General features: G+C 42.8%; 229 protein-coding genes, 1 tRNA gene, 2 riboswitches and 1 other annotated feature (2 of these 233 running past the window's edge). Of the genes, 61 read left to right on the top strand and 169 right to left on the bottom strand.

Translation table 11 applies throughout. The features are described 5' to 3' along the window. The 21 genes from PGH26_RS09600 to citZ form a co-directional block, all read right to left on the bottom strand. Positions 1 to 783, bottom strand: partial view of a zinc-binding dehydrogenase gene (locus PGH26_RS09600; protein WP_323690858.1) — the 5' portion only. The gene continues 195 nt to the left of window position 1, outside the view; the window shows 783 of its 978 coding nt (coding positions 1-783); the start codon lies at positions 781 to 783; its stop codon lies beyond the left edge, outside the window. Positions 784 to 910: 127 nt separating this feature from the next. Next, the gene (locus PGH26_RS09605) at positions 911 to 1423 is read right to left on the bottom strand and encodes a helix-turn-helix domain-containing protein (RefSeq protein ID WP_323690860.1); all 513 of its coding nucleotides are present in this window, start codon (positions 1421 to 1423) and stop codon (positions 911 to 913) included. A gap of 119 nt (positions 1424 to 1542) precedes the next feature. Then, complete coding sequence (locus tag PGH26_RS09610) at positions 1543 to 2025, bottom strand: dUTP diphosphatase (RefSeq protein ID WP_323693507.1); 483 nt, start codon at positions 2023 to 2025, stop codon at positions 1543 to 1545. A 41-nt stretch (positions 2026 to 2066) separates the two neighbouring features. Continuing rightward, positions 2067 to 2360, bottom strand: a complete 294-nt coding sequence (locus tag PGH26_RS09615; protein WP_323690861.1) for a DUF1294 domain-containing protein — start codon at positions 2358 to 2360, stop codon at positions 2067 to 2069. 129 nt (positions 2361 to 2489) lie between these two features. Further along, the gene (gene rplT / locus PGH26_RS09620; protein WP_025783744.1) at positions 2490 to 2849 is read right to left on the bottom strand and encodes a 50S ribosomal protein L20; all 360 of its coding nucleotides are present in this window, start codon (positions 2847 to 2849) and stop codon (positions 2490 to 2492) included. A gap of 94 nt (positions 2850 to 2943) precedes the next feature. After that, on the bottom strand, positions 2944 to 3144 hold the full coding sequence (rpmI, locus tag PGH26_RS09625) for a 50S ribosomal protein L35 (protein ID WP_039043978.1): 201 nt from the start codon (positions 3142 to 3144) through the stop codon (positions 2944 to 2946). 30 nt (positions 3145 to 3174) lie between these two features. After that, on the bottom strand, positions 3175 to 3681 hold the full coding sequence (infC, locus tag PGH26_RS09630) for a translation initiation factor IF-3 (RefSeq protein WP_323693508.1): 507 nt from the start codon (positions 3679 to 3681) through the stop codon (positions 3175 to 3177). Positions 3682 to 4215: 534 nt separating this feature from the next. Next, positions 4216 to 6147, bottom strand: a complete 1932-nt coding sequence (gene thrS / locus PGH26_RS09635; RefSeq protein ID WP_323690863.1) for a threonine--tRNA ligase — start codon at positions 6145 to 6147, stop codon at positions 4216 to 4218. Between the two features lie 366 nt (positions 6148 to 6513). Beyond that, the gene (gene dnaI, locus PGH26_RS09640; RefSeq protein ID WP_323690864.1) at positions 6514 to 7467 is read right to left on the bottom strand and encodes a primosomal protein DnaI; all 954 of its coding nucleotides are present in this window, start codon (positions 7465 to 7467) and stop codon (positions 6514 to 6516) included. Further along, positions 7468 to 8850, bottom strand: a complete 1383-nt coding sequence (locus PGH26_RS09645) for a replication initiation and membrane attachment family protein (protein WP_323690865.1) — start codon at positions 8848 to 8850, stop codon at positions 7468 to 7470. Positions 8851 to 8865: 15 nt separating this feature from the next. Then, a complete protein-coding gene (nrdR, locus tag PGH26_RS09650; protein WP_323690866.1) occupies positions 8866 to 9354 on the bottom strand; it encodes a transcriptional regulator NrdR in 489 nt (162 codons plus the stop codon). A 175-nt stretch (positions 9355 to 9529) separates the two neighbouring features. After that, positions 9530 to 10552: a glyceraldehyde-3-phosphate dehydrogenase gene (locus PGH26_RS09655; protein ID WP_323690868.1), complete on the bottom strand. Its 1023-nt coding sequence runs from the start codon at positions 10550 to 10552 to the stop codon at positions 9530 to 9532. 126 nt (positions 10553 to 10678) lie between these two features. Then, positions 10679 to 11269, bottom strand: a complete 591-nt coding sequence (gene coaE, locus PGH26_RS09660; RefSeq protein WP_323690869.1) for a dephospho-CoA kinase — start codon at positions 11267 to 11269, stop codon at positions 10679 to 10681. A 13-nt stretch (positions 11270 to 11282) separates the two neighbouring features. After that, positions 11283 to 12155, bottom strand: coding sequence for a bifunctional DNA-formamidopyrimidine glycosylase/DNA-(apurinic or apyrimidinic site) lyase (gene mutM, locus PGH26_RS09665; protein ID WP_323693509.1), 873 nt, complete (start codon positions 12153 to 12155; stop codon positions 11283 to 11285). A 10-nt stretch (positions 12156 to 12165) separates the two neighbouring features. Continuing rightward, a complete protein-coding gene (polA, locus tag PGH26_RS09670; RefSeq protein WP_323690870.1) occupies positions 12166 to 14793 on the bottom strand; it encodes a DNA polymerase I in 2628 nt (875 codons plus the stop codon). Between the two features lie 88 nt (positions 14794 to 14881). Then, complete coding sequence (gene pnpS, locus PGH26_RS09675; RefSeq protein WP_323690871.1) at positions 14882 to 16315, bottom strand: two-component system histidine kinase PnpS; 1434 nt, start codon at positions 16313 to 16315, stop codon at positions 14882 to 14884. After that, positions 16312 to 17022, bottom strand: coding sequence for a response regulator transcription factor (locus PGH26_RS09680; RefSeq protein WP_323690872.1), 711 nt, complete (start codon positions 17020 to 17022; stop codon positions 16312 to 16314). Before PGH26_RS09680 ends, pnpS begins: the two co-directional genes overlap by 4 nt. A gap of 1 nt (position 17023) precedes the next feature. Beyond that, on the bottom strand, positions 17024 to 17503 hold the full coding sequence (locus tag PGH26_RS09685) for a MaoC/PaaZ C-terminal domain-containing protein (protein WP_323690873.1): 480 nt from the start codon (positions 17501 to 17503) through the stop codon (positions 17024 to 17026). Positions 17504 to 17606: 103 nt separating this feature from the next. Further along, positions 17607 to 18545, bottom strand: coding sequence for a malate dehydrogenase (gene mdh, locus PGH26_RS09690; protein WP_323690874.1), 939 nt, complete (start codon positions 18543 to 18545; stop codon positions 17607 to 17609). Between the two features lie 310 nt (positions 18546 to 18855). Continuing rightward, entirely contained in the window at positions 18856 to 20124 is a 1269-nt protein-coding gene (gene icd, locus PGH26_RS09695) for an NADP-dependent isocitrate dehydrogenase (RefSeq protein ID WP_323690875.1), read from the bottom strand. A gap of 69 nt (positions 20125 to 20193) precedes the next feature. Continuing rightward, on the bottom strand, positions 20194 to 21309 hold the full coding sequence (citZ, locus tag PGH26_RS09700; protein ID WP_323690877.1) for a citrate synthase: 1116 nt from the start codon (positions 21307 to 21309) through the stop codon (positions 20194 to 20196). A 204-nt stretch (positions 21310 to 21513) separates the two neighbouring features. Between citZ and PGH26_RS09705 the strand changes: the two genes are divergently transcribed. Beyond that, positions 21514 to 22476, top strand: a complete 963-nt coding sequence (locus PGH26_RS09705) for an AI-2E family transporter (protein ID WP_323690879.1) — start codon at positions 21514 to 21516, stop codon at positions 22474 to 22476. Here PGH26_RS09705 and PGH26_RS09710 read toward each other — a convergent pair. From PGH26_RS09710 to PGH26_RS09745, 8 genes are all read right to left on the bottom strand, one after another. Then, positions 22466 to 22849: an FxsA family protein gene (locus PGH26_RS09710; RefSeq protein WP_323690880.1), complete on the bottom strand. Its 384-nt coding sequence runs from the start codon at positions 22847 to 22849 to the stop codon at positions 22466 to 22468. The genes PGH26_RS09705 and PGH26_RS09710 overlap by 11 nt on opposite strands. Before the next feature lie 57 nt (positions 22850 to 22906). After that, entirely contained in the window at positions 22907 to 24667 is a 1761-nt protein-coding gene (gene pyk / locus PGH26_RS09715) for a pyruvate kinase (RefSeq protein WP_323690881.1), read from the bottom strand. Between the two features lie 33 nt (positions 24668 to 24700). Then, complete coding sequence (gene pfkA, locus PGH26_RS09720; RefSeq protein WP_323690882.1) at positions 24701 to 25660, bottom strand: 6-phosphofructokinase; 960 nt, start codon at positions 25658 to 25660, stop codon at positions 24701 to 24703. 38 nt (positions 25661 to 25698) lie between these two features. Further along, positions 25699 to 26652, bottom strand: coding sequence for an acetyl-CoA carboxylase carboxyltransferase subunit alpha (locus PGH26_RS09725; RefSeq protein ID WP_323690883.1), 954 nt, complete (start codon positions 26650 to 26652; stop codon positions 25699 to 25701). After that, a complete protein-coding gene (gene accD, locus PGH26_RS09730) occupies positions 26649 to 27512 on the bottom strand; it encodes an acetyl-CoA carboxylase, carboxyltransferase subunit beta (protein ID WP_323690884.1) in 864 nt (287 codons plus the stop codon). The genes PGH26_RS09725 and accD overlap by 4 nt, the downstream gene beginning before the upstream one ends. Beyond that, complete coding sequence (locus PGH26_RS09735; RefSeq protein ID WP_323690885.1) at positions 27506 to 28168, bottom strand: FadR/GntR family transcriptional regulator; 663 nt, start codon at positions 28166 to 28168, stop codon at positions 27506 to 27508. The genes accD and PGH26_RS09735 overlap by 7 nt, the downstream gene beginning before the upstream one ends. A gap of 153 nt (positions 28169 to 28321) precedes the next feature. Next, on the bottom strand, positions 28322 to 31402 hold the full coding sequence (locus PGH26_RS09740) for a DNA polymerase III subunit alpha (protein ID WP_323690886.1): 3081 nt from the start codon (positions 31400 to 31402) through the stop codon (positions 28322 to 28324). A gap of 18 nt (positions 31403 to 31420) precedes the next feature. Next, positions 31421 to 32362, bottom strand: a complete 942-nt coding sequence (locus PGH26_RS09745; RefSeq protein WP_323690887.1) for a DHH family phosphoesterase — start codon at positions 32360 to 32362, stop codon at positions 31421 to 31423. Positions 32363 to 32459: 97 nt separating this feature from the next. Between PGH26_RS09745 and PGH26_RS09750 the strand changes: the two genes are divergently transcribed. After that, positions 32460 to 32780: a YtpI family protein gene (locus tag PGH26_RS09750; protein ID WP_323690888.1), complete on the top strand. Its 321-nt coding sequence runs from the start codon at positions 32460 to 32462 to the stop codon at positions 32778 to 32780. 22 nt (positions 32781 to 32802) lie between these two features. Here PGH26_RS09750 and PGH26_RS09755 read toward each other — a convergent pair whose 3' ends face one another. Continuing rightward, complete coding sequence (locus tag PGH26_RS09755) at positions 32803 to 34110, bottom strand: DRTGG domain-containing protein (protein WP_323690889.1); 1308 nt, start codon at positions 34108 to 34110, stop codon at positions 32803 to 32805. Positions 34111 to 34209: 99 nt separating this feature from the next. Beyond that, positions 34210 to 34890 carry a metal-dependent hydrolase gene (locus tag PGH26_RS09760; RefSeq protein WP_323690890.1) on the bottom strand — a complete coding sequence of 227 codons (681 nt, stop codon included), beginning with the start codon at positions 34888 to 34890 and terminating at the stop codon, positions 34210 to 34212. A gap of 107 nt (positions 34891 to 34997) precedes the next feature. Between PGH26_RS09760 and PGH26_RS09765 the strand changes: the two genes are divergently transcribed. Continuing rightward, positions 34998 to 36092, top strand: a complete 1095-nt coding sequence (locus PGH26_RS09765) for a M24 family metallopeptidase (protein ID WP_323690891.1) — start codon at positions 34998 to 35000, stop codon at positions 36090 to 36092. 52 nt (positions 36093 to 36144) lie between these two features. Here the strand turns inward: PGH26_RS09765 and ald are convergent, their stop codons facing one another. Next, on the bottom strand, positions 36145 to 37263 hold the full coding sequence (gene ald / locus PGH26_RS09770) for an alanine dehydrogenase (protein WP_323690892.1): 1119 nt from the start codon (positions 37261 to 37263) through the stop codon (positions 36145 to 36147). A 220-nt stretch (positions 37264 to 37483) separates the two neighbouring features. Here ald and PGH26_RS09775 point away from each other — a divergent pair, with 220 nt between their 5' ends. Continuing rightward, a complete protein-coding gene (locus tag PGH26_RS09775) occupies positions 37484 to 37933 on the top strand; it encodes a universal stress protein (RefSeq protein WP_323690893.1) in 450 nt (149 codons plus the stop codon). Between the two features lie 49 nt (positions 37934 to 37982). On the opposite strand, the gene PGH26_RS09780 is transcribed toward PGH26_RS09775, so the two are convergent. The 10 genes from PGH26_RS09780 to ezrA all read right to left on the bottom strand — a co-directional run bounded on the left by PGH26_RS09780 (position 37983) and on the right by ezrA (position 48592). Continuing rightward, positions 37983 to 38903 carry a class I SAM-dependent methyltransferase gene (locus PGH26_RS09780; protein ID WP_323690894.1) on the bottom strand — a complete coding sequence of 307 codons (921 nt, stop codon included), beginning with the start codon at positions 38901 to 38903 and terminating at the stop codon, positions 37983 to 37985. 110 nt (positions 38904 to 39013) lie between these two features. Next, positions 39014 to 39520 carry a thiol peroxidase gene (gene tpx / locus PGH26_RS09785; RefSeq protein ID WP_323690895.1) on the bottom strand — a complete coding sequence of 169 codons (507 nt, stop codon included), beginning with the start codon at positions 39518 to 39520 and terminating at the stop codon, positions 39014 to 39016. Between the two features lie 32 nt (positions 39521 to 39552). Continuing rightward, a complete protein-coding gene (locus tag PGH26_RS09790; protein ID WP_323690896.1) occupies positions 39553 to 40149 on the bottom strand; it encodes an RDD family protein in 597 nt (198 codons plus the stop codon). A 17-nt stretch (positions 40150 to 40166) separates the two neighbouring features. Then, positions 40167 to 41177: a signal peptide peptidase SppA gene (gene sppA, locus PGH26_RS09795; RefSeq protein WP_323690898.1), complete on the bottom strand. Its 1011-nt coding sequence runs from the start codon at positions 41175 to 41177 to the stop codon at positions 40167 to 40169. A gap of 64 nt (positions 41178 to 41241) precedes the next feature. Continuing rightward, positions 41242 to 42180, bottom strand: a complete 939-nt coding sequence (gene rarD, locus PGH26_RS09800; protein WP_323690899.1) for an EamA family transporter RarD — start codon at positions 42178 to 42180, stop codon at positions 41242 to 41244. Positions 42181 to 42306: 126 nt separating this feature from the next. Continuing rightward, positions 42307 to 43878 (bottom strand): acyl-CoA synthetase MbcS, encoded by a 1572-nt coding sequence (gene mbcS, locus PGH26_RS09805; protein ID WP_323690900.1) that lies wholly within the window; start codon positions 43876 to 43878, stop codon positions 42307 to 42309. Between the two features lie 139 nt (positions 43879 to 44017). Beyond that, positions 44018 to 44227: an alpha/beta-type small acid-soluble spore protein gene (locus PGH26_RS09810; protein ID WP_323690901.1), complete on the bottom strand. Its 210-nt coding sequence runs from the start codon at positions 44225 to 44227 to the stop codon at positions 44018 to 44020. Between the two features lie 255 nt (positions 44228 to 44482). Then, positions 44483 to 45685 carry a tRNA uracil 4-sulfurtransferase ThiI gene (gene thiI / locus PGH26_RS09815; protein WP_323690902.1) on the bottom strand — a complete coding sequence of 401 codons (1203 nt, stop codon included), beginning with the start codon at positions 45683 to 45685 and terminating at the stop codon, positions 44483 to 44485. Continuing rightward, complete coding sequence (locus tag PGH26_RS09820; protein WP_323690903.1) at positions 45672 to 46820, bottom strand: cysteine desulfurase family protein; 1149 nt, start codon at positions 46818 to 46820, stop codon at positions 45672 to 45674. Before PGH26_RS09820 ends, thiI begins: the two co-directional genes overlap by 14 nt. 74 nt (positions 46821 to 46894) lie before the next feature. After that, positions 46895 to 48592 (bottom strand): septation ring formation regulator EzrA, encoded by a 1698-nt coding sequence (gene ezrA / locus PGH26_RS09825; protein ID WP_323690904.1) that lies wholly within the window; start codon positions 48590 to 48592, stop codon positions 46895 to 46897. A gap of 203 nt (positions 48593 to 48795) precedes the next feature. Here ezrA and PGH26_RS09830 point away from each other — a divergent pair, with 203 nt between their 5' ends. Further along, entirely contained in the window at positions 48796 to 49275 is a 480-nt protein-coding gene (locus PGH26_RS09830; RefSeq protein ID WP_323690905.1) for a GAF domain-containing protein, read from the top strand. Between the two features lie 71 nt (positions 49276 to 49346). On the opposite strand, the gene PGH26_RS09835 is transcribed toward PGH26_RS09830, so the two are convergent. Then, complete coding sequence (locus tag PGH26_RS09835; RefSeq protein ID WP_323693510.1) at positions 49347 to 50546, bottom strand: aminotransferase class I/II-fold pyridoxal phosphate-dependent enzyme; 1200 nt, start codon at positions 50544 to 50546, stop codon at positions 49347 to 49349. Positions 50547 to 50651: 105 nt separating this feature from the next. Further along, positions 50652 to 52508, bottom strand: a complete 1857-nt coding sequence (locus tag PGH26_RS09840) for a sensor domain-containing diguanylate cyclase (protein WP_323690906.1) — start codon at positions 52506 to 52508, stop codon at positions 50652 to 50654. 363 nt (positions 52509 to 52871) lie between these two features. Here PGH26_RS09840 and rpsD point away from each other — a divergent pair, with 363 nt between their 5' ends. After that, positions 52872 to 53474, top strand: coding sequence for a 30S ribosomal protein S4 (gene rpsD / locus PGH26_RS09845; protein WP_323690907.1), 603 nt, complete (start codon positions 52872 to 52874; stop codon positions 53472 to 53474). Positions 53475 to 54312: 838 nt separating this feature from the next. On the opposite strand, the gene tyrS is transcribed toward rpsD, so the two are convergent. Continuing rightward, positions 54313 to 55578 carry a tyrosine--tRNA ligase gene (tyrS, locus tag PGH26_RS09850; RefSeq protein WP_323690908.1) on the bottom strand — a complete coding sequence of 422 codons (1266 nt, stop codon included), beginning with the start codon at positions 55576 to 55578 and terminating at the stop codon, positions 54313 to 54315. A 366-nt stretch (positions 55579 to 55944) separates the two neighbouring features. Between tyrS and PGH26_RS09855 the strand changes: the two genes are divergently transcribed. After that, a complete protein-coding gene (locus tag PGH26_RS09855) occupies positions 55945 to 58992 on the top strand; it encodes a transglycosylase domain-containing protein (RefSeq protein ID WP_323690909.1) in 3048 nt (1015 codons plus the stop codon). An 89-nt stretch (positions 58993 to 59081) separates the two neighbouring features. On the opposite strand, the gene acsA is transcribed toward PGH26_RS09855, so the two are convergent. Then, on the bottom strand, positions 59082 to 60800 hold the full coding sequence (gene acsA / locus PGH26_RS09860; protein WP_323690910.1) for an acetate--CoA ligase: 1719 nt from the start codon (positions 60798 to 60800) through the stop codon (positions 59082 to 59084). 180 nt (positions 60801 to 60980) lie between these two features. On the opposite strand from acsA, the gene PGH26_RS09865 reads away from it, so the two are divergent. The 3 genes from PGH26_RS09865 to PGH26_RS09875 are packed head-to-tail and all read left to right on the top strand — an operon-like array spanning position 60981 to position 63442. Further along, a complete protein-coding gene (locus PGH26_RS09865) occupies positions 60981 to 61613 on the top strand; it encodes a GNAT family N-acetyltransferase (protein WP_323690911.1) in 633 nt (210 codons plus the stop codon). A gap of 15 nt (positions 61614 to 61628) precedes the next feature. Beyond that, entirely contained in the window at positions 61629 to 62279 is a 651-nt protein-coding gene (locus PGH26_RS09870; RefSeq protein ID WP_323690912.1) for an acetoin utilization AcuB family protein, read from the top strand. Then, positions 62276 to 63442, top strand: a complete 1167-nt coding sequence (locus PGH26_RS09875; protein ID WP_323690913.1) for an acetoin utilization protein AcuC — start codon at positions 62276 to 62278, stop codon at positions 63440 to 63442. Before PGH26_RS09870 ends, PGH26_RS09875 begins: the two co-directional genes overlap by 4 nt. Positions 63443 to 63508: 66 nt before the next feature. Here the strand turns inward: PGH26_RS09875 and ccpA are convergent, their stop codons facing one another. Together ccpA and PGH26_RS09885 are read right to left on the bottom strand one after the other, a co-directional pair. After that, the gene (ccpA, locus tag PGH26_RS09880; protein ID WP_323690914.1) at positions 63509 to 64513 is read right to left on the bottom strand and encodes a catabolite control protein A; all 1005 of its coding nucleotides are present in this window, start codon (positions 64511 to 64513) and stop codon (positions 63509 to 63511) included. Between the two features lie 84 nt (positions 64514 to 64597). Then, positions 64598 to 65680 carry a bifunctional 3-deoxy-7-phosphoheptulonate synthase/chorismate mutase gene (locus PGH26_RS09885; protein ID WP_323690915.1) on the bottom strand — a complete coding sequence of 361 codons (1083 nt, stop codon included), beginning with the start codon at positions 65678 to 65680 and terminating at the stop codon, positions 64598 to 64600. Positions 65681 to 65841: 161 nt separating this feature from the next. On the opposite strand from PGH26_RS09885, the gene PGH26_RS09890 reads away from it, so the two are divergent. Further along, positions 65842 to 67974 (top strand): cell division protein FtsA, encoded by a 2133-nt coding sequence (locus PGH26_RS09890; protein WP_323690917.1) that lies wholly within the window; start codon positions 65842 to 65844, stop codon positions 67972 to 67974. Positions 67975 to 68015: 41 nt separating this feature from the next. Here PGH26_RS09890 and PGH26_RS09895 read toward each other — a convergent pair whose 3' ends face one another. The 7 genes from PGH26_RS09895 to PGH26_RS09925 form a co-directional block, all read right to left on the bottom strand. Beyond that, positions 68016 to 68735 (bottom strand): YtxH domain-containing protein, encoded by a 720-nt coding sequence (locus PGH26_RS09895; protein ID WP_323690918.1) that lies wholly within the window; start codon positions 68733 to 68735, stop codon positions 68016 to 68018. A 289-nt stretch (positions 68736 to 69024) separates the two neighbouring features. After that, complete coding sequence (gene murC / locus PGH26_RS09900; protein ID WP_323690919.1) at positions 69025 to 70338, bottom strand: UDP-N-acetylmuramate--L-alanine ligase; 1314 nt, start codon at positions 70336 to 70338, stop codon at positions 69025 to 69027. 77 nt (positions 70339 to 70415) lie between these two features. Then, the gene (locus PGH26_RS09905) at positions 70416 to 73181 is read right to left on the bottom strand and encodes a DNA translocase FtsK (RefSeq protein WP_323690920.1); all 2766 of its coding nucleotides are present in this window, start codon (positions 73179 to 73181) and stop codon (positions 70416 to 70418) included. 199 nt (positions 73182 to 73380) lie between these two features. Beyond that, positions 73381 to 73986: a YtpR family tRNA-binding protein gene (gene ytpR, locus PGH26_RS09910; RefSeq protein ID WP_323690921.1), complete on the bottom strand. Its 606-nt coding sequence runs from the start codon at positions 73984 to 73986 to the stop codon at positions 73381 to 73383. Beyond that, positions 73983 to 74801 carry a DUF1444 domain-containing protein gene (locus PGH26_RS09915; protein ID WP_323690922.1) on the bottom strand — a complete coding sequence of 273 codons (819 nt, stop codon included), beginning with the start codon at positions 74799 to 74801 and terminating at the stop codon, positions 73983 to 73985. The genes ytpR and PGH26_RS09915 overlap by 4 nt, the downstream gene beginning before the upstream one ends. Before the next feature lie 30 nt (positions 74802 to 74831). Next, the gene (locus PGH26_RS09920) at positions 74832 to 75350 is read right to left on the bottom strand and encodes a hypothetical protein (RefSeq protein WP_323690923.1); all 519 of its coding nucleotides are present in this window, start codon (positions 75348 to 75350) and stop codon (positions 74832 to 74834) included. A gap of 172 nt (positions 75351 to 75522) precedes the next feature. After that, positions 75523 to 76596 carry a M42 family metallopeptidase gene (locus tag PGH26_RS09925; protein ID WP_323690924.1) on the bottom strand — a complete coding sequence of 358 codons (1074 nt, stop codon included), beginning with the start codon at positions 76594 to 76596 and terminating at the stop codon, positions 75523 to 75525. 173 nt (positions 76597 to 76769) lie between these two features. On the opposite strand from PGH26_RS09925, the gene PGH26_RS09930 reads away from it, so the two are divergent. Continuing rightward, entirely contained in the window at positions 76770 to 77084 is a 315-nt protein-coding gene (locus tag PGH26_RS09930) for a PepSY domain-containing protein (RefSeq protein ID WP_323690925.1), read from the top strand. A gap of 151 nt (positions 77085 to 77235) precedes the next feature. On the opposite strand, the gene PGH26_RS09935 is transcribed toward PGH26_RS09930, so the two are convergent. From PGH26_RS09935 to dat, 4 genes are read right to left on the bottom strand one after another with little or no spacing between them, the layout of a single operon-like run. After that, on the bottom strand, positions 77236 to 78081 hold the full coding sequence (locus PGH26_RS09935) for a YtnP family quorum-quenching lactonase (protein ID WP_323690926.1): 846 nt from the start codon (positions 78079 to 78081) through the stop codon (positions 77236 to 77238). Between the two features lie 23 nt (positions 78082 to 78104). Then, a complete protein-coding gene (gene trmB, locus PGH26_RS09940) occupies positions 78105 to 78755 on the bottom strand; it encodes a tRNA (guanosine(46)-N7)-methyltransferase TrmB (RefSeq protein ID WP_323690927.1) in 651 nt (216 codons plus the stop codon). A gap of 32 nt (positions 78756 to 78787) precedes the next feature. Then, positions 78788 to 79795 carry an NERD domain-containing protein gene (locus tag PGH26_RS09945; protein ID WP_323690928.1) on the bottom strand — a complete coding sequence of 336 codons (1008 nt, stop codon included), beginning with the start codon at positions 79793 to 79795 and terminating at the stop codon, positions 78788 to 78790. A gap of 26 nt (positions 79796 to 79821) precedes the next feature. Then, entirely contained in the window at positions 79822 to 80679 is an 858-nt protein-coding gene (dat, locus tag PGH26_RS09950) for a D-amino-acid transaminase (protein WP_323690929.1), read from the bottom strand. Positions 80680 to 81030: 351 nt separating this feature from the next. Here dat and PGH26_RS09955 point away from each other — a divergent pair, with 351 nt between their 5' ends. Continuing rightward, positions 81031 to 81252 carry a DeoR family transcriptional regulator gene (locus tag PGH26_RS09955; protein WP_025786120.1) on the top strand — a complete coding sequence of 74 codons (222 nt, stop codon included), beginning with the start codon at positions 81031 to 81033 and terminating at the stop codon, positions 81250 to 81252. 54 nt (positions 81253 to 81306) lie between these two features. Here PGH26_RS09955 and PGH26_RS09960 read toward each other — a convergent pair whose 3' ends face one another. Next, positions 81307 to 82026, bottom strand: a complete 720-nt coding sequence (locus tag PGH26_RS09960; RefSeq protein ID WP_323690931.1) for a pseudouridine synthase — start codon at positions 82024 to 82026, stop codon at positions 81307 to 81309. Further along, positions 82027 to 83646, bottom strand: a complete 1620-nt coding sequence (locus tag PGH26_RS09965) for a putative polysaccharide biosynthesis protein (protein ID WP_323690932.1) — start codon at positions 83644 to 83646, stop codon at positions 82027 to 82029. It abuts the gene before it with no gap. A gap of 195 nt (positions 83647 to 83841) precedes the next feature. Here PGH26_RS09965 and PGH26_RS09970 point away from each other — a divergent pair, with 195 nt between their 5' ends. Continuing rightward, positions 83842 to 85116 (top strand): BaiN/RdsA family NAD(P)/FAD-dependent oxidoreductase, encoded by a 1275-nt coding sequence (locus PGH26_RS09970; RefSeq protein ID WP_323690933.1) that lies wholly within the window; start codon positions 83842 to 83844, stop codon positions 85114 to 85116. A gap of 87 nt (positions 85117 to 85203) precedes the next feature. Beyond that, positions 85204 to 85782: a hypothetical protein gene (locus tag PGH26_RS09975; RefSeq protein ID WP_323690934.1), complete on the top strand. Its 579-nt coding sequence runs from the start codon at positions 85204 to 85206 to the stop codon at positions 85780 to 85782. Here the strand turns inward: PGH26_RS09975 and leuS are convergent. The 4 genes from leuS to PGH26_RS09995 form a co-directional block, all read right to left on the bottom strand. Further along, the gene (gene leuS / locus PGH26_RS09980; RefSeq protein WP_323690936.1) at positions 85701 to 88118 is read right to left on the bottom strand and encodes a leucine--tRNA ligase; all 2418 of its coding nucleotides are present in this window, start codon (positions 88116 to 88118) and stop codon (positions 85701 to 85703) included. The genes PGH26_RS09975 and leuS overlap by 82 nt on opposite strands. Before the next feature lie 46 nt (positions 88119 to 88164). Further along, positions 88165 to 88381 (bottom strand) — a binding site (T-box leader). Positions 88382 to 88438: 57 nt separating this feature from the next. Continuing rightward, positions 88439 to 89086, bottom strand: a complete 648-nt coding sequence (locus PGH26_RS09985; RefSeq protein WP_323690937.1) for a 3-oxoacid CoA-transferase subunit B — start codon at positions 89084 to 89086, stop codon at positions 88439 to 88441. Between the two features lie 18 nt (positions 89087 to 89104). After that, on the bottom strand, positions 89105 to 89791 hold the full coding sequence (locus tag PGH26_RS09990) for a CoA transferase subunit A (RefSeq protein ID WP_323690938.1): 687 nt from the start codon (positions 89789 to 89791) through the stop codon (positions 89105 to 89107). A gap of 106 nt (positions 89792 to 89897) precedes the next feature. Then, the gene (locus PGH26_RS09995) at positions 89898 to 91082 is read right to left on the bottom strand and encodes an MDR family MFS transporter (protein ID WP_323690939.1); all 1185 of its coding nucleotides are present in this window, start codon (positions 91080 to 91082) and stop codon (positions 89898 to 89900) included. A gap of 144 nt (positions 91083 to 91226) precedes the next feature. Between PGH26_RS09995 and mnmL the strand changes: the two genes are divergently transcribed. Together mnmL and mnmM are read left to right on the top strand one after the other, a co-directional pair. Beyond that, positions 91227 to 92186 (top strand): tRNA modification radical SAM protein MnmL/YtqA, encoded by a 960-nt coding sequence (gene mnmL / locus PGH26_RS10000; RefSeq protein ID WP_025786128.1) that lies wholly within the window; start codon positions 91227 to 91229, stop codon positions 92184 to 92186. 17 nt (positions 92187 to 92203) lie between these two features. Then, positions 92204 to 92767, top strand: coding sequence for a tRNA 5-(aminomethyl)-2-thiouridylate-methyltransferase MnmM (gene mnmM, locus PGH26_RS10005; RefSeq protein ID WP_323690940.1), 564 nt, complete (start codon positions 92204 to 92206; stop codon positions 92765 to 92767). A 726-nt stretch (positions 92768 to 93493) separates the two neighbouring features. On the opposite strand, the gene PGH26_RS10010 is transcribed toward mnmM, so the two are convergent. Then, on the bottom strand, positions 93494 to 93652 hold the full coding sequence (locus PGH26_RS10010; protein WP_039043911.1) for a hypothetical protein: 159 nt from the start codon (positions 93650 to 93652) through the stop codon (positions 93494 to 93496). 372 nt (positions 93653 to 94024) lie between these two features. On the opposite strand from PGH26_RS10010, the gene PGH26_RS10015 reads away from it, so the two are divergent. Further along, positions 94025 to 94453, top strand: coding sequence for a HEAT repeat domain-containing protein (locus PGH26_RS10015; RefSeq protein WP_323690941.1), 429 nt, complete (start codon positions 94025 to 94027; stop codon positions 94451 to 94453). Between the two features lie 480 nt (positions 94454 to 94933). Here the strand turns inward: PGH26_RS10015 and PGH26_RS10020 are convergent, their stop codons facing one another. From PGH26_RS10020 to PGH26_RS10105, 18 genes are all read right to left on the bottom strand, one after another. After that, on the bottom strand, positions 94934 to 95722 hold the full coding sequence (locus tag PGH26_RS10020; RefSeq protein WP_323690942.1) for a hypothetical protein: 789 nt from the start codon (positions 95720 to 95722) through the stop codon (positions 94934 to 94936). Between the two features lie 370 nt (positions 95723 to 96092). Next, complete coding sequence (locus PGH26_RS10025) at positions 96093 to 96311, bottom strand: TIGR04104 family putative zinc finger protein (protein ID WP_323690943.1); 219 nt, start codon at positions 96309 to 96311, stop codon at positions 96093 to 96095. A 371-nt stretch (positions 96312 to 96682) separates the two neighbouring features. Then, complete coding sequence (locus PGH26_RS10030) at positions 96683 to 97135, bottom strand: hypothetical protein (protein ID WP_125102440.1); 453 nt, start codon at positions 97133 to 97135, stop codon at positions 96683 to 96685. A 738-nt stretch (positions 97136 to 97873) separates the two neighbouring features. Beyond that, positions 97874 to 98275, bottom strand: a complete 402-nt coding sequence (locus tag PGH26_RS10035; protein ID WP_323690944.1) for a hypothetical protein — start codon at positions 98273 to 98275, stop codon at positions 97874 to 97876. Between the two features lie 41 nt (positions 98276 to 98316). Next, positions 98317 to 98541 carry a molybdate metabolism regulator gene (locus PGH26_RS10040; RefSeq protein WP_323690946.1) on the bottom strand — a complete coding sequence of 75 codons (225 nt, stop codon included), beginning with the start codon at positions 98539 to 98541 and terminating at the stop codon, positions 98317 to 98319. 183 nt (positions 98542 to 98724) lie between these two features. Next, a complete protein-coding gene (locus PGH26_RS10045; protein WP_323690947.1) occupies positions 98725 to 98982 on the bottom strand; it encodes a DUF5348 domain-containing protein in 258 nt (85 codons plus the stop codon). Next, complete coding sequence (locus PGH26_RS10050) at positions 98979 to 99782, bottom strand: ExeA family protein (RefSeq protein ID WP_323690948.1); 804 nt, start codon at positions 99780 to 99782, stop codon at positions 98979 to 98981. The genes PGH26_RS10045 and PGH26_RS10050 overlap by 4 nt, the downstream gene beginning before the upstream one ends. Continuing rightward, on the bottom strand, positions 99775 to 101037 hold the full coding sequence (locus PGH26_RS10055; protein ID WP_323690949.1) for a DDE-type integrase/transposase/recombinase: 1263 nt from the start codon (positions 101035 to 101037) through the stop codon (positions 99775 to 99777). The genes PGH26_RS10050 and PGH26_RS10055 overlap by 8 nt, the downstream gene beginning before the upstream one ends. A 134-nt stretch (positions 101038 to 101171) precedes the next feature. Further along, entirely contained in the window at positions 101172 to 101702 is a 531-nt protein-coding gene (locus PGH26_RS10060; protein WP_323690950.1) for a DUF6431 domain-containing protein, read from the bottom strand. Positions 101703 to 101808: 106 nt separating this feature from the next. Then, positions 101809 to 102117 carry a DUF4240 domain-containing protein gene (locus tag PGH26_RS10065; protein ID WP_323690951.1) on the bottom strand — a complete coding sequence of 103 codons (309 nt, stop codon included), beginning with the start codon at positions 102115 to 102117 and terminating at the stop codon, positions 101809 to 101811. 109 nt (positions 102118 to 102226) lie between these two features. Beyond that, complete coding sequence (locus PGH26_RS10070; RefSeq protein WP_323690952.1) at positions 102227 to 102577, bottom strand: hypothetical protein; 351 nt, start codon at positions 102575 to 102577, stop codon at positions 102227 to 102229. 136 nt (positions 102578 to 102713) lie between these two features. Beyond that, positions 102714 to 103181, bottom strand: coding sequence for an NUDIX hydrolase (locus PGH26_RS10075; protein ID WP_323690953.1), 468 nt, complete (start codon positions 103179 to 103181; stop codon positions 102714 to 102716). Between the two features lie 168 nt (positions 103182 to 103349). After that, complete coding sequence (locus PGH26_RS10080; RefSeq protein WP_323690955.1) at positions 103350 to 103571, bottom strand: hypothetical protein; 222 nt, start codon at positions 103569 to 103571, stop codon at positions 103350 to 103352. A 151-nt stretch (positions 103572 to 103722) separates the two neighbouring features. After that, positions 103723 to 104016: a hypothetical protein gene (locus PGH26_RS10085; protein ID WP_323690956.1), complete on the bottom strand. Its 294-nt coding sequence runs from the start codon at positions 104014 to 104016 to the stop codon at positions 103723 to 103725. A 102-nt stretch (positions 104017 to 104118) separates the two neighbouring features. Beyond that, complete coding sequence (locus PGH26_RS10090; RefSeq protein WP_323690957.1) at positions 104119 to 104520, bottom strand: hypothetical protein; 402 nt, start codon at positions 104518 to 104520, stop codon at positions 104119 to 104121. Positions 104521 to 104600: 80 nt separating this feature from the next. Continuing rightward, on the bottom strand, positions 104601 to 104816 hold the full coding sequence (locus tag PGH26_RS10095; RefSeq protein ID WP_323690958.1) for a DUF3953 domain-containing protein: 216 nt from the start codon (positions 104814 to 104816) through the stop codon (positions 104601 to 104603). A 1471-nt stretch (positions 104817 to 106287) separates the two neighbouring features. After that, positions 106288 to 107004, bottom strand: coding sequence for an SDR family NAD(P)-dependent oxidoreductase (locus tag PGH26_RS10100; RefSeq protein ID WP_323690959.1), 717 nt, complete (start codon positions 107002 to 107004; stop codon positions 106288 to 106290). An 85-nt stretch (positions 107005 to 107089) separates the two neighbouring features. Continuing rightward, positions 107090 to 107662, bottom strand: coding sequence for a 3D domain-containing protein (locus PGH26_RS10105; protein ID WP_323690960.1), 573 nt, complete (start codon positions 107660 to 107662; stop codon positions 107090 to 107092). A gap of 198 nt (positions 107663 to 107860) precedes the next feature. Here PGH26_RS10105 and PGH26_RS10110 point away from each other — a divergent pair, with 198 nt between their 5' ends. From PGH26_RS10110 to PGH26_RS10120, 3 genes are all read left to right on the top strand, one after another. After that, positions 107861 to 108520: a GntR family transcriptional regulator gene (locus tag PGH26_RS10110; RefSeq protein WP_323690962.1), complete on the top strand. Its 660-nt coding sequence runs from the start codon at positions 107861 to 107863 to the stop codon at positions 108518 to 108520. A gap of 141 nt (positions 108521 to 108661) precedes the next feature. Then, positions 108662 to 108994, top strand: coding sequence for an ArsR/SmtB family transcription factor (locus PGH26_RS10115; RefSeq protein ID WP_323693511.1), 333 nt, complete (start codon positions 108662 to 108664; stop codon positions 108992 to 108994). A gap of 67 nt (positions 108995 to 109061) precedes the next feature. Further along, positions 109062 to 110819, top strand: coding sequence for a SulP family inorganic anion transporter (locus PGH26_RS10120; RefSeq protein WP_323690963.1), 1758 nt, complete (start codon positions 109062 to 109064; stop codon positions 110817 to 110819). A 57-nt stretch (positions 110820 to 110876) separates the two neighbouring features. On the opposite strand, the gene brnQ (PGH26_RS10125) is transcribed toward PGH26_RS10120, so the two are convergent. The 3 genes from brnQ (PGH26_RS10125) to PGH26_RS10135 all read right to left on the bottom strand — a co-directional run bounded on the left by brnQ (PGH26_RS10125) (position 110877) and on the right by PGH26_RS10135 (position 116611). Continuing rightward, complete coding sequence (brnQ, locus tag PGH26_RS10125) at positions 110877 to 112253, bottom strand: branched-chain amino acid transport system II carrier protein (RefSeq protein ID WP_323690964.1); 1377 nt, start codon at positions 112251 to 112253, stop codon at positions 110877 to 110879. Positions 112254 to 112376: 123 nt separating this feature from the next. Further along, the gene (locus tag PGH26_RS10130) at positions 112377 to 115454 is read right to left on the bottom strand and encodes an SMC family ATPase (RefSeq protein WP_323690965.1); all 3078 of its coding nucleotides are present in this window, start codon (positions 115452 to 115454) and stop codon (positions 112377 to 112379) included. After that, positions 115451 to 116611, bottom strand: coding sequence for an exonuclease SbcCD subunit D (locus tag PGH26_RS10135; RefSeq protein ID WP_323690966.1), 1161 nt, complete (start codon positions 116609 to 116611; stop codon positions 115451 to 115453). The genes PGH26_RS10130 and PGH26_RS10135 overlap by 4 nt, the downstream gene beginning before the upstream one ends. A gap of 424 nt (positions 116612 to 117035) precedes the next feature. On the opposite strand from PGH26_RS10135, the gene PGH26_RS10140 reads away from it, so the two are divergent. The 4 genes from PGH26_RS10140 (at position 117036) to PGH26_RS10155 (ending at position 120502) form a co-directional block, all read left to right on the top strand. After that, a complete protein-coding gene (locus PGH26_RS10140) occupies positions 117036 to 117779 on the top strand; it encodes a metal ABC transporter ATP-binding protein (protein ID WP_323690968.1) in 744 nt (247 codons plus the stop codon). Continuing rightward, entirely contained in the window at positions 117779 to 118636 is an 858-nt protein-coding gene (locus PGH26_RS10145; RefSeq protein ID WP_323690969.1) for a metal ABC transporter permease, read from the top strand. The genes PGH26_RS10140 and PGH26_RS10145 overlap by 1 nt, the downstream gene beginning before the upstream one ends. A gap of 180 nt (positions 118637 to 118816) precedes the next feature. Next, positions 118817 to 119767 carry a metal ABC transporter solute-binding protein, Zn/Mn family gene (locus PGH26_RS10150; protein ID WP_323690970.1) on the top strand — a complete coding sequence of 317 codons (951 nt, stop codon included), beginning with the start codon at positions 118817 to 118819 and terminating at the stop codon, positions 119765 to 119767. 120 nt (positions 119768 to 119887) lie between these two features. Next, complete coding sequence (locus PGH26_RS10155) at positions 119888 to 120502, top strand: DUF3298 and DUF4163 domain-containing protein (RefSeq protein ID WP_323690972.1); 615 nt, start codon at positions 119888 to 119890, stop codon at positions 120500 to 120502. A gap of 6 nt (positions 120503 to 120508) precedes the next feature. On the opposite strand, the gene PGH26_RS10160 is transcribed toward PGH26_RS10155, so the two are convergent. Beyond that, positions 120509 to 121054, bottom strand: coding sequence for a hypothetical protein (locus PGH26_RS10160; RefSeq protein WP_323690973.1), 546 nt, complete (start codon positions 121052 to 121054; stop codon positions 120509 to 120511). Between the two features lie 129 nt (positions 121055 to 121183). On the opposite strand from PGH26_RS10160, the gene PGH26_RS10165 reads away from it, so the two are divergent. Further along, a complete protein-coding gene (locus PGH26_RS10165) occupies positions 121184 to 121918 on the top strand; it encodes a metallophosphoesterase family protein (RefSeq protein ID WP_323690974.1) in 735 nt (244 codons plus the stop codon). 33 nt (positions 121919 to 121951) lie between these two features. Here PGH26_RS10165 and PGH26_RS10170 read toward each other — a convergent pair whose 3' ends face one another. Then, positions 121952 to 123538, bottom strand: a complete 1587-nt coding sequence (locus PGH26_RS10170) for a BCCT family transporter (RefSeq protein ID WP_323690975.1) — start codon at positions 123536 to 123538, stop codon at positions 121952 to 121954. 148 nt (positions 123539 to 123686) lie between these two features. Here PGH26_RS10170 and PGH26_RS10175 point away from each other — a divergent pair, with 148 nt between their 5' ends. Continuing rightward, positions 123687 to 124061 (top strand): hypothetical protein, encoded by a 375-nt coding sequence (locus PGH26_RS10175; protein WP_323690976.1) that lies wholly within the window; start codon positions 123687 to 123689, stop codon positions 124059 to 124061. On the opposite strand, the gene PGH26_RS10180 is transcribed toward PGH26_RS10175, so the two are convergent. The 4 genes from PGH26_RS10180 to PGH26_RS10195 form a co-directional block, all read right to left on the bottom strand. Continuing rightward, on the bottom strand, positions 124056 to 124673 hold the full coding sequence (locus PGH26_RS10180) for a YitT family protein (RefSeq protein ID WP_323690977.1): 618 nt from the start codon (positions 124671 to 124673) through the stop codon (positions 124056 to 124058). The genes PGH26_RS10175 and PGH26_RS10180 overlap by 6 nt on opposite strands. A 120-nt stretch (positions 124674 to 124793) precedes the next feature. Beyond that, positions 124794 to 126023 (bottom strand): dicarboxylate/amino acid:cation symporter, encoded by a 1230-nt coding sequence (locus tag PGH26_RS10185; protein ID WP_323690978.1) that lies wholly within the window; start codon positions 126021 to 126023, stop codon positions 124794 to 124796. Positions 126024 to 126249: 226 nt separating this feature from the next. Continuing rightward, positions 126250 to 126537: a magnetosome magnetite crystal formation protein family gene (locus PGH26_RS10190; RefSeq protein WP_323690979.1), complete on the bottom strand. Its 288-nt coding sequence runs from the start codon at positions 126535 to 126537 to the stop codon at positions 126250 to 126252. A 93-nt stretch (positions 126538 to 126630) separates the two neighbouring features. Then, positions 126631 to 127113 carry a PaaI family thioesterase gene (locus PGH26_RS10195; protein ID WP_323690980.1) on the bottom strand — a complete coding sequence of 161 codons (483 nt, stop codon included), beginning with the start codon at positions 127111 to 127113 and terminating at the stop codon, positions 126631 to 126633. A gap of 155 nt (positions 127114 to 127268) precedes the next feature. On the opposite strand from PGH26_RS10195, the gene PGH26_RS10200 reads away from it, so the two are divergent. Together PGH26_RS10200 and pepF are read left to right on the top strand one after the other, a co-directional pair. Further along, a complete protein-coding gene (locus tag PGH26_RS10200; RefSeq protein ID WP_323690982.1) occupies positions 127269 to 127718 on the top strand; it encodes a hypothetical protein in 450 nt (149 codons plus the stop codon). Positions 127719 to 127806: 88 nt separating this feature from the next. Next, positions 127807 to 129633, top strand: a complete 1827-nt coding sequence (gene pepF, locus PGH26_RS10205; RefSeq protein ID WP_323690984.1) for an oligoendopeptidase F — start codon at positions 127807 to 127809, stop codon at positions 129631 to 129633. Between the two features lie 519 nt (positions 129634 to 130152). On the opposite strand, the gene PGH26_RS10210 is transcribed toward pepF, so the two are convergent. From PGH26_RS10210 to PGH26_RS10235, 6 genes are all read right to left on the bottom strand, one after another. Continuing rightward, positions 130153 to 130419: a hypothetical protein gene (locus tag PGH26_RS10210; protein WP_323690985.1), complete on the bottom strand. Its 267-nt coding sequence runs from the start codon at positions 130417 to 130419 to the stop codon at positions 130153 to 130155. A gap of 235 nt (positions 130420 to 130654) precedes the next feature. Next, on the bottom strand, positions 130655 to 130831 hold the full coding sequence (locus tag PGH26_RS10215; RefSeq protein WP_323690986.1) for a hypothetical protein: 177 nt from the start codon (positions 130829 to 130831) through the stop codon (positions 130655 to 130657). Between the two features lie 328 nt (positions 130832 to 131159). Beyond that, complete coding sequence (locus PGH26_RS10220) at positions 131160 to 131621, bottom strand: VanZ family protein (RefSeq protein WP_323690988.1); 462 nt, start codon at positions 131619 to 131621, stop codon at positions 131160 to 131162. A 536-nt stretch (positions 131622 to 132157) separates the two neighbouring features. After that, entirely contained in the window at positions 132158 to 132598 is a 441-nt protein-coding gene (locus PGH26_RS10225; RefSeq protein WP_323690989.1) for a hypothetical protein, read from the bottom strand. Between the two features lie 10 nt (positions 132599 to 132608). Then, positions 132609 to 132938: an ASCH domain-containing protein gene (locus PGH26_RS10230; RefSeq protein ID WP_323690991.1), complete on the bottom strand. Its 330-nt coding sequence runs from the start codon at positions 132936 to 132938 to the stop codon at positions 132609 to 132611. 73 nt (positions 132939 to 133011) lie between these two features. Next, positions 133012 to 133785: a FixH family protein gene (locus tag PGH26_RS10235; protein WP_323690992.1), complete on the bottom strand. Its 774-nt coding sequence runs from the start codon at positions 133783 to 133785 to the stop codon at positions 133012 to 133014. Positions 133786 to 133959: 174 nt separating this feature from the next. Between PGH26_RS10235 and PGH26_RS10240 the strand changes: the two genes are divergently transcribed. The 6 genes from PGH26_RS10240 to PGH26_RS10265 all read left to right on the top strand — a co-directional run bounded on the left by PGH26_RS10240 (position 133960) and on the right by PGH26_RS10265 (position 137887). Beyond that, positions 133960 to 134631: a response regulator transcription factor gene (locus PGH26_RS10240; protein ID WP_323690993.1), complete on the top strand. Its 672-nt coding sequence runs from the start codon at positions 133960 to 133962 to the stop codon at positions 134629 to 134631. A gap of 4 nt (positions 134632 to 134635) precedes the next feature. Then, positions 134636 to 136051, top strand: a complete 1416-nt coding sequence (locus PGH26_RS10245; RefSeq protein ID WP_323690994.1) for a sensor histidine kinase — start codon at positions 134636 to 134638, stop codon at positions 136049 to 136051. Beyond that, positions 136048 to 136617: an SCO family protein gene (locus PGH26_RS10250; RefSeq protein ID WP_323690995.1), complete on the top strand. Its 570-nt coding sequence runs from the start codon at positions 136048 to 136050 to the stop codon at positions 136615 to 136617. Before PGH26_RS10245 ends, PGH26_RS10250 begins: the two co-directional genes overlap by 4 nt. A gap of 19 nt (positions 136618 to 136636) precedes the next feature. Next, the gene (locus tag PGH26_RS10255; protein ID WP_323690996.1) at positions 136637 to 136936 is read left to right on the top strand and encodes a hypothetical protein; all 300 of its coding nucleotides are present in this window, start codon (positions 136637 to 136639) and stop codon (positions 136934 to 136936) included. A gap of 152 nt (positions 136937 to 137088) precedes the next feature. Further along, positions 137089 to 137409 (top strand): YflT domain-containing protein, encoded by a 321-nt coding sequence (locus tag PGH26_RS10260; protein ID WP_323690997.1) that lies wholly within the window; start codon positions 137089 to 137091, stop codon positions 137407 to 137409. 109 nt (positions 137410 to 137518) lie between these two features. Further along, the gene (locus PGH26_RS10265; protein WP_323690998.1) at positions 137519 to 137887 is read left to right on the top strand and encodes a hypothetical protein; all 369 of its coding nucleotides are present in this window, start codon (positions 137519 to 137521) and stop codon (positions 137885 to 137887) included. 69 nt (positions 137888 to 137956) lie between these two features. Here the strand turns inward: PGH26_RS10265 and rlmN are convergent, their stop codons facing one another. The 11 genes from rlmN to PGH26_RS10320 all read right to left on the bottom strand — a co-directional run bounded on the left by rlmN (position 137957) and on the right by PGH26_RS10320 (position 146392). Next, positions 137957 to 139021, bottom strand: a complete 1065-nt coding sequence (gene rlmN / locus PGH26_RS10270) for a dual-specificity RNA methyltransferase RlmN (protein ID WP_323690999.1) — start codon at positions 139019 to 139021, stop codon at positions 137957 to 137959. 114 nt (positions 139022 to 139135) lie between these two features. Further along, positions 139136 to 139324, bottom strand: a complete 189-nt coding sequence (locus PGH26_RS10275; protein ID WP_323691000.1) for a hypothetical protein — start codon at positions 139322 to 139324, stop codon at positions 139136 to 139138. A 4-nt stretch (positions 139325 to 139328) separates the two neighbouring features. Then, on the bottom strand, positions 139329 to 139670 hold the full coding sequence (locus PGH26_RS10280) for a zinc ribbon domain-containing protein YjdM (protein ID WP_323691001.1): 342 nt from the start codon (positions 139668 to 139670) through the stop codon (positions 139329 to 139331). Between the two features lie 86 nt (positions 139671 to 139756). Further along, positions 139757 to 140827: a histidinol-phosphate transaminase gene (hisC, locus tag PGH26_RS10285; RefSeq protein ID WP_323691002.1), complete on the bottom strand. Its 1071-nt coding sequence runs from the start codon at positions 140825 to 140827 to the stop codon at positions 139757 to 139759. Then, positions 140824 to 141477: a bifunctional phosphoribosyl-AMP cyclohydrolase/phosphoribosyl-ATP diphosphatase HisIE gene (gene hisIE / locus PGH26_RS10290; protein WP_323691003.1), complete on the bottom strand. Its 654-nt coding sequence runs from the start codon at positions 141475 to 141477 to the stop codon at positions 140824 to 140826. Before hisIE ends, hisC begins: the two co-directional genes overlap by 4 nt. Beyond that, positions 141446 to 142198 (bottom strand): imidazole glycerol phosphate synthase subunit HisF, encoded by a 753-nt coding sequence (hisF, locus tag PGH26_RS10295; RefSeq protein WP_323691004.1) that lies wholly within the window; start codon positions 142196 to 142198, stop codon positions 141446 to 141448. The genes hisIE and hisF overlap by 32 nt, the downstream gene beginning before the upstream one ends. Next, positions 142199 to 142909 (bottom strand): 1-(5-phosphoribosyl)-5-[(5-phosphoribosylamino)methylideneamino]imidazole-4-carboxamide isomerase, encoded by a 711-nt coding sequence (gene hisA, locus PGH26_RS10300; RefSeq protein ID WP_323691005.1) that lies wholly within the window; start codon positions 142907 to 142909, stop codon positions 142199 to 142201. Positions 142910 to 142936: 27 nt separating this feature from the next. Continuing rightward, complete coding sequence (gene hisB, locus PGH26_RS10305; protein ID WP_323691006.1) at positions 142937 to 143518, bottom strand: imidazoleglycerol-phosphate dehydratase HisB; 582 nt, start codon at positions 143516 to 143518, stop codon at positions 142937 to 142939. A gap of 11 nt (positions 143519 to 143529) precedes the next feature. Continuing rightward, a complete protein-coding gene (gene hisD, locus PGH26_RS10310) occupies positions 143530 to 144792 on the bottom strand; it encodes a histidinol dehydrogenase (RefSeq protein WP_323691007.1) in 1263 nt (420 codons plus the stop codon). Further along, positions 144770 to 145423: an ATP phosphoribosyltransferase gene (hisG, locus tag PGH26_RS10315; protein WP_323691008.1), complete on the bottom strand. Its 654-nt coding sequence runs from the start codon at positions 145421 to 145423 to the stop codon at positions 144770 to 144772. Before hisG ends, hisD begins: the two co-directional genes overlap by 23 nt. A 27-nt stretch (positions 145424 to 145450) precedes the next feature. After that, entirely contained in the window at positions 145451 to 146392 is a 942-nt protein-coding gene (locus PGH26_RS10320; protein WP_323691009.1) for an ATP phosphoribosyltransferase regulatory subunit, read from the bottom strand. A 100-nt stretch (positions 146393 to 146492) separates the two neighbouring features. Here PGH26_RS10320 and PGH26_RS10325 point away from each other — a divergent pair, with 100 nt between their 5' ends. Next, on the top strand, positions 146493 to 147293 hold the full coding sequence (locus tag PGH26_RS10325) for a histidinol-phosphatase HisJ family protein (protein ID WP_323691010.1): 801 nt from the start codon (positions 146493 to 146495) through the stop codon (positions 147291 to 147293). Between the two features lie 41 nt (positions 147294 to 147334). Here the strand turns inward: PGH26_RS10325 and PGH26_RS10330 are convergent, their stop codons facing one another. The 3 genes from PGH26_RS10330 to PGH26_RS10340 all read right to left on the bottom strand — a co-directional run bounded on the left by PGH26_RS10330 (position 147335) and on the right by PGH26_RS10340 (position 151555). After that, positions 147335 to 148549: an argininosuccinate synthase gene (locus PGH26_RS10330; RefSeq protein ID WP_323693512.1), complete on the bottom strand. Its 1215-nt coding sequence runs from the start codon at positions 148547 to 148549 to the stop codon at positions 147335 to 147337. A 194-nt stretch (positions 148550 to 148743) separates the two neighbouring features. Beyond that, positions 148744 to 150126 (bottom strand): NADP-specific glutamate dehydrogenase, encoded by a 1383-nt coding sequence (gdhA, locus tag PGH26_RS10335; protein WP_323691011.1) that lies wholly within the window; start codon positions 150124 to 150126, stop codon positions 148744 to 148746. A 145-nt stretch (positions 150127 to 150271) separates the two neighbouring features. Next, a complete protein-coding gene (locus tag PGH26_RS10340) occupies positions 150272 to 151555 on the bottom strand; it encodes a glycoside hydrolase family 18 protein (RefSeq protein WP_323691012.1) in 1284 nt (427 codons plus the stop codon). Between the two features lie 149 nt (positions 151556 to 151704). Between PGH26_RS10340 and PGH26_RS10345 the strand changes: the two genes are divergently transcribed. After that, the gene (locus PGH26_RS10345) at positions 151705 to 152334 is read left to right on the top strand and encodes a spore coat protein (RefSeq protein WP_323691013.1); all 630 of its coding nucleotides are present in this window, start codon (positions 151705 to 151707) and stop codon (positions 152332 to 152334) included. Between the two features lie 74 nt (positions 152335 to 152408). Here the strand turns inward: PGH26_RS10345 and PGH26_RS10350 are convergent, their stop codons facing one another. The 6 genes from PGH26_RS10350 to PGH26_RS10375 all read right to left on the bottom strand — a co-directional run bounded on the left by PGH26_RS10350 (position 152409) and on the right by PGH26_RS10375 (position 156886). Next, complete coding sequence (locus tag PGH26_RS10350; protein WP_323691014.1) at positions 152409 to 153305, bottom strand: RluA family pseudouridine synthase; 897 nt, start codon at positions 153303 to 153305, stop codon at positions 152409 to 152411. Between the two features lie 58 nt (positions 153306 to 153363). Beyond that, positions 153364 to 153678 (bottom strand): DMT family transporter, encoded by a 315-nt coding sequence (locus tag PGH26_RS10355; protein WP_323691015.1) that lies wholly within the window; start codon positions 153676 to 153678, stop codon positions 153364 to 153366. 1 nt (position 153679) lies between these two features. Continuing rightward, positions 153680 to 154027, bottom strand: a complete 348-nt coding sequence (locus PGH26_RS10360; RefSeq protein WP_323691016.1) for a DMT family transporter — start codon at positions 154025 to 154027, stop codon at positions 153680 to 153682. Positions 154028 to 154156: 129 nt separating this feature from the next. After that, a complete protein-coding gene (locus PGH26_RS10365; RefSeq protein ID WP_431312491.1) occupies positions 154157 to 154777 on the bottom strand; it encodes a TetR/AcrR family transcriptional regulator in 621 nt (206 codons plus the stop codon). A gap of 68 nt (positions 154778 to 154845) precedes the next feature. Beyond that, positions 154846 to 155754 (bottom strand): homoserine O-acetyltransferase MetA, encoded by a 909-nt coding sequence (metA, locus tag PGH26_RS10370; RefSeq protein ID WP_323691019.1) that lies wholly within the window; start codon positions 155752 to 155754, stop codon positions 154846 to 154848. A gap of 75 nt (positions 155755 to 155829) precedes the next feature. After that, positions 155830 to 155935: riboswitch (SAM riboswitch) on the bottom strand. Positions 155936 to 156025: 90 nt separating this feature from the next. Then, the gene (locus PGH26_RS10375; RefSeq protein WP_323691021.1) at positions 156026 to 156886 is read right to left on the bottom strand and encodes a YitT family protein; all 861 of its coding nucleotides are present in this window, start codon (positions 156884 to 156886) and stop codon (positions 156026 to 156028) included. A gap of 207 nt (positions 156887 to 157093) precedes the next feature. Between PGH26_RS10375 and PGH26_RS10380 the strand changes: the two genes are divergently transcribed. Then, positions 157094 to 157363, top strand: coding sequence for an AbrB/MazE/SpoVT family DNA-binding domain-containing protein (locus PGH26_RS10380; RefSeq protein ID WP_323691022.1), 270 nt, complete (start codon positions 157094 to 157096; stop codon positions 157361 to 157363). Positions 157364 to 157433: 70 nt separating this feature from the next. Here the strand turns inward: PGH26_RS10380 and PGH26_RS10385 are convergent, their stop codons facing one another. The 3 genes from PGH26_RS10385 to PGH26_RS10395 form a co-directional block, all read right to left on the bottom strand. Continuing rightward, a complete protein-coding gene (locus tag PGH26_RS10385; protein ID WP_323691023.1) occupies positions 157434 to 157751 on the bottom strand; it encodes a thioredoxin family protein in 318 nt (105 codons plus the stop codon). 144 nt (positions 157752 to 157895) lie between these two features. Further along, a complete protein-coding gene (locus tag PGH26_RS10390) occupies positions 157896 to 158411 on the bottom strand; it encodes a DUF3231 family protein (protein ID WP_323691024.1) in 516 nt (171 codons plus the stop codon). Positions 158412 to 158498: 87 nt separating this feature from the next. After that, entirely contained in the window at positions 158499 to 160568 is a 2070-nt protein-coding gene (locus PGH26_RS10395; protein WP_323691025.1) for a catalase, read from the bottom strand. Positions 160569 to 160693: 125 nt separating this feature from the next. On the opposite strand from PGH26_RS10395, the gene thpR reads away from it, so the two are divergent. Together thpR and PGH26_RS10405 are read left to right on the top strand one after the other, a co-directional pair. Then, positions 160694 to 161257 (top strand): RNA 2',3'-cyclic phosphodiesterase, encoded by a 564-nt coding sequence (thpR, locus tag PGH26_RS10400; RefSeq protein ID WP_323691026.1) that lies wholly within the window; start codon positions 160694 to 160696, stop codon positions 161255 to 161257. A gap of 48 nt (positions 161258 to 161305) precedes the next feature. Then, positions 161306 to 161473, top strand: a complete 168-nt coding sequence (locus PGH26_RS10405) for a YfhD family protein (RefSeq protein ID WP_323691028.1) — start codon at positions 161306 to 161308, stop codon at positions 161471 to 161473. Positions 161474 to 161515: 42 nt separating this feature from the next. Here the strand turns inward: PGH26_RS10405 and PGH26_RS10410 are convergent, their stop codons facing one another. The 3 genes from PGH26_RS10410 to PGH26_RS10420 all read right to left on the bottom strand — a co-directional run bounded on the left by PGH26_RS10410 (position 161516) and on the right by PGH26_RS10420 (position 165105). After that, positions 161516 to 163198: a methyl-accepting chemotaxis protein gene (locus PGH26_RS10410; RefSeq protein WP_323693513.1), complete on the bottom strand. Its 1683-nt coding sequence runs from the start codon at positions 163196 to 163198 to the stop codon at positions 161516 to 161518. A gap of 111 nt (positions 163199 to 163309) precedes the next feature. Continuing rightward, a complete protein-coding gene (locus PGH26_RS10415; protein ID WP_323691029.1) occupies positions 163310 to 163993 on the bottom strand; it encodes a GNAT family N-acetyltransferase in 684 nt (227 codons plus the stop codon). Next, complete coding sequence (locus PGH26_RS10420; RefSeq protein WP_323691030.1) at positions 163990 to 165105, bottom strand: mandelate racemase/muconate lactonizing enzyme family protein; 1116 nt, start codon at positions 165103 to 165105, stop codon at positions 163990 to 163992. Before PGH26_RS10420 ends, PGH26_RS10415 begins: the two co-directional genes overlap by 4 nt. A gap of 86 nt (positions 165106 to 165191) precedes the next feature. Here PGH26_RS10420 and PGH26_RS10425 point away from each other — a divergent pair, with 86 nt between their 5' ends. Beyond that, positions 165192 to 166433, top strand: a complete 1242-nt coding sequence (locus PGH26_RS10425; protein WP_323691031.1) for an HTH domain-containing protein — start codon at positions 165192 to 165194, stop codon at positions 166431 to 166433. 57 nt (positions 166434 to 166490) lie between these two features. On the opposite strand, the gene nhaC (PGH26_RS10430) is transcribed toward PGH26_RS10425, so the two are convergent. Further along, positions 166491 to 167921: a Na+/H+ antiporter NhaC gene (gene nhaC / locus PGH26_RS10430; RefSeq protein WP_323693514.1), complete on the bottom strand. Its 1431-nt coding sequence runs from the start codon at positions 167919 to 167921 to the stop codon at positions 166491 to 166493. A gap of 268 nt (positions 167922 to 168189) precedes the next feature. Between nhaC (PGH26_RS10430) and PGH26_RS10435 the strand changes: the two genes are divergently transcribed. The 4 genes from PGH26_RS10435 (at position 168190) to PGH26_RS10450 (ending at position 172201) form a co-directional block, all read left to right on the top strand. Continuing rightward, on the top strand, positions 168190 to 169053 hold the full coding sequence (locus tag PGH26_RS10435) for a YitT family protein (protein WP_323691032.1): 864 nt from the start codon (positions 168190 to 168192) through the stop codon (positions 169051 to 169053). 193 nt (positions 169054 to 169246) lie between these two features. Then, positions 169247 to 169582: a DUF5658 family protein gene (locus PGH26_RS10440; RefSeq protein ID WP_323691033.1), complete on the top strand. Its 336-nt coding sequence runs from the start codon at positions 169247 to 169249 to the stop codon at positions 169580 to 169582. A gap of 80 nt (positions 169583 to 169662) precedes the next feature. After that, the gene (locus PGH26_RS10445; protein ID WP_323691035.1) at positions 169663 to 171615 is read left to right on the top strand and encodes a translation factor GTPase family protein; all 1953 of its coding nucleotides are present in this window, start codon (positions 169663 to 169665) and stop codon (positions 171613 to 171615) included. A 16-nt stretch (positions 171616 to 171631) separates the two neighbouring features. Next, on the top strand, positions 171632 to 172201 hold the full coding sequence (locus tag PGH26_RS10450) for an SLOG family protein (RefSeq protein WP_323691036.1): 570 nt from the start codon (positions 171632 to 171634) through the stop codon (positions 172199 to 172201). 70 nt (positions 172202 to 172271) lie between these two features. On the opposite strand, the gene cyoE is transcribed toward PGH26_RS10450, so the two are convergent. Both cyoE and PGH26_RS10460 read right to left on the bottom strand, forming a co-directional pair. Beyond that, on the bottom strand, positions 172272 to 173186 hold the full coding sequence (gene cyoE, locus PGH26_RS10455) for a heme o synthase (protein ID WP_323691037.1): 915 nt from the start codon (positions 173184 to 173186) through the stop codon (positions 172272 to 172274). A gap of 162 nt (positions 173187 to 173348) precedes the next feature. Further along, positions 173349 to 173972 carry an SIMPL domain-containing protein gene (locus PGH26_RS10460; protein WP_323691038.1) on the bottom strand — a complete coding sequence of 208 codons (624 nt, stop codon included), beginning with the start codon at positions 173970 to 173972 and terminating at the stop codon, positions 173349 to 173351. A gap of 230 nt (positions 173973 to 174202) precedes the next feature. Between PGH26_RS10460 and ypfJ the strand changes: the two genes are divergently transcribed. After that, a complete protein-coding gene (gene ypfJ / locus PGH26_RS10465; protein ID WP_323691039.1) occupies positions 174203 to 175045 on the top strand; it encodes a KPN_02809 family neutral zinc metallopeptidase in 843 nt (280 codons plus the stop codon). Between the two features lie 58 nt (positions 175046 to 175103). Here the strand turns inward: ypfJ and PGH26_RS10470 are convergent, their stop codons facing one another. Together PGH26_RS10470 and PGH26_RS10475 are read right to left on the bottom strand one after the other, a co-directional pair. Continuing rightward, positions 175104 to 176297: an NAD(P)/FAD-dependent oxidoreductase gene (locus tag PGH26_RS10470; RefSeq protein ID WP_323691040.1), complete on the bottom strand. Its 1194-nt coding sequence runs from the start codon at positions 176295 to 176297 to the stop codon at positions 175104 to 175106. 82 nt (positions 176298 to 176379) lie between these two features. Continuing rightward, a complete protein-coding gene (locus tag PGH26_RS10475; protein ID WP_323691041.1) occupies positions 176380 to 177666 on the bottom strand; it encodes a purine/pyrimidine permease in 1287 nt (428 codons plus the stop codon). Positions 177667 to 177832: 166 nt separating this feature from the next. On the opposite strand from PGH26_RS10475, the gene PGH26_RS10480 reads away from it, so the two are divergent. Then, positions 177833 to 179116: a GTPase gene (locus PGH26_RS10480; protein WP_323691042.1), complete on the top strand. Its 1284-nt coding sequence runs from the start codon at positions 177833 to 177835 to the stop codon at positions 179114 to 179116. A gap of 65 nt (positions 179117 to 179181) precedes the next feature. Here PGH26_RS10480 and ltrA read toward each other — a convergent pair whose 3' ends face one another. From ltrA to brnQ (PGH26_RS10495), 3 genes are all read right to left on the bottom strand, one after another. Beyond that, a complete protein-coding gene (ltrA, locus tag PGH26_RS10485; protein WP_323691043.1) occupies positions 179182 to 180444 on the bottom strand; it encodes a group II intron reverse transcriptase/maturase in 1263 nt (420 codons plus the stop codon). Positions 180445 to 181032: 588 nt separating this feature from the next. Further along, positions 181033 to 181446: a pyridoxamine 5'-phosphate oxidase family protein gene (locus tag PGH26_RS10490; protein ID WP_323691044.1), complete on the bottom strand. Its 414-nt coding sequence runs from the start codon at positions 181444 to 181446 to the stop codon at positions 181033 to 181035. A 77-nt stretch (positions 181447 to 181523) separates the two neighbouring features. Next, entirely contained in the window at positions 181524 to 182843 is a 1320-nt protein-coding gene (brnQ, locus tag PGH26_RS10495) for a branched-chain amino acid transport system II carrier protein (protein WP_323691045.1), read from the bottom strand. A gap of 203 nt (positions 182844 to 183046) precedes the next feature. Here brnQ (PGH26_RS10495) and PGH26_RS10500 point away from each other — a divergent pair, with 203 nt between their 5' ends. Next, positions 183047 to 183391 carry a hypothetical protein gene (locus PGH26_RS10500; protein ID WP_323691046.1) on the top strand — a complete coding sequence of 115 codons (345 nt, stop codon included), beginning with the start codon at positions 183047 to 183049 and terminating at the stop codon, positions 183389 to 183391. Positions 183392 to 183526: 135 nt separating this feature from the next. On the opposite strand, the gene PGH26_RS10505 is transcribed toward PGH26_RS10500, so the two are convergent. Beyond that, positions 183527 to 185080 (bottom strand): NlpC/P60 family protein, encoded by a 1554-nt coding sequence (locus PGH26_RS10505; protein WP_323691047.1) that lies wholly within the window; start codon positions 185078 to 185080, stop codon positions 183527 to 183529. 90 nt (positions 185081 to 185170) lie between these two features. After that, positions 185171 to 185578: a YugN family protein gene (locus PGH26_RS10510; protein WP_323691048.1), complete on the bottom strand. Its 408-nt coding sequence runs from the start codon at positions 185576 to 185578 to the stop codon at positions 185171 to 185173. Between the two features lie 173 nt (positions 185579 to 185751). Between PGH26_RS10510 and fabI the strand changes: the two genes are divergently transcribed. After that, the gene (fabI, locus tag PGH26_RS10515) at positions 185752 to 186531 is read left to right on the top strand and encodes an enoyl-ACP reductase FabI (RefSeq protein ID WP_323691049.1); all 780 of its coding nucleotides are present in this window, start codon (positions 185752 to 185754) and stop codon (positions 186529 to 186531) included. Positions 186532 to 186817: 286 nt separating this feature from the next. On the opposite strand, the gene argH is transcribed toward fabI, so the two are convergent. After that, on the bottom strand, positions 186818 to 188143 hold the full coding sequence (argH, locus tag PGH26_RS10520; RefSeq protein WP_323691050.1) for an argininosuccinate lyase: 1326 nt from the start codon (positions 188141 to 188143) through the stop codon (positions 186818 to 186820). A gap of 279 nt (positions 188144 to 188422) precedes the next feature. Between argH and PGH26_RS10525 the strand changes: the two genes are divergently transcribed. The 3 genes from PGH26_RS10525 to PGH26_RS10535 are packed head-to-tail and all read left to right on the top strand — an operon-like array spanning position 188423 to position 190900. Next, positions 188423 to 189325 carry a cation diffusion facilitator family transporter gene (locus PGH26_RS10525; protein WP_323691051.1) on the top strand — a complete coding sequence of 301 codons (903 nt, stop codon included), beginning with the start codon at positions 188423 to 188425 and terminating at the stop codon, positions 189323 to 189325. A gap of 52 nt (positions 189326 to 189377) precedes the next feature. Further along, positions 189378 to 189956, top strand: coding sequence for a hypothetical protein (locus PGH26_RS10530; RefSeq protein ID WP_323691052.1), 579 nt, complete (start codon positions 189378 to 189380; stop codon positions 189954 to 189956). Positions 189957 to 189958: 2 nt separating this feature from the next. Continuing rightward, the gene (locus PGH26_RS10535) at positions 189959 to 190900 is read left to right on the top strand and encodes a TRM11 family SAM-dependent methyltransferase (protein ID WP_323691053.1); all 942 of its coding nucleotides are present in this window, start codon (positions 189959 to 189961) and stop codon (positions 190898 to 190900) included. Positions 190901 to 190977: 77 nt separating this feature from the next. Here PGH26_RS10535 and PGH26_RS10540 read toward each other — a convergent pair whose 3' ends face one another. From PGH26_RS10540 to PGH26_RS10585, 10 genes are all read right to left on the bottom strand, one after another. Then, entirely contained in the window at positions 190978 to 191157 is a 180-nt protein-coding gene (locus PGH26_RS10540) for a DUF6440 family protein (RefSeq protein ID WP_323691054.1), read from the bottom strand. 69 nt (positions 191158 to 191226) lie between these two features. After that, on the bottom strand, positions 191227 to 193515 hold the full coding sequence (locus tag PGH26_RS10545) for an ATP-binding cassette domain-containing protein (RefSeq protein WP_323691055.1): 2289 nt from the start codon (positions 193513 to 193515) through the stop codon (positions 191227 to 191229). A 242-nt stretch (positions 193516 to 193757) separates the two neighbouring features. Further along, positions 193758 to 194108, bottom strand: coding sequence for a DUF2200 domain-containing protein (locus tag PGH26_RS10550; RefSeq protein ID WP_323691056.1), 351 nt, complete (start codon positions 194106 to 194108; stop codon positions 193758 to 193760). Positions 194109 to 194146: 38 nt separating this feature from the next. After that, positions 194147 to 194677 carry a hypothetical protein gene (locus PGH26_RS10555; protein ID WP_323691057.1) on the bottom strand — a complete coding sequence of 177 codons (531 nt, stop codon included), beginning with the start codon at positions 194675 to 194677 and terminating at the stop codon, positions 194147 to 194149. An 11-nt stretch (positions 194678 to 194688) separates the two neighbouring features. Further along, complete coding sequence (locus PGH26_RS10560) at positions 194689 to 196158, bottom strand: FAD-binding oxidoreductase (protein ID WP_323691058.1); 1470 nt, start codon at positions 196156 to 196158, stop codon at positions 194689 to 194691. Positions 196159 to 196339: 181 nt separating this feature from the next. Then, on the bottom strand, positions 196340 to 196822 hold the full coding sequence (locus PGH26_RS10565) for a hypothetical protein (RefSeq protein WP_323691059.1): 483 nt from the start codon (positions 196820 to 196822) through the stop codon (positions 196340 to 196342). A gap of 688 nt (positions 196823 to 197510) precedes the next feature. Beyond that, positions 197511 to 198077, bottom strand: coding sequence for a GrpB family protein (locus PGH26_RS10570; RefSeq protein ID WP_323691060.1), 567 nt, complete (start codon positions 198075 to 198077; stop codon positions 197511 to 197513). A 384-nt stretch (positions 198078 to 198461) separates the two neighbouring features. Further along, the gene (locus PGH26_RS10575) at positions 198462 to 198959 is read right to left on the bottom strand and encodes a DinB family protein (RefSeq protein WP_323691061.1); all 498 of its coding nucleotides are present in this window, start codon (positions 198957 to 198959) and stop codon (positions 198462 to 198464) included. A gap of 278 nt (positions 198960 to 199237) precedes the next feature. Next, a complete protein-coding gene (locus PGH26_RS10580; protein WP_323691062.1) occupies positions 199238 to 200620 on the bottom strand; it encodes a leucyl aminopeptidase family protein in 1383 nt (460 codons plus the stop codon). A 127-nt stretch (positions 200621 to 200747) separates the two neighbouring features. Beyond that, positions 200748 to 200978: a hypothetical protein gene (locus PGH26_RS10585; protein WP_323691063.1), complete on the bottom strand. Its 231-nt coding sequence runs from the start codon at positions 200976 to 200978 to the stop codon at positions 200748 to 200750. Between the two features lie 135 nt (positions 200979 to 201113). Here PGH26_RS10585 and PGH26_RS10590 point away from each other — a divergent pair, with 135 nt between their 5' ends. Then, on the top strand, positions 201114 to 201548 hold the full coding sequence (locus tag PGH26_RS10590) for a YaiI/YqxD family protein (protein WP_323691064.1): 435 nt from the start codon (positions 201114 to 201116) through the stop codon (positions 201546 to 201548). A gap of 65 nt (positions 201549 to 201613) precedes the next feature. On the opposite strand, the gene PGH26_RS10595 is transcribed toward PGH26_RS10590, so the two are convergent. Then, positions 201614 to 201913: an AraC family ligand binding domain-containing protein gene (locus tag PGH26_RS10595; RefSeq protein ID WP_323691065.1), complete on the bottom strand. Its 300-nt coding sequence runs from the start codon at positions 201911 to 201913 to the stop codon at positions 201614 to 201616. 181 nt (positions 201914 to 202094) lie between these two features. On the opposite strand from PGH26_RS10595, the gene PGH26_RS10600 reads away from it, so the two are divergent. Then, a complete protein-coding gene (locus PGH26_RS10600; RefSeq protein WP_323691066.1) occupies positions 202095 to 203171 on the top strand; it encodes a type III polyketide synthase in 1077 nt (358 codons plus the stop codon). 10 nt (positions 203172 to 203181) lie between these two features. Further along, a complete protein-coding gene (locus tag PGH26_RS10605) occupies positions 203182 to 203712 on the top strand; it encodes an isoprenylcysteine carboxyl methyltransferase family protein (protein WP_323691067.1) in 531 nt (176 codons plus the stop codon). Positions 203713 to 203756: 44 nt separating this feature from the next. Here the strand turns inward: PGH26_RS10605 and nhaC (PGH26_RS10610) are convergent, their stop codons facing one another. The 9 genes from nhaC (PGH26_RS10610) to PGH26_RS10650 form a co-directional block, all read right to left on the bottom strand. Next, positions 203757 to 205157 carry a Na+/H+ antiporter NhaC gene (gene nhaC, locus PGH26_RS10610; RefSeq protein WP_323691068.1) on the bottom strand — a complete coding sequence of 467 codons (1401 nt, stop codon included), beginning with the start codon at positions 205155 to 205157 and terminating at the stop codon, positions 203757 to 203759. A 312-nt stretch (positions 205158 to 205469) separates the two neighbouring features. Then, complete coding sequence (locus tag PGH26_RS10615) at positions 205470 to 206222, bottom strand: thermonuclease family protein (protein ID WP_323691069.1); 753 nt, start codon at positions 206220 to 206222, stop codon at positions 205470 to 205472. 99 nt (positions 206223 to 206321) lie between these two features. Next, the gene (locus PGH26_RS10620; protein WP_323691070.1) at positions 206322 to 208361 is read right to left on the bottom strand and encodes a catalase; all 2040 of its coding nucleotides are present in this window, start codon (positions 208359 to 208361) and stop codon (positions 206322 to 206324) included. Between the two features lie 71 nt (positions 208362 to 208432). Continuing rightward, a complete protein-coding gene (locus PGH26_RS10625) occupies positions 208433 to 208792 on the bottom strand; it encodes a fluoride efflux transporter FluC (RefSeq protein ID WP_323691071.1) in 360 nt (119 codons plus the stop codon). Continuing rightward, entirely contained in the window at positions 208789 to 209163 is a 375-nt protein-coding gene (locus tag PGH26_RS10630; RefSeq protein WP_323691072.1) for a fluoride efflux transporter FluC, read from the bottom strand. The genes PGH26_RS10625 and PGH26_RS10630 overlap by 4 nt, the downstream gene beginning before the upstream one ends. Further along, complete coding sequence (locus PGH26_RS10635) at positions 209160 to 211301, bottom strand: ATP-dependent helicase (RefSeq protein WP_323691073.1); 2142 nt, start codon at positions 211299 to 211301, stop codon at positions 209160 to 209162. The genes PGH26_RS10630 and PGH26_RS10635 overlap by 4 nt, the downstream gene beginning before the upstream one ends. A 130-nt stretch (positions 211302 to 211431) precedes the next feature. Continuing rightward, positions 211432 to 211611: a hypothetical protein gene (locus PGH26_RS10640; RefSeq protein WP_323691074.1), complete on the bottom strand. Its 180-nt coding sequence runs from the start codon at positions 211609 to 211611 to the stop codon at positions 211432 to 211434. 91 nt (positions 211612 to 211702) lie between these two features. Continuing rightward, a complete protein-coding gene (gene lepB, locus PGH26_RS10645; protein WP_323691075.1) occupies positions 211703 to 212230 on the bottom strand; it encodes a signal peptidase I in 528 nt (175 codons plus the stop codon). Between the two features lie 17 nt (positions 212231 to 212247). Next, the gene (locus tag PGH26_RS10650) at positions 212248 to 213042 is read right to left on the bottom strand and encodes an alpha/beta hydrolase (protein ID WP_323691076.1); all 795 of its coding nucleotides are present in this window, start codon (positions 213040 to 213042) and stop codon (positions 212248 to 212250) included. Positions 213043 to 213147: 105 nt separating this feature from the next. Here PGH26_RS10650 and PGH26_RS10655 point away from each other — a divergent pair, with 105 nt between their 5' ends. Beyond that, positions 213148 to 213660 (top strand): gamma carbonic anhydrase, encoded by a 513-nt coding sequence (locus PGH26_RS10655; RefSeq protein WP_323691077.1) that lies wholly within the window; start codon positions 213148 to 213150, stop codon positions 213658 to 213660. A 52-nt stretch (positions 213661 to 213712) separates the two neighbouring features. On the opposite strand, the gene metK is transcribed toward PGH26_RS10655, so the two are convergent. After that, complete coding sequence (metK, locus tag PGH26_RS10660; RefSeq protein WP_323691078.1) at positions 213713 to 214918, bottom strand: methionine adenosyltransferase; 1206 nt, start codon at positions 214916 to 214918, stop codon at positions 213713 to 213715. Between the two features lie 195 nt (positions 214919 to 215113). Further along, positions 215114 to 215230, bottom strand: a riboswitch (SAM riboswitch). A 166-nt stretch (positions 215231 to 215396) separates the two neighbouring features. On the opposite strand from metK, the gene pckA reads away from it, so the two are divergent. Further along, a complete protein-coding gene (gene pckA, locus PGH26_RS10665) occupies positions 215397 to 216983 on the top strand; it encodes a phosphoenolpyruvate carboxykinase (ATP) (RefSeq protein WP_323691079.1) in 1587 nt (528 codons plus the stop codon). 42 nt (positions 216984 to 217025) lie between these two features. Here pckA and PGH26_RS10670 read toward each other — a convergent pair whose 3' ends face one another. From PGH26_RS10670 to PGH26_RS10695, 6 genes are all read right to left on the bottom strand, one after another. Next, on the bottom strand, positions 217026 to 217814 hold the full coding sequence (locus tag PGH26_RS10670; protein WP_323691081.1) for an alpha/beta hydrolase family protein: 789 nt from the start codon (positions 217812 to 217814) through the stop codon (positions 217026 to 217028). After that, positions 217807 to 218259: an NUDIX domain-containing protein gene (locus tag PGH26_RS10675; protein WP_323691082.1), complete on the bottom strand. Its 453-nt coding sequence runs from the start codon at positions 218257 to 218259 to the stop codon at positions 217807 to 217809. Before PGH26_RS10675 ends, PGH26_RS10670 begins: the two co-directional genes overlap by 8 nt. A 33-nt stretch (positions 218260 to 218292) precedes the next feature. Beyond that, a complete protein-coding gene (locus tag PGH26_RS10680) occupies positions 218293 to 218643 on the bottom strand; it encodes a transposase (protein ID WP_323691083.1) in 351 nt (116 codons plus the stop codon). Between the two features lie 62 nt (positions 218644 to 218705). Next, a complete protein-coding gene (locus PGH26_RS10685) occupies positions 218706 to 220025 on the bottom strand; it encodes an NAD-dependent malic enzyme (protein WP_323691084.1) in 1320 nt (439 codons plus the stop codon). Between the two features lie 130 nt (positions 220026 to 220155). Continuing rightward, positions 220156 to 220329 (bottom strand): putative motility protein, encoded by a 174-nt coding sequence (locus PGH26_RS10690; RefSeq protein WP_323691085.1) that lies wholly within the window; start codon positions 220327 to 220329, stop codon positions 220156 to 220158. Positions 220330 to 220390: 61 nt separating this feature from the next. Beyond that, a complete protein-coding gene (locus PGH26_RS10695; protein WP_323691087.1) occupies positions 220391 to 220840 on the bottom strand; it encodes a Dps family protein in 450 nt (149 codons plus the stop codon). A gap of 103 nt (positions 220841 to 220943) precedes the next feature. On the opposite strand from PGH26_RS10695, the gene yidD reads away from it, so the two are divergent. Beyond that, positions 220944 to 221174, top strand: coding sequence for a membrane protein insertion efficiency factor YidD (yidD, locus tag PGH26_RS10700; protein WP_323691088.1), 231 nt, complete (start codon positions 220944 to 220946; stop codon positions 221172 to 221174). Positions 221175 to 221263: 89 nt separating this feature from the next. Further along, complete coding sequence (locus PGH26_RS10705) at positions 221264 to 222235, top strand: metal ABC transporter solute-binding protein, Zn/Mn family (RefSeq protein WP_323691090.1); 972 nt, start codon at positions 221264 to 221266, stop codon at positions 222233 to 222235. A gap of 54 nt (positions 222236 to 222289) precedes the next feature. Here the strand turns inward: PGH26_RS10705 and PGH26_RS10710 are convergent, their stop codons facing one another. The 5 genes from PGH26_RS10710 to PGH26_RS10730 form a co-directional block, all read right to left on the bottom strand. Next, positions 222290 to 223738 carry an o-succinylbenzoate--CoA ligase gene (locus PGH26_RS10710; protein WP_323691091.1) on the bottom strand — a complete coding sequence of 483 codons (1449 nt, stop codon included), beginning with the start codon at positions 223736 to 223738 and terminating at the stop codon, positions 222290 to 222292. 63 nt (positions 223739 to 223801) lie between these two features. After that, on the bottom strand, positions 223802 to 224620 hold the full coding sequence (menB, locus tag PGH26_RS10715; RefSeq protein WP_323691092.1) for a 1,4-dihydroxy-2-naphthoyl-CoA synthase: 819 nt from the start codon (positions 224618 to 224620) through the stop codon (positions 223802 to 223804). Positions 224621 to 224637: 17 nt separating this feature from the next. Then, positions 224638 to 225462 carry a 2-succinyl-6-hydroxy-2,4-cyclohexadiene-1-carboxylate synthase gene (gene menH, locus PGH26_RS10720; RefSeq protein WP_323691093.1) on the bottom strand — a complete coding sequence of 275 codons (825 nt, stop codon included), beginning with the start codon at positions 225460 to 225462 and terminating at the stop codon, positions 224638 to 224640. Further along, a complete protein-coding gene (gene menD, locus PGH26_RS10725) occupies positions 225452 to 227170 on the bottom strand; it encodes a 2-succinyl-5-enolpyruvyl-6-hydroxy-3-cyclohexene-1-carboxylic-acid synthase (RefSeq protein WP_323691094.1) in 1719 nt (572 codons plus the stop codon). Before menD ends, menH begins: the two co-directional genes overlap by 11 nt. Further along, on the bottom strand, positions 227163 to 228551 hold the full coding sequence (locus PGH26_RS10730) for an isochorismate synthase (protein ID WP_323691095.1): 1389 nt from the start codon (positions 228549 to 228551) through the stop codon (positions 227163 to 227165). Before PGH26_RS10730 ends, menD begins: the two co-directional genes overlap by 8 nt. A gap of 158 nt (positions 228552 to 228709) precedes the next feature. Here PGH26_RS10730 and PGH26_RS10735 point away from each other — a divergent pair, with 158 nt between their 5' ends. Then, positions 228710 to 229627, top strand: coding sequence for a 1,4-dihydroxy-2-naphthoate polyprenyltransferase (locus PGH26_RS10735; protein ID WP_323691096.1), 918 nt, complete (start codon positions 228710 to 228712; stop codon positions 229625 to 229627). A gap of 209 nt (positions 229628 to 229836) precedes the next feature. Then, positions 229837 to 230568, top strand: a complete 732-nt coding sequence (locus tag PGH26_RS10740; protein WP_323691097.1) for a TraR/DksA C4-type zinc finger protein — start codon at positions 229837 to 229839, stop codon at positions 230566 to 230568. A 47-nt stretch (positions 230569 to 230615) separates the two neighbouring features. On the opposite strand, the gene PGH26_RS10745 is transcribed toward PGH26_RS10740, so the two are convergent. Then, positions 230616 to 230686: transfer RNA gene (locus PGH26_RS10745), tRNA-Glu, on the bottom strand; it runs 1 nt beyond the window's last position.

The raw sequence follows: 230686 nt of genomic DNA on the forward strand, positions 1-230686 counted from the left end.
TTCACGTAAATCTAAATCGATGACATCTTCAGTCGTCGCACCGAACACTACTAACCGGCCCCCTTTTTTCAAACACTCAAGAGAACGATTAAAGGTTGCTTTCCCGACGCTCTCAATAACAAGGTCAATGGTTTCATCTTTTAACTCTTCGTTCCAGTCCGCGTTCGTATCAATCGCACGGTCTGCACCTAATTTCAACGCATGTTCCCTTTTTTCTGCACTTCTTGAAGTGACAATGACACGTGCACCGATAGCTTCGGCAAATTGGATAATGAATGTGACGACGCCGCTTCCCGCTCCTGGGACGAATACCGTGTCCCCTTTTTTCACATTGCCGCGTGTTACGAGTGCCCGGTAACCTGTTAGTCCAGCCAATGCGATAGTTGCAGATTCCTCCCACGTCAAGTACCCAGGACGCTTTTCCAGCTGCTCTTCAGAAAGGACGATCTTTTCAGCGAATGTCCCGTCATCAGGCATCCCAAGCGGTCCAAATCCGTCTGGTGATCCGTCACTCTTTTCAAACCAATTCAGAGAAGGATTGACCAGCACTTCGTCTCCAACAGACCATTTGGTTACGCCTTCCCCAATGGATTCGATGACTCCCGCACCATCTGAACCGAGCACCAAATCATGTCCTTTGTGTCCTCTTCTTTCTGGTATGTACAAGTCTCTTCGGTTCAGTCCAGCCGTTTTAATAGCGACTACCACTTCTCCGCTTTTTGCAGCCGGTTCCGGCATTTCTCCTAATCTTAGTCCTTGATCACCATGAATAATTGCTTTCACTGTCAACTTCCTCTCTATTTTAGGATTATTTGAATCTTCCGGTTACTCACTCTATCATATCGTATTTGAGGAATTATCCAAAATAAAAAACACAACGGAGAGACATATCCATTGTGTTGAGTTACCATTATTTTGTTTCAGGTGTTTTTTGAAGACGGCACTTCAACTTAGCGAGTTCTAATAATTCCAGAACATCTTTTTTAGGAAGATCCGTTAACAAGTTAAGCAATTCACGCTCAGCAAGACGGCGTCCTTTCCCGCTGCGATATCTCGCTTTGTTGCCTGTATCCAATTGGGCGTAAAGAATCTCCGTGTCTTCGTCCCGTTCATCCGAAAACCCGTCAACTGTAATTGTTTCGCGCAAACGTTCATATAGTGACTCCGCACTTGCAGAATTCACTTGTTTGAAAGCAGAAGACTTTTTTGAGTCTCCCAGAATGAGCTCGTCCGTAGATATATTGAAACGCTCCGAAATTTTAGCAACCCAAGCTGCCGATGGAGCGTTTTTGCCTTTTTCCCAGTCCTTAATGCGGCTAGCGGAAGTTCCGATCGCAGCTCCAAAAGCCATCATCGATAGACCTCTTTGCTCTCTTAGTTCCTTTAACCTAATACCAAATGCCTCTTTACTCCAGTCGTTCACAAAAAATCCTCCTCTAGTGTCTAGTAATTCTATTATTTTTCATTTCTATGGATTTGTCAATCTTTTATTTTTTAATAAAAAGATAGTTGCACAAAGCTTTCCCTAGGGAAACTTTTCATTCAATACCCAGTTTTTTGTCGTTCATAATTCTTCTCATTTTTTTCAATGTACGCATTATAGATTTCCTGCAATGAAAAACCAAGTTTTTCAGCGAGTGTTCCATACTGATTCCAAAGGCCTATGTATGTAGACATTTCTGGACGTTGACCGAATTCCAGAACCGCTTGATTTGTTTTAAGGAAAGTTGTGGTGAGAGAGTCTGATGATGTTTTAAAATTCCATTCATTGAAATCCGTCAAATTCTTAACAATTCCGAGAGATAGAAGAAAATGGATGGAGTCTACATATTCCTCTAATACAACCGATCGTTCAGAAAATCCTTTGATGCTCCAGAATTTAAAACATCTCGTTTCGTTTGCCAACTCGGAAAGTTCGACCAGCAATGCGAGGACTTTGTCTTCAAAAAGATTTCTTCCTGAAAGATCGTGCTGTGCCTGTATGTATGAATCAAGTTCTTGCTGCATGTGAAATAATTTGTTCATATCCAATGTGATTGCCCCCTATTGCATCATGTATTCCGCTGTTAAAAAAGTTGCGGGAGTGCCGGCATTTTCAGTCCTGCGAGGTAAAGTATGAGTACTGCATCAATTAAAGCCAGCATCAGAAACCCTACACGAAATGAGGTATGAAGCGTTTTGTGCCGAAAAACCTGCATGCCGAAATAAGCGCCGATTCCACCGCCGAATATCGCAAGGAGCCAGAGACTTTTTTCAGAAACACGACTCTTCTTGCGTTTCGCTTGCCGTTTATCATAGCCCATCGCTGCAAATGCCCATATGGACAAAAAAGCAATCCATTCGATTCCTAAGGTACTCAATAAAATCTCTCCTTACTCTTACTGTCGGTTATATCCGCAGAACCTTTACACCTATCTATGAAAGATTTTATACAAAGAAAAAACGTCACGTTCCGAATCAATTCGGAACCGTGACGTTGAGGAAATCAATTATTTAGAAAGTGATTTCTTTGCTGTCTCAGCAAACTGAGCAAATGCAGCTGCATCTGTTACTGCAAGATCAGCAAGCATTTTACGGTTTACGTCGATACCAGCAACTTTAAGTCCGTGCATAAGTGTGCTGTAAGACATACCGTTTACACGAGCTGCCGCGTTGATACGTGTGATCCAAAGTCTGCGGAAATCCCGTTTCTTCTGGCGACGGTCACGGTAAGCATAGTTTAATGACTTCATGACTTGTTGGTTTGCTACTCGGTAGAGACGGTGTTTAGAACCAAAATACCCTTTTGCTAATTTCAATACTCGATTACGACGCTTGCGCGTCACTGTTCCACCTTTTACGCGTGGCATAGTTCATTACCTCCTGCTATTCCTGTAAGAATAATTTAGATTTGAATTCAATGGGTTCGCTATCAATAGTGATCAGCTAACCGGGATGAAGCTATTACTTCATGTAAGTAAGCATCTGACGAATACGCTTGAAATCGCCAGAAGAAACTAGTGAAGATTTGCGCAAGTGACGTTTTGCTTTAGTCGACTTGTTAGCAAAAAGGTGGCTTGTTTTAGCGCGTCCGCGCTTTAACTTACCGCTTCCTGTTTTTTTGAAACGCTTCGCGGAACCGCGGTGTGTTTTCATTTTTGGCATGATCTGTTCCTCCTAAATCGTTTGTTCAGCTTACTTTTTTTCAGCTATTGGTGCAAGCATCAAGAACATGCTGCGTCCTTCCATCTTAGGGCGGACCTCAACTGTTCCAACTTCTTTACAAGCTTCTGCAAACTTGTCAAGAACACGCTGTCCAATTTCTTTGTGAGTAATCGCACGTCCGCGGAAACGGATGGATGCTTTTACTTTATCGCCTGCTTCAAGGAATTTGATTCCGTTACGAAGCTTTGTTTGAAAATCGTGCTCATCGATCGTCGGGCTGAGCCGAACTTCTTTGACCTGGATAATCTTTTGGTTCTTTCGGACTTCCCGCTCTTTTTTCTGCTGCTCGAACTTAAACTTTCCATAGTCCATAACGCGGGCTACAGGCGGTTTAGCTGTTGGTGCTACGAGGACAACGTCCAAGTTGGCACGTGCAGCAATTTCAAGTGCTTCGTTGCGGGACTTAATGCCGAGCTGATCACCATTGTGGTCGATAAGTCGTAATTCACGGGCACGAATTCCTTCGTTCACATACATATCTTTGCTAATCGTAATCCACCTCCGAATAATATCTCGCGAATACACTGTTTGAGCAGTCTGCACCGTTTCTGGCACAGCTTGCAAAACCATTCAGCATTCTGAGCCTTCAGGTAATGAGGCAATAAAAAAAGCAGACAAATGGATGATTTGTCTACCCGCAATCGCACACGCATTTACATACGCGGCTTCACTACTGTGCTAACCTCAACAACTGCCAATTCAGCGTCGATCAGGTGAGAAGCGGGCAGCTCCTTCTTGTATCACAAACTGTATTCTTTAACCTTATCTACTTTATCATCCTTTAGAGAAAGTGTCAAGGGTTTTTATTAGGAATAAAATAGACAGATTGATTTCCGCTACAGGCGGACGCGGGCCTGCAGGATGCAGGTCATGCAACCGTTGCGGCAGGACGCCGCGAACTTAGGTTGTTTCCATGACCCTGATCCCTCCGGAGTCGCCGCCCTGCGCTTCAATCAACGGTGTGATGTTAAAATTCGATATTCCTTAAGGACAATTAAAAAACAAAAGATCTTAGTGAGCTACGTCACTTTTCAAGAGTTCCAGGAATGCTTCGAAGCTCATGGATTCGGAGTTTTGTTCTCCGTATTTACGGACGTTGACGTTGCCTGATTCGATCTCTTTGTCTCCTAGTACGAGCATGTAGGGTACTTTTTGGACTTGGGCTTCGCGGATTTTGTACCCGATTTTTTCTTCGCGGCTGTCAAGGTCTACTCGGTATCCGGCAGCGACGAGTTGTTCACGGATTTTGTCTGCGTAGTCAAAGTGTGCTTCAGGTGAGACTGGGATAACTTCGACTTGGATTGGTGCGAGCCAAGTTGGGAATGCGCCTTTGTATTCTTCGATTAAGAAGGCTACGAAGCGTTCCATTGTGGATACGACACCTCTATGGATAACGACTGGACGGTGCTGCTTTCCGTCTTCTCCAACGTATGTGAGGTCGAAGCGTTCAGGCAGTAAGAAGTCTAGCTGCACTGTAGATAGAGTTTCTTCCATACCAATCGCAGTTTTCACTTGGACGTCGAGTTTCGGACCATAGAATGCCGCTTCTCCGTCTGCTTCTGTATAGTCGAGGCCCATGTCGTCCATTGCGTCTTTCAACATATGTTGTGCACGTTCCCACATCGCGTCGTCATCGAAATACTTTTCAGTATCCGCAGGGTCCCGATAAGAGAGACGGAATGAGTAGTCTGTAATGTTGAAGTCTTTATAAACGTCGATAATGAGCTGCACTGTACGCTGGAATTCATCTTTAATCTGATCTGGGCGAACAAAGATGTGCGCATCGTTCAAAGTCATCCCGCGAACCCGCTGAAGTCCTGAAAGTGCTCCAGACATTTCATAACGGTGCATTGTGCCGAGCTCGGCGATGCGAATAGGCAGGTTTCGGTAGGAATGAATGCCATTCTTATAAATCATCATGTGGTGCGGGCAGTTCATTGGACGAAGGACCAGGTCTTCGTTGTCCATGCTCATCACAGGGAACATGCCGTCTTGATAGTGATCCCAGTGTCCGGATGTTTTGTACAGCTCCACGCTGCCCAGAACTGGTGTATAGACGTGATCATAGCCGAGACGTTCTTCTTTGTCGACGATGTATCGTTCGATAACTCGGCGGATGGTTGCACCTTTTGGAAGCCAAAGCGGCAGTCCTTGACCAACTTTTTGCGAGTTCATGAACAAGTCCAGTTCTTTACCTATTTTGCGGTGGTCGCGTTCTTTTGCTTCTTCAAGCATTTTCAAGTGGGCTTGAAGTTCGTCCTTCTTGAAGAATGCTGTTCCGTATATACGCTGCAGCATTTTGTTGTCTGAGTTACCGCGCCAGTAAGCGCCTGCGATACTAAGTAATTTGAATTCCTTCAACTTTCCTGTATAAGGCACATGGACTCCGCGGCATAAGTCGAAGAATTCACCTTGTTCATAGATGGAAACTTGCTCGTCTTCAGGAATTGCCTGGAGCAATTCCAATTTGTATTCATCATCGATTTCTTTAAAGCGGCGCTCTGCTTCAGCGCGTGACACATCATAACGTATGATTTCCAAGTTCTCACCGATGATGCGCTTCATTTCTTTTTCAAGTTCTGGAAGGTCATCAGCAGTAATTGGTGTCGGTGAATCGATATCATAGTAGAACCCATTATCGATGGCCGGTCCGATACCGAGTTTTGCATCCGGGAATTTGCGCTTTACTGCTTGAGCAAGCAAGTGTGCCGTACTGTGACGCAAAATTTCAAGTGCTTCAGGAGATTGCTGTGTAATGATGGCAATTTCTCCATCCTGATCAATCGGTGTTTTCAAATCGATGAGCTGGTCATCCAACTTACCTGCCAGTGCACTTTTACGAAGTCCCGGACTAATAGACGCTGCTACATCTTCAGTTGTTGTGCCGGCAGGAAACTCCTTAACCGCACCATCAGGAAATTTTAAATGAATTGAATTTGACATGTCAATGCACTCCTTTTATCTATTTTTGAACACAAAAAAGCCCCATCCCATAAAGGGACGAGACGTGTACTCGCGGTTCCACCCTTCTTCCTCCAATCCGGAATAAACCGGAAAGATGAAGCTTCAAGCGGCTAACGGGCCGGGGCCGTCAACAGGTACAAAATCCGTACGTAAAGGTACGAAAGGGTTCCCTGCTGCTGCTCAAAGGCGGTAGATTGGTGTCGTGTCCTGCAAGGTTCTCAGCAAATCCCCTGCTCTCTGTAGGCCGTTCCAGCAATCGTTGTCCTTATCAAAGCATTTTATCGTTTGTGTTGTGATTATTATAGTGAATATAGTCAGAAATTGCAAGGAAATCACCGAAAACAATCAGTCTTTTCCAGGATTCCGGCGATTGCTCCCCGATAATAGCACAGAATCGCTCATAATCTTGATCCGTTCCATAATGCGTGCTGCTTTAATGGGTTCTTTTTCGCCGCGCTGAGAATAGGTAAGATGATGCTCCAGCTCTTTCAGCGTAAAGTTTGATGTGAAGAATGTAGGAAGCTGATCTGCCATGCGATATTGCAAGATTGTTCCTAACACTTCGTCACGCGCCCATGCTGTCATCGACTCCGCGCCGATGTCGTCAATCATGAGAACAGCTGCTTTTTTAACGAACTCAATTTTTTCGTTAAGTGAGTTATCTTGTATGGATTGTTTTATTTCACGTAAAAACTCAGGTAAATAAACTACGACGGTCCGGATTTGACGACTCGCCAATTCGTTCGCAAGCGCACCCAAAATAAAGGATTTCCCAGTTCCGAATTCACCATGGATATATAAACCTTTTTCAGGGGGCTTCCCTGTCTTTTCATATTCTGCTATGAATTCACTGGCTTTCTCCACGATATCCAAACGGCTGTCGTCATGATAAGTGTCAACGTCAAGGAGTTTTGCAGCCATAACATCTTTTGGCATGTACAGGCTGTTCAGCATCTTATTGACAGCTCGCTTTTCATCGTCCAATTCTTTCCGCGGACATCGGATATATGTGACATCGATGAGCCCCTGATTAAAGGTGAGTTTCGGCTCATACCCTTTCATGACATTAATGCATCCATCGAGGTTTGGGCACTTGTCACATTGGTGGGATGCAGCTGTGAATTCGTAGAGCTTGTTCAAACTCTTTTCAACGACTTGTTTGTCAATTTCATCTGCATGTTCTTCTATAAATTGCTGAACTTTCTCATTCGCAAGCACTTCATTTCTTAATTCTTCATATCGTGCTGCTAGCGCAGGTGCGTTAATTACTCGTTTCATCGCTTCCCCAACTCGCTCCATTTAATTCACCCCGTTTCGCATTGATTCTAATTTGGCGAGTAACGCTTGACGTTTTTCATCCGTTTTTCGTTTCTCATTAATGGTATCTTTATTTTCTGTTTGAGCAGGTTTTGGTGCTTCTTTCTTATTGTCTTTTTTATAGAACCACTCAGGCAGCGGTTCCTCACGCGTCGGTTTTCTTGTACCTTTGTTGGATTTGCCGCCTTCACTCATCCACTTCGTATATTGGTCATGCTCTTGTCTAGCAATCTCCATAGCTTTCTCGGCTGTATCAATGTCTTTCAATGCCCAGTGCGAAGCAATTCGCTGTGCAAAACTAGTTGTGATTTTCATATCATTTCGCAACAAAATGTATTGCAATAATACGTTCACAACACTCATTTTCAATCCATGACCGTTGACTAGACTTTCAGCAAGCTGGACATCGACTGGCATAGGTTCTTTTCCCGTCAAATGCAACAGCATCTCCCTAGGGGATGTACTTTCGAAATAGGCAATGAGCTCACGGTCTTTCGTTTTGGGCCCGTCATATTCTTGAGGCGGGACATCTGCATTATAAATCTTCTCGAGTTTCGGAGGGTTTTTCGAGATATTCATTTTATAGAAATCTTTAGCCGCTTTACGCAGACGGTCTTCCGGTACTTCCAAGTTCTCGTCCAATGCCATCATAATGACTTTCTGCATATCCAAAGGATTAAGAGCGTACATAAAAGCTAATTTTGCAATGAGTTCATGTGATATACCTGAGAGTGCAGCACGCGGAACCATCTGCTCGGATAGACCGCTCAACAGCAAATTGAAGTCGAAAACAGATTGTTCAAATGGGACACCCGCTGACCTGGTACGCACTGATAGTTCCTGATCGTTTTGCAGCTCGTAGGCATGACTATTCACCGGCGTATAGACATCCATGAAAGTTCTTGAAATCTCTGTAAATCCTGAAGTTTCAGGGTGACCTGTTGCAAACCGCGCACGTAAATCACGATACGGCTGTTCTCCAATTTTACTGAATAAGAAGGTTGCGAGTAACGGATCCTGGAAAAAGTCCGTTGCGTCCAGCGGGGCCATTAGTTCGTATATAAAAGAACGATGATCCCCTTCCGTTTTAGTGAATGTGCGCAGCAGCCCAATCGCTTCAAGCGAGATCCGTGCTTTAAACACCGTTTTCAAGGGCATTGTTAAAATGTTCATCAAATGGTAATGGGTGAACTCACGGGTTTCTCGTATATCTGCATCTGCAAGCATTGTTGAAAATAGCCCCATAGCTTCAGGTCCGGTTAACGGCTGGTATAACAGAGTAAGAAGTTGCCGATCATAGTCTGAAAACGGCGTAGATAATTTGAGAGAATACGTATCAACTGGTTGCAGTTCATGGTAAAGCATGCTCATTTCCTCTCCTTACTCTTCTCCTTCAGAACCGCTTTTTTCACGAAGTGGTCCTTTTTGCAAATTTTTCAGTTCATCGATGAACATCGTAATGTTCTGATAGTCGCGATAGACTGATGAAAATCGTACGTATGCGACTTCATCGACATCCGCTAAACGTTCCATTACCATTTCTCCGACATCGTGAGAGGCGATTTCTGAAACGCCTCTGCTTTTTAATTCTTTTTCGATGGAGGCTACGATATTTTGCAGCTCTTCCAGAGGAACAGGCCGCTTTTCACAAGCTCGTATTAATCCCCTTAATAATTTTTCACCCATGAACTCTTCACGAGTACCTTCTTTTTTCACAATGATAAGCGGAGCTTCTTCTACTTTTTCAAAAGTTGTAAACCGGTAGTTGCATTGCTCACATTCTCTGCGTCTGCGGATAGAGCTGTTCTCTTCGGCTGGTCTCGAGTCGACAACACGCGTTCCGTTATAACGGCAAGCTGGACATTTCATGATTCGTTCCTCCGGTTTTCTGTAGTTCATCTAGTATAACAGAGAGAGCGTTTACACAACACCCGGGATTACTCGGGCATCGTTTGAAGAAGTACTAGCGCAGCCGGCTGCGGCAAAAAAACTGCCCTTCTTTCGCTCTTTCAAGCAGCAAGAAGGACAGTTTTCCGGTGAGATATTACGCTTTTACGCTAGCGCGAAGTTCTTTAGCTACTTTTTTAGTCAAATCCACAACGCGTGCTGAATAGCCCCACTCGTTATCATACCAAGCTAAAACTTTCACTTTACGATCTCCGATGACCATTGTTGACAATCCGTCAATAATTGCTGAGTCAGATGTGTTATTGAAGTCAATCGAAACGAGCGGCTCCATCGTTAAGCTTAGGACGCCTTTCATAGAACCTTCCATCGCTTTCTTGAACACTTCGTTTACTTGCTCTGCGGTAACATCTTTCTTCACGTCTACCACAAGATCCACTAGAGATACATTCGGAGTTGGAACACGAAGCGCCATTCCATGTATTTTCCCTTCAAGTTCAGGAAGTACAAGTGATAATGCTTTCGCAGCTCCAGTTGAAGTCGGAATGATCGACTGGCCGCATGAACGTGCGCGACGAAGGTCTTTGTGCGGATTATCCAAGTTCTTCTGATCATTTGTATAAGCGTGTACTGTCGTCATCAAACCGTTTTCGATTCCAAATTCATCATTCAGAATCTTAGCGACTGGCGCGAGACAGTTTGTTGTACAGCTTGCATTCGAAATGACGTCGTGCTTTTCAATGTCTAATTTTTCATCGTTGACACCCATGACAATCGTGATGTCTTCATTTTTACCCGGCGCAGATAAGATTACTTTTTTTGCACCGGCATCTAAATGAAGTGCCGCTTTGTCACGCGCATTAAACACACCCGTTGCTTCAATGACGATATCTACGCCAAGCTGTTTCCAAGGGAGTTTGGATGGATCCCGTTCTGCGACAAGTTCTACACGCTTGCCATTAACAAGCAATGCATTCTCTTCAATTACTACATCGCCAGCGAACGTTCCGTGGGTTGTGTCATACTTAATCAAGTGTGCTAATGTTTCTGGCGGATAAAGGGCGTTAATCGCAATAGCTGTGACCTCATCCTCTACTATCAACTGCCGGAATACCATGCGGCCGATTCGACCAAAACCATTAATCGCTACTGATGTTGTCATGAAAAGTCCTCCCAATATGTATGATGTTATACTGTTTACTCAAATATCGTAATTAGTATAACACATTTTTACCACGTGGAAAGAGTTTGTGCAACATTGAACATTGTTTGATTTTTCAGAACACCTTTAAACTTGCCATTTCTTTAATACATCCACTACCTGTTGTTCAGTTTCAGCCAGTTCCCCATTGTTATCAATTACGGCATCTGCGCCCTGCTCCTTAATCTCAATCGGAAGCTGTGAGGCGATTCTTGACTCTGCTTCCTGTTCTGAGAACTGATTTCGACTCATCAGACGTTCTTTTTGAACTTCAGGAGTAACAGAAACGACAAGGATTTTTTCTACATACTCATGCAGATTATTTTCAAATAGTAATGGGATATCCAAAATCACGGTTTCCGCTCCTGCAGCTATTTGTGCTTCTTTTTGTGCAATGAGTTCTTTTCGGATGGCGGGGTGGATGATAGTGTTCAGCTGCTCACGCTTCCTGTTATCATCAAAAATCAGTTTCCCCATCTTGGCACGATCCATCGATCCATCTTCTTTAATGACATCTGCTCCAAATACGGATTCAATTTCCTTGAGCACAGGACTGCCCGGCTCTACTACCAGACGGGCTATCTCATCTGCATCCACAATGGGGTATCCCCGTTTCTTTAAGAAATTCGCGACTGTACTTTTACCACTTGCAATACTTCCTGTAAGCCCAATAATCATACGAGTGCTCCTTTTAATGCTGACATTTTTTGCAGTAGGTGGATGTTCGATTCGCAATTTGAATAGATGCAGTCTTGGTTCCGCATTTCGGACATTCTTTACGGCCGTACATTTGAAGACGTTCCTGCATGGAACCCGCTTCACCATTTATATTCCGATAGTCGGAGATCGAGCTCCCGCCCGCTTGAATACTTTCATCCAATACAGTTACAATTTCACGGAATAACTGCTGCTTCCTAACGTGACTAATTTTGCCTGCTGCCCGCTTTGGGTGGATCCCCATTCTGAACAGAGCTTCTGTAGCGTAAATATTGCCACAGCCAGAGATGATTTGACCGTCCATAATCACTTCTTTAATTGGCTTCTTCGCGTATTTATCTAGCTTCGTTTTATCGATAAAAAACAGTTCAGCACCAGCATCGAATGGTTCAGGAGCCATTAACGTCAACGGCAGATGATCCTGTTCACACGTCAGCAGCCGGAGTTCACCGAAACGCCGGATATCCGAATATACGAGAAGCCCGCCATCCTCCAACTGAAAAATGGCGTGCACATGATTTCTGAACTTTTGCTCCCGGATTTCATCAATCGTATTCACAACGAACCATGCTCCAGTCATTCCTAAGTGACTGACAAGCAAGCGGCATGTCTCATCCTTTTTAAGATGAAAATAGATGTATTTACTGCGTCTTGTTACAGCTTCAATCATAAAACCAGCAAGTTCCGCGGAAAATCGTTCCACGGAATGACCTTTCACGATAGCCTCTTTTCCTGCAGCTTTAGACTTAACTACCGTTTCAGAAACTTTCACACCGCGAATTTTACGGCCTCTTGCAACAGGCGCTAATGAGCGCACAACTCCTTCTACTTCTGGTAATTCAGGCATCGTACTTCCCTCACTTCGTGTCGTACCAACTTGCGCCATACGCTGAATCTACTTTTAGAGGAACATCCAGTTCCAGCGCCGATTCCATCACTTCAGGTACGATTCTCTTCAATTGCTCCAGTTCATCCTCAGGAGCCTCAAAGATTAGTTCGTCATGCACTTGCAGCAGCATCCGGGCTTGCAGTCCTTCCGTTTCCAGACGCGTGTCCATATCGATCATCGCCTTTTTAATGATGTCTGCTGCCGTCCCTTGAATTGGTGTATTCATCGCAGTACGCTCTGCAAACCCTCTTAAATTGAAATTCGAACTTGAAATGTCAGGTAAATAGCGGCGGCGATTCATCATCGTAGTAACGAATCCGCGTTGTTTCGCATCGATGATAATATCATCCATGTACTTCTTAACTCCAGGGAAGCTGGCTAAATAGGTGTCGATGAATTCAGCGGCTTCTTTACGCGGGATATCCAAACTCTGAGATAATCCGTAGTCACTGATTCCATAGACGATTCCAAAGTTAACCGCTTTTGCTGCCCGTCTCATATTCGATGTCACTTCTTCTTTTGGTACACCAAACACATCCATGGCAGTTTGCGTATGAATGTCTTCTCCTGCGCGGAATGCCGCAATCAGTTTTTCATCCTGTGAAATATGCGCAAGCACACGCAGTTCGATTTGTGAGTAATCCGCTGCAAACATAATCCAATTTGGTTCTGAAGGTACGAATGCCGCACGGATCTTACGCCCTTCTTCCAAACGGATCGGGATGTTCTGTAAGTTCGGGTTGATTGAGCTTAATCGTCCTGTTTGTGTCAAAGCCTGCTGGAAACGTGTATGGATTTTACCGTCTTCGTGGATTTCTTTAGACAATCCATCAATATATGTGGATTTCAATTTTCCAAGCTGACGGAACAGCAGAATATGTTCAATAATTTCATGCTCCGGTGCTAACTTTTCCAACACATCCGCAGCTGTGGAATAGCCAGTTTTCGTTTTCTTGATTGGCGTAAGCCCAATCTTTTCAAACAGAATCACACCTAGCTGTTTCGGGGAATTAATGTTAAATGGTTGTCCAGCTAACTCATAAATCGTTGTTTCCAGCTGTTCCAGACGGCTAGTCAATTCCGTACCGATTGTTTGCAGCGTGTTCAAATCCGTTTTTACGCCCATCGATTCCATCTTCCCTAGAATTTTCGCAAGCGGCAATTCCAAATTATGATACAGCTCGTATTGCTCGTTCTGCTTCAGTTTCTCAGATACAGGTTCAAACAGATTCCATACCGCAGCGGCTTTAGTACCCGCATGCTGTGCAATTTCCTCAAGTGCCGGGACTGCTTTTTTCGCACCTTTGCCATAAATTTTCTCGTCTTTCTGAACTCCATTCCAGCCAACCGATGCAGCGGCTTCCGATACATCGTCAATTGACAAGGATGGGTTCACAATATAAGCAGCAAGCGTTAAATCGAAATCGATTCCTGCTACAGGAATGCCGATCGCGGCCAGCGCTGCAAAAAGAGCTTTCGCATCTGTCGTGTACTTTTTCGTCTCCGAATCAGCTAGCCACGCTTTCAAGACCTCATCTTGCTTTAAATCATCCATAGATACATAAAACACGGTCTCCCCATGGGTCATCGCAAGTCCGAATAACTCCGATGTTAAATAGTTCTCATCCATCATTTCCAAGTGAACAGCCATTTGATCGGAAAGATCCGCTTTAGTCACTTTGTGCTTTATTTCTACTTCAATGGCTTCAACGGGCTCAGTTTCAACACCTTCTGCACCCATTTTTTCAAGTAACGTTGTAAATTTCAATTCTTTATAAAGCGAAGTAAGTGATTCTTCGTCCGGTCCGTTATACGACAAATCCTGAAGTCCGATTGTAATCGGGGCATTCACTTCAATCGTCGCCAGCTGCTTACTCATATACGCTTGTTCTTCGTTATTCGTTAAGTTTTCTTTCAATTTCTTACCGCTAATTGCTTCAAGGGACTCATATACATGCTCAACAGACCCATATTCCTTCAATAGCTTCAATGCGGTCTTTTCACCGACGCCCGGCACACCAGGGATATTATCTGATGCGTCTCCCATCAAACCTTTCATGTCTATGATTTGAAGCGGTTTGATTCCGTACTTTTCTTCAATATGTGCAGGCGTATAGATTTCCATATCGGTAATCCCTTTACGCGTGATGCACACAGTCGTTGAATCCGTCGCAAGTTGTGTCAAATCCTTATCTCCAGAAATCACAACTGTATTCGCTGCTTCTTCGCTCGCAGTACGGCTTAACGTCCCGATAATATCGTCTGCTTCAAAGTTTTCCAATTCATACTGCGGGATATTATATGCCGTCAATAACTTGCGCAAATACGGAAATTGTTCCGACAGCTCAGGCGGAGTCTTTTGACGGCCTCCTTTATATTCGCTGAACGTACTATGCCTGAATGTGGTTTTCCCGGCATCCCAAGCAACAAGCACATGTGTCGGCTGTTCTTCTTTTAAAATATTTTGCAGCATCATCGTGAATCCATAAACTGCATTTGTATGGATTCCACTATCATTTGTTAATAATGGCAATGCAAAAAATGCACGATAAGCCAAGCTGTTTCCGTCAAGTAATACAATTTTTTTAGTCGTCACGTAGCTCGTCCACTCCTTCATAAAAAAACGTCGTCTCCTTCCATCTTACCACGCGGGCAGGATGAAATGAAAACGACGAGGTCCTTTTCTATTCCGTGGATTGCGGGTGTTGCTGGATAGGGAGCTTTACAAAAAACTCTGATCCTTCACCCAGCTCACTGTCCACCCAAATACTTCCGTGATGCGCTTCAAGCAAATGCTTCACAATGGCAAGTCCAAGACCAGTACCGCCGGATTCACGACTTCTGGCTAAGTCCGCACGGTAAAACCGTTCGAATACTCTTTGCAGCTTTTCTTTCTCAATTCCAATGCCTTCGTCTGCAATTGAAATGATAATGGAATCATGATCTTTCTTTCCTGATATCCGGATTGTCGTACCTTGCTTTGAATACGTAATCGCATTGATCAGCAAGTTAACAAGCACTTGCATAAGACGGCCGCTATCTGCTTCAATCACCAGGTCACTCATCTCGTCAATCTCGATTGTCATTTGTTTTTCTGCAAGTTTGCCTGATACTAGCTGGGCAGCTTCATGGATTGTAGTTGCAGCATCCACTTCCGATAAGTTAAGCGTAAACCCATGCTGTTCAATTCCCGACAATTCCAGCAGATCCGACACAAGAGAGTGCAGACGGCCGCTCTCTTTTTCGATAATGGTGATGAAGTCCCGCGAAATATCAGGATCCGAAAGCGCTCCATCCAGCAGTGTTTCAGCAAACCCTTTTATGGATGTAACAGGTGTGCGTAATTCATGGGAAACGTTGGCAACGAAATCTTTTCGGATTTCTTCCAGTTTAATGATCTTTGAAATATCATGAAATACTACAATGATTCCTAACCAATTACCATGCCGTCCAATAACCGGCGCTCCATAAACCGTCAAGTCAAGAGGACCATATTCTTGCTGAATTCGAATTTGCCGCTCATGAACTTGTTCCGATAGAAAAACATCCTCGATCAATTTCTCAGCAGCTGACGGCAGACCAATTTCTTTATACGATTTTCCGATGGCATCTGAAGAAGACGCATGAAAGGTTTGCGCGAAAACCCCGTTCATCAGATTTACAGATCCCCCTCTTCCAAGCATCAGTAAGCTGCTGCCGATACTTTCAATAAGAGTTTTCAGCCGTTCTTTCTCCATCGATCTGACAATTTGGGTTTCCTGGCCGTTTCTTGCAATCTGATTAATAGAAACGGCTAAATCCCCAAGATCTTTGAACTCACTGACACTTGTCCGTGCTTTGTAATCTCCACTTGCTAACTTCCTTGCGACAAGTGTCAATTCGTCCACGGGTTTCGTGAAATGGTAAATGATTCGCGACACCGTGAACAAAGTTAAGATGAGGAACAGTAAGATAACGACCGTTAAATAGAGTATGAATTTCTTTTCCAGCGCTGGATCTGTATTAGAATCCGTTATATTGAAAAATTGGCTGATGACAATCCATAACACAACTGAAAAGACAACTAGTGCAGCACTAGTTGTGAGTAGGATTCTTTGGGAGTGACCTTCTTTTTTCATGAATATTCCTCGAATTTATAGCCGATCCCCCGCACGGTTTTAATGGAACGCGGTTTTTTCGTATCTTCTTCGATTTTATCCCGAAGATGACTAATGTGAACATCTACAATACGAGTATCCCCGCTAAAATCGTAGTTCCAAACTGCGGATAACAGCTGATCACGGGATAAAACGCGATTTTTATGTTTCATAAGATGAACAAGAAGTTCGAATTCCTTTGGCGTAAACTCAAGCAGTTCCCCGTTCAGCTCTGTTTGATACCGCTCAAGATACACCGTTAATCCATTGATGCTTATACTATCGCTCGGCTGTTTCGGTCCATTCGCACGGCGCAGCACCGCTTTCACACGGGCCGTCAGCTCACGCGGGCTGAAAGGCTTGGTCATGTAGTCGTCTGCACCTATCTCCAATCCTAAAACCTTATCGGTCTCATCCCCTCGAGCAGTCAGCATGATGATAGGGGTTTCCATATTGCGCTGCCTTAAGTTACGGCAAACATCGATGCCGTCCATACCAGGGAGCATAATATCGAGCACAATCAAATCCGGCTTGCTCTTCGTCGCTACTTCCAAAGCATCCAACCCGTTTGTCGCTACTAGCGTCAGGTACCCGTTTTGTTTCAGGTTGTAGTCGAGAAGTGTGCAAATCGAAGGGTCGTCTTCTACGATTAATATCGTTTTCGTTGAAATTGCCTCTGCAGTATTCATATTAAAAATTATCCAATGACTGTGATGTCAGTTGTTTTTCTTTTAATTCAGGGGCAGCAACGGTCACAGAGCCGATAATCGTCTGATCTCCGGATTCGTTTACGGCATTTACAACTATATCGATACGATTCTCATCAGTATGAACCGCTTGTACTTCTAATGTAATCGCGACTGTTTCGTAATGGTACACAGGAACAGGAAACTCCAGATGCTGAGCAAGAATATACGAGCCCGGGCCCGGTAAGTATTTAGAAACAGCCGACGTAATGATACCGGTCAGCATAAGTGTCGGTACAATCGGTTTTTTAACGGCTGTTTGTGAAGCGAAATCATGTTGAATATAGATCGGATTCGGATCGTTCGTTAATCCAAGATAGAGCAGAAGATCTCTATCTTCTATTTTTTCAGTCAATTTAAGTTTCTCTCCAACCTTAATATCGTTAATCCCTCTTCCGACTCTTCTTTTTTTACCAAGTATCAAAAAAAGTCCCCCTTATTAGGTACTGTCCATCTACTTTAAAGTCTATCATAAAACGAAAATAAATCGAGTGGTGTCTATAGACACCACTCGATTTATTAGAATATCAGGCGAGCACTTCCATGACAGCTTTCACGGAGTCTGCTGATTTACGCAGCGCCTGTTTCTCTTCGTCTGTTAAATCAAGTTCAATAATCTTTTCAATTCCGTTTTTCCCCAGGACCGTCGGAACCCCCAAGTAAATCCCATCCATCCCGAATTCGCCTTCCAGATAAGCGATCGCAGGAATAATCCGCTTCTGATCTTTCAAAATGGATTCGGCCATTTCCACGAGAGCAGCAGCCGGAGCATAATATGCGGATCCATTGCCGAGAAGGTTTACGATCTCTGCACCGCCTTTACGCGTCCGCTGCACAATTTCTTCAATCCGCTCGGCGGAGATTAACGTATCTAGCGGCACCCCTCCGGCAGCAGAATATCGGACGAGCGGCACCATATCGTCCCCATGTCCGCCTAACACGAATCCAGACACGTCTTTCACTGAAACATTCAGCTCTTGCGCAACGAATGTGCGGAAGCGCGCCGTATCCAAGACTCCTGATTGACCAATCACTCGCTCTTTTGGCAATCCTGATTCTTTATAGACCGTATATGTCATCGCATCGACTGGATTCGTTAAGACAAGAATCGTCGTATGAGGTGAATGCTTGATGATTTCAGCTGTCACCGACTTCATGACTTTCTGATTCGTCTGGACAAGGTCATCCCGGCTCATTCCAGGCTTGCGTGCAATCCCTGCGGTTATGATGACAATGTCTGAATCCTTCGTGTCTGCATAGTCAGCCGTTCCCGTGATTGAAGCATCGAACCCTTGCACAGGACTCGCCTCCAGCATATCCAGCGCCTTCCCCTTAGTCGAGCTCTCCATATTCGGGATGTCCACCAGCACCACGTCACACAATTCTTTCTGAGCAAGCAAAAACGCAGTCGTAGCCCCCGTAAATCCAGAACCAATAACAGAAACCTTTTTACGAATCATAGACATACTAAAACTTCCTTTCAGAAATAAAATTTGCGAATCACTAATTTTCAATGAAGTAACTTTCATCTAAACACACCGTTGATTGAAGCGGCAGGCGGCGACTCCTGCGGAATAAGCGAAGATCGAAGACCCCGCAGAAGCGAAGCGCCGAGGAGGCTGAGATCGAGCCCGCGGAAAGCGTCCGCCTAGAGCGTAAATCAACACCGTCTAATTTCCGAACCTATTTTTATATAAACAAAAAGCAGAGGCTACATTTAAAGCTCTGCTTTTTGTCTCTTACTTATTGTGTACCTGTCGAATACGAATCGTAAACTTATAGGTTTTTGATTAACTCGTCAGCGAACTCAGAAGTCTTCACTTCAGTTGCGCCGTCCATCAAGCGTGCGAAGTCATACGTAACCACTTTAGAAGCGATTGTCTTTTCGATTGACTTCGTGATCATGTCTGCAGCTTCGTTCCAGCCAAGGTGCTCAAGCATCATAACGCCAGAAAGAATAACAGATGATGGGTTCACTTTGTCAAGACCCGCATACTTCGGTGCAGTACCGTGAGTAGCTTCGAAGATTGCGTGTCCTGTAAGGTAGTTAATGTTTGCGCCTGGTGCGATTCCGATTCCGCCGACTTGTGCAGCAAGAGCATCAGAAACGTAGTCACCATTCAAGTTCATTGTTGCAACAACGTCGAATTCTTTCGGACGTGTCAAGATCTGCTGAAGGAAGATATCAGCGATAGAATCTTTAACGATGATTTTGCCTGCAGCTTCAGCGTCAGATTGCGCTTTGTTTGCAGCATCTGTACCTTTTTCATCTTTAATGCGGTCGTATTCGTTCCATGTGAATACTTTGTCGCCGAATTCTTGCTCAGCTACTTCATATCCCCAGTTTTTGAATGCGCCTTCTGTGAATTTCATAATGTTTCCTTTGTGTACAAGTGTCAATGATTTACGGCCTTCTTTGATTGCATAGTTCAAAGCACCGCGGACCAGACGTTTTGTACCTTCTTCAGAAATCGGCTTAATGCCAAGTCCAGAAGTTTCAGGGAAACGAATATTTTTAACGTTGAGCTCATCTTGCAGGAACTTGATAAGTTTTTTAACTTCGTCAGAACCTTCTTTGTACTCAATTCCTGCGTAAATATCTTCTGTGTTTTCACGGAAGATGACCATGTCACAGTCTTCAGGACGTTTTACCGGTGAAGGAACACCTTCGAAGTAACGCACTGGACGCAAGCATGTGTAAAGATCAAGTTCTTGACGAAGAGCAACGTTCAATGAACGGAATCCGCCGCCGATTGGAGTCGTCAAAGGACCTTTAATCGCAATCAGGTATTCGTCAATCGTATCAAGTGTAGCTTGTGGAAGCCATTCTCCAGTTTCGTTGAACGCTTTCTCTCCAGCTAATACTTCTTTCCAAACTAGTTTACGTTTGCCGTTGTACGCTTTATCTACAGCACCTTCAAGTACGCGTGAAGCTGCATGCCAGATATCAGGACCTGTACCGTCACCAATGATGAATGGAACTGTTGCGTGATCGGGAACGTTTAATACACCGTCTGTTACTGTAATTTTACCTTCGTTAGTCATTATAATTCCTCCCAAAGTCATAAGTATAGGGCCGGTATAATTATATACCGCCCCAAAGATTTTTGCTAATTAGCGCTGATCGATTGGCACATATTTTTGCATATCTGGTCCGATGTACTCGGCACGAGGACGGATCAGGCGGTTGTTATCATACTGCTCTAGAATGTGTGCAATCCATCCGGAAATGCGTGAAACTGCAAAAATCGGAGTAAATAAATCATGATCAATCCCAAGTGAATGATAAACCGAAGCTGAGTAAAAATCAACGTTTGGCGGTAATTTTTTCTCGCCCGTAACGATTTTCTCAATTTGCTCGGACATACGGAAGTATTTACCTTCTCCTCGAAGTTCCGTTAGCTTTTCAGACATCTCGCGAAGGTGCTTAGCGCGTGGATCTCCTTTACGGTATACACGGTGGCCAAAGCCCATGATCTTTTCTTTGTTCGCAAGCTTATTGTGGATGTACTCGTCCACTTTGTCTTCGTCGCCAATTTCCATTAGCATTTTCATAACTTGCTCGTTTGCACCGCCGTGCAATGGACCTTTAAGAGCTCCGATTGCTGCTGTAACGCCTGAATACATATCAGACAGTGTTGCAACACAAACACGTGCTGTAAACGTCGACGCGTTTAACTCGTGGTCTGCATGCAGGACCAGTGCTTTGTTGAACGCTTCTTCTTCAATCGGCTCCGGCTTTTTGCCGTTCAGCATGTAAAGGAAGTTTGCAGCGTAACCTAGTGTTGTGTCAGGAGCTACCGGCTCGAGTCCTTTGCGAATACGTGCAAATGCAGTGACAACCGTCGCAATTTTCGCTTGAAGTTTAATTGCTTTCAGATAGTTCTCTTCTTTGGACATATCTTCAGCTTTCGCGTCATATAACCCTAACAAGGAGATTGCTGTGCGCAATGCCGCCATAGGGTGGACGTCTTTGATTGGATACGTTTTGAAATGAGCGAGCACTTCTTCTGGAACGGACATGTTATCTGCCAATTGCTGCTTCAATTCAGCTAGCTCATCTTCTTTTGGTAGACGCAGGTGCCAGAGAAGATAGACGACTTCCTCGAAACTTGCATTATTTGCAAGATCGTCAATGTCGTACCCGACGTATGTAAGGGTATCATCGATGATTGAACTGATCGCGGATTGTGTCGCTACAATTCCTTCTAAACCTTTAGTAGATGTCATGAAACTCTCTCCTTCAGTCAGCAGCCTTCTAACCACCCGTTGATTTTTTGTCTACCGGTTGGGGCAGTCGGCTGATCTGCTAATATTATTTCCGCCTAAAAACGCTTACAAAATTCATTATAATCAACTTTGTCTGTTTTGTGAATGAAAATGCACGAGATTTACAGGAAATCTATTAAATCGGAGTGAATTTCTATTAAAAAATTGACTGCAGCATCCTTTTTTAAACAATACATGGCCCCATTCCTGCCCGGACTCATCGGTGGAATCTTTATATTTTTAGTTCCTCCAGCTGGAATCGCCATCATTCTGGCCTATTTCGCAGCACCTGTTGTGAATTTCACGTACCGCATTCTTCGTCTGCCTAGAACAATTTCAACACTAGTCGCCATGTTAGTAATAATTAGTGCAGCTGCAGGTATTTCAATGATGGCTGTGCATGGGCTGATGGACACATTGCCCATTGCGGAACGGCATTTGGAACCTTATACAGGGAACCAGGACTGGTCAGGTGTTGCCATTACCTTTTTGAAAGAAAATGTACTAACTGCAGGCCATACGCTTGTTGAACATACGCTCACATTTACAGGCGTCCTCTTCCAACAAGTATTCACTCTCTTTATTTTTCTGGTCGCCTTTTTCTTTGCTCTCCGAGAAACAGGAAAAGACCGATTTTGGTTCCTCGTCTACTTTCCATCTTCGATGCGCCGTCAGGCACATCGTTTATTTAAAAAGTCAGGGGAACTTATCGGTCATTTCATTTCCATAGAGGCCCGTCTTGTTTGTTTAACATTTCTTCTGCTGTGCATTGGATTCTTTTTACTCGGATTCTCTTCACCTATCGGTACTGCGTTTCTCATATCACTTGCAGACAGTTTGCCATTCTTAGGTATTGGATTGTTCTTATTTCCGATGATACTTTTCTATTTCTATACAGGAAATTACATATTCGGTTCAGCGCTTCTGCTGCTTTACATCTTGACGCTCGTCACCCGGCAAATCGCAGAGTCCTATTTATGGGCCTCCACATTCCGGGTTAAGCCTGTCCATGCCTTCCTCATAACCGCGAGTTCTTTTTATCTATTCGGGCTGCCGGGAATTCTTCTGACGCCATTCCTTTTGTTTACAGCTATGAAAATTCGAAATCACCCTAAGTTCATCGAATGATAAGTGTCCCTTTTTTCATTTTCTTATAAATTTGCTGAATGATAAATGGACGAATTATTTTTCGCGGCCAGCTGAAGAGTAAAAGAAAACCAATCACATCTGTGATAAAACCAGGAACGAGTAACAGCAGACCTCCCGCAAAAATACACAATCCGTCTATGATTGGCGGTCCGGGGGGATCACCCGCAGCCATCCGTTCCCTGAATTCGCCTATTGCTTTAAAGCCTTGTCTTTTTGCCATGTAGGCTCCGCCGATTCCAGTGAGCAGAATAATGGCGAGCGTAGGCATTACACCGACTTGGTTTCCCGCAACGAGCAATAATGTCAATTCACTTGCTGGGACAGCCAAAAATAGAAGCAGTAGCCATTTCATTTTCAGGTCTCCTCTTTGAGAAAAACCGCTATCCTAAAATCAGGCAGCGGTTTTTGTTTATAGAACTTTAGCATGACCTTTATAGATGACGCCCGTTTCAGCATCCATCGTAATTTCTTTATCATGCTTTATGATATCTGTTGCATTCTTCACTCCGACAATCACAGGAATGCCTAAATTCAGTCCGACGATTGCTCCGTGGCTAGTAAGTCCGCCTTCTTCAGTAATCAGGCCGGCACACTTTTCAAGTACTGGCAGCATATCACGGTCTGTCGAATGTGTCACGAGGATTGCACCTTCAGCATTGAACGCTTCAGCTTCAGCTGCGCTGCGGGCAACAATCGCCCGGCCATACGCTACAGACTTTCCGATACCTTGTCCTTTAGCAAGAAGGTCACCGATCACATGGATCTTCATCAGATTCGTTGTGCCTGCTTCACCAACCGGTACACCTGCCGTAATAATCACGACATCACCGTGTGTCACATACTTATGCTTAACACTTTCTTCAACGGATTCATCAAGAATCGAGTCAATTGAGCTGACACGTCTTCCAACGATTGGATACGCCCCCCATACGAGTGTAAGACGGCGAGCGACTTGCTCTGAAGAAGTAACAGCGATAATCGGGCACCCAGGACGGTATTTGGAAATCATCCGAGCTGTCGTTCCGCTTTCAGTTGGAGCGATCACTGCTTTTACATTTAAGTTAATGGCTGTGTAAGCAGCAGCTTGTCCGATTGCATCCGTCAAGTTGCCATGCTTTTCTCTGCGACGCGTAGAGATGAATGAACGGTAGTCAAAAGACTCTTCAATCTTATTCGCGATGCGTACCATCGTTTCCACAGATTCTACAGGATATAATCCGGCTGCTGTTTCACCTGATAGCATGATTGCATCAGTACCGTCAAAGATTGCGTTCGCCACATCACTCGCTTCTGCACGGGTCGGACGCGGGTTGCGCTGCATTGAATCCAACATTTGTGTCGCTGTGATAACAGGTTTGCCTGCCTGGTTGCATTTTTGTATAAGCTGCTTTTGAATGACTGGAACTTCTTCAGGAGGAATTTCCACGCCAAGATCTCCACGAGCAACCATTAAGCCATCAGACACCTTGATAATATCGTCAATATTGTCGACACCTTCTTGGTTTTCAATTTTAGGAATGATATGGATATTTGAGCCATTATTTTTTTCTAACAGTTCGCGGATCTCCAATACATCCTCGGCACGGCGGACGAAAGAAGCAGCGACAAAGTCGATCTCTTGCTCAATACCGAACAGAATATCTTCTTTATCTTTTTCCGTGATTCCCGGAAGCTGTACGGAAACGCCGGGAACGTTGACGCCTTTTTTGTTCTTCAGCTCACCGGAGTTCATCACTTCAGTGTGGATGACACCTTCAGATTTATCTTTACCCAGGACTTTCAACATGACAAGACCGTCATCCAAAAGGATGGTATCGTCTTTATCCACATCGTCAATCAGCTGATCATACGTAATTGAGAAACGTTCTTTTGTCCCAACGACTTCCTGCATGGATACATCAATCTTTTGACCCGCCACGAGTTCAATCAATCCGTTTTCCATCGAATGCGTACGGATTTCAGGTCCTTTTGTATCGAGTAAAATTCCGACAGTTTTTTGTTTAGCAGCAGCTACTTTACGGATTGCCAGAATGCGCTGCAGATGTTCGTCATGGTCTCCATGGGAGAAATTCAAACGCGCTACATTCATACCCGCGTCGATTAGTTGTTCTAGACGTTCTGGTGATTCACTTGCAGGTCCGATTGTACAGACGATTTTAGTTTTCCTCATTGGTTCAGAACACTTCCTTTTCAGTGAGTTCCATCAAATTGATAATTCTTTGGATAATGTGTACATCTCTTTTTCAAATTCAGAATCCCCATCAAATACACGTGCTAAATCGTATTCGGCAACTTGATGATTTTTCATGCCAATCGCGACTGTTTTACCGCCGTTCTTCAAAGCTTCGACAGCACGCGCGCCAAATTGACTTGCGATTACACGATCCCGAGCAGACGGAGAGCCTCCGCGTTGAATATGACCTAATACAGAAACACGTGTATCAATGCCTTCTTCTACGTTCAACTTTTCAGCAAGTAAAGATGCCGACATTACACCTTCTGCGACGATAATGATACTATGCTTTTTACCGCGATGTGTTCCTCGTCTTAAACGTTCAAGGATATCCGGCAGGTCGTAGGTCTCTTCAGGAATCAGAATCGTTTCCGCTCCGCCAGCAAGACCAGCCCAAAGTGCCAAGTCACCTGCGTTGCGTCCCATCACTTCAATTATGAAAGTACGTTCGTGTGAAGTTGCAGTGTCCCGTATTTTGTCAATTGCGTCGATGACTGTATTTAATGCTGTGTCAAAACCAATTGTAAAGTCGGTTCCGTTAATATCGTTATCGATTGTAGCGGGAACACATGCACAAGGAATTCCGAGTTTCGAAAGTTCCATCGCACCTCTGAATGAGCCATCTCCGCCAATAACTACGACGCCTTCAATTCCATGCAGTTTCAGTTGTTTGAGCGCTTTTTCACGCCCTTCAACAGTCGTGAATTCCGGACACCGTGCAGAGCGCAGCATCGTTCCTCCACGCTGGATGATGTCACCTACAGATCCAAGTTGCAACAGTTCAATCTTCCCGTCAATCAACCCTTGGTATCCATTATATACACCCGCAACTTCAAGACCTTCATAAATCGCTTTACGAACGACCGCCCGCACAGCAGCATTCATTCCAGGTGCATCTCCGCCACTAGTTAATACAGCGATTTTCTTCATCCGTATCTCCTCCTAACAACAAAGTCGAATCACGCAAATTACTCAGTAAACACACCGACTTTTCTAAATTTATCATAACGGTCTTGAACGAGTTCATCAGCGTCAAGCTTTCCTAACTCTTGAAGCGCATTCATTAAAATCGTTTTCATATTTTCAGCTTGCTGCTTCGGATTCCGATGCCCTCCGCCTAATACTTCCGGAATGATGGCGTCTATAATTTCCATCTTCAACAAATCCGGCGCAGTAATTTTCATCGCTTCAGCGGCTTCTTTTGCATAAGCTGCATCTTTCCACAAAATAGAAGCTGCCCCTTCAGGTGAAATAACTGAATACGTAGAGTGCTCTAGCATATAAATCCGGTTTGCAACGCCTAATGCTAATGCGCCGCCGCTTCCGCCTTCGCCAATAACAATTGAAATCACAGGTACAGTGAGACTTGCCATTTCGACAAGATTGCGGGCAATCGCTTCACTTTGACCGCGCTCTTCTGCTGCTCGGCCCGGATAGGCACCTTTCGTATCAATCATACAAATGACGGGGCGTCCGAATTTCTCAGCTTGCTTCATCAGACGCAATGCTTTCCGATATCCTTCAGGATGCGGCATTCCGAAGGTGCGCTTCACATTTTCTTTTGTATCTTTCCCGCGCTGATGTCCGATAATTGTAACAGGTTTCCCTTCGAATGAGCCAATACCGCCAACAATCGCAGCGTCATCACCAAAAGCACGATCTCCATGGAGTTCGATGAAATCTTCGAATAACTCGCCAATGTAATCGTACGTAGTTGGCCGCTCTGGATGGCGTGCCACTTGCACACGTTCCCACGTCTCCATGTTGCCATAAATATCGTTTTCCAGCTTGACTAGACGATCATTTAAATTCCGAATCTCATCGGACAGATCGACTTCGTTTGTTTCCGTAAACTCTTTCAGTTCCTGAATTTTTTCTCTTAATTTAATAATAGGTTCTTCAAATGACATGGTTTTCTTCATTGTGCTGCTTCCCCCTTCGTATGAAGCCGGATGATGCGAGAAAGCATATCCTGTAAGTCTACACGATGGACGACTGCATCCAGCTGGCCGTGTGCTAGTAAAAACTCGGCCGTTTGGAAGTCTTCTGGCAACTTTTCACGAACCGTTTGTTCAATAACCCGGCGACCTGCAAATCCAATAAGTGCTTTCGGCTCAGCAAGATTAATATCGCCGACAGAAGCAAAGCTTGCTGAAACCCCGCCAGTTGTCGGGTAGGTCATAATAGATATATATAAAAGTCCTTTTTCGGAATGCCTGTTTAAGGCAACACTCGTTTTCGCCATTTGCATAAGGGATAGAACGCCTTCTTGCATGCGGGCACCGCCGCTTGCGGAAAAGATCAGCATAGGAACTCCGAGCTCTGTCGCTTTTTCTACCGCTCTCGTAATCTTTTCACCTACAACTGATCCCATTGAACCCATTCGGAAATGAGGATCCATAACAGCAATCGCCACTCCATTTCCATCAATTTTCCCTGTACCTGTCAGAACAGCTTCGTTAAGTCCAGTTTTCTCTGCATCCTTTTTCACTTTTGCTGCATAAGCAGGAAATTCTAATGGATTTTCAGTCACTAGATGGTCATCCATGGAAACAAACGTGCCTTCATCCATCAACGAATCGATTCGTTCCTGTGCAGTCATTTTGAAGTGGAAATCACATTTAGGACAAACTTTCAGCAATTTCCCCAGTTCTTTCGTTGGTTCAACATGCTTACATTCTGGACATTTTGTCATAATTCCTTCAGGTACATCACTTTTAGACTTCGCATTCGGCATGATTGCCTGCTGTTTTTTCACATTTGTAAATAAGTCCCTTAGCATTCGTGTTCGCCCCTTCTTTCACCTTTGACAATGTCCAGCCAGTCCGTATACTGCCTGACGGCGAGTTGACTGTTCCCGTTCATCATCTCTTTAAGTAAATTCGATGCAACTTCTTTCTCTTCTTCTGCCATCGCTTCATGGTATGGAACGCGGCTATATTGTTTCAATAAGAACCAAATTTTCAACGACAAACGATTGCCTGAAATCACTACGATTTCTTGTAATAATTCTTCTCTGATAACAGGATCTGGGCCTTGGAATTTAACTAAAAAGCTTCCCCATACAGGAAGCGTTCTTCGTTCAGGATCATTGGAAATACATTCAATTGCCGCTTTCTCATGAATTCGCCGTGTATCCTCCACACCTTTTAATGATTGTGGATTTTGCAAGATGAATGTAGAAAGAACTTCCACTAACTGATGCTTTTTATAGTCTGCAAGAAATGTTCCTTCTCCCCTTCTTGTTTCAATCAGTCCAAGAAGTTCAAGACTTCGGAGTGCTTCCCGAATTGTGGATCTGCCGACTTGCAGCCGGTCTGCAAGCATTCGTTCAGATGGTAATTTATCCCCAACGACGGCACCTTCTTCTTTAATGATTGTGCGCAGATCCGCAACAATATCCAGAAATCTTTTCGATGATGGACGAGAGTTTTCCATGTCCAAACTCCTTTTTATGCTGCATTCTAAAGTGGTCAGACCACTATCCTTTATTAGCATACAAAAAAGCACGCTTGCCGTAAAGTGATATCCGGAAATCCTTTCTACTTGTAAAGGAAGTTGACTTTTCTGTTAGTAATCAAAGAGAAAGATTTAGAAATTCAAAAGATCTTGAACAACGAGCTGCGGCTTGCCACTTCTCACTTCTATCGCGCCTTGAAGCACGAGTAAGGACTGTTCTTTCAGTCCACTGCTGCAAGCTGCATATTGTTTCGGGAATAACGTACACGAAATTTCTCCTGTCTCATCTTGTAATTCGAGAAACGCCATCGCTTCTCCTTTTTTTGTCCGGATCCGCTTCACTTCCAACACCAATCCGGCGAGAACTACCTTCGTTCCTGATGATTTTTCAAGGGCATCTGCAATCGGATTCGCCTTAGTCTCAAGTTTCTTTTTAAAAGATGCAATGGGGTGTTCAGATAGATAGAATCCAAGCGTTTCTTTTTCATAGTCGAGTCTCTGCATATCCGACATTGTTCCGCCAGGACTATATTTAGGACTTGCCATCCCTTTCATCATCCCTGCCAGCAGGTCCGGCTCATCTGAAGAAGGCCTTACAAATAATGCATGTTTTCTGGCTGCTTCTATAGTTGCAAGCAGCACTTCACGGGTTTGACCAAATTCGTCGAGTGCGCCCGATTTCACGAGAGGCGGAATTGTTTTTTCAGTGAAGTTTTCTGCACCAAGTGCGACAGACAAGTCAAATAAGGTTTGCAGCGTCACTTTTTGTTGACGTGCCCTTTGAAGGACTGTGTAAAATGGATAGCTGATTCCTTTTATTGCGCTCAGTCCAAGCCGTATGGATCCATTTTCCGTGGTGGCAGACCAGTTGCTCTTTGTAATGGAAGGACCCATAACGGCAATCCCCTTTGTCCTCACTTCACGTATGAAATCCATGGTCTTCTCTGCGGAACCTGCTAAAACGGACAGACATCCCGCATAAAAGAATTCGGGTTTGTTCGCTTTCAAATACGCAAGCTGGAAGGAAATCAACGAATAGGCAACTGCGTGACTTTTCGGGAATCCATAGTCCGCAAACTTTACGATCAGTTCGTAAATATCGCCTGCAATATTTTTAGGAAAACCATTACGCTGTGCGCTGTCTGTAAAATGGACGCGTTCCTGCATGAGCACATCTCGTTTCTTTTTACTGATTGCGCGTCGCAGCAAATCAGCTTCCCCCAGCGTAAATCCAGCAATCTGAACTGCAATCTGCAAAATCTGTTCCTGATAAACGATGATCCCATAGGTTTCTTTTAAAATCGGCTCCAATGCCGGATGCATGTAGTGAATGGGTTCTAATCCCTTTTTCCTTCTGCTGTATAACGGAATATTTTCCATCGGTCCAGGCCTGTACAACGCATTGATGGCATAGATATCTTCAAATGCATCCGGTGAGATGTCACGAAGTGCTTTCCGCATACCCGGAGATTCAAATTGGAATATCCCCGACATATCCCCTTTTCTGAACAACTCCAATGTCCGCTCATCGTCAAGGGGGATTGTATCCAAGAAAAGTTCCTCTCCCGTTTCAAAACGGATCATTTTACGTATTCTGTCAAGCAGTGTCAAATTGCGTAATCCGAGAAAATCCATTTTTAAAAGACCAGCTTCTTCAGAATCATTCATCGCCCATTGTGTTAGATAGATGGAATCGCCGCCACTTTGCAGAGGAACCGTTTCAACTAGCGGTGTTGGTGAAAGAATAACTCCTGCAGCATGAGTAGAAGCATTTCTAGGCAGCCCTTCTAACGCAAGGGATACCGTGTACCAGCGAGCACGCACTTCCTCCCGCTCAATCCAAGTCTGCAGTTGTTTTGACTGACTAACTTTTTCTTCAAGTGTTTTTCCTGGAAGCTCAGACAGCATTTTAGACAGGAATGTCATATCTTCATTCGAAAAACCGAATACCCTGGCTGTATTGCGTGCAACGGATTTAGCTGATAGCGTACCAAACGTTATAATTTGGGCAACGTGGGCTTTCCCATATTTTTGTGCGACATATTCAACAACTTCCATCCGGCGTGTATCTGCAAAATCGACGTCAATATCCGGCATGGTCACCCTGCTTTTATTCAAAAACCGTTCAAAAATCAATCCATATTTCAGCGGATCTACCGCAGTAATTCCAAGTGAGAATGCAACGAGGGATCCGGCAGAAGATCCCCGGCCAGGTCCAACTTCAATATCGTTCTTTTTGGCATAAGCTATAAAATCTTGAACGATTAAGAAATAATCCTGATAGCCCATTTCTGTAATCACATCTAATTCGGTTCGAAGACGCTCTTCGTATGCGTTGGAAATCTGACCGAAGTGCCTTTCTAAGCCTTCCCGGCATTGAGCTTCAAGCAGGTGCGCAGCGGATCTATTTTCACTTACAGGGAATTTAGGCATGAGCAAGTGCTTTTTCGGCAACTGCACGTTACAAGCCATTAGCACTTCCGCTGCTTTTTCCAACCAATGCTCTTTACCCGCGAACCATTGTTCCAGTTCTTGCTGCTCAGGTACGTAGGCGTCATTATATAAATTCTCAGGACGTGCTGGGTCATTTAACTTGAAACCGTCACGAATTGCTTGTGCTGCTTCAAAACTGAATGCGTCTTCAGGATTAATAAATCTCGCTTCGTGGCTCGCAACAATGGCAAGACCTTCGGAAGCGGCCAGCTGTTCAATCGATGGTTCCTCAGGATGCACCGCTCCAGCCGCACGTGAAATTCCTATATAAAGTTCTTTTGTCGAGCAATGCATTTTTAAAAGCTGGATCGTATCTGCAGTTCGGATTTCGTTCCAAGAGGGATCTGTAAGCGGAAAAATAACGGCGCAGTTCGCAGTATAGGATTTCAACCATTTTTCAGGCAAGTTTTCAGGTTCACGCGTTGCCGCAGCACTGCTAATCTTTAATAACTGACGAAAGCCTGCTTCATTTTTTGCATAGATGTAGCATATTGGCGTTTCTCCAGTCGCCAGTTCAATCTTCACGGAGAGCCCGATGACTGGATGAATGCCATACTTCGTCATGACTTTCCAAAACGACCGGATCCCTGAAAGAGTCGAATTTACAATTGCAGCCGAAACAGCCCCTCTTCTTTGCAGAAGAGGAGCCAGACGGTCAAGCTTTATAATGCCGTTAAGTAAGTCGGCTCCCGTAATAATTTGCGGATAAACAAGCTTCATTGTCTATCCCTCCATTCACTAGTTACATGCACATAACGATTGTACTTTCTGAATCACTTCATCTGCTTCTTCCCACGTCTTAACTGAGGCACCTGCAGCTAGCGGATGGCCGCCGCCGCCGTATTCAGCCGCCAAATTATTAATGACAATTCCTTTAGAGCGCAAGCGAACACGAATCTGATCCTCTTCTTCTACAAATATCAGCCACGCACAAATGCCTTTAACATCTCCAAGTGAACTGACGAGTGAAGACGTTTCTTCTGCTTTCACATCGAATTGTTCTAAAATCGTTTTTGTGAGCTTAATATAGGCTGCTCCATTTTCATCGATTGTGAAGTTTTGGTAAACGTACCCTTGCAAGTGAAGGAGATTTCTTTCCACTTCATACATCCCTGCAAAGATTTGCTGCCGGTCAAAATTGTATTTGATTAATTCGCTGGCGATTTCAAATGTCTTTCCTGTCGCACTCGGATACATGAATCTGCCTGTATCCCCTACAATTCCAGCAAACAGAAGTCTCGCCGATTCATCTGGAAGCTTCCACCCTTTAACGTCTCTGCCTTCAGCAAATAGTTCATAAATCATTTCTGAACAAGAACTCGCATCTGTATCGACCCACAATACATCCCCGTACGGATCCACATTTGGATGATGGTCAATTTTCACTAAGCGGCTTCCTTTCAGGTACGATTGTCCATCTACCCGTTCGGTGTTTGCTGTATCGGTTACGATGACTAATGCATTTTCGTACATGTTATCGGTTACAAGATCCTGTCCAGCGAGAAATGACAACTGTCCATCGTCACTTCCTGCAGCGTAGACGTTTTTGTCAGGATAATTCGCTTGAATCAGTTTCATTAATCCCACTTGCGAACCGAAAGCATCAGGGTCAGGGCGGACGTGCCGATGAATAATAATCGTAGAATGCTGTTCAATTGTGTCAATGATTTGTCTTTTCATTTTTCATTTCCTCCGATATTTAAAGAATTGCGGTCGCATTTGAGTTATAAAGCCGCTACAATAGAAGCAGTGCTGGATTCTTTTGGAGGGCTATACTGTGAAGACTTTAAATTTCATACTTGTATTCTTGATTATTGCTTCGGCAGTATTCTACTTTTACTTTAAAACCCGGCAATTCCGGACAAGTCAAGTGTTCCCTATTCGAAAAAAGATGTTTTCATCGAAAGCGGGGATGTTTTTAGGACTCTTGCTTGTCTTTTTCGGTATCAACCAGCTTATGCTGTTTGGCGGGGTTACAACTTATGTGATTTCTGGGATCTTCATCGTACTTGGAGGCTATGTATCCATCTTTAACTGGAAAGCCGATAAGTATTACACTCAATTTGTCGATGAAGAATCTCGGTTGAACAAGCGCTGATGCCTATTGCATCAGCGTTTTTTTATCGTTCCAACAGCTGATAGGTGACTAGTGCTTTACCAATCATTTCACCTTCTGAGTATAGCGTAATATCCATTTTCACGACACGCCGGCTCATGTGCAGAATTTGTGGTTCCACAGTGACACTGCTTCCAAGCTGAACATGTCTCATAAAATAGATTGATAAGTTCTCTGGAACACTTTCCCCGCGTTTGGTAAGCTTAATCGCGCGGTTGCCTGTTTCGGCCAACAATGTGGTCAAAGCACCATAGGACAATGATCCAAGCTGATTGGTCATCTGCGGAATCACTTCAAAAATTACATTTTGAGGATTTTCCGTATCCGAGTGCATTTGGTTCTTTACGATATCGTCAATGGTTTGGCCTTGCTGCGGCTGGCGCTGTGCCAATTGGAAAGCTTTCAGAACATCTTGTCTGCTAATGACACCATCCAGCAAACCCGCTTCTGTCACAACAGGGAGTAAATCTATTCCCTCCCATACCATTATGTGGCCAGCCGATGCAACGCTCATCTTGCCAGTCGCTGTAATCGGTGAAGCCGTCATGACTTTTCCTAACGGTTCGGATTCCTGTTTTCCGACGACGTCTTTAGATGTGACCATTCCAACAACCCGGCCATTTCTTTCAATAACGGGAAACGCTGAGTGTGAAGTTTCACGGCTAAGTTTGTTAAATTGACCAACCGTCTCTTGTATAAACAGTGTAGACGTATTTGAAAGTTGGTGCTGGATGTCTTCTACAAGAAGGATATCCTTTTCAATCATTTGGTCACTGATAGCCCGGTTCAGCATGGTCGCAACGGTAAACGAGTCGTAGGTCGTTGTAATAACCGGCAAGTCAAGAGAATTCGCTAACTTTTTCACTTCATCCGTTGTATCAAAACCGCCTGTCACTAAAACCGCTGCCCCTTCGCTTAGAGCTAACTGGTGGGCCTTTTGGCGATTTCCAACAATCAGCAGACTTCCCGCGTCGATATAACGGCGTATATCATCCAGCTGCATGGCACCAATCAGGAATTTAGTCAGCGTTTTATGTAATCCACCGCTTCCTCCCAGCACACTCCCGTCCACAATGTTTACAACTTCAGCAAACGTCAGCCGTTCAATATTCTCTTTTTTCTTCTTCTCGATTCGCACCGTCCCGACACGCTCGATTGTATTTACAAGTTTGTTGTTCTCTGCTTCCTTAATCGCACGGTATGCAGTTCCCTCACTAACTGTGAGCGCTCTTGCAATTTGCCGTACTGAAATTTTCTCACCAACAGCGAGGTCTTCAATGTGGCGCAAAATCTGTTCATGCTTTGTCGACATTGCATTCACCTTTTTCTATGTATGCCTACCTTCAGTTTACCATAAATCCATAAAAAATAACCGAGCTGGGAGAGAATTATCTCTGCCAGCCCAGTTGACTCAAAGCTGGACCACTTCACCAGCTTTCATCACGAGTACTTCATGATCTCTGACGAGTTTTTTGAAGTCCTCTGGATCTTGTACGATTGGCGGAAACGTATTGTAATGAACTGGAACTGACAACTTCGGCGATAGCAGTTCTACCGCAAATGCAGCATCTTCAGGTCCCATCGTAAAGTTATCACCTATCGGTAAAAATGCGATATCGATTGCATGACGCTTGCCGATCAGTTCCATGTCACCAAAGAGTGACGTGTCTCCTGCATGGTAAATCGTTTTTCCTTCTGCCATGAACAAGATTCCGGCAGGCATTCCCATGTAGATCAGCTGCTGGTCATCAGTTGTGTAGGATGAACTGTGAAATGCCTTCGTGAACTTTACCGTTCCAAAATCAAATTCACACGCTCCCCCAATGTTCATGCCGTGTGTTTCTAATCCTTGCCATCCAAGCCATACGGCAAGTTCGTTCGGCGCAACCACTAATGCCCCGCTCGCTTTTGCAATTTCAATCGTGTCCCCTACATGATCATTGTGTCCATGCGTCAACAAGATGACATCCGGCTTTTCGTCCGCTGCTTTTAAATCCGTTAAATCATTTCCTGTAATATAAGGATCGATCAAAATCACTTTGTCGTTTGTTTTAATCTTTACGATTGAATGTCCATGATAAGAAACTTCCATTGGTTTTGACACCTCCACTTAGTGTTCTTTCCTTTCTATCAATTCGTGAAACCCCATGTAAACCCTCTTTTTTGGTATGATAGGGTTGTGATTAAGGAGGAATAACTATGACAAAACTTAAAACGATTCAACAGTATTTAGAGGACAATAACGTAGAGGCGGCATTCGTAACGACACCTGATAACATTTTTTACCTATCAGGATTCAGCAGTGACCCCCACGAGCGCCTTCTTGGCGTCATGATTTTCAAAAACGCAGAGCCATTCATCGTCTGCCCGCTCATGGAAGTTCCCGATGTGAAATCTGCAGGCTGGGATTTCGGAACGGTCGGTTACGAGGACACGGATGACGCTTGGGAGTTTGTACTAGCTGAAGTGAAACGTAAAGCGGGGACTCTTAGTTCAATCGCAATCGAAAAATCTCACCTGACTGTTGAGCGTCTGGAACGTATGACAGAGCTCTTCCCTGAGGCAGAATTCTCTCGTTTAGATGAACAGCTGAATACAATGCGCAGCCATAAAGATGCAGAGGAGCTTCAACTGCTCCGCGAAGCTGCCGCTTTAGCGGACTATGCAATCGAAGTAGCGTGCGAAAATATTGCTGAAGGTGTTAGTGAACTTGAACTCCAAACAGCTATTGAGTTTGCGCTGAAGAAAAAAGGCGTTCAAAAGATGTCCTTCGATACTACTGTTTTATCAGGTCCTAAAACCGCTTCTCCACACGGAACACCGGGAGAACGTAAAATCCAGCAAGGTGATTTTGTTTTAATGGACCTCGGAGTAGTCCATAAAGGATATTGTTCGGATATTACGAGAACAGTTTCGTTTGGTGAGCCATCTGCCGAACAGCGCAGCATTTACGAAGCAGTTCGTTTTGCCAATCAGGCAGCAATCGATCTTGTAAAACCAGGCGTACGTGCAAGTGAACTGGATAAAGCTGCGCGCGAAGTCATCACAAAAGCTGGATACGGAGAGTACTTCACTCACCGCCTTGGACACGGCCTCGGAATTTCTGTTCACGAGTTCCCATCCATCCATGGAGCAAACGACTTCCAATTGGAAGAAGGCATGGTCTTTACAATTGAGCCGGGTATCTACAATTCAGCAATCACTGGTGTGCGTATTGAAGATGACGTTGTTGTCACTGCAGACGGAATTGAAGTGCTGACGAAGTTTCCGAAAGAACTTAAGATTATTAAGTAACTAGAAAAAGCAGAGCCCGCAATTTGCGGCCTCTGCTTTTTTGATTCTTCTTTTATCGGCTCAATAAAGATTCAGCAGATACATATTCGATTCCCTGTGCTTCAGATACCGCTTTATACGTCAAGTAGCCTTCAAGCGTGTTAACCCCTTTAAGCAGCGCTTCGTTGTCTAAACAAGCTTGGCTGTATCCTTTGTTCGCAATTTGTAACGCGTAAGGAACCGTTACGTTTGTAAGCGCCATTGTAGAAGTACGCGGAACAGCACCTGGCATATTTGCAACTGCATAATGGACGACGCCGAATTTTTCATATGTTGGATCGTCGTGCGTTGTAATACGATCTGAAGTTTCAAAAATACCGCCTTGGTCAATCGCAATATCAACCAATACAGAACCTGGTGACATCGATTTAACCATCTCTTCACTTACAAGTTTAGGTGCACGCGCTCCTGGAATCAGTACACAGCCAATTACTAGATCTGCATCTTTTACAGAAGTAGCGATGTTAAATGGATTCGACACTAATGTTTGGACATCATCTCCGAACAATTCATCCAGCTGACGAAGCCGTTCCACTGATAGATCCAAAACTGTAACACGAGCTCCCATTCCGATTGCAATGCGGGCTGCATTCGTTCCAGCTTGTCCTCCGCCAATCACGGTAACGTTACCGCGTTGAACACCCGGTACGCCTGAAAGCAGAATTCCTTTCCCGCCTTCCATTTTCTCCAAGTACTGAGCTCCAATTTGAGTTGCCATACGGCCAGCCACTTCACTCATTGGCGCAAGCAGCGGCAACGAACGGTTTGGTAATTGAACCGTCTCGTACGCAATTCCGATTACTTTATTATCCAGTAATGCTTTTGTTAACTCTACTTCGGAAGCCAGATGTAAATACGTGAACAAAATGAGACCTTCACGGAAATAACCATACTCAGAAGAAACGGGTTCTTTTACTTTCATAACCATTTCTGCTGCCCACGCTTCAGCTGCAGTTGCAACAATCTCAGCACCCGCTTCACGGTATTCTTCATCTGTAAAATTAGAGCCGAATCCTGCCTGTGTTTCGATAAGCACCTCGTGCCCCGCTGATTTCAAGTTGAATACTCCAGCTGGTGTCATTGCGACACGATTTTCGTTGTTTTTTATCTCTCTAGGTACTCCAATACGCATAGTTAGTTCCTCCTCAATGAATGTGTTCGGCTGTCCAGTATGTACCGTTCAAACCTTTGCACAATAAGTGTAGCAGATAGTATTCTTTTTTGCCGTATTATTTGCATTGAACAACAAATATTTTTAATTTGCCGATTTTTAATAGTTAAGAAGGAAATAGTGAGAGATTTGGAGTATAGTACTTATAGAAGGATAATTTAAATGTAGGAGTGTGGTAACGATGTCATTAGTATACAACCAAATCATTGTTGCGGTAGACGGATCAAAAGAGTCGGAATGGGCTTTCAAAAAAGCAGTAGCGATTGCTAAACGTAACGACGCTAACTTGAACCTTGTCAACATCATCGACACACGTTCGTACTCCGCTGTTGAAGCCTATGACCGTTCAATCGCCGAGCGCGCTCAATCTTATGCTGTAGAGTTGCTTGAAGGATACAAAGAACAAGCAGCAGCTGCCGGATTAACACACGTGAATGTTATTGTGGAATATGGTTCACCGAAAACAATGATTCCAAGAGAAATCCCTAAAAAGATCGAAGCGGATTTGATCATTTGTGGTGCAACTGGTTTAAATCCGGTTGAGCGTTTCCTAATCGGCAGTGTATCAGAGAATATCGTACGCGCAGCAAAATGTGACGTACTCGTTGTTCGTACACCCGAAGGCGCATAAGTAAACGCAAAAAGTGTCCTTCTCATTACGAGAAGGACACTTTTTTTACTTACTTCACATTTTCTTTTGCCCAGTCTTCTATATTGTTAAAGAATGACATCATCGCTTGCTTGTCCGTCATATCCGGGACAGCAGCAAGCAATACATCTGGAGTTGGCATTGCTTGTTCGGAAGGTTTTTGCAAAATCAGCAAGCTTTTAGATTGAGCCGCATTTTTGAACAGTGTTTGCGGTAATTGTAAAATCCCCCGAATCACCGTGTGCTTTTTCAAATACGTGTGCAACTCACCCGCTTGTGCAGATTCAAATAACGTAGAAGGTACAATAAATATTCCATAACCTTCAGGCTTCAAATGATGGATCGTTTGTTCAATGAACAAATGATGAGCATAGGCATGTCCTTCTGCAGGCATCATTTCAAAATTCAGCGCGTTTTCATCATCAGGATAATAACCGACCGGTAAATCACATACCGCTAAGTCAACTGGATCTACCAGTAACGGACGCAGTGCATCTTGTACGTAAATTTGAACAGTCTGCTCCATAAGATCGGCACCCGTTACAATCAATCTTGCCAGCAACTCATCGATTTCAACTGCCACTGAAGATACTGGCACATCCAGTGAATTCATGACAGTTAACAGTAAATTACCTGTTCCAGCTGCAGGGTCCAGCAATTCAACCCTTTCTTTTTCAGGCAGCAGCGAACTTGCGATACGAGCGATCAGCATTCCGATTGCATCTGGAGTCATCTGATGATGAGGCTGCACATTTTGTCTCATCCCTTTTAAAATCGCAAGTTGTAGCCCGCGACGTATCTCTTCTTTCGTGACTTCACCTTGTAAGTCAGGACCAGCTGTCCCTTCTCTCCAACTTTGGCAAGCTTCAATAAGCTGCTCCAAGTAAAGTGCTTCGTCCTTACTTGCTGCTTCATCTAAATACGTAAAGATCTGTTCTGTATTTGTTTTCATTGGAATCCCTCTTCTTCCTTCTTTTCAATACGTTATCCCGCCTGACAGCCGCCATGAAAAACCCATCCGACAGCCGGATGGGTTTTCTTCAGGCAACAGCTGCCTAACACTTACGCTTTCAATTTCTCCACAGCATCCAAAGCCTCTTGGTAATCCGGGTGATCGGTTACTTCACTAACATATTCGGAGTAAGCAATCTTGTCATCTTTATCAATTACAAAAATTGAACGAGCGAGCAGACGAAGTTCTTGAATTGCCACCCCGTAGGCCTCTCCAAACGATAGATCTTTGTGATCCGATAGAATCTGGATATTGCCGATTTCTTCTGTGGAACGGTAACGGGCTTGTGCGAATGGAAGGTCAACAGAAATCGTCATAACTTCCACATCGTCTCCAAACTTTCCAGCCTCTTCATTAAATCTATGTGTTTGTTTAGAACAAACACCCGTGTCGATTGAAGGAACGACACTGATTAGACGAATCTTCCCTTTGGAATCATCGAGAGTCACGGGTTGAAGATCATTTGCCAGCACTGTGAAATCCGGAGCGTTGTCGCCCGCTTTTAGTTGTTTTCCGGCCAATGTAACAGGATTATTCTTGAATGTAGTTGAAGTCATTAAGATTCTCCTTTCAGTATCCATCTATCTTACTAGATAGACTGATCGCCTTGCAACTGACGGCTCTCATCTACTGTAACTGTGTTGACTGTGTTCAGTTTTTCATAAATTTGTTCATGAATAACTTCTGTATCCGCAAACAAGTCATGCAGCGCCTCTTTACGTGGCATGAAGATCACAAGTAAATACGGAATCAGCAATGTTTTAGAAATATAACGTCCTACGACTTCTCGAAAAAGAAGTGATCCCCATCCAAGTGGTTCCCCGCTCTTTTTAACAACCCGGATTCCCATAATCATTTTCCCGGCAGTTTGACTGAAAAACTTTGTCATCAGTAAGAAGTACGCAAGGAATAGAATGAGCATGATGAGCTTATATGGGCTATACAGCAAAAATATCGGATCCTTGATCGGGAAATCGCCTATCCTGAAAATAGGCTTTATCAGGATACCGCTGACTGCTCCTACTATAATGATATCAATCAAATACGCCCAAAATCGAATCCAAAATCCAGCTGGTTTCTTGATGAATTCTTGTGTTCGCGGAGCAAAGGATTCCTGTTGAACCGGTTCAGATTGAATCTGAATTTCTTTAACTTCTTCGATTGGCTGTTCCATTTGTTCAGACATTCTGTCAACACCTCCCCTTAACGTTCACCATACAAATACATCATGCGCGGTGCTTGGTAGTCAGTCAGAAGTTTTTGGATCAACTCTGCATCAGCATTTTTCTTAAACAATCCAGATACACTCGTTCCGAATAACGAAGAAAAACTATCTGTGGAACTATATTCAAATACAGTCGGATTTTCTAATCCTGACTCTGAAATTAGCGCATCAATGACATCTGGTAATTTTCCATAATCGTCCGCAAGTCCTGATTCAATCGCTTGGCGGCCATTCATGATTCGTCCATCCGCCACTTTCTTAACGTCGGCTACGGTCATGCCGCGGCCATCAGCTACGATTCCCACAAATCGTTCATAAGAGTCGTTGATCATTTCTTGAAGCATATCTCTTTCTGCCTGTGTCATTTTACGATTCGGACTCATCATATCTTTATAAGGTCCTGTTTTGATCGTATTAAAATCAATACCGATTTTGTCTGCCAGCTCAGCATAATTCAAACTTTCCATAATTACGCCAATCGAACCTGTAATTGTCTCGGGATGAACAAAGATTTTATCCGCAGGAGCTGAAATATAATAGCCTCCTGAAGCTGCCATCGATCCCATCGACACGTAGATAGGAATATCTCGATTTTCTTGGATAGCAATGATTTCATCATAAATATCTGATGACTCCAAAACCCCGCCGCCTGGTGAGTCTACGTGCAATACCATCCCTTTCACCGTTTCATCTTCACGAATATCAGCCAGCTGATTCAGAAGGTTTTGGTGATTGTAGCCTGCCGCTGCAAAAGGTGATGCAGGCCCTGTATCTTGAATAACCCCACTCACATCCAGCACTGCAATGCGCTCTGTAGAATCACCTTGGTCGATTATACTTTCTTCGTAAGTCGGTCCACCCATAGCAAAGCTTTCATCAAATAACGCGTTAAAATCCCTTGTAAATATGAATGAGAGCGAGTTAACACCGATTGAGACAACAACTAAGGCTGCAGCCGATATTAAGGCAATCCATCGTTTCGTCGACATTTCAAAATTCCTCCTTTAGTTCATAGTACGTGTACGTATGAGCAAACAGAATGTTTCATCCGAATTAAGATTGGTGCGAAGATTCATGTTTATCAATACGAACCATCATTCTTTTATTCCTTACATAACGCAGCACTTCCGGCACCGTAAACACTAATAATGCAATCCAAATGAAGGCAAAACTGAGCCATTCAAACTTACCAAACGATTCTCCGTAAATAAGAACGCCAATAATCAGCATCATCGTTGGAGCTATATATTGAAGAAAGCCCGTTACATATAGCGGAATGGATGGAACACCTTTCGCAAAAAACACTAACGGTAAAGCCGTTGCAATGCCTGTTAAAATAAGCAATACAACCGTTAATGGATTCGTATCCATTATAACAGCATCTCCCGTTGAAAAAATCCAGCCATATGCTATTAGAGCGATCGGAACTGTAAACGCCGTTTCAATGGCAAGTCCTCTTGTTGCGTCAACTTTAATATGCTTTTTAATAAGGCCATACAGAGCGAACGTGATTGCCAATACAAAGGATATCCACGGAAAAACACCATAATGGATTGTTAAAATCGTAACTCCCACCGCTGCAAGGAGGAATGCCGCTTTTTGGTTTCGATTCAATGCCTCTTTTAAGAAGATGATTCCTAACAATACAGAAACTAACGGATTTATGTAATACCCGAGGCTCGCCTGTACGATAAAGTCATGATTCACTGACCATATATACGTAAACCAGTTGATTGTCACAAGAAACGAAGCCGCACAAAGACTCCAAAATTGCTTTTGCGTCCTCCAAAGTTCCTTTAAATCGTTAACCAATTTTCCCCCTTGCCCCATCAGTAATAGAGCCAAAACTGTTAAAAGGAATGCCCAGATGATACGATTCACTAAAATTTCTCCACTGCTAACGTGGTGAAGACTTTTCCAATAAATCGGCATGAATCCCCATAATACATAGGCGGTGAACACCCATAGTGCGCCTTTTTGTTGTGTTTGCAAGTGCCTGCCCCCTATTCACAGCATTTAGCTGCACGAAATATCTCTCAATTATAAGGGGGCACGTTAGCAAGGTAAAGCCTTTAGCAAATTAAAGGACTGAGATTATTGAAATCTCAGTCCTGAATTTTACTTTACCTCTTGTTTTCGAAGCTGAACACGCATGATTTTTCCGGATGCTGTTTTCGGCAGTTCTTCAACAAATTCAATTTTCCGCGGGTACTTATAGGGTGCTGTACGCTGTTTTACGTGATCTTGCAACTCTTTTACCAGCTCACTGTCATCTTTCTTAGATGGATCCCGTAAGACGATGAAAGCCTTAACGACCGTTCCCCGAACTTCATCCGGGCTTCCGACAACTGCGCATTCCTTTACTGCAGGATGATTTGTTAATGCATCCTCTACTTCGAACGGTCCAATTGTATAGCCGGAACTAATGATGATGTCATCTCCCCGGCCCTCAAACCAGAAGTATCCATCCTCATCTTTTTTCGCGCGATCTCCAGTGATATAATACTCCCCTCTGAATTGCATCGCCGTGCGCTCAGGATCTCGCAAGTACTCCTTAAACAAAGCAGGCGTTGAAACGTGAACAGCGATATCTCCCACTTCTCCCACTTGTGACGGCTTACCTTCATCATTAATGATTTCCACACGGTTTCCTGGCGTCGGTTTTCCCATAGATCCTGGTCTTGCATCCATGCCAACCATCGTTCCAACTAGTAATGTATTTTCAGTTTGACCATAGCCATCTCTTACTTGAAGAGAAAACACTTTTTCAAATGTATCGATGACTTCTTTATTCAACGGTTCCCCTGCGGATACAGCACTGCGCAGAGAAGACAAATCATAACTGCTTAAGTCCTCGGCTTTTGCCATGAATCTGTATTCTGTCGGTGTACAGCAGAGAACATTTACTTGATACGTCTTGATCATCTCCATGTACGTTTTCACATCAAACTTGCCATTGTATACAAGACCCGTTGCACCGCTTCCTAACACAGCAAGGAACGGTGTCCAAATCCACTTTTGCCATCCTGGTGCCGCTGTAGCCCAAACCATATCTCCTTCTTGAATGCCTAACCAATTCTCACCAGTCGTTCGAAGGTGAGCGTATCCCCATCCATGCGTATGTACAACACCTTTTGGTTTGCCCGTGGTTCCCGATGTATACGATAAAAATGCCATATCACCGGCTTTTGTAGGTGCAGCCTCATATTGAGCGGGTGCTTTTTTCATCTCGTTAGTCAGAGACACACTTCCAGCGTCTGCTTTTCCAACAACAAACAACGTGACATTTTCGATGCCTTGTACTTCAGACAGCTGACTTGTAAATGCTTCATACGCAACAATTGCTTTTGCGCCGCTATGCGCTAATCGGTATTCAATTTCTGATGCCCGCAGCATCTCAGATGAAGGAATTACTGCTATTCCTGCTTTTAACGCTCCTATATATGCAACATACGCTTCAATTAACCTTGGGACCATCACTAATAGGATGTCTCCTTTTTTCAAACCGTTTGCTCCATAAACAAAAGCTGCTCGATTTGCTTCTTCCATCAACTCATCATATGTATATTCCTTTTTATTGCCTTCTGAGTCGACGTAAATTAATGCTCTCTTATTTGTTCCATCTGCGTACTTTTCAATTTCAGATACAATATTATAGTCCTCAGGTGCAAGCAGTTCTTCTCTTTTCATGAAGTCTCCCCCTTTTAAACAATATAGTCAGTATACATCTAAAATTTATGCAATTCAAAAAGAAACCTAGTTATGTTTTAAGTTTTTCTCCACATACTAAAAAAACTGCCCCCCTTATGGGGGCAGTCCGAACGGTTATTTATTCTTGATAACCTTTCATTTGTTGCTGAGCTTGACGAACCAATCGCTTAGTAATTTCTCCGCCGACGGAACCGTTGGCACGCGATGTTGAGTCTGCTCCAAGCTGAACTCCAAATTCTGAAGCGATTTCGTTCTTCATTTGGTCAAGCGCTTGTTGAACTCCTGGTACTAGAAGTTGGTTTGAATTGCCGCTGTTTGAGTTTGCCATGTTGATGTCACCTCCCTTGTGACCATAGAATGTACCGATTGGGTAAATTCATGCACACAAAGGAAATGGTATCTTTTTCATATTATGAAATCAGCCATTAAAAAGTGTCTAAAACCCTTTCTAATCAACACTTTCAAGGAAACCGACATAGTATTAAGCATTAAAAAAATTTACATTAAAATATGAATCGACCGTTCGAATCACTCTTTTCAACAAAGTCGATTACTTGTTTTCAGGGCAATTCAAGAAGGATCTTTACAACAAGTCACTAAATTCGTCCGTTTTTTCTTCAATAAAACAGTCGATGATTGTGCGGTTTTGAATGGCTTCCATTATCATCGGCTCGAAGCCGATGAAACTTTCGTAGAACTCCACTTTTTCTAAACGCGGTTTTGTTTTCGGGCTGGATGGCGTGAAAACAGTACAGCAGTCTTCAAAAGGCTGAATTGATGTTTCATATGTGCCGATCTTTTTAGCGATTTGGATAATCTCCAGTTTGTCTGTCGCAATAAGCGGACGTAATATCGGTGTCGAAGTAACTGCATTAATGGCTGTAAAACTTTCGAGAGTTTGACTCGCTACTTGTCCCAAGCTTTCGCCAGTCACAATCGCGAGTGCACCGATTTCATTTCTGAGCTGATCTGCAATTCGCATCATGATTCTTCTCGTGGATGTGATGGATACGTTTTCAGGAACTTGTTTTACAATAGCTTGCTGAATATCGGTGAATGGAATGATGTGCAGCTTTATCTTTCCGCCATATGCGCTGATTTGCCGTCCCAATTCAATAACTTTTTCCTGAGCTTGCTCACTCGTAAATGGAGGACTTGCGAAATGAATAGCTTCTATAGTAACTCCGCGCTTCATCATTAAGTATCCGGCGACAGGACTGTCAATTCCGCCAGAAAGCATTAGTAAAGACTTTCCATTTGAACCTACAGGCATTCCGCCAGCACCTTTATAAACTTTCGACGAAAGGAATGAACCATCATTCCGAATATCAATATGCAATAAAATATCCGGTTTTTTTACGTTCACACTCAGATTGGAATGCGCTTTTAAGATGGTGCCGCCGATTTCTCTTTGCAGCTCCCCAGTAACTAACGGGAATGACTTATCCGTTCTGCGTACTTCAACCTTGAACGTCTTCTCCTCCGTGTCCTCGGTTTCAAAGATGGCAAGCGCGGTTTGCTGAATCGCTTCTACTGTCGATTCGCATTTCGCTATCGGACTAAAGGATTGTATACCAGCCACGTCTGAGAGTCGCTCTATCGCTTGTTCAAGATCATCGCTTGTTGCGTATAAAAACATCCGATCACGCTCTGCTTTTAGTTTAACCGATTGTAAGTCGTGAAGAATTTGCTTGATATTCGCTGTAAGTTTTTGTATAAACACTTTTCGATTTCGCCCTTTTAAGGACATTTCTCCGTATCTTATGAGAAGTTCATTCCATATCATGCTGCTTCATCCCTTTCTTGATGGTCTTCAAAAACTCCTGAATCACTTGTGCCAGTATCTCAATTTCATCATCTATATTCTTCTTGCCGAAACTAATTCGAATCACACCTTTACGATAGTCATCCGGCAGATGAATTGCTTGGATGACATGGCTTACTTTGTTTGCTTTGGACGAACATGCACTGGAGGTGGAAACCATGATTCCACGTTGCTGGAAGTAATTCACTGCGACTTCACCAGTAATACCTTTAAACGCAATTGTGAATATGTGAGGGCTGCCTTCTGCAGGCGAACAAATCCGGACCAGTTTTTCGGACTCCATCATTTTTCGCAGCCGGCGGTTCCATCTTTGGTACTTGGTGACATCATTTCCCTCCAAAACTTTGCGGATTGCTTTCGCAAACGAAGCCGCACCAGGTGTATTGACGGTGCCGCTTCTATAACCGTGTTCTTGGCCACCGCCAAAAGAAATTGCTTCGGGCTCTTTGAATTTCTTTGTTAATAAACAGCCAGTCCCTTTTAACCCATGAATTTTATGCGCTGAAAGTGTTACCGCGTCCACCCATTCCGGATAGGGCAAAGAAATCTTTCCCAGACTCTGCACACAATCCGAGTGAAAAATTGCTCGGGAATGGTCGCGTACCACTTTCGAACACGCTTCGATTGGCTGCACAGTTCCAATTTCATTATTCACATGCATGACACTTACTAAAATGGTCTCTTTTCGAATCTTTTGTCTCAGTTCTTCAGGGGATACTTCACCTGCTTCATTCACTGATAGGAAATCGATTTCAAACCCTTCGGTTTCAAGATGAAGACACGCATTCCGAACTGAATCATGCTCGATCTCAGTTGTAATTATATGATTTCCACGATGTTTAAGGCTTCTTGCATACCCGATTATTGCTAAATTATTTGCTTCCGTACCCCCAGAAGTGAAAATCACTGTGCCTTCAGAATCTCCGGCCAGTGCTGCAATTTGCTTCCTTGCAGATTCCAGGAGCCGTTCTGCTTGGTTCCCAGCTTGATGAAGGGAAGCTGGATTCGCATAGTACTCCAAGTTGGCTCGTGTAAAAGTCTCTAGAACTTCCGCGTCGGGAATCGTCGTTGCACTATTATCCAGGTAAATCATCATGATCTCGTCCTTTCATGCAACTTAAGCGGCACAAAGCCACCTGCACGCATTGTGCGGGTGGCTGAAGGTGACACTTACTGTACGTGCTCTTGTAATAATTCTTCAATTCGCTTCATCGCTCCAGGCTCCGCTTCTTCAACAGCCGTAGCTGCCTCTTCCAGAGCTTTTGCATAACGGAATTGTCTAAACGCCATTTCTGCTTCCAGCAATCGGGCGTGCATTGCTGGATGAGATGCGCGATATCGATTTCCATATTGAATGATTTGTTCCGTCAGCAATGCATTTTCCAACATCTCATCAATTTTCGAAACGACTTCGTGAACTACTTTTTCAGCGTTGTTTATATACTCTTCAACGAGTGCCATATTAAGCGGAACTTCTTCCAATCCATTCTGAACGATAAAGATCTGTTCATCCGCTTCTTCTAAACGAACTTCGATATCATCGGGTACTCCTGGAATATTGGCTTTCAAAAGTTTACGCTCCGTTTCCTGTAACGTTCGCGTAAGTTGTTCCAACCGTTTAACAACACTTATTTCATCTGTTCGAAGGCTTTTAATACGATCTTGGAACGAAACGGTTTCCATTTCAACACGATCCAGCGTTTCAGCTACTGTACGCAAGTCCTGTGCCAGTCCTGAGTACGCAGACTCTCCGTTCTCTCCTTGGCTCGTTAACAATTCAAACTGCTTAGCAGCTTCTGATAAGTCCACAAGGAAGCCTTTAGGAACCGCCGCTTCTTTTTCATCTAAGCGATAGCTTTGCTGCACGAATAATGCTTCATCTGCAATCTCTTTAGCAAATGCTTTGACCGACACTAATTTACTGGCAACATCACTATAGTTTTGTTCCATATACTGCCGCTCTTTTACTTCTTCTTCTAAGGAATCATAGAACGAATCCAAACTCTCATCGATTTCAGCCAACCGCTGTTGAACGGGTTGAACGTCTAGAGTTTCGACTTTACCAAGCAGCTCTTCTGATTCACGCTCAATCGATGCTAATGAGGATTTCAAGTTTAAGTGTTCTAAGTAGTACCCATCTTCTGCCATTTCTTCTACACCGTTTCGTAATTCTCGCAGGGTAGATGGTAATTTACTTTGTAATTCACTAAGTATAGAAGGTATTTCTTTAATTAACGGGAACAATTCATTGGCTTTAGATGCCACTGCAATTACATTTTCTCTTGCTTGCAAGTAATTTCCGTTATCTGTCAAATCATCGTATTCTTCAAATGCAGGCTGGAAATATTCAAGTTCTTTTTCCAATGCCGGGACCGCTCTTCCAAACGAATGCTGGTGAGCCAATACGGATTTGCGTGCTTCCCTGAATTCTTCTTTCAAAGTTTCCATTTCCACACGGTTTTTTTCTTCACTGCCAATCAGTTCATTCAATTCCTGCAAAATCGAATTTTTCCGTTCTTCACAAACTGTCAGTTGTTGTTCGATGTCTTTTTCAATTCCAGTCGCTTTCTTAAAACGGAATCGGTCGACCATCTCTTCGGTATCAAATAGCAAGGAATCAATTTTCGGCACGAGCACATCGACGACTTCCGTCCATTCGTTGCGCCAGCGTTCAAATTTCTCCTCTGTTTGACCTGTCATATTCAGCTGTTTGACTTTTGTCATTTCCTCAAATATCGGTTCATGCTGGATCTGAAGCTTTTCATGCTCCAGCTTACTAATTTCCTGGATATGCTTTCGTCTCAACAAAAACATTGCAACAGCCAGCACAATCACTATGATGATTGGAATGATGAAGTAGTTCACCATTGTCCATCCCCCTATTCCGCAACGACTCTACAATTGATAATACCTTATATAGTAACACGTTTAAAGAATTTTCGTGTTGAAAAAGGGCGAATCTTCGTCGAAAATTTGTTTACTTGTGTGAAACACCTCGAAAATTGTATGATTCCATTAGATATCCTGCTTAATTGTCAGGAACTAACTATACGGAATAGAGGGTGTTTTTCATGTTCATGGGGATTGAGTATTCAAAGCATCCAGCTGAAAGTTATCGTCAGCTGGCAGATCAGCTGCAACTTTTGTTAGACGGCGAAAAAAATCGCATTGCAAATTTAAGCAACGCTTCTGCTTTACTAAGTAACTTTTTAGAGCGTACGAATTGGACGGGTTTTTATCTATTGGAAGAAGGCGAACTCGTTCTCGGACCATTCCAAGGACTTCCGGCTTGTATTCGCATTCCTATGGGAAGAGGTGTGTGCGGGACTTCCGCTAAAAACAGAGAAACACTTGTCGTTGAAGATGTGAACGCGTTTGAAGGACACATTGCGTGTGATTCTGCTTCTCAATCTGAAATCGTGATTCCACTCGTGAAAAATGATGAGCTCATCGGCGTATTAGATATTGACAGTCCTGAAATCGGCCGGTTTTCTGAAGAGGATCGCGCTGGTCTGGAACAGTTTGCTGAAGTTCTTTTACGACATATCTAAGGTTGATTCGTTCATACAAAAAGCAGCGGAGTCTATTCACACTCCGCTGCTTTTTGTTTACTTAGTTTTCATTAACTTGATAAAGTTTGCTGTGCTTTAGCAACTTGGAGGAATGCTTGATCCAAATCAGCAATGAGGTCATCAGCGTGCTCTAATCCAGCCGATAGGCGAAGAAGGCCATCACTGATGCCCATTTTTTCACGGTCCTCAGCCGGTACTCCTGAGTGTGTCATTGTTGTCGGATGCTGAATCAGCGTTTCTGCGTCTCCCAAACTGACCGCAATTTTGATTAAGTTGAGATGGTTCATGAAGGTTTGCGCTACAGGCTGACCGCCTTTTATCGTAAAGGAGACGAGCCCTCCGCCTGCAGACATTTGGTTCTTAGCGATGTCGACTTGCGGATTGTTTTCATCGAATGGATAAAAGATCGCTTCCACTAAGTCTTGTGTTTTTAAATACTCCATTAACCCGGTAGCGTTTTCAGTATGTCTCTGCATTCGAACAGAAAGAGTTTTTAAACCCCGTATGAGCAGCCATGCATCGAAAGGAGATATAATTCCCCCGTAGTCTTTTTGAACACTTCCGCGGATCTCATCCATTTCCTCTTTGTTTTTACCTGTTAGCAAGCCGGCGATGACATCTCCATGCCCATTTATATATTTGGTGGCACTGTGCAAAACAAAATCCGCTCCAAAATCGATCGGGTTTTGCAAATATGGGGATGCGAATGTATTATCCACGACGATTTTCAAGTTGTGTCGTTTTGCAACAGCTTCGACCGCCCGAAGATCAGCGAGTTCCATTGTAGGGTTAATTGGTGATTCAATATAGATACAAACCGTGTCAGGCGTAATCGCCGCTTCAATTTCTTCCTCTGTGCCCATAGAAGTCAGGGTATGGGTAATGTTATACTTCTGTTCCATTATTCCAAGAAGACCGAATGTGCATCCGTAGATCCCGCGTGAACAGATGATATGATCGCCTGTTTTCGTCAAATGAGTCAAGATTGCACTGACAGCCGCCATTCCAGAACCGAATGCGAGGGAACCTGCACCATTTTCAAGCTCCGTCATACGCTCTTCTAACACTCTTACTGTCGGATTCCCTAACCTTGAATAGATGCCGCCTTCTTCTTCCCCTGCAAATCGTCTCGCCCCTTGCTCGGCAGTGTCGAATGCATAGGTAGAAGTTTGATATAACGGAACTGCTAAACTCCCGTGATGCGTGCTGCTGTCATAGCCTTTGTGAACCGTCGCTGTATCTTTATGCATTTTGCCAGTCACTTTGAATCATCCACCTTTCGCCATTGAAGTAAACGCTTACATTCATTGTATGCTTACGAACTACAAAACTCAAAGAAAATCGGTACTTGCAAGTCATTCTGCAAGTACCGATTCACTGACAACAATTCGATTTTTACCGCCTGATTTTGCCGAGTAGAGCGCTTCGTCTGTATTCTGAAATAGTTGCTGATAGGTTTCCTGATTAGTCGATGGTGCCCACACACTCACACCGATCGAAACAGTAACGGAAGGATTCGTCAGTTGGGGCATTTTTAGAAGCAGCTGTTTTGCAAGCCGTTTACCTTCAATAAGAGTTGCTCCCGGCAAGTAAACCGCGAATTCTTCTCCTCCCCACCGTCCTGCTATATCCTGATCCGTAACGCTCGATTTCAGAACGTCAGCGGTTTGTTTTAGTACAGAATCTCCGATAGCATGACCAAATTGGTCGTTCACCTGTTTAAAGTCATCCACGTCCAATAGAAGGAAGGCACCGCCGATTCCTTTTTTAAATGCCAAAGACATATGCCGGTCCAAATAGCCTCTCGCATATAAGCCGGTCATTTGATCTTTGTTCGCAAGGTTTTGCAACTTCTCACGGAGCGCGGAATTAGAAAGTGCGAGTGAGGAATGGCTAATAATCGACCTGACGAGCTTGAAATCTTCAAAAGTAAAATGATATTTTTCTGTATGCATCAGCAAAGTATATCCTGCTATTTTTTCAGAAATGACTATAGGAGCAATCATTAGTGAACGATATGGGGTGAAGCCCTCAATGTCCTCGTTCTTCAAATCTGCAATAAATACAGCTCCATTTTCCTTTCTCACACGGCTTTCAGCATAGTCTAGATACCGGTTTCCTGCCTGGGTTTGGAAATAATCGGTTGATTCTTTCGATAGCACAGGCGCTTGCTGATCTTTAAAATACACAAATGCTACTTCTTCAGGGTCAAATGTTTCGTTAAGACGAGTATTAATGTACGTGATCATTTCCTCAAAAGTGAGCCGCTCTGTAAGTTTTTTCGATACTTCATTGACCAATTGCAATTCGTGAATCATTCGATGGGACTGATCATACAAGCTTGTATTTTCAATCGCGTGTCCGGCACTTTCGGAAATATTCCGAACGAATTCCTTCTGCATTTGTGAAAATACATAATGACCAGGAGCTGTGAGCTGAAGAATGCCATACGTACCTTGCATTCCTTTCACGGGCGCGCTTAAGATTTCGGTATCTTTTCCTGCACCTTTTCCAAGCGCCAGCTCTCCGGAAAGAAAAGCTTCAACTGTTGACGGCAGCTCATTGGAATAATCGAACAATCGATATGAACAAGACGAATCCAGTTGCTCTTGTGAAAGAATTAAATCCACTTGAATCGGATCCAGATTTCTAGAAATCGTTGACACCAGCTGGGAATGGATGACCCCTAATTCCATAGTTGAATTGAAGGTTTTTGTCGCTTCAAGCAGGCTTTGATAATTTTGGGAATGCTTGTAGAGCGATTGATATCCTTTAATGGTTTCAATAAGTCTGCCCATTAGCAGCTGGAACTTCTTGAAAAACTCAGAGGATGCAAAAGAATGCCACTCATCCGTCGATTTCACCAGAATCATCGCGACAGGTTCTCTCTTTTCGTTTCGAATCATAAGCGTATCGTCTGCAAAGTCCAGCGCATCCTCTGTTTCCGAAGAGGTTGCAGTCAGCATAGGTGACGTTAACGTTTCCACGACACCCACTCCGTCACGGGTATCTTGTTTAAGAAGAGAAGCTGCAGAATAGAAATGATTGTCTTCATATAGAAAGAACTCTATTTTCGTAACATTAAAGTTGATTTTAAAAAGATTTTCAAACAAGCTGATGAATTCACGGTCATTCAGGTTCTGCATTACACCTAACATTAAATCGAGTAAGTTGCTTTTAATCGATTCATACATTTGCTCATTTGTTTTCATATAGCCACCCTCTATCATTCATTAGAAACTTTGAATAACTTATCATCATTTTATAGCATCGCAACACGAAATGCAACTTTATGACTAGTTCAATGTATCCATTTTGAATGATTTAATCTGGAAGGACTCTAGTCTCTCTTGAAATCACTTGACGTCACTGTTCAATATTGGTATGATAATCGTTGTGTAAAATAATTGCAGCAGTTGTGTGTTCTCTATTGCTCAGTCTGTTCCTCAATTTGAGGTGTATCCTGTAACCCTTGGCTGCAGAGGTGAAGATACATGAAAACAGAATGTCGTAGGGATTGAACGCATCTGGTCTTATTTTACAACAAAATAAAACCAACAGAGGAGGAGTCATTCATGGCTCGTTATACAGGTCCATCTTGGAAACAATCTCGTCGTCTTGGTATCTCACTAAGCGGCACTGGTAAAGAAATCGAAAAGCGTCCTTACGCTCCAGGTCAACACGGCCCGAATCAGCGTAAAAAACTTTCTGAATACGGTCTTCAACAACAAGAGAAACAAAAACTTCGCTTCATGTACGGTGTGAATGAGCGTCAGTTCCGCACATTGTTCAACAAAGCAGGTAAAATGCAAGGAATCCACGGTGAGAACTTCATGATCCTTCTTGAAACTCGCTTGGACAACATCGTTTACCGTCTTGGTCTTGCTCGCACACGTCGTGCAGCTCGCCAGCTTGTAAACCACGGTCACATCCTTGTTGACGGTAAGCGCGTAGATATCCCTTCTTACAGCGTGAAGCCAGGTCAAGAGATTTCTCTTCGTGAAAAATCACAAAACCTTGACATCGTTAACGAATCAATCGAAATCAACAGCTATGTACCTGAGTTCGTAGCGTTCAATGCTGACACTAAAGTCGGTTCATTCGTACGCCTTCCAGAACGCAGCGAGCTTTCTGCTGAAATCAACGAAGCTCTTATCGTTGAATTCTACTCTCGTTAATAATGAGTTTACATCCCTTCCGGAGTTTCCGGAAGGGATTTTTTTGATTTGTTGAGTTCATTTTTAGGATGTGCTGTTTCTTAGGTTATGATCACTTTATTGCAGGTTATGAGCGCTTTCCGCGCGTTATGAGCGCTTCTCCATGGTTATGATCACTTTCCGCGGTTTATGAGCGCTTCTCCATGGTTATGATCACTTTTCACGATTTATGAGCGCTTCTCATTGGTTATGATCACTTTCCGCGCGTTATGAGCGCTTCCGCTGAGTTATGAGCTTTTCCTAGGTGATGATCATTCTCACTAGATTCCGCGATAAGATACCTTCTCCCACCCATATCCAAACTCGCGACCAATCCTTCTTTTCCTAATTTTAGAAACCAAGACTAATTGCTGTGCTTCGCTTCGCTGCGCATTCAGGGATAGATAAATGGAGTAGTTAGGATTTCCACTTCCTCCTCGATTGTTCACAAGGTGAAGACCATTTTTCATTGATTTATGATCGTTTCTCTATTGTTATGATCACTTTTCACGATTTATGAGCGCTTCCCCATGGTTATGATCACTTTCCGCGGTTTATGAGCGCTTCTCCATGGTTATGATCACTTTCCGCGATTTATGTGCGCTTCCCCATGGTTATGATCACTTTCCGCGATTTATGTGCGTTTCTCCATGGTTATGAGCACTTTCCGCGATTTATGAGCGCTTCACCATGGTTATGATCACTTTTCGCGCGTTATGAGCGCTCCCACATAGTTATGATCACTTCCCCCGGGTTATGAGCCCTTGCCCCAATAAAAAAAGAGAAGGAAATATCTCCTTCTCTCTTTTTCCTATTCAACTTAGCCAAACATAATCATTGTGTATTTCTTCTTACCGCGGCGCACAATCGTAAATGCATCTTCTAATCGGTCCTCTGACGACACATCGTGTGCTGTATCTGTCACTTTGTCACCGTTTAAAGAAATCGCCCCGTTTGTTACATCTTCGCGCGCTTGGCGCTTAGAAGGTGAAATGCCGGCTTCCACTAACAACTCAACGATATTGTGATCCTCTTTCGCCATTTGGAATGTAGGGACATCTTTAAAAGCATCCTTCATTTCTGAAGTTGTCAGCTTTTTCAAATCCCCGCTGAATAGCGCTGCAGAAATACGAATCGCTTGGTCAAGTGATTCTTGGCCGTGAATCAGACGCGTCATTTCTTCAGCCAATGTCTTCTGTGCTTTACGCAAATGCGGTTCATCTGCAACCGAACGCTCGAGTTCTTCAATTTCTGAACGATCCAGGAATGTGAAAATCTTCAAGTAGTGTACAACGTCCGCATCTGCTGCATTGATCCAGAATTGGTAGAACTCATAAGGTGAAGTCTTGGCAGCATCTAACCAGACTGCACCGCCAGCTGTTTTACCAAACTTTGTACCGTCAGATTTCGTCACGAGCGGAATCGTAATTCCGAATGCTTTCGTCTCTTCTTCATGTGTTTTCCGGATGATTTCAAGACCTGTCGTGATGTTGCCCCACTGATCCGATCCGCCGATTTGAACACGGCAGCCGAAGTGATCATACAAATGGTTGAAGTCGATCCCTTGAATGAGCATGTATGTGAATTCTGTAAATGAAATCCCTGTTTCTAAACGGGACGCCACGTTTTCTTTTCCTAACATGTAATTTACATTCAATAATTTACCGTAGTCGCGCAAGAATCCAATCGCACTCATCGGGCCCATCCAGTCTTTATTGTTAACTAGACGCGCTCCATTTTCATCCGCAAAGTCGAACAAACGCTCCAGCTGAACTGTTAAGCATTTCACATTTTCATCCACTTGCGCTTCAGTTTGAAGTTGTCTCTCATCCGCACGGAATGATGGATCCCCGATCATCCCTGTCGCTCCGCCAATAAGTAAAATCGGACGATGACCGTACAGCTGAAAACGACGAAGTGTCAAAAGTGGAACAATATGTCCGATATGCATGCTGTCCGCAGTCGGATCGACGCCGCAATAGAGCGATACTTTTTGTTCGCCTAGCAGTTTAGCCATTCCTTCCTCATCCGTTTGCTGGTAAAGCAGCCCTCTCCATTTTAAATCATCTAATAAGTTCATCGTCATTTAACTTCCTCCTCCATTTTTGCTTCACAAATACAAAAAAAGTCCCTGCACGATCTAAAAGATCATGCAGGGACGCTAACTGTAAATGTAAGCGCGGTACCACCCAGCTTGAGATATTATCTCCGCTTTATTAGCAATAACGCCGCTATCCGCGCAACACTCCAAAGCTGTAATTCGTAAACAGGATACCGAGCAGCTTCCACCTACCGCTGCCTCTCTATACGGATCGCCTGCCACTACTGCGGCTTCTTCACTGTGAAGAGTAACTACATCACATTGTAGTCGAAAATGGAAATTTGTCAAACAAATTCAGTTCACTACTGTTAGAATATGCTATAATTAATAAGATTTTTAGGAGGGAACGAATTGACAAAACAGGACAAAAAACGTGTTGAAGAACTTGAAGATAAATTCGAAGCGATCAAGAAAACCAAATGGGCAAAAAATACCCGGATTGCCTCTGGCGTCATCTGGAATCTCTTTTTGCTTTTCTTCGTTATCGGTTTGACGTTAACGGTTTTCGGCGCTTCCGTAGGGGCGGGTTACTTTGCCTCACTTGTTGAAAAGGAACCTCTTCGTTCCAAACAGGAAATGCGAGATGAAATTTTAAGTTATGAAGAAACATCCGAAATCTATACAAATGGAAAGTATTTAAGGAAAGTACGAGCTGATATTGACCGCAAAGAGGTCAAACTCGAGGACGTCTCCCCTTACGTCATCAACGCCGTGTACGCGACGGAAGATGAGTACTTTAATACACATAACGGGATTGTTCCTAAAGCGGTTTTCCGCGGACTTTTCCAGGACGTCACCAACTCAGACAGTCAAACGGGCGGATCCACACTAACACAGCAACTTATTAAAAATCAGATTCTAACGAACGAAATCTCATACGAACGTAAAGCAAAGGAACTCTTGCTCGCGATGCGTTTAGAGCACTTTATGACGAAAGAAGAGATTCTGGAAGCCTATTTGAATATCATTCCTTACGGACGAAATTCAAACGGCGGTAACGTCGCAGGAATTGAAGCGGCTGCAGAAGGTATTTTCAATAAGACTGCAAAAGAACTGAATCTGGCTCAAGCTGCTTATATCGCGGGGATTCCACAAGCTCCGTTTGCTTATACACCATTCTATAATGGCTCAAATGGCTTGAAAGACGAAGAAGGGCTGAAACCCGGCGTGAATCGGATGAAAACTGTATTATTCCGCATGAAAGAAACGGAATATATTACAGAGAAAGAATATAATGAAGCCATCGCCTACGATATCACAAAAGATTTCAGAACTGCTGCACCTGCACCTAAGAGCAGAGATGAATACTTAACTGATGAAATACAGCGCAGTACCATCGCTATTCTAGCTGACAAAATTGCAGAAGAAGATGGAATTGACAAAGACCGGTTAAAAGAAGATAAGAAACTGAATGAGAAATATAGTATTTTAGCAGAACGTTCCATGCGAAATGATGGCTTCCGAATTCATTCAACTGTTGACTTGCAATTGTACAATGCGATGAATGATGTTTCAGAAAACTTTTCACAATATGGATTCACGACTGCTGTGACAGCAACTAACAAACAAACCGGCGAGAAGAAAACGGAGAAATTACCCGTTCAAGTCGGAGCCACACTGCTGGACAACAAGACAGGGAAAATTTTAGCCTTTGTCGGCGGCCGGGATCATGAAATAGAAGCGACAAATCATGCAACACAGACTACCCGTCAGCCTGGTTCAACGATTAAACCTTTACTTGTATATGCACCTGCTATTGAATTTGGTTTAATTGGTGCAGGAAGTCCTGTCGTTGATGTGAAATTCCGAGCTGGCTCGTATGCTCCAGCCAACTTTATACCGACACAAGAGCTGGGCATCATTTCTGCCCGTCAAGCGCTGACCACTTCACAGAACTTAGCTGCACTCCGTCTTTATCAGCAAATGATTGATCGGCGGCCTGCAGAGTTCCTGGAAAAAATGGGTTATTCAAGTTTAGTAAAACATGACTACACAAACCTTTCCGCTGCACTCGGCGGTTTGGAATACGGCGGAACAGTTCAAGAAAACACAAGTGCATATTCCACACTCGCTAATAGCGGTCAACACGTAGAACCGTACATTATCGAGAAAATCGAAGATCGCTCAGGTAAAGTTGTTTATCAGCACAAAGTCGAGCCTGTGCAGGTATTCAGCCCGCAAACTGCGTACATCGTAACAGATATGCTTCGTGATGTTGCTACTAGTGGTACTGCTAAAGTAATGAAAAGCAAACTGAATTTCAATGTGGATATTGCAGCTAAAAGTGGGACAACCAATGGATTCAGCGATGCCTGGCTGCTAGGGTATAACCCTAACGTTTCTCTAGGTGTATGGCTTGGTTATAAGTATCAGACTAAATCACTTGAGGGACCAGGAAACGCACAATATGGTACTGCAAGCTCACGTACAAATGCTTTGTATGCTCAATTCATGAATGCCATCAACCAGGCCCGTCCTGAAACAGTTGGTCAAGGCGTACGCTTCCAGCAGCCAAAAGGTGTTGTAAACCGCTCATTCTGCGGAATCTCCGGACTAGCACCGTCAGCTGCATGTTCAGCTGCTGGATTAGTCCGTTCTGATCTATTCAATGCAAATGTCATGCTTCCTAACAAACCGGATGACAGCATCATTTCTTCAGCTTCGGTATCTGTTAAAGGCACACGATATGCTGCATTGCCTTCGACACCTTCAGAATTCATTACTGCTGGCGGCGTTGGGGTCAATCAAGAATTTATCAAACGGATGCTCGGACCTCTTGGCGGGGATGCATCTAAGTTATTCCCGATAAAATCATCCTTTGCATCTCGCGTCGTATCAGGAGCGATCTTCCCTGCGGATGGTGCAGCGCCTGCAAGTGTAAGTGCATCGGCAAATGGATCTGTACTAACATGGAGTGCGTCACCTTCAAATGATGTTATTGGGTATTATGTCTACAATGGCGGAACACGTGTAGGGACAATCAGAGATGGTCAGTCACTTTCATTCCCAATCGGAAGTGGCACTTATACAGTACGAGCTGTAGATATTACGGGGTTAACTTCTGCTCCTTCGAACGCAGTTACGATAGCCGCGGAAACACCTAAACCAGAAGAAAAACCGGACGACTCAACAAATGGATCAGGAGATGGTGACGGTAATACAGGAACGACACCGCCTGATTCGAATACTGGTGCAGATAACAAACCGAAACCGCCTGCTAACGGAGGCGGCGATACTAAACCGAAACCGCCTGCTAATGGTGGTGGAGATGGGAAACCGAAGCCGCCTGCTAACGGCGGCGATGGGAAACCAAAACCGCCCGCTAACGGAGGAGGCGACGGGAAACCGAAGCCGCCTGCTAACGGCGGCGATGGTGAGGGTGATTCAGATGGTGACTAATCCTCACCGTCCCCCGCTTTCCTAAAATTTCAAACTAAAAAAGCTGGACAGTTCCCATACGGGGTAACTGTCCAGCTTTCTTTGTATTATCAGTCTTCCATCGTCGACAAATCGCCTGTTGGTAAATCGAGTTCCCATGCCTTTAGCACACGTCTCATGATTTTACCGCTGCGTGTCTTTGGAAGTTTATCTTTGAATTCAATTTCTCGAGGAGCTGCATGACCTGCCAGCTCTTTTTTCACAAATTGACGAATCTCTTCTTTCAGTTCATCTGTCGGCTCATAGCCGTCATGCAGCGCAATGAACGCCTTGATGATTTCACCGCGAACTGGATCGGGTTTACCGATAACCCCTGCTTCAACAATCGCAGGGTGCTCAATTAATTTACTTTCAATTTCAAATGGACCTACGCGCTCTCCGCTTGTCATGATCACATCGTCAACACGACCTTGGAAGAAGAAGTATCCGTCCTCATCCATATAGGCTGAATCCCCAGATACATACCATTCATCATTCAAGAAATAAGACTCGTACTTTTCAGGATTATTCCAAATGGCTCTCATCATCGCTGGCCATCCTTTTTTCAACGCCAAGTTGCCCATTCGGTTTGGAGGTAAAACGTTTCCTTGATCGTCTACGATTGCTGCTTCAATACCCGGCACCGGTTTCCCCATAGAACCTGGCTTCAATGGAAGGGAGCCGAAGTTACAAATCATCTGTGCACCAGTTTCCGTCATCCACCATGTATCATGGATTCGCATATTGAATGTTTCCATCCCCCAGCGAACGACTTCAGGATTCAATGGCTCTCCGACAGACAAAATATGGCGAAGGGATGATAAATCATGCTTTTCCATCGCAGCGCTTCCTGCGCCCATCAGCATACGGAAAGCTGTCGGAGCGCTATACCAGACGGATACACCAAATTCTTCTACCGCGCCATACCATGCATCTGTAGAGAAGCGTCCACCGACAATCAGGTTTGTTGTACCGGCCAGCAGCGGACCGAAAATACCATATGCCGTGCCAGTCACCCAACCTGGGTCAGCTGTACACCAAAATACATCTTCTTCACGCAGATCGAGTACCCACTTTGCAGTTTGCAATTGCTGAACCATTGCTTCTTGGACGTGCAAGACACCTTTAGGTTTTCCTGTAGAACCTGAAGTATAATGGAGCAATGTCGGTGATTCACGATCCAGCCACTCCACATTGAAGTCTTTAGATGCTTTTTCAAAATGCTTGCTGAAACTAATTACTTTACCTTCTTCTGCTACATCGTCCCCCACGACGAAAACAGTTTCCAATTTCGGTAAGCGGTCGACTGGAATGCGATCTACGAGTTCCGGAGTTGTGACGATTGCTTTTGCATCGCTGTCGTCCAACCGGTCGTAGACAGCCCCCTCCATAAATGCTTCAAATAACGGACCTACAATTGCACCGATTTTTAAAGCACCTAAAAGAGCGAAGTATAATTCAGGTGACCGCGGCATAAAGACGAAAATCCGATCGCCTTTCTCCAAGGTTGAGCAATTTTTTAATACATTCGCAGCCTTATTCGAGTACTTCTTTAAATCTCCGAATGTATAAGTTTCGTTGCGTGAACCATCTTTATAGTAAAGCGCAACTTTGTTTTTGCGGAAGGAATCGGCATGTCGATCAACCGCTTCGTGCGCAATATTCACTTTTCCCGTTTCATACCAGCTGAAGGCTTTTTCAGCTTCTTTCCAATCGAAATCAGCCGCCAATTTGTCATAGTTTTCCATCTGATAATCAGATTGTAATGCCGGAATTGTTTTTAAAGCCATAACAGAACCCCCTTGATATATATGTACTAACGTTTTTATTCTACATGAACTTCTATTAAATTAGCAAACAAATAACATTTTTCCGATAGTTCTCCGTTTTGTAAGAAATAACATCAAAATCATCATACGATTCATGTATACTGTAAGCAGATGGATTATCAGCTGAAGGCGGTGAAATGGTTGGAACATGTAAAAACCTATAATGCGTTGGAATTGAAGCATAGAAATGGAGATCTTATTATAGAAGGTCCCATACGAACTTCCGATCTTGAAAGTTATGCATTTCATGAAGGATTGGTAGCATTCAGACCTCCAGCACAGCAGCACAAAGCTTTGGTTGGAATTTCTAAGCTGCCTGAAGGCCGAATTATTATTGCCCGAAATCAAGATCAAATTGTCGGATATGTTACTTACTTGTATCCTGATCCACTAGAGCGCTGGTCTGAGGGAAATATGGAAAATTTGATTGAATTAGGCGCAATTGAAGTCATTGCCAAGTATCGGGGGGGCGGTGTCGGTAAAGCGCTTCTCGAAGTTTCAATGATGGACGATGCAATGGAAGACTATATTGTCATTACAACTGAATACTATTGGCATTGGGACTTAAAAGAGACCAAGCTGAATGTCTGGGAGTACCGAAAAGTGATGGAGAAAATGATGCAGCACGGAGGACTCGAGTATTTCGCAACAGATGATCCCGAAATTTGTTCACACCCGGCAAACTGTTTAATGGCTCGAATTGGCAAACGCATCGAGCAAGAGGATGTTCAGCGATTTGACAGCCTGCGTTTTAAAAACAGATTTCTGTACTAAGAAAGAAGGGAAACTATGTTAATCGAAGAAATCATGAAAACTGAAGTCATTACATTAACACCCGATCATACAGTAAAAGATGCTGCAGACTTAATGAGAATACGCCACATCCGGCACCTCCCTATTGTTATTCAAGACAATCAGCTTGTCGGGATTGTAACCGACCGCGACTTGAAAGAGATCCTTCCATATGGAGATAAGCCAACAGAAAATCTTGCTGCGGTTTATGAAATGCAGCTTTCCGAATGCATGGTCAAGAATCCCATTACAGGGCATCCGATGGACTTTGTAGAGGAGTCCGCGTTAGTTTTCTATCATAACCAAATTGGTTGTCTCCCTATCGTTTCCAACCAGCAGCTTATCGGTATCATTACAGAAACAGATTTATTATATAAATATATTGAGTTAACAGGTGCACATCAGCCCGGTTCACAAATTGAAGTTCGTGTTCCTAACATTCCTGGAATTCTATATGAAGTGACGAAAGTGTTCAATGAATTCCAAACGAATGTACAAAGTGTGCTGGTCTATCCTGACAAAGAGAATGAAGCAAATAAAATTCTAGTGATCCGCATTAAGACGATGAATCCTATTCCAATTATCGAAGGACTAAAAGGGCGTGGATTTGACGTTCTTTGGCCGAACTTTCCTGGGGCAGAAGTATGAAGAAGGATGCCGTTTTCATATTTTCAGAAGATCAGCTGGGTTACTCATTTTCAGATACACACCCTTTCAATCAGAAAAGAATCGTTTTAACATTAGATTTACTGAAAGAGATGCATGCGATCACCGACGAAGATATTATCCCTCCCCGCGTAGCAACGGACGAAGAATTGATGTTAGTACATGAACCCAAATTCGTTGAAATGGTAAAGAAGGCGGGCAAAGGTGAGGTTGGACCTGAAGTTGGAAGCGTATATGGAATCGGGACTGAAGATACGCCGATTTTTCCAAATATGCATGAAGCGAGTGCTATGCTCGTCGGCGGCACTTTAACTGCTGTGGATGAAGTCATGCAAAATCGCGCTGGCTATGCGCTAAATCTTGGCGGCGGCCTTCATCATGGTTTCCAGGGAAAAGCCTCGGGATTTTGTGTTTACAATGATAGCTCTGTCGCCATCCGTTATTTACAGAAAAACTACGATTCGCGAGTTCTTTACATCGATACGGATGCCCACCACGGCGATGGAGTTCAGTGGACATTCTACGACGACCCCGACGTATGCACATTGTCCATCCATGAAACGGGACGTTATCTATTCCCCGGAACCGGGCATGTAACTGAACGCGGGAACGGAAAAGGCTATGGGACTTCGTTCAACTTTCCGATTGATGCTTTCACGGAAGACGAATCCTTTCTTTCCATTTATGAAACCGCTTTCCGTGAAGTCGTTGAATGGTTTAAACCCGATGTGATTTTGACGCAAAACGGCGCGGATGCTCATTTTTTTGATCCGTTAACTCATTTGTACGGCACGATGGAAATCTATAAGGAAATACCTAGAATCGCCCGCGAACTGGCAGACGAGTATTGTAATGGCAAATGGATAGCGGTAGGCGGCGGCGGATATGATATATGGCGGGTCGTCCCCCGGGCTTGGTCGCATATCTGGTATGCGATGAAGAAACTACCCGCACCGACAGGACCTCTACCGAAAGAATGGCTGACCCGCTGGCAGCCGGAGTCACCTGTCCCTCTGATTGAAACGTGGGAAGATCCCCACCCCTTATATAAACCGATTCCTAGAAAAGCAGAAATTGAAGAAAAGAATGCTCAAGTCATGGACCGTTCACTGCACTACATACGAAGTGAGCAACAACCGCGATAGTGGAAAAAAAAGAAAAGCAGAGCGACTGACTTAGCCCTCTGCTTTTCTTTTTTGGATTTCTAAACATTAGTTACTTCGTACAGAATCTCGCTGTTCCAATTGATATGGCAAGACAACTTGCTTTTGGTCAACTTCTTCACCATTCATCAACTTCGTTAAGAGTCTCATCGATACGGCTCCTAAATCATACAACGGCACACGAATAGCTGTTAACTGCGGACGCACTGCTCTCGCAAGAATAGAGTGCTGGAAACAGATCAGCTCGATATCATTCGGTACCGCAAGACCTGCATCGCGTATTCCATTCATTAATCCGACAGCAATTTCGTCATTTCCTGCAAAAACAGCTGTAGGAGGTTCGGGTAACTTCTTTAAACGGTTCCATACTTCGTATGCGTCATCGTATGTATTATCCGTCTCGACGATATACCCTTCAGGAATTGATAAACCTGCTTCAGCCATCGCTTCTTCATACCCAGTCTTCTTAGAAAGCCGATTAATGTCACGGCTGAATGGCCCGGAAATGAACGCTATGCGTTTATGGTCGTTTTCAATCAGCTCATTCACTGCAGCGTGTGCGGCTTCCTTATTTTCGATATTCACTGTCGGAAATTCAAATTTAGAATCCAGCGTCCCTGCTAACACAATTGGGATGTTTGCAGAATTCATTTCCTTACGTACATCATCTGAGATCGAATCGCTCATGAATATTAACCCATCCACTTGCTTCCCTAAATGATCCTCAATGAGTTCCATTTCACGCAGCGGGCGCTTATCAGAGTTCGATAGAATGATGTTATACTCGTACATCGTCGCAACATCTGCAATCCCTCTAGAGAGTTCTGCATAATAACTTTTTGAAATATCCGGTACGATCACACCTACAGTTGTCGTTTTTCTGCTGGCGAGGCCGCGTGCCACGGCATTTGGCCGATAGCCGAGCCGTTCAATGCATGCTGTTACCTTCTTACGCGTTGCTGGTTTCACGTTGGGATTACCATTGACCACCCGTGATACAGTAGCCATTGAGACGTTCGCTTCTCGGGCCACGTCATAAATTGTTACCGCCATACTGACCTCCCCTTTCTCCGTATCATTTTATCTTCCGTTCCTATTATACCAAAAAGCCGGAGCCATGGAAGCTCCGGCATAAAATTATACAATTTGATGTGTATTCATGAAACGCTGCATCTCTTCGTAGAATTCGTCAAATTGTTCAATGTTCATTTGTTGAGCTGAGTCAGACAAAGCAACCGCCGGGTCTGGGTGTACTTCTGCCATGACCCCATCAGCACCGACAGCGATTGCTGCTTTAGCCGTTGGAATCAGAAGATCTTTTCTGCCTGTAGAGTGAGTAACGTCCACAAATACAGGTAAATGCGTCTCTTGCTTTAAGATTGGAACAGCAGAAATATCTAGTGTATTGCGAGTCGCACGTTCGTACGTACGAATGCCCCGTTCACACAGCATAATTTGGGAATTCCCTTTTGACATGATATATTCTGCAGCGTGGATGAATTCATCGATTGTTGCAGCTAGTCCGCGTTTCAACAATACTGGCTTGTTGGCTTTTCCTGCTTCTTTAAGAAGCTCGAAGTTTTGCATATTCCGCGCACCGATTTGAATGACATCTATATAATCAAGCGCTTCTTCTAGATGTGAAGGGGTTATGATCTCTGTCACGATGGACAGCCCTGTTTCATCCGATACACGCTTTAAAATCTTCAATCCTTCCAATCCTAACCCTTGGAAATCATAAGGTGATGTACGCGGCTTATATGCACCGCCACGCATCATTGTGAGTCCTTTTGCTTTAATGGACTGAGCTACTGCCAGCACTTGTTCATAGGACTCAACAGCACATGGTCCGAAGACAAATGAAGGCGTCCCATCCCCAATTTTTTCACCGTTAATGTCTACGATAGTATCTTCTGCTTTTCGTTTACGTGAAACGAGAAGTGCTTTCTTCTGCTCGTCTTCTTGAATTTCAAGTGCAGACATGAAAATCCCTTTAAATACTTGTTCAAGAATACCATTTGGAATGGGTCCTTTGTTCGCATCTTTCAAGAAATCCAGCATTTCTCTCTCTCGAACCGGATCATAACGATTAACACCTTGTTTTTCTTTTACTTTACCGATTTCTTGCACGACAGCCGTACGATCGTTAATGAGATCTAAAATCTTTACGTTCAGTTCAGTTACCTGAGACCGAAGCTCTTCCAAATCATTTTGGCGCATAATCATTCTCCTCCCCATTCATAGCATTCCCTTTTCGCATTGGAGAATGTATGGTACATTTTATAATAATAGACCTAGTATAATGAACCTCGGTTGAAAAGTCACGCTATTTCGCTAAATTGTCATATATAATATATCGGAAAGTCTTAGGAGGTACTAAAGTGGCGCCTTTATTCGCACTTGATATCGGAACACGTTCTGTTGTCGGAATTATATTGGAAGAAGTAAACTCAGGGTATCATGTTGTCGATCTGGAAGTAATTGAACATAAGGAGCGCTCCATGATTGACGGACAAATACATAACATAGTCAGTGTAGCTTCAGTGATTGAGCAAATGAAAACCTTGCTCGAAGAACGGCACGGACCTTTGAAAAAAGTCAGCGTAGCTGCTGCAGGACGCGCATTAAAAACAGGAATCGGCAAAATGTCAGTCGATATTACAGAGCATGCACTCATCAACACAGAAGACATCAACCGATTGGAACTGGGTGCCGTCCAAAAAGCACAGCAAGAGTTACTATCCTCTGACTCCATCACATCAGAGAATCAATATTATTGCGTGGGATACTCTGTTCTGCATTACTTGCTGGATGAAGATGAGATTGGCAGTTTGATTGACCAAACAGGCCGCTCTGCCAGTGTTGAAGTCATTGCTACATTCTTACCGCGTGTTGTAGTGGAATCGCTGCTCTCAGCGCTAAAACGAGCAGACCTTGAAATGGACGCACTGACCCTTGAACCAATTGCTGCCATCAATGTCTTGGTACCGCAATCGATGAGACGGTTAAATGTAGCTTTAGTCGATATTGGTGCTGGCACCTCAGATATTGCACTTACTAATCATAACACCGTTTCTGCATTTGGTATGGTTCCAGTGGCTGGAGACGAAATTACTGAAGCATTGAGTTCCAGCTATTTGCTGGATTTTCCTGAGGCAGAACGCATAAAGCGATTGCTGTTCAACGAAGATACTGTGGTCATCAATGATATTTTAGGTTTCGAACAACAACTTCCCTCACAAGAAGTGATTACGAGCATTATGCCTGCGATCGACAGACTCTCAGAGTCGATTGCCAATGAAATCAAGCGATTAAACAATGCGTCCCCTCAAGCCGTGATGCTGGTGGGCGGCGGCAGTCTGACTCCTGCTCTGACGAGTAAACTCGGCGCTGCTCTCGAGCTCCCATTACAGCGCGTTGCTGTCCGCGGGCTGGATGCATTGTCTGAAGTGACACTTGCAGAGCACATCATCTCCTCTCCTGCACTTGTAACGCCAATCGGAATTGCAATCGCAGCAAAACGTGCACCGATTCAATACATGTCTGTAACTGTGAATGATAAGACAATCCGACTCTTTGAGCTAAAAGAAATGACAGTAGGTGATGCGCTTCTGGCAGCAGGGATTAAAGCTAAACAATTATACGGAAAGCCAGGTCTTGCGCTGCGTTTCACACTGAACGGGCAAGAAATTACACTGCCTGGAAGTCATGGAACACCTTCAGTAATACTTAATAACGGTGAGTCCGTCAGTTCAAAAGATCCGATTTGTAATGGGGACTCCATTGAACTCGTATTAGGAGAAGATGGACACTCTGCACACGCTGCTATAGAAGATGTGACTGAAATACAAACTGAAATGATTTCTGTAAAAATCAACAATCAGACGGTGATATTAAAAACGGAAGTAATCGTGAATAACAGCCCGCGAGATCTGCAGACAATGATTCAAGACCGGGATGATATCCAGGTTCATTGCCCATTTACATTGCGTGATGCATTACACATCTTGAATGAGGACAGCGGCAGTCATGGATCCCTCCAAGCGGTCATGCTGAATGGAAAACGGGTACATCTCAAATCCAAGCCTCCTGTTTATTCTCGCAACGGATTTCCCATCTCTCTTACTTCTCAATTGGAAGATGGAGATCATATAACGAGCGAACAAAAGTCCCTGACTACAGTGGCAGAAGTTGCAAATGAATTGGGCGTTCAATTGACAGAACAATTAACAGTTGCATTCAACGGCACTCAAGTAACCATTACGAAACCACGGTTCTCCGTCATGCTGAATGACCAGCCAGTTGAACCGACTGCCAAGCTTACAGAAGATGACCAGTTGAAAGTGACGCCCTTAACAGGACAGCCGATTACATTCAGTGATGTTTTTGCATTTGTAGATTATCAGTTGCCTGCTGGTTCAGCAACTTCCTATAAACTGCTTCGTAACAAACAGCCGATACAATTTTATGATCAGCTATTCGGAGGAGACGAATTAGAAATTTTAATTACGTAAAAAACGCCATTCAGCGCAGAAGCTGAATGGCGTTTTCCCGTTTAATTAGTTTTAGGTTTTTCATCAGAAACTGCGTTCTGATTGATGTTTTTGTTCTTACCGATATTATCTGAATTGTCATAGGCAACATCACTATTTTTGGTAGTTTGATTGCTTGCCTCTTTTTTCTCTTCAGCCTTTTTAGAAGCATCTTTCTGGCCGTTGTTCACAATAGGCTCTTCGCCTTCAGAAGAAGCTGTGCCATCATCCATTGGTGCAGTCGTCTTTGAAGTCATCGATTTTACTTTTTCAGTCTGGTCTTGGACATTTTTCTTAAGGTCTTCAGACTTTTCTTTAGCTGCTGCAGAAAGCTGTGTCGCTTTTTCTTTTGCAGTACTGGACAAATCAGCTGCCTTATCCTTAGCAGTGGATGTGAAATCTGCTGCTTTGTCTTTAGCAGTAGCTGTCAGGTCGACCGCTTTGTCTTTCGCTGTGGAACTGAGCTCGATGCTTTTATTTTTCAATTGCACTGCTTGAGTCGAAAAATCATCGCGCATTTCTCTACCTGTTTTAGGTGCTAGGAAAAGTGCCGCCGCTGCACCAATTACTCCGCCCACTACTGCTCCCATTAAAAAGCTGCCTGAGCTTGAACTTTCTTCTTCATAGAAACGGTCTGTATCCGTTGGGAAGTAATTATAATTCATCGGTAATTGGGATGGCTCTCCGTAAGAGTTTTCATAAATATCGTTCTGTTCATTTGTTTTGTTGTAGTTGTCGCTCATGCGATCTCCTCCTTAAAATGACGTTTCTAGGTTGGTCAGTAGTCCAATGGCATTCTTCTGTCTGCACGGTTCGTAACTTCGCTGAATGTTTACATTGCAGCGACTTTCCGTTATGTACAACAGATTGAAGCAGTTCACTCCTCCCTGTCAACGATCTTATGAGTACTTTTACCCTGACACTCTGCAGGCTAAACTTTAACCTTAGTTTCCATTTTCGACAACAAGTCAGTATTTCCTTTTAAAAAATCAAGATTTGTTCAAAAAAAAGAAAACAGCCTGATTAAATTAATCAGACTGTCTTCTGTTCAGCAATATGCTGCTGATAAGCATTCAAATACTTTTGTACGTCCCCTGCGCCCATAAACAAAAACACAGCCTCTTCATGTCCATCAAGTGCTTCAATAGCCTCTAGCGTCAAATGTTCAGAACCAGGGATTTTTTCAGCCAAATCATCCACGGTCAGCGTACCTGATTTCTCCCGGGCAGATCCAAATATATCACATAAGTAAACTTGGTCAGCTTCAGCAAGGCTTTCTGCAAATTCGTTCAAAAGTGCAGCCGTTCTTGAAAACGTATGCGGCTGGAAAACAGCAACGATTTCACGTTCAGGATACTTCTGTCTTGCGGACTGAAGTGTTGCACGAATTTCCGTTGGATGATGTGCATAGTCATCGATTAGAATCGCGTTTTCGGTTTTAATTTCAGTGAATCTGCGTTTCACGCCATCGAAGCTCTTTAGACGTTCTGCGACAATATTCGGTTCCAATCCTTCATACTGGCAAAGCGCAATGACTGCCAATGCGTTTTTAATTGCATGGTCCCCGGGCATCGGAATGGTGAAAGAATGATAGAATTCGTTGCGTACAAATACATCAAAAGAAGTCCCCTCAGCGCTTTTCACAATATTGGAAGCACTAAAATCATTTCCTTCTCCAAGACCATAAAGCACAACAGGAACATTTGCTTGAATGGCCAGGCAGTTCGAGTCATCCCCGCATGCGATGATCGCCTTTTTTACATTTAATGCCATATCGCCAAATGCATTCAATACATCTTCCATGTCTTTAAAATAGTCCGGATGATCGTAATCGATATTCGTGATGATTGCATAATCCGGTTCGTACGCTAGGAAATGCCGCTTGTATTCACATGACTCAAATACAAAAAAGTCGCTGTCTTGGACACCTTTTCCTGTACCATCCCCGATTAAATAAGAAATGGGTGCAAATCCGGTTAGAACATGTGCCAGTAACCCAGTCGTGGATGTTTTTCCATGCGTACCCGTTACCGCTACAGAAACAGATTGTTTCATGTAGTCCGCCAAAAAGTCATGATAACGAATGACATCGAGCCCAAGTTCATGCGCCTTCACTAATTCCGGGTGTGTATCCGGGAAAGCATTTCCTGCAATTATTGTAAGTCCTTCAGTAATATTGTCTTCACTGAAAGGGAGTACGTTAATAGAACGTTCATGAAGAGGTTCCTCTGTGAAAAAGTGCTTTTCCACATCAGACCCTTGAACTTCGTTTGATGAATCATGAAGAATTTGAGCGAGTGAGCTCATTCCAGATCCTTTAATACCTGTAAAGTGAAATTTCGTCATTGTGCAACCTCCTGGGAGCAAACTGTTCCCTAATATCTCTCATTGCTAATTCGTGTTGTAAGTTCATATTTCTAATCTTATGCTTCATGATCAGGATTCAGAAATGACTCTAAGTCCGCTTCTGTTAAATAGACATCCCGTGAACGGCTGCCCCGTTGTTCAGAGATGAAACCATGCGCTTCCATTCGATCCATAATCTTAGCGGCTCGATTGTAGCCAATACTAAAATGACGCTGCATCAATGAAGTCGATGCACTCCCCTGTTCAATGATGAATGAACAAGCCTGAGTAAACAATGGGTCAGATTCCTCTTCTTCCACAACAGCAGCCAGTAAATCTTCCTGACCGAATAAGTATTCCGGCGCCGCTTCACTTTTCACATGATCAATAATGCTTTCAATTTCATCATCTGTTACAAATGTCCCTTGCAAGCGAATAGGTGAAGATTGTCCATTCCCGATATAAAGCATGTCGCCCCTGCCGAGAAGGCGTTCAGCACCTGCCCCGTCGATAATCGTACGGGAATCGATTTGAGAAGACACCGCAAATGCGATTCGTGTCGGAATGTTGGCCTTGATAATTCCAGTAATCACGTCAACAGACGGACGCTGCGTTGCGATTATCAAGTGAATTCCACAGGCACGAGCCTTTTGTGCAATACGGCTGATTGAAACTTCCACATCATTTGGTGCAACCATCATCAAATCTGCAAGCTCGTCAATTACGATAAGTAAATACGGCATCTTTTGAGAAAACTGTCGACTTGCTTCTGCCATTTGGTTATATCGCTCAATATTCCTTGCACCTGCATGTGCAAACAGCTCATAACGGCGTTCCATCTCATCGACCGCCCATTTCAGTGCAGCAGTTGCAGCTTTTACATCCGTGATTACAGGACTAATCAGATGCGGTATGCCATTAAAAGGAGCCAACTCTACCATTTTGGGGTCAATCAGCATCATCTTAAGTTCTGTAGGGGATGCTTTATATAACAAACTTACAAGAATCGAATTGATGCATACTGATTTTCCGGAACCAGTTGCCCCTGCAATCATTCCATGAGGCATTTTCCTCAAGTCAATTGTCACAGGCTCACCTGTTAAACTCAGTCCAAGGACCGCTTCAAGCGGTGACTCCGAATTCGAAAACTTTTCGGTATCAATAACTTCTGAAATGCGTACAGGACGAGTTGTCCGATTCGGTATTTCAATTCCAATGGAGCTTGTACCAGGAATAGGAGCCTGGATCCGGATATCTTCTGCCGCAAGCGCTAATTTAAGATCATCGGTTAAATTACGAACCTTGCTGACTTTAGTTCCAAATCCGACTATCAGTTCAAACCGAGTTACTGTCGGCCCTTGAACTGCTTCTAATATGTCAGCTTCCACAGCAAAATGAGAAAGTGCTTCGACTAGTTTTTCAGATTGGGAAGTAAGCCATTCCGTATCTTCCTGCTGCTCTTCAGCTGGCAGTAACTCTTCCATGGAAGGGAACACATAGTGAGGCAGCACCTGCTCCTCGTCCTCTGTTTCTTCAGGAAGCGCTGCGATGTTCAAGGGTGGCGGTTGAACCGCTCCTACTGGCCGATTGCTTCCGTTCTGTGTTTCTGTCTTTGTAAACTGTATTCCCTTGCTAACAGCAGCAGGCTGCTCATTTCGTACAGGCACACTGGCAGGTTCTTTGTATGCGGGTGCATCAGTTACAGAAAGTGACCGTAATTGCTGCTTTTCTTTGTCTGATTTCAACATGACAACGTTAAAAGGAACAATCTTTTCATCAGAAGCTTTTTCTGGTTCTGAATGAGAATCTGTCTCAGCTTCTTGCATGTCCTCAATGTGTAACACCTCAGGAACACCACTTACAAGGTCATCTAGCTCTGTATGCTCTTCATCTGTCTCTTGTTCTTCTAATACATCAAGTGCAAAATCTTTCTCATCAAGTATCACTTGATCAAGTTCTTCGCTATCAGGTTCTAAAACTGCAATTTGTACGTGATCTGAAATGGTTTCTTCTTTCAGTGTTTGTTCATGATTAATTTCAGCGCGCAACTGATCTGTCGTTGAAATCAGCGGATTTCTGTCCTCTATTTCAACAACATCTGCTTCCGGCTGATCAGCCACTGATGAAGAAGATTCAGGCTGCTCTTCAAATACTTCATTCACTTCGATTTCAGGTCCAACAACGTGTTGGGGATCCAAATCCTCAATAACCGGTGTCCCGATTTTCCTTCCCGACGGCAAAACTTCTTTAGGTAAAAAGAGATTCGATGGCGGTACTTTCTTTGTATCCGGTTGATCATCGTAAGTGGATGTGATTTCGTGTTCAATTTTTACTGAAGCACGCTTCGGTTGTGAAAATCCATAAACTGGTGAAGGCACTTCCGTTGGTGTAAACGGCTTGTTCGTACGTTGTTTTACAATTTCGGATTTACGTTCCACTTGCTTAACTACTTTGGGCTGAACCGTTTTAGAGCGTTCAGGCTGCTCTTTATATTTCGTTCTGCTTCCCGCTCTATGGATTTCACCAATAGGCGGTTCTGCGGGCCATCTATTATTTTTGTATAATGGTATCGTTTCAGTTGTGTCTTTATTTTCTACTGGAAGCGATTCTTGCTTCTTTATTTGTACAGGTTCGTGAGGGTCTTCATCCCATCCATAAATTTCAGCATCAGTAATCATAGGAAATCTAAATGCCGGCCGCTGCGGCGAGTTTGTTTCTTGCGGTTGTTCATACTCTCTTACTTCATCGGAGACTTCTTCAAACGTCTCATCTTTCAAGTCTTGTAATTCTTCATCAGATTCGGAGCCAAACAAGCGGCTCATCGTTTTTTTTATCCAGCTCACTCTATCACTCTTTTCATTTCAATCAACCTATTTTAGCAGAAATACTAGGGTAAAATCAAATAGTCGTGTGCTGGCGAGTATACGAAATTGGATTTAAAGTCGCTCCGACCGGTATTTATGATCAAAAGTACTCTCGTTTTAATTAAATTTCCATAAAAAAAACAGAGAACTTAACCAGCTTCTCTGTTCGGATTCTTTTTTAGTTTGTAAATGCGCTTCCTACTTCAGCGTCCCCGGCTAAAACGAGAATCCCTTTTTCCGCAGGTGCATCTGGCAGATCCAATTCTTTTGCAGAACAAATCATTCCTGATGAGGGAACTCCGCGCAGTTCCGCGTCGCGAATGATCATACCGGATGGCATTACTGCCCCTACTTTGGCAACGACAACTTTTTGGCCACTTTCAACATTCGGTGCACCGCAAACGATTTGCAGCGTTTCACTGCCCACGTTGACTGTGCAAATATTGAGCTTGTCCGCATTTGGATGCTTTTCTTTTGAAACAACGTGACCAACAACAAATTTCGGACTGAAATCTACATTAAGTTCAAGTGAAACCCCATTCTTTTCAAGCGCTTCCTGAATCTTTGCAACTAGTTCCGGCGTTAATTCGATCGAACCATCTGCATATTCTCCAACATATTGAGTTGCGTTAAATACGTTCAACGCTACTGCTTGTCCATCTTGTGAAGACTTAATAAGCGTAATATCACCTTTAGTTTCAATTTCTGTTTGCTCAGGACGCTCGGTTGTCAGTTGAACCAGCAACACGTCACCTACACCATTTTTGTTAATAAAGACGTTCATTTCTTTTTCTCTCCTTTTTCTGCGACACGATTTTTAGCCATGATGAAGATAGGTTCAAGCTCCCCATCGTTATAGAGGAATGATAACGACGTAATCGGCACTGTTCCTGTCGTAAAGAAGTGCATCGTCATTTGCGCAAGAACATCATATCCCGTGTCATTTTGTATATCCCCGATGATTAATACATCTTGGTGAGGTACAGAGACCGTCATATGACCGTCAATGCGAGTCGCCATCTCTTTCAAAAATGCAGCATTCAATATTCGGCTTGCATCATAACCATCATTTATGTTCAGGAAATAATATTTATTGCCAGCTACTTCATCTACTTTAACATCTGTCGGCAGTTTTCGGGCATTAAATAATGCTGCCTCAGTAATTTCTTTTTCTGTTTTCCCAAGTTCTGAAAGCATGCCCTCATCAATAAGACGATACGTTTTCCCCTGGTCCAATGCGTAATAGATTGCAGTTTCAGCTGTATGTTCTTTCATTAAAAATGGACTGCCCGCTTTTGACTGTTTTGGAAATGACGTTGAACGGATAACAGGAAGAATGGTGGCATTGGCATCGAACCCTTGTTGCTGTTCTGCCTCCATTGCATGGAATGTCTCTTGAATGGTGTAGACAACTTCATCAATAGCTGCATCCTGTTTTAATTCGTACTTTGCCAGAATTTCAGGAAGGGATATGTCCATTCCCCTATGTAACCCGTTATGGTCGAGACGAACTCGATCTGCTTTTTTATCGAACTTCCATTCAAAGTGCTGAGAAGAAAGCCGCTTTTTCAGTTCTTCCACTAATTGTTCTGATTTCAACGTTTTCACCTCTCCTTAGATAAATCTATTTTATGATGCGATTTGTACAGAACGTGCGATTTCCATCATGCGCGCGATGGCTGCAACTAAATCTTCCTTCGGCACGATTGCCGTCACTTGAACAGGACCGGTGCCCGTTACGACTTCAACAGAAGAATCCCCATGTGCGCTAATTGCTGCAAATCCAAATACGCCCGCATCCGAAAAGGTTTGCTTCTGGATAAATTCTTTACTAGTATCCGCCATCAGCAACTCATAATACGCATGAGAGTCTTGTTTAGCATTCGGATCATAGTGTGCTGTATAAGTTTGACTTCGTTTCGATATCAAAAATGTGCGGTCTTCTTTCATCATATCTGCTTTCCAGCCAACCGGCTTATAGAATTCGACCTTATCTATAGATTCCGTCGGTTGTTTACGGTTCATCTCAAATGCATCTCGCGCTGCTTGCATCGCTTCGTCTGTTCTCTCTTCAACAGTTCGTCCGCATGCTGTCAGAACGAGTATCAAAAGTGCTGCTGTTATAAAGCAGGTAGTTTTCCTGATCACGTCTTCGCCTCCGTTTCAATACAATATGTTTAGTTTAGCTGTCAGCACATATCCGTGCAACCATCAGAATCGCATTTTACTGGATTACACCTGTTTTCGCAGTGAAAAGCAGTCGGTAACAGATGAACATCTGAAACCCACTGCTTTTAAATGATTGCCTGGCCAATCGAAATTACGCGTTTTGTTTAATTGTTTCAAGAGTTGTTTTGTCACACGTCGTAACCAATTTCACAAGAAGTTCTTTTGCTGCTGCGTAATCATCGGTATGAATGATTGATGAAGATGTGTGAATGTAACGAGAACAAATGCCGATGATCGCACTCGGTACACCTTCGTTTGAAATATGGACTTTCCCTGCATCTGTTCCGCCTTGTGAAACGAAATACTGATATGGAATGTTATGAGTTTCTGCCGTATCGAGGATGAATTCACGGATCCCGCGATGCGTGATCATCGTTCTATCCAGAATACGCAATAGTGTCCCTTTGCCGAGCTGCCCAAATTCTGTCTTGCTTCCGGACATATCATTTGCAGGACTTGCATCCAATCCAAAGAACAAATCAGGATTAATCATGTTTGCAGCCGTTTGAGCTCCACGCAAACCGACTTCTTCCATTACTGTTGCTCCAGAGTAAAGTTGGTTTGGCAGGTCTGTATCTTTAACTTCCTTCAACAATTCCAAGGCCAATCCGCAACCGTATCGATTATCCCAAGCCTTAGCCATAATCTTTTTTTCGTTCGCCATCGGTGTGAACGGACAAACCGGTAACGCTTGTTGACCTGGACGGATTCCGATGCGCTTTGCATCTTCCAGATCATCCGCACCGATGTCAATCAGCATATTTTTAACGTCCATTGGCTTCGCGCGCTGTTCATCGGTCAAAAGATGTGGAGGAATGGAACCGATAACGCCTGGAATTACACGTGTGTCTGTAATAATTTCAACACGTTGTGCGAGCATAACCTGGTTCCACCAGCCGCCAAGTGTTTGGAAACGAAGCATTCCATTTTCCGTAATTCCTGTAATCATGAAACCGACTTCATCCATATGTCCAGCTACCATTATTTTAGGGCTGTCCTCAGGTCCTTTACGAACACCAAAGATGCCTCCCAAGTTGTCTTGAATCATTTCATCTGAATATTTTTCAAGCTCGCCGCGTAAATAGTTACGTACCGCATGCTCGTTACCTGGCGCACCTGGTAATTCTGTTAGCGTTTTAAACATTGCAAGAGTTTCGTTATTCATAAAAGGATTACCTCCACTTTAAATTATGTACATTACGTATTGTAGAACAATTCAGTCGAAATTACCAATTGTCCAGTTCGTCATCCGAAAGAATAGAGTGAGTAGTCTCGCTTATTCAAATTGAAAGTGGTATGATACACTTATTAAAATGACTAGTAAGGAGTGCTGTCCGTATGAAGTTCAAAGAATTTGCAGCCGGCGTTCTGACCGGAGCAGCTGCAGGATTAGTCGTCAAAGGAGCCGTAGATCGTGCAAACTCTGCTGTTCCAGCTGAGCAAGTATTAAAAACAGTAAAAGATGCATTTAAAAAAGAAGGTCCAATCGATGGTTCATGGATTGTGATGAAAACTGAGCCATTCACGAATAACGTCATTTCTATGAACGTTTACAGAGGCGGAGTTTCACGCATTAAAAATGGCGTGTTGGAACAATATGAATTCGCAGCTGATGCTAAAACAGGCACAGTTGTCGAGCTCGTTAAAAATTAAATTCCTAGTTCTTTCCGGGAATGAATAAGGGCTGTCTCAAATAGTCATGTAAACTGACTACTTGGAACAGCCCTTTTAAATTCGTCTAAAAAGAATTAATAAGTAAACAAAACTGCTGTTCTTCATACAGCACTCGTTTCGGGTATTCCAGTCAACGAGTTCTTTCCACTGATTCAATGACATGTTTCCCGGTTTCATCGAAGCGAACGACCCGATAAACAGCGTCATGGTAGAAGAAGAAACGATGACCTTCCTGACGTGCTTCTTTCATGAGCTTTTCTTTCGCGAAGATGGAATCCATCGGGTAGTCATCGAACGCCAGCACCCATAACGGGTTACTGTGCGCATGTGTAGGCATGATGTCAGCCATATGGATCATCGTCTCTCCGTTTTGCTCAAGGCGGATAATGCTGTGACCGTCACTGTGACCGCCTGTGTGAACCATTGTAACTCCCTGCAGAGGTGAAAACTCTTTCTCAAAAGGCTTCACTTGGTCTTGGATCGGCTCCCAGTTTTCTTTGAAGTACGTATTTCTTGAGCGGATATTCGGGTTACGCATTTCATCCCATTCAATTTGCGAAACGTAGATCTCGGCATTCGGAAAAACAGAAACGAGCTTGTCATCTTGCCATTCCGTCAGTCCAGCTGCATGATCATTATGCAAATGCGTCATGAGAACCATGTCGATGTCTGCCGCAGTTAAGTTGAACTCAGAAAGACTTTCTGCAACTCGAGTTTCTGCGCGGATTCCTAAGTTACGCTTTTTCTTTTCATCCAGCTTCCCTTTGCCGATACCAGAATCAATCAGCAAGTTTTTCCCTTTGAATTGAAGTAAGATTGGATCTGTCCGTAATTCAATCAAGTTGTTCTCATCAGGTGCATACTTTTTAGCCCACATTGCTTTAGGAACTACGCCAAACATCGTTCCCCCATCCAAATAATTGACGCCCCCGTCAAGCCAAGTGAGTTTCATATCGTAGAAATTGTATGTATCCATTCAAACATCCCCTTTTGGTTGAATTATGCTTTGCTCATGAACCTTGCTTCCAGACGATAGATGGGTTGTCCTTTCGCCGAAAACTTCTCTTCATATTCCGTCATCACATTATCTTCAGGCATTTCCGCATGCAGATCCAGCGATACATCCAGCAAACGCATTCCGTATTCAGACATTGCAACAAGTGAGTACTCGAATAATCCCCGGTTGTCTGTTTTGAAATGGATTTCTCCATCTTCCGGCATGACGGATTGATATAAACTTAAAAATTCACCGTGAGTGAGACGACGTTTCGCATGTCTCGATTTCGGCCATGGATCTGAGAAGTTCAAATAGACGCGGGCAACTTCTCCCTTTTCAAAGATATCAGTAAGTTCTTTCCCATTTGCGCGCAATAACCGTAAATTAGCAGGAATTCCTGAATCAACGACTTTTTCTACTGCTGAAACGATAATACTGTCAAAATGCTCGATTCCAATATAGTTGATATCCGGATTTGCTAATGCCATCCCTACAACAAACTGACCTTTTCCTGTCCCAACTTCAACATGGACCGGGTTTTCATTTCCAAAAATTGCGGACCATTTCCCACTCTTTGTTTCCGGTTCTTTAATAACAATTCCAGCATGCTCTTCTAAATAATCTTTTGCCCAAGGCTTATGGCGCAATCTCATCGTTCAACCACTCTTTTCTTCATTAATGTTAATTATTCGTTTTCCGTTTCCAGCGATTGGTCTTCTGTTTCAAACAATCGGCTTGCGGCTGTTGTTTGACAAAGGTCAAGTATTGTTTGTGCAGCTTTAAATTGATTGGATTTCATGGGAGTGCTCAATTTCTTCCCTTTTTCCAACCATTTTGGATAATCTCTTCGATCGATGATTTGGATATCATGAGCAATACCAGGAAAGTCAATATAACTTTCTCTTGAAAGCAGGAGTTTTCGAATCGGGAAATCGACTTCCTCGGATGCAAAAAGACTGGATACAATCTTCGCCATCCGGTTCAGGCCAATTGTCGGATTCAATAATTTGGTTTCTTGTTCACCGAGCTTTTTACTCCAAAACCGTTCTCCGCTCCCTACTAAGACAGAGCTTTCTTCCGCTTGCAGAACGGTCATGCAAATGCATTCAACGGGCGTCATGAGGAGGACTTCCAATTCGACAGGTGCTTTTTTTATTTTCAGGACAGGATAATAGAAGAGCAAATAGCTATCTGGCAAGCTCTCTAAAAAGTCATGAAGCAGCGGATCTCTCATGAATTTGCCGTCTATCCGAGACCGTTCAGTCAGCGTTGAACTTGCCCATTTCAATTGGAAGTGGAAAAGCTGTTCGATATACAGCTTACGCAGCTGTTGAACGGACCGTGGATCTTGAATAATATTCGGAGAGAATTGCAAGTCATCATTTTCATGTTGCTGATGCTTTTCTTCATCGGTACCTGCCTGTTCTTCTTTTCTAAAAGGAAGGAAGCGGGATAACGTGGAAAATCGCTTTTTTCCAGCTTCCTCTTCTATCGGGCTTTCGTTCTCTGGATGAACGGCTGATGATTCCCCATCAGCCGCAATTTGCCAGCTCGCTAGATCGACTCCATTGTCCCATTGCCGTTTCATACGTTCCCATTGGGATCGTTTCAGACGGATGAATTGGGTCGTATAACGAGATAGGTCATGTTCATAACGCGAGACGTAATCGAGCATTTTGACAAGCTGGGCCATCTATCGACTCACCTGCGCTTTCTGATTCAGTTAATTTCCATTTTCAGTTCGTGAATCGTTTCTTCAAACACTTGTTGCAGCCGTTCCGTGACTCGTCCAGGTACTCCTTCACCGACAGGTTTCCCGTCAACAGAAACAATCGGTGTGATTTCTGAAGTTGTCGAAGTGAGGAAGAGTTCATCCATTTCGTTGAATTGCTCCAGTGTGAACGGCTCTTCCATTACACCGATACTATGCTTTGCACACAATTTCAGCACGACTCTTCGCGTAATCCCATTAAGGATCAGATTCGTTGCCGGGTGAGTGTAGAGGATTCCGTCTTTTACACCGAACATATTTGAAGATGAACCTTCTGTAACTATCCCATCACGTACAAACACTGCCTCTGCACAGCCAGCCTCATAGGCTTCTTGCTTCGCTAATACATTGCCTAATAAATTCAAACTCTTAATGTCACAGCGCAGCCAGCGAATGTCATCAGTTGTTTTCACTGCCACCCCTTCTTTTATCTTAGAAAGCGGGCGCGGGTTATGAATAGCATATGCTGTAATCATAGGCACAACATCTTCACCTGGGAAGTTATGCATCCGGGGAGCTGCTCCCCGAGTTGCTTGAATATAGACATGTCCCTCTACTATACCATTATCAACGGCCAGCTTTTTTGCAATTTCCGTGAATTCTTCAATCGTGTACGGAAGGTCTAAACGGATCTTTTTAGCACTTTGTAAAAAACGTGTAAAGTGTTCCTCGGCAGTATAAAGCTTTCCATCATATACCTTCACGACTTCATAAACACCATCGCCGAAATAATAGCCTCTATCATCGATGGATACCTTCATTGTTTCTTTGTCTGCATATACTCCATTATTAAAGTAAATTGTCATCGTTGTTCTCCTCTCGAATACGTGTTAATTATGCTTGTTTGTATACAGTCTATGTGAGTTTAGTGACTTTTGCGAGCGTTTGTTTGCAGTACAAACAATTCTCTCCATTTTCCCACGTTCTTGAAAGAAAATAAAGAACTTTTCGCGTGTTGTCGGACTGATAAATTTATAAGCGATTTTAGCTTACTTTTTCAAAAATATACGTTATACTAATATTGTCAGAACAAACAATCTGACTAATTTTTGCTGGAGAGGATGTGCGGAGCACAGGCGATTTCAAGGAGCTAACGTAACATTTCCACGTCACAAACCAAGTCTATTGGAAATTGATGATGAAGGAGTGGTTCACAGTTGAATCCTGCTACAGACCGAATGCTGACCCGTATTAAAGATGTCTATTTGTACATCTATGGTAATGGTACTGTCACCACAGAGAATGTAGTCCAAGAATTTAGCATCACGGCGCGTACCGCACAAAGGGATTTAAATGTCCTGGAGTATAATGACCTCATTACGAGTCCGGTTCGTGGCCAATGGACAACGACAGCAAGAAAAGTGAAATTGCCTTCTTAACGCTTATCTAAGGCCGCCCAGCCTCAAAAAAAGGGCTGAATTGCTCCAAGCAATTCAGCCTTTTTTTCGTGGATCTAAATCGTTCAGTTCCTGTTCTGTCAGTTCACGATAATGTCCCAGCGGAAGCGACTCATCTAACGACAAGTTCCCCATCGATAATCGTTTTAGATACACCACTTGTTTATCAACCGCTTCAAACATCCTTTTCACTTGATGAAATTTCCCTTCTGTAATCGTCAGTTCAATTTCTGATATAGGTCCTGAAACGAGTATATTAAGAATTCCTGGCTTTGTATGGAATCCATCTTCAAGAGTGACACCATTTGAAAAAGCAATAGTATCCTCTTCCGTTACTACACCATCGATTTTCGCAAAGTACGTTTTAGGAATATCCTTTTTCGGTGACAGGAGCTCATGTGTAAGCTTACCGTCATTTGTAATCAGCAGAAGTCCTTCAGTATCTTTATCAAGACGTCCGACTGGGAATGGTTCAAATCGCTGTTCGTTTTCTGAAAGCAAATCGATAACAGTCTGATCCCATTTGTCTTCAGTTGCAGAAATGACTCCAGGCGGTTTGTTCATCATAATATAGATGAATTCCTGATGAATGACAGGCTCCCCCAGCACGTCCACGGAATCCTTTTCAGGGTTAACGTGCGCGCCAGGATCTTTCTCAGTCACCCCATTCACACGGACTGTTCCTTTCCGTACGAGTTGTTTCACATCTTTTCGCGTTCCAAATCCATTATTGCCAAGCAATTTATCGAGTCTCATTCATGATCTCCCCAAGCCGAATTTCTTTGTAATTCGTGTAATTCGATCTCCAAGCAACTTTTGTGCGAGTCCGCTTTTGAATGATAAGAATCCGTAAACGACTGCACCGACGCCACTGCAAATCATCAGGTACAGCAACGCTTGCATTTTTCCGGCAGGTGCATGGATCGCATACAAACCGGAACGTGTCAGGATTACTGCAGCTAGCATGATTGCATTGAAGAACAGAATCAGAATCGTACGGCGAATGACCAGTTTAGACTGGTAATTCAATTCTCTCTTGATGACAAAAACATTCACTCCAACTGCAATTCCATATCCAATAATGGTTGCGGCGATGGCACCATTCACTTCAAACATTTTGATAAGCGGGATATTCAGCATCAGTTTGAACAGCAGTCCGAGCAGCGAAGTGAAGACAATCCACTTATGCTTGTCGATTCCTTGCAAAATTGCGGCAGTCACTGTGTACAATCCGAATAGAATTGCAGCAGGTGCGTAACTTCTTAGTACTCCCGCCCCGACAGCGCTTTGCTGATACAGCACTTGATACGTTTCACTGGATAATGACATAATCCCGACTACCATGGGAATCGTCATAAATAACATGATTTGATATGTCTGATCGAGCGACCGTGTGATTCCTTTTTGATCCCCTTTTGCATAATACGTAGTCATCACAGGAATCAGAGCCATCGAAAAGCCGGTCGCCACCATTACCGGGATCATCACGATTTTGTGCGTCAGGAAATTTAACATACTTAAATATTGATCCGTCACAGCCGTTAATCCAATGGATTTCATAGCCCCATTGAAGGTAATCAAGTCCACGAATTGATAAAGCGGATTAATGACACCTACTAGTACAAACGGCAAAATATACGTAATGATTTCTTTATATATGGACGAAACCGGGATATCGCCTGCAGGCGGGCTATCCGCCAGTAACCGGTTCATTTCCGGTCTGTACTTCTTCCAATAAAGCCCCAATACGAATAGACTTGCGAGAGCACCAATGAAAGCAGCAAATACCGCAAATTTCACGGCCGTTTTCGGTGATCCTCCAAAGACATTTACGACAAGGTATGCACCAATCAGAACGACAGCAATTCGAACAACCTGTTCAGCAAGCTGTGAAACCGATGTCGGCTCGAACTTCTGGTATCCTTGTAAAAAACCTCTGATGACACTCATGATTGGAACAGCGAGCAACGCATAGCTTACCCAGCGGATAACAGAGACAATGTCTTGTACCGTGAAATCCTGCTCCTTATCTTTGATAACCATGTGGGCAATCGGCTCTGCCATGAAGTAAAGCGCTAAAAAGGACAGCACTCCTGTCAACGCCATAATACCGATACTTGACTTCAATAATTTTCGCCCGGTGGCGTAGTCTCCCAATGCGTTGTACTTGGAAACAAATTTAGAGACTGCAAGCGGTGCACCGGAGATCGCTATGGAGAGTGCAATATTGTATGGAATATATGCGTATTGATAAAGACCCACATTTTTCTCTCCGACGATGCTGTAAAAAGGAATTACATACAACAGCCCGAGTGCTTTCGATAAAAATAGGCCGATTGTTAAAATCGCAGTGCCTTTAACAAGATTAGATGCCATTTATTTATTCCTTCCCATCTTTCAATTACACCTCGGCATCAGAACGTGCTGAATTTTAGAAATCCATTATGCTGGCCATAGGCTGTTACTGAGTTCAGTCAAACTACTTTACAGTTTACTCTGCAGGAACAGTTTTCACAATGTTTTATCCCCATTAGTGTTGTATACTGTAGAAAAACTGAAAGTGTGATTTAAATGATTGATGTAATTATTATTGGTGGCGGGCCCTCAGGATTAATGGCTTCGATTGCAGCTGCAGAATCCGGGAACCGCGTACTCTTGCTGGATAAAGGTAAAAAGCTTGGCAATAAGCTGGCCATTTCAGGCGGCGGACGCTGTAACGTGACAAACCGTCTATCAGTTGAAGAAATTGTAAAACATATCCCCGGCAACGGACGATTTTTATATGGACCGTTTTCGGTCTTTAATAACGAAGACATTATTGCATTTTTTGAAGGTCTGGGTGTGGCGTTGAAAGAAGAAGATTACGGGCGCATGTTCCCTGTTTCCAATAAAGCAAAAGACGTGGTCAATGCACTGCTCAGCGAAATGGACAGATTGGGTGTTGAAATCAGGACGGAAACAAAGGTGAAAAAGTTGCTCATGAACGAAGACGAAATTCTGGGTGTCCGGTTATTGGACGGGGAAGAAATCCAAGCTAAGTCTGTCGTCGTAGCAGTTGGCGGGAAAGCCGTGCCTCACACAGGCAGCACTGGCGACGGGTATCCATGGGCGGAACAAGCAGGACATACTGTAACGACATTATACCCAACGGAAGTTCCATTGCTGTCTAATGAAAAATTCATTGTAGCGAAAGAACTTCAAGGACTGGCTCTTCGTGACGCAGCAGTCTCTGTGCTGAACGCGAAAGGGAAAACTCTTGTTACCCACCAAATGGACATGTTGTTTACTCACTTTGGTCTAAGTGGACCTGCTATTTTACGATGCAGCCAATACGTTGTGAAAGAGCGTATGAAAAATGGAGATCAGCCAGTTGTCATAAAAATAGATGTGATGCCGGATGACAATGAAGAACAAGTATTCCAGCAGCTGACGGCAACATTGAAAGAAGACCCGAAAAAAGCATTGAAGAACGCATTAAAGGGGATCGCCCCTGAACGCTGGTTACTATTTTTGTTTGAACAGGCCGACATGGAAGCGAACGAACCCGCGAATACGTTCTCATCGGAAAAGATCCGCAAACTCGCCAATTTGCTGAAGACGTTCCAAATGAAAGTAAATGGCACTCAGCCCATCGAAAAAGCATTCGTCACAGGCGGCGGGGTGTCGGTGAAAGAAATTGAACCGAAAACAATGGCATCGCGTAAAAAAGACGGGTTGTTTTTCTGCGGAGAGATTTTGGACATTCATGGCTACACCGGCGGATATAATATTACTTCTGCACTTGTGACAGGAAGACTCGCTGGCATGAATGCGAGCTTACACGCTTCTGAAAAGATGACGAGATAACTGATTAGCCAAGACACTTCGATTCGCGAAGTGTTTTGGCTTTTTTGGTTGAAGAAATTATAAGGCTCGTTGCGGGTGGCTGGTGGGTTGTATGTGGGAACGAGCGGGTTGCAGCGCGGAACGGGCGGGTTGCTCGTGGGAACGAGCGGGTTCCAGCGCGGAACGAGCGGGTTGCAACGCCAAACGAGCGGGTTGCACGTGGGAACGAGCGGGTTTCAACGCGAAACGAGCGGGTTGCTCGTGGGAACGAGCGGGTTCCAGCGCGGAACGAGCGGGTTGCACGTGGGAACGAGCGGGTTCCAACGCCAAACGAGCGGGTTGCTCGCGAAAACGGGCGGGTTCCAGCGCCAAACGAGCGGGTTGCTCGCGATAACGAGCGGGTTCCAACGCGAAACGAGCGGGTTGCACGTGGGAACGAGCGGGTTCCAACGCCAAACGAGCGGGTTCCAATGCCAAACGAGCGGGTTGCTCGCGAAAACGAGCGGGTTCCAATGCCAAACGAGCAGGTACTTGCCTCCACAATTCCATTTCCACACAAAAAAAACACGGAAGAGAGACTCATCCCCCTTCCGTGCCACCTCTATTTATCCAACCGCTACAATATTAACCAAGCGTCCTGGAATTGCGATAACTTTCTTCAACTCTTTGCCATCGATCCATTTTTGAACTTCTTCATTGGAAAGTGCCGCTTTTTCCAACTCTTCTTTAGTAATGTCTTTATCGACTTCTAATTTCGCACGGACTTTACCGTTAATCTGAACAGCGATTTCCACTGTATCATCGACTAACTTTTCCGCGTCATATGCTGGCCAAGGGACATATGTGATTGACCCTTCATTGCCCAGCTTCTCCCAAAGCTCTTCAGCCAAGTGAGGAGTGATTGGTGACATAAGCAATACGAATCCTTTCGCATATTCAGTCGGCACGCGATCTGCTTTATAGCATTCGTTGATGAATACCATCAGTTGCGAAATCGCCGTGTTATTGTGCATGCTTTCGAAGTCTTCCGTAACCTTTTTAACCGTCTGGTTGTACACTTTATCCAGTGTTCCGTCTGATTCTCCGCCGATTTTGCTGCCTAGTGTACCGTCTTCATTGACGAACAAGCGCCAAATGCGATCGAGGAACTTCCGTGACCCATCTAATCCATTTGTAGACCATTCTTTAGAAGCTTCCAGCGGTCCCATGAACATTTCATAAATGCGCAAAGTATCCGCACCATGAGAGTGAACGATATCATCCGGATTAATAACGTTGCCAAGAGATTTCGACATTTTCACGTTGCCTTCACCGAGAATCATTCCTTGGTTGAACAACTTCTGGAATGGCTCTTTCGTTTTAACCACACCGATATCGTACAGCACTTTGTGCCAGAAACGTGCATACAGCAAGTGAAGAACTGCGTGTTCTGCTCCGCCAACATAGATATCTACCGGCAGCCAGCGTTCCGCTAATTCAGGATCAATCAGCATCTCATCATTTTCCGGATCGATATAGCGCAAGTAATACCAGCAGCTGCCTGCCCATTGCGGCATTGTATTCGTTTCGCGACGGCCTTTCATGCCCGTCTTCGGATCGACTACGTTGACCCACTCCGTAATATTCGCAAGTGGAGACTCACCAGTTCCGCTTGGACGGATATCGCCCGTCACAGGAAGTTCAAGCGGCAATTCTGATTCATCAACAGCAGTCATTGTGCCATCTTCCCAGTGGACGATTGGAATCGGTTCGCCCCAATAACGCTGACGGGAGAACAGCCAATCGCGCAAACGATACGTGATTTTCTTCTCGCCTTTTCCTTCTTCAACTAGCCATGCAATCGATTTTTGAATTGCTTCGTCTTTTCCAAGACCATCTAGGAATCCTGAGTTCACATGCGTGCCTTCTCCAGTGAACGCTTCCTTCTCGATATCTCCGCCAGCCACTACTTCTGTAATCGTCAAGCCGAATTCTTTTGCAAACTCGTAATCGCGCTCGTCGTGTGCTGGAACTGCCATGATTGCGCCTGTTCCGTATGAAACCAGAACATAATCCGCAATCCAGATTGGCATTTTCTCGCCACTCGCAGGGTTCACTGCATAAGCACCTGTGAATACACCTGTTTTCTCTTTCGCAAGATCTGTACGCTCAAGATCGCTCTTCAGCTTTACTTTATCCAAATACGCAGCAACCCCGTCTTTTTGCTCTGGAGTCGTGATTTTATCGACCAATTTGTGCTCAGGTGCAAGGACGGCATATGTCGCGCCGAAAATCGTATCCGGACGAGTTGTAAAGACATCAAATGACTGCTCACTGCCTTCAACCGCAAACGTCAATTGAGCACCTTCAGAACGGCCGATCCAGTTACGCTGCATATCTTTCAAGCTTTCCGGCCAGTCAAGATCGTCCAAATCCTCAAGCAAGCGATCCGCATATTCCGTAATACGAAGCACCCATTGGCGCATCGGACGGCGTTCTACAGGGTGTCCGCCACGTTCTGATTTACCATCGATCACTTCTTCGTTTGCTAGTACTGTACCCAGTGCTGGACACCAGTTCACAGCCACTTCGTCCATATATGCAAGTCCGCGCTTATACAATTGGATGAAAATCCACTGTGTCCACTTGTAGTACTTCGGATCTGTCGTATTCACTTCACGATCCCAGTCGTACGAGAATCCTAGTTCATCCATTTGACGTTTGAACGTCGCAATGTTTTTCGCTGTAAATTCAGCAGGGTCATTCCCTGTATCGAGCGCATATTGCTCAGCTGGAAGACCGAACGCATCCCATCCCATTGGGTGCAATACATTGTAGCCTTGCTTACGTTTAAACTGACTCAAAATATCCGTTGCAATATACCCAAGCGGGTGACCGACGTGAAGACCAGCGCCTGATGGATAGGGGAACATATCCAATGCGTAAAATTTAGGTTTTGACGGATCGTCCGTCATTTTATACGTTTGGTTTTCTTTCCAATAGTCACGCCATTTTTGTTCGATCTGAAGATGATTGTAGCTCATAGTAAACTTCCTCCTATTCAAAATAAAAAACTCCCGTCCCCACTAAACAAGGGACGAGAGTGAAGACAGGTTCCCGCGGTACCACCCAAATTGACGGCTCTCGCCGCCCAACTTGACTCCTTAACGCGGAAAAAACGGCACGATTCGCTCACTCACGTGCAGACTCAGGAAGTGAGTTCACCAAGATTCCTTACTGACTCGCAGCCATCGTCAGCTCTCTGAAAAGGATAATCCTGCCTACTAATTTCCGTCAACGTCAACTTCTATTGAAATTCATTTTACTGGAATGAAAGGGGAATGACAAGCTTTTCATGACTGGCTTACTGTTTCACGTCAATCGTTAAGTCCGCTCCTGTTGACTCCACGATGTCTTGAACAGTATAGCCTTCAAACACTTCTTTTAAAACGAGTCCGTCTGGCGTTACTTCAATTAAACCGCGTTCTGTAATTATCTTATTCACAACTTGTCTTCCGGTTAACGGCAAATCACACTGTTTCTTGATTTTCGGCTCACCTTTTTTAGATACGTGGTCCATGATCACAATGATTTTTTTCGCACCGTGAACGAGATCCATGGCTCCGCCCATCCCTTTAATCACTTTACCCGGGATCATCCAGTTCGCAAGGTCCCCTTTTTCAGATACCTCCATACCTCCAAGAATCGCTACGTCGATATGTCCTCCCCGAATCATGGCAAACGATTCTGCACTGTCAAAGTAAGCCGCACCAATGCTCGCAGTCACCGTCTCTTTGCCCGCGTTAATGAGGTCAGGATCCACTTCGTCCTCTGTTGGAAATGGCCCAATCCCAAGCAACCCGTTTTCCGACTGCAACACGACCGTCTTATCGGGGGATATGTAGTTAGCAACGAGAGTCGGCATGCCGATTCCGAGATTGACATAATCTCCGTTCGCTATTTCCTTTTCTGCCCGCCGTGCAATTAGTTCTCTGGAATTCGCTGTTGTCATTGTGTTTCGTCCCCTTCCTTATCGAGTCGTCAATCGTTCAATTCGTTTTTCCTGCTCAGCTTGTAAAAGTCCTTGAACGTAAATGCTCGGTGTGTGGATGAATCCAGGTTCAAGCTGACCAACTTCCACAATTTCTTCTGCTTCTGCAATCGTTACATTCCCTGCAGCAGCCATCATCGGGTTAAAATTCATAGCGGTTTTGTTATAAACCAAGTTCCCGAATGTATCCGCTTTCAGCGCGCGTACAAGTGAAAAGTCCGCAGTTAAAGATTCTTCCAGGACATATTCTTTACCGTTAAATATCCGAATCTCTTTGCCTTCAGCAATTTCAGTCCCTACGCCAGCAGGTGTGAAGAATGCGGGAATGCCTGCACCGCCTGCTCTGATTTTTTCAGCGAGTGTTCCTTGAGGAGTCAATTCTACTTCCAGTTCGCCAGACAGCGCTTGGCGTTCAAATTCTTTGTTTTCACCAACATATGAAGCGATCATTTTCTTAATCTGCTTCTCTTTCAATAGAAGACCCAGTCCCCATTCGTCGATGCCGCAGTTGTTAGAAATAATCGTTAAGTCTTTAACGCCTTTTTCTACTAGCGCTAAAATAAGCTGTTCCGGAATCCCAACAAGACCGAATCCGCCAACCATTAGTGTCATCCCGTCTTGAATGGGTTCGACAGCTTCTTGTGCCGATTTATAAATCGTTTTCATCTGACAGCCCTCCTATGCACATGCAAATATACTTCGATTACCTACCTTTATTTAATCAGACCATTTCGTATTTTGCAATTAAACCAAATAGAAAAACCGAAAAGCATCAACGGCTTTTCGGTTCATATCCACTGCGTTTCAGCGGGACGTCATATAGAAGTGTCGGTATGACTGCTAAACTCATCAGTCCTGTCAAAATCCAAAGCGCAATTTGCACACCATATAAGTCTGCAAGAATACCGCCGGCAATCGGCCCTATCATTTTACCGACAGTTGCCGCAGAATTGACAATCCCCTGATAGAATCCTTCCTTTCCTCTTGGGGCAAGCTGATCTGCAAGCGTCGGGAATGCCGGCCACGCAATCATTTCACCAAACGTTAAAATAATCATCGCAATGATGAATACGTTATAGGTGTTAGCGAAGCTGACAACAAAAAACGATACTAGCAATATAGAAAGTCCTAACAAGATTTGTGTCTTTACTTTGTTTTCCAGACGCGTAATGATTGGTTTAATGAACGGCTGTCCTACTACAATCAGCAAGCCATTAATTGACCATATGAAGCTATACTCCCTTAAAGTAACACCTACAGAAGTAGCATGGGTTGAAATCGTCGTCGCCCATTGTGAATAAACAAGCCAGGTCAGCAAATAACCAATCATGACAATCAATAACGCAATGAATGGCGCCTTTTTCTTGATTCCCGTATTTTCTTTTAAAATCGATGTATGGACTTCTGGAGCTATACTCATCTGTTTATAGAAGAAGAATGCAATAAAGAAGAAGAGTACATAAAATGCCAGGTTCGCAGTAAAAATAAAGTCGATATTAAATGCAGCGACAAATCCGGCAAGCGCAGGTCCGATTGCAACCCCGACGTTTTGTGCCAAGTAAATCGAGTTAAATGACCGTCTCCCGCCTTCAGGCCAAACAGTTCCGACCATCGCATAGAAACTCGGGAAAATAATCCCTCCGCTGAATCCTAATACAGTTAACAAGACAACATACGGTCCCCATGAGTGGTCAATTACCAATCCGATTAAGGCAGCAATCGAAATTAGAATTCCCGCCATAATCGACTTATATCCGCCAATTTTGTCAAAGAAAAAACCGCCAAGTAAATTACCGACGACGCCTGCTCCTGCATTCGCCATCAATACTAAACCCGCAACGGACAAAGACTTCTCTAAATAATCGTGCATATAGATTGTATTTAACGGCCACAAAAACGAGTTGCCGATTACATTCACAAACATTCCGATAATCAAAAGCCAAACTTTTCTAGGCAAAGAAATTTCGCCTCCTATCTTTCAAGCTCAGTATGATTTTATGCCTATCTATGCTAATTGACAAGATGAAAAATGATGTTCAATTATTCAGATGACGATTGTACTTAAAAAGATGGTACACTATCACTTTAAGGAGTGGTTTTAATGGAAGAAAACAACTATCCGTTTCCGTCTGACGGGACACGCTATCATACATGGTCACGTCATTTGAAAGACCGATTCGGTTTTAAAGTATTTAAAGTAGCTCTTGATGCTGGATTCGACTGTCCGAACCGGGATGGCACGGTTGCATTTGGCGGCTGCACGTTTTGCAGTGCTGCCGGTTCTGGCGATTTTGCCGGAGACCGTGTCGATCCAATTGATGTTCAATTTGCGGAAATCCGCGACCGCATGCATAAGAAATGGAAAAGCGGCAAGTATATGGCCTATTTTCAAGCCTATACGAATACACATGCACCTCTTGAGAAGTTAAAAGAGAAATTTGAAGCGGCGCTCGCACAAGAAGGTGTTGTCGCATTGTCCATCGCAACACGTCCGGATTGTCTGCCTGACGATGTTGTCGAATATCTGGCAGAGCTGAATGAGCGCACGTACTTATGGGTTGAACTCGGATTGCAAACAGTTCATGAGAAAACTGCAAAACTTGTCAATCGCGCCCATGACTTCGAACTTTATAAAGAAGGCGTCCAAAAGTTGCGCAATCATAACATCAACGTGTGCACACACATCATCAACGGACTGCCTGGTGAAGATTTGGATATGATGAAAGAAACAGCGAGCGAAGTTGCAAAACTGGATGTACAAGGCATTAAAATTCACTTGCTTCATTTATTGAAAGGCACACCGATGGTCAAGCAATATGAAAAAGGAATGCTTGAATTCCTGGACCAGGAGACTTATGTAAATCTAGTCGTGGATCAGCTGGAAATGCTGCCGCCTGAAATGATTGTCCACCGCATTACTGGTGACGGTCCAATTGACTTGCTCATCGGACCGATGTGGAGTGTCACGAAATGGGATGTATTGAACGATATTACGCGTGAACTGGAACGCCGGGACAGCTGGCAAGGAAAGCATTACAAGAAAGCGGTCGCTCCGCTGTGAAGGGCGGCGGCTTTCGATTGCGGCGAATTTTGCCACACTCCAAACGGCTGCTGACAGAAGTAATATCTGAAGGAGACATTGTGGTAGACGCCACGATGGGCAATGGCAATGATACGGTTTTCCTGGCGCAGGCCGTCGGTTCAACCGGCAAAGTATATGCATTCGATATCCAGCAGCAAGCACTTGAAGCGACCAAAGAGCGTCTTGGCGATCTTTACAGCCGTACCGATTTAATCCTCGACAGCCATTCCTGTATTCGTAAATATGTCCCTGAAGGAATAACAGCGGCGGTGTTCAACTTAGGGTTTTTGCCTAACCAAAACGACCATGCTGTGATTACACATCCAGACACTACTGTACGAGCGCTTCAAGAAACACTTAAGCTGCTTAAACCTGGAGGGATGATAACAATCGCTGTCTACGATGGTCATCCGGGCGGTCCTGAAGAACGCGATGCTGTATTAGGATTTGTTCAGCAATTAAATGCAAAACAGTATCAGGTCGTTCGGCATGAAGTCGTCAACCAGCAAAATCACCCTCCTTTTTTACTGATCATTGAAAAAACAAGCCGTAATGTGTAACTAAAACTCCACGAAAAAGACCATTCAACAGGGAATGGTCTTTTTTGTATATAAGAATCTCATTTTCAGCTATGAAGAACAAGCCGCTTACCCATAAACACTCGAGGACCGGCTTTTCCCAGTAAAATTGTTTTCCAAACCCTGTATAATTTTGCCCGGAATTTCTCTTCGCTTAATGACTTTCTAGATAGGAATCTCTCATGCTTTTCAGCTTAAGTAAATTAAAGATAAGACCATTGACAATCACCCCGGTTTTCCAGCAATGGTTCTTATGTATAATACGGACGCCGTTCCTAATTAACGAATAGCCCGCAATCGCTAAATGCAGGAATTACATGGCTTTAATTTCGCTGATGAATAACAGGAGAAGAACCCCCCCAATAACGACAAAGCCCAGAATGAGCCAAATCAATAAAAGCCAGCTCGCGGTCAAAAATATTTTCTCGAACCATTTGCTATTGATTATCCTCATTTCGTTCCACCGCTCCTCTTTAATAATCCCCCATTGAAGCACACCTTATGGTTGCAAAAAAGCACCTCATAGAGATGCTTTAAAATGGATAGGTTTTAGATACAAGTTAAGTGAGTCCTCTACTTGACGTTCTACTAACTCTATAAAATTTCTATAATTTTGTCCGCTCTTAGGCGAGCACTTCATAATTTGCTAATCAATTTCACCCGAATAAACATTGAAGGAAATCCATCTTTCATACTGTACATATATTTTCATTCAGACGATTTATCTGTTTGTTTTTGCTTTTTTTCCAAGTACGCTGTACGAATCTTTTCAAGTTGCTGCTTTTTATCAAATTTGGCAGGCTTGAGTTTTTCATGATACTTGGACACAGCTTGCATGCCTTTGTAATCTAATTGATATTTTCCCACTTGATTCGCCTCCTTTTCTTATCTTTACATAGAATCTATTTGTCCCTAATGGGCTATTAAAGCAATGCGCCTAATGATGTCACTCTTTAGACACCCCGAACTAAAAGGGGATACCATTCCGATAATGAAGATGCTTATGTCATTCTACCACTTTCCCAAGAAGATAACAGCAATTGTAAAAAATTTACTTCATCTCTGATTTAGCAATACGATCATTGAATTCATTCATAGAAAAAAACGTCCTCCACGTATTCAGCCATCCATAAACATCCATATCAGCGAATCATCGCTATTTTCATTCAGACCACGTATAATATGAAAAACAGAAGAAGAATTCGTTTTTCCTCTAGTTTAAAAAAGAGGTGCTATTACTTGAAACAGTTTGAAACCGCATTACCTGAACACTATGAAACATTAAAAAAACAGGCAAATTATACATCCAGCTGGCGAGATCGTTTAGATGCAGTAGAAAAACTGTCGGCTTATCAGCACGAAAAAGTGATAGATTTATTAAAAAATCGTATGCAACATGATACTGTTTACAAGGTGCAAGCAGCAGCCTATGAAGCTCTGGCAGCGTTTGGCGAGAATGTAGAGAAGCCATCACCTGCACGTTTTGATATCATCAAAAATACAGACAAAATTCTCTTGCGCGTGAAAAAGAGCCTGCCGAAGGATCACACAGCGGCAGACTTTGCGGATAAACTAAAACGCATGCGATTAGATGTCTATGATGCATACGAAGGTGACAAGGGTGAACAATTTATGAACTGGTTAGAGGAACGCTGGGCAAAACTGTAATCACTGGTTTTGCGATTTTTGAAGGAAAGTCAATCTCTCCGCTTATGGAGGGATTGGCTTTTTCTATTCTTACGATACGTTTCACCAAAGCTGCTATTCAACTGTATTCCTCTAATCTTTGTCTTCTATGTACTCTCTAATCTCATCTATCTTTTTGTCCATTTCGTCTAGTTTAGCTTTCGTATGCTTAATAAAATCGGCGACTTTTGAGATTAAGTAAATGATAATAATAAAAATTACGAGATCTACTCCAAAATCAACAGCACTCATTCCTTCTCACACATCCTTTTAAATAAGATTATTCTATGCAACAAGCTGGCTTGATTGCAACAACGTCGTGTTACAAAAATGCCTCCTCAGATAGTTGGATTATTTATTTTTGGCAAGTCCATAAATCTAAATAAGTATCTCTTTATTTGAAGGCCATAGGAATTAAGGTAATGTGGAAGACGACTATTTAATAGTGCTCTATTCTTTACATTAATCTATTTCCCATTTTACATCTATCTTCCCTCTCAAATTATCCCCTGTGAGGACTACTCTATATATTCCTGACTTTTTTGCTTTAAACTGGAATGCAATTGTATCATAGTCTTCGTACGGCTCGTCTAATTCTGTCATTCCCGCCAGCTCCCCGTTATTGTCTAAAATATGATACCCATATCCCCCTCCGTTTTTTTCCTTAAAGGATATATAAGTTGTTACTAGATCTCCTTTTTCTAAAGCAATTGGAATTTCATTTTTCCCATTGAAACGCGTAAACTCTGCGAAAAATGATGATTTTGTCTTTTCTTCCGTCCATCCTTCTTTTATAGTAAAATCCATGGGTCTTATATATAACAATATGGGAATCACTAAAAGAAAGGTCCATGCTAAACGATTTTTCTTCACTAAAAAGTAGTAGCTAAAGGCGTAGATAAACGCACATAATGCTCCGACACTTCCAGCAATCATTGCATAAAAGTTTACGCCCATAAAGGGAATAAATATGATAAATCCCAAAATGCAGTGTAATACGATACTCGTCTTGATTGTGAACTTTTTCCATTTGTAACCAATTAAATCGATTAGCATTGTAGTCATTAGTGCATATACGCAAATCCATCCCCAAAACGTTATATTTGATAAAGACTCTGTAAACTCGTATAAATCAAACCTAGTACTCAAAATGGTATACATACACATAATGAATACTAATAAACCTAGTGCTGCCAGTTTATTTAATATATACACCCATGGATGATTATTTAACTTTCCTCTTAAGTTCATAAGTCCCCCTAAATGAATTCTCAAAAATTATTGTTGGCAATGCGGCTGGATGGAAGCACAAACCAATACCGTTAAAGTACTCGATTTTAGAATATTCTTCTTTTCCATATATTTTTTATGTGGAACTAATGAAACTTGGGACAAGCTAATCCTTATTAGAGAATCGCACCCATATATGGAATAATGTTAAGCACGTTGATTTGCGTTCCAGCCGTACGCTTTCCGGAGGGCGTGGCTTGAGCCGCTTCCTTCGCTTCGCTACGTCCAGGGTCTCAAGCGCACGCTAATCCTCTCGGAGTCGACGGCTTGCACTCCAATCAACTGAGTGAGTACATCAAATTTTATTTTTTAAACGCACCCATTTACGAAACTACCACATTGGTTCATCTTTATTGCTCAATTTAATATTGAATAGAAGAAAGGGAACGAATAATAGACTTAAGTAACCTAATGTAAACCAACGTTGTGAGTCAGCCGATATATATTGTCTTTCACAACAGTTTGGACAGTCTTTTCCCTTTTTTGAAAAACCGAGTTTTAAAGTTTCTTTCAAACTCCATTTGTAATTGCAATTTGTACAGCGTGTCACAAAATCCCCCCCAATCTTGTTTCTAAACAATTTAACATTTTTGGCCCTATTGCGACATAGTGGTGTTAAAGAAAAGCACCCATATCTAGAATAATGTTAAGCACGTTGATTTGCGTTCCAGCCGTACGCTTTCCGGAGGGCGTGGCTTGAGCCGCTTCCTTCGCTTCGCTACGTCCAGGGTCTCAAGCGCACGCTAATCCTCTCGGAGTCGACGGCTTGCACTCCAATCAACTAAGAGTGTATTACCAAAGAATCGCACCCGATTGGGGAATGGACGTAATCGAATGTAGATTCCTGAATAAATGCAATACATGGCAAGAAGATTGAAACGGAATGCTATTCGGCAGGAATTAGCAGGCATGAAATATTATTTAGTCAATCACAACGTTCCCTACATATTGAGCATTTCCTTTATTGGTATCTAGATCAAACACAATTACATATTCACCGGCTTCATTTGGTAAATAGAAGGATTGTATTTCTTCAATTTCCAACTTTGTCTCACTGTTGTTTTGCCAAACTGAAACACTTACTCCATCAGAATCGAAATGGCCCTCTTCAAGGGTATATTCAACTTTCTGTCCGGAATTAAAGTGCATTGGTTCTTGTTTTTTTGCTAACGCTTGAATATCATCGGTTTTTTTATTGTATTGTTCATCCGAATACCACTCGATATTGGTTTCTTCTAATTCTACTTCTTGGTTAATATCATCTGGATTAATTAGAGAAACGGTTGGGGGAGAAAAGTCGTAGTCTTCTCCAAGACAACCAGTTAAAGATAATGTTAATAAAAACACTAAAGATATTTTTAATAACGTTTTCATTGCGCACCTCATTAAGTTTAATTATGTTGCAAAATGGCCCGTTTGAAGTAAAGACTTATGCGACAAATGCCCCCGTTAACGGAATGGACTATCTAAAGCCATGTCCACTACCTTGTGCAGAATCCCTTTTTTTAATTAATAAATCTGAGATCACAAATGATATTGCGGGAACTAATGGCAACAAAATTATCCAACTTCTGAAGCCCAAATAAAGTAAAGGAGCAATAAAAGCGATAGCACCAAAAAATATAGTTAATCTGGACTTTCTCTTTAATCCGAGTAAAAGAAAGATAATAGACATGATAATTATTAATCCCAAGAAGATATTTATCAAAACATTCTCCCCTTTCGCCTCTAAATGGCCCGTTTGAAGAACATCCTATCTACCACAACTGCACCCGATTGTGTATTTTCACAATCATTATTTAAACCATACGTAGTAAAAAGAAAATAGAATTGAAATAAGAAACACTATAAAAATGACTATATTCAAATTTTTACTTCTAACCTTGAAAATATCGTTTTTACCTTTCAATAAAAACTCAGTAGCGTAGAAGAAAATAAGAAATGCCACTGTAAGCAAAAGTAAATTTGAAGTGTTTAAAGTATCAAGTAATGTCAGTATAAATACCAAGATTGGGAATAATAATAACTTTAATATGACATTCACCTTTTCCGTCTTTTAGAATATGGCCTATTGCGGTATGGGCACGATTCTTTATACAGTAATTGCACCCATTAGTTTAAGATCCAATCGTCCAAAGATTCTTTAATAATGTTTTCTGTGGTCGTAAATGGGAGCGTGTGATATTCCCAGTCAAGGAAACCGTTTTTAGACGCTTTCGTTAAAAAAAGCATTTCAAGTTTATTTTCAACAAAGACTTGTGTTAAATAAATGTTGTTTCCGGAGTATTTTGTATAAAAGTAAAGGTCAGTTATATCTAAAATATTTTGTCCTTTTCTATCTCTTTCGGCATTTATCTCACTGACATAGTAATCTTCATTACTCACATTGCTTTCTTGTAATTTTAGGTACACTGTATCTAAATTCACCAGAATTACAACAACCAATATTACAAAAACAAACGATATAATTATCTTTTTCATAACTTCCCCCATAAGACAAATCATCCTCTTCACTCCACTCCCCCCTTAGCAGAAGAAGTTAAGTTCTAATTCCCTTAGCCCAATGGTTCTTCTCCAAATCTTCTCCAGAGAACAGGAAAAAAACTTTCCAAGTCATCTTCTTCCCAATCAAATTCAATATCAGTTTCTGTTGGTAGTCCCTTTTTCTCAAGGGCATCTAATACCTCATTATGGAGATCATCATCCCATTCAATATCACCAGTTTTTATTAGCGTATAGGCATCTAATCCAACTGAAAGTAATTCTTCATTCTGAGGCATGCCTTCAGCATCAAGGTTATTTTCATTTATATATTCTTGTAACCGGGCACAATATTCCAGCTACTGTTTTGCACAATAAACCAGGAGTAAATCTGGGGTAATGCGCTCAGTTTTTCACATTATCTCATAATGTGAATATATATTTTCAAATTAATTCAGCTAGCGATTCGTAAGAAATACCCCTTAGAAAGGGGCATCTACTGGAATATAATCTTCTTTTTGAACGCGTACTTTATAAATCTCGTGTTCATGAAGCGTGAACACAACGTCCCCATTTAAAGTTACCAACCAATCATTATCTTTTTCTAGAAATGCAGTGAAATAATACTGATCAATCTTGACTTCGAATGAATAGCCCTGCTGGATCCAGTAGCGTGTGTGTCCTATCCATAGGCGCCATTCTTCAATAGAGTGATCATAGACCAATATCCCTCGTTTCATGATAAGCTACCATCCTCAATGGCTAACTGAACAACTTCCTCATCAATGACTTCCTTTTTCAATTGGGCTCCAAATAATAAGCTGTTAATGGTTAATGTGTTGATGGCCCTCGGCCATCCTTGTGAACGCAAGGCAATGGCTTCTATCGCATTTTCATTAAAGATTGGCATTTTAGCTCCTGCTAATGTCATGTGATGAGCGATATAGGTAACGACTTCGTCCTTTGAAAGGGCATGAATTTCGTATTTCATAATAAGACGCTGCGCTAGCGGACGATTATGCTGTAATTGTAAGCGCGTTTTTAGGTGAGGTAATCCAGATAAAATTAAGATGAATGGCGTCTTGGAATCCATTTGAAAGTTAAACAGGAGCGCAATATCTTGAAGAAAAGCATCCTTTGCCATATGCATCTCGTCCAGGATGAAAACAGGAGTCATCTTCCTTTCGACAGCCATTCTTTCGATACCTTGTTGGATTTGCCGAAAAAGATCCACCTTCCTAAATTTAGGCTCTTCTCCAAGACCGTAGATGAGACCCCGATAGAAATCCATGACGCCTCCGGTAGACAGGGGGAAATAGACGACATGATACAAGGACGGATTCAGTGATTCTGTGAACATTCTGAGGGTGAATGTCTTGCCAACACCTGGATCGCCTATCAAGAGACCGATTCCTTTTGATTTCTGTAAATACTGTAGTCCTTGTATAGCACCCTGATAATCCTCAGACTGGAAAGCTTCTGACGATCCCAATTCCTTTGAAAATGGAGTGCGTGCTAAGGAGTAAAATGATTTATACATGTGTCTTACCTCCATTCTCTTCTGAATGGATAGCTACAGAGAATGGAGAACGTGTTCTCTTTACGTGTGCGTTGTCATGTACGTTGACCAGGATTGCTTCTCCCACACGTTTATCTTCTTCAAAAATATAAACCCCTTTATCATCGATTCGTATATCAATCGACTCCCCTATGAAGCGATTGGGTACTTCATACAGTTTCTTATTTAGCGTAATTGTGCTGTCTGCTTTTACTTTCCTATGCTCACGTTTCAAGAAAATTGTATCTAGCACATCGATATCCTCAAGGAAGGTTACATGATCAAGCTGAGACTGAAAGACCTCATGAGGGGTTTGTCCTTCAAGGGAAGCATGCACTCTACGGTGATAATCTTCTTCTAGCCATCGCCAGAAGCGCTCATTTAACTCCTCTACAGAATGGACAGGATCTTTTCTTAAAAGCGGATAGAAACGTGTCTGGACGGTTTTGAAAAACCTTTCTATTTTGCCTTTACTTTGAGGATCATAGGGCTGTGTGTGTGCGAGCGTGATGCCTATTTGAGCACAGGCATACTGTAATGTTTCGGAGCGATAAATCTTACCGTTATCTGCGTAAATAATGGTTGGCTTGCCCCGTCTAATTAATGCTTCCTTTGTGACAACACGTAATCCATCAAACTTTTCCGATGTGAAAAACTGCCCGTAGGGCACTAACCTTGAACAATCGTCTATATAGGCGATCAAAAAGGTTTTTACGCTTTTCTCTTTTATCGTTAGGTACGGTCCATGGGATAAGTCTGCCTGCCATAGTACGTTTACTTTGTCGTGGGCAAATCGTTTTCTTTCCTGCGTTACTCCAATATGTTTCCCCACAAGGTTGTGTTTTTTCAATAATCGATTTATAGTAGAGTATGAAACTTCATTTTTGTTGATCTCTCCTTTCTTAATCAGTTGTTCGTAGAAGACGCTGATGGGCATATGGAGGGATTTTTTTCGTTTGTCCAGTAGATGATCCTGTTCATCTGACGAGAGCCTCCTTGATACGCCTCGATCTGCACGCTTCTTTGGTTTTAACGCTTCAAAGCCATTTCTTCGATAGTGAAGTAGCCACTCCTGTACAGTTTTAGCTGCGATTTTACGTTCACCATAATGTGGAACCATATGCATCTTTCCTTCAATCTCATTCAAATACGTCTTTGCCTCAACTTGTTGATTTACTAATGGCGCAATGAGGCCGTAACGAAACAAGGCCACTTCATCTCTTGTTTTTTCATTCATGGAATCTTCCTCCTTTAATTGGAAGGACGACCGGTCATCCATGAGTATTATTCTACATTTATCCCAATTATCCGACTATGAAAAAGGTGTGTGGGATAAATAATCTGTAAATTATCTAGTGGTTTGTGGTAGAATTAATGTGCCATAAAATATTTTGATAAGTGACCCCAGCTCCTTCGTAAGAAGGAGGATTCGCCAAAATCCAGGATCCTTTTCATATATTTTTTGGCTTCTTTTCTTTCATCGCAAGAAATCCCCGAAACACTCCCATTGTCTATGAAATAGCTATGAATCCATTTTAAATTCTTCAAATAACGTTTCAAATGAAAGTGTAGTAATTGCCGATAAGTATTGTTCTTCTTTCCATCAAGAACGCGTTTAATACGGCTAAGAATCGTAAAAAGCGTGTATTGGAAGTATGGGAGAAGAAAGTCAGGCAAGATGGAAAAACTCGTTTGACACATCAAACATTTCATACGACAAATGGGAATTCTAACGGTTAGTTCATCATTCACTCCATTTCTCCAATAGAATCCGTGACGATGGATGTTTCCATGTGATACACAATGACAATGTGGACAGTGATCAAATAGAGGAAATGCGTTGGAAATCCCTCGTTCTTGATATTCTTTTAATCCGATTCCAAAGTTATGAGAAATGATCATAAAAAAACCTCCCGAATTAATATGCAAAAAATTTAGCATATTATCTCAGAAGTGTACAGTGTGCAATCTGGAGGAATTTGAAAAAGGCATAGTCTTTTCTGATGGTTTAAAGTGAGCGTCTACAATATTCTGCTAAATATTCTTGATTTTCCATTACCTTGTTAAATATTTTTTCCCCTTGTCCAATCAACCATCCTCTAAAATAGTCAAAACTATCGTCAGAACAGCCTCCCATCAGAACAAAAGCTGCTCCCCATAAACGAGATTGATAACTAGCGTTCATTAGTTCTTGAAATAAAAATTCAAAGTCTAACACTTCTTCTAATCCTCTTTGAGCAAGTTGCTCTGTTAACCATTCGTCTTGGTCAAATTCCTTTGAGCCTTCTATTAATTCCCAAAATTCCTTCTTGTCCAATAAACTCACCTCATATTTTCCTGATTTAGATATCGAATGTTATTAAATCTGTCCCTTTTCTTGAATAACCTTGTACGATTAACGCCCCTGATGGTTGAATTAGAATATTCTATCCTTCAAGTAATACTTCATAAACAATTTCTTCCTCTTCCCATTCAATAATCAAATTATAGGTATCATCATCATTTGTCTTATATATCTTTGTCCCTACTGGTAATTGAACAGCTGCACCATCTTTAAACAACCATCTATTACTGGTTTGTCTTGTGATTTCGCCGAGTAGTTCACCTTTTATAAGTTCTAATTCTTGAGTCCTTTCTATTTTGGAAGCATTTATATAAACTAGACCGTCATTCCATTGAAAGATATCTGCATCTTCGTTTTCCTTTATTATTTCGTTTGCGGTCGGATTACCTATACTGTTCGAACAAGCTGATAAAATCGAAGTAAGCAATGCCATAATCATAATCACTTTCTTTATAATATCATCCCCTCTCCCTTAGATAATCTGGCTCAATTCAAGCACAATCCTGTTCGGTTAATGCCTTCGATAAAGGAAAATGAAGCAGATTAAGCACTAATTAGTTAAATACTACTCATTTTACTATTGGGGTATTTGCATTGTTTAACCAATCATTGATAAACGGTGATTGATGGGGATTCATATTATTCGGAAGCCCTTCTTTTGAGAAAAAACGTAATTGTTTACTTTCTGCACATGGCTTAAGACTTCCTTCATATTTTTTTGATAGGAATATGATTTGGATGCTATACACCCTGTCGCCATTTGGATAAACTGCAAAACCGTTTTCACCTGAATATATTCCAAACAGAGAGAATTCAGTAATTTCAAGATTTGTTTCCTCAGATACCTCGCGTTTTACAGTCTCTTCAAAGGTTTCACCGATTTCCATGATTCCACCTGGAATACCCCAAATGTCTTGTCCAGTTCGTTCCTGCAATAGAATTCTTCCTTGTGGGTCTACTATAATTGCCCCGCAACCAATTTTTAGCAATGTCTTGTTACCAACCATTTCTCTCATTGTTTTAATATAATCATTCATGAAATTTCACCTCAAATAAAAAATACATTACCTGAAACCAAAACATTTTTAAAAACAATCTTTTTCAATTTGGGCCGATTGGAGAATGGACGCAAGTTCTTGTACCAGAATGGCCACAGATTCGGGAACAGTCCTTCTTCCGTAACCTCCCAGTTTATAAGACAGGCGTTATTGAAATGTATCAGGTTCGTCTATAACGATACTTCCCGATACATTAATCTTATCCCAGATCCACGTCTGATAAATTCGATCGAGTTCAACTCCTAAATCTTCTTCATCCAGACTTTCATCAATCTCTAATTCTTCAAAAGTAAATTTCTCTCTTGCCTCAGTACCTGCGAATGTACGATTGGTAAATGAAAAAGTTACTGATTTAACCAGTTCACTCAACTCCTTCTAATCATTACTATTTTCTGAATCTGGCCGATTGCAGCACAGCTCTTATGCTGTAACCGCACATATTATTTAAACGACTTTTTCATTTCAAAAAGACTGTTTAGGAAACCTATACAGTCTTTTCTGCAGAAGAAAACGTTGATTCTCACTTTTTTTGCGGAACTAATACGGTCCTTTCAAGTGGAGCTCCTCCCATAGAAACCTGCCGTTTTAGTATGACATAAGAACGTCCGTCCACTACGTACTGGCCGTCTCCCTTATACTCCACAGTGCTTCCTCGTTTTTCCAATTCTTTAATTACTGCATTTGCCTGATCCGTGAGATTTGTATATCTGCCATCCAGCGTCAAAGAAATATTGCCTTTTCGATACCCCATGAGCATATTAAACACAAACAATATAACGGCAAATGCACCTATTGTAATTAACCAAGTCGCCATCGTTCATTCCTCCTTTATCTCGTTTTTCAAAGTTGCGTGAAGACTATTAGCAATACTATGCTGTATTTATAGCCTTATCCTAAAAATAAATTTCTGCTCCCCTTACTTTTGATTGAAGTGCCAAAGTTGCTTCAATGGTATTTTTTCATATTCCAAATTAGTTTTCTCTTTTAAAACTTGATGGAAAATAACATCTATAAATCCGGTATAAAAGCTTAAAACAACCTCACAGTGGGCTAAGGCTACGTGGTCAGTTAATTGTTTCATGAACGCATCTATATATTCAATGTGTTCATCTTTTACTGGGACATTGGAATACACACTAACTATAATTAAATTCTTTCTTAAATCTACTTCTGTATGATTACTTGGTAAGTTTAAATCAGTTATGTTAGGAGCATGATTTTCATCTGAAATAAACATTCGATAAGTATCTTCTCCACATCGAATATCCCAGACTTCTAAATCTGTAAATCTTAGCTTTCTTTCAAAATCATTAATCATTGAATCCTCCTTTACATTTCAGCGGGGTTCAATTTTCAGCAGTATAGATTCTTTTTTTTCTTTGACTGACAATATCCTGTTTATGCAACACTGCCGTACAGTGTGAATGCAGAAGCAACGAGCAGGAATATACCCAGTACTTTGTGATTTTCCCGGAACTGAATGAGTCCTAGGAATAAAAACAGCAAGCCGACAAATAGCTGGAAGTAAGGCATCACAGAATAATTATCAGTGACTAGTGTATAAATACCTAAAAATAAAACAATAGCTGATAAAGCTAGACCAGTAATTTTCATTTCTCTTCACCTTTCCAAACTTCATACTCAGCAGTTTCATTCACCCGAAGCATTGAATCACATTCCTATACATATTTTAGTAGATTCATCTCTTATACGAATTTCAAAAAATATAGTTTCACTGTTTGGAACATATTTTAAATTCAACACAGATGCGTTCTAGTCGATAAAAGTACTCGCCGAATATTGAATGCCATCTTTCCCAAAAGACTTTCGAGGCGCTATTTTTTCAATGTATAAGTGAAGCCTTCCTTCCCTGGAACAGTGATTTCATAAAATTCGGTAACGGTTATTCATAAAAATCTAAATAAGACTCCCCAATAACAAAAAAAGCACAATCTTAAAAACCGACTGCGCTTCTTTCTTTAAATAATAAGGTTGCGGCTTTCCCTGCGAAAGCAGGATATTGGTAAATGAAATAAATCTGCAAAGTTATGGTTGCTGAAAACCCACTGTACCCATAAGAAATACGATAAGATAAAAAATCATGGCAAGGACATTCGAAACTAATAAGGTCCCTCTGACTCCGCCTTTTATTCCAAACCAGCCTAGTATAATTCCGAGTGCACCAAAAATAAATGGAGTGAATAAACTTAAATTCATTAAAGTCACAAACAGGCTGAAGCTCCACATCGGAGTCATTATCAAAATCAATAATAGCCCTGATAATATAGAGAGTACTTTTGCACAGGTTTTTGAATCGCTCTTGACTATGAAGTAATAAATAAAAATTGCATACAGCAGCAATATCAGCCAAATGATATTTTCTCCACCCAACTTTGAATTTTCCGTTATTGGACGATTTAAGACTTTAAGCAATAAAATGATTTTTCTTAGAGTGACATGTATTCATAATGATTTGGACCGTCGGAACGTCAGCAGCATTTACAAAACTGAACCCCATATACTCAGAAATCCAATTGCTAATATTACGGATCCAATAGAAAATAAGCACACTATTAAAAGTTGACTGCCTGTAATCTTTTTAATTTCCCCTTTTCTTCTCTGTTTGTATAAAAACATTGTAAATACAATCACCCACGTCACCATTAATATAGATAAAGGAACTAACAGACTGATTTCATCACCTTCTCATAACGTTATAAAGTTTTATCCTAGTATCGCAGTGCTATTACTGCATTATGTAATCTTGCGTGCGAACTCAGTATAAGTGTCAGCAAGTACCAGAAAGACGTTCCCCTCTCCAGGGTTAAATAATGCAAAGAACACCCTAAGAGCCTCTTGGGGTCAGTCATTGTATCTTTTCAACAAAACTAATCATAATTTAACTAGATTCAGATACACCAAAGCTAATTTAAAAGCCGACTGCAGAAATTTCAGAAAGTCCCGCTTTTATCCAACTATACCATGTCACGCACAAATTCAAAATTTTTATTTTGCTTCATTAACGAACAAAAAGAGCATTGCTTTTGCAATGCTCTTTCCATATCCATCACCGACCGATCACTGCTCAGCTTAGCCGCGCAAGCACTTCAGTGGCAGTCAAATCCTCTTTTTCCATCCACTCCATTAGCAGCTCCGCTGTTGCTTCTGCACTTCTTAACTTGCCTTCTTCTTTATAATTGATAAACTGCTCCAGCATCGGGAATCCATCACTATCACTTGAACGTATTGTCTGCTGCATTCCCGTATCGATAATCCCTGGAGCTATGGAAACAATTCCTACTGGATGTACTGCACGCTGCTGCTCTAAGCGGACAACTTCTGAAAATCGGTCAAGTCCAGCTTTCGTCGTGCAGTATATTCCCCATCCTTCATATGCATTTCGGCCAGCACCTGAAGAGATATTAATAATTTGTTTTTTAACTTCAGACTGATTCAACACACCTATGAAATCATTGGACAATTCAATTGGAGCTGTCAAATTCAATTCAATAGCCTGCTGAAGAGCATTTGCCGGCAGCCCTCCAACCTTCCCTACAGGTTCTACTGTGCCTGCATTATTAATGAGTGTGAATGAGTCAGCTTTTGATAGATAGGGAGTCAGCAAGCGCTCCATTAGTCCCTGCCTTGCCTCACGATTCGTTAAATCGACTTCCACAAAGTTTTCATAGCCTTTTGGATTACTTCGTGCAATTCCAACTACCTTCGAACCCGATTTTTGAATTTGCTCATATAACTCTTCCCCGATTCCTTTTGAAGCACCAGTTACGATATAAATATCCACAAATACCACTCCTTTATGATTGATAGTGTACCATTTAGGGAATAAAAAAAACCAACCGATGATTCGGCTGGCTGCATTTTTTCAGTTAGTTTAGAACTTTAACACGTACGTTTTTACGTCCCCATTGGATTGCCTGGTTATGTGATGCCATGAATACATCGATGCGATTTCCTTTGATAGCACCGCCGATATCACCAGCGACTGCATATCCGTAACCTTCAACGTGTACTTTCGAACCTAGTGGAATCACTAGTGGATCTACTGCAATTACTTTCAATGAAGGATTCTTTTTCAAGTTAAGTCCTGTTTTAGTAATGCCTGAACATCCTTTACAAGAAGCTGTATACGCTGATGAATTCGCGATGAACTCTTTCTTTACAGTATCATTGTCCGAACGTGATGGCGTTTTAGCAGGTTTCTTTGCAGCTGTGGTTGAACCGCCGCTTACTAATTTCAATGTTTGGTTCGGATAAATCACAGATGATTTAATACCGTTCCATTTCATTAGGTTATTTACAGAAACATTATGCATCCGTGAAATCTTATATAGTGTGTCGCCTTTTTTCACTTTGTACGTAGACGCTGCTGCTGAACTCTCATGTGTACCGCTGACCATTAGTGCCGTAGCTAAGATAAACGTAAAAATTAGTTTCTTCAAAAGCTCCGCTCCCTTGTTTTTAAGTCTGTGTATAGGTTAACAGCCCAATATTACAAAAAGATTACAGCTAACCACCATTCCCGTTACAAATAAAAGATGATTATTACAGTCGTCGGAAAGATTACTCTCAAGTTGTTCACTCCAGCAGGAAAGTAATGTATAGTAGAAATAGAAAGTCAGATCAGGACGGTGAACGAAATGCCAATACCTCAAAATCATACAAAACCTGCACGTCAAACTGCAAAAGAAAGCGCATTCAATCAGCTTCAACAATGGATTATCGACGGAACTTTAAAGCCCGGAGAGAAATTAATCGATAGCGAGCTTGCTCAAGCACTGGGCGTCAGCCGCACACCTATACGTGAATCCCTTCAACTATTAGAGGTTCAGGGATTCGTTAAAATGTACCCAGGGAAAGCTACTCAAGTCACAGAAGTAGAACGAGATTCCATCAATGATTTGCTCCCGCCTCTTGCTGCTATGCAAGCGCTTGCTGCAGAGTTAGCTGCGCCTTCCATTTCTAAAGAAACGATTGAGGAGTTAAGTACTCTCAATCAGGATTTTGCTGAAGCTGTTCGAAGTGAGGACTACTTCACTGCTCTTAAAATCGATGAAGCATTTCATGAAGTCATCGTTGAGGCAGCTGCAAATCCGTATATTATATCGATTACAGCTTCCCTTCAAGTGCACGTCAGACGACTTTTCTTCCATAACTCCATCATCTTGACAGAAAAGTCCATTGATGAACATGAAGAAATTATCGACATGCTGAAACACAATCGAGCTGACCAAGCATCCGCGATTATGCGCGGGAACTGGCTTCGGGCAATTAACGAATTCCAATCTTTAAAGAAATAATCAACGACTTCCTTCAATTCTGAAGGAAGTCGTTTTTGTTCATTGCGGAATATCTAAAAAAAGAATATACTTAATTCACATATATTCAGTTATTTGAATATGTATATATGAGAATAGAGTGAGGTGTTTGGATTGACCACAATGCAACAATTTAAAGCGGATTTTTTCAAAGCACTAGCCCATCCATTACGCATTAGAATTCTGGAAGTGCTCGCTGCTGGTGAAAAAAGTGTTAGTGAAATTCAAAACTCTGTGAATAGCGAAGGTTCTGCAGTTTCACAGCAACTTAGCGTATTGCGGGCAAAAAATATTGTTGTTGGAACCAAAAAAGGCAAAAGCGTCATTTACTCACTGAGAGACCCCTCTCTCGTTCAACTTTTAGATGCAGCACGGGAAATTTTCAATAACCACTTGATCGATACACTAACCATGCTAGAAGAAATGGATGAGCAATCCCCGCCCCCATCCCCGTAAATTAGACAATCGGTATTTGAAATAACCTCTAAAAAATAAGTTCATTATAAAAAGAAGAAGGGGTATTATGAATCGGCTGTTTACAGGAAGATTTTCGAATTATTCTTTCCAAAAGCTTCAAAAAGATATGCTTTCTGGAGTCATTGTTGGAATTATAGCGATTCCACTGGCGATGGCGTTTGCAATTGCGTCCGGAGTGAAGCCTGAATACGGGATTTACACAGCATGTATTGCAGGGATATTAATTTCCCTATTCGGAGGTTCGAAGTATCAAATTGGCGGTCCTACAGGTGCATTTGTTCCAATCCTATTCGGGATCGTCCTCACGTACGGCTATGCAGACTTACTGTTAGCTGGTTTTTTAGCAGGCATCATGCTTGTGTTAATGGGAGTTTTCAAAATCGGTTCGTTCATTAAATTCATACCTAGACCAGTGACCGTCGGATTTACTTCAGGGATCGCCGTACTAATCTTCACAGGGCAAATTGAAAACTTTTTTGGATTAACCGGACTTACAAAACACGAAAAATTTATCGATAATATGCACGAAGTGATGATCCATTTGGATTCAGTAAACGGATACAGTCTTGGAGTCGCTTTAATGAGTTTACTGTTAATTTTGCTAACACCAAAACTTTTGCCCAAAGTTCCCGGTTCCCTTATCGCTCTTATCTTAACAACACTAGCTGCCTCATTTTTCTTGTCTGGAAATGTTGTGACCATCGGCTCCGCATTTGGGAATATCCCAAGCGAACTTCCCCACTTCCAATTCCCAGAAATCACATGGGAACGGATTGAGCGTCTTCTCGTTCCGGCATTCGTGATCGCAGCTCTTGGCGGAATTGAATCGCTATTATCCGCAGTTGTCGCTGATGGAATGACAAATTCAAAACACAACAGCAACCGTGAACTGATTGGTCAGGGTATTGCAAATATCGTCACTCCATTATTTGGAGGCATTCCCGCAACAGGCGCAATCGCGAGAACGGCTACCAATATAAAATCCGGTGCAGCCTCCCCGATGTCAGGAGTCATACACGGTCTGTTTGTTCTGCTGACCCTTGTCCTTTTCGCTCCATACGCATCACTCATTCCATTGGCCAGTATGGCACCTGTACTTATGCTGGTAGCATGGAATATGAGCGAACGACGGCAATTCCTCAACGTTCTTAAAATGAAAAATGGTGATTCACTGGTTCTCGCAGTTACATTTCTGCTGACCATCTTCGTCAGTATTACAACAGCAGTGATTGTCGGCCTAATATTAGCCGTATTTTTGTTTGCTAAACGAATGAGCAATTTGCTAGTAGTTTCTAAAGTGCTGCCAGATCATACGCTAGAAAGCGAAGCCGTCCAATCCAATATCGTTAACGCGTCCCATGATTGTCCTCAAATCAGTATGTATACGATCGAGGGGCCACTCTTCTTCGGTGCTGCACAAGTGTTTGAGCAACGGATCATGGATACTTTACACTTCGAGTCAACTGTACTTATATTAAGAATGGGAGAGGTCCCTTTTATTGACGCAACCGGTGAAGCCAACTTGTCTTCCATAATCAAACATTTCCAGAAACGCGGAGGCATTATTTTGATTTCCGGAGCTTCTGAAACAGTTAAAAAGACCTTGCAGCTATCCAGCCTTTACGAACGAATTGGCAATAATTATTTTTTTGAACATACCGGAGAAGCGATAACGTATGCATTACAAATTATTAATCATAAAAAATGCATTGGGTGCAGTCAGTTCGCCTTTCACGAATGCAACAGTCTGTCGAAAGGTGACGACTGCCGGAGTCATCAAGCTTATCAAAGCTGTGACACATAAAAAAAGAACCGTTTGTACCCATTTCAAAATGGGATACAGACGGTTCTTTTTAGGGGATTATTGTTCATCTGTCCGCAATGACTCTTGTGAACTCATGCCTGTTACTCGGGCAATTACACCGAATACAACGATAACAATCAACGTAGGGATTAACCAACCCAGACCATTTTCATAAAGCGGAAGCACTTTTCCGTAGAAGGCAGTAATAGGTTCAATCAATTTCCCAAGCTGACCGCCAGGCAATGTATCTGCAAGTGCAGCTAATCCATCTACCACACTGATAAGCATCGCGACAATTGTAACCGCAACGTATACAATTCGTGCGTGACCGAAAAGCGGCGATAGAAACGTAAGCAGCATAAGCGTAATTGCAAGCGGATATAAAAATAGTAATACAGGTATCGAATACGTAATAATGTTAGTCAATCCGATATTGGAGACGATAAAACAAAATACTGTAAATGTGACAACAATCACTTTGTATGAAATTGAAGGAACCAACGTGTGGAAATACTCCCCGCATGCTGTCATTAAACCAATACTTGTCGTTAAACATGCTAGTAAAATAACAACGCCTAGCAGCACCAGGCCAGCTTGTCCGAAGTAATGAGTTGCTACAGAAGTTAAAACCGCCCCTCCTGAATCTAACACGCCAAGTGATCCAACACTGCTTGCGCCTAGGAACGCGATTCCGACATACAAGATTCCTAAAAATCCTGCAGCCACAATTCCTGTTTTAAAAGTAGCAGCGACAATCCCCTTTTTAGACTGCACGCCCATCGAGCGGACAATCGTAATGACGATGATTCCGAAGACCAGTGAAGCCAGGGCATCCATCGTATTATAGCCTTCTGTAAATCCTTTACCGAACGCTCCGTAGAGATAATTACTGCTCGGTGCTTGGAATGAGCCCATTGGTGAAAATAAGGCAACGGCTAATAAAACAAGCAACAAGACAATAATCGCTGGTGATAAAAACTTACCAACACGATCTGCAATTTTTTGCGGATTCAAAGACAGCCAAATTGTAATACCGAAAAACAATGCAGTAAATATAAATCGCGGAATCAGCGGATCTGCCCCATTTAAGAATGGAACAATTCCGATATCAAACGCAACTGCGCCAGTCCGCGGTGCAGCGAAAAATGGTCCAATTGTTAAGTAAAGAGCTGATGTGAACAAAATCGCATATAAAGGGTGAATGCGACTTGCCAGATCCTGTAAGTTAGCACTGCCAGAGAAGCCAATTGCTAGAATCCCTAGAAAAGGGAGACCCACTCCTGTAATTAGGAACCCGATGACGGCTGGCCAAAAATTCGTCCCAGCTTCTTGTCCAAGCTGAGCAGGGAAAATCAAATTGCCTGCACCAAAGAAAAGTGCAAACAGCATTGTTCCGATGACGACTAGTGATGTAAATGGCAACTTCCGATCCATATTGAAATACCTCCTATGATGACTGAAAAAAATATGCGATATATTGCAAAACCTCATCATAAACCGCAGCTTCGAAAAAAGCAAGTCGATATTTGAATAAACAGATGGTTTTAATGAAGGTATTTAATGGATTTCAATATGTGTATAGCTGTGTCCTTCCTTGGTCTTTTCAACCTTTAACACTGCAGGGAGCGCTTCTTTCAGTTCAGCAACGTGTGAAATGACACCTATCATGCGTCCTGCTTTTTGTAGACTGACGAGTGTATCAATTGCTTTTTGCAGCGATTCCTCATCCAAAGAACCGAAACCTTCATCGATGAACATCGTTTCAACTGAAATGGAGCCTTGGAAGCTTTGAATCACATCAGCCATACCAAGAGCCAAACTGAGCGAAGCATTGAATTTCTCTCCGCCAGAAAGTGTTTTCACATCTCGATTTTGTCCCGTGTATTCATCATAAACATCGATTCCTAAACCGCTTTGACGACCTCTGCTTTCTTGACGGTCACTGCGCAGCAATTGAAATTGACCGTTTGATAAGTCGCTTAATCTTCCATTTGCCGCATGCAAAATCCGTTCTAAGTATTCGGTTTGCAAATATCGTTCAAACGACAGTTTGCGATCATTATTCCCGCGTACTAAATCATGCAGTTCGGTCAATCGCGCGCACTTTTGTTCAAGCCCGCTTTGTGCTTCTATTAACTCTTCCAATTTCACGTGCAGCTCAGCAGCATTCTTTTCAATTTCAGATGCATGATGATACGCAGTCAATGCTTGCTCATATGCGTGTTTGTGCTGCTCCGTCAAATTACGCAGTCCTGCTAAGTCCACTTTTCGTTTCCCAGCAACTTGTTCCTTCAATTCAGTGATTGCTTGTTTTGTCATTTGGACTTCAACATCATAATCGTTAATTTTCAGAGCAAGTGCAGACCGCTCCTCGGAAAGTAATTTGCTTGTTTGGTAATCTTCCTCACCTGCAAAATCCGACTCCGATAGTGCTGAATGATAGGAATTAGCTGCAGCTTGCTTCTTAACTGCAGCGGTATCAGCAGCTGCAGTCATGTATGTTACTGCTGTTTGTGCATTAGAGACAGCTTCCATGGCAGACTGAAGCTGTGCTCTCACTAGTTCCCATGCTTGTTCGAGTGCCATTTTAATTTTTTCTTCTTTAGATATTTCCGTTTGCAGCGCTTGCAGAGAGCGAAATTGTTCAGGTACGGTTTTCACAGATTCGTTCAGGATCGCTTTCGCTTCTTTCAGTTCAGCACGTATCGCATAGTCGCTCTTTTCTTTCTCTGTAATTGTTTTTTGGTATGAGAGCAACTGTTCATTCGTCTTTGTGTAATCCTTTTTCACAGTGAGCAATTGATCCCGATCGGACTTCATTTGAATTTGCTTTTTCTCTAGCACTTTTACCCGCTCATTCATAGATGTTAACGCGTCTGGACTTGGCACTTCCTTTAATTGCTCTTCGATACGCGAAGCTTCCTCCCGCTCACTTTCTAAGCGTAATTCTGTAGCTTTGAACTGTTCATAAGCTTGGGTTGCTGTCTCTTTTTCTATCTCTAATTGTTCTTTTGTCAACTGGATCTCCTGGTGTTTCACCTTTACAGCTGGATGATGTTCACTCCCGCAGACCGGACATGGCAGTCCTTCTTCTAATGTCTCCGCCAGCATGGCGGCCTGATTTGCAATCCACCGTGTTTCAGTTGTAATCGCCTTGCTGCGCGCATTTTCCATCTGTTCTTTTTTTAGCTCCAGCTCCACTGTCAGTCGGTGAATTGTTTTGGTCCGTTCACAATGACGCGTTAACAAATCTGCTGTATGACGTGATTCCGTTAGTTCATCTAAGATTAGTTCGTAACCTTCTGACGCAGACTCCAATGCCTCCGTTTTTAACTTCAGCTGGTTCACATTCTCAGTTTTCTCCAGTACGGACGACTTCAACTTTTCAAGTTCTTGCTGTTCATGATCAACTCGCTTTTGAAGCGTGTAGATTTGCTGTTCTTTCTCCTCGATCTGAGACACGCTTGGCAAGAAGTTCTGCAAAGTAACCAGTCTTTCAGCACTGCGTTGACGCTCAGGCTGTTTTTGCACTTCTTCATTAAAGAGCGTTTCCACTTTAACGCTGGCTTCCTTTGATAACTCCAGTGTTTGAGTGGCTTCTTGTAATTCCTTCCGACGATTTTCCAAATCTGCCGCCGCTTCGGTTGAGCGTCTTTCACTTGGTTCCAGCTGAACAGCCCGCTCTGCTTTTTGGAGTCTTAATCGATCAGAATTCAGCTCCGTTTCGCGGGAGGTCAGCAGCTGGATACCGTTCATTTTCCTTTCTAAATTATCAAATTGCGTGTTAAGCGCTGTTCCTTTAAAGAACTCTTGCTGCGCTTGTTCATGGGCTTCATATGTCTTTTTATATAGAGTATTACTTTCTTGTGCTGCATTTTTGTAATGAATGCGTTCTTGCTCCAGTCCGTCCAATAAACGATTCGGGTGAATAGAATCTGCTTGCAAAGTCTCAAATAGGGATGACTCCCGTTCCGGAAGACTGGCAGGTACCTGACGTACAATCTGCTCCATAGAAAGGCGTGCTGTATTCAGTTCACTCATTGCAAGATCTTTTCTCTTTTTTAAAAGCTCCGCCATTTCCCGATAATGTTCTGTTTTGAATATTTTACGTAAAATCGTTTCTTTGTTTTCCGTATCAGAGGTTAAGAATTTACGGAACTCCCCTTGAGGAAGCATCACGATTTGGCTGAATTGTGCCAGTGTAAATCCAATAAGTTCTTCAATCTTCTTGTTCACTTCAGAAACGATTTGACGGTCTACAGCAGGAATTTCTCCTTCATCTGTTTTTTGAAAGAATTCCGTTCGCCCGCCAGTTTCACTCTTATTTCCTTTTTTCGTATACGGAACTTGGCGAAACACACGGTACATACGATCTTGGATGACAAATTCCAACTCGACAGCGGTCTGCAGTTCCGATTGCGCAAAATCACTTCGAAGTGCACGGATATCTGTCCGGTCTTCACCGCTCGCTTGTCCGTATAACGCAAAACAAATAGCATCAAAGATTGTAGTTTTCCCTGCCCCAGTCGCACCTGATACTGCAAATAATCCATGTTCTTTTAGAATTGTGAAGTCAATCGTTTCTGTACCGCGATAGGGTCCAAACGCCGTCATCGTCAGTCGGATCGGTCTCATAATGATTCTCCTTTCTTAGATAACAGTTCCTGCAATACTTCCTCCACAATTGTCCGAGTTTCCTGGTCAGGTACTGCGCCTGTGATTTCTTCATAAAATGAGTTGAAGAGCTCACGATCATCCAATCGTTCGATATCTGTTACTCGTGTCGTCGCCAGGTCAGGAAGAGCACGATTTACGATACGTTCCACATGTAAGGCATTTGGATAGACAGAACGTACTTTTTCCATCGGAAATAAGACCGGAGTTTCATCCAGAAGTTTAACAAAAACATAATCTTCACTAAGCTCATCTTGTAACAGATCTGCCATTGTTGCTTTGACCGTTCTAATATCGCGATTTTGAGTTAGTTGTCTCTTTTCAATCTCTATATCACCTTTTTCGTCCAGATTAATTACTAAAAATCCTTTATGATGATTTTCTTCAGAGATTGAGTACTTCATCGGTGATCCAGAATAACGAATTCTTTCTGTTCCTGTAAAGTGAGCCTGATGCAAATGACCAAGAGCAGTATAATGAAAACCATTAAATAAATGAGAAGCTACATACTCAGCGCCGCCAATCGAAAGTGGACGTTCTGAGTCACTGGTGTTCTCTTCAGGTTCACCAAGCGGGGTAACGAACGCGTGAGCAATTGCGACATGACGCTTAGAAGAATCGAGCTCTCCAAATTGATGTATAACAGACTCCATTGCACGATGATGACTGTCGACCTTGTCATCTTGTGCCAAATTCCGAATAACGGAAGGATCTGTGAATGGAATCAGATGGAATTGAACTTGCCCATACTTATCCTCTAATTGAACGATAGTTCCTTCTCCGCTTTCAGAAGGTTTTCCAACGATATGCAGACCGGTCCCTTGCATAAGACGACTTCCAAATTGCAGTCGTGCGGGACTGTCATGATTTCCTGCTATAGCTAGAACTGGTGTCTTATAGTCAACCGTTAACTTCCACAATACTTCATCCAGTAAACTTACGGCTTCTGCAGGAGGAACAGAGCGATCATAGAGATCCCCTGCGATGATGACCACATCTGGTTTCTCTTCTTTTACAGCATCTGTGAACTGGTTTAAAACAAATCGCTGTTCTTCAATCAGGGATACACCTTGTAACACTTTCCCGAGATGCCAATCAGCAGTATGGAATATTTTCATAGTTTGTTCGCCCCTCTTCAATTCATTCTCTTTCTAGTTTACCGGAGAATGTCCGTTCACTCCAACGCAAACAGGACATCTCGAAGGAGATGCCCTGTTGCGGTAGGATTTATCAATCAAACACCCATGATGAGTGCAGGATCACAGTTTTTTTGCAAAAATAACAACCACTCAAAATAATCTGGTTTTTACTCTTTACTTGCCAGCACACATCGACTATACTATAAAAAGTTGCACATGGGAAACTTAAAGTTGCACAAAGGAAACATATTGTTGTATTCTACTATCAAGAACTATTTCGATGCACTTTGCATAATGTGTTAGAAAATAAGGAACCCCGTCTTCACATATTTCAATGCTGAGCTTTACCAGACAAAAAGTTGAACGAAGGAAACTTTACTTCATCAATTCAGGAGGAATTAGAATGACAGAATCGATTACTGCGAGTAATATTTCCGTCTCGTATTCAGGAAAACAAGTGGTTAGCAATGTATCGTTTACATTTGCCCCAGGCAGTTTAATAGGAATTTTAGGGCCCAATGGAGCAGGCAAGTCTACTTTAATGAAAGCAATGCTCGGTTTAATACGGAAAGACAGCGGAACTACACGGATTGGATCTAACTCTATTGATAAGAAACGAAAGATCATCGCTTATGTCCCGCAGCGTTCAAACATCGATTGGAACTTCCCTATTGTTGTTAAAGACACAGTTCTTCTGGGTACGTATCCGAAGCTCGGATTATTTCACAGGCCAAGCAAAGCGGACAAAGCTTGGGCAATGGAATGTCTGAAACAAGTAGGCATGCAAGATTTCGCAGACCGGCAAATCGGGGAATTATCCGGAGGACAGCAGCAGCGCGTCTTCCTGGCTAGAGCATTAGCTCAAAAAGCAGATTACTTCTTCCTAGACGAACCGTTTGTCGGAATTGACGTTTCTAGTGAAGAAGTCATCATCGAGATCCTTCGGAAACTTAAAGACGCTGGTAAAACAGTACTCGTCGTCCACCATGACTTGTCTAAAGTGAAAAGTTATTTTGATGAATTGATATTAATGAACAAAGAACTGATTGACGCAGGTCCTGTGGAACAAGTATTCCGCGAAAAAAATATGACACGTGCTTATGAACGGCCGATGACTATGTTTGATGATTTGGAGGTTCAAATGTAATGGAATTTCTTCACGACTTAATGAACTATGCATTTTTGCAAAAAGCATTCATCACATCTGTAATGGTAGGTATCATTTGCGGTGTGATTGGCAGTTTTATTGTATTAAGAGGAATGGCATTAATGGGAGATGCGATTTCCCATGCAGTCCTGCCAGGAGTTGCAATTTCCTATATGCTCAGCATCAACTACTTCTATGGTGCCGTGCTGACAGGAGTATTGACAGCATTTGGTATTGGAGCGATCAGCCAGAACAGCCGCATTAAAAGTGACTCTGCAATCGGAATCGTCTTCTCGGCATTCTTTGCTCTCGGAATCATTTTAATTACAAAGGCCCGAAGTGCGACTGATTTAACCCAAATCCTATTTGGCAACGTATTGTCGGTCCGTGATTCGGATATGTGGATTACGCTCGTTATCGGGGCAATTGTTATCGGTGTGGTCGTACTATTTTTTAAAGAGCTTCTTATTTCAAGTTTCGATGAAACTATGGCGGCAGCGTATGGCTTAAACACAAGATTCATCCATTATGCAATTATGTTTTTATTGACACTTGTAACCGTTGCATCGTTACAAACCGTTGGAGTTATTCTCGTCGTATCGATGCTGATCACACCTGCTTCAGCGGCATATTTGTTAACAAACCGGCTATCTACGATGGTTGTGCTGGCTTCGTTCTTCGGAGCATTATCAGCGGTCATCGGCTTGTATTTCAGTTTCTTGTACAATATGCCGTCAGGACCGGTCATCGCATTGGCGACAACAGCTATTTTCGTTTTAGCGTTCCTCTTTTCACCGCAGCAAGGATTGATCATTCAACTGTTCAAATCACGCAGAAAGCAGAACGCTGCTGCTTAAATGAAAGTTCTGGATTGACGGTTTTGACGTTCGCTGCAGGCAGACGCTATCCGCTTCAATCAACGGAGAGTCTTGAATTGAAAAACTTTCTACTGTCAACAAAATCAACGAGTACACTTACCCTGTTTCATCAGGAAGGATGACTATATTATTTTTAAACCAAAGGAGAAGATTTTGCTTATGAAGAAGTTTGTAACTTGGATGGGATTGTCATTGATGGCAGTCTTCATGCTCGCAGCATGCGGAAATGATGATGAAGCTGCATCTGCACCTGATGGGAAAGAAAAAATGAAAGTCGTAACATCATTTACAATTATTGCAGACATGGCCCGCCAAATTGGCGGTGACTATATTGAGGTTCACAACTTGGTGCCTTCAGGAACGGATCCTCACGAATATGAACCGCTTCCGAAGGATATCAAAGCTGCTACAGACGCTGACGTATTGTTCTATAATGGTTTGAATTTAGAAGGCGGCGACAAAGGCTGGTTCAAGAAGATGACAGACTCTGTTCACCAAAAGGATGAAAACATCTTCAACCTGACAGAAGAAGTGACACCTCAATATCTGTCTGGAGAAGATGGCCGTGAGGAAGAGATTAACCCTCACGCATTTATCGACCCAGGCGTTGGTGTTCAAATGGCAGAAAAAATCACGGAAGTTCTTATTGAGAGACACCCTACTGACAGCGAAAAAATCAAGGAACGCGGCGAAGAGTATATTGCTCGTTTGAAAGAACTGGACAAAGAATACGAAGAACGCATCAATGACATTCCTGAAGAAAATCGCACCCTGGTTACAAGTGAACGTGCATTCCAGTATATGAACGACCATTACGGCCTGAAGGAAGCGTATATCTGGGAGATTGATACAGAAGAAAACGGGTCACCAAAACAGATTAAAGACTTAGTTCACTTTATCCAAGAACATAAGGTTCCTGTATTGTTTGTAGAATCCAATGTCGATACACGTCCGATGGAAACTGTTTCTAAAGAGACAGGTGTACCTATGGCAGAGAAATTCATCTATTCCGATGAAATCGGAGATCCAGGTGAAGAAATCGATACGTATGTGAAATATTTAAACTACAATATTGATTTAATCCACGATGAACTTAGCAAGAAACGATAACATGATTTGAAAAGAAGGTGTACGCACATGTGGCGTACACCTTCTTTTTTTACTGAAGACTAACAGGTATTGGAATGATTCACATTGCATAAGATGGTGCATCATAGAAAGGATGATGTTATGAAAAATGTTCCCGTTCTCATTACAACGCGCCAGTTACCGAACCCTTCACACTCCATTTCCATTGTGTATCCAGAAGTCCATCTCCCCCACCTTCCAGTCGTACAGCACAGTCTCAATACTCAAATTCGAAATGAATTAAACCAGCTGCTCATTGAACAAAATTATTACGATCCTAATCTTGTTGAACTCATCGTTTATTTCGAGATAAAAACAAACGAGCGAAACATGTTGAGTCTAACACTCATTGCCTATTCCTTTACCGGCGGAGCGCATGGAATGACTGTTGTGAAGGCTTTGACGTTTGAAACACAAACAGGTAAAAGAGTTTTCCTCTATGATTTATTAGGCTCACAGGATTTTGAGAAGCCTTTATCCGATAGAATCCGCGCAAAGATTGATGAATGGGGTGTTGAGCTGCTCGATCCGCCATTCACTGTGATCCGAAGAGACCAGGATTTCTATTTGGCAGACACGTCACTCGTCATTTACTTCCAATTATATGAGATTACCCCATACGTATGGGGATTCCCGTACTTCCCAATTGCATTGAAGGATATCGAGAACCTCGTCCCAGCTGAAAGTCCATTGCAGCGTTTCATTCCCTTTCTTTAAAACCATCTAGTTTCGCATTTTGCGAATGATCCATGAGAGGACGAACAGGAGGACAATCGAACCCAAAATACCCGGTATGATCCAATTTGCATTTCTTTCAGAAGAAGGAGCCGGTTGGCTTTGGATGAACTTCTTCTTCCCGGCACCAAGCTCTTTTATATCCTGCGCTGCGCTGGCAGCTGTTGTGGTTCGAGTACAAATCGTACTTGTTAGAAAACGAGAATTTTCTCGTTCACTCCAATCAGATGCGTAAAACAAGTAACTTTCACCTGCTTCGATTGGCAGGCCGCAATCTGCACTGTTAAAACCTGTATAGATAGTAATTGTATTCGCTTCGACACCTTTCCAGGCTTCTTGAACAGCAATTGTCACCTCTCTCTGCATATCCAGTTCTTTGATAGCTGTAATTTCACCTAAAAATACAGCATCCGCCTGTTCTTTAGCTTCAGATACAGGAGGGAGTTCCATACAAGAACACGCAAGTGCCTTTTCTCCATGAGGGAGAGCCCACACTAGTAAGAATACAAACATAAAAACTTCGATTCTTTTCAAACCTTCCGCCTCCCCGCTTTAACGAATCAGACGGGAATCCAGCAGATTGGTTACAAGTTATCTGAAATTGATTTATCTAAAAATATGGCGTAGTGTTGGGATAGATATGTTACTGAAAGGAAGAGGTAAATGAAGCGGACACTTGTCATTAGTGACATTCACGGAGAACTGGATATGCTTACAGAACTATTAGAAAAGGCAGCTTACCATCCTAAGAGGGATCGATTATTTTTGCTTGGCGATTACATAGATCGGGGACCCGATTCAAAAGAAACACTGGACAAAGTAATAGAGTTGGTTGAAGGCGGCGCGGTCGCACTTAAAGGCAATCATGAAGATATGATGGTCAAATCATTAATAGACGGGAATGAACGAACGTGGAGGAATTGGACAGGTCGCAATGGCGGAGATGCAACATTGCAAAGCTATGGATTCGAACGAGAATCGTTTTTGTTTTTTGATGATGATGAATTCCAAAAACCTCATCTGCACTCGGAATCACTCAATCGGCATTTAGAATTCATCCAAAGTCTCCCCTATTATATTGAAGAACCACATATGATTTTCATACATGCAGGAGTGAAACCGGGGGTCCCTTTAGAAGAAACAGATCCCTATGAATTACTATGGATTCGAGATGAATTTCATAATAACTACAAGGGAACTAAAACAGTAATTTTCGGTCATACACCGACAAAAGGTCTGTACGGCGATGAGAATAATAATAACATCTACTTTGGGAAAAATTCGATTATAGGCATAGATGGCGGTGCTGTTTTCGGGGGACAGCTCAACTGCTTAATACTTCCGCATAAGAGACAAGTCTCCGTTCAGGCAAAAAATAAAACAAGCAATCGAGTCTAACCTCACTCGATTGCTTGTTTTTATGTTGAAGATTCAGGAGGGTCCTTTTCTCTTCTGCTTCTCTTTTTTGCGTTCCTTTTTCTTGTTGTACTCCGCTTCAATCCGTTCAAAGCGCCGTATATCCCGCGGCCGCACAGTAATGGGCTCTTTCTTCAGCATCTTCACCATTGCGAATAGCATGATAATCAAGAACACACCGAACGGTAATGCAGAGACTAACGAAGCTGATTGCAGCGCCTCCAGACCGCCTGCGTATAAGAGAACCGCTGCGATTGCTGACATGAGTACTCCCCACGTAAGTTTTACGACCATTGGAGGGAACAAGCTCCCTTTGGTTGTCATGCTGGCTAAAATGTATGTAGCCGAGTCCGCAGATGTAATGAGGAATGTAAAAATCAAGATAATTGCTAAAAATGTCAGTAAGCCCGTGAATGGCATATGTTGAAACGTTTCAAATAGTGCTGACGTTACATCCTGGTTAACCACTTCAGCAATGTTTGTCCCGTTTTTCAAATCACTGTAGAGCGCAGTTCCGCCAAGCGTTGCTACCCACATACACGCGAAAACAGGAGGGATAACCATCACACCGATGATGAATTCACGAATCGTACGCCCTTTAGAAACTCGCGCTACGAAGGCTCCTACAAATGGTGACCACGCAATCGTCCATGCCCAGTAGAAAATGGTCCATTTTTGAACCCATGTCCCTTCTCCGTAAGGCTGCAATCGTAAACTGTATTGAATGAAGTTTGTAATATAATCCCCGATTGCCAGCGTAAAGCTATCTAAGATAAACACCTTAGGTCCGACGATAAAGAAAAATGCAAGCAGGGCAATTGCAAGTCCTAAGTTGAAATTCCCTAAATAACGAATCCCTTTATCTAAACCCGTAGAAGCTGATAGCATATATGCTGCAAATACAACGGCAATAATTGAAAACTGGACAAGAAACGTATTACTGATCCCGAATGCATACTCCAAACCGCCGCTCATCTGCAGAACGCCAAGGCCAAGTGAAGTCGCAATTCCCATAACAGTCGCAATGACGGCTAACGAGTCAATACCGCCTTTCAGGAACTTATTAGAACCCACTACAGGTTCCATCGCTGTAGAAATAAGGCCGTCTTTCTTCTTTCTAAACTGTAAAAATGCAATAACCAGACCTACTAAACCAAAAATAGCCCACTGGGAAATTCCCCAATGGAAAAACGAATAGCCCATCGCAAGCCGCGCAGCCTCTTCAGTCCCCGGTTCCACTCCTGAAACAGGTGCATTTATGTAATGACTCATTGGTTCAGCTACGCCATAAAAGACAAGACCGACACCAAAACCAGCAGAAAACAGCATACCAATCCATGTGAAGAACGGGAAATCCGGACGTTCATCATCTCCGCCTAAACGAATCGCTCCATATTTACTGATTGCAAGTCCCACTAAGAATACGATCAACACAAATACAACGAGCAAGTAGAACCATCCAAAACTCCTCGTTGTAAATTCGTACAGCATATCTGCTGTTTTTCCGAATTTTTCACTCATCAGTGCACCCAATAGTACCAATATAAATACAACGGATGCAGATATTGCAAATACTGGATTCTTCCAAAACTTCTTCTCCAATGGCAACGACTCCTATTTCTCTAGATACTATTCACATACCCTCATTTTCACTTGGATAACATGCAAATTTTATATGGTTCGGTCTGCAATTGTTCTGACTAAATAAATGTTAATAAGGATACAATTTGTATAAAAAGGATGTGATCTCATGACAGGCTCTGATGAATTCGCGTTGACCCTTTACATCCCCATTATTATCCTGCTGACTGTTGTTGAAATCATGCTCGGCGCTTATGAGACCACTGAGGGGATGTGGAACAAAAAACTAGCTGCAGGGAAGTTCCTGCTCAATATGGCTTGGACAAGCACACTAATACCCCTGCTTCTGGACATTCACTTATTCACGTTCATGATTGAATCGTTATATGAAGGTCGGCGGAATGTCGCGTCCCCACTAACTGGAATTGGTTTATTGTGGTTCTCCCGATTGCTTGTATTTCTAATAATCCTAGTGAATACAATTGATGTTTATCAAAGTTTCAGGACCGCAGAAATCAGTTCTATGGATGAGGAAGTATTATAGCCTGCTAAAACTTTTTTCAGGATGCGCTGTGTTTCGTTTCCAAGAAACGATGACACTTATAGTCAATCCCACACTGCAAACCGTAATGAGTGAGTGTACGAGTGAAATCGCAGGGACAGTTAAGCTGCCTGCTGTAACAATAATTGTGTCAAACAGCAGAATAATGAGACCCGAATTCGTTTGCAATCCTTTGGCTGTCAGTTGTGCCAGTAAATCTGTACCGCCGATACTGATACCTCGCCTCAACATGATTCCTGTTCCAATTCCAATGAGGATTCCTCCTAATGCACTGCTGGTAAATGGCTCAACCTGCAAGATGACTGCCATATCTCTAATTGGTGCGAAAAAATCTATGACTAAAGCGGAAATCAACATGCCATGGATGCCGTTGTAGAAAAAAGGTCTGTAGACAAACCAAGTCAACAAAAAAATAGGGATGCTGATCAGTATAAAAGTCAAACCCACTTTCGTTCCAGTCACGTAGTGGACAATGAGACTGATTCCAAGCGCCCCGCCCTCCATCAACCCTTGAGGGATAAGAAACAAGTTCAAGCCCAATGCTAAAAAAACACTTCCTGCAAGCAATGCAAAACCCTTTTTAGCGCTTTCCAAATTCACTCACCGCCTCGTTGTGTGTTGTACAACTATATGGCGGCAGTCAACCAGACTTGCCTAATCCGATAAAAAAGTGCCGGCCATATAAAAATGGACGGCACTTTATCATGTAATCTATTAGGAATTCACAGGTTGTTCAATCGGTTGAATTTCTCTTTCAGACCCCGCTACAATTACAGCAGCAGATGCGTCTCCTACAATGTTAACGGAGGTCCGCATCATATCGAGTACGCGGTCGATGCCTGCAATGAGGGCAATGCCTTCAAGGGGCATGTTCACCGAGTTCAGGACCATTGCAAGCATAATCATGCCAGCTCCAGGGACACCTGCAGTGCCAATCGATGCGAGAACTGTCGTCAATACGACTGTCAGCAGCTGCAGGAACGTTAGCTGCAGGTCGAAGAATTGTGCGATGAACACAACGGCAACCCCTTGATAAATTGCAGTCCCATCCATATTGATGGTGGCTCCAAGCGGCAATACAAAACTCGCGATACGTTTAGGCACGCCGAGATTTTCTGTTGTGTTCTTGATAGTAACAGGAAGTGTCCCAGCGCTGCTGGCTGTACTGAATGCAACCAGTGCAGCTGGGAAGATTCCTTTAAAGAAAGTAATCGGGCTGAGTTTCCCGATGGTCTTCACAGCAATTGAATATACGATTAGTGCATGCACAATACAAGCAATGTAAACGGCGATCACTACTTTTAATAATGGAAGTAATACGGATAATCCATATTCCCCAACGACCGGCGCCATTAACCCCAAAATACCAAATGGAGCCACGCGCATGATAATACCTGTAATTTTGTACATAATTTCCGCGAATCCTTCAAAGAAAGTCAGCACAGGGGCCGCCTTTTCACCAATCATCGTAATAGCGATTCCGATGAACAAGGCAAAGAAAATGATCTGAAGAATATTTCCTGACGCAAGTGCTTCAAAAGGATTGGTTGGGACAATGTTTAAGAACGTATCAATCGGGCTCTGCGGTTCAGCGACAGCAGCTTCCGGAATACTTCCCTCATCCGCCGTGATGTTGACCCCAGTTCCCGGATTGATCAGAAACGCTACTGCCAGACCAATTATGATTGCCACGGCTGTTGTGGATAAGTAGTACGCAATTGTTTTGACTCCAATTCGCCCCAGCTGTTTCGGATCTGACATACTTGCCACACCTACTACAAGTGTTGAAAGAATTAGAGGTGCAATGACAAATTTGATTAGCCGCAGGAACAAATCACCGAGCGGTTGCAGGAAATCGATTTTACTCCCAAAAATACTTCCTAGAATAATAGCCAAAACAAATGCAGTAAAAATTTGTGTGACCAGGTTAAAACGTAATTTCAATTCCATTCCCTCCCTTTTTCATTCGTCTTACACTGTATTCCAATGTATATGTATACATGCAAACGCTTTCACCGGATACTATGAAAAGAACCTTCTTGGGTGCGCCATCGCACCTAAGAAGGTTTTTGCGTGTGCATTTCTAACCATAATAACTTTTCTAGTATAGAAATACAACCACTATTTTTTTGCATATTCATGTGCTTCTTAAATTGATTTCCTATGCTGATTAAAACCAGCGGCCCACGATTGGATAGTTATACGGCTCATCTTGCAGTGTTTTGATTATCGCGATGATCGGAATAACAAATATCATAATGACGAAGCCAATCAAAAACGGTATTCCAATAATGATAAACGACATGATGGATGCCACAGCAATCAATGCCCACATAACTAATTGGAACAAAAGCGCTTGAATCGATAACCGTTTTATTTGATCATCCAGCTCTACAAAAAATGTCATGATGTATATCGCAACCGGCACTAAGAATGGCGCAAAAAAAAGCACTGGCATGTATAAGAATCTTTAATCCTTTCGTTTCCATAGGTTTTCACCTTTTCACTCGACCTTAGTAAACTTTACGAGTGAAACATAGAAAAGATTCATTTATTTTGCTCCAAATGAGGCAGGCATGACAACTGCCACGACTTCTCCAGTCGCACATAAGTCTCCATCTGCAAAAACATCCACCGCAACTTTAAACTTCTTAGGATGAATTTCTTCCACTGTTCCAACCGCTTTCAATAGCGTCCCTTCTGGAGTTGGTTTTACATAATTCACGGACAACGAAGCAGTTACAAACCTCGGAGGAAGTTCCTCGTTGTCTGGTTCGAAACCATTCTTTCGATGAAGCGCCAACGAGGCAGACCCCGTGCCGTGACAATCTACCAGCGAAGCGATAATGCCTCCATAAACAAACCCGGGAATCGCTTTATGATCCGGCTCCGGCATATAATATGTAACCGTTTGGTCCCCATCCCAGCCAGTTCTGAATTGATGTCCTTCTTTGTTCAACCGCCCGCAGCCGTAACACCAAGAAAAGTCATCTGGGTAACGGTCTTGTATTGCACACTCCACTTTTTGAACCATTTTTATTCCCCCTATCGTATTTGCCTAACAGTATATCATAACAATTCTGAGAATTATTCATTAGGCTTTCGCATAGACTAGCGACGGAAACGAATACCACCTGATCATGAGCATGCGTATACTACACTATCGGACAATATAAGGAGGCATTTTCTATGAAATTACGCGCATTTCTACTAGTTTTGCTACTCGCTGGAGGAGCTTATGCCATGATCCTTTCCATCAACGAATTCTCCTCAAAGACTTTTAACGAAGTGTTTCAAACATCCGAAGAACATGTGGTTCAACTTATTTTCACAAAACCTTCTTCAACAGGGATGACCCCGCCTGCTTGGGTTTCATCAGACAAAGAGCAGATTGCCAGTCTGTTAGAGTTTTTAAGTGATTATGAATTACAGAAAAAAGATTCACAAGAGCCGCTCGATGCCCTGAATTTTAACCAATTCACAATAAGTATTGAAGATCACGAAGAAAATCTTTTGACCATCATGGTAGAAGATAATTTAATCGTCAATCAAAATGGAGATCAGTATATGCTGCTCGATGGACCATTGGATGCGGACTGGATGGTCAATTTCATCCTCTCGAGCACCCCTTCATCATGAACAAAACACACTTTAAATCTTTGTACATTTCACTCTATTTGTTTTATACTGAAAATAGTTCAGAATTCGAAATAAGGGAGAGAGTTCATTGGTTAAACAACTACCGCCTAGAATAGAAGTACCTCAAGAAGAAACGTGGAATTTACAAGATTTATTCCTATCTGAGGCTGATTATTCAGCAGCTTTAGAAATCTTACAATCTGATGTGACCGCATTTGCAAACAAGTTCCAAGGAAAAATTGAAACTGCAGAAGATGTTATCGCTGTTCTAAAAGATTTTGAAGCCCTCTACATGCAGATCATTCCGCTTGGAACGTATACAAACTTAGCTGTAAGTGTTGACCAGACAAATGATGAAGCACAAATGAGAGATAGCCGCTTTGGTTCAATTTCTGCTAAAGTCGGCAGTCAGCTCTCTTTTGTCACAAGCGAACTGCTTGAGCTATCAGAAGAGGTTTTACAGTCCGCAATGGAGCAATCAGATGAATATAGCCATTATCTAAAAGAATTGATCCGTGAGAAACAGTATCGTCTTCATCCGCAAGTAGAAAAAGCACTAGCTGCTTATTCTTCCGCTTTCGATGCCCCTTACGGATTGTATAATACGACTAAAATGGTCGACATGGATTTTCCGGACTTCACCGTTGATGGTCAATCGTATCCGTTAAGCTATGTCTCATTTGAAGGAGATTGGGAGTCTGAGCCGGATACGAAAAAACGCCGTGCCGCGTTCGATGCCTTTTCTGCAAAATTACGTGATTACCAGCACACGACTGCTAAAACGTATGATTCTCACTTGCAACTTGAGAAAATCACATCTGATTTACGCGGATATGAAAGCGTGACAGACTACTTGCTGTTCAACCAAGAAGTCGATCAATCAATGTATCACCGTCAAATCGATTTGATCACCCAAGAGCTGGCACCCCATATGCGTAAGTATGCAAAACTGCTTCAAGAAGTGAATGGGCTCGACAAAATGACGTTCGCTGACTTGAAAGCACCTTTAGATGCAACGTACGAACCGAAGATCACGGTTGAAGAATCCAAGAAATATATTAATGATGCACTGGCAATAATGGGTCCTGATTATTTGGATATGGTGAAACGTTCGTATGACGAACGCTGGACTGATTTCGCACAGAACAAAGGTAAAGCGACAGGTGCTTTTTGTTCCAGTCCTTACGGTACACATCCGTATATCCTGATTTCTTGGACTGGCAGCATGGAAGATGTTTTCGTCCTTGCTCACGAATTAGGCCACGCTGGACATTTCTACAATGCCCATAAACATCAAAACGTGTTCAACTCTCGTCCATCGACGTATTTCATCGAAGCACCATCGACGATGAATGAAATGCTCGTCGCTAACCATCTTCTTTCGAATTCAGAAGACTTGAAGTTCAAACGCTGGGTCATTTCATCGATCATTTCACGTACGTATTATCATAACTTCGTAACTCACTTATTAGAAGCCGCTTACCAGCGAAAAGTATATGAAAAAATCGATGCAGGCGGCAGTGTCAACGCATCCATTTTAAACGAGCTGAAACGCGGTGTTCTAGAAGAGTTCTGGGGAGACACTGTGGAAATCAATGAAGGCGCTGAGCTTACGTGGATGCGTCAACCGCACTACTATATGGGGCTGTATCCATATACGTACAGTGCAGGACTTACGATTTCAACAGAAGTGGCAAAACGCGTGTTGAATGAAGGTCAGCCAGCAGTAGATGATTGGTTGAAAGTGCTTCAAGCAGGCGGTACAAAGACGCCAGCTGAACTTTCAAAAATGGCAGGTGTCGATATTACAACTGACGAGCCACTGCGTAATACGATTGCGTATATCGGTGATCTCATTGATCAATTGGTTCAGCTTACAGAAGAAATCAATGCAGAAGCACAACTTGCCAAGTAATCACAATTCAAACTAATATACACAAAAAGCAGCGGCTGCCGTAGCCGTTGCTTTTTTGTATACTGCGGATGTAACTCGTTGATTCATCACTCACACGAATCGACTAACTCCCAAAATTGAGCTGCGGCTTTTGAAACACTCTCATCCTTAGTTTTGATCATCACGGGTTTAACTCGAATATCAAAGTTTTTTAATTCGTGAATCATTCATTGTTCCATTGGCACTGCATATGCAACTCGCGGGATTATGGATAATCCTAATCCTCTGCTAACCATGGCAGTAACAGTTGTCAGGTCCTTATTTTGTTGGAAAAATACTAGGTCTGTGAATGCCGCGTTTTCAACAGCCGCTCCAACAATGGATTTATAAAGGTAAGAAAGAGTTAACAATAGAAGAAAAAGAAGTTGTAGAACCTTAAAATAACATCAGCTTAATGGACATTAGGCTGATGTTTTTGTATTACCGATGGTTCTCCTTGAAGACGAGTTCAAAGACTCACACGGCTTTTATGTACGGATTTCACCTAACCAACTCTTGAATTCCCATTAAAAGAGGTGCATATACAATGAACGGAATTAACAAGATGACTGCACCTGCTTTTTTTATGCCCTTTTGCAACAGCAAAAGAGAAAGTAAATAAAATAACGGATAAATAATAAAGGCAATGATCAAAATTCCATCGATTATTTGATACAATTCATGTGTCCACACTGTTAAAAAGGCCAAGGATACCCATTCCATAATGCTAAAACCAATAACTGCAATCCATAATGTTTTAAGCGTCACGACTTCTCCCCCCTGATTGTTGACTGTGTGCAATTCTTTCAAGTGTGTCCCGCATAAAATAGCGATTATAATGTTTGGTGCAATCTTAAATTGCAGTAATTTAATCGGTCCTTAAACCTTCTTAGATATTGAATTCTTTTTCTGATTTGAAATGAATTGAGTGCACGCTTGTGTGTTAGAGCATTTGCTTATAAAAAAAACGCAACTGATAGTTTTAGATGATTTTTTGATTTTTTTATCCTTCTAGTTTGTTAGTCGATGTTTTTAATAGTTGTGCTGAATTATCGAGATAGATATCTAAGTACGTGCTATCAGTAAACTTTATAACTACAGCATTAGCAGTCACAGCAACATCGGAAACTGTCTTACCTATCAGCTTTTCAGGTGTGACGTTAAAATCATTTTTTTCCACAATAATCCCATCCTTTCATTTACACTTTATTTAAAGGTGATTCTATAAATCGGCTTCCACAAAACGACTAGTTTTGACATGGCCGTGTTTCGGAAACGCACCCATATCTGGGATAGTGTTAAGCACGTTGATTTGCGTTCCAGCCGTACGCTTTCCGGAGGGCGTGGCTTGAGCCGCTTCCTTCGCTTCGCTACGTCCAGGGTCTCAAGGCTCACGCTGATCCTTTCGGAGTCGACGGCTTGCACTCCAATCAACTAAGGGTGTATTACCAAAGAATCGCACCCGATTACTTAAATCAACTTTTTCCTTAAACTCACATTACACAGATTTATACTTTTTTATAAATTCTGCTGTATGCACTAAAGAACAAAAAACCTAAGAAACAACTAACTGTATTTAAAATAATATCATCTACATCAAAAGATCCTAAATATGCAAAAAACTGAATGCATTCAATACTTAATATCAGCAGGAAGCAGGTGAACATTGTTTTAATCATTCTTCTTTGAGAACTGAAAGCCATTGGAATTAAAAATCCCATTGGAATAAAAGGAATGATATTACCCAATATATTTAGAAATGCGACACCGAAACTCAAATCAGTTAGGTACATCCTAACTGTCTGGAATGGTATTAAATTATAATTCGATCCACCTTCAGCTCTTCTCATAATATTCATTTGCACAGTATTAATAGTGTGGTTTATATTTCCGTTAAACTTAACGACAACGAAATTTATTACCAATACGATGTAAATACCAAAGATGAATTTCCAATAACCTTTTCTCAAATGAAACACTCCATATTCTTAAAACACTTAATCTGGCCCGATTCTGGATTTAGCTTTATACATACTACTTTCCGTTGCTTGGAGTGCAGGCGCCGACTCCCAGAGGATGTGAGTCTTGAGATCCCTCTGTGTCGCGCTTTTTACGACCGAGGAGGCTCAAGTCACGCCATCGGGAAAGCGTGCGCCGGAACGGAAAGCTACTATTCGTATACTATTTTCTGGCCCTTTTTTTAATACCTGAATAATCAGCTGTTTTCTAGTGTAACATATTTCCATTTAATTGAGTATCGATATATGAATTTAGATGGGTTAGGTTTTTTGGATGCCTGCTAGGTTTCTGCTGATATTTAAAAACTTCAACCTTTAGTTAAAACTGCACCTCTAAGTGCTCATTGCGACTGCAACAGTTGATCAAAAGCAAATTATTTAACGGTCCCTAAACTGCTTTTGCGACAGAAAAAACGCATGATCCGATCAAGCCGGATCATGCGTTTTTTATTTAAGTCATTCATTTGTTGCTGCTGTTGCTTTTCACTTCACCAAAATGTAGGTTTGGCCACCATTAGATAGAGCATAATTAGAAGTAATCCTATGTACCGCCACGATGTATTCAGCAGCTTCTTTAACAGTTCTTCCCGGTTTTCCGGTTCTTTTGGGAATCGGTTCAAAACAACTGAAAAACCGCTGGCCAGAAATACAATCGATAGCATCATAATGCCTAGTGTAACAATCACCCAAGAGGTATACCACGCCCATGGCCCAATCAAGATCAGAAGTACTCCGGAAACTACAAGCACATGACCCGCGTGCATCACAAAGCGAGTAGTCCATTTGAATAATGAAAGTAACGCCTTTTCCTCACTCAAAACTGCTTTGCGGACACGTGAAATAATCGGGAATAACAGAAATAACGGTCCTACAGATGCTACAGCTGATACTACATGAATGTAGACGATGACTGTATATAAGAAGCCCATGTCAATTCCATCAATTCTTTACGGGAGAAAACTCGTGCACCCATACTTTCATTGTTGGAATCCATTTCATTCCCTCATGCATATCAAGAATCGATTGCTTGTATGCGTCCAAATTCTCAAAACCTTCTTGGCGAGCATGTTCTTCAGTAACTTCACCGAGTGATTGTTGATAAAGTGAATCCACTTTAAATTCTTTACCCTCTAACTCCATGATTTCACCAGGATATGCGTAAACGCCATTTCTTCGAGTTGCAGTCTTTTTACCTTCCAGAACTTTCTTTACATCTGCTGGTACAGTAATAAGTCTTTCAACGGAACATGTTTTTTCTGGATAATCCATTCTTAAATCCCTCATTTCGTCTATTTCTTTCATTATATATGGTAGCTGAGTAAATTTCGAATCGGACACTCTATTATTCTGAAATTGTTATCTCATGAGTTTCATGTTCATGCAGACCTTCGTCACCTTCAACATGAACTGTAATGTTTGCTGTGCCTGCAGTCTCAAAAGTTACTTCACCCGTATATTGGCCAGCTTTATCCTCTGATAAGTCAATCCATTGTGCTTCATCTTTTTTATCATTCACAACGATTTCAAGTCGGACACGTGCTTTTTCAAGGGGATTCTCTCCTTGCTGCAAGTGAACCATCATCATAGAAGGTTCGTTCACCTTCACATCCTCCGGTTCCATGAAATGCATGGAGAATCCTTCTGTACCGTGATGGTGCTCTTCACTGTCTTCTCCTTCAGTTTCAGTTGCTGCTTGTGCTTCTGCACCTGCGCCAATTGTAATTTCTTTCATTGGCATTGTGTGCATATCGCGCGCTGTCACGTGGACTTGAACATGGTACAAGCCATCATGGTCAAATTTCGCATCCGCCTCATAAACACCATCTGTTTTTTGCTCAGACTTCACCATCCAGCTATCTTCTTTCTTTCCTTCTTCCCAGATCTCATACTCGACATCATTGGCATCCGTTACTTTTTCATCACCTTGTGTGACCGCAGCAGATAGCTGTACGGTTTCACCGGCTTCACCTGTTTCAGGAACCGTCAGATCTACAGAAATCGGTACCAGCGACACTTCCTCGTCTGTGCTCGCATTTGTATCCTCATCATTTTGTGCGCATCCTGTTGCCAAAAGTGCGATAAGTGCCGTGCTAATTGCCAAATGTCTCTTTTTCAATTGAATCCCGCTCCTTTTTGCTTAACGGTTAGACCGCTATCAAGTATCATTAGCTTATGAGCACCATTCTACTAAGTAAATTCGAAGGAACTATGAAGTCTGCAAACTTCATGCAATGTTCACTGTTTTTTGAGAAACTAAACAGATTATTGATTGATGAAATGAGGAAACCAGATGATGTCATATACGATTATGGTTATTGACGATGAAGCTGAAATGAGAAAACTAATCAGAACCTTTTTAGAAGGAGACGGTTATCGTGTTGTAGAAGCAACTGACGGAGTCCATGCCCTGTCTATACTCCATGAAGTGCGGGTAGACCTTTGTCTGGCAGATGTGATGATGCCTTATATGGATGGCTTCTTATTCGCCCAGGAAGTCAAACGTACAATTGACCTGCCGATTATCTTCTTGTCAGCTAAAGGCGATGAACTGGATAAAATCAAAGGGCTCAAGCATGGTGATGATTACATTGTAAAGCCGTTTCTACCGGGAGAACTGCTTGCACGGGTGGCTTCTGTTTTACGGAGATCGTACCAGCGAAAAGAGCTGCATAGTGCACTGACATTCGGTCCGCTTGAAATTGATAAAGAAGCTCACCGCGCAACGCTGAATGGCAAAGCACTGTCGCTGACATTAAAAGAATTCGGTATTCTTTACGTCCTGGCAAAGCATTCAGGGAGAGTCTACTCACGTGATGAATTGCTCCAAATTGTATGGGGGGACGATCATGACAGCAGTGTCCGCACAGTGGATACACACATTAAGACATTGCGTTTGAAGTTAGGCGATGAAGGACAAAAAATAGAAACTGTCTGGGGTATCGGCTACAAGTTCGAGGTTTGAGTCCATGAAGCTGACATTAAGTAAAAAAATCTTATCCCTGTTTTTCTTAAGCCTTGCCTTCACGATTCTGTTTTCGTTTTTCTTCATTCACTTTTTGTATTCAAAGCTGTATTTGGAGAGCATAGAAGAATCCATCGTCTATCAAGGTAAACGAACAGCTGCCCATTATCATTTTGGAGAATTAAGCGATGATATCATCGAAAAAATCCAATGGTATAACGTTGTATCAGAATACGAAATTGTCGTTGTGGATCAGCTGGACGACTTATCTTCTTACTTCCCTTACCAAGTTAACTACGAAAGTCTAGTGGATAGTTCAGATCGAAAAGTTCTTGAAAAAGGTTCATACGTTGTAAAAAAAGGATATGTAGAAGAATTCAATCGCGAAATTTTAGGAGCCATTTTTCCCATTCGCGGAAAGGACTCGTTAATCGGATTTATTTACATCTATGTGCCGCTTGCTGCGATCCAAGATGTATTTAAAGAAAGTATTCCATTGCTGATTGCAGCCGGAGCAGGCTTTTTCATCATTCTATTCTTACTGATCAATCGGGTCTGGAGCACCCTATTCAGTCCTCTGCGGCAATTAGAAGGACTCGCTGCCAACATCTCTCGCGGAGATTATTCAGGCAGAGTGAAAGCTGAACGTCCCGATGAAATCGGACAGCTGGCCCGTGCTTTTAATACAATGAGTTCTTCCTTGGAAGCCCAGGAGGAACGGAAACGGGAATTCACAAGCAACTTAGCACACGAAATGAGAACGCCGCTTACGTACATTAGCGGGTATACACATGCATTAAAACAAAGTACAGTTTCGAAAATTCCTAATCCAAATTCGGAGAACTACCTGAATACGATTGAAAAAGAAACTGCGCGACTTAGTAAATTAATCAACGATTTAACAGACTTAAATCATCTCCAAGAAGGGCTGTTCACTGTCGAAACCCAGCCAATCGTTGTTGCGCAAGTGTTGGTCGATACAGTTGAATTGTTCCGGATCCATTTAGCTGACCGCTCCATCAAACTAAAGCTCGACATTGAAGAGGACTTGATCATCTTGGGTGATACGGACCGAATTCAACAAGTGTTTTACAATACAATCGATAATGCAGTGAAATATGTATCTGAAGGCGGAACGATTCAAATCCGATTGCATGAGCGCAGCAAAGCAGTTCGATATGAAGTTCAAAACGAAGGACTTACCATTTCTAAAGAAGATTTAAGCCGTATGGGAGAACGATTCTTCCGCACGGACAAAGCGAGAACTCGGACTACTGGCGGTACCGGTCTCGGACTGTCGATTGTAAAAGAAATCATCCGGCTGCACCACGGGACATTTGCAATGGATAGTGACCCTTTAACTGGTACGACTGTAACCATTGATTTACCACTGTTTACTGAAGAGGAGGAGGCAACATGAAAGCAGTCCGCATCGTCCCTATTATGATTGTAATTGCCTTTTTGCTGTCTGCCTGCTCTTCAGCTAACGCGCCAGTAAGAGAAATTTCTTCTTTTACATTTATTGATCAGGATGGAGAAGCATTCGGTTACAATCAATTGGAAGATACCGTTTGGATCGCTGATTTCATCTTCACGAATTGTGAAACGGTCTGTCCTCCAATGACATCAGAAATGGCAGCATTGCAAAAAGAATTTAAGAAACACGATTTAGATGTTCAATTCGTTTCATTCACTGCGGATCCTGCAGTCGATTCGCCAGAAACTTTGAAAGCATATTCCAGTCAATATACGGAAGACGACGGAAACTGGCACTTTCTAACGGGTTACTCTGCTCAGGAGATTACCACATTCGCCAGAGAGAACTTCCAAACCATCATCCAAAAACCCGAAACGTCTGATCAAGTCATTCATGGCACGAATTTTTATCTGATTGCAAAAGGCGGTAAACTGGTCAGTGAATTTAACTATGTGGATGAAGATTATGTACATGATTTACTAAAAACCGTGAAAGACTATACGAAATAAACCAATTAGGAGGGTTATTTTGGACTCAGAAGCAATTGCGACCTTGTCCTATACCGTGCCGCACAAGTCCGTCGGATGGATTGAACAGACAGTCTCCACTGCAGTTTGCACACTCGCTCTGCATGAAAGTAAAATTGTGTCTGAGCAAAGTTCCTTTCCAATACATGCGGTGCACGACTGTTCTTATCGGCCTTTTTCAGATGGCAGCTGCTTGTTTTATCTTCATACAAACCAAGGGGTTCGCTCATTTCATGTCAATGTCGATCCCACTCATTTCTTGAAATCCTTTAGACGGATCAGGGGCGATTTATATCTTTGATGGTCCCTCCCTAATTCTTTTTTGCAAGTGTCTCCATTACGAATTTCCATTTAGTTGTTTAACTTTGTTGGAATGATGGTATACAAACACTAGAGCAACAAAGAAACAATTATTAATCTGGTCAAGCAATTACTAATTGGAGGGATTCACAAATGGTAGAAAAATTTATCGTTGAAAACGCAGTACAAGCAAAGGCAAAAGTTGATGAGCTCGAAGCAAAAGGCTATACACATGATGATATTTATGTTTTCGCTCATGACAAAAAGCGCGGAGACCATATTACAGACGCATTAGATACAGAGAAAGCTGGCATGAAAGAACAAGGCTTCCTCGATTCAATGAAGAACATGTTCAGTTCTCGCGGAGATGAACTTCGCAGCAAAATGAGCGGGGCTGGTCTTACTGAAGAAGATGCAGCAGCTGCAGAGAGCGAACTCGACAAAGGAAAACTTGTCGTTATTGCAAATAAATAAAACCTATTAAAACCAAGCACAACCTCGTTCGTTCACGAGGTTGTGCTTTTTGAATGTGCAAAAACTGATGTATTTAGGTATGATGGTGGATGGAAAGCAGGTGCAGTGCATGGAACGTCATTTAGGGAAGATTGGTTTATTTACTGGATTATCAACGCTCGTCCTCTTGATTGTCGGGGTGCGAACGATTAGTGGAGTAGAATTAGGATGGAAAAATTATTTGGCCTTCTCCGTTTTTGCATTAACGGTGGGTCTCATTGCGCTATTGCTTTTGTTTTATAAGCTTCGTATCGCGTTTTGGTTTTTTATGGCCGGAATGGTGATCAGTTTTGAAGAGTTCTTTCGCAGTATCATTACGATTGAAGGAGAACTGGGTCAATCTATTGGTGTTCTATCAGTTTACATATTCTCCTCATTCAGTTTGGGGATCGGATTGATTGTCCAATTTATTAGTATTCTCATGAAAAAGAATCACTAGCACGCACAAAAAAGCAGAACAAGAGGCAAAGACCTCTCGTTCTGCTTTTTTGATATAAAGAGCCGTATCTTATACTGCCTTTTCTTTCTTAATTTGCTTACTTCGCAGTTGTCCGCAAGCTGCATCAATGTCGGTACCTTGCTCCATACGTACTCCACAGTTAATACCTTTTTTCTTAAGCGTTTCATAGAATTTCTTAATATTTGCAGTTTCACTTCTTGTATACTGATCATGTTCATCCACTGGATTATAAGGAATCAAGTTAACATATGACAAATGCCGTTTGTTATAAAGCAACTTAGCGAGCTGTTCTGCTTCAGCAACGTGATCATTCACATCATTTAACAAGATATACTCAAACGTGATTCGACGGTTTGTCGTTTCCAAGTAATAGTCAATCGCATCCATTAACTTTTCAATCGGGTAGGCGCGGTTGATTTTCATGATTCGTGTACGCAACTCGTTATTTGGTGCATGTAGCGAAACTGCCAAATTGATTTGGATGTTTTCATTTGCAAAGTCACGGATTTTTGGAGTCAGACCACTCGTCGATACAGTAATATGACGCGCACCGATCATCAACCCTTTTTGATCATTGACTACTCGCAAGAAGTCCATCAAGTTATCGTAGTTATCAAATGGTTCTCCGATTCCCATAACAACGATATGGCTTACACGTTCTTCGTTGCCTTTCATGTCCAAGTGATGCTGTACGTTCATGATTTGCTCAACGATTTCTCCCGAGTTCAAATCACGGTTTTTCTTTAATAATCCACTTGCACAGAAACTGCAGCCGATGTTGCATCCTACTTGTGTCGTTACGCAGACTGAATGACCATAAGGGAACTTCATCAATACCGTTTCAATTAAATTCCCGTCTTGCATTTTAAATAGGAACTTAATTGTACCGTCTTCAGATTCTTGTTTAACTTCCTGGACAAGTGACTGAATGACATAGTTTTCTTCCAGCAATTCCACACAGTCGCTATTAATGTTTTTCATCTCTGAAAACTGTGTAACCCGCTTTTTATATAACCAATCCCATACTTGTGCAGCACGGAATTTCTTTTGTCCATTTTCTATAAGCCAATCCGTAAGTTGTTCAAATGTTAGACCATATATTGATTTTTTCATTAGACATCCTCATTTCAGATAATGCATTTCATCCGTCCATTGTACAGGATTGTCGCTCAAGACACAACGGGAATGGATTAAAAAAACAGCGCTCTGAAGCCGAGTCGCTGTTTGTTACTTATTTTGATTCACTTTCTTTTCGATTCTCAACTTTGCAATGAATGCTACAATATTCAGCAATGCAACGACGGCCAGCAAAATTCCAACGCCTGTATGGCCATCTGCATAACGGTTCCATGCAAAATAGCTGAGCAGGACTGCAAAAACGATATCTACGGTTTTAGAGTTAAATAAGCTCATCATAAGGTTAACCCTTTTTGACGAATTCGGATTTTAATTTCATTGCACCGAATCCAGTAATTTTACAATCAATGTTGTGATCGCCTTCTACAAGACGAATCCCTTTTACTTTTGTCCCGATTTTCAAAACTGATGAACTGCCTTTTACTTTCAAGTCTTTAATGACGGTCACGGTATCTCCATCTTGCAATGGATTTCCATTCGCATCTTTGACATCCATTTGTTCGGTTTGAACGAGCTCTTCTCCCGCAGTCCACTCATACGCACACTCTGGACATACTAACTGCAATCCGTCCTCATACGTATAGGGTGATCCGCATTGCGGACAATTTGGTAATTGCTCTGTCATTCTAACTCCCCCATTCTCTATCTGACTCCACTATACCAAACAAAAGGAGTCTCGGGAGAACTATTTCAGACGTCAATGTGTCGATCTTAATCCGTCCACGCACTGACCAAGTCAAACAATTGTTGAAAGAACATTCCCATTTCATCATCCGAACCGATTGTTACACGCAGCCACTCTTCAGTCTCTGGTTTTGAAAAATGACGAACGAGGATTTGTTTATCTTTTAAGCTTTTATGGAGTTGTTCAGCAGGAATATCCGGATGATGGACGAATAAGAAATTCGCGGCAGACGGCAATACTTTGAACCCAACAGATTCGAACACGCTTCTCGATTGTTCACGTGTACGAATTATTGCTTGAACAGTCGTTTGGAAATAGTCAGAGTCCTTAACTGATGCAACACCAGCAGCCAATGCTAACTGATCGATTGTGTAGGAATTAAATGAGTTTTTAATACGGTTCAGCGCTTCAATCATTGTGACAGAGCCAATTGCATACCCGATTCGTAGTCCCGCAAGCGAACGGGATTTTGACATGGTACGGGTTATCAGCAAATTGTCGAAACGCTCGAGTAAAGGAATCGCTGTGTCCCCGCCAAAATCGATATAGGCTTCATCTATAATCACTGGCCGCCCCTGATTTTCGCCAGCAATCTTTTCAAGCGATTCGAGCGATAGTGCAATCCCTGTAGGTGCATTCGGATTCGGAAAAATGACTCCCCCATCCGACTGATAAAAAGCTTCTGCATTCAAAGCAAAGTCTTCCTGAAGAGGGATGCGTTCATATGCAATATTAAACAGTGCTGCGTAAGTTGGATAAAACGAATAGGTAATTGCAGGAAATCGGATTGTTTTGCCTGGTGTGAAAAACGCCATGAACGAAAATGCCAGTACTTCATCCGACCCATTTCCGATGAAAACTTGATCCGCCGACACGTGATGCAATTCAGCAAGAGCGACCCGAAGCTTTTCTGGATCGGACTCGGGATATTTGCGCAGATCGGATGTGAGTGCCTGTTGCAATGCCTCAAATACCATAGGACTTGGCCTGTAAGGATTTTCGTTGGTGTTCAACTTAATCCAGCCTTCTCCATTCACTTGTTCGCCTGGTATGTAAGGATCAGTTCGCCGGACCATGCCGCTCCATAATTCATTCACTGAATTCCCTCCTCCTCCTCCATTCGACGAGACTTCAATACAGATTTTACATCTTCAATGGACAGACCTAATTCCTCCATCAGCACAAGAATGTGATAGGTCAAATCCGCAAGTTCGTTCGCCGTTTCATTCAAGTCATTGTTCTTAGCTCCAATTACTACTTCCGTTGTTTCCTCTCCTACTTTTTTCAAAATTTTATCGATTCCTTCACGGAAAAGATAGGTTGTATACGCACCTTCTTTAGGATTGTTTTTCCTATTCTGGATTTGCTTCGCTACTTGTTGAATGATGGTTCTTTTGCTCCGGATGTCATCAGAATTTTCCCTGGAAAAGCACGAGACAGTTCCTAAATGACACGCGGGTCCTTGTGCCTCCACTTGGACTAAAATCGTATCTTGATCGCAGTCGATATCCAGCTGTTTTACGATTTGACGATTGCCAGATGTTGCGCCTTTGTTCCACAGCTCATTCCGCGATCGGCTATAAAACCATGTTTCTCCCGTATCTAACGTCTTTTGAAGAGATTCTTCATTCATATAGCCAAGCATCAGCACTGTGCCAGTTAGTGCGTCTTGAATGATTGCTGGAACTAAGCCTTCACTGTTATAGCGGATATTTTTACCGTTCACTCGTAACACCCCTCGCTGCATCCTTTAAATCAGCCAGCGAAACGATATTAAAGTGCAAGATGGATGCAACGAGTGCTGATTGTGCCTGAGTTTGTTCAAACACCTCACGGATGTGCTCTGCACTGCCTGCTCCCCCGCTTGCCACCACTGGGATCGATACAGAATCCGCCACCAGCTTCGTGAGCTCAAGGTTATACCCATTTCTCATCCCGTCTTCATCGATACAGTTGAGTACAATCTCTCCAGCACCCAGCTCCGCTCCTTTTTGCGCCCATTCGTTTGCATCCATTCCCGTATCTTGCATACCTGCGTTCGCAAATACGGTCCATTGTCCAGTTTCAGATTGACTGACATCCATGGACAGCATGATTCGGCTGGAACCGTACCTTTCAGATGCTTCACGGAGTAAATCAGGATTGTTTAGCGCTCCACTGTTTATAGAAACTTTGTCCGCTCCAGCTTCGATTGCAAGTTCAACGTCTGAAAGTGTTTGAATACCACCGCCAACGATGAAAGGAATTTCGATGCTTTCTCCGATTTGGCGAATTAAATCCAGGAACATTCCGCGCTGTTGCACAGAAGCAGAAATGTCATAGAATACTAATTCATCCGCACCTTCTGTTTCATATTTTTTTGCGAGTTCCAGTGGATCACCAAGTTCTTTTACATCTTGAAACTTCTTCCCCTTTACCACACGTTTATTGTCTATATCTAAGCATGCAATGATTTTTCGTTTCGTCATTTAAAGGACCTCCATCATTTTTTGGAATCGAGTTTCGTTTTCATAGATTGCTTTTCCGACTATAGCTCCATATAGAGAGTCCTGTTTCAGTTTCTCGACATCTTGTACAGTTGTCACACCGCCTGAAGCGATAATGTCCATCTTCGTTTCGTTCTGTAATTTTTGAAGCTCTTCAAAATTAGGTCCAGAGAGCATTCCATCCTTCGCGATGTCTGTATAAATAATGGTTTGAACCCCTGCTTGCTCCAACTTCCGAACCAATGAAGAGACATCAGTTGCGGAGTCTTCTGTCCAGCCGGCAATTGTGGGGATACCATTTTTAGCGTCAATGGAAACAGCCACTTGTTGACCGAATCGGGAAATCGCTTGTTTCAATAAGTCAGGATTATTGATAGCAGATGTCCCTAGAATGACCCGCTCTACTCCATTTGTTAAGTAATCTTCAATTGTCTCAAGAGAACGAATTCCGCCGCCTGCTTGTACAGGAAGTTGCAATGCAGATGCCAGTTCGATAATCAAGTCACGATTAACGGATTGCCCTGTTTTAGCCCCATCCAGATCGACGACGTGCAGCCAAGACGCACCTTGAGACATCCACTTTTTACCGATTTCAAGCGGTGACTCGTGATAAATCGTTTCCTGATTGAAATCTCCTTGAACTAAACGCACACATTTGCCATTTTGAATATCAATTGCCGGAAACAGAATCATTTTTATTTCTCCCCTTTCCTATATCCGTTACAACATTCCTTTAGTTGACGGGATGCCTTTTCGTTCGTTTTTAGCTGCCGCAATACGGATTGCGCGGCCAAATCCTTTGAAAATGGATTCTAAAATATGATGGCTGTTTTTTCCGTACTGTAAATTGATATGCAGTGTCACCCCCGCGTGTCGGGTAAACGCTAGAAAGAATTCTTCAACAAGTTCAGTGTCGAAATCCCCGATCTTATCTTTCAGTCCATCAACATGATAAACAAGAAACGATCTTCCGCTAATATCCATTGTTACAGCAGATAGTGCTTCATCCATAGGAACTGTCACTGAAGCATATCGCTCAATGCTTTCTTTCGTTCCGAGAGATTCTTTAAATGCAGTTCCAAAGGCAATCCCAACATCTTCGACACTGTGATGCTGATCCGTTTCCAAATCCCCTTTACACGTCACTTGTAAATCCAGGCCGCCATGCATCGTTGCAAGGACAAGCATGTGATCGAGAAATCCAACTCCAGTATGGATATCACTCTTTCCTGATCCATCTAACGCGAACTTCATTTTAATATCCGTTTCAGCAGTTTTCCGTTCAATTGTCGATGTCCTCATTCTGATTCCTCCTATGTCCGAACTCGAATCGCTTGCGCATGACCCGTAAGCTGCTCAGTGTTTGCGAGTTCGATAATTGCATCTGAGACGTGTTCAAGTGCATTCTCCGTATAGCGAATAATGCTTGTTTTTTTCACGAAGTCATATACGCCTAAAGGGGATGAAAATTTAGCAGTTCCACTTGTCGGCAGCGTATGATTCGGTCCTGCCACATAATCGCCCAACGCTTCCGGAGAGTAGGCTCCAAGGAAAATCGCTCCTGCGTTTTCAATATCATCGAGACTGTTTTCCGGATTGGCTGTCATGATCTCTAAATGCTCCGGTGCGAGTTCATTAATTATGTCAATCGCTTCACTTTCAGATTCGACAACCGCGATCCAGCCATTTGTTTGGATAGACTTTTTGGCGATATCCATCCTATCCATAAGCTCCAATTGCCGATTGACTTCTGTAGAAAGTGCTTCAGCAATCTGTATAGAAGGTACTAGACAACACGCGGTTGCGTCTTCATCATGTTCCGCTTGAGCTAATAAATCCGCAGCGACAAATTTTAGATCTGATTGTTCGTCTGTCCAAATACAGACTTCACTGGGTCCCGCAATCATATCGATGGATACGTCACCAAACACGAGCTTCTTTGCGCAGGCCACATATGCATTTCCCGGACCTGTAATTTTGAGTACGGGCTGGATAGACTCCGTACCGTATGCGAGTGCTGCAATCGCCTGTGCACCACCAACTTTATAAATCTCATCGACTCCGCATAGATCCGCGGCAACTAAAACTGCCGCGTTAACGGTTCCATCAGCTTGCGGCGGCGTCGTAAGAACGATCCGCTTCACACCCGCGATTTTTGCAGGAATTGCGTTCATCAAAACTGTAGACGGATAAGATGCTTTCCCTCCAGGTATGTAAATTCCTGCAGATGCCAGCGGGCGTACTTGCTGTCCAAGATAAACACCTTCTTCAGGTTCAATCCTCCAGCTTTCCTCTTTTTGCTGTTCGTGAAATCGTTGAATACGTTCTTTTGCGTCTTTCATTGCCTGAAGTAATGATGAAGAAACTTTTTGATAAGCATCCAAAATCTCTTGTTTAGACACTTGGAGTGTTTGTATCGTAACCCCGTCAAACCGTTCAGTTAGCGCTAGAAGTTCAGCATCTTGAAATTTTTTGACGCGGTCGATGATTGTTCTTACCGTTTTTTCAACGGGAGAAGCGGATGTCCGGCGGGCAATCCTTTTAGTGATTTGGTTACGCGTTGTGATAATCTGCACGTCGTTCGTCCACTCCCTTTTTCAAAAGGTCCATACACGTCTTTACTTCAGCTGTTTTCGTTGCATAACTTGCTTTATTCACGATGACACGCGTACTTACTTTTTCGATTTCACGTAAGACAACCAATCCGTTATCTCTAAGTGTCGATCCCGTTTCGACGATATCTACAATGACGTCTGACAGGCCCGCAATCGGTGCAAGTTCAATCGATCCATTCAATCGGCTGATTTCGGTCCGGATTCCTGCTTGATCGAAATAGTTCTTTGCAATCGCTGGATATTTAGTGGCAACTGAAAGTGATTTCGTATCTGCAGGGAAACTATCGGAGAACCCAGCAACGACTAACCGACATTTCCCGAACCCCAAGTCTTGCAGCTCGTAGACGTCTTTCCCATCTTCCATAATCGTATCTTTGCCCACGATTCCGATATCGGCTGCACCCTTTTCTACATAAGTCGGAACATCTGCCGCTTTGACGAACAACAATTGGAAGTCCTCGCTTAAACTCGTGATGACCAATTTTCGCTCATCGTACAGCGTATCGGGGAAAGCGATTCCTCCTTCAGACAGGAGCTCTCTCGCTTTTTCTGCAATTCTGCCTTTAGCGACTGCGATTTTCATTGGCACCATAACCTTTCATCTCTCCCCTTCATCCCATTATTTTTTAGCTGAAAAAATCGCTTCCACATCAAAGGCGAATCCAACCGCTGGCAATTGCGCATGAAACTTTCGGCTAACCTCATCATATCGACCACCCATCAGCAGCGGCTTTCCGACAGTATTACTGAATCCCTGAAATTGGATTCCTGAATAATAGTCCATGTCGTTGACCATACCGAGATCGACTGTCACGTGACTTTCATAGCCTGATTCAACGATTAGTCCGTACACAGCTTCCATATGCTGCATGATAGCAGTCATTTGGTCGTTCTTATCATACTTTCGAAACCGCTTGAAAACAGATGGTGCATCCCCATATGAAAAAGCCGTTTCAAGAAGCCTTTCTCTAATCGTTTCATCCGTATTATTTTGCTTAAGAAAATCAGCTAGCCCACTGCTGTTTTTCATTTGAATAAACGATTTCACTTGCAGCTGTTCCTCTGCAGTCAATTGAAGAATCCGATTCAGTTCAGATAGAATTCCCGCGTGACCAAGCTCAATTTTAAAATCATTCAGTCCTAATTCAGTGAGTGCCTGACAGGCGAGAACAATCACTTCTGCATCATTTTCAGCGGATTGGTTACTGAATAACTCGATTCCCGCTTGCCTGCGTTCGGTCGGAATCGTCAAATCATCCGACTGACGGAAGACAGATTGTATATACCAGCAGCGAATTTCTTTATCTAAGTTTTTATAAGTCGATGCGAGTTCCCGCATCAGTGGGATTGTCACGTCTGGCCGCAACACTAAAATGTCTCCAGTATGGTCGATCAGCTTCAGGAGACTTTTTCGGCTTTGCGCAGTTTGGAGAGATTCATATGTTTCGTAACTTTCGAGAACTGGTAAATTGACTTCACTGTATCCTTTCGGTAAAAAGGAATTTCGAAAGACTTCTCGTAATTCGTACTCCTCTTCAGCCGATTGAAATAAATTCCTCAAACAACCGCCTCCTCTTACTTTATCACTTTACTACGATGAAGTTATCTAGTACTATAAATAGATAATTAAGAAATGTCAACAAAAAAGGAGTTTGATATAAATGTTTGATTATCACATGCATACCTCTTTTTCAGCAGATTGTGACGCGCCTCCAGAGGAGATGGTCCGCGCTGCTATTCAAAACGGACTTACTGAAATTTGTTTTACAGATCATGTTGACTACGAATATCCGGATAAGAATTTCATATTCGATTATAATCAGCACGCTTACAAAGAAGAAATTGCACAATTGCAAGACCGTTACGGGAGTGATATACAAGTAAAACGCGGTGTGGAAATTGGGGTTCAGCCTCATATACTGGATTCATACACAAAATTGATTCGAGACGAAGAATTCGACTTTGTCATTTGTTCGCTCCATACTGTTGAAAAAAAAGATCTGCACTTCGGAGCTGTTTTTGAAAACCGGACAATGGATGAAGCCTATGATGCGTATTATCAGGAGTTGCTTCGATGTATCCGGAAATTTGACGCTTACAGCGTGTTAGGACATGTGAATCTTATTGAGCGATACGCGAAACAAGCACCTTCCTATGATTTCCATGACTGCTTGAAAGAAATCTTTTCTGAGGTCATTCCACGAGGGAAGGGAATAGAGATAAATACGTCAGGTGTACGGTATGGATTACCTGAAGCCATGCCGCACACTGATATTCTTGAACTATACAAATCTTGCGGCGGTGAGATTTTAACAATTGGTTCCGATGCCCATAAACCGATTGATGTCGGTTTCGACATTCGCAAGAGTTTGCAGATTGCTTCAGATATCGGATTCCGCTTCGTCGCCACATACGACAAAGGAGAACCTCAATTCCATTCAATAGATAAATTACTATTTTAATTAGAAAAGGACCTTCCACTGATGGATAGGTCCTTTTCCTATTAAGCTTTAGACGTAACGAGCTGCTTATTCACTGCTGCATGAACTTCTGTTGGAAGCCCCCATAATTTGATGAATCCTACTGCGGCTGCTTGGTCGAACTCGTCATCAGACGTATACGTCGCCAATTTTTCATCATAAAGAGAATTATCGGATTTACGCCCTTCTACAATGGCATGCCCTTTAAAGAGTTTCACTCGCACGGTGCCGTTGACGACTTGTTGTGAGTCTTTGATGAACGCCTCCAAAGCACTTCGTAATGGAGAAAACCAAAGTCCGTTATAGATGAGCTCACTTAACTTTTGAGAGATAATAGGTTTGAAATGTGCCGTCTCCTTTACAAGCGTGATGTCTTCAAGTTCTTTATGCGCTTTTATCAGCGTCATGGCACCTGGACATTCATACACTTCACGGGATTTAATGCCAACGAGACGGTTTTCAACATGGTCAATGCGGCCAACACCATGTTTGCCAGCAAGCTCGTTCAAATACAAGATCAGCGCATCAAGTTCAAATGCCTTTCCATCTAGACTTATAGGAACACCTTGTTTAAATGTAATCTCAACAACATCCGCCTGATCTGGTGCTTCTTCAATAGAAGACGTCAGACCATACGCATCTTCCGGCGGTGCTGCCCAAGGGTCTTCAAGAATTCCACATTCGTTACTGCGTCCCCAAAGGTTTTGGTCAATCGAATACGGACTGTCCAAGACGATTGGCACTGGAATGTTGTGCTCTTTTGCATAAGCAATCTCTTCTTCACGCGACCAGCTCCACTCACGAACGGGTGCGATTACTTCTAATGTTGGATCCAGCGCTTTAATCCCTACTTCGAAACGAACCTGATCATTTCCCTTACCTGTGCAGCCGTGCGCGACAGCCACCGCATTTTCCTTATGCGCGACTTCGACGAGCTTCTTAGCAATGAGCGGGCGGGATAACGCAGAAATAAGCGGATACTTTTCTTCGTAAAGTGTTCGTGCTTGGAGTGCCAGCAATGCATAATCCTGTGCGAACTCAGATTTAGCGTCAATAACATAACTTTCAATTGCACCGACTTGAAGAGCTTTCTGCTGGATGAAATCCAAATCTTTCCCTTCCCCAACGTCTAAACAACATGCAACCACTGCATAGCCCTGCTCCGTTAGCCATTGAACTGCTACAGAAGTATCAAGTCCGCCTGAATAAGCTAATACTACTTTTTTCTTCGTCATAATAAAATCCCCTCTCGCTACGTTATGTATCTTTATGCACAATAAAGTATATTTATAATAACACGTTGTTTCGTAAATGCAAAGAAAAATACTGATTCTTTTAATAGGCGAAATATTCTGTACCGCTACGAATCTGCACTTCAGTGAGTTTACACAATAAAAAAGCACATCATTTAAGATGTGCCTGATACTCGATATTAACTTAATCCGTGTGCTGCCATTGCGTCTGCCACTTTTAAAAATCCTGCTACGTTCGCTCCCATAATGAGGTTACCTGGTTTGCCGAAACGATCTGCGGCATCTATGCAACTTTCATAGATGGAGCGCATAACCACTTTCAAACGATCATCAACTTCTTCCGCAGTCCAGCGAAGACGCATGCTGTTTTGGGACATTTCCATCGCAGAAACGGCTACGCCCCCTGCATTCGCGGCTTTAGCTGGTGCAAATAGAATGCCATGTTCCTGGAAAATAGTAAGTGCCTCATTTGTACACGGCATATTTGCTCCTTCTCCAATAGCTGTAACACCATTCTTAATAAGAAGAAGCGCACTTTCCTCATCGATTTCGTTTTGAGTCGCACAAGGAAGGGCGATATCGCAAGGGATGCTCCATACCCCCGAACAATCTTCTATATAGCGCGCTTCGGGATGTGTTTTCACATATTCCTGAATCCGCTTGTTTTCCACTTCTTTTAACTGTTTCACACACTCCAGGTCAATACCATCTGAATCGACAATATATCCCGAAGAATCACTGCACGCAATCACTTTAGCTCCTAATTGCTGAGCTTTCTCCATCGCATAGATGGAGACATTTCCTGACCCTGATACAATCACCGTTTTGTCGGTAAATGACATGCCGTACTCCTTAAGCATCTCATCAGTGAAGTATACCGTTCCATATCCCGTAGCTTCTTTTCTGCCGAGACTTCCGCCGTGACTTGGATCTTTCCCTGTCAGGACTCCCGCTTCATAGCCGCCTTTTAAGCGTTTGTACTGGCCGAACAAATATCCGATTTCACGCTTTCCGACACCAATATCTCCCGCAGGCACGTCGATATCCGGACCGATGTGGCGACTCAATTCCGTCATGAAACTTTGGCAGAAGCGCATGATTTCACGATCCGACTTCCCCTTCGGGTCAAAATCAGAGCCGCCTTTACCAGCACCGATCGGCTGACCTGTTAGAGCATTTTTGAAGATTTGTTCAAATGCGAGGAATTTCATAATGCTGCTATTTACGGAAGGATGGAAACGAAGTCCGCCTTTATAAGGGCCGAGCTCACTGTTAAATTGAACCCGGTAGCCCCTATTGACATGTACCTTGCAACTGTCATCTTCCCAAGCAACACGAAATGTCAAAATCCGTTCCGGTTCTGTCAGTCTTTCCAAGATTCCATTTGTAATATATTCAGGGTGCTGTGCAAATACGGGACGGAGTGAATCAAAAATTTCCCGGGTTGCCTGGAGAAATTCAGTTTCGTTTGCATTTCTTCTTTTAACTTGCTCATAAACTTGATGCACATAATCATTTGAACGTCTTTGTACATCTACATTTTCTACATTTAATTTTGCCATACGCTTCCCCCTTAATCCCGAATCTATCATGCTGTATTTAATCAGTATACGCTAGTTTGAATATTTTTGAAAATACATTTTAATCAGCAAATAAAAACAGAGGGGGCGATCTCCTCTGTTTTAGGTTCCTATACGGCTCTTCATATCACTTTTTCACGATATTAAAGTTATCTTCGAGCAGCAGCCAGTTTTGCGGGAAAGCCAATCCAAGCTTCCAATACATAATCCCTCTGAGACTATACTTTTTCAATAAATCGAACTTGGCCTGAATACTCCTTGCATCCTCAAACCATACTTCATGCTGAATATTGTTTTGATCGATATATGTGAAAAATGGTGCTTGTGCAACATAGTCATACTCAATCGCTTCATTTTCACGGATGGCCAGTTCTGTCGCCTGTCTGGGACTAAGCGCTTTTGCAGGCTGCCCGCCTTGAGTCGGATAAGGTTTAGACCAATCATACCCATACAAGTTTTGACCTAAAAAGATTTTCGTTCTTGGAATTTCCGAAACTGCGTATTTGACTACTTGTTCTACCTGGGGTAATGGGCTCACAGCTTGGGGCTCACTGTACGTATACCCCCATTCATATGTCATCAACGATACAAAATCCACAATTTCTCCATGGGCTTTATAGTCGTGCGCACCGTAAATCCCCGTTTTGACATCGCTCACTTTTGGAGCTAGAGCGGTGGATAATGTCAGGCCCGCAGGATGGAAACGATCTCGTGCGCGTCGTAAAAAGGCATTGTATAGTTGTCGGTCTTCCGGGAATAATAACTCAAAATCAAAATGGATATCTTTGTATCCTACTCTGTTTGCGACTTCTAATATGTTCGTAAATAATAAATCCTGAACTCCTTTGCTTACAAAAATATCATGAGCTAAGGGTGCACTAAATGCGAAATCTTCCAAGTTGCTAATAACCATTGCATTCAGTGCTCCTGCATTTGCAGCGATTTCAGGCAAGTTTGCAGTGGACGGGGCTTTTAGTGTTCCATCGCGTTTCACTTCATAACTGAACATTGCCAAATAAGTTAATGCAGCTACCCGATTTTTTGTTTCAGCAATCATCACTTGTGTGACCGGTGTTCTTGGCTCCACGTATAGTAATGACTGCGCAGGTGTCTTAGGAGCCGGTGGAATGTATAGCCGCTGACCTACTGTCAAAGGCGCTGATAAAGAAATCTGGTTAATGTTGGCGAGCTCTGAAATCGTCATCTTTTCTTTACGTGCAATCTCATATAGAGTATCCCCTGGCTGCACCCAATAATAACTGCCTGTTATTGGAATCACAAGTGCTTGACCTACAGCCAGCTTCCCTGAATTCCCCAATTCATTTGCATCCGCAATTTCCTGCCACTGAATTCCATATTGTCTCCCTATTGTAAATAGACTCTGACCTTTTTGAACAACGTGGATTTGCACTAATATGCACACCTTTCCATACAAATTCGTAATCCATTGTATGTTTGCTGTTCTTCATCTATTCATACAAATCATTCCACGGGTAGAAACATGCTGACCGCTCATACTAGTCAAGAAAGAAAATACAACTTAAATTAGGGAGGACAACAATGACTACAAATCAAGACGGAGTAACCCATCAAAACATGCATACGGGAACAGTTCCCCCGAACATGAACCACGGAGGACATGAGCTTTTTGATGTTCACGAAGTGTTATCAAGTGCGATTGGCGCACTTAACCAGGCGATTCTGCTTCGCCCGCATGTGAAAGACCCGGAGTTGCTGGATATACTCGATCGTCAGTACCGATTTACATTAGACGAGTATAACATCACGGTGGAATGCTTTAAATCCGGTCATGACCCATCTCATCCAACATCCAGCTATAAAATGAAAGAAGGCAATGATTTCATTTACGGCATGAAGCCTGGCCAGCCTAAAAAGCCCATCACGAATGCTTCTGAAATTACGGATGAAATTATTTCCGGGTTCTTATTAGGTTCTGCAAAAGCAGGTGCTTCCATGAAAGCCATGGCAGCCTGTGAAGTATGTAATCCTGTTGTTCGGAGGGTGCTTGCTGATTCGGTTCCGAACTGTATTGAAATGGCTTATGAATTAGCGATTTATCAAAACAAACATCATTACTACCAAGTGCCTCAATTAGCGTCACAGGATATGACGCAATTACTCAATGCATTTGCTCCTGCCGGTCAGCCTGGAATGCCACCATTGCAATAATGGTTAGTACCTTATATGTTGAATCATCTCTATATCAAAATAAATAACCGTAAGCGCCTTTTTGGCGCTTACGGTTATTTTGATTTTTTGTAGAAGGAAGAAGGCGGATCAGAGATAAAGGTATGCTGCTCTTTTGTTACTGGATGGATTATCGTTAATTTAACTGCATGAAGTCCAAGCCGTTTTAAGGGATTAGTCGAGGCACCATACTTCTTATCACCGGCAACAGGATGTCCAATTTCCTCCATATGCACGCGAATTTGGTTTTTACGCCCTGTTTCCAATCTCAATTCAAGTAAAGAATACTGTGCACCCATTTGGAGCCGCTTGTAACGCGTGATTGCTTTTTGGCCGCCATTATTTGTCGGGTTTGAATAGACTTTGAACGTTCGGGTCTCTTTCAGCCAGGAAATGATTTCACCTGTTTCGTTTCGAACCTTACCTTCGACAAGAGCTGCATAGCCGCGTTCTTTGACTGACTCCTCCCAATTGTCTTGAAGCATCTTTTTTACTTCCTCAGTTTTAGCGAAGAGCATGACTCCTGAAGTTTCGCGATCCAGGCGATGAACGATGAAGACACGATTACTTCTATTTGCTTTCCGTACATACGCAGAGAGCTCGCTGAACGCGGTCATTTCTTTTTTATCTTTTGCCGCCATCGACAGCAATCCCGCTTCCTTGTCGATTACGATAATGGCATCATCTTCATACATAATGGACAGTCCTGAAAGTTCACTGTCATTTTTCGCAGCTAGATTGGTCATAATTTCAACCCGGTCTCCTGCTTTCAACAATTTGTCATGTTGAGTAGTGGGTTCTCCATTGACTGTAACTTGCCCCCTGGATAAAATCCCTTTCACTGCATTTCTGCTTTTAGATATTGCCTGTAACAAAAAAGGAAGCAGTGTTTGTTCCTGTTCTACTTTATATACCGCTGCTTGCGGAGTTGATGGTTTTGAGTTATTTCGCATAGTCACGTCTCCTTATCCATTCATTATGCGCAACCTTTCAAGAAATATCAAACCTGATTTAGGATAAGGCTTTTAGACCGATAACTCCCACAATTATTAAAGCAAGGCTTCCAATTCTTGCAAGACTTTTAGATTCACCGAAAAAGATCATATTCAATAACACGGCACCCGCTGTCCCAATTCCAATCCATACCGCGTAAGCTGTACTTACTTGTAAATACTGAAACGATGAATATAGAAATACAAATGATAGACCGAATCCGCCTAAAAACATGAATCCTGTAGGAATGGTCTTTCTTTTGCTATATTTGTTCAATCCGATAACTCCTATAAATTCAAAGACCGCTGCTAACGCTACAAATAACCATCCCATTTTAACGATTCCCTTCTGCTGCTATTTTTTCATCATGACCATCCGCAAGTTTCAAACCAATAACGCCCGCCACTAATAGGACGATGAAGAATATTTTACCGCCGCTTAAAGTCTGGTCAAAGAAAAATACGTCCATTAAAGCAGTCCCGACTGTACCAATTGCTGCAAATATGGCATACACAGTTCCTGTCGGTAATGTCTCACACGCTTTAGAAAGAAAGTGAAAGTCGACGAAAATGAACAAAACAATTGGAATCCAATGCCACCATACTGAAGCTACGTTAAAACCAAAAATCCATACAAGTTCAAAGAAACTAGTTGCTGCTACATAAAGCCATGCTTTTTTCATTAGAAATACTCCTTCTCCCAGATGACTGACTGTCATTCATTTTATTCTATATTATATTATTAACGGAAATCCTTTAATCGACTGACAAAACCTATTGCCAGTCGATAGTCATTTCTACTGAATGCTTGCTTATTTCGTGTACCCTAGTGCATTCATTAAAAATAATAACGTTTCCCGTTTTTGTTCAGTAGCGCGTATATCTTGATCGAATTCTTCATCATACAAATATATTTGTTCTGCTGCGGATTCCGTTAAGCCAATTATCAATTTCGCCAATTGATCCGGATGACTGTCAGCGCGTATTACCTTTTGTTTTTGTCCATTTTCAACAAGTGAACTCACCCACTGGTACATTGGTGCGTATACGCTTTCCCATTCTTTCAAATGTTCTGTAGACGCCAACCCCGAATAAATCATTGCTTGTATCTCGTGATGTTCCTTGTTCACTGCGAAAATCGCATCTGTAAATTGTTGGAGCTGCTCATCAAATGATGCTGTTTCATCAACAGTTTCGATGACTGTCTTCAGCGTAAGCTGCACCATAACTTCTGCAATAGCAGGCATTAAAGACAATTTAGACGGAAAGTATAAGTAAAATGTCCCCTGGGCGATCCCTGCAGTTTTCACAATGTGCGAGACGGTCGTCTTCTCAACACCCTTCTCAGTAAACACTTGAATTGCAGATTGAACAATCTTTTCTTTCTTGTTCACAAAAACCCCTCCACGACTGACTGACTGACTGACTGTCATTCATTATAAACCAATCCCTTGAGAACTTCAAGTTTTTCAGAGGGATTGGGTATTTTTATGCAGCTTTGTTACTTCCATTCAAATGGTGTTTGTTGGTACACATAGTAGTTCAACCAATTTGAGAACAACAGATGTGTATGCGAACGCCATGTATTGGGCGGATTCAACGTCGCATCATCGTTCGGGAAGTAGTTTTTAGGGATATCTATATCAAGTCCCTTAGCAGAATCACGATCATATTCTTCCTGAAGCGTGCCCGCGTCGTATTCTAAGTGCCCCGTAATCATAATGTTTTTAGCGTCTTTCGACAGGACAATAAATGGACCAACTTCGTCCGAATATGAAAGAATACTTATTTCATCGTGAGCTTCTATGTCCTCTTTTGAAACACCTGTATGTCTAGAATGAGGAGCTGGAAACAGATCATTGAATCCTCTTGCAAGATTGACGGTCGGATCTGTCACGATATGATCAAAAATACCAAAACACTTAGCAGGTAACTGTTGTTTATCAATTCCATAGTAGTGATAAAGCGCAGCTTGAGCTCCCCAGCAAATATGCATGGAAGAAGTCACGTGCTCTTTTGCCCAATCTAAAATGTCCTGCATTTCACTCCAATATTCGACCTGCTCAAATTCCATTTGCTCTACTGGCGCACCTGTTACAATCATTCCATCGAACTTTTCGTTCTTAACTTGAGGGAAAGTTTTATAAAATGTATCCAAATGATTTTTGCTCACATTTTTTGATACATACGTTTCTGTATGTAAGAAAGTGATGTCTACTTGGAGCGGTGTGTTGCCTAGAAGACGTAAAAGCTGCAGTTCAGTCTTCTCTTTTTGCGGCATTAAATTTACAACAAGAATACGCAGCGGTCTAATATCTTGTGAGGTTGCGCGTTCTTCATCCATCACAAATATTTTTTCTTGCTTCAGTAATTCTCCTGCAGGCAATTGCTTAGGTATTGTAATTGGCATATCCTTCACTCCTATTCAGCCCATCAAAAAACTTCCGCTTTCTGCAAGAGAGAAAGTGGAAGTCATCAGCCGTTCCTCTTATCTCTCAAGACAATGTCTTGTGGAAGTAGCACCTTCCTGATTTCTTCAGGGGTTGCTGAAACGTCTTAGGGCCATTTCCCTCAGTTTCTCTTGATAAGCATATTCAATTACTGAACAGTATACCATTTCTAATTTGTTTGTATAGTCTAACTTTAAATGGAATCATTTTTATTAATAGAGAAATAACGAATCAGTCGTCATATTGGGCTCTGGAAAACCCTCTCCCTAAAATTTCGGACGCGTTCAGGAAGATGACGAAAGATGTCGGCTCTTGTTCCTGCACAATCTTTTTAAAGTAAATGGCTTCGGATTGTTCTACGACGCAGAGAATCATAGTTTTCTCCTGGTTCGAGTAACCTCCCAAAGACTTCACTTTTGTTAACCCGCGATTGAGCTCACTGCTAATGAGTGCTTGAACTTTTTCTTCTTGTTCTGTAATGATCAGGATCAGCTTAGTAGGCGAAGTTTGAAGCTGTACAAAGTCGATTACCTTGCTTGTCACATAAATTGCCATCATGGCATATAGAGCGAGTTCCAAGTCAAAGACAAACGCAGATATGATAACAACAGCCCCATCTACAATGAGCTGAGCGAATCCACTGGAAAAGTTCGTATATTTTTTTAGAATTTGTGCTATTAACGCAGTTCCGCCAGTGGAACCGTTCCCTCGATAAACAATTCCCAGACCGATACCGAGCATAATCCCGCCATAAATAGAACTGAGTAATGGATTATGAATCGGAACATTAATGTCTGTTGTCAGGAAGATGAAAAACGGAACAAAAAATGTACCGACAATCGTACGCCAGCTAAAGTCTTTCCCTACCAGGACCAGACCTAAAATGAGAAGCGGTAAGTTAATGATCCACTGCACATAAGCAGGATTAAATCCATATAGTTCATAAACAATTGTGCTTATGCCTGAAACACCGCCTGCAGCTATGCGAGAAGGTAAAAGAAAAATAGTAAATGCCAGTCCGACAAACGCCGAGCCTACAATAATTTGAAGATAGTCAAATAGCGCTGATTTCTTAAATTGAGTGAAAGTCATCGTGTCCCTCCGTTCATGTCAACTGTACTATTCTATCAAATAACCTGTACGTTGTGACCGTTGACAGTGAAAAGAGGAGAAGTTCCTTCATTCAAATTGTTCTGAATTAATTCACTTTCGACAAATGATCAACCATTATTTTGCATTTTGTAACATGCAATTGTATGATTATAGAAGAATTCAGGTACCATTGAAGGAGGTTCTCTTATGAGGAGTTTAGGCGTAGTAAGAAAAGTTGATCATTTAGGGAGAATAGTTATCCCAATTGAATTGCGTGAGACAATGAAACTTCCTGAAGGACAACCACTTGAATTTTTCACAGAAGCGGAGAATATCATTCTCAGAAGCTACAAAATTCGTGAAGCATGTGTGATTACCGGGGAAATTTCTTCCGATAATTTTGAACTGTCAAATGGCATGTTCGTAAGCCCAGCAGGTGCTGAAATTATTCTCAAAGAGGTAAAACAAGCTTTTTAACGTGTGATTGAAATGACTGCTGTCAGGAAGTAATTGTTCTTACTCGACAGCAGTCATTTCATTAATAATCTTACGCTTCAGGATGATCGAGGAAGGCTGTAATTTCTTCGCGTGTTTTTCTGTCCTTACTAACAAAGCGACCCTTTTCTTCGCCGTGGCTGTAAACTAGAAAGCTTGGAATCCCAAAAATATCATGTTCTGCGCAAATATCGATAAACTGATCGCGATCTACATAGACGAATTCGTATTCGGGATAATCTGCCTCGATGCTTGGAAGTAATGGATCGATAACGCGGCAATCCGGACACCAATCTGCTGAAAACAAAAACGCTGTACGTTCCCCTTGTTTTAGTACCTCAAATTGTTCAGCTGACTGTAGTTTTTCCATTTGACATTCCCCCTTAATGCACTTAGTATACCATTCCCTAAGTTGTGCACAGTGAATTTAGCTCAATACGTTCTTGCCGCATCTATGTAAAAAAGCAAAGAAGAGCCCACTATCTGCTCTTCTTCACTTCCTTTTGACCAGTCTTTACTCTTTCGTCTGTTGCCCATTCAAATGCATTGGGGGAGGGATGATCCATCCTTTTTCTTTGTTCAGTTTCAGGAGTTTTGCTCCAAACATGACCTTGTCTGCATGGAACTTAGCAAACATCGCCGCAATGTCTTCACGCAAACATTGCCCCATTACTTGGCTGCAGGAAACTAATGCCTGCCCTACGTTGATAGAGACAGCTCCACTGATTTCAGGATCCATGAAACGTGCACCCGGCGGGATATCATCTGCAGAGCAAGTTGGACGGTCTGGAAGCGTTGGAGGAGGCATAATGCCATTTTCCTTTAGAACTTCTTCAATCTGTTTGTCATGATCTCTCATCATGTCGACAGCTTCTTGCAAAAGTTTTTTAAGCCCCTCGTCTCCAGCATGGTTTATAAAAGTCTGATACGCACTAATCAGTCCTTTGTTTGCACCAACATATGCCCAGCATCCAATGACTTCTCCATAATGCATCGGCTGATCTTTCGGATTACCGCTAAGAATTCCCAATTTCTTCTCCTCTTTTCTTTGAATGTCTGTGTTCATTCTTAGGATGAGAAGAATCTGAAAAATTATTCCTATTATTCGTCATTTGGATTATTTATAAATACTTCTATGCCAGAAACGCTGCTTTGCCAGCGCATTTATATAGGCTTGACTAACATCGGATTGTTTTTTCTCTACAATAATTCCCGGTCCTTCTTGAACAGATGTCATCGGTATATGTCTTGAGCCGTCATTTGTGAAGGCAATTGGTTTAAAGTGTTTCCAAGCTTCTTCAATATAGTTTCGCATATAACTGTTAAATTCTGCAGCGTTGCCTGACGTCCCCCCGCCTACAAATAAGCTGTCATATAGGACCGGTGATGCCGTTATAAACGTCTGGTTGGCTACAGCTGTTTTACCTCCCCTGCCTTTAACCGACCCAATTCTTTCACTGATGATATCTACCGTGACCCCGGCGTTTCGAAGGGACCTAACAGCATTTCCAATGGCCGTACTGTCAAATCCATCCCCGATCAAAACCGCCACCTTCAAGGTTTCTGGAACGAATGTCGTATTTTTCATGCTCAATGCTGGTGAAGCTGCTTCAGAAGTTGCCGGTGTGCATTCTGGACGCTTGACACCAACCGCAGTTGCAATTGCTGCGGAAAGTCCGCTATCAACGTTACAGAACATATCCACAACTTGCTGGCGCACGGATTGACTTTGAACTTTACCCACTTCAAAACTGAATGCATCAATAATGTGCTGTTTTTCATAAGGTGCCATGCTATTCCAGAAAAGTCGTGCTTGAGAGAAATGGTCATCGAACGATGGACTCCCAGCCCGGATGACATGCCCTTCTACTTTTTCTTGATAATGTTCGTATCCGCCCTGATCGGCAGGTGTTGTGGAAGGAGTATTATCCGCGAGTGAGTTCTTGTGATAACTGACTTGACCGACGTCAATGCGCTGCCTGCTGAACCCATCTCTCTGGTTATTATGAAATGGACATACTGGACGATTAATCGGAATTTCAGCGAAGTTGGGCCCGCCTAAACGGAGCAATTGCGTATCCAGGTAGGAAAACAATCTTCCCTGCAATAATGGATCATTCGTAAAATCGATACCCGGAACCACATTGCCTGGATGGAATGCCACTTGCTCGGTCTCTGCGAATACGTTATCAACATTGCGATTTAGCGTCATTGTTCCTATAATTTCAACAGAGACAATTTCTTCTGGCCATAACTTGGTAGCGTCTAGAATATCAAAATCAAACATGAACTGATCATCTTCAGGAATAAGCTGAACACCTAAATCGTATTCTGGAAAGCTTCCGGCATTGATATTTTCCCATAAGTCACGGCGCTGGAAGTCGGGGTCTTTTCCGCTAATTTGCTGGGCTTCATCCCACACTAACGAGTGCATGCCAAGTTTAGGTTTCCAATGAAACTTCACAAAATGTGCAATTCCCTCTGAGTTGACTAAACGGAATGTGTGTACCCCGAACCCTTCCATCTTTCTAAAATTGGTTGGTATTCCCCGATCTGACATAAGCCACATGATCATATGCGCCGATTCTTGATTATTTGCTACAAAGTCCCAGAAGGTATCATGAGCAGTAGAAGCTTGTGGAATTTCGTTATGAGGTTCCGGTTTTGTAGCGTGAATCAGGTCGGGGAATTTGATTGCATCCTGTATAAAGAACACAGGCATATTATTCCCGACTAAGTCATAATTTCCTTCTTCTGTATAGAACTTCACTGCAAACCCTCGTACATCCCGTGCTGTATCGGAGGAACCTTTACTTCCTGCGACATTCGAAAACCTTGTAAATAATGGAGTCTTCGTACCCGCTCCTTGCAAAAACTTTGCGGATGTATATTTTTTCATGCATTTGTGTAAAACGAATTCTCCATGGGCTGCATATCCTCTTGCATGAACCACCCGCTCTGGAATTCTTTCATGGTCAAAATGTGTGATTTTTTCCCTTAGATGAAAATCTTCCAGCAAGGTTGGTCCCCGTACTCCTGCTTTCAAAGACTGTTCGTCTCCAGATACTTTCACACTTTGATTGGTCGTCATTTGTGTACCGAAATTATTCACACGGTAATTGTCTAATTGGCGTTGCTTTGCGTCATGGCTCTCCCCGTTAGGCAGTTCACTATTTGTATACTTCACGCAATCCCCTTTCACCCTTTGGTGTTACACTCCTTGCTAGAATATGCAACGACATTCAGGCGGGTTACCCAGCACATAACCGAGGGCGTTCTTGCTATACTAAAAACACAAAGGAGCGTTTTGCTATGACACATTACTTTGCAGCCATCCCTGTCCCATTTAAATTGGTACAAGAAAAACTCACATCTTGCAGCCTGCATTATGACCTTCCTACTCATTATAAGGTGATTCCGCACCCGGATGATCTGCACGTTACAGTGCTCTTTTTCGGCGGACTTACTCATCCCCAGCTTGAACTTGTAAAACAAGAAATGCAGAAATTAGCCGAACGTACGCATGCATTCACGATTGCAATAAATGGCATTTCATTTTTCGGAAACCCCATCGGCCCGCGAGTCGTGTATCTTGCTGTTTCGAATCCTTCTTCATTAACTGGAGTGTATCGTGAACTTTCTAAACGTTTGGAAACAGTTTTACAAAAACCGGCAGCATTAGACTACACACCGCACGTTACAATCGCTAAAAAGAAAAAGAATACGAACGCAGTTCCAATTATTCAAGAACAGTTTGAACCATTGACTTTGGACGTCTCTGGATTAATTCTTTATTCCATTGATCCTGCGGCATCTCCTAAGTATTCCCCTGAATTCATATTTCCATTTATCAATTCTTCTCGTATTGATGGCTAAGTTCTGCACATACTGAAACGGATGAAACCATACGAGAGGAGCTTGAATATGGGCCGTGATGAACATTCTAAAGGTGGAAAGAATGCTGCTTCACTTCCGCAAACACCTAAAAATCAAAAACTATCCGCTTCAGACATGAGAGCAGAAATTGCACGCGAACTGGATAACATTGAGTCACTTGTGAAGCAGCGGGAATCAGCGAAAAAACGCAAGTAAAAAACCGGCCATCTCCTTTTTTTATGGAGTGGGCCGGTTTTTTTATACCGTAAATTGATTCATATTCTGCTGTAACTGCTCAGCAAGTTCTGCCAGAAGTTGAGCACTTGCAGAAATCTCTTCGTTGACAGCTAGTTGTTCATCTGAAGAGACACGTGCGGATTCTGCTTCGTCTGCAGCTTGTTGTGCTAACGATTCAATTGAAGCAGCATGGTCAACCACATTTTGAATCATGGTCTTCATGATTTCAATTGAACTTGAAACTTTACTCACTCGCTCATCCACGTCAGATGCAGCCAATTCGATTTCCTCAAACACTTCGGTTGTCCGAGTCGTTACGACCAGGCCTTCTTGCATCTGATTTGCACTCACTTCCGTTTGTTCAACAGCGTGTCCTACATTTTCAATCATAACCGCAATAAGCTGATCGATTTCAGCAGAAGAACGTTTTGACTGCTCTGCCAAATTCCGGACTTCTTCAGCTACAACTGCAAAGCCTTTTCCGTGTTCACCAGCGCGTGCTGCTTCAATGGCTGCGTTAAGCGCCAGAAGATTCGTTTGATCCGCCAATCCTGTAATCATGGAGGTTACCCCGCGGATATTTTCCGAGTGCTTCGCCATTTCTGTAATTGTTTGCGCTGAGTTCTTCAGTAAAGAACTGATTGAAGACATTTTGTCAGAGAACGTCGTCAATGATGCGGAGCCTTCTTGGACTAATTTTGTTACTTGTTCTGATGACCGCAGCATTTCTTCGTTATCAGAAGAAATGGTATCTACCGTATTTAAAACCTCACTTATTGCTTCATTCGATTCGGCTACGAGCGATTGCTGGTCGGTACTCGCCTGCAAGCTTTGTTTAGAAATACCAGCTACCGTTTCCGAAGCAGCCAAGCTTTCTTCTGCTCCAGCAGAAAGCTGTTCCGCTTGAGATGCAAGCTGATGCGCAGAATCTCGTACATGTGTAATAACAGATCTCAAATTATTCGACATCCCATTAAATGCGGCAGCCATATCGCCAATTTCATCTTTGTTTTTAACCATCACAGGCTGCGCAGCTAAGTCGCCAGATGCAATTTGCTGAAATGCTTCAGTCATTTTACCGACAGGACGTGCAATCATCCTGCTTATTAAACGGGCAATAACAATTCCTGCAATTACTGCCAGAACCGCCATCCCAATAATTAAAAGTTTAACAGTTTGGATGGACTTCTCTAATTCTTTTTCTGCCTTGCTGCGTGCTTTTTCCTGTGCACTGATCATTTCGGATATTTGACCCGTCATCACATCTTGATAGAGTGAAGCTTGTGAAGAAACTTCTATACCGCGCTCTTTTGACTCAATTTGATAGCTTTTGATTGCTTTGTCTGTCAGCTCATCGTAACTTGTGGAAGAGCTGAGAATCTCGGCAAGCTTTTCTTTGTTTTTCTTAGTATGCAGCATCTGCTCTAGTGTTTCTGACTTCTCTTTAAATTCTTTAATAAGTGTTTCCCGGCTTTCCAAATAGGAAATTTGGTCAAAAATCATATAACCGCGAATTTCATTTGATTTTTGTGATTGCAGGGCATTCAATTGTTCCAGAATCATCACTTTCTGAATACGATCATTGATGAGGGCTTTGTATTCACGATCTAATGTAGTTAACGCCCAAAAGCTTGCTGACCCCATTAGTGCCATAATGATTAATACAGCTAAAAAGCCAAACCACAGCCTTTTCCCAACAGTCATTCTCACAATATGTACCCACCTAACTATAGTCGAATAGCTTTAGTATATCCTACTTACAGATAGGCGTATAGGTCTAGTTTTCTAAAAATATCATTATTTCTATAGTCCTTATTATTTCATTTTTCTATAAATCACTGTATATCTTTCATCGCATGCTTGAATAGCAGTGCCAATCCATCCTGCTTTTAAAAGTTTCTGTTGCTCCGTTGTTTCTGCCATCTCAACTTCAATCGAGTCATCGTCCGTTACAGACACTTCAGTTACTAGATTCTTCATCATGATATAGCGGGTGAGCGTTCCGTATTTCACACTAAGTGCAGCGATATGCATTCCTAATTCAAATTTGTCTTTAATGCTCGCAATATTGAATGGTGCAACTGTCGTGCAAATATAGTTATAGTGATCTGTATCGACTTCATCCATCATGATTCTGCCGAGCTGCCGCTGTAAGCCATTCCCTTGAAATTCCGGATCGACATTGGTGATTTCTGAATACAGTACTGAACTCCATTGTTCTTTTGGAATACCTGCATCCTCTCCAAGATGCTCAGGGTCTTCACCGGGATCGAGGAATGCACGGAAGGCAATTAGATTCCCCTCCGCACGTACTCCGGCAAGCAATCCATTGCCATCTAGGATCGTGATGAATTCTTCATCTGTTAACGGCTGTAAAAAGGCCTTTTCAGATAAATGCCCGATGACTTTCGTTTGCAGTCTCTTAATTTCAGGAAGGTCCTGTTTTGTTAATTTCAGGACAGGAAGCGAGATGCCATTCTTTAACGTTACGTGCTTCATACAGACACCACTTTTTCACTGAATACCGTCAGTTCAGCTAAGACTGATTCGTCAATGTCAATCCCGAGCCCTGGCTTTTCGTTCAAACGAATATATGGGACATCGTATGTTAGATTTCCGACATCTTTGCTGAATTTTAAAGGTCCAGTCAGTTCAACACTTGACATCGACTTTTGTGAGAACGCCACATGGAATCCGGCTGCTGAACCAATCGATGATTCAACCATCGAACCTACCTGACAGTCGATCCCTGCCATTTCCGCCATATGCGCCAGTTTCATCGCAGGATACATACCGCCGCATTTCATGAGTTTGATGTTCACTTTGTCAGCTGCACGCTTTGCAATAATTTCTCGCATTTCACGAACTCCGCGAAGACCTTCATCTGCCATCAATGGCGTTGCACTTTTAGATTTCACTTCAACTAATCCATCGATATCGTCCGCTTTAACGGGCTGTTCTAACCAATCAAGATGACACGCTTCCAATTTTTTCATAGCCTGCAATGTTGTTGAACTGTTGACCCATCCTTGGTTGACATCCACTCGGATTGCAACTTCATCACCCACACGTTTACGAACGGCTTGAATGCGTTTTACATCTTCTGATGCATCTGTTCCGACTTTCATTTTAAACGATGTATAACCCGCTTCCATGCGATGCGCAGCCTCTTCGGCCATCGCTTCCGGCTTTCCAATGCTTAAGACGTGTGTAATCGGGAATTCACTATGGTAACGGCCCCCAAGTAATTGATAGGCTGGGATTCCAAGATTTTTACCAACTGCATCAAAACAAGCAATGTCAATTGCCGCTTTTGCTGTTGGAACTCCATAGATTTCTTTGTCCATTTTTTCATGAAGCCGTCCGAATTCGCTCGGATCCAGACCGATAACAGCCGGTGCCAGTGTATGACGAAGTACAGCAAATGTTCCTTCCCAGCTCTCCCCCGTTACATGATCATCGGCAACCGCCTCACCATATCCAACGATTCCAGTATCAGTTGTCAGCTTTACAATTATTGAAGGCATGTCCTCATAAGTTGCGTAACTAATGACGAATGGCTCGTGAAGTGGTAGTCTAATAGCGAAAATCTCAATTTCTTTAATTTTCATAAAATTGTCCCCTTCCTGCTTGGCAAGTTATTAATTTCATTGTATCATTGTCGTTAAATAGTCGCTAATTAAAAAGGTGGTTGAATATGAGAACAAAAGTAGCAATCTTCGGATCCGAGGAATTCTGCCAGCGTGCCATGCACTTCACAGAACAGCGCAGTGAAATTATAGTAGATTTGTATCCTTATAGCGTTCCAAGCGAAGCACCTGCTCTATTGAAGAAACTGCTTCCTTGTGATGCGATTCTATTTTCAGGATCCCTTCCCTATGTAGCTTCGACTGCTGTATTAGCTTCGATACCTGTTCCCGCGGTCTATCTCAAACAAGACGAAACTGAGATTACGACTACCTTATTATCCATTTCACTGCATCAAAGCTTAGACTTAGAAAAAGTATCGATAGATGTCCGTGATCGGAATGTTTTAGAAAACGTTTTTGATGATATAAAAGCTGGTGAAAAACGGCCTTTGATTTATCAATTGGAAGAGGATTATGAATTGGAGGATCTGGTTCAATTTCATGCAACGGCCTATACGGAAAATCCGGACAATATCGCTATTACAAGTGTGCACGCTGTCTATGACCGCTTATCTGCGCTGGGAATACCAGTTCATAAAATGATCAGTGTGAAAAGCTCATTTCTTAAAACGATTGACCGGGTTTGCCAAGAAGCACTGTTCCAAAAAAGCGAGACTTCTAAGATAGCTGCCGGTATTTTAGATGATTCCAACCTGAAGACTGAAGAGAAGGACAGTTATAAACGGCTCTCACAATTGTTGCAGGCCCACTGCATTCATTCCGAGGAAGGGATTTTGTTTTACACAACCCTGGGGGCTATTCAAACAGCTGTGCACCTATCTGAATTTCATCAACTTGTTAAACTTGTGAGCGGTCAGCTGGCTTTTGGAAGCGGCCGAACACTTACATCGGCGAAGGAAAACGCTATGAGTGCCCTCCGTTACATGCAAACTGAACAAAACTCGGGTCTCTATTTGCTGGACGAGAAAAAGGAATTGCATAGTCTTCTGCATTCTGAAGGCAGTACGGTTGAATTACGAGTGATTGAACCAGTCCTAACTGAAATCGCTGAAAAAACAGCGCTAAGTCCAGCAGTATTATCAAAGCTTGCAACATTCGGTCAAAGCCAGCAGTCCACCCAATTCACTGCAAATGATTTAGCAAGTCATCTTGGAGTTTCCCGCAGAACTGCAGAAAGAACTATTAAAAAGCTTTTGACGAGTGCATATGCGAACACAGTTGGTGAAGAGATGACGTATCGCCAAGGCAGGCCGCGTGCCGTGTATGAGCTGAACTTTCCCGTATATTGAAGAAAAGGCTGTCCAGAAAATCAGATTTCGTCTGATTTCCTGAACAGCCTCACATTTTTACGAATGCACGGGTATTTGCTCTTCTTCCATTGAATCCCCAAGTATTTTCTCTTCCTCAGCATCTACACGTTCTTTTTCCTCTGCTGTCATTTTCACAATAGAGAATCCAGTTAACGCATAAATAATGGATAGAATCGGCACAACGAAGTTGATAATCGCATATGGACCATATTCTGTCACACCGACCCCAAGGGTTCCGAGGATGAAGACCCCGCACGTATTCCACGGAATAAACACAGATGTTAATGTTCCTCCGTCTTCCAGCGCACGAGATAAGTTTTTAGAACTAAGTCCCTTATCTTTATACGCTTTACTGAACATACGGGAAGGCACGACAATTGAAATGTACTGTTCTGAACACGTTGCGTTCGTCATGAAACACGCGCCAATCGTTGAAATAATTAACGATGATGTCGATTTTACAACTTTCATGAGCTGATCCATGATTGCCTTCAGCATACCTGAATACTCTAATATTCCGCCAAACGTCATTGCCACAATCGTCATCGATACGGTATACATCATCGAATCCAGTCCGCCGCCGTCAAACAAATTGTCGACAAGCTTATTTCCTGTTTTAATAGAAAATCCCTCTTGTAACGCAACGAGTGCTTCAGTAACTGACCCGCCTTGTATAAAGATCTGGCTTAAGAAGCCCATTACAATCCCGACTATCAAAGCTGGAACAGCTGGAACTTTCAGCGCCACCATGACAATGACTGCTAAAGGTACGAGTAACAGCCAAGGTGAGATTAAGAAACTTTCTTTCATGACTTTAGAAGTTTGTGCGATTTTTTCCATATCTAAATTACCATTTGCAAAACGTCTTCCAAGCACCGTAAACACGCCAAATGCGATGAGCAGCGCTGGTATTGTTGTATATAACATGTGTTTAATATGGTCAAACAGATCTGTACCGGTTAATCCGGATGCCAGGTTTGTCGTGTCTGAAAGCGGTGACATTTTATCCCCAAAATAAGCACCTGAAATAACGGCTCCAGCAACCATACCGGCTGGAATTCCCATACTGAGTCCGATTCCCATACCAGCAACACCGATAGTCGCCATCGTAGACCAGGAACTTCCGATTGCGAGTGATACAATGGAACAAATAATCATAATTGCTACTAAGAACCAAGCAGGTGTGATTAACTTCAAACCATAAAAAATCATAGTAGCGACAATTCCGCCACCCATCCAGGCACCAATCGTAAGACCTACCAGCATTATAATGACGACTGCCGGAAGTGCCAGACGAATTCCCTTATACATCATTTCCTCTATTTCTTTCCAGTTGAATCCATATTTCCAAGCAACAAGGGATGCTATTGAAGTTCCAACGATTAACGGCATATGAGGGCCTTGTTTGAGCCAGACCACTGTGACCAGCATTACGCCAATCATAATGACTAATGGCAGTATCGCCATCCAAAAATTAATTTCCCGTTTCTCTTTCACTTTTCTTTGCTCCACTTGGAACCACCCCCAGTAAAATGTCAGACTAGCACTAACTGTCGCTTAATAGTCGTTAATCGAATAATAAACTCGCTTTTCTGCATTGTCAATAGTTTTTCTGGAAACGGTTACAATGGTATACTGAATAAATCAGGATGATTTTACACGATTCAGCTCCCTCCTTCCCAGATACTGAGAATGATCTGGGTACAATTCTATAGAACAAAGGTGGTTACTGCCCATGAAAAAGGAGCATAAAAAGGAGTCATTCTGGCACTTGGTACGCCGTTATTTATTTATTGCAATTGGTGCTGGTTTAGCCGCAGTTGCTTTGGAATTATTTTTAATTCCAAATTCAGTCATTGATGGTGGAATTATCGGGATTTCACTGATTGTTAATTATTTAAGTGACATCCCCTTCGGTATTCTGATTCTGCTGTTCAACATACCTTTTGTATTTTTTGGCTACAAGCACATCGGTAAAAACTTTTTCCTCTCTTCCACTTTTGCAATTGTCTTTTTGGCAATCATAGAATTCCCATTGAAAGCGGTCGGTCCTTTTGTGACAGATCCACTCCTTGCGACAGCTTTTGGAGGAATACTTCTCGGTGCGGGTGTGGGGATTGTCATTCGTAATGGCGGTGCTTTAGACGGAACCGAGATATTGGGAATATTGCTGACAAAGAAAGTGCCATATTCTGTCGGAGAATTTGTCATGTTTCTTAATATCTTCATCTTCGGATGGGCGGGTTTTGTGCTCGGTCCTGAAAAAGCGATGTACTCCATTTTGACCTATTACATAGCTGCTAAAGCGATAGACGCGGTGATTCAAGGGTTTGATGAAACAAAAGCAGCAATTATTGTTTCGGATGAATTCGAAGAAATGGCAGCTGCGATCGGCAAGCGCTTAGGCCGCTCGGTTACAAAACTTCACGGAAAAGGCGGTTATAGTGATAACGAAAAGGACGTCATATATGTAGTAGTGACACGTCTTGAGCTGACAAAGTTAAAAGAAATTGTTCACGACATTGATCCTTCTGCGTTTACAACCATTATGGATACGCAGGAGACTCACGGTTCACGGTTTAAGTCAGCGATCCATTAATAAATAAAAGGGCTGTCCTCGGATGTCATTCGTATGACTCCATGGGACAGCCCTTTTTTGGGTGTACGCCGTGCCTTTCGAAAAAATTCCACTGACGTTCTAGGCATTTAAATTCCAACAAGTTGTATAGACATCCATTCCGCTATGCATGCTGAAGACAAACAGCAAAGACTACCGGAATGGAGAGTTGACAATGCAGCGTGTGCAAAAGAAGAATGGGACATTTCTATTCAGTATGAAACAATTGCTTTTGATGTTGTTAAGCTTGTCTGTATTTGATGCATTTGCAACAGATTTCGGACTGCGCCTTGAACTGATTAAGGAAGCCAATCCAATGGCAAGTTTTGTGTATGGGAGCAGTATTTTTTTGTTTTATTTGATGAAGATTGGATTTCCAATCAGTCTATTTGCACTGGAGCCGGCAGTCGACCGCTCTCGTATCGTGCGATGGCTTCTTCAATTTACGATAGGTCTTTACGCTGTCGCAGTTGGAGTGCATATATTTTGGATGATGCTTCAATTCTCATAAGGGACGCCCCGTATTTCAACTGAATTCGTGTTGGTGCTATACTGTCAGTACAACGACTAAGTGAAATGGCGGGTACATAGATGAAACAAACAATAGGAATTCTTGCGCACGTGGATGCAGGGAAAACAACATTTTCAGAACAACTTCTTTACCTGACGAAGCAAATTCGAGAACGCGGCCGTGTAGATCATCAAGATGCTTTCTTGGATAATCATTCAATTGAACGTGCTCGGGGAATTACGGTCTTTGCAGAACAGGCGGAAATCGACTATGAAGGAAATTGCTTTACACTAATTGATACACCCGGTCATGCTGACTTCTCTCCCGAGATGGAAAGAGCGGTTCAAGTAATGGATGCTGCGATTGTCTTAGTCAGTGCAGTTGACGGAGTTCAAGGCCATACAGAAAGGGTTTGGCAGCTGTTGCGTGAAGCACAAGTCCCTACTTTTTTATTCATCAATAAAATGGATCGTGAAACAGCCGACGCTGCTGCAATTATGAGCGAACTACACGACTCCTTATCTATGGATTGTTTTGACTTAGGTCTCATAGATCATGGCGATACGATGTCCGAAGAGTTGGCAGAATGGCTAGCTGAGCGTGATGACACACTGCTCAATCGGTATTTGGAGACTGGCTATGATAAAGAATCTTGGATGGAAACGCTGAAGGGGCTTGTTCAGAAGGGGATAGTTTTTCCGTGCGGCCAAGGATCTGCATTGAAAGACATCGGCATCGGGCCTTTCTTTTCTAAATTTGCCACTCTTACGAATCGAACGGAGTCTTGTGAAACTTCAGCACCCTTCTCTGCATCTGTCTATAAAATCCGCCATGATGAAAATGGACAGCGCATTACGTTTCTAAAGGTCCTTAGCGGTACTCTTAAAGTCCGCGATGAATTGACGGCGGGAAACCTGGCAGAAAAAGTTACACAAATCAGGGTGTACAGCGGAACTAAATTCACAGCAGTCTCACAAGCAAAAGCTGGAGATTTGGTAGCAGTGACGGGTCTCTCGAATGCTTCATCCGGAGATACGATCGGCCTTGACACCGGACGGGTCCAGTTCAGTTCTATTCCTGCACTAAAAGCAGCGGTCCAGTATGATCCGGCCTATTCCAGTAAAGATGTGTGGAATGTGTTCAGCATACTCGATGCTGAAGATCCGACGTTACATGCGATATGGAATGAACATAGCCAGGAAATTGAAATCCGTGTGATGGGGGTTATCCAACTTGAAGTCCTAGAACATATTGTGCACGAACGTTTCAATATGAATGTAACATTTGGAACTCCCGCGATTCTTTATAAAGAAACGATTGCTTCAACGGTTACGGGATACGGTCATTTCGAACCGCTCAAACATTATGCAGAAGTTCATGTCAAAATGGAACCTGCCGAACGGGGATCAGGCATTCACTTTAAATCGCGCTGTCATACGGATGCTCTGTCACCCGGTCACCAGCGTGTCATAGAAAAACATTTGTTTGAACGCGATCATCATGGACTCTTAACAGGTTCTCCGCTGACAGATATCACCGTTACATTAGTAACGGGCCGCTCCCATAACGAGCATACTTCTGGCGGCGATTTCAGAGAATCACTTTTCCGCGCACTCCGGCAGGGGCTCGAGCAAGCTGAAAATCTTCTTCTTGAACCGTACTATGCCTTTAAAATGAAAATCGACAGCGACCATATCGGACGGGCATTGACTGATATTCAAACGGCCCATGGAATTTTCAATGCTCCTGAAACGTTTGGGAGCTCTACTACAGTCACTGGCCGCGTTCCTGTTGCCTCCTTCATGAACTACAGTACGGAATTTGCTTCCTACACTGGAGGGAAAGGTGTTCTTGTTTTAACGTTAGACGGGTATGGTCCTTGTCACAACCCGGAAGAAATCATCGAGACCATAGGGTACGACAAATCTGCCGATCCAGAATACTCGTCTTCATCCGTGTTTTGTGCGAAAGGAAAAGGATATGCAGTCCCTTGGCAAGAAGCGAAAGCTGCCATGCATTGTGATGTGGAGTAAGAAAGGGAGTTTTTTTATGAAACGAGTGATTGTTACTGGCTATAAACCCCATGAACTCGGGATCTTTGATGCTAAAAATCCGGGGATTGCTATTATAAAAAGAGCATTGGCAGATCGTCTTTCAGGACTTGTTGAAAATGGTTTGGAATGGGTTATCATCAGCGGCCAGCCCGGATGCGAGACGTGGGCTGGACAAGTTGTCGATGAATTAAGAGAGGCTTATCCAACCCTTCAGCTAGCCCTTATTACACCATTCTTAGAGCAGGATAAAAATTGGAATGAACTGAAGAAGCTGGATTATGAAGAGCTTCAGCTTATAGCTGATTATCAAGTAAGTTTGACGAATCGCCCATATGAAGCCCCGTGGCAGTTCATTGAGCGGGATAAGTTCTTGCTTAGGAATTCGGATGGCTTGCTCGTCGTCTACGATGAAGAAAACGACGGCTCACCGAAATTCATGAAACGGATGGCGGAAAAATATGCAGAAAAGCAACCCTATGAGGTCTTAACGATAGCAGCGGATGACTTGCAGCTGATTGCAGAAGATATCCAGCGTGCAGAACAAGATTCCTTTATGGATTTTTGAACCTTAAACGATCCAATTTTGTACAGTCAAAAGGCAGAGCGCATTTGCACTCTGCCTTTATATCGTTATCTCAAAGAATTGACGTTGTCATAAGAATCATGGACATGAAGAAAATCGTCATGTAATTGACCGAGTACAAAAACATCCACTGTGCCCATTTGTAATCATCTTTCATGAACAAACCAGCTATCGCCAGTAAGATGAAACCCATATTCATTGCTGTAACCAACAAGATGAATCCTGTGCCGAATGCTGCCAGGAAGAACGGCAACGGCAATAGACATGCACTATAGACAATCGACTGACGCTTGGTCATTGGGATACCTTTGACCACCGGCAGCATTGCAACGCCTGCTGCACGGTATTCATCCACTTTCTTGATAGCAATTGCAAATGTGTGAGGCATCTGCCAAATGAACAATACAATTGCCAATACAATCGGTACCATATGGTAAGACGGCCCCACTGCTGCCCATCCGATCAGTGGAGTGACTGCACCGGATACACTCCCGATAACGGTATTGAGCGTGTACTTCCGCTTTGACCACATTGTATAGAGGACGACATACGTGAACCAGCCTATAAACCCATAGATCGCTGCGCTTGGTGATGCGGCATATAACAAGATCACCCCTAATACGGATAATCCGATCCCTATTTTCAGGATAGTCTCCATAGATATATTCCCTGTTACAGTCGGCCGTTTTTGAGTGCGCGCCATTACTCGGTCCAGGTCCACTTCATACCAGTTATTTAACGTAAGTGCCCCAGCCATTAACATGGTACTGCCTGCCATTGTTAAGAAGAAAAGTGAAATGTATTCCGCAAATGTGCCGCCATAGAAATAGATAGCAAGCCAGAACCCTGCAAAGACAGGAAGAATGTTTGCAATTAGCACGGGGCCTTTAAATAAATATTTCAAGTCATTAGCAAGCGTTGACGCATGCTGTTCTTTTTCGTGCGTTCGCTCCATTGTTTTTTGCATAAGTTCGCATCCTTTAAAGAATGATAAGAAGTTTAAAGACATATTTCCTTCATACTACTATATCATCATTCAGACACAAACAGAAAGACCTGAAATGAAGAAAATGTGACATTTCTCTAGAATCCCTCTGCCTTCAAGGGGTTTGAAATATATTCCAATTTTTTAACGATAACTATACGTTACTGTGACAGTTGCTTGGATTTCTAATGTCCCCGGTTCAATTCCAGGAGCTGCACTCATCTTTGCCATTTGAATTGGATACGGCATCACACTATTTCCTGCCTCTTCTTGGATGTGCAAAGGTACCTGATTAAGCACTACTTCTGCCTCATGCGCAAGCGCCTTTGCATGTGTTTGAGCATTTTGCACAGCTTTACTTAACGCGTGCTCATAAAGCTCTGAGGAATTTGAAATGCCGAACTGTACGGCAGATACTTCTGTTGCACTAGACTGCACTGCAGCATCGATGATTTCTCCAATCTTAGAAATATCTTTTACAGTCACATGCAGCTGGTGCTGGACTTCGTAATTACGAAAACGCTGCTGTCCATCAATGTAATCATATTGAGGAGAAACTGAAAAATGAGAAGTTTGAATTTCACTCTGCTGTATTCCGAGTGCTGTAAGCCGATCCACTACAGACTTAGAACGTTCAGTATTTTCTGCCTGAGCATCTGTTAGTTGTTCTGCATGTGTCGTAATTCCAATTTGTATCGTACCTTGATCTGGTTCGGCATGAATTGCTCCATTTCCCGTAACAATCATAGTCTGACGCTGCTCACACATTTGCCTTCACCCTTTCGTTGACTTTGCTTACCTGTTCCCGCTGCCTTCCTATCTTATTCATCTATAGTACAATCCGATTTCCCCATTCAAACAATTGACTGGCAAAAAAACTTAAGAAAAGCGGGTCGCACAACAAGCTTTTTCATCGTGCAGGATACGTTGTCCTCAATTTTGGGTATAGAACGCATAAGTACTACTGCACTTATTATTGACTACAAGGAGTTATGCTTATGAAATGGCGCGGACGAAGAGAAAGTACAAACGTAGAAGATCGGAGAGGTAAAGGCAGTACAGCTATTGTCGGCGGCGGCATCGGCACCGTCGTCATAGCCTTGGTTGTTTTGTTCCTGGGCGGTGATCCATCCGAATTGCTAGGTTCGATAACCGGAGGAGACACAACTCAAAACCAGCCCTACGAAGAAACAGCAGAAGAACGCGAGCTGGCAGACTTTGTGTCAGTTGTGCTTGCGGACACAGAAGATGTATGGTCTGAAGTATTTGCCGAAGAAGGCATGACTTATGAAGACCCGAAATTGGTCATGTATACGGGCAGCGTCCAATCTGCTTGCGGATCCGCAAGTTCAGCAGTCGGACCTTTCTACTGTCCAGGTGACGAAAAGCTTTATATCGATTTAAGTTTTTACGATGAACTAAAAACAAATTTCAAAGCCCCTGGTGACTTTGCGATGGCTTACGTTATTGCCCACGAGGTCGGGCACCACGTACAAAAACAGCTTGGCACAAGTGATAAGATGAATGCACTGCGTAACCGTTTAAGCAAAGAAGAATATAACAAGTACTCCGTAAGACTCGAATTACAAGCCGATTACTATGCGGGAGTATGGGCAGGCCGGGCAAAACAAATGGATTTACTCGAAAAAGGTGATTTGCAAGAAGCCTTGACTGCAGCAAGCGCGGTTGGTGACGATACCATTCAAAAACGTTCTCAAGGATATGTGGTTCCGGAAAGCTTCACACACGGTACTTCTAAACAGCGCCAAGATTGGTTTTATAAAGGCTTTGAAACCGGAACAATCGAAGGCGGCAATACATTTGCAGGATTGAATTTCTGAATCGAAAACTAAAAAAACGTTCGAACCAGTCAATCCAAGGACTGGTTCGAACGTTTTTTTAGCGACTCGGTCTGACGATGTGTGCATATGGATTCGGCTTCTCATCCAGTAAATCCTGAATAATTGCAGCACCGGCCATTGAATAGCAAGTTCCATTCCCTTCAAATCCAAGCAAGTAATAGACATTGTCGTGTTGAGACGAGGCTCCCATAAATGGCAGTCCATCTTTAGAGATGCCAAATAAGGAATTCCACGCATCGTCAATCTCTACATCCAGCTTTGGAAACATTTCTTTTATTTCATCTAAAATTTCCTGGCCTTTTTGCTGAATCAATTCAGGATCATCGTGCAAATCACTCGATTCTTCGTCTAGACCTCCTGCAATCATTCTGCCGCCAGGGGCCGTTCGGAAATATAAGTATGGCTTTTTGGTTTCCCAAACCATGACATTATCTTTCCACAACTCCCCTTTGATCGGTTTTGTCGCAATTGCAAAGGTCTGATTGATCTGCGCTTTTCCATTCAGTTCGCTGTACAGGTTACTGTACCCCGTCGCAATGATTAATGAGTCGAAGGTAATCTGAGCGCCTGTTTCTGTTAAGACCGATGTATCGTTCAAGGAATCCATGTCTATTGAAGTATGCTCAAAATAAGTCACACCCATTTTCAAATTTTCCTCTGTTAGTGCTTGGATGAATTGATAAGGATTCACTTCAGCATCGTGCCATGTTCTCAAGGCTGCCGGTTTATCGATCTCATATTGCTCCAATAACTGAGTATGATTCAAATACTCCGCTGGAAAATTGTATTTATTTAAGAAGCCATATTCTCTTTTTAATTTATCCGCATCATTCTGTGTTGAAGCATAATAAATACTATCACGTAACCGATATCCGGTCGTTTCCGGTAATTTAGATGCAATCTCTGTTAACTGATTCATCGATTCCAGACACATTTTGTAGAACAGAACGGCATCCTCTTCACCAATCCTATCTACAAATTCTGAGAGCATCGTATCACTGGCATATTGAAGAAGTCCCGTATTTGCAGAACTGCTCCCTCTTCCAACTTCAGCACGATCGATAACAGTTACACGCTTACCGGATTCCGCCAATTTACAGGCTGCTAATGTCCCGGACATGCCTCCGCCTATTATCAAAATTTCTGTGGTATGATTTTCATTCAGTAGTGGAAAATGAGCAGCTGGTGCCGCTGTTTTATCCCAATACGTTTGTCCTGTTGTCAGTTTCATAGCTATCTTCCTCTCGTATCACGTTCATCTCTATCGACTATTCCCTTTAATAGAGCTGTCGCAAACCAGGAAAGAAAATGATTTAGTTTTGTGTTTTTTTCCGCAAGGACAATTGCTCTATGATAATTGCGACAACCGTTCCTGTGATTAACCCATTAGATAGTACAGAAGCCAGAACTGCAGGCAATTGCGCAAAGCTCGCGGAAGGAACAAACATAATTCCTACGCCAGTCATTAACCCAATGGCAACTGCTTTTCTCGCGCGTTCTTTCTCTTCGTCCTCGTCCAATTCTGAAAACGCCATAGATACCATCTTCGTAAAAATTGCAAACGTAACGGCATACGCAACTGGTGCGGGCAGTGCTGCAAATACAGCCATAATTGCTGGGAAAAACGTTATTACAACAATCAGAGCACTTCCGACGATGAACGGCAGCATCGTGGCCATGCCCGTTGTTGAAACAAAACCTGCAGCGCCTGAAATCGGTACTGGACCAATGGCTGAAAAAACACCGGATAATAAATGGTTAATACCTGATACAAATGAGCCTTGCCGCACACGATCTTCTACTTGCATGGAAAACTTCTGTTTAAGCAAGTTTTCCATTACACGGATGGATGCCAGCATATTCGCAATTAACAATAGAGTTATGAATACCGCTGTCACCGCAACTCCACCATCCCAAACTGGCGGTCCATAGACAAACATTTTTGGCAGTTCAATAATTTGACCTGTTCCCATTTCAACACGGGGTGCCCTTCCAATCACTGCAAAAATCCCCCATCCTGCAACAATGGATAACAATACGGCGTATTTGGAAACCCATTCTCTTTTGTTCCCCATCGCAACAAATGTGAGGATTAACACGAGTAAACTTCCCGCTGCAACTCGCAGGTCAATTACGTCTTCTGCAGTTTCCACGCCCGCCATGCCTTTGATAAACGTTCCGCTCAATTGCAATATGAGCAACATTAAATACGTAAAAGTAATTGCGGGTGTAAACAATTTTTTCATTTTCGTAATGACACCTGCTGCTGCGAGAATAATGAATAATACTCCACTGTAAAGCATACCGCTTTGAAGTGCTTGCAGCGCATCGTGAGGAGTACTGTAAAACACGCCGACCATTCCTGCGTAGACAACGAAAATACCCCACCATAAACCGGCTGGTCCTTCATTGATTGGCAATTTGTGCCCCAGAAATGCTTGCAAAAGACAAGCAACACCTAATACAAAGATAGTCCGTTGCAAGAACAGAGCGGTATCCCCTGAATCCATGCCGAATACATGAGCAATCGCAATGGGTGCAGCAATTGAAGATGCCATTAAAAATACAGCCCATTGTATGCCTCCTGCCAGTTGTTTCATCTATAATTCCTCCAATAATTCCGCTCGAATTTTTCGTTTATCAGTATACCATGCAATTTATCATTATGTTCGGTACACTTTATATAGCCATATGACCTGACCGCTTAAAGCGCAGCTGTTATGGGTACAAGATAGGTATAGAACGATCGAGAGAGGATGGTTGCTCATGGGATCCCAATTTGACGAAATGCGTCAGCGGCTTCAGCATATCGGAAATTTATCTAACTATATTGAAGAGCTATTTACAAAACTGCCCGGTAATTTAATTTCCGAAAAACAACGGAAGAAAATGATGGAAATCATGATGGACGATGACGAACTGCAAAACCTGCTGGAAGGACTCAAAAATCCACGCCCTCCGCGTTTTGTATTAGTCGGGAGAACAGGTGTCGGAAAAAGCAGTCTTATTAATGCTCTGAGCGGCCGGTATCTAGCTGAAGTGAGTGAAGTGGAGATCGGCACGAAAGAGGCAAAGCGGTACGCCTATGAAGCAGATGGACATGTGTACTTTGAAGTAATTGACACTCGAGGAATTGGTGAATCGGAAACGTTCGATACGAAAGCTGAGGATACATTAAAAGATGTCATTCAATCATTCAAGCCGGATGCTGTTCTGTTTTTACAAAAGGCAACGGAACGGGCACATATCGATAAAGACGTGGCGGTCACTAAAAAGATTATGAAAAAGGCAGCAGAAGGGCTTCCACTGGTTGCCGTCATCACCCAAGTGGATGATTTGAATCCCTCCCGCGTGAAAGAACCTGGAAACTATCCATCCGCAAAAGTTCAATTGATCACTGATAAAACAGAACAGCTGAAACGAATTTTTGAACAGCATAACTTGGAAGCGTCTGCGTTTCTGCCCGTTTCTTCATATATTGAATGGTCGGATGATGAAGACACTAACCGCGCAATTGAATTTGATGGACGGTATGGAATTGAGGAACTCATCGATTTTTTAGAAGACAGCCTGGACGTTCGGGCAGCCATTCATCTAGGGTTATCGATTCGACTGAACACCATTTCTGAACGAATTGCCCATCGTTTCATAAAAGTCTTCACTGCATTAGCCGGAACAGTCGCATTGAGTCCCCTAATTGCGACAGACATCGCTGTTTTATTGGCATTGCAGTCTATTTTACTAATGATTATCGCTTACCTTTCAGGACGTGAACTGGACTTTAAAACCGCACGGGAAGTTCTTGTTTCTTTAGGCGGGATTGGTGCAACCGGTTTTACGCTGCGCATGATTGCCCAGCAAGGAAGTAAGTTTGCAAACCTTGTCATTCCAGGGGCAGGTTCTGCGATTAGCGCGAGTATTGCAAGCGGCGGTACGTATGCAATTGGAAAAGCCGCTGTTGCTTACTTTTTAAGCGGAGCTGATGAAAAAGAGTTAAAAGCGATTGTAAAAAAGGCACGTACCGAATATGAAGAAGATATGATCGAGTAGGAGGGAGTGATTAACTCCCGACCTCTCACACCACCGTACGTACCGTTCGGTATACGGCGGTTCAATTAAGATTGCTGACGCAAAGTTTCGTAACGAGATATTAGACTTTTGAGCCCTTGGGAACTCCAGTAGGAGTTCCCAAGGGTTCTGTGTAGTATTGGGCTTTTAGAAATTCTCCAGTAACTTTTCCGAGAGTTCCCCCATTCATAAGCTTTCCCTTTCGGGGCACCTAATCCTACGAGTTTCCTCACTTTAGTGCTGGGTTTCTTCCAATCCTTCCACATACACATGCGTAGTCTTCTTCGAATCCACGAATCGAATTTAGTAAACACACTTGGCGTATCTGCCAGAGCGAAATATCCACACCATCCCATCAGATATTGGTTGAGTTTCTTCATCCGATACTCTAACGAGTAAGGTTTCTTCCGAGAAGTAATCTCACGGATTTTATTCTTCATCCGTTTAACACTTTCTTTGGCAATACGAACTTTAGGTTCTTTACCAACGGTGAAGCTGAAACCAAGAAATTTCCTCTTCCAGGGACGGTCAACTGCGGATTTATTTCCATTCACTTTCAACTTCAGTTTCGCTTCAATAAATGAAGTCACAGAGTTCATCACCCGACGCCCTGCTTTCTCTGTTTTCACATAGATATTACAGTCATCGGCATAACGGACGAATAGGTGACCCCTTCTTTCTAATTCTTTGTCTAATTCATCTAAGACTATATTAGAAAGTAGAGGACTAAGTGGACCACCTTGTGGTGTCCCTTCTTCACTATTCGTCACCACGCCATGTATCATGATGCCTGACTTCAGATATTTACGGATTAACTTCAGTAAACGTTTATCTTGAATCCGTTTCGCCAGTGTCCCCATGAGTCGATCATGGTTCACTTTATCGAAGAATTTCTCCAAGTCTATATCGACTACCCAGCGATTTCCTTCTGTTAAGTATCCTTTCGCCTTTCTTACCGCGTCATGGGCGCTTCGTTTTGGACGAAAGCCATAGCTATGGTCTGAAAACGTTGGGTCATATAACGAAGTGAGAATTTGGGCAATCGCTTGTTGAATGAGCCGGTCTATCACAGTAGGGATGCCTAATAATCGCACGCCACCGTCAGGTTTCGGGATTTCGACCCTGCGGACTGGTTGCGGTTCATAAGTTCCCTCTAACAGTTCCATTTTCATGGACTCCCAATGCTTCACGATATGCGTTCGTAGGTTTTGTACGGGCATTTCATCCACGCCATGGCTACCTTTATTTCGCTCTACCCTTTTTAGGGCAGAAAGTAGATTTTCCCGTGATAGTATCTGCTCCATCAACATTCGTCACGCCTCTTTCCGTGAACAACGGTTCTTCTTATGCCAGTTCTGCTCTACCATCTTGAAGTCCCCCATGGAATTCACCATATCCTCCTTCAAGTATGCCTTTACGGTTATCTGTGTTCATCGCAGTTTACTGAATGCCAAGATGTTGTTCTCTCTTAATCGTTCAGCCCTTCCCATTCCTCTCGAGTCAGAATGGTACTATGGCTTCTGCTGACTTCTGACTGTTCAGCTATCCATCACTGGATAGGTTATCAAGAGTACTTGACGTATCAGTCAGACCTCCCCAGGTAAGAACGTAATCTTTCCCTCCACCTATCTGCTTCATCTACTCCGTACAACCTTCGGTAGAAAGGGCTTTGTTTTGTTTAGCAAACTCACCCAATTGTACTTAGCCTTATATGAAGTTCGTGTTCCTCAGATCAGAGGTTTGCCGCTCGCTTCCTTCAGATTCCACGTCACCATGGACACCCTTGCGTTAAGCTAACTGTTACTTCTACCTTCACAGTTCGGGACTTGCACCCTATAGATTACGCCCATGCTGGGCACACTAAAAAAGGATGAGCATTGGGCTCATCCTTTTCTTTGTTAAAACGTAATGGTTTGGGGCTCTTCCCCTTTTTTGTTCATCACCCGTATTGAATCAGGGGATACTTTTAAAATGACTAAATTCGGATCTTCCGGTCCATCAAACCAAGGTTTCATATGTTCGTTCCAAATCTTTTCTTTTAAACGCTCTTCATCTGTAATTGTGACCGTACCTGAAATTTCTAAGAAGGCATCTCCATATCCTTCATCATTGTATCCAAGTAAAATATGTGTGTTTGGATTCTTTTCAAGCTCATCCACTTTTTCTGTCTTTTTAGATGTCGCTGTGTACAATGTAAAATCTTCATGATAAAACGTCATATATCTGCTGAAAGGCTTGTTTGCCTCTACTGTTGACATCGTTCCGATATGACTTTTGTCCAAAATGTTTTGTGCAGTTTCTTTTGCATTCATGGTAACCTCTCCTTTTGTTCAATTAGATTTAGTCTTCCACTAACAGAACAAAACTAAACATGGAGCAGCAGCTGCTTTCATCCCTTAGCTGTTATTGCAGGAGTAGCAAGTGTAATGATATAACCGATAACAGCTCCGATAATTGCAGGAATCAGCCAGCCAATCTGCTGTTCATGCAGCGGTAAATGCTGCAGCACGTTAACTACTGGTTCGATGACAATCCCCCCGCCTGCAAGGCCGTCAAAAATGCTTACCAGTGCTGTTCCGATTAATGCCAGTGCATAAACAATGGGTCTTCTGCCGAATGCTTTATCAATAAAGGACAGCAGCATTAAAACGATAGCCAGCGGATAGATCATCAATAGAACTGGGATAGAAAGTGAAATTAGCTGAGTAAGACCAACGTTCGCAACAATCGTACTGAACACCGCAAAAATCACAACAAATTTCTTGTACGAAAGTGCGGGTACCACTTTCGAGAAAAATTGAGCACATGCGGAAACTAAACCAACTGATGTGGTCAAACAAGCGAAAAGAATTGTAATCGCTAAAATAATTGGACCAAAAGATCCGTATAACAGCTCAGAGGCAAGTGATAAAACAATACCCCCATTTTCTTGAAGCCCTATTGCTTCAAGGCTGGTAGCCCCTATAAACCCTAGAGATATGTAAACAAAACTCAAACCGATTGCAGCAATACTTCCTGCTACAATCATGGACTTCATGAGACCTTTTGACGTTTTTACACCTTCAGTTTGAATTGCCGTTGTGATAACACTTCCAAATATCAGTGCTGCAATGACATCCATTGTTAAATAGCCCTCAACAAAACTCTTAAAGAAAGGATGGGCGCCGAATGTTTGATCTGGAGGATTAATGGTTCCAATTGGATCTGCAAAGCTTTTGACAGCAAGGAGTGCGATTACTAAGAACAAAACCGGTGTTAAAAACTTGCCTATACGGTCAACTAGTTTTGCCGGGTTAAATGCCAGCCCTATAGTAATCGCAAAAAACAGAATACTGAACACAAGGAGCGGCCATTGCGCTGCAGCTATTTCGCCAGATAAAAATGGCGAGATTCCAATTTCATATGAAACAGTTGCGGTGCGTGGAATTCCAAAAAACGGACCAATCGCCAAATATACAATCATTGTAAAAACGAGGCCAAAAGCCGGGTGAACGCGATCAGCAATTGAGCGCAGGTCGCCTCCTGCATGTGCAATTGCCAAAATTGCCAATAACGGTAAGCCAACGCCTGTTATTAGAAAGCCGAACATCGCTATTGCAAGGTCACTTCCTGCTAATTGTCCTAATTTGGGAGGAAAAATAATATTTCCTGCACCAAGGAATAACGCAAAAAGCATTAAACCGATGATGAAATTCTTTTTAAACGTCAAAACGGATACATCTCCTCAAAAATCTTTAAATAAATGCATTAGCATTTATTTTCTCACTTTTAGCCTATCAAACATTCATCGATTTATAAAGGATTTTGTCGATAAACTTATGGGTATAGGTAATAAGAGGCCAAAAAGTTGCCTTCTTAATACAGGCTCTATAAAATACTCTATTGGCAAAACAATTACGGAGGTTTTTTGAAATGAAAAAGTTAGTCCTAGTAGGTGCGCTATCAATTCTGCTTGCGGGATGCGGGAATAATGGGCCTGCACAAGAATCGGATGCACCGGATGAAAGCGCAAAATCATTGGAAGAGAATTCAGTGAACACACCGCCTGAAGATAATAACGAAGCGGAAGAACAAGCTTCTGAAGGTGAATCCGATTCAAGCTTAAAATCTGAAGGCAATGAATTTGAATCCTACGAAGAATACAGTAAAATTGCTGAAGTTGCAAATGTAGATGGGCTTAAAGGAATTGTTGAAACCGACAATCCCGGAACCCGTGTTATTCTCTTCGAAGATGAAAAGCGGAAAAAAGATCGTTAAAAGCATCTATGTAAAAAAGGAAAACCGTTTGAAAGTGATTTCTTTAGATGACGACGGTTTGTTATATAATGACATTCTAAAATAACTCATAAAAAGCCCATTCGCTCTACAATTGCGAATGGGCTTTTTTGAATCTTATTTCAAATAACGTCTGGCTCCTGAAAATTCACTGCGATAAGGTTCTGCATCGATCGACAGGATTTCAACTGTTTTCTTTGGATTTGGTGAATGGATCATCTTCCCATTTCCGATATACATGCCTACATGATGGACGTTTCCTTTACCTTTGTTGTAAGCAAAGAACAAGAGGTCACCTGGCTGAAGTTCACTTTTTTTAACGAGGGCTCCGTGTGTCGCTTGCACACTTGCATCTCTAGGAATGTCGATGCCGTGTTGTCTATATACCGAGTATGTGAATCCTGAGCAATCCAAACCAAATCCAGAAGTGCCCGCCCACAGGTATGGCAATCCATTGAACTTTTTAGCAGTAGATAAAATTTCCTGTGTTGTAGGTAATGGAATTTTACTGCCTTTTTGAAGTACGTTGACGTCTTGTTTACGGACGTATTTGGCACCATCTGTCGACGTCTGAACTTTTATCCAATCCCTATTTTCTTCAAGAACCGGAAGAATCGTGTTGAAACTAATCTCCATGAAAGGTCTAGAAGCAGTTTCGTCGTGATACAAGTTCGCAATTGGCGCCTTCACCATTGCGGTTGCACATTGTCCATAGTCTGCAAACGACTCTTTAATATGAGACGCTGGAATCCACCCTGGATATCCTGCCTTATTTTTGGGTGAATACTGGTCTTTAACAGCTACTTGCACCCAATTTCCAGAAGTTTTAAGCACAGCTACTTCCTGTCCATAAAGAGCTTGCGTTTCTGTTTTACCAACTAACCATTGTTTTTGCGGAATCGTCATCGTTTTCGTCCATTTACGAATATCTGCTGGTACCGCAATTGCTGGTCTATCAATGACTCTAGCTGCATTAGGTGTTTTCCAGAGGGTTGTAACTGCAACAGCAACATGGGATGTCTTTTTCGAAACTGGATTAAAACATGTTAACGCTTCTTGGAATTCAGGATTTAGAATCCGTGCCAGGAAAATACCGAAATGGGCACGTGTTAACGTCATCGCGGGTTTGAATGTATGATCCGGATACCCGAATGTAATGTTGTTAGCGAATAGAATACTAATAGAAGGAGCTGCAAAACTTTTCACATTCACATCTGTAAACTGAAATGTATTCGTCTTTGGAGGCTGTTGCAAATCGAATGAACGAACTAAGATTGCCGCCATTTCAGCACGTGTCAACATTGCATTTGGATTAAATTCTTTTTTCAAATTACCTACCATTATGTTCTCGTCTACAACGGTTGCAATGATGTCATAGCCCGCAGATCTTTTTTTCACATCTGCTACCTGTGGGTCAGGACGGTTTGTTGTATCGAGTTTGAGTGCTCGAACAAGCATTGCAGAAGCTTCTAATCGTGTAATAGATTGATTGATACCATAAGCAACAGACGGACCCGAAGTCACAATGCCTTGTTCAGCTAGAAATTCAAGTTCAGCCTTTGCCGCATATTGGTCACCGACATCACTGAATATCTTTCCTGCCGAAGCTGGACTGGCAAGTGAAAATATAAGTGCAGCGATTAGAAACGGGAATAGTATTTTCTTGATCATTAAAAGCCTCCTGATAGGTTTTATACCTATACCGTACACGAACAGGAGGCTTCTGTATAGACATTTTTCAGAAAATAATCATTTGGTTATTCAGTCTAAAATTGCGAGAAGCCGATTCACTTCTCTTACTCCGATTTCCTGCCATTTTGATTTGTCTGGAATCCTTCCGTCTTTATCAAGCGGCTCCTGAAATTGGTTAAAGGTCGAAGTTAAAAGTGAGTTTTCTTCCGAGTCAAATCCCGTATTGACGACATGCTTTATGATGTAAGGAGTTTTAAACTGGATCGACGCATTGTCCTGATCCAGCATACCCGCGATGACGTCAAACGGTGCACGGATATAAATGGTCTCTCCTTCCTCCCGATTCAAGACTCTGTCAAAGTATCCGGTGTGGTAATCCCAGTTCCCTCCAAGATGATAGCCGGATTCTTCCAGTCGATTCTGCATGATACCAAATTGAGTTTTTCTGCCTTCAAGCCCTGTTTTTAAATGTATCATCATATGCACTCCTTTATTCAAAGATTACTCGTAGTATCACCTTTAGAAAGTGATTCATACTCATGATGGAATGCACAAAACAAACTGTGCTATAATCATTTTGTGACCAGGTATTGATACTGACTGCTAACTAAAAAAATAATATAGAACGATTTCAAGGGGGCCACTGAATTATGGAAGATTTACTGAAACTTAAAGGGAAAAATATTGTTGTGATGGGTGTTGCGAACGAGCGCAGCATTGCGTGGGGAATCGCTAAAACACTTTTTGATGTAGGTGCTAATGTTATTTTCACATACCGTAAAGAGCGTTCTCTAGCGAAACTTGAAAAGGCACTTGAAAAGAATGAATTGAATGCTCGTTTGGTTGCAGAGTGTGATGTAAATGAAGATGAAAGTATTCGTGCTGCGTTTGAAAAGATTGGTACTGAAGTCGGTGTAATCCATGGCGTTGTCCATTCTGTCGCATTTGCACACGCGGAAGATCTCCATAATGATTTTGTAGAAACATCACGTGACGGATATGCATTTGCACAAGATACGAGTTCGTATTCACTTGTTGCCACTGCTCGTGAGGCGCGCCGTTATATGACGGAGGGCGGTTCGATTATTACGATGAGCTATTTGGGAGCTGAACGAGTTCTGGACGGCTATAATGTGATGGGTGTTGCTAAAGCAGCGCTTGAGGCGTCTATGCGTTATTTAGCTCACGATCTCGGAAAAGAGAACATTCGTGTGAATGCGGTGTCTGCTGGAGCGGTTCGCACGTTGTCAGCAAAAGGTGTTCCATCGTTTAATACAATTCTTCATGAGATTGAAGAGAAAGCTCCGCTGCGCCGTAACATTACGTTGGAAGAAGTGGCGAAGATGAGTATGGTAATGTTGAGTGATTTGTCTAGTGGTGTGACGGGCGAAGTGGTTTATGTGGATGCCGGTTATAATATTATGGGGTAATTTAGAGATTAAAAAGGCTGTTCAGATGTCAGTTTTACTGATTTCTGGACAGCCTTTTTCTTGAAAAGAGTAAAATTAGAAGGTATTGATTTCCGTTACAGGTGGACGCGGGCCTGCAGGATGCAGGTCATGTAACCGTTGCCGCACGATGCGGCGAACTTAGGTTGTTTCCATTTGAAGTCCCGCAGGAGTCGCCGTCTTCCGCTTCAATCATCGGTGTGATGTAAGAATAATATCGTTCATCAGCTTGTGAAAGGAGACACCAGTTACTATACAACGGTTAAACTCAATAGCCTGCTTTCATAAACTTCTTTGTGCCTTTGTTTAGGATTTCGTCGTAGTCGATGTAGGCATATAGGTCATCGTCTAGTGAGTTGCTGAAGTTTTTTAGTTCTGCGATTGATAGTTCTTCGATGCCTTTTTTCTCTTGTTCGCAATAGATGATGAGGCGGCCTACGATGCTGTGGGCATCGCGGAACGGTGTGCCTTTGCTGACGAGGTAGTCGGCGACTTCAGTTGCGTTCAGGAAACCGGCTTTAACGGCGCTGCGCATTTGTTCCGCGTTCACTTGCATCGTGTCGATCATGCTGGACATGATGTCGATGCAATCGATGACGGTGTCCACTGCATCGAAGAATTGTTCTTTGTCTTCTTGCATGTCTTTGTTATAGGCAAGCGGCAGTCCTTTAAGGGTTGTTAATAATGCAAATAACGATCCATAAACACGACCTGTTTTTCCTCGGATCAGTTCAGCCGCGTCCGGATTCTTTTTCTGTGGCATAATGCTGCTGCCTGTTGAAAACGCATCGGACATTGTCACAAATTTAAATTCTTGGCTGCTCCAAAGAATCAGTTCTTCACTTAAGCGACTTAAGTGCATCATGATAATAGAAAAATCGGACATCAGTTCCAGCAGATAGTCTCTGTCACTTACACCATCGATATAATTGTCTACTGGCTTAGCGAAGTGAAGCAGTGCAGTGGTAACGTCACGATCGATTTCATGTGTTGTTCCTGCTAATGCACCGCAGCCCAGCGGGTTTTCATCCATAAGTTCTGCAGCGTTTTCAATTCGTTTCTTATCGCGTGAAAACATTTGGACATAAGCACCAATATGATGGCTGAACGTGATGACTTGAGCCCGTTGGAGATGTGTATATCCAGGCATAATGACATCATTTGCTTGTCCTTTTGCAGCTAAAGAATCCATTAGGTTTTGAAGCAGACCCGAGACTTCTTTTGCTTTAGCTTTTGCGTAGAGTCTCATATCGACTGCAACTTGGTCATTACGACTACGTGCAGTATGCAATTTCTTCCCCGTTTCTCCGATACGCTCTGTTAGCTGTACCTCAACGAACGAATGCACGTCTTCATAATTCCCTTCTACTAATAACTGTCCAGAAGCGATATCGTTTTGGATCTCTTCCAACCCATTAATGAGCAATTCTCCTTCTTCAGGTGTCAACAAATCACAGTGCACAAGCATAGCCACGTGTGCAAGACTTCCGGCGATATCCTGTTCGATCAGACGGTTATCTACTGGCAATGATGTATTAAATTGTTCCATGCGCTCGTGTTCTTTAGAAGAAAATCTTCCACCCCAAAGTTTCATGTAATTCATCCTCCATCGATATGTATAAATATTATAATATATGAATTATAATGCAATCGAGTCATTTTTGCAATCTTCTCTCTCAGCTTCTCAGCTTGTATTGCGTTTGTCAAAGAGGTATACTTATTAGTACGCAACTAATGTGAAGCGAGTGATAACTATGTATACTATGCTCTTTAATGGCCAATCCTATAAATTTTCAATCCAATCCCCTGACGTCTCTAAGTCAGGGGTTTTTGTTTCCTCTCTGCAACTTTATAAAATGGAGGTTATCCGCACATGACAAACACTGCACACTCCTTGTCTTCCATCATTGCCATCTGGGTTAGTCTTATTAGCAACATCTTTCTGACGATCATGAAAATCATTGTGGGTTATCTATTCCACAGTCCGGTTTTGCTGGCTGACGGATTTCACAACGCCGGAGATGTGGTCGCTTCAGCAGCAGCATTAACTTCCATGCGCTTTTCAAAACGTCCGCCAGATGAAGATCATCCATATGGACATGGGAAAGCAGAAGTTATCAGTTCTGCCCTCGTCGGACTTATTTTGGGCGCAGCTGCCATTTACATTGCAATAGAAGCGATTTTCGCGTTTTTTGAAGAGCCCCATAAAGCAAGCGTCCTTGCCTTAATCACCGCAATTATTTCAATGATTTGGAAGCAAGCCCTTTATTTCTATACGATGCGGATTGGAAGGAAAGAAAACAGTAAGGGTCTCATTGCAACGGCTTATGATCATTTAGCTGATGTGTATGCTTCCTTAGCAGCTGTTATCGGTATTGGCCTGGGATTAATCGGTTTTCACTTCGACATCCCTATTCTCTCGTATGGCGATCCGCTTGCTGGACTGATTGTCGCGATTCTCGTGATGCGGCTTGCGATTCATATCGGAAAAGAAGCACTGGATATTTTAATGGAAAAAACCGTCAGTGAAGAACGACTGCTGGCATTCAAACAATTAATCGAAGAAATCCCTGAAGTAAAACGGGTTGACCGGTTACGCGCGCGTGAGCACGGACATTACGTTCTTGTCGATATTCGTATCAGTATTCCTGCGGAGCTTACGATCCAACAAGGTCATGACGTAACGAGCGCACTAAGAAATGCCATCAAGCAAGCAAATCCTGATGTCGGTGAAGTCTTGATCCATGTGAATCCATGGTACGAAGAGATCGAGTGACTGTCGGTGTTCATATAAGGTATACTGGAGAGTATTGAAGGAGTTGGATTGAATGATTACTAAATGGATGAAAAATTATATTGCAGAACACGAATCGCAAGAAGGAATTCCGTTAAATCCACAGCAAAAAGAATTTCTAGAGAAGAAAGAGCTGCTTTCACCTGAAATGAAGATACTGGAAGCACCGGCTTTCTCACCGGTATATAGTCTATCGAACAAAGAAACAGATGAGCCTCTAGAAACACCTGCAAATACAGGCAGTCTCCCTGTATCATTTGTGAAGACTCAACCTGCATCTTATCTATTTGCCGAGGACCCATCATTTGCGGCAATTGGGATCGATGGAGTTGTTCTTGAAGTGGACGATGTCTTCGAAACCGTCACTGCACTATTCGGACTGCAGGTTCAGAAAAAGCATGGTGAATGGCTTAAAAAGTATATCGACGCACAACTTGGAACAGCACCTGGAACGCGCAGCCTGATGTTTTCTGCGGATGATGGACTATGGGACGTAAATATTGCACTTGACTATGTTGATGGTTTTTCCGAGAGTAACACATTCGACGAAACGCTTGCTCTTATGTACAAATTTGTGTTCACGATGCTCGTTGCATTAGAGGATGAAGCATAATCATGGATCAAGCGAAACATTTATATACGTTTAGCCGGCATGACGATGAGTACGAGTTATGCCGACTTGAAATGCGTTCTTTTTTTGAAACGGATACGGACGCGAATTTCATTAGCAGTAATGTGGAAATAGATCCGAGCAGAAGCGCATTCATGAAGGAACGACTTGACGTGTTAGCAGAATGCGATTCCATTGAAGAAGTCGCAACCTTCGTTTCTGCATTTGAAGAGGATGGACGCAGTTTCCTGATTCGCTGCCTCAATACGATGCCGCTTGGAGACACCGCTAAGATTGCCCATCCAGACCGCCGAAAGATTGAACGGCAACTTGGATTGGTAATGCCCGGCTACGCAGATTTAGCACAACCTGATATTTTGTATGGCATTGTTCAGCTTGACCAGAAATATCTTTTTGGCTATTTGTCAGAAAGTATTTCGGTATGGAGACAGCACGTGAAAAAGCCGGAAATGTATTCCACTGCACTCAGCACACGTGTCGCTCGAGCGGTTTCGAATATCGCCGTGCCGCATCCTGAAGGTATAAAAGCCATTGATCCTTGCTGCGGGATTGGCAACGTGCTGGTAGAAGCGATCTCTATGGGTATCGATATGGATGGCCGCGATATTAACCCGCTCGCTGTTCTGGGATCCCGGAAAAACCTTGAACACTTCGGACTAACAGGAACCGTAACGCCAGGTCCTATAGAAGAAGCACCAGGACATTATGACGCAGCCGTAATCGACATGCCGTATAACTTGTACACCCACGTCACCCGTGAGCAGCAGGCCTCTATTTTACAGGCTGCCCGCACATTGACAGACAAGCTCGTTATCGTGACGATTGAATCGATGGATGATCTGTTAGCTGAAGCTGGTTTTGAAATCCTGGATCGATGTATTGCGAAAAAAGCACACTTTGAGTGGGAAGTTGTTGTGTGCCGATAATGCAAAATACAGTATTACTATTAAGTAAATGTAAAAACGAGGGCACCTGACATTTCCAGGTGCCCTCGTTTTTTGTGTTATGAACGAGGAAATGATTCATTCACATTGAAATCCTTATCCACTAACGGCTTTCCATCCGGACCTTGCATAACTGTTAACCCTAAACCGTATCCAGCGCTGTGCGATAAATACAGCACGCCGGTCTGATTATCACGGATCACTTGAAATACTTCCATCTTCCCTTGCTTCTCAATCACTTCAAATCGTTACTCTTTCATTGTTTCACTCCCTTTCAATTACTTCAGCCAATGTCAGCAAAAGTTAGTTTATGTTTGTAGTCCATCTAATTCCATTGCTCCGCGCTTCAGCCATTTAGCCGTCAACGTATCTGCACGCATCATTTGTTCAGGTGTACCTTCAAAAAGTACATGCCCTCCTTTTTTCCCTCCTTCAGGCCCCATTTCAATGATCCAGTCACTGGCACCGATAAAGTCGAGATTGTGTTCGACGATTATTACAGAATTCCCTTTGTTTACAAGATTCTCGAAAACAGCTAATAGTTTGTCATTGTCCTTTGTGTGCAGCCCTAACGAAGGCTCGTCTAACAGATAAATCTGTCCTTCATTTTTCAAGTAACTTGCTAGTTTCAAACGCTGCACTTCGCCCCCGCTTAAGGAACTTGTTGTCTGCCCTAATGTTAAATACTCCAATCCAACATCTTTTAATGTATTTACCTTCTTCACGATTTTCGGCATGTCAAAATAGCTATTTGTTTCATCTATTGTGAGATCTAAAATCTCCACAATATTTTTACCTTCGTATTTATAAGAAAGTGCTTCGTCTGAATATCTCGTTCCGCCGCAAGCTTCACATGTAACGGTTACTGGATCCGCAAACGCGACATCCGGTGTTGTGACGCCTTTTCCGTCACATACCGGGCAGGCTCCTAATGAGTTAAAGCTGAATAATCCTGCTGGCTGTCCCGATGCTTTCGAGAAAATCTTACGGATATCATCCATGATCCCCATATAGGTAGCGAGCGTGGAACGGCTTGATGTTCCAATACTGCCCTGTCCAACTGCAATCGTCTCGGGATACTTTTGGGAGAAAGCTTCGAACATTAAAGAACTCTTCCCTGAACCAGAGACACCGCATACAGACACTAATACATTCTTAGGAATCTCCACACTAACATCTTTAAGGTTATTATTCGCAGCATTTTTTATTGAGAAATGACTCTCTGCCGCTCTTGGATTTTTATTTATCGCAGGCTTATGGTCCAGTCTAGTTATGCTTGAAGCATCTTTCAAACCTGACAATTCTCCTTGATAGATCACTTCCCCGCCTTGCACACCAGCTCCTGGTCCCATTTCTATTATTTCATCCGCCACTTTAATGACTGCTAGATTGTGTTCAATTACAACCACAGTATTATGATTCTCTTTTAAACTTTCCAGCATCTGCAGCAACATGCTGATTTCTTCGGGGTGAAGTCCGGCGCTTGGTTCATCAAAGATGTATGTGATGTTATTGAGACTGCTTCCTAAATGACGTGCAATTTTTACCCGCTGGGCTTCTCCGCCTGAAAGAGTACCCATTTTTCTTGATAAACTTAAATAACCTAAGCCTAAGTCTACAAGCTGCTGCACATTTGGAATTGCCTGCTGTGCAATGGACTTACCGACAGGGTCTTTAATTTTCTTCAGTTCGGTAAGTAATTCTGTCAGTTCTAACTGATCGTATTCTGCGATATTAAAACCGTTAATTTTACAATCCAGCACTTTTGGATTCAAGCCAGACCCATGGCAAGTCGGACATAATGTATGAGTAGACATGGCCAGGACATCTTCTTGTGAAGTTTGTTTTAACTTGGATACATCCCTATTTATATAAAGACGTGTAAATCTTGGCAGCAATCCATCCCATTCATGATCATGGGGGCCGTCTTTCGTATGGAATGGCGCAAATACGCGTTCACCTTCAGGGGGGCCATATACCAAAAGGTCATATTGTTCTTTTGAATAGTCTTTGATTGGCTTGTCGGGATCAAATAAACCGCCAGTCATCATCCAATTCCCTTGCCATCCTGACGGGGATAAAGGCTTAAATCGCACCGCATATTCTCGAAGTGACTTATCAAAGTCAATCATCTTATTCTTATCGGGGACAATCACTTCCCCATACCCGTTACATTCTGGACATTTGCCGAAGGAGCTCTGACTCGAAAAGTCAGTAGCCGATCCTATCGGCGGGCTTCCGATACGCGAGAATAAGAGCCGTATTAATGGATGAATATCCATATAAGTGCCGACTGTAGAACGAGAATTTCCGCCAACTGGCTTTTGTTCGACTACCACCACAGGACTCAAGTGCTGCATTAGATCCGCATGCGGCCGTTCATATCTCGGCATTTGGTTTCTGACGTACAGCGGATAGTTCATTGTCATTTGACGTCTGCTCTCCGTTGCTAATGTATCAAAGACCACTGAGCTTTTTCCTGAACCTGATAGTCCAGTAAACACATTAATCTTTTCTTTCGGTATGTTTAAATCAATATTTTTCAAATTATTTTCTCGCAGTCCTCGTAAAATGATCTCATCTTTATTTTTTTTCATAACAGAAACCTCCCTAATTCACCAATGTGTTAATTTCAGTTAAACTTTCATTGACGGTTTTTCATATTCAATGAAGGTAAACTTCTTCTAGTAAAGGGTTTCCCTTTTTTCAAGAAATCACACCGATAAAATAAATAACTGTTAGTTCATATTGTAAAGCGATCTTAATTTGCTTCTGGATTTCACTCAAATAAAAGTCCCCTTTGATAAGCTATCAAAGCGGACTTTTATTTGAGATTCAACTATTTACGTAATATTTTCTCCATGTTTTTCCCTTTAGCCAATTCATCAATCAGCTTATCTAAATAACGAATTTCCCGCATCGTCGGTTCTTCGATATCTTCAACTCTGACTCCGCAGACCACCCCTTTGATCAATGTACGAGATGGGTTAAGCTTTGGTGCATGAGCGAGGAACGTCTCAAAGTCTGTCTGATTCTCTAACTCCTTCTCTAACTCTTGTTGGCTGAATCCTGTCATCCAGCAAATGATTTCATCCACTTCTTCTTTTAAACGGCCTTTTCTCTCTGCCTTATTCACATACAGTGGATATACTTTTGCAAAACTCATCGTATAGATCTTATGGTTAGTCATTTAAATCTCTCCATTCTTTCCCTTGCAAAATATTGATTTCACACTTTTTCAGGGTCCCTCAACTGTCCTATTCTGAAAAACTCCCAGGCTCCGCAAATACACAATAAAACGCCAAAAATCGTAATAAAGACTACTGGCGAAATTATTTTAACAAAGCTAAAACCGATCATCATGAAGCCGACTATCAAATAATGATGAACGGCATGCAAATGGTACGTGTCTTGTTCAGAGTGCCATGCTCGGAAGTACCCTTGCAATAATCCAAGGGTAACCTGCAATGGCAGTACAATGTATGGAAGGTATTCATACGAATTTTTAATGAATCCTATCACAATGTACACGACTCCCATGCCTGCATATATCAAAAAAAGAAAGGAACGCTCTTTATTCTTTTTGGTCTGATAGATCCGGTACCCCCAAGCTGCTGCAAAAGAAAATGAAGCAAAGAACCAGGCAAACAATGTGAACGTTAACGATACTTGCTTCAGCCAAATTATATAGTAAGGGAAAATTACAACTTGCCCAACGGTGACAACAAGCGGTAAATACCTTGTACTGTTAAACTTCATAATGCGCACCTTCACTTTACGTAATACTCATAGAACATATTTTGGAAGACCTGATTTGGATCCTTCCGTAACTTTTCTTCCTGAAAGTCTTGCCAATTAGGATAGGAACTTTTAAATTGTTCTTTTGTCTGATATCGGTAATACGGCAAATAATAAGTTCCTCCATGCTCAAGTGTTAAATTAGTCCAACTTTGAATTAATGATTCAGCATTCGTAATATCTTCTTCTTTTAATCCATGCTGGATCAATACAACTAAACCTAACATGTCCTCTTTGGCATAGTTCAATGTCGTAAAGTTATCTTTAGCGGCGTATCGAACGGTTATATTATGAACTTTAAAATCATGACTTTTATCATCAGCCGGGATAATATCCTTTAAATCAGTTAAGTATTCATCATAGGATTCGACCGGAACAAAAAACTCTTGCAAAACTTCAACTCGCCCCGGCTTGGTGTATTCCATGAACGTGGATTCTGAACGCATCGCATTATTCCGGGTAATTTCTTTTCCATCGAGTGAAGCAATGTACCGCTTTTGAGTTGCCCAGAACAGGTTTTCTAAAGTTCCCCCTTTGCGACCTGCGTCGAGTGCCATCTTGGATATGCGAACACCTTCTTCTTTTTTCAGAACCGATTTATGATTTTTGTTTCCTGTGTGATCGTAATTGATAACAACCATTTCATCTAAAAACGAACTTGGTGCGACGCTCACTCTCGCATAGTGCATCGCTGTATCTGGTTGTTTTAAAACACGGTTAAAATAAGATTCGTATTCGTTTGTTTTCAGTTTTTCTGTATGGATTGTATACAAGTCATTATCCGTCAGTTCCAATGTCACTTCTAAAATTACACCGAACAGTCCATACCCACCAAACACGTATTTCATCCATTCATCCGGGTCATCCCGGTTTACGTTCTTTATCTTTCCTTCTGGAGTCAATAACGTCATTTCTTTTACCGTTTCCGCCATCGAGCCGAAACGGATATCACGGCCGTGCGCGTTTACGGAAAGCGAGCCGCCTATTGTAAAAATGGATTGGGATTGAGTCACTTTCAAGGCCAACCCGTGAGGCTGTATCGCTTCCTGAACATCCTCCCAGGTTGCGCCCGCTTCCACATGTATTGTTTTTTCCTGTTCATCAATATCCAGTATTCGGTTGAACGTCCTCATATCGAGAACGACACCATTTTTGTAATACGTATGACCGCCTTGCGAATGCTGTAATCCAGCAACCGAGATCTTCTTTCCATTCTCGTTAGCTTGTTTTACAATTCTTTGCAGATCATTTCGATTTTCCGCTGTAACGACGCGCTCAATGTGTTCCGGAAGCAGTCCCGTGTAGTCTGTAACTAAACTCCCTTGAGAGAGTCCATATTTTCTTTTCTCGATTGGAATGTTCCACATGACGACCGCTACAAAAATAAGAACCAGACACCCTAGAAACCAAGGTGTTTTCACAAGTTTTGATAAAGATTGCATATGAGCTCCCTTTTTATAGTTGTATTGTTAACTTGCAGTGCGATACTTTTAGTAGACAAGGCAGATGCAGGTAAGCATCATAACTTTTATAATTCCCCTCTAAAAAGGACACCTGCCCTATCTATTTTCGGTGTCCTATCTCAGGCTGAATAATTCAGTTCTCTCTGTGCATCCCGTAATTCTAACTCACTAATAAGTAGTAATAATATTTCGCATCGTGCAAAAAACGACTTAACTTAATTGCTGCTTCAAACGCAAAATAACATGCAAGTGAACTTGCAAGCACAATAGTCATGATACTGATGCCTTTCAGCAACTCTCTCTTTTTCTTGTATAAGACAGATGTAATTATAACTACTACTATTAAGTAAGAAAGTGCTATCACCAATGTGGCCAGTTCTAATTGGCTGTTGTTGACACTGTTCATGAACTTCTCTAGATCATTTTCATTTTTTGAATTCTCTTCCAGGAGCTGATGTTCTCCTTTATAACGAATATCCCAAGAGATTGTTTCTTCTTCTTTAACCACAATGTACTGATAGCCCATTGCTGCACCACTGCCAATAACTCCTGAGTACCCTTCTGCTTTCTCTTTTCCACCTGAAGTACAAGCAGTTAAAAGAAACACCGCAGTAAGTATCGTTAAAAGAAAAACCTTTTTCATTTGCACATTATCTCCTTTTCCCTATTCTAAAAAAGTTCCTCAGCCCTTGTCCCGCAGAAAGGAGAGATCATCACTTTCAAGTCTGCGCATTTCAAAATTCATGAAGTTTAACACCTGCTTTTTGTTTAAGTAACGATATGGATTCTCTCATTCCAAATTTATTTCTTTTGCAAAATAACCATGTTGTTGATTAGTAAGCTCTTTTGAAAGCCAAGTATGCTCCTAAAATTAAACCCAATACCGATAATCCATAAATAAATGATTTAATATCTGCAGGAATATCTAAGCCGGATGTAACCAATGCCAGCATAAGAGAACTAAGTGTTAATAAGTATGATTTGGATTTCACTTCGAACAATCCCTCTCTAATAGAAATTCCGCTGCAGTTCATCAAATAACATTGCCGATTCTGGCCAGATTCCTTTTAAAAGATTTTTTTCTTCCAGCTCATTGAGAAAATCATTTAGTTTTTGAAATCCCATTAAAATCCCCCCATAGAGGTTATTTTTATCTATAAGTTTGCTCAACAATTTCAATTCAAGTGTTATAGCCAAATGAAATGATCGATATCATTGCGAGCAAAGATGCAATGATAAAAATCTTACAAATTAAAGTTATAATTGCAGTTAAACTTTTAGGTATGTCAGTGCAATTTTTCCAAAAAAAGACAAACGACTGATTTCACATTTTATTTATTCCTGTTTAAAACGTTAAGAATAAATTCTTCTTTGTACTTTGTATAGTCGTTCATATCTCCTGTTTCATTTTTTATAAAGCTCAGTTTGATTCCTTCATATTCCTTTCTTAATTCTTCTGAGGAATTAAGTGCGTTGCGAAAAGAAATCAATTCGTTCCATTTTTCACCTTGGTAATCTATTAAATGAATAATGTGGGTCTTGATTTCAAATGTGTCGTCAGTGAACCTGGCTATAACTATCTCATTTTCAAGAACTGCACGAAGACGGTGGAAACCAATCCCCTTTAGCTTCTCAAAAATATAAGAAGGAACGTTTTTAATATCTTCTACGCCAACAGCAAAATCAATCATTGGTTTAGCTTTAATATCTTTAATTGCAGTGCTCCCTACATGCTCAATACATTCAACGTCTATTCCGGTTGCAGCATTTATTTCTTTTTGTGTTTTATAGAATTCATCTTTCCAACCTACTTGAGGGTTAACTAATTTTATTTCTCCTTGTTTCAACCCTAAAATCACACTGCATCCACCCCTGAATTTTAAGTAAGTTTTTGACAATGCCTTTTGTCCTGAAAAGGGAGCAAATCTTTGTTAAGAATTGCCCGTTAGCAGTTTATTCTTTGATCGGTCGAATGAGGTATGGAAAAACCCTCCTAATCAAGTCGTGCGTGTTAGCAATTAACATTTTGCTCTGCCTGCCTTGGTTCTTCGCAATAGTAAGTATATAGTTGCGATGGAAAACATCATGACGAAGGTGCTCAGCCAATTTAATGCGTCATTAGTAAGATATTTTAAAAGCATAACGCCTAAATAAAAGAAAATGAATAAAAGCACCACTATTGCCAGCTCTTTAAAAAACGCAGACTCCCTTTTATTCTGAGACATGTGAAACCATCTCCTTTTTTAATACATAGTGTTTGGGCAATACTGAATAATTCCAAGTTAGATAACACTTGAGGTCATGCGCATAATTTTCTTTATGAGTCTAATTTGCCCCCGGTGGTTTAATTCATCCTCCATGACATGAAACCATTTGAAATAGTTGTTTGCGGGTTCCCCGTCCCAAAATGGAGCTTGTTCGAACAGCCAAGTGTCCGGTAATTTGCGGAACGTCTCGAATGTCTTTTCTCTTGTTTGTTCCAATTGCTCTAAATAGAATTCAATAGGATTCCCTTTAATCTGCTGCCTTGCTGCTTCCCCGAGATCCAGCCCGGGATTAAGCATCTGGATGTCCTCTTCCGTGTATTCACGTTTCTCAAATGTATCAATCTGATAGGCTTTTTCAACAGAGTTCATATGCTCTAGCAGCATACCAATGGAATTTGCATCTTCATTCACTAAGAAATCCAGTTGTTCTGCCGTTAAGTTTTTCACTTCTGCAACTGTGGTCATTCTTGTATACTCCATCATGGAAAGTAACTTGCCAAACTCCTCATTCATCCCTTCTGTTTTATCGATTTAATATAACCCCTTGCTTCCCATTATAAATTCCCCCTCTTAGTTACTATTCTTTCGATTAAATCAGATTTTTCTACCATTAGTTTCATTGTAACATTTTTCCGCAGACAAATTAGCTATTATTACCATCCCTTAATGAATTTAATTTTCCCAATATAGATGACGCCGCAACTATCCTCTTCTGCACATTATTAAATAAAGAGAGAAAGTAAAAACGCATTGCTTTTAGCAATGCGTTTCAGCCGAACTTCTAATTGAATTTACTTTGAAATCTCTGAGACGAAATCTGCCAGTAAACGAGCGCCATAGCCTGTCGCTGTCTTTGGATAGTAGCCTGAGTTTGAGGTTTTTTGCATCATTCCTGCCATATCCACGTGTAACCAGCGTGAATCTTTAGATACGAAACGGCGCAAGAAAAGAGCCGCGGTAATCGATCCGGCAAAGCTGAGAGAGCTGATGTTATTGAAATCTGCATAATCACTTTGCAGCGTTTCGTCATAAGCATCGATTAACGGCATCGGCCATACTGCATCTCCGTTTTTCGTTCCGATCGCTTTCATCTTACTCGCGAGTTCTTCATCTCCGAAAACGCCAGCGATTTCAGAACCTAGTGCGTTCTCAATCGATCCAGTCAAGGTTGCAATGTCCACTACATAATCTGCTTTTAGTTCACCAGCCCGAAGCAGTCCATCTGCTAAAATCAAACGGCCTTCTGCATCCGTATTGCCGACCTGCACTGTGTGCCCATTTTTGTACTGAATGACTTCTCCTGGAAGTACAGCGGTATTATCCGGAGTATTTTCAACCATGGGAATCAGCGCCACAACATTGACGTCAGCTCCGCTTTCTGCGAGCAGCTTCATTGCTCCTGCTACTGCAGCAGATCCGCCCATATCCATACGCATATCGCTTAAATCTTTACCGCTCTTTAAACTAATACCTCCTGTATCGAACGTGACGCCTTTACCTACAAGCGCAACAAGCGGTTTTGATGGATTTTTGCTGTAGGAAACTTCTACGAAAGAAGGAGCATAGCGACTGCCCCGGCCTACAGTGAGAACGCCATTCATCTTCATCTCTTCCAGTTTTGCCTTATCGTGAACGATAACTGTTGCATCTGTATCTTTAAACACATCTTTCAAACGTTCCGGATAGGATTCAGGATTCAAAACATCCGACAATTCGTTCATAAGGTCCCGTGAATACGAGACAGCTTCCGCACGTTGTTCGCCGGTTTGAACCGCTTTTTCAGATGCCCCTTCAATCGTCAATTTCGTGCAGAAAGGCTCAGACTTGGATTTGTATGTCAGGAACTGATAAGCTCCTAAATGCCATCCTTCTGTAAATGCAGTGACTGCTTCTTCCGGTGATATGTCAGGAAAACCATTACGGAGCGCATTAACATCCAATGTTGCTGAAGATACTTTACCGCGGCTCAATTCTCTAGCTGCAGTACCGGCCATAGCACGAACCGTTTCCAGACAACCTGTTTTCCCATCTTTCACAGCCATCACATACCATTGACGGCCTTCTGAAAAGACTGCAGCTCCTGACCCCGCCTGTACTTGCTTGCTGAATGTTTTCAAATCCTCATTTTGTTGAATTGCAGCATCTTGCGAAAATAGCAACTTCACTTCTGTCATAATCGTTCTCCCCATTCTTCTGTAAGTTCGTTATGTAACGAGTCAACCTTAACTAGTGTACCATGTGAAAATTGAAGATTCGACTAATTGACAGGTTAAAAAAACCATTCCGAAAAAACGGAATGGCTCAGCTGTTAATGGAGTTCATTGCTCCTCCGTCCCGGGCATTTTCAAAATTTCCGGCACCTGTTCGTTTTTTGATTTCCTCTTCTGAAAGAGGCGGAGTTACTTTTCCTTCTTCAACAGGGGTTTCATCCAAATAATGTGTTTTCTCTAATGCGCGGTTTTTTGCATCCATTTGACGTCCGTACTCTTCCGCTTCTTCTACAGTCATCTGACTATTTTCTGGGGTATTCACATAACCTCTCCTTTCTTCAGTCATCTTATTTTTCTATAAGTATTCCCTCGTGCGGATGAAACAAACATCCAAAGGACTGAAATAATGATTTTTATCAGGCGGCTGTGATACGCTCTATTTAAACGGGGTGAAAGAATGATGAAGATTTTAGTCGATGCGGATGGATGTCCAGTCGTTGACATTACGATTAGTACTGCAAAGTCCTATGAGATCCCTTGTTTCCTGATTTGTGACACTGCACACGAAATGGTGCGTGATGGCGCAGAAACCATTGTCGTTTCAAAAGGGACAGATGCGGTGGACTTTGTACTTGTGAACAGGATTCAATCGGGCGATATAGTGGTTACACAAGATTATGGTCTTGCGGCAATGGCGCTTGCTAAAGGGGGACGTCCGATTGACCAGAACGGCAGATGGTATACAGATGCAAATATTGATCAGTTACTGTATTCCCGCCATTTTGCACAAAAAGTGCGTCAAGCCGGCGGACGTTTAAAAGGACCTAAAAAACGCTCCGTTGAACAGAACGAAGCGTTTCAAAGCAGTCTGACGAAACTGCTATCGCAGTAAATGCGTATGCGTTTCGTTTAGGCTTGTACTCATATTGCACAGGTTGGCTGCATATCCTGATTCCATTAAGGTGTAATTTGTAAAACACATATATTGGTATCGGTTTCTGCAAACAAACTATGTTTTTCATAAGGAGCCATGTGAAGGATATTTTCTTCTGAAACCGTGACCGGAGTGCCTTCCACTGTAAATCGGACTCTTCCCTTTTTAACAATGATCAGAACTTCCTTGTCTGAGTCATGCTCAGCAACTTCCTCTCCAGCACGCAGTTGAATATTCAGTACTTTAGCATTTGGAATTGCACATACTTGTTCGACCGATTTCGCTTTACTGTTTAGTTGGCTTGGCGTTTCAATAAGCTTCATAATTATCCTCTCCTTTTGTTTGATTTAATCAGACCGGCACCCGCAATTTTTTATTTGCAAGTCCGCCTTATTGAACTAAGTGTACAAGACTCTGAGATGGTTTACTCGTTTTTTGTTTGATAACGTTTACGTTTACTTGTTTTAGGAAATTAGTGAACTAAAGACAATAGGAGGTCCGCACATGCCCAAAATTCTATCGGTGAGTACTCATTTACCGCCTAATCTTATTAAACAAGAAGAAGCTGTTGAACTATCTCGTTCCGTTTTCAGTGGACGGTTCAAAGATATTGAACGGCTGTTAACTGTGTTTCAAAACGGTGATATCGAACAGCGAAATGTCTGTATGCCGCTCGAATGGTATGGGAGAGCCCATGATTTCGAAGAACGAAACGAGTTGTACATAACACATGCAATTGAATATGGAACTGCTGCCGTCACTGCGTGTCTGGAATCTGCAATGCTAGATCAGAAAGTCGACTGCAAAGATATCGATGCCATTATTTTTGTTTCAAGTACAGGCATTGCAACCCCTAGTATCGATGCTCGCATTATGAATAATCTGCCATTCCGAGATGATGTAAAACGGATTCCCCTTTGGGGTCTTGGCTGTGCGGGGGGTGCTTCCGGGCTAAGTCGGGCAAATGAATTCTGTATGGCTTATCCGGAAGCAAATGTCCTCGTCCTTGCGATTGAATTGTGCAGCCTTACTTTTCAGAAGGATGATTATTCTAAGAGTAATCTCGTTGGGGTCTCGTTATTTTCAGACGGAGTCGCCTGCGCATTAGTTGCCGGCGATTTATCCCGATTACGATCCAAGCAAGTGAGACCTTCGATTGTTGCAACGACATCCAAGCTAATGCCTGATTCTGAAGATGTCATGGGATGGGATGTGAAAAATAGCGGATTGTACGTTGTTTTCTCTAAAAGCATTCCTGTCATCATTAGCGATTGGCTCGGTCCGTTTGTCCACCAATTCTTAAACAAGAACAACCTCACAGACAAAGACATTTCCCATTTTGTCGCACATCCTGGCGGTAAAAAAGTGTTAGAAGCGTATGAAGAAGCACTGAACTTTAATAGTTCAATGACGGAGATTTCAAGGAATGTATTACGGATGAACGGTAACATGTCGTCCCCTACGGTCCTTTATGTTTTGAAAGAATTCATGGAAGCGAAGCCTGCAAAAGGTGAATACGGTGTACTTGCTGCACTGGGACCAGGATTTTGCGGGGAACTGCAGCTGTTGAAATGGGAATGAGGTGAATGAAGTGTTCTTCTGGATTGTAATTTCAATCGTCATCCTTCAGCGGCTGGCAGAATTAGTCATTGCTAAAAACAATGAAAAACGAATGAAAGCCCAAGGTGCCTTCGAAGCTGGAGCACGTCACTATCCGGCAATTGTACTGCTGCACACTGCTTTCTTTGTTTCCTTACTGCTGGAAGTACTCATTCGAAAGCCAGCGCTGTCTCCAATCTGGGGCATCCTGTTGACGATCTTCCTGCTCACACAAGTGCTGCGGGTTTGGTGTCTTGCCTCTCTCGGGAAGTACTGGAATACCAAGATTATCATTCTTCCCGGCGCTGACGTCGTCATGAAAGGTCCATATAAATTTATCCGACACCCTAACTATGTGATTGTCGCGACTGAAATCCTCGTCCTGCCAATGATATTCGGCGCCTATATCACAGCCATTGTCTTCACTTTGCTGAATGCCTGGATGATGTCCGTCCGAATTCCTCAAGAAGAACAAGCATTGAAAGACGCAACTAATTATAAAGAGAAATTTTCATTGAAATGAACAAAAGCAGTGGCCTCGCGTTTTGGGACCACTGCTTTTTCATGTTAGGAATGGGTTTCTTTTGCAGTATCTTCATACGTCAATGTTTTACCTAAGAGACTGAACACAACCGTCAAAATCGGTGAGAAGAGACAGAAGAACGCAAATCCGAAATAATCGCCTACAGGCACACCTAGGACACCCGAGATGAATATCCCGCATACACTCCATGGGACGAGCGGATTGACAACGGTCCCTGCATCTTCCATCACCCGGCTTAAGTTTTTACTCGCAAGACCTAATTTTTTAAATTGGCCTTGGAATGCCTGCCCTGTTAGCAGAATTGATAAATATTGTTCACCAATCAAGACATTAATGCTTATTGCTGTTAACGCGGAAGCACCAATTACAGAACTGGCTGAACGTAAAGATTGTTCGACCTTGGAGAGTAACGTTTGGACGATTCCTAACTTAAACAGCAGTCCCCCCATTGTAAGAGCTAAGATGACAAGTGTGATCGTGAAGAACATACTGCTAATACCGCCGCGGCTTAGTAAACTATCTACAGCTTCTACACCTGTTTCGGATTTGAATCCGTCAAATAGAATGCCAAACACTTTTGAAACGCTGTATGCGTGCAGCATACAGCCGATCAAGACGGCTGATGCTGTGCTTGCTGCAAGCGTCAGCAGTGCTGGTACTTTCATCAGCGTCAATACAATAAGTATGACTAACGGCAGGAATGATATCCAATGAACCAGGCCCGTTTCTGCAAGTGCTTCACGAAATGATTGGATAGTATCTAATTTCGCATCCCCCGCTGATGGAGAAAGGATCGCAAAGATCCCAAAGGACAGGACAAATGCCGGAACGGTCGTCCACATCATATTTCGAATGTGGGTGAACAAATCGACACCTACAATCGATGATGCTAAGTTCGTCGTATCCGATAGAGGAGACATTTTATCTCCAAAGAATGCACCTGAAACGATAGCTCCTGCTGCAATCGCTGGTGATAGACCGAGTACGCCTGACATACTGAGCAGTGCGACACCAACGGTTGCAACAGTCGTCAAAGAACTTCCGATCGATATCCCGATAATTGCGGTTACGGTGAACGCAATTGCATAAAAATAAGAAGGGGTGATGAGCAGAAAACCAGCATTGATCAAACTTGGAATGGTTCCGCTCATCATCCAGCTGCTAATGAGCATCCCGATGAAGAAGAACAAAAATACTGCGCCCATACCGGCACCGGAGCCTTCTGTCATTCCGTCTTGAAGGTCCCGGTAGGAAATCTTTTTGAGCAGTCCATATCCAATGAGCAGCAAAATGGATGCCAAAATCGGTAAATGGGGAACAGCCCCAAATCCGATAATACTTGCGCTGATCATCCCGACAATCAAGAGGATCAATGAAATGGACTCTAAGAATGTGGGTTTGAGTAATGGTTGAATGTGAAACATGGCGGTATCCTCCTCGGCTTTTGCGTACAAAAAAACTCCATTCGTTCCCTATAACAGGGACGAAGGAGTTCTCCGCGGTACCACCCATGTTGATAAGCTGACATCGCTTACCCGCTTCATTGGATTCAAAGATTGCTTGTTGACGTAATTCATGTAACGAAGTGCCTGGACTTACACCATCTATCCAGTCTCTGGCTGCTGCTTGCTTCGTTCACTACTGCATCATCACTTTGAATGACTATTTACTTTTCGGTTTGAATGATTATTGAAATCTTACCATGACTTTAAAGTTTGTCAAGTTATACAATATATCTATCTAGGTTCACAAGCCATGCCGTCTTTGTCTCCGTCTAAACGCTCGCTATAAGCGGGGTGACCTTTTTTTACACCTGTTGGATATACTTTCCGGAGTTCTGTACAATTAGCAAACTGTTCCGTTGTGGTCGAAACAGGCTGTTTGGCAGTCGTTTTTGAAGAAGTATCTCCTTTAACAGGATACGTGCCGCTGTCGAATCCACGATCGGTTGCGTAATCTTCTAACGTCCAAATTCCGATGCCTTTTTTCTTCGCTTCTTTTTGAACTTTTTCATACTCATCCAGATGGCGTGTGTTCGGCGGATAGACATAAGCCACCCGAGCAAGCCCTTCAGACAATAATTTCTCTTGAACGCTTTCTCCGTCTATATAAATATAAGCAAGTAATCGATCGTATTTATCGTATTTCTGTCCGATATCAAATTCAATCTCTAGCTTCCCGCTATTCATCAATTCCTGGTTACGTCTCTTCGCTTCTTCTCCGAATGGCTGTTTTCCAAGTCTCGGATGATGAGTCTCTGGTGTATCAATGAGTAAATAACGGACATTCGTTTCTTTGCCTTCGTACATGATTTTTATCGTATCGCCATCAATCGTCTTGACTAATTCAACAGGAATCAGACCATCCCTCGTTGGCGCTGTGTCTTCTTCTTGAAAGAAAAGATAGTAAGCCCCTGCTAGCAATACAGCAACTATCAGTGCGGATAGACTCCCTTTTCCCTTGCCTTTTTTACTCGTTCGCTGTGCCATAATTATTCAGTCCCCACTCATTTGTTCATTCTTCCTAGTTTACCAGGTTGTTAGACGAAAGAAAAGCAGCTGTCTTATGGACAGCTGCTGGTACTCATTTCATCGATCCCAATGGCGGTGTTGTGCCACTGCATTTACAAATTCTTGTGCGAAACTATCATTATTCGCCAGTATTACTCCCGCAGTCTCTTTTACATCGGAGTCATCTGCGAATTCTTTTCCTTTTGATAAAATACCGATTGGTTTAAAATGTTTATACGCTTCGTTGAGGAAGTCAATCGTATCCATTTTGAACTTTTGAGGATTTTCTGCTTCTCCCCCTGCTGCCACAATTGCGTCATACAGGACAGCATGCATCGTCAAGAACGTTTCATCCACTTCCGCTTCCAGACCATTGATGCCAGTCACAGTGCCGTACTTTTCACTGATCAAGTCCACATTCATTCCTGCATTCAAACACTCTTCTACGATAGTTTCAACCTCTTTATCATCGAATTGGTTGCCAATCAGCACTCCAACCTTTCGCGTATCAGGCAACTTCGCTTTGTGCTCTTGGCTTAATGCAGGTGAACTTTTCGTAACTGTGCTCTCTTCACTGGCATTTGGTGCGTGTACACCTACAGCATGGGCAATAGCCGAAGCTAATCCATTATCCACATGGCCAAACATGTCCACGACTTGCTGACGAATATCTTTATTTTTCACTTTACCGACTTCAAAGCTGAACGCATCGATAATATGCTTTTTCTCTACAATCGACATACTGTTCCAGAACAATTTCGCTTGAGAGAAATGATCTTTGAAAGAATCACTGCGAGCTGCGACCTTGCGACCGTCGACTTTTTCCTGATAGTGAACGTATCCGCCCTCTTCTTCCGTTGAAACAGATGGGGTATTATCAGCTAATGAATTTTTGTGATAGGCTACCTGTCCTGTATTAATCGTCTGACGACCATAACCATCACGCTGATTATTATGGAAGGGGCAAACAGGTCGATTGATCGGCAGCTCATGGAAATTCGGCCCGCCTAACCGGATCAGTTGTGTATCTGTATACGAGAATAGACGGCCTTGCAATAATGGATCATTTGAGAAGTCAATTCCCGGCACTACATGACCTGGATGGAATGCCACTTGTTCCGTTTCCGCAAAAACATTATCGACATTTCGGTTCAGCGTCATTTTCCCGATGATTTTCACAGGAACGTCTTCTTCCGGCCAAATTTTAGTAGGATCGAGAATGTCGAAGTCGAAATCGAATTCCTGCGATTCTTCAATGAGTTGAACACCGAGTTGCCACTCAGCAAAGTCTCCATTTTCGATTGCTTCCCATAAGTCTCTTCTATGGAAATCAGGATCTTTACCACTGATTTTCTGGGCTTCATCCCAAACGAGTGAATTAACGCCTAATTTCGGTTTCCAATGGAATTTTACGAAATGGGATTTTCCTTCTGCGTTCACAAAACGGTAGGTATGTACACCGAACCCTTCCATCATGCGAAAGCTGCGGGGAATTGCACGGTCAGACATGTGCCACATCACCATATGTGCAGACTCTTGGTTATTGGCGACAAAGTCCCAAAATGTATCATGTGCAGAAGCGGCTTGCGGCATTTCGTTATGAGGTTCTGGTTTTACAGCATGGACTAAATCCGGAAACTTAATCGCATCCTGTATAAAGAAAACCGGCATATTGTTTCCGACTAAGTCATAATTCCCTTCGTCTGTATAGAACTTCACTGCAAATCCGCGAACATCGCGCACTGTTTCAGCAGAACCTTTGCTGCCTGCTACTGTTGAAAACCGTGTGAAAAGTGGTGTTTTCTTGCCTGGTGTCTGCAAGAAATCCGCTTTTGTATAGGCACTCATTGATTCGTATAATTCAAATTCTCCATGAGCTGCATACCCTCTCGCATGGACTACACGTTCCGGAATCCGCTCATGGTCAAAATGCGTCATCTTTTCACGAAAATGGAAATCTTCCATAAGTGTAGGACCGCGTTCACCGGCTTTCAATGAATGTTCATCCTCGGATACTTTAAGACCTTGGTTTGTTGTTAAAGATTCGTTTTTATCTTCAGCACGAAATGTCTCAAGCTGACGGTGTTTTTTGTTTTGATTTTCATTTTCGTTATGCAAGCTTGTCCGCCTCCATTCAAGAATATCAGTCACAAGTCTATTCCCGAACAGATGCTTATTAAACTGTTACTCTAGAAAAAAGATCCGCTAATATAGCCTGCGTATACAAAACCAATTCCCAAAATGACTGAACCTATCATATATCCGAAAGCTTTCATCATTTGCTGAAGACGCGCCATTCCTAAAACTTCCTTTAGCCAAGTTGAAAACGTCGTCAGAGCTCCCGCAACTCCGGATACAAGGAAAAAGGTTAACGGGACAGACAGCTCCAGACCGAATACTAGACCAATGATCAGGCAGCCAAGCATATTGACTAGAAGCGTTCCATAAGGAATTCGTGCGTTTATGTTCAACTTTCCAGATGCCTGATAACGAATAATTGCACCAATGAAACCGCCTGCTGCTACAGCGGCTAGTTCAAATCCTGTCATGCTGCCTGCCTCCTTCCGCCAAGACGAAATCCAAATGCGCCTGCGAACAATCCAACCGCTAAGCTGCCGCCGCCATAAAGCAGCGCCAATCCAACATCAGTCTGCAAAAGCTCAAAGGTTTCATAGCTGAATGAAGAGAATGTAGTGAATGCTCCCAAAAATCCAACCGTTATGGCGTCATATGTTGTTTTGTTCACAAGCGTCCAATGAAGGGTTTTTTCTACAAGAAAACATAAAATGAACGTACCTGCGATGTTCGCAACAAACGTGCCAACAGGAAATCCATTTGAAACAGGAACCAGTAATCCGAGCAGCGTTCTTGCTAATGCCCCGAGCGCACCCGCAGCACCTATCGCTAAAATTGTTCTCATAGCTCAGCTGCTTCCAGCATTCGCTTTTCAAGCACGGGCTGTAATGCCAATCTCTTTGTAGCAGCGGCAAATCGAATTTCAATCGATTCGCTGCCCACTTCGAGGATTTCTCCTTTACCGAAAACCCGATGCTTTATGAGTGCACCCTTACTTAATAGTTGAAGATCCCCGATTCCATTCGGATTCACCTCGATAGATTTAGGGGCTGTTTTCACCAAACTGCTTGTGGATTTTGCAGAATCCGTGCGTTTCGGCAACAAAATCCCCCGTACTTCATTCACAAACTTGGAGTCCTCTTTGGTCTTTCCATCTTCCATGGAAAAGGACAACAATTCCAGTCTGTCTTTCGCTCGGGTCATGCCTACATAAAATAAGCGTCTTGCCTCCTCTAGCAATTGAGGATCCGTCAGGTCATCCTCTGAAGGAATGGTTCCTTTGACAAGGTCGATCATAAACACCCGTTTAAACTCTAACCCTTTTGCACTATGGAAAGTGGAAAGCGTTACGGCTTGCCCAGCAGGATCACGTTTTGCCTGCTGCACCGCCTCTTCCAGCGTCTTCAGCTGTTCTGCAAACTCAATCATCGTCCTTGTCTGTTCAGCAATGCCTTCTAACGTATCTAAAATTCCTTTTAAGCTATCCGCACGATATCCGAACTTTGTCGACATGCTTACCAGACTTTCTTCATATCCCAGCTCATACCGGATCATGCGGATGATTTGTGCAGGTCTCATATCTGGAATTTTTTTGTAGACATCCTTATATGCATCGAGCTTCCTAATCTGGCTATCTTTCAAAACCGCCATCTCTTTGAAAGCATCGAACACATTCCCCTTTATCATACTTCGCTCAAATTGCTGTAAAGCCGATTTCGATACAAATAACTGCATCTTCCCTGCTACCTTCGCAAAAATATCTTTTCGCTCTAGATTGAAACTCAGCCGCATGAAATTGAGAATATCTTGGACGACCCAGTGGGAGAAAAACTTATCATCTGCGTCTTTCATATAAAAAGGAATGCCTCTGCGATGGAGTTCGTTTACAAAAGGCGTAGAGGAAGCGTTATTCCGGAATAGAATTGCAACTTCACTCAAATTCTCTTCAGCAAGAAGTTCGTACGTCACATACTCCAATTGCTGCTTTGGATTGGTGAAGCGGCGCAACTGAATTTTTCCTTTTGAACCGTTTTCCGTATGCATCTTTTTATCCCAGCGTTTTTTATTTCGTTTGATGAATGTCGCTGATGTTGTCACGATTTCAGAAGAAGATCGATAGTTTTGTTCCATATACAAGAGCTTCGCTTCTGGATACACAAGCTTGAAATCCATTAAATAATCTGGATCCGCTCCCCTCCATGCATAGATCGACTGATCATCATCTGCAACGACACAGAGATTTCCGTGCATGGCTGTCAGATGTTCCACGATTTTGTGTTGGACGAGCGATGTATCTTGGCTTTCGTCTGTTAAGATGTAGTCATAGTTGGATTGGAATTCTGCACCGAGATCTTCATCCGTTCGCATAGCTTGTTCAGCTGCTAATAAAAGATCATCAAAGTCGAGCAGCGTGTTATCTGCACCGCCATTCTTCACCGTTTCATAGTGACGTGCGATCTTTGATGCTTTCTCAAATGGCTCATCTTTTTCCGACCAGTTCTCTGCAGGAATCATTTGATTCTTCATTAGGCTGATATACGTAGAAAGCGAATTTAGCTGGTCTTCTGTTGCATTTTCTTTTAACACTTGACGGCATGCCGCTTTCAGTGCGTTTTGTTTTGGGAATCCTTCGAGCAGTGTAAATTGACGCCCTTGTTTTGCAAGCCACTTTTTAGAAATCGTAAACGCTAAACTGTGGATTGTCGAAAAATCCGCCGCTGGTAATTCTGGAAACAATGTCGAGAATCGTTTCTGCATATCTTTTGCAGAAGCTTTACTAAAAGTGATGGCTTTTATACGCCGCGGTTTAACGCCAAGTTCTTCTATTAAATAACCGATGCGCATTATTATGGTTGTCGTCTTCCCTGAGCCTGGACAAGCCAGCAGCAAAAGGGGTCCTTCCGTTGTAAGGACCGCCTGTTTTTGCACATCGTTCAATTGGATATTCAGCTGTCTTTTTTTACGTTCAAAAAAATCTTCCATCCACATCAAATCTCCCTTAAGAATACGTTCCTTTAAATTTATCATAAATTGAGTTCTCATGAGGACTAGAACGATGTAAAAAACCTCTGCACATGTTCTGCAGAGGTTTGATAAATTAGTTGGTGCACCGCTAAAATCCACCTGTTTCCAGCCGATCATTTTGCAGATCGACTTTCTTTTTAGCACTTCCCGTGTACGCGGTCGAAGCGACTTCATCAGTCCTGCGCTGACTGTCCGTGTACTCCGTTCCAGACATACTGCCTGATTGCTGTTTCGCTCGCTGCTCTTTGCCTTCATGCTTTTCTGACAATGCTGCCACTCCTTTTCTAAGGGTCTATTGCTAGCATGTCTCAAAAACATCAGACTGAGTCAGGTGAATTTTACCTGTTCACTGCGAATAATTACTTTGGATTTCCGATTTCATCGAATGGATAAAAACGGAACTTCACTTTTCCAACTACAGAGTCTTCCTCAATACTTCCAAAGATTCGGCTGTCCATGCTGTTCGCTCTGTTATCCCCCATCACGAACAGCTGGCCTTCTGGTACTTTCACTTCGAAGTCCTGCGTCAATTTTTGACCTTCTGGAAGTGCCGCTTTGTTTGAGTTCAAGTACGTCTCCTTGTATGTCTTTCCATTGATGGAAAGGACGTCATTTTCCATAACAATTGTATCCCCTGGCAGTCCGATTACCCGTTTAATGAAGTCTTCATCTGCATTCGGTGCATGAAACACAATTTTGTCGAAATGTTCAAGGGTAGAAATTTTCGAAATGACTACCCGGTTTTTATCGTGATACGTCGGTTCCATCGATTCTCCTGAAACGATAACTGGTGTAAACAAGAACTGTCTGACAATAAATGCTACAAGCACTGCAACAATCAGGGACTTCCCCCATGACCAAAACTCTTTCTTTGACTCTGCTTCCATAGTAGAACCTCCGTTTTTCAATTTTCAATCACGTATCCAAGTGAACGCAGCACATTATCGATGAATGATTTTGTATATAAAAATACTTCATCTCGCTCGGGTTCATGGTAGATATCATGATATAAATGACGCCACTCTTTATATTGAAACTCACTGAGATTTTGACGTTTCATCCACTTTTTCGATTCCGCTGTATCTGTCATTCGATCTTCTCCGCCAGTTTGAACGAGCAGCGGTACGTCTTGTATCGATTTCTCATTCTGAAGAGTACTTTTCATGAATGATGTGAGTTCTTTGTACCAGCCGCCAGTTACAACCGATCTCACGTCGGATGCATGACGTGTTTTCGGACGTTCATCCATATTTTTCGTAAGCATGTCATAAGTAACTCCATGATCTAACTTCATTGAAGATGCCAGACGTGTCAGCATAGATGAAAACTTAGGCGGGTGGTGGATTAACGATAGCCACGGTGAACTGATAATTAGCCCAGCGCATTCAATTCGATGCCTCTGAAGTAAATGAATCATCACTGTAGCACCCAACCCATGAGCCAATACGATGACGGGCACACTTTCTTTCAATCCAGCGTCGATCATTTTCTTTGCAAACTCTTTATAAGAATCGAAAGTCTCTTCATGAGGATTCCCTTTCTCCTCCGGACTATGTCCCGGCAAATCACCTGTAATCACGTCAAATCCCGAAATCCTTAATTGCTGTATCAGCCATGCATACCGCTGATGGTCTTCGTACGCGTTATGTACAATGACAATGACTGCTTTTGCTTGTCCGTCTGCTTCCCATTTCCACATAGCGCTTCCCTCCATTTATATCAATGCTTTAAACTCAATTTGTACATGGTCCTAAAACTTTGATAGGATTATTATACATCAATGCACAACAAGGAGGGCATTTTCATGATTGTTCCGTATAAGGATGTTTGGCCAAACATCGATGAAACCGTTTTTGTAGCTGATTTTGCTGTCATTAGCGGAGATGTCACAATCGGCGCGGATTCGTCTGTTTGGTTTAGTACCGTCATCCGCGGCGACGTTGCACCGACCCGTATCGGTAAACGCGTCAGCATTCAAGACTTATCCTGTCTGCATCAAAGTCCTAACACACCGTTAGTCATAGAAGATGACGTCACAATCGGACATAAAGTTACGTTACATAGCTGTACAATTAAAAAAGGGGCTCTCGTTGGAATGGGTTCTATAATATTAGATGGTGCAGTGGTTGGTGAAGGCGCATTTGTAGGGGCAGGCAGTTTAGTTCCTCCAGGTAAAGTCATTCCCCCTGGTATGTTAGCACTCGGTTCTCCGGCAAAAGTTGTTCGTGAAGTTACAGACGAAGACCGGGCGGATATGGACAGAATCGTTAAGAGCTACGTAGAAAAAGGTCAGTATTACAAACAACTTCAAAATTGAAATGTAAAAAAGAAAAGCAAGGGCGCTTAAATCGGCCCTTGCTTTTTTGTATTTACCCTTTAAGTTGAGTAACTTCTTCTTTCAATGCTGAAGCTTTGTCTGTCCGTTCCCAAGGAAGATCGATATCCGTTCTGCCGAAGTGACCGTAAGCTGCTGTCTGCTTATAAATCGGACGGCGCAGGTCGAGCATCTTGATAATCCCTGCCGGGCGCAGATCGAAATGGTTTCTGACAAGCTCAACAAGACGGCTTTCAGGAATATCACTTGTTCCGAATGTATCAACAGAAATCGAAACAGGCTTCGCCACACCGATTGCATACGCCAGCTGTACTTCACAGCGATCCGCAAGACCTGCAGCGACTAAGTTTTTAGCAACATAACGTGCTGCGTAAGATGCTGAACGGTCAACTTTGGTTGCGTCTTTACCAGAAAACGCACCTCCCCCATGCCGAGCATAGCCTCCGTACGTATCAACGATGATTTTACGTCCAGTTAAACCAGCGTCCCCTTGTGGACCTCCAATCACAAAACGCCCAGATGGGTTGATGAAGTATTTTGTTTCTTCATCCAGTAAGTTCTTCGGTACGACAGAGTCAATCACGTGCTGTTTGACTTCACGCTGCAATTGCTCCAGTGTCACTTCAGGATGATGCTGTGTAGAAATAACAATCGTATCCACACGGATGGGTTCGTTCTTTTCATTATATTCAATCGTTACTTGTGTTTTCCCATCCGGACGTAAGTAGTCAAGTGTTTCTTCTTTCCGCACTTTTGTAAGCTGACGTGAAAGTTTGTGCGCAAGGCTGATTGGCAGAGGCATCAATTCCTCTGTTTCGTTACACGCATATCCAAACATGAGTCCCTGGTCGCCAGCACCAATTGCTTCTAATTCTTCGTCATCCATTTGGCCTTCACGTGCTTCAAGCGCACGATCGACGCTGGCTGCGATGTCCGGTGATTGTTCATCAATAGATGTCAGTACGGAAGACGTTTCGTAATCGAATCCGTATTTCGCACGTGTGTAGCCAATTTCCTTTACGGTTTCTCGAACCACTTTCGGAATATCGACATACGTAGTTGTCGTAATTTCTCCAATCACGAGAACTAATCCTGTTGTAATTGTCGTTTCACACGCAACGCGTGCGTTCGGGTCTTCCTCGATAATCGCATCCAGAATTGCATCTGAAATTTGGTCGCACATCTTATCAGGATGGCCTTCTGTTACCGACTCAGATGTAAACAGTCGTCGATTTGTCATATGATTTCCTCCTTCAGCCGCAAGTCTCCTTACAGCGAACTCGTGATACGGTACTCTCGTTTTCCCAGTTTTCGTCCCGCGCCTGAAGAGAAGCGACGTTCAACGTTCACAAGGATAAAGGCAAACAATAGAAAAAGCCCTCCACTCACGTATTGCATACATGAGGAAAGGCATGAGTTTCATAGGCACCTTTCACTCTTATCGTCCAGGGTTTCCCCCTGCTCCAGGTTTGGCACCTTTTCATAGACAAGGACGTCTATGCAGGTTGCCGGGCATCATAGGGCCTGTCCCTCCGCCGACTCGGGATAAGAGTATCCGTTCATCTATCTATGCTACGAGAAAATAGAGCTATTGTCAATTTTTTTGTTGTTCTCACTTGAGTTTTGAATTAGTATAGTTTATTATTCTTAATGTGTTATACTAATTCAAAATAAGACAGCCCCAACACGGGCAATAATGAAAAGGACGGTATCTACCTATGATTTCAGCGAAAATAGATAATGGACTCAAAGAACTTCTTTCTGGAACTAATATTACATTACAGCCCTCTGTACCTGTATTAGTCGAAAAAGCAGTTTCCCGCGGTGAGGCGAAGCTTTCAGCAGATGGAGCCGTTACAGCGCAAACCGGGAAGTATACCGGCCGTTCCCCTAAAGATCGTTACATAACTGAAGAAGCGGCTTCAAAAGATAAGATTGACTGGGGTTCTGTCAATCGTCCAATTTCAGAAGATCACTTCGACAACCTATATAAGAAGGTTTTGAACCACCTTCAAACAAAAGAAGAACTATTTGTATTTAAAGGATTTGCAGGAGCTGACAAAGCTTCACAACTTTCTATTCAAGTTATCAACGAATTTGCGTGGCAGAACCTGTTCGTGCATCAGCTCTTCATCCGCCCTACTGAAGAAGAATTGAAAATGCACGAAGCACAATTCACAATCCTGGCTGCACCTTCGTTCAAAGCAGATCCTGCTGTTGACGGTACGGACACTGAAACATTTGTCATCATTTCACTCGAAAAACGTATTGTGTTAATCGGCGGTACTGAATACGCAGGAGAAATGAAGAAATCGATTTTCTCTGTCATGAACTACCTGCTTCCTGAGAACGGCATTCTTTCCATGCACTGTTCAGCAAACGTTGGGGAAAAAGGCGATGCAGCTCTATTCTTCGGCTTGTCAGGTACAGGTAAAACAACGCTTTCTGCTGATGCAAACCGCAAACTCATCGGTGATGATGAGCACGGTTGGTCAGATCATGGAATCTTTAACATTGAAGGCGGATGCTACGCGAAGTGCATCCATTTGTCACCAGAAAAAGAACCTGAGATCTTCGGTGCCATTCAATTCGGGACAGTTTTAGAAAACGTGGTACTCGATACAGAGTCACGCGTGCCCGATTATGATGATACAACTTTAACTGAAAATACACGCGCTGCTTATCCAATTGAGAACATTGACAATATCGTGCTTCCATCAGTTGCTGGACACCCGGAAACGATCATCTTCCTAACTGCTGATGCGTTCGGCGTGCTGCCTCCAATCTCGAAATTGACGAAAGAACAAGCGATGTATCATTTCCTAAGCGGATTCACATCGAAACTTGCGGGTACTGAACGTGGAATCACATCACCAGAAGCAACATTCTCTACATGCTTCGGTTCACCATTCCTGCCGCTTCCGGCAACAGTATATGCAGATATGCTAGGCAAGAAAATCGATGAGCACGGTTCACGTGTATTCCTTGTAAACACTGGCTGGACCGGCGGTGTCTATGGCGTTGGTAAACGTATGGACTTGAAGCACACACGCACAATGGTTCGCGCAGCACTTTCTGGAGAATTAGATGATGTTGAAACAGAAACTTCTGCTACATTCGGCCTTCAGATTCCTAAGCAAATCCAGGGTGTTCCAAGTGAAGTGCTGAACCCTCGCAATGCTTGGAGCGATGCATCCGAATATGATGCAAAAGCAAAAGAGCTATCACAGCTTTTCAAAGACAACTTCAAAAAGTTTGACCAAGTTTCTGAAGAGATTCTTCAAAAGGGCGGTCCAATTATTTAATAGCACGAAAAAGAACCTTCCTAATCCCGGAAGGTTCTTTTTTTACGGCTGCGCTCTCATCCAATTTGTCAGATCCCTGACGATCTTAGCATTGTGCCAGGATGGGAAGTGATGGGTATAATCTTGGAAATACCACGTTTCGGTGGTTTTCTGGTGTTTCCGAAGTGCATCTTCCAGCATAATGGCTTGTTCAAACGACACGTTTTCATCTTTCATTCCATGAATGATGAGTACCGGCGCGTCAATTTCTTCCACCCTGAATAACGCTGTTCGTTCCCGATATGCATCGGGTGCGCTATTCGGTGAGCCGCCAATTACACGTTTCATCATCCGGCGCATATCTTCCCGCTCTTTATACGTAAACACAACATCTGAAACACCAGCCCAATGGACTGTCGACGTGATATCATCCCGTAAAATTGCGGTCCAGAGCGCCATGATGCCTCCTCGTGAGAAAGAAAACAAGTGAACGCGTCCTTCTTTCCATTTTGGACTTTGTTTTAGTACATCTACCGCACTTACAGCGTCTTGCAGGTCTGCACCAGCAAATTCGTCGCGTCCTTCCCCGCCCCGATTTCCACGATAATAAGGAGCAAAAACGACAAATCCCTGGCTTGCGAATTGTGCAATGCGAGCAGGCCGCGCCATACCTATGTGCTGTATGCCGCCTCTCATATATATAAGTCCTTCGTAACTTCCCGCTTCTTTTGGTTCGGCCAGCATGCCTTTCACTTTTACCCCGCCACTTAAATACGTGATTTCAGTGAGTTCAATGAAAGGATTCGGAGACGGATACAGTCGTTTAGAGATGATTTGACCATCATCATGCATGCTGCTCCACCCAACTTCTCAGTTCGTTCATTCCTTTATCCTTCATATGAAAGCTGAGCGTGTCACAGCGGTCTAATTGTTCATCTGTCAGCCACAGGGCTCCATCAGTTTCAAAACGTTCTGCATCCTCATCAATGGCAACAACGTCTGCTGTAAATACCGCTTTGCAAAACGGAGGTTCCGTATAGACCACATACTCTGCAAATTTCACTAAGTTTTTAACGGTCACACCCGTTTCCTCCATCACTTCCCGGATTGCAGCCATTTCTATCGTTTCACCTGACTCCGCTTTGCCGCCTGGAAATTCCACGCCTCGAATTTTGTGGGTGGTCAACAGCCACTTTCCTTCGTGTTTAAGTACTACTAAGACATGACGCGCTTCCAATGCCTGTTCACCAAAAACCAGCTCTACACGACTTCCCTTCAGGTCGTCAAATGTCAACATCGCTTGCACACCCTATCCAGCTGATCTGCCCATTTACATGTTCCCTGCACCTTTATGACTCACGACCGGTTGACGGAAAAACGGCATTTGTTCTATGAACTTTTTCGATTCATCATCCGTGAATTCATGGATGAGCGCGTACATTTTGTATAACCGTAAATCCACGTTGTGATTATTCCGGTCATAATGATAAGGGACATACGGTAAATGGGCTCTCAGAAAGTTAAAAAATTCCAATTCATTGGTCTGATCAAACAAATGGTGAAAAACTTCAATATAATCTTTTGGAATGTTCACTACGTATTCATAGGGGGAATCTTCCTTATGAATATTGACTTGCTGGTGAGCAACTGACACATACATTGTATATTTTTCGTCTGCCAAAGTAATCCCATCCTCTTTTTTAAAGTAGTATGGACCACTTTGGCATGTGTATGTGCAGGGATTTACAGACTGCTTAAATTAGCTGCCTTCTCAACAGCATCTGCCACGTTTTGATGAACATTCGGGTCTAATGGATGCGGCACGAGATCTCCATGTTTTGTCGAATCCAAAATCGCTAATGCTGCAGCAATGAGCATATCATATGTGATTTTAGTCGTTTTCGCATTAAGTGCACCGCGGAAAATCCCAGGGAATCCAAGGACATTATTCACGAGTCGTCCATCCGCAGCAAATGCAGCACCTGCTTCAAGCGCGGCTTCCGGTTGAATTTCCGCATGAGGATTCGACAGTGCTAAAATAATTTGTCCCGGACGAACCATTTCAGGTTTGATCAATCCCTGGACACCAGTGGTAGCAATAACGATATCACTTGTTGCCATTATTTCTTCCAAAGATTCTGCCGTTGTGCCGCCGTATTGAAGAAGACGCTCCAACGCTTGTTCATTCATATCGATGCCCTGCATCTTTTTAACCCCGTATGCCATCATCATTCGGCTGATGGCAAGTCCAGCTGCACCTAATCCAATTTGACCGACAACAGAGTCACCCAACTTTACGCCTGCTTGACGACAAGCAGAAAGAGTTGAAGCAAGTGCAACTACTGCTGTTCCATGCTGATCATCATGCATGACAGGAATATTGAGTTCGGCTTTTAATCGTTCTTCGATTTCGAAGCAATGAGGCGATCCGATATCTTCTAAAAGAATTCCGCCAAATCCTTGATGAATATGCTTAACAGTTTCAACAACCTGATCTGGATCGCTTGTATCCAGTAATATAGGAATGCCGCTGATTCCCGCGAATTGATCGAACAGAACCGCTTTTCCTTCCATTACAGGCATGCCCGCTACAGGACCGATATTCCCTAATCCTAAAATAGCTGTTCCATCCGTTACGATTGCCACTGTATTCGAAATCCCTGTAAAAAATTGTGCTTGCTGGGGGTCTTTTTCAATCACTTTACAGACGTTAGCAACTCCTGGTGTATAGACACGGCGGAGATCACCCAGTGAACGAATCTCAACTTTGCCTTTCATATGTATCTTTCCGCCTTCATGTGCACGCAGCACATCATCGGAAATGGCTTGTACTTGAATCCCATCACCGATTGCATTGATGGCTTCAACGATTTTGTCGAGTTGTTCAGCATCATTACATTGGACCGAGACATCGCGGATAGTAGACAGCGTGCCGACTTTTATGGTTTGAATGTCTCCTATATCCCCTTCCAGCTTACCGATTGCGTAGGCTACTTTTGCGAAGTTACCAGGTTTTGATGGGGTTTCAATAATTAAGTTCCGTAAATAAGGTGTGCTTGTCATTCTAATTTCTCCTTTTTCTATATCAAATATTCACAGTTTAGTCACAGACCTATTTTACACATCGGCCATCCGTTGTTCAATGAAATAGAAAAAACAATGCGTCCTCCCTAAACGGGTGACGCATTGTCAGTTACGCTTTAATATCTACTGCTGAACCTTTAAAAGGATGAGCGGCTTCAGGCATAGATTGCAGCATTTCAGTCGCTGCAGATGCATTTGCAGTCATTGCTTTGTCTAAAATCGTTAGTTTTACTGTAGATTGAAGACTTCGCAATTGACCAGCCATGATGGATGAAATGTCCAAAACAATCAGCTCCTCTCCCCCTGTTTATCGGCACATCCAGCAGGTCATGAAGGTTTTTTGCTTAATTGTTATCTTCCCCGAGGAATGCATTAAGCATCCACTGGTGTTTTTCAATTCCTTGATAAATCGCGTTCAACAGATCTTCAGTCATGAAATCACCAGCATCGCCAGCTAATTTCATACCTGTTTTCAAGGATTTCATTATCGCATCAAAATCGGCTACGATTGCTGCCACCATCTGCTCGGCTTTTTCACTGCCGTCTGCTTCTTTTACAACTGATTCAGATAGATGCTGAGTCATGGTAGCCGTTGGTTTGCCGCCAAGTGTCAGAACGCGCTCCGCAATATCATCCATGTGCTGTGTCGCTTCATCATAGAGTTCTTCAAATTTAGCGTGCAGTGTGAAGAACTGCTTGCCTTTCACATACCAATGGTAGTTATGTAATTTTGTGTACATGACTGACCATGTAGATACTTGTGTGTTCAATTCTTTGATTAATTCTGCTGACATAAAAAAACGACCTCTTTTCCAATAATTTTATCGAATACGTCTCTCTGTTATTTTACCACGTAACGGTATAAACTAAACGTACAATACATGAGGAGCGGTTTATATGAAAAGGTTTGTTTTGTTGCTCATTCGCTTTTATCAAAAAATGATTTCTCCCCTTACTCCGCCCTCTTGCAGATTCTATCCGACTTGCTCGCATTATGGAGTAGAGGCAGTGGAGACGCATGGTGTCATGAAGGGATTGTGGCTGACAATTGTCCGGATTTCCAAATGTCATCCTTTCCATAAAGGTGGATTTGACCCTGTCCCAGCTAAGAAAGAAAAAGTCAAATAACTTTTTCAGTTGTCAAGTACTTCTCCTTCTAGTATGATAGGGAAGTACTTTTTAAATCGTAATGATTACGTATTGGAGGATTTAGGTAAATGACACGAAAACGAATTTTAATTGGGCTTCTCCTTTTGACGCTCATACTTGGAGCTTGTGGAAAAAAGAATACCGCTGAGGAAGGTAAGTCAGACGATGGAAAACTCGACGTATATACGACGGTTTATCCCTTGCAATACTTTGCAGAACGAATTGGCGGCGACACAGTTTCTGTAAAATCGATCTACCCGGCAGGAACTGATGAGCATACATTCGATCCAACCCAAAAAGAAATGATGAAACTGGCAGACGCTGATTTGTTTTTCTATGTGGGACTGGGACTTGAAGGTTTTGTCGAAAATGCAGAAAAGACATTAAAAAATCAGCACGTCAAACTGCTTTCAACAGGTGACCATATCGATCCGTCTAAACTGATGGAAGGTCATCACCATGAAGCAGATGAGGAAGAACACGGGCACGATCATGAAGACGAACACCATTCCGAGGGTCACATGGATCCGCACGTTTGGATTTCTCCAGTCCTTAGCTTAGATTTAGCAGCATCGGTTCGCGACGGACTCATCGACCAGGCTCCTGAAAATACGCAAATGTATGAGGAAAACTTCGAAGCGCTGAAAAGTGATTTAGAAGAATTGGATCAGGAATTTGCTGCGATGGCCGATCATGCTTCTTCGAAGGCGTTCTTTGTTTCCCATGCAGCTTTCGGCTATCTTGCTCATCAATATGGGTTGGAACAAATCTCCATTGCGGGACTCAATACTCAAAATGAACCGTCCCAAAAAGAACTCGCGCATATTGTAGAAGAAGCGAAAGAGAAGAATGTGAAAACAATTCTTTTTGAACAGAATGTGAGTTCCAAACTGACCAAAGTCGTTCAAAATGAAATTGGGGCAGATTCCGCCATTCTTCATAACTTGTCTGTTTTGACAAAAGAGGATCTTGCAGATAAAGAAGATTATTTCTCATTGATGAAACGCAATATTAAGGTATTATCTGAAGCACTGAATTAATTGACTGGAGGCGGAAAGGATAAGTAATCCCTTTCTCCTCCGGCTTTTTTTATTCTATTTTTCCGCAGTTAACATTTCACGAAGTTCCTTACGCAGTAATTTGTTGGACGCATTGCGGGGCAATTCGTCCACGAAGTGAAATGACTTTGGCAATTTATAAGATGCCAGACGCGTTTGGCAAAACTCCATTAGACTTTCCGCGTTTATAGGTGACCGCGTCACAACAAACGCTGCGGGAATTGCCCCCCATTCGGCACTTGCCATTGCACACACGCCTGCCTCGGCCACTTGCGGATGTTCTGCAAGCACCGCTTCAATCTCTGCAGGATAGATGTTTTCGCCGCCTGATATGATTAAGTCTGAACGTCGATCCGCGACAAACAAAAAACCTTCATCGTCGAAATACCCAATATCCCCTGAATGGAGCCACCCCTCTTGCAAGGCTTCCGCAGTTGTGTGCTTTCCTATATATCCTTTTGTCACGTGCGGTCCTTTAATGAGGATTTCTCCTCTATCAAACGGTTCATCTGCCCCATCAATTTGGATTTCTGTGAAGAATAGCGGTTTACCGGCAGATCCAGGTTTCCGCAATGCGTCTTCGGCAGATAGCGTTGCAGTCTGTGAACTTGTTTCTGTCATGCCATACGTTTGCAATACAGGAAGTCCGCATTGTTCTGCCCGCTTTAAATAGCTGACAGGGACAGGGCCTCCACCTGCAAGCAGTGTACGGAACTTCGGATGTACAGTCAGCTTATTATTTTCAATGACCGTCAGTAACCGCTCGAGTGTTACAGCGACAACAGACATTCCAGTCACGCGTCCCGTCGTAATTTCTTCAGCGGCTGCAGACGCGTCAAACTTTTCGAATAACCTCACTTCGGAGCCATATAAAACGGCTCTTGCTAATATGGAGAAGCCGCTTATATGAAATAGCGGCATCATATGAAGCCATGCATCACCAGCGTGCAATCCACTGTTCAACACAGCAGAGAGCGCACTCGAAGTATGATTTTCTGCGGTTTGACGGACGCCTTTTGGAAATCCTGTGGTTCCGGATGTATACATAATCGTCAGCGTACGATCTTCCTCCCACATCTGCTCCAGTGGAAACGATTCTCTCTCCAGCTGAAGGAATTCATCATACACAATAGTTTGGCAAATTTGCTGCTTTGCTTGATTGCGAAAAGCTTCTTCGCACACGAGCAGTTCCGATTCAGAATCTTGCAGCTGATACTCGATTTCTTCTGCCGTCAATCTTGCATTCAGCATGACCATTTCTACTCCGGCAAGCAGACAGCCATGGATGAGCAGCGCCATTTCTGCAGACGTCCCTCCAAGTAATGCAATACGGCTTCCGCGTTCAAGACCAAGAGCACGGAGTTTTCCGGCTCTGTCTGCGGCCTCTTCTTTCAGTTGGAGATACGACCATGTCTTTCTTTGAAAGGTCAATGCAGGCGCATGCGGTGTCAATGCTGCGCGTTTTAATAACCAGTTAGGAATCATCGCTGGCCCTCCTTTTCATAAAGAAAAAACTGCCCAATAGGCAGTCTTTTCGTCTTGTACTCATTAAGGGAATCGCGGGAACTGACCGAAGTCCGGCTTGCGCTTTTCTTTGAACGCATCGCGTCCTTCTTTCGCTTCGTCTGAAGTATAGTACAACAGTGTAGCGTCACCAGCCAATTGCTGAAGACCTGCAAGGCCGTCTGTGTCCGCATTCATGGCTGCTTTTACGAAACGAAGTGCAGTCGGACTCATTGCTAGCATTTCTTCACACCATTGAACAGTTTCATCTTCCAGCTGCTCATAAGGGACAACTGTGTTGACAAGTCCCATATCCAATGCTTCTTGTGCATTATACTGGCGGCACAAGTACCAAATTTCGCGCGCTTTTTTGTGTCCGATAATACGTGCTAGATATCCTGAGCCATAACCTGCATCAAACGAACCGACTTTAGGTCCCGTTTGGCCAAAGATCGCATTGTCCGCAGCAATTGTTAAATCACAAACAACGTGAAGGACGTGCCCGCCGCCGATAGCGAAACCAGATACCATTGCGACAACTGGTTTTGGAATAACGCGAATTAGGCGCTGAAGATCGAGAACGTTCAAACGCGGAATCTCGTCGTCTCCTACATATCCGCCATGACCGCGTACTTTCTGGTCTCCGCCAGAACAGAACGCTTTTTCGCCTTCACCTGTCAGAACGATGACTCCGATACTTTCGTCGTCACGTGCGCGAGAAAAAGCATCAATCATTTCCATTACCGTTTTTGGACGGAATGCATTGCGCACTTCTGGACGATTGATTGTAACTTTAGCAATACCATTGAACTTCTCATACTTAATGTCTTCATATGTATGAAGTGTTTCCCATTGTCTTGTCATGGTTTTCCTCCTAGAAATCATTTTTGTTTTACAATCCCATCTATTATTGTAGCAAATTCTTCAGGTTTTTCCACGTGGATTGCATGGCCTGCGTTTTCAACAGAGAAATGGCTGACATTCGGAAACAGATTCTTCATCTCCAAAGCGATGTTTTCAAACTTCGAATCAAGGGATCCTGTAATAAGGTCCACGGGATACAGCTGGTCAGAAAGGACATTCCAATAGGACGGCTGGCTGCCTGTACCGATACCCATTAGACTATTTGCAAGTCCTTTTGGGTCCTGATTCAGCCGTTCTTTACGCACAGCTTCTATTTGTTCTGCAGACATGGACTTCTGTGAGTCGAACAACGCCAGGCTCTCCCAAAAATCCACAAACTCTTCAAAGGGTTCCTCCAAAAGACGATCCGCCAATTTAGCATCTCGCTGCCTGCGTTCAAAACGCTCTGCTTCCGTTTTAAGGCCTGGTGAAGCACTTTCGAGCACGAGTCTTTGAATTCTCTCAGGATAAGATGTCGCATATCCTAATGCCGTTCGTCCGCCCATCGAATAACCGACCAAGATGAAGGATTGGAGTTCCAACTGCTGAAATAATTGCTCCAGATCTCGAGTCTGCTTCTCCATCGAATAATCAGAACTAGTTTCTGGTTTGTCCGAACGCCCATGGCCCCACAAGTCGATGGCGACGGTATGGGCTTTCCCTTCCATAAGTGAAACAATTGTATTCCACGTGTCCAGGCTTCCCGTAAATCCGTGAAGAAATACGATAACAGGCAGAGAAGGCTCACCCGTCCGCTGCACATGCATCGAATGTCCATTGACTGTAATCCACTCAGAACCCATTACGGCCGAGCTCCTCTCCGATCGCAGTCCACAATTCACGATGTGCCTGCACATTTTGTTCGCGAACTGAAATCATCTCAATGATCCGAAGTGGAGCTGTCTTTTCTGCTGCTAATTGACCTTCCAGCTCTTCAATCGATGAAACCGAGCTGTATTGAATGCCATACATCTCAGCAAGCGGTGCAAATGATAAGCCAGTTGGCGTCCCAAAAAGCTGTTCAAAATGATTGGGAACCGCTGCTTGAGGCAAGTAAGAGAAAATCCCGCCCCCATCATTGTTACTCACCATAATTGTTAAATCCATCGTCTGCATGCGAGAAATTAGTAACCCATTTACATCATGCATGAACGACAAATCTCCTATTAAAAGCCAAGATGGACGTTTCCGTGCAGTCTGGATACCTAGAGCAGTTGAGACGACTCCGTCAATTCCGTTAGCGCCGCGGTTGGAGAAAATTGCAATATCCCGCTCCGTATTACGGAAATACGTGTCCAAGTCCCGAATCGGCATACTGCTTCCGCTGATCAAATCGCTTCCGTCCGGTAACGAGGTGAGTAATGTACGAACGTAGTCACCTTCATGAACCTGTTCACTCCGATGGCTTTCGGTTAATTGTGCAGCGATTTCATTCGCTTTGTGCCACAGCTCCGTATACGATGCCTCTTGATGTCCATCGGCTTCTACTGAAAGTATGTCCATCGCATTCACTTGCAAGTGATGCGTGGCAATACCTAGCGGATCACGGAAAATCGGGGATTCATCTGCAACGATGAATGTTTTCGGACGAAACTTCTTCAAAAATAGTGTTAACGGTTTAGAGACAGGCTGCGGTCCGATACGAATAACCATGTCAGTTTCAGCTTGTGCTGCAAAAGGTGCGTTTTTCAGCAGCGCATCATACGAGTCAATACATAAATGGCGGCTATCCGCTGGAACTTCTGATCGCAGATTGGATAATGGATCGCAAAGTACTGGCCAATTCATTCGCTTAGCAAATGACCAAACTTGTTTCTTATCGAAACCAGGAAGGCATTCACCCATCACAAGTATTCCCCGTTTTGCAGAACTGATGAGGTTACCCACGTGGTTCTTTTGTTCGGTCGTCAGTGTTGTTTCACCGGAAATTCGTTCTATAAACGTTACCTTCGGAGATTCTTGTTCGAAATCGATGAGCAATGGCTCTCTAAATGGTGCATTAATATGAACAGGTCCTTTTGGTTCCGATAATGACATTCCAACAGCACGAGCGATTTGCCTGTCTAAATAGTCATCGACTGCAGCCGAATCTTCCGGTATGGGAAGGTCCACATCATATTTAACGTGAGTACCGAACATGCCCATTTGACGAATCGCTTGCGGAGCCCCCACATCGCGTAACTCGTGCGGCCGATCTGCGGTAATGACAATTAGCGGGACCCGGGCATAATACGCTTCTGTCACAGCTGGATGATAATTTGACGCTGCGGTCCCTGAAGTGCATAACAAAACGACAGGCTGCTGCGTTGCTTTCGCTAACCCAAGTGCAAAAAATCCAGCAGATCGTTCATCTACGTGTAAATGGGACTCCACCTGTTCCGTGGAAGCCAGTGCATACGCAAGCGGAGTCGAACGCGATCCCGGACTTATGACGGCGTGAGCGACTCCCAATTGAACTAAAATCACAGCCATTCTTCTCACATGGTTTGTCAGCGTTTTGCGATTATCCATTTAGCGAACCTCCAAGTGCCCGTAGCATCGGTCTGAATTTCACCCAAGTCTCTTCATATTCCTGATTGGGTTCAGAGTCTGCGACAATGCCTCCACCGGCGTATAGCCATGCTTTGTCCTGATCTAATAACGATGAACGTATCGCAACTGCAAATTCACCGTTACCCGATGTATCAGTCCAGCCTACAGGTGCAGCATAATAACCGCGGTCGAGGTCTTCTTCCTGACGAATCAATTCCATTGCTACAGGTGTGGGAACTCCTCCTAAAGCAGGTGTCGGATGAAGTGCTTTCACGAATTGGAAGATACTGCTTTCAGCACCTAAATGCCCCTGCACAGGTGTGTGCAAATGTTGGATATCTCGCACTTTCATTAACTTGGGTTTCGCTGCAGCGGTATAAGAAGCACAAAGCGAGTCAAAAACACCTGTAATCATGTCGACTACATATTGGTGTTCTTCCCGATTTTTTTTATCTTGCAGAAGCTCGTTTCCAAACTGCTGATCCTCATCGGCACTGCTTCCCCGTTTGATGGAACCTGCTACACAGGCAGAAAAGGCTTGTCCGTCTTTTATTTCAATCAATCGTTCAGGAGTTGCACCGAAAAAGAACTGGCTCCCATTTTCAAGTCCGAAATTATAGCTGTCACGCTGCTCGTTGGAAATGGATTGAAGTGCAGCTGCCGGTCGGATCGGCTGCTCAAATTGCAATGCTAACTTCCGTGCAATGACAACCTTTTCAGCTTCCCCCATTTGAATCTTCTCTGTAATTTGTTTAACAGCCTTCAAATACTGTTCTTTGCGCAGCTCTTTCATTGAGCAGAGCAATGGTTTTTCAGCAGATACAGATTCTTGTACTTGTGCCATGTGGATCAATTGGTCCCGTTGTTTTCGAAGTGCTTCAAACTGCTGAACGGTTTCTGAGTCTTCTGAGACAAAATTGATCGCAACTAATGTTTTCCCATTTTCAATCTTCAACTGGAAAGCAGGCACAGCGAAAAGAGCATTCGGGAAATCTTCCCATTCTGAATGCATGGATAAGCGTTTTTCATCAAAAGAAAACCCGCCAAACAATACAGGATCCATATCTTTGTCTTCTTTGATTAGTGCGTCACAATAATGTTTCCATTTAGATTCAATCGTATCGTAGCGATTAGTTCCAGCTTCATCAGTTAACGTTAACGCTTGTCCAATTCCGACGAGCGTCATTGTTTTAGCTGCGTTTTCCCAATAAAAACGATGAGAATCATGGATAAACGCCCCTGCCTCAAAAAAAGACAGCGGTGATATTCCGCCCGCCTCAATTGTTTCTGTAAAGAAGCGGACATGCGGCATAGCTGCCGTTTTTTCCCAGCTAGGCAAGTCCGTAAGCTTCCGATTCATAGTATTCTCTCCTCATGCGGCAAATTCTTAGTGCCAATATCTACTTCCATTATAGCGGAAATCAGGCGGCTGCGCATTTTTAAGAACCTGAAGGATTCCGTAATTGTGCCGAATAGAGTACAATAAGACTTGCATGTTTAAAAGAAGGAGAGAAAGAAATGCACGATACAATTAAAGTAGAAACAGGCTGGAGAATGTGGTGGCAGCTAACTCGTCCGCACACGTTAACTGCGGCTTTTGCACCTGTGTTCCTTGGCACAATGCTCGCATTGCCTTTTGGGAACCTGGACTTCTTATTATTCGCCGCAATGTTACTCGCAAGTGTATTCATTCAAATGGCGACGAATATGTTTAATGAGTATTACGATTTTAAGCGCGGACTCGATACAGAAGACTCTGTCGGCATAGGTGGAACAATCGTACGAAATAAAGTAAATCCGAAAACCATTTTAAACTTGGCACTTTGCTTATACGGTGTTTCAGTTCTCTTGGGTATCTATATCTGTATGCAGACCTCTTGGTGGCTTGCAGCAGTCGGACTGATATCTATGGCGATCGGATACTTCTATACAGGCGGTCCTTACCCAATCGCCTACACGCCGCTCGGCGAACTGTTCTCTGGTGTCGTCATGGGGATGCTATTAGTCCTTATCGCATTTTATATCCAGACTGGAACCGTATCAGAGCGCGCAGTCTTACTGTCGATCCCAAGTGTCTTACTGGTCGCTGCGATTATGATGGCGAACAATATCCGCGATTTGGAGGGCGATAAACTCGGCGGCAGAAAAACACTAGCGATTTTGTTGGGACGTGCAAATGCAATTCGCATTCAAACCGGATTCTTTGTCCTCGCATTTGCTTGGATTTTTGCCCTTGTACTTTTTGGCGGACTTACACCATGGAGTCTTCTGGTAATTCTTTGTGTAAAGAAACCAATTAGCGCAATTAAAATTTTCAAGAAATTTGAGCTGCCTTTGCAAGTTATGCCTGCAATGAAATACACAGCTCAAACGAATACGTTCTTCTGCCTGCTGCTTGCAATCGGATTACTGATTGGGCATCTTACCACAAACTAAAGAGTTATTAAAAGAGGCTGTACAGCGTCAGTGTAAACTGATTTCTGGAATAGCCTCTTTTTTATGCAGATATCCATATTTCGTAAATGGAATGCAAAAGGTTTAATAACACAGCAAAAAAGGAAATCATTGAATTAACAGCTGACCTATAAGTAATTCTGCTGTTCTGAATCATACTAGAACGTAAATCCATAAAGGACGTGAACGTAATGTTAACTAAAGACCAAACAATGACGTTAAAAAAAGAGCTGCTCCGTCTGCAGGATGAGCTGACTTTGACTGAAGAGCGAACCGATGTAGAAGAAAGTCAACGAGAGGAAATTGGAGAGCTGTCCACCTATGACAACCACCCTGCAGATATGGGGACAGAATTATATGACCGGGAAAAAGACAGGGCACTGAATGTACATGCAAGTGATGAGCTGGAGAAGGTGCAAAAAGCATTAGAAAATATGAAAGACGGTTCATATGGAGTATGTGAGAAATGCGGCAAGGAAATTCCTTACGAACGTCTCGAAGCGGTTCCTTATACACCGTTCTGCGTAGATGACGCGGTCCAAGAAGTTCCGGACGACCGCCCTGTAGAAGATGATTTGTTGAAGATGGCCAATCCTAATACATTTTCGGATAGACGTGAAGGCGTATTTAAAGATCCCATTGACAGCTTTGAAGAAATCGCAAAATCAGGCACGTCAGAAACTCCCTCTGACTTTACAGGAGATCATGACGATTACGAGTCACTATATGATACTGCAATTGAAGACGAAAGCACGGAAGACATTGACGTGATTGCCACAAGTAACTTAGAGGGTGAACCTTCTGGCATCATTCGCGGGGATACCACGTTAGCATACGAAGAAGAACTGGATGAGGAAGGAATCGAATCAGAGTTAGGCGACATTCCATATCGTCGCAAAGACAGTTACACCGATAACAAGTAACAAAAAAAGTTCCTAGTTGCGATATCGCAACTAGGAACTTTTAAGTATGACCCCTACGGGATTCGAACCCGTGTTACCGCCGTGAAAGGGCGGTGTCTTAACCGCTTGACCAAGGGGC

Source organism: Sporosarcina jeotgali (genome assembly GCF_033304595.1).
Classification (GTDB): domain Bacteria; phylum Bacillota; class Bacilli; order Bacillales_A; family Planococcaceae; genus Sporosarcina; species Sporosarcina jeotgali.

Coding starts and splice junctions, on each gene's coding strand:
- PGH26_RS09610 (WP_323693507.1), bottom strand. CDS start 2,025: ATGAACAAATTATTTCACATGCAGCAAGAACTTGATTCATACATACAG.
- rplT (WP_025783744.1), bottom strand. CDS start 2,849: ATGCCACGCGTAAAAGGTGGAACAGTGACGCGCAAGCGTCGTAATCGA.
- rpmI (WP_039043978.1), bottom strand. CDS start 3,144: ATGCCAAAAATGAAAACACACCGCGGTTCCGCGAAGCGTTTCAAAAAA.
- infC (WP_323693508.1), bottom strand. CDS start 3,681: ATGTATGTGAACGAAGGAATTCGTGCCCGTGAATTACGACTTATCGAC.
- thrS (WP_323690863.1), bottom strand. CDS start 6,147: ATGTCAAATTCAATTCATTTAAAATTTCCTGATGGTGCGGTTAAGGAG.
- dnaI (WP_323690864.1), bottom strand. CDS start 7,467: ATGGAGCGAGTTGGGGAAGCGATGAAACGAGTAATTAACGCACCTGCG.
- PGH26_RS09645 (WP_323690865.1), bottom strand. CDS start 8,850: ATGCTTTACCATGAACTGCAACCAGTTGATACGTATTCTCTCAAATTA.
- nrdR (WP_323690866.1), bottom strand. CDS start 9,354: ATGAAATGTCCAGCTTGCCGTTATAACGGAACGCGTGTTGTCGACTCG.
- PGH26_RS09655 (WP_323690868.1), bottom strand. CDS start 10,552: ATGACAACATCAGTAGCGATTAATGGTTTTGGTCGAATCGGCCGCATG.
- coaE (WP_323690869.1), bottom strand. CDS start 11,269: ATGATTATTGGGCTTACAGGAAGTATTGCAAGTGGTAAAAGTACAGTC.
- mutM (WP_323693509.1), bottom strand. CDS start 12,155: ATGCCTGAATTACCAGAAGTAGAAGGAGTTGTGCGCTCATTAGCGCCT.
- pnpS (WP_323690871.1), bottom strand. CDS start 16,315: ATGAAAAAAGAAGGTCACTCCCAAAGAATCCTACTCACAACTAGTGCT.
- PGH26_RS09680 (WP_323690872.1), bottom strand. CDS start 17,022: ATGAATACTGCAGAGGCAATTTCAACGAAAACGATATTAATCGTAGAA.
- mdh (WP_323690874.1), bottom strand. CDS start 18,545: ATGTCTATGATTCGTAAAAAGGTTTCTGTTATTGGTTCTGGATTTACG.
- icd (WP_323690875.1), bottom strand. CDS start 20,124: ATGACTAACGAAGGTAAAATTACAGTAACAGACGGTGTATTAAACGTT.
- citZ (WP_323690877.1), bottom strand. CDS start 21,309: ATGACATCTACTAAAGGTTTAGAAGGAATTGTAGCGACACAATCCGCG.
- PGH26_RS09710 (WP_323690880.1), bottom strand. CDS start 22,849: ATGAAATGGCTACTGCTTCTATTTTTGGCTGTCCCAGCAAGTGAATTG.
- pyk (WP_323690881.1), bottom strand. CDS start 24,667: ATGAGGAAAACTAAAATCGTCTGTACAATCGGACCTGCAAGTGAATCA.
- pfkA (WP_323690882.1), bottom strand. CDS start 25,660: ATGAAGAAAATCGCTGTATTAACTAGTGGCGGAGATGCACCTGGAATG.
- PGH26_RS09725 (WP_323690883.1), bottom strand. CDS start 26,652: ATGAAGAAAACCATGTCATTTGAAGAACCTATTATTAAATTAAGAGAA.
- accD (WP_323690884.1), bottom strand. CDS start 27,512: ATGCTAAGGGACTTATTTACAAATGTGAAAAAACAGCAGGCAATCATG.
- PGH26_RS09735 (WP_323690885.1), bottom strand. CDS start 28,168: ATGGAAAACTCTCGTCCATCATCGAAAAGATTTCTGGATATTGTTGCG.
- PGH26_RS09740 (WP_323690886.1), bottom strand. CDS start 31,402: ATGAAGCTTGTTTATCCGCAAATTATTACGGGAGCCGACTTACTTAAC.
- PGH26_RS09745 (WP_323690887.1), bottom strand. CDS start 32,362: ATGAAAAGACAAATCATTGACACAATTGAACAGCATTCTACGATTATT.
- PGH26_RS09755 (WP_323690889.1), bottom strand. CDS start 34,110: ATGTCGACAAAGCATGAACAGATTTTGCGCCACATTGAAGACCTCGCT.
- PGH26_RS09760 (WP_323690890.1), bottom strand. CDS start 34,890: ATGGAAGTTTCTTATCATGGACATTCAATCGTAAAGATTAAAACAAAC.
- PGH26_RS09765 (WP_323690891.1), top strand. CDS start 34,998: ATGACAAAACTTAAAACGATTCAACAGTATTTAGAGGACAATAACGTA.
- ald (WP_323690892.1), bottom strand. CDS start 37,263: ATGCGTATTGGAGTACCTAGAGAGATAAAAAACAACGAAAATCGTGTC.
- PGH26_RS09775 (WP_323690893.1), top strand. CDS start 37,484: ATGTCATTAGTATACAACCAAATCATTGTTGCGGTAGACGGATCAAAA.
- PGH26_RS09780 (WP_323690894.1), bottom strand. CDS start 38,903: ATGAAAACAAATACAGAACAGATCTTTACGTATTTAGATGAAGCAGCA.
- tpx (WP_323690895.1), bottom strand. CDS start 39,520: ATGACTTCAACTACATTCAAGAATAATCCTGTTACATTGGCCGGAAAA.
- PGH26_RS09790 (WP_323690896.1), bottom strand. CDS start 40,149: ATGTCTGAACAAATGGAACAGCCAATCGAAGAAGTTAAAGAAATTCAG.
- sppA (WP_323690898.1), bottom strand. CDS start 41,177: ATGTCGACGAAACGATGGATTGCCTTAATATCGGCTGCAGCCTTAGTT.
- mbcS (WP_323690900.1), bottom strand. CDS start 43,878: ATGAAAAGAGAAGAACTGCTTGCACCTGAGGACTATAATATTGTATCT.
- PGH26_RS09810 (WP_323690901.1), bottom strand. CDS start 44,227: ATGGCAAACTCAAACAGCGGCAATTCAAACCAACTTCTAGTACCAGGA.
- thiI (WP_323690902.1), bottom strand. CDS start 45,685: ATGATATGGAATGAACTTCTCATAAGATACGGAGAAATGTCCTTAAAA.
- PGH26_RS09820 (WP_323690903.1), bottom strand. CDS start 46,820: ATGATGATTTACCTGGATAATAGTGCAACGACGATTCCCGACGCGGAA.
- ezrA (WP_323690904.1), bottom strand. CDS start 48,592: ATGGTGAACTACTTCATCATTCCAATCATCATAGTGATTGTGCTGGCT.
- PGH26_RS09830 (WP_323690905.1), top strand. CDS start 48,796: ATGTTCATGGGGATTGAGTATTCAAAGCATCCAGCTGAAAGTTATCGT.
- PGH26_RS09835 (WP_323693510.1), bottom strand. CDS start 50,546: ATGCATAAAGATACAGCGACGGTTCACAAAGGCTATGACAGCAGCACG.
- PGH26_RS09840 (WP_323690906.1), bottom strand. CDS start 52,508: ATGAAAACAAATGAGCAAATGTATGAATCGATTAAAAGCAACTTACTC.
- rpsD (WP_323690907.1), top strand. CDS start 52,872: ATGGCTCGTTATACAGGTCCATCTTGGAAACAATCTCGTCGTCTTGGT.
- tyrS (WP_323690908.1), bottom strand. CDS start 55,578: ATGACGATGAACTTATTAGATGATTTAAAATGGAGAGGGCTGCTTTAC.
- acsA (WP_323690910.1), bottom strand. CDS start 60,800: ATGGCTTTAAAAACAATTCCGGCATTACAATCTGATTATCAGATGGAA.
- PGH26_RS09870 (WP_323690912.1), top strand. CDS start 61,629: ATGTTAATCGAAGAAATCATGAAAACTGAAGTCATTACATTAACACCC.
- PGH26_RS09875 (WP_323690913.1), top strand. CDS start 62,276: ATGAAGAAGGATGCCGTTTTCATATTTTCAGAAGATCAGCTGGGTTAC.
- ccpA (WP_323690914.1), bottom strand. CDS start 64,513: ATGGCGGTAACAATTTATGACGTGGCCCGAGAAGCGAACGTCTCAATG.
- PGH26_RS09885 (WP_323690915.1), bottom strand. CDS start 65,680: ATGCGCCAAAATGATTTGGAAGAGCTTCGGTCTCAGGTAACTGAACTG.
- PGH26_RS09895 (WP_323690918.1), bottom strand. CDS start 68,735: ATGAGCGACAACTACAACAAAACAAATGAACAGAACGATATTTATGAA.
- murC (WP_323690919.1), bottom strand. CDS start 70,338: ATGACGAAATTTCACTTTACAGGTATTAAAGGATCTGGAATGAGCTCA.
- ytpR (WP_323690921.1), bottom strand. CDS start 73,986: ATGAACGTCTTTATTAACAAAAATGGTGTAGGTGACGTGTTGCTGGTT.
- PGH26_RS09925 (WP_323690924.1), bottom strand. CDS start 76,596: ATGAATAACGAAACTCTTGCAATGTTTAAAACGCTAACAGAATTACCA.
- PGH26_RS09930 (WP_323690925.1), top strand. CDS start 76,770: ATGAAGTTCAAAGAATTTGCAGCCGGCGTTCTGACCGGAGCAGCTGCA.
- PGH26_RS09935 (WP_323690926.1), bottom strand. CDS start 78,081: ATGGATACATACAATTTCTACGATATGAAACTCACTTGGCTTGACGGG.
- trmB (WP_323690927.1), bottom strand. CDS start 78,755: ATGAGATTGCGCCATAAGCCTTGGGCAAAAGATTATTTAGAAGAGCAT.
- PGH26_RS09945 (WP_323690928.1), bottom strand. CDS start 79,795: ATGGCCCAGCTTGTCAAAATGCTCGATTACGTCTCGCGTTATGAACAT.
- dat (WP_323690929.1), bottom strand. CDS start 80,679: ATGACAATTTACTTTAATAATGGAGTATATGCAGACAAAGAAACAATG.
- PGH26_RS09960 (WP_323690931.1), bottom strand. CDS start 82,026: ATGAGACTCGATAAATTGCTTGGCAATAATGGATTTGGAACGCGAAAA.
- PGH26_RS09965 (WP_323690932.1), bottom strand. CDS start 83,646: ATGGCATCTAATCTTGTTAAAGGCACTGCGATTTTAACAATCGGCCTA.
- PGH26_RS09970 (WP_323690933.1), top strand. CDS start 83,842: ATGATTGATGTAATTATTATTGGTGGCGGGCCCTCAGGATTAATGGCT.
- leuS (WP_323690936.1), bottom strand. CDS start 88,118: ATGAGCTACAATCATCTTCAGATCGAACAAAAATGGCGTGACTATTGG.
- PGH26_RS09985 (WP_323690937.1), bottom strand. CDS start 89,086: ATGACAACAGCGAATTCCAGAGAACTAATTGCACGGCGGGCAGAAAAG.
- PGH26_RS09990 (WP_323690938.1), bottom strand. CDS start 89,791: ATGAAAACGATTTATAAATCGGCACAAGAAGCTGTCGAACCCATTCAA.
- mnmL (WP_025786128.1), top strand. CDS start 91,227: ATGGAAGAAAACAACTATCCGTTTCCGTCTGACGGGACACGCTATCAT.
- PGH26_RS10020 (WP_323690942.1), bottom strand. CDS start 95,722: ATGAACTTAAGAGGAAAGTTAAATAATCATCCATGGGTGTATATATTA.
- PGH26_RS10030 (WP_125102440.1), bottom strand. CDS start 97,135: ATGAAAACGTTATTAAAAATATCTTTAGTGTTTTTATTAACATTATCT.
- PGH26_RS10040 (WP_323690946.1), bottom strand. CDS start 98,541: ATGCCTCAGAATGAAGAATTACTTTCAGTTGGATTAGATGCCTATACG.
- PGH26_RS10045 (WP_323690947.1), bottom strand. CDS start 98,982: ATGAAACGAGGGATATTGGTCTATGATCACTCTATTGAAGAATGGCGC.
- PGH26_RS10050 (WP_323690948.1), bottom strand. CDS start 99,782: ATGTATAAATCATTTTACTCCTTAGCACGCACTCCATTTTCAAAGGAA.
- PGH26_RS10055 (WP_323690949.1), bottom strand. CDS start 101,037: ATGAATGAAAAAACAAGAGATGAAGTGGCCTTGTTTCGTTACGGCCTC.
- PGH26_RS10060 (WP_323690950.1), bottom strand. CDS start 101,702: ATGATCATTTCTCATAACTTTGGAATCGGATTAAAAGAATATCAAGAA.
- PGH26_RS10070 (WP_323690952.1), bottom strand. CDS start 102,577: ATGGCATTGCTTACTTCGATTTTATCAGCTTGTTCGAACAGTATAGGT.
- PGH26_RS10075 (WP_323690953.1), bottom strand. CDS start 103,181: ATGAATGATTATATTAAAACAATGAGAGAAATGGTTGGTAACAAGACA.
- PGH26_RS10085 (WP_323690956.1), bottom strand. CDS start 104,016: ATGGCGACTTGGTTAATTACAATAGGTGCATTTGCCGTTATATTGTTT.
- PGH26_RS10090 (WP_323690957.1), bottom strand. CDS start 104,520: ATGATTAATGATTTTGAAAGAAAGCTAAGATTTACAGATTTAGAAGTC.
- PGH26_RS10095 (WP_323690958.1), bottom strand. CDS start 104,816: ATGAAAATTACTGGTCTAGCTTTATCAGCTATTGTTTTATTTTTAGGT.
- PGH26_RS10110 (WP_323690962.1), top strand. CDS start 107,861: ATGCCAATACCTCAAAATCATACAAAACCTGCACGTCAAACTGCAAAA.
- PGH26_RS10115 (WP_323693511.1), top strand. CDS start 108,662: ATGCAACAATTTAAAGCGGATTTTTTCAAAGCACTAGCCCATCCATTA.
- PGH26_RS10120 (WP_323690963.1), top strand. CDS start 109,062: ATGAATCGGCTGTTTACAGGAAGATTTTCGAATTATTCTTTCCAAAAG.
- brnQ (WP_323690964.1), bottom strand. CDS start 112,253: ATGGATCGGAAGTTGCCATTTACATCACTAGTCGTCATCGGAACAATG.
- PGH26_RS10130 (WP_323690965.1), bottom strand. CDS start 115,454: ATGAGACCGATCCGACTGACGATGACGGCGTTTGGACCCTATCGCGGT.
- PGH26_RS10135 (WP_323690966.1), bottom strand. CDS start 116,611: ATGAAAATATTCCATACTGCTGATTGGCATCTCGGGAAAGTGTTACAA.
- PGH26_RS10140 (WP_323690968.1), top strand. CDS start 117,036: ATGACAGAATCGATTACTGCGAGTAATATTTCCGTCTCGTATTCAGGA.
- PGH26_RS10145 (WP_323690969.1), top strand. CDS start 117,779: ATGGAATTTCTTCACGACTTAATGAACTATGCATTTTTGCAAAAAGCA.
- PGH26_RS10150 (WP_323690970.1), top strand. CDS start 118,817: ATGAAGAAGTTTGTAACTTGGATGGGATTGTCATTGATGGCAGTCTTC.
- PGH26_RS10155 (WP_323690972.1), top strand. CDS start 119,888: ATGAAAAATGTTCCCGTTCTCATTACAACGCGCCAGTTACCGAACCCT.
- PGH26_RS10165 (WP_323690974.1), top strand. CDS start 121,184: ATGAAGCGGACACTTGTCATTAGTGACATTCACGGAGAACTGGATATG.
- PGH26_RS10175 (WP_323690976.1), top strand. CDS start 123,687: ATGACAGGCTCTGATGAATTCGCGTTGACCCTTTACATCCCCATTATT.
- PGH26_RS10190 (WP_323690979.1), bottom strand. CDS start 126,537: ATGCCAGTGCTTTTTTTTGCGCCATTCTTAGTGCCGGTTGCGATATAC.
- PGH26_RS10195 (WP_323690980.1), bottom strand. CDS start 127,113: ATGGTTCAAAAAGTGGAGTGTGCAATACAAGACCGTTACCCAGATGAC.
- PGH26_RS10200 (WP_323690982.1), top strand. CDS start 127,269: ATGAAATTACGCGCATTTCTACTAGTTTTGCTACTCGCTGGAGGAGCT.
- PGH26_RS10225 (WP_323690989.1), bottom strand. CDS start 132,598: ATGGGCTTCTTATATACAGTCATCGTCTACATTCATGTAGTATCAGCT.
- PGH26_RS10230 (WP_323690991.1), bottom strand. CDS start 132,938: ATGGATTATCCAGAAAAAACATGTTCCGTTGAAAGACTTATTACTGTA.
- PGH26_RS10240 (WP_323690993.1), top strand. CDS start 133,960: ATGATGTCATATACGATTATGGTTATTGACGATGAAGCTGAAATGAGA.
- PGH26_RS10245 (WP_323690994.1), top strand. CDS start 134,636: ATGAAGCTGACATTAAGTAAAAAAATCTTATCCCTGTTTTTCTTAAGC.
- PGH26_RS10250 (WP_323690995.1), top strand. CDS start 136,048: ATGAAAGCAGTCCGCATCGTCCCTATTATGATTGTAATTGCCTTTTTG.
- PGH26_RS10260 (WP_323690997.1), top strand. CDS start 137,089: ATGGTAGAAAAATTTATCGTTGAAAACGCAGTACAAGCAAAGGCAAAA.
- PGH26_RS10265 (WP_323690998.1), top strand. CDS start 137,519: ATGGAACGTCATTTAGGGAAGATTGGTTTATTTACTGGATTATCAACG.
- rlmN (WP_323690999.1), bottom strand. CDS start 139,021: ATGAAAAAATCAATATATGGTCTAACATTTGAACAACTTACGGATTGG.
- PGH26_RS10275 (WP_323691000.1), bottom strand. CDS start 139,324: ATGATGAGCTTATTTAACTCTAAAACCGTAGATATCGTTTTTGCAGTC.
- PGH26_RS10280 (WP_323691001.1), bottom strand. CDS start 139,670: ATGACAGAGCAATTACCAAATTGTCCGCAATGCGGATCACCCTATACG.
- hisIE (WP_323691003.1), bottom strand. CDS start 141,477: ATGCAGCGAGGGGTGTTACGAGTGAACGGTAAAAATATCCGCTATAAC.
- hisF (WP_323691004.1), bottom strand. CDS start 142,198: ATGACGAAACGAAAAATCATTGCATGCTTAGATATAGACAATAAACGT.
- hisA (WP_323691005.1), bottom strand. CDS start 142,909: ATGATTCTGTTTCCGGCAATTGATATTCAAAATGGCAAATGTGTGCGT.
- hisB (WP_323691006.1), bottom strand. CDS start 143,518: ATGAGGACATCGACAATTGAACGGAAAACTGCTGAAACGGATATTAAA.
- hisG (WP_323691008.1), bottom strand. CDS start 145,423: ATGGTGCCAATGAAAATCGCAGTCGCTAAAGGCAGAATTGCAGAAAAA.
- PGH26_RS10325 (WP_323691010.1), top strand. CDS start 146,493: ATGTTTGATTATCACATGCATACCTCTTTTTCAGCAGATTGTGACGCG.
- gdhA (WP_323691011.1), bottom strand. CDS start 150,126: ATGGCAAAATTAAATGTAGAAAATGTAGATGTACAAAGACGTTCAAAT.
- PGH26_RS10345 (WP_323691013.1), top strand. CDS start 151,705: ATGACTACAAATCAAGACGGAGTAACCCATCAAAACATGCATACGGGA.
- PGH26_RS10350 (WP_323691014.1), bottom strand. CDS start 153,305: ATGCGAAATAACTCAAAACCATCAACTCCGCAAGCAGCGGTATATAAA.
- PGH26_RS10355 (WP_323691015.1), bottom strand. CDS start 153,678: ATGGGATGGTTATTTGTAGCGTTAGCAGCGGTCTTTGAATTTATAGGA.
- PGH26_RS10360 (WP_323691016.1), bottom strand. CDS start 154,027: ATGAAAAAAGCATGGCTTTATGTAGCAGCAACTAGTTTCTTTGAACTT.
- PGH26_RS10365 (WP_431312491.1), bottom strand. CDS start 154,777: ATGACAGTCAGTCAGTCAGTCAGTCGTGGAGGGGTTTTTGTGAACAAG.
- metA (WP_323691019.1), bottom strand. CDS start 155,754: ATGCCAATTACAATACCTAAGCAATTGCCTGCAGGAGAATTACTGAAG.
- PGH26_RS10375 (WP_323691021.1), bottom strand. CDS start 156,886: ATGACTTTCACTCAATTTAAGAAATCAGCGCTATTTGACTATCTTCAA.
- PGH26_RS10380 (WP_323691022.1), top strand. CDS start 157,094: ATGAGGAGTTTAGGCGTAGTAAGAAAAGTTGATCATTTAGGGAGAATA.
- PGH26_RS10385 (WP_323691023.1), bottom strand. CDS start 157,751: ATGGAAAAACTACAGTCAGCTGAACAATTTGAGGTACTAAAACAAGGG.
- thpR (WP_323691026.1), top strand. CDS start 160,694: ATGACACATTACTTTGCAGCCATCCCTGTCCCATTTAAATTGGTACAA.
- PGH26_RS10405 (WP_323691028.1), top strand. CDS start 161,306: ATGGGCCGTGATGAACATTCTAAAGGTGGAAAGAATGCTGCTTCACTT.
- PGH26_RS10410 (WP_323693513.1), bottom strand. CDS start 163,198: ATGACTGTTGGGAAAAGGCTGTGGTTTGGCTTTTTAGCTGTATTAATC.
- PGH26_RS10415 (WP_323691029.1), bottom strand. CDS start 163,993: ATGAAGCACGTAACGTTAAAGAATGGCATCTCGCTTCCTGTCCTGAAA.
- PGH26_RS10420 (WP_323691030.1), bottom strand. CDS start 165,105: ATGAAAATTAAAGAAATTGAGATTTTCGCTATTAGACTACCACTTCAC.
- PGH26_RS10425 (WP_323691031.1), top strand. CDS start 165,192: ATGAGAACAAAAGTAGCAATCTTCGGATCCGAGGAATTCTGCCAGCGT.
- nhaC (WP_323693514.1), bottom strand. CDS start 167,921: ATGGCGATACTGCCATTAGTCATTATGATTGGCGTAATGCTGGTCACA.
- PGH26_RS10435 (WP_323691032.1), top strand. CDS start 168,190: ATGAAAAAGGAGCATAAAAAGGAGTCATTCTGGCACTTGGTACGCCGT.
- PGH26_RS10440 (WP_323691033.1), top strand. CDS start 169,247: ATGCAGCGTGTGCAAAAGAAGAATGGGACATTTCTATTCAGTATGAAA.
- PGH26_RS10445 (WP_323691035.1), top strand. CDS start 169,663: ATGAAACAAACAATAGGAATTCTTGCGCACGTGGATGCAGGGAAAACA.
- PGH26_RS10450 (WP_323691036.1), top strand. CDS start 171,632: ATGAAACGAGTGATTGTTACTGGCTATAAACCCCATGAACTCGGGATC.
- cyoE (WP_323691037.1), bottom strand. CDS start 173,186: ATGCAAAAAACAATGGAGCGAACGCACGAAAAAGAACAGCATGCGTCA.
- PGH26_RS10460 (WP_323691038.1), bottom strand. CDS start 173,972: ATGTGTGAGCAGCGTCAGACTATGATTGTTACGGGAAATGGAGCAATT.
- ypfJ (WP_323691039.1), top strand. CDS start 174,203: ATGAAATGGCGCGGACGAAGAGAAAGTACAAACGTAGAAGATCGGAGA.
- PGH26_RS10470 (WP_323691040.1), bottom strand. CDS start 176,297: ATGAAACTGACAACAGGACAAACGTATTGGGATAAAACAGCGGCACCA.
- PGH26_RS10475 (WP_323691041.1), bottom strand. CDS start 177,666: ATGAAACAACTGGCAGGAGGCATACAATGGGCTGTATTTTTAATGGCA.
- PGH26_RS10480 (WP_323691042.1), top strand. CDS start 177,833: ATGGGATCCCAATTTGACGAAATGCGTCAGCGGCTTCAGCATATCGGA.
- ltrA (WP_323691043.1), bottom strand. CDS start 180,444: ATGTTGATGGAGCAGATACTATCACGGGAAAATCTACTTTCTGCCCTA.
- PGH26_RS10490 (WP_323691044.1), bottom strand. CDS start 181,446: ATGAATGCAAAAGAAACTGCACAAAACATTTTGGACAAAAGTCATATC.
- PGH26_RS10500 (WP_323691046.1), top strand. CDS start 183,047: ATGAAAAAGTTAGTCCTAGTAGGTGCGCTATCAATTCTGCTTGCGGGA.
- PGH26_RS10505 (WP_323691047.1), bottom strand. CDS start 185,080: ATGATCAAGAAAATACTATTCCCGTTTCTAATCGCTGCACTTATATTT.
- PGH26_RS10510 (WP_323691048.1), bottom strand. CDS start 185,578: ATGATACATTTAAAAACAGGGCTTGAAGGCAGAAAAACTCAATTTGGT.
- fabI (WP_323691049.1), top strand. CDS start 185,752: ATGGAAGATTTACTGAAACTTAAAGGGAAAAATATTGTTGTGATGGGT.
- argH (WP_323691050.1), bottom strand. CDS start 188,143: ATGAAACTTTGGGGTGGAAGATTTTCTTCTAAAGAACACGAGCGCATG.
- PGH26_RS10525 (WP_323691051.1), top strand. CDS start 188,423: ATGACAAACACTGCACACTCCTTGTCTTCCATCATTGCCATCTGGGTT.
- PGH26_RS10530 (WP_323691052.1), top strand. CDS start 189,378: ATGATTACTAAATGGATGAAAAATTATATTGCAGAACACGAATCGCAA.
- PGH26_RS10535 (WP_323691053.1), top strand. CDS start 189,959: ATGGATCAAGCGAAACATTTATATACGTTTAGCCGGCATGACGATGAG.
- PGH26_RS10545 (WP_323691055.1), bottom strand. CDS start 193,515: ATGAAAAAAAATAAAGATGAGATCATTTTACGAGGACTGCGAGAAAAT.
- PGH26_RS10550 (WP_323691056.1), bottom strand. CDS start 194,108: ATGACTAACCATAAGATCTATACGATGAGTTTTGCAAAAGTATATCCA.
- PGH26_RS10555 (WP_323691057.1), bottom strand. CDS start 194,677: ATGAAGTTTAACAGTACAAGGTATTTACCGCTTGTTGTCACCGTTGGG.
- PGH26_RS10560 (WP_323691058.1), bottom strand. CDS start 196,158: ATGCAATCTTTATCAAAACTTGTGAAAACACCTTGGTTTCTAGGGTGT.
- PGH26_RS10565 (WP_323691059.1), bottom strand. CDS start 196,822: ATGAAAAAGGTTTTTCTTTTAACGATACTTACTGCGGTGTTTCTTTTA.
- PGH26_RS10575 (WP_323691061.1), bottom strand. CDS start 198,959: ATGAATGAGGAGTTTGGCAAGTTACTTTCCATGATGGAGTATACAAGA.
- PGH26_RS10580 (WP_323691062.1), bottom strand. CDS start 200,620: ATGACAGAAGTGAAGTTGCTATTTTCGCAAGATGCTGCAATTCAACAA.
- PGH26_RS10590 (WP_323691064.1), top strand. CDS start 201,114: ATGATGAAGATTTTAGTCGATGCGGATGGATGTCCAGTCGTTGACATT.
- PGH26_RS10595 (WP_323691065.1), bottom strand. CDS start 201,913: ATGAAGCTTATTGAAACGCCAAGCCAACTAAACAGTAAAGCGAAATCG.
- PGH26_RS10600 (WP_323691066.1), top strand. CDS start 202,095: ATGCCCAAAATTCTATCGGTGAGTACTCATTTACCGCCTAATCTTATT.
- nhaC (WP_323691068.1), bottom strand. CDS start 205,157: ATGTTTCACATTCAACCATTACTCAAACCCACATTCTTAGAGTCCATT.
- PGH26_RS10615 (WP_323691069.1), bottom strand. CDS start 206,222: ATGGCACAGCGAACGAGTAAAAAAGGCAAGGGAAAAGGGAGTCTATCC.
- PGH26_RS10625 (WP_323691071.1), bottom strand. CDS start 208,792: ATGACAGGATTTGAACTAGCCGCTGTAGCAGCAGGCGGTTTCATTGGT.
- PGH26_RS10630 (WP_323691072.1), bottom strand. CDS start 209,163: ATGAGAACAATTTTAGCGATAGGTGCTGCGGGTGCGCTCGGGGCATTA.
- PGH26_RS10635 (WP_323691073.1), bottom strand. CDS start 211,301: ATGGAAGATTTTTTTGAACGTAAAAAAAGACAGCTGAATATCCAATTG.
- lepB (WP_323691075.1), bottom strand. CDS start 212,230: ATGGAAGCAGAGTCAAAGAAAGAGTTTTGGTCATGGGGGAAGTCCCTG.
- PGH26_RS10650 (WP_323691076.1), bottom strand. CDS start 213,042: ATGTGGAAATGGGAAGCAGACGGACAAGCAAAAGCAGTCATTGTCATT.
- PGH26_RS10655 (WP_323691077.1), top strand. CDS start 213,148: ATGATTGTTCCGTATAAGGATGTTTGGCCAAACATCGATGAAACCGTT.
- metK (WP_323691078.1), bottom strand. CDS start 214,918: ATGACAAATCGACGACTGTTTACATCTGAGTCGGTAACAGAAGGCCAT.
- pckA (WP_323691079.1), top strand. CDS start 215,397: ATGATTTCAGCGAAAATAGATAATGGACTCAAAGAACTTCTTTCTGGA.
- PGH26_RS10670 (WP_323691081.1), bottom strand. CDS start 217,814: ATGCATGATGATGGTCAAATCATCTCTAAACGACTGTATCCGTCTCCG.
- PGH26_RS10675 (WP_323691082.1), bottom strand. CDS start 218,259: ATGTTGACATTTGACGACCTGAAGGGAAGTCGTGTAGAGCTGGTTTTT.
- PGH26_RS10685 (WP_323691084.1), bottom strand. CDS start 220,025: ATGACAAGCACACCTTATTTACGGAACTTAATTATTGAAACCCCATCA.
- PGH26_RS10695 (WP_323691087.1), bottom strand. CDS start 220,840: ATGTCAGCAGAATTAATCAAAGAATTGAACACACAAGTATCTACATGG.
- yidD (WP_323691088.1), top strand. CDS start 220,944: ATGAAAAGGTTTGTTTTGTTGCTCATTCGCTTTTATCAAAAAATGATT.
- PGH26_RS10705 (WP_323691090.1), top strand. CDS start 221,264: ATGACACGAAAACGAATTTTAATTGGGCTTCTCCTTTTGACGCTCATA.
- PGH26_RS10710 (WP_323691091.1), bottom strand. CDS start 223,738: ATGATTCCTAACTGGTTATTAAAACGCGCAGCATTGACACCGCATGCG.
- menB (WP_323691092.1), bottom strand. CDS start 224,620: ATGACAAGACAATGGGAAACACTTCATACATATGAAGACATTAAGTAT.
- menH (WP_323691093.1), bottom strand. CDS start 225,462: ATGGGTTCTGAGTGGATTACAGTCAATGGACATTCGATGCATGTGCAG.
- menD (WP_323691094.1), bottom strand. CDS start 227,170: ATGGATAATCGCAAAACGCTGACAAACCATGTGAGAAGAATGGCTGTG.
- PGH26_RS10730 (WP_323691095.1), bottom strand. CDS start 228,551: ATGAATCGGAAGCTTACGGACTTGCCTAGCTGGGAAAAAACGGCAGCT.
- PGH26_RS10735 (WP_323691096.1), top strand. CDS start 228,710: ATGCACGATACAATTAAAGTAGAAACAGGCTGGAGAATGTGGTGGCAG.
- PGH26_RS10740 (WP_323691097.1), top strand. CDS start 229,837: ATGTTAACTAAAGACCAAACAATGACGTTAAAAAAAGAGCTGCTCCGT.